This is a genomic window from Pseudomonas sp. B424 (assembly GCF_055408345.1).
Genome location: NZ_JBUZTL010000002.1, coordinates 169,313 through 399,998, shown reverse-complemented (window position 1 = coordinate 399,998; position 230,686 = coordinate 169,313). Strand labels below are relative to the sequence as shown.

Below are 230,686 nucleotides of genomic sequence, written 5' to 3'. Positions count from 1 at the left end.
TGCGGGCAAGCCGGTTCCTGCCACTGCAGGAGCGGGCTTGCCCGCAATGACGTTCTTCCCTGCGACACAAAACCGCGATAGACCGCCATGACATCTCCCGTTCCCTGCTATCACTGCGCCCTGCCCGTCCCGTCTGGCAGTCGCTTTACCGCCGTTGTTCTGGGCGAAGTTCGCGAGTTCTGCTGCCCCGGCTGCCAGGCAGTGGCCGAAGCCATCGTGGCCGGCGGCCTCGAAAGCTACTACCAGCACCGCAGCGAACCTTCTGCCAACCCCCAGGCGCTGCCCGTGCAACTGGTGGAAGAACTGGCGCTGTATGACCGCGCCGATGTGCAAAAACCCTTTGTCCGGCATGAAGGCGAACAGGCCGAAGCCACGCTGCTGGTCGAAGGCATCAGCTGCGCCGCCTGTGGCTGGCTGATTGAAAAACACCTGCGCAGCCTGCCCGCCGTGAGCGAGGCGCGGCTCAACCTGTCCAACCATCGCCTGCACGTGCGCTGGGCCGACAGCCAGTTGCCCCTCAGTAAAGTCCTGAGCGAACTGCGACATATCGGTTATGCCGCGCACCCTTACCAGGCCGACCGCGCCACAGAACAACTGGCCAGCGAAAACCGCCTGGCTCTGCGTCAGTTGGGTGTCGCCGGGCTGCTGTGGTTTCAGGCAATGATGGCAACCATGGCCACCTGGCCCGAATTCAACATCGACCTCAGCCCCGAGATGCACACCATCCTGCGCTGGGTCGCGCTGTTCTTGACCACGCCCATCGTGTTCTACAGCTGCGCACCCTTTTTCAAAGGCGCCATGCGCGATCTGCGTACCCGCCACCTGACCATGGATGTGTCAGTGTCACTGGCCATCGGCGGCGCCTATATTGCCGGGATCTGGACCGCCATCACCGGCATCGGCGAATTGTATTTCGATGCTGTCGGCATGTTCGCCCTGTTCTTGCTCACGGGGCGTTACCTCGAACGCCGCGCCCGCGAGCGCACCGCTGCCGCCACCGCGCAGCTGGTCAATCTGCTGCCCGCCTCCTGCCTGCGCTTGAGCGGCGACGGCCAGAGCGAACGCATCCTGCTGACCGAACTGAAAGTCGGCGACCACGTGCTGGTACACCCCGGCGCGATTCTTCCGGCAGACGGCAAGATCCTTGATGGCCAGTCAAGCGTCGACGAGTCCCTGCTGACCGGCGAATACCTGCCGCAGCCACGCCGCATCGGCGATGCAGTCACGGCAGGCACCCTGAACGTCGAAGGCGCACTGACCATCGAAGTCACGGCACTGGGCCAGGACACGCGCCTGTCCGCCATCGTGCGCTTGCTGGATCGCGCCCAAAGCGAAAAGCCGCGCCTGGCCGAAATTGCCGACACTGCCGCGCAATGGTTCCTGCTGTTTTCATTGATCGCCGCGGCCGGTATCGGCCTGTTGTGGTGGCAGCTTGATCCGTCACGGGCCTTCTGGATTGTGCTGGCGATGCTGGTGGCCACGTGTCCTTGTGCGTTGTCCCTGGCCACCCCCACAGCACTCACCGCGGCCACCGGCACCTTGCACAAGCTGGGCTTGCTGCTGACTCGCGGCCACGTGATCGAGGGCCTGAACCAGATCGACACGGTGATTTTCGACAAAACCGGCACCTTGACCGAGGGGCGCCTGACATTACGTGCCATTCGCCCCTTGCGCGATCTTGACGCCGACCAGTGCCTGGGCCTCGCGGCCGCCCTGGAAAACCGTTCCGAACACCCCATTGCCCGCGCCTTTGGCCGTGCCCCGCAAGCCGCCGAGGAAGTCCACAGCACGCCGGGCCTGGGCCTTGAAGGACTGGTCGGCGAACAGCGTTTGCGTATTGGCCAGCCCGGGTTTGTTTGCGAACTGAGCCACTGCCAGGTCCCGGACATGCCGGATGAACCCGGCCAATGGCTGTTGCTGGGCGATACCCTCGGCGTACTGGCCTGGTTCGTCCTCGATGACCGCCTGCGTGACGACGCCCCCGCGCTGCTGGCTGCGTGCAAGGCGCGCGGCTGGCATACGCTGCTGCTCTCCGGGGACAGCTCGCCGATGGTCGCCAGCGTGGCTGCCGAGCTGGGTATCGATGAAGCACAGGGCGGGTTGCGCCCGGATGACAAGCTGCAAGTCCTGCAGCAACTGCACGCCCGGGGCCGCAAGGTGCTGATGCTGGGTGACGGGGTCAATGATGTCCCGGTGCTCGCCGCCGCCGATATCAGCGTGGCGATGGGCTCGGCCACGGACCTGGCCAAAACCAGCGCCGACGCGGTACTGCTGTCCAATCGCCTGGACGCCCTGGTTCAGGCTTTTACCCTGGCGCGCCGCACACGCCGGGTGATCATCGAGAACCTGCTGTGGGCCGGCCTGTACAATGGCCTTATGCTTCCCTTTGCTGCCCTGGGCTGGATCACCCCCATCTGGGCCGCCATCGGCATGTCGATCAGCTCGCTGACCGTGGTGCTCAATGCCTTGCGCCTGACTCGCATGCCCGGCCAGGCGCATACTCCAGCCACGTCACACTCGCGCACGCCTGCGGCCTGAAGCGGTCGCCCGGAGCCCCTATGCCAGCCCTCTACGTCATGATCCCTGCGGCCCTGCTGATTGTCGCCATCGCCATCTACATCTTCTTCTGGGCGGTAGACAGCGGCCAGTACGACGACCTCGACAGCCCGGCCCACAGCATCCTGTTCGACGACCAGGACCCGCAGCACACCGCCGCCGTCGAAGAAGCGAAAAACCTGCACCCGGAGTCACCCGCAGACACCGACAAAAAAGCGCCTCCCCATGCTTGAGCTGGCACCGCTGCTGGTATCGGCCGTCATTTTGGGCCTGCTCGGAGGCGGGCATTGCCTGGGCATGTGCGGTGGCCTGATGGGTGCGCTGACCCTGGCCATCCCCAAAGAGCAACGCAGCCGACGCTTCAGGCTGCTATTGGCCTACAACCTGGGAAGAATTCTTAGCTATGCCACGGCGGGATTACTGCTGGGCCTGGCCGGATGGGCGGTGGCCAACAGCCCGGCAGCGATGTACATGCGCATTCTGGCCGGGCTGTTGCTGATTTGCATGGGCCTGTACCTGGCCGGCTGGTGGAGCGGCCTGACCCGCATCGAAGGCCTGGGCCGCGGCCTGTGGCGGCACATACAGCCCGTGGCCACCCGCCTGCTGCCGGTGTCGAGCCTGCCCCGCGCCCTGCTGCTGGGCGCGCTCTGGGGCTGGCTGCCCTGCGGCCTCGTCTACAGCACACTGATCTGGTCCGCCAGCCAGGGCAGCGCCATCGACAGTGCACTTTTGATGCTCGCGTTTGGCCTTGGCACCTGGCCCGTGCTGCTCGCTACCGGCCTGGCGGCCGAACGCGTGACGGCGCTGCTGCGCAAACGCAGCGTGCGCATGGCAGGCGGGTTGCTGGTGATTGTCTTCGGCATCTGGACCCTGCCCGGCCCGCATCAGCATTGGTTGATGGGGCACTGATTTAAATACTTTGTAGCCGCTGCCGCAGGCTGCAATGGACTGCGAACAGGCCTGGTTTTTGAAGGCCCTGCGGCCCTTGTCGCAGCCTGTGGCAGGGAATAACCGCAATCACAGCCGTTGACGCACATCAAGGTGTCAAAAATCCGCAGCCCCTAGACTCCAACGCATTGTCAGTCATCCCAGGGGAATGCCCGCATGCTCGACGCCATTCGTTGGGACCCAGATTTGATTCACCGCTACGACCTGGCCGGCCCGCGTTACACCTCATACCCGACGGCGCTGCAGTTCAACGATCAGGTCAGCCCGTTCGACCTCCTGCACGCACTGCGCGAAAGCCGCAAGGCGCAGCGCCCGTTGTCGCTGTATGTGCACGTGCCGTTCTGCGCGAACATTTGCTACTACTGCGCCTGTAACAAGGTCATCACCAAAGACCGTGGCCGGGCCCAGCCCTACCTGCAAAAACTGGAACACGAAATCCGGATGATTGCCTGCCACCTCGACCCCAGACAAAAGGTCGAGCAGTTGCACTTCGGGGGCGGCACGCCGACTTTTCTCAGCCACGACGAATTGCGCCAGCTGATGGCCAAATTGCGCCAGCACTTCAATCTGCTGGACGACGACTCGGGTGACTACGGCATCGAAATCGACCCGCGGGAGGCCGACTGGTCAACCATGGGCCTGTTACGCGAACTGGGTTTCAACCGCGTCAGTATCGGTCTGCAAGACCTCGATCCGGACGTACAGCGAGCGGTCAACCGCCTGCAAAGCCTGGAGGAAACCCGGGCGGTGATCGACGCGGCGCGCACCCTGCAGTTCCGTTCGATCAATATCGACCTGATCTACGGCCTGCCCAAGCAAACCCCCGAAGCCTTTGCGCGAACCGTTGATGAAGTGATCAGCTTGCAGCCCGATCGCCTGTCAGTGTTCAACTACGCCCACTTGCCCGAACGCTTCATGCCCCAGCGCCGGATCAACAGCAGCGACCTGCCCTCGCCCGCCATGAAGCTGCAGATGCTGGAACGTACCATCGAGCAACTGACTGGCGCCGGGTACCGCTACATCGGCATGGATCACTTTGCATTGCCGGACGACGAACTGGCGATTGCCCAGGAAGAGTCCACCCTGCAGCGCAACTTCCAGGGCTACACCACCCACGGTCATTGCGACCTGATCGGGCTTGGCGTATCGGCCATCAGCCAGATTGGCGACCTGTACTGCCAGAACGACAGTGATATCGCGCATTACCAGCACACCCTCGCCAGCGGCCAGCTCGCCACCAAGCGTGGCCTGCTGTGCAATCAGGACGACCGGATACGGCGCGAAGTCATTCAGCAGATCATTTGCAATTTGCACCTGCCCTTCGCCCGCATCGAACATGCCTTCAATATCGACTTCCGGGGCTATTTCGCGGCGCAGTGGCCGATGCTCAAAACCATGGCTGCAGACGGGCTGATAGCCCTGGACGACCAGCAATTGACCGTACTGCCCGCCGGGCGACTACTGGTGCGTTCGGTGTGCATGGTGTTCGATGCCTATCTGGAGCAGCAAGGCCGCCAACGCTTTTCGCGGGTGATCTAAGACGTTTGACCGGGCTCGGGCCCGGTCGGCCACACATGACATGAGTGCTCCAGCATGGTGCGACTGGCCTCCCCCCCCTGCGCTGAGTTACCCTTGCATCTTATGTGTGTTTTCCTACAAGGATTTAAGAAATGCCCGAGCCAGTAAAAGTGCGCGCTCATAACCAGGCACATTGCAAGGATTGCAGCCTGGCCCCTCTTTGCTTGCCACTTTCGTTGAACCTGGAAGACATGGACGCGCTTGAGGAAATCGTCAAGCGTGGCCGCCCCCTGAAAAAAGGCGAGTTCCTGTTCCGCCAGGGCGATACTTTCGGCTCGGTGTATGCCGTGCGCTCCGGCGCACTGAAAACGTTCAGCCTGAGTGACAGCGGTGAAGAGCAAATTACCGGTTTCCACCTGCCAAGCGAGCTGGTCGGCCTTTCCGGCATGGACACTGAAACCTATCCGGTGTCGGCTCAAGCACTGGAGACCACGCCAGTGTGCGAAATCCCTTTCGAGCGTCTTGACGAACTCTCCGTGCAATTGCCGCAGCTGCGTCGCCAGCTCATGCGTGTGATGAGCCGGGAAATTCGTGACGACCAGCAAATGATGTTGTTGCTGTCGAAAAAGACTGCGGACGAGCGCATTGCGACCTTCCTGGTCAACCTGTCAGCGCGCTTTCGTGCCCGCGGCTTCTCGGCCAATCAGTACCGCCTGAGCATGTCGCGCAACGAAATCGGCAATTACCTGGGCCTGGCCGTAGAGACCGTCTCCCGCGTGTTCACCCGCCTGCAGGAAAACCAGCTGATCACGGCCGAAGGCAAGGAAGTGCATATCCTTGACCCGATCAAGCTGTGTGCCCTGGCGGGCGGTTCCCTGGAAGTCTAAGACAGCTTGACGGGTTATACTGGCGCGCTTAACGCACGCCAGGACACCCGATATGGTCTTCGACGACTTTTGCCTCAAATCCCTGATCCGCCCGGTAGTTGATTTCCCCAAGCCGGGAGTCATCTTTCGCGATATCACACCACTGTACCAATCGCCCCGCGCCATGCGGGTGATCGCCGACCGCTTTATCGAGCGCTACGTCGAGGCTGACTTCAGCCACATCGGCGCCATGGATGCCCGTGGATTTCTGATCGGTTCGGTACTTGCCCATCAACTCAACAAGCCGCTGATCCTGTTTCGCAAACAAGGCAAATTGCCCGCTGACGTATTGGCCGAAGGCTATCAGACGGAATATGGCGAAGCGTTTCTGGAGGTTCACGCCGACAGCCTGTGCGAAGGCGACTCGTTGCTGATCGTGGATGACCTGATCGCTACAGGCGGCACGCTGATCGCGGCAGCCAACCTGGTGCGGCGCATGGGGGCGCAGGTGTTTGAAGCGGCTGCGATTATCGACCTCCCTGAGCTGGGCGGCTCGCAGCGCCTGCAGGACTTGGGTGTACCTACATTCTGCCTGACCGAATTTTCGTTAACCGAGTAATACCTGAACATCACTTGTGGGAGCGGGCTTGCTCGCGATTCAGACGCTACGGTTTTCAGTTGAACCGCGTTGATGCCATCGCGAGCAAGCCCGCTCCTACATGGGTCAGACCAGCACCCGCAGTCGTTGTCAGAGCGTAATCGGCCGACGCCCCGAGAACGAATGGGCCAATGTACCGCCATCCACCAGTTCCAGCTCGCCACCCAGCGGCACGCCGTGGGCGATGCGCGAGGCGATCAGGCCCTTGTTGCTCAGCAGCTGGGCAATGTAATGCGCAGTGGCTTCGCCTTCGACTGTGGGGTTGGTGGCCAGGATCACTTCGGCGAAGGTGCCCTGCTCCGCAATGCGTGTCATCAACTGCGGAATCCCAATCGCCTCGGGCCCCAGGCCATCGAGCGGCGACAAGTGCCCCTTGAGCACAAAGTAACGACCGCGATAGCCGGTCTGCTCAACGGCATACACATCCATCGGCCCCTCGACCACGCACAACAAGGTGTCGTCACGGCGCATATCGGCACACTGCGGGCACAAATCGTCCTCCGTCAGGGTTCTGCACAGCCGGCAATGCCCCACGCCCTCCATCGCCTGAGTCAACGCCAGCGCCAGGCGCGAGCCGCCACTGCGGTCACGTTCAAGCAATTGCAGGGCCATGCGCTGCGCGGTCTTTTGACCCACACCCGGCAAAGTGCGCAAGGCATCGATCAGTTGGCGAATCAGGGGGCTAAAGCTCATAGGGAAAGGTCCGACAAAACAACGAGACGCGGTTTATACCCGCGGTGTGGGCCAGCGTCAAATGCCCGTAAAACAGGCAAAAAAATGCCAGGCGCGAGGCCTGGCATTCTTCAAGCGCCTTAGAACGGCAGCTTCATGCCCGGCGGCAGTTGCATGCCGGCAGTCACACCAGACATTTTGTCCTGGCTGTTGGCTTCGACCTTGCGCACGGCGTCGTTGACGGCAGCGGCAAACAGATCTTCCAGCACTTCACGGTCGTCTTCGCTGACACCTTCAAGCAGGGCCGGATCAATGCTTACACGCTTGATGTCGTGACGACCGGTCATGACTACAGTCACCATGTCGCCACCGGCCTTGCCGGTCACTTCTGCATTGGCCAGTTCTTCCTGCATCTTGGCCATTTTTTCCTGCATCTGCTGCGCCTGCTTCATCAGGCCGGCCATGCCACCTTTCATCATGGGAATCACCTCAAACGTTATTTGGACAATGCACCCGGGATCAAAACGGCCCCGGGTTGTAAGTTTCTATCCTGGCGTTACTGAGCCTGAGTCTCGGCAACGTCTACAGGTTGAATCGTATCCTCACGGACTGCCGCGCCAAACTGCTCGACCATTTGCCGGATCAGCGGATCGGCATAGATCGACTCTTCAGCCAGGCGCTGACGCTCTGCACGAAAGCGTGAAGCCGCCTGGGCCGGGGTTTCCTGCTCCGGCTTGACCAGCTCGATAGTTACTTTGAGTGTGCGCTGAGTGTACTGGTTCAGTGCATCGTTGAGCCGGCGCTGCTGGGTCAGGTTAAACAGTGCGCTGTGGGCCGGATCCAGGTGCAACAGCCAGTCATCACCGTCAACGGCAATCAGGGTGCAGTTGGCGCCAATGCTGGCGGTCATGCCCGATACCGGTAATTTGGGGAACATGTTCAGCCATTCAAGTGCCAGCCCGGTCGCCGGCATTGCAGCAGGCAGCGGCTCGGGTTCCGGCGCAGGCTCGGCCGCATGCTCACTGGCCAGCTCGTCGAGGTAGCTGTACGCCGCCGAGTCCATATCCGGCTCAATGTAATCTTCATCCAGCGGCGGCTCGTCGTCGCGGTCGATACCTGAAAGCGCTGCATCCACTTGTTCAGGGGTCGGCTCGGGTATGGGTGCGGCGGTCCACTCGGGTGCATCCGGCACGACGCTGTCAGGCGTCGGCAGAGGCATTGGTGGCAACTCGGACGGCTCGCCCACGGTGTCCAGCATCGGCTCAGGCGCAGCCTCGGCTTCGATCACCGGCACTGACGGCTCGTTCCAGGGCAAGTCCTTTTCCGGCACGGCAGGTGCCTTGGGCGCGACTACAGGAGCAGGTGCGGCCACAGGTTCTGGCTTGGGCGCCTCTACCACTGGCGCCGGCGCCACAACAGGCGCAGCAGCTATTGGCGCAACAGGGGTTACAGCCGCCACGGTCCGGGCGGAATCAACTGTGGCCTGGCTGATCCCCACTGGCTTTAGCGGCTGACTCGGGGCATTACCGGAGTCCGCCGGGCGGAAGGCAAGCATCCGCAACAAGACCATCTCAAAGCCGCCTCGCGGGTCCGGGGCCAGCGGCAGGTCGCGCCGGCCAATCAGGCCCATCTGGTAATAAAACTGCACATCTTCGGCGGGCAGTGCCTTGGCCAGCGCCAACACCCGGTCACGGTCGCCATGACCGTTGTCGACACCTTCAGGCAGTGCCTGGGCAATCGCAACGCGATGAAATACGTTAAGAATTTCGGAAAGTACGCCGCTCCAGTCCGGCCCTTGCTCGGCCAGATGGCGCACAGCTTCAAGCAGAGCCCGCGCATCACCCTCGATCAGCGCGTGCAACAGGTCAAAGACCTGACCGTGGTCGAGCGTGCCGAGCATTGCCCGGACATCGGCCGCCAGCACCTTGCCTTCACCAAACGCAATGGCCTGGTCGGTCAGGCTCATCGCATCACGCATCGAGCCGTCCGCTGCGCGGCCCAGCAGCCACAACGCATCATCTTCAAACGGGACGTTTTCAGCGCCAAGCACGTGGGTCAAATGCTCGACCACACGCTCGGGCGTCATGTTTTTCAGCGAGAACTGCAGGCAACGGGAAAGAATCGTCGCCGGCAGTTTTTGCGGATCGGTGGTCGCCAGGATGAATTTGACGTAGGGCGGCGGCTCTTCAAGGGTTTTGAGCAGCGCATTGAACGAATGGCTGGAGAGCATGTGCACTTCGTCGATCAGGTAGACCTTGAAGCGTCCACGGCTCGGCGCGTACTGCACGTTATCGAGCAGCTCACGGGTGTCTTCGACCTTGGTGCGGCTGGCGGCGTCGATTTCGATCAGGTCGACAAAGCGCCCCTCATCGATTTCGCGGCAAACCGAACACTCACCGCACGGGGTCGAGGTGATACCTGTTTCACAGTTCAGGCATTTGGCGATGATCCGCGCGATGGTGGTCTTGCCGACGCCACGGGTACCGGTAAAGAGGTAGGCGTGGTGCAGGCGCTGACTGTCCAGGGCGTTGATCAGAGCCTTGAGCACATGGGTCTGGCCGACCATTTCGCGGAACGAGCGCGGACGCCATTTACGTGCAAGAACCTGATAACTCATTGATAACCGTCGCGTCTGAAAAGCGGAAGGGGCTAATGCTAGCGGAGCAAGGCCAAAATTGCATCCGATGCGCACTTTAAACTGCTCGGCACTGCTGCAATGAGGGTTTAACCCACGCACGACGATACGCCGACAGTTCGCTTGAACGTCGAAAGTAACCGGATTTGAATTTTGACTAAAACCCTGCAGAATTGAGGATTTTTAAAATGGAGGCAACCCCACCAGCCACACCCCGGCACACAATGTTCCCGCTGTGGCTGCTTCCTTCCGGATCTGACCAGGTTCACGGGTAATCGTTGCGGGGGGACCGATAGGGTCACCATAACAACATCCGCCTAGCAGCGAACGGCGCCATTGTACCTGTCTGAGAAAAACTTACAACCGCTGCTGCAAGAATAAAAAAATGAATGGGCTCAAGCACTTGGAATCAGGTGCGACTTTTAGTGGAAGCGGGCTTGCTCGCGATGGTATCGCCTCGGTTTGCCTGACAGACCGCAGCGCCTGCAGCGCGAGCAAGCCCGCTCCCACAAGAGGCTATTAGATTGAAATACCCTGCTCTTTCAAAAACGCCACAAAAGCTTCTTCATCCAGAACCTTGAGCCCCAGCTCATTGGCCTTGACCAGCTTGGAGCCGGCACCCGGGCCCGCCACGACGCAATGGGTCTTACCCGAGACCGAACCCGAAACCTTGGCCCCCAGGCTCTCCAGCTTGTCTTTGGCAACGTCGCGGCTCATCAACTCCAGCGAACCGGTCAGCACCCAGGTCTGGCCAGCCAGCGGCAAGCCTGCTACGGCCTTTTTCTCGCTCTGCCAGTGCATGCCGAACTCCCGCAGCTGCGCTTCGATTTCCAGCGCCATGCGGGCGTTTTCAGAGTTATCGAAAAATTCACGCACCGCCTTGGCCTGCTTCTCGGGCAACGCCTGACGCATATCGAGCCAGTCTGCGTTGATCACACCTTCCAGCGAGCCAAATTTTTCCGCCAGCTTCTGCGCACCGCCCGGCCCGACCGAGGGAATCTGCAGTTTGTCGATCAGCCCGCCCAAGGTGGTACTGGCCGCGAACTCGGCCCCCAGTTCACCCTGGTCCTGCAACTCGAGCCCGCGCTCGAGCAGTTGTGCGATCACCTGCTGGTTGTGCGCATCGCTGAAGAAGCTGTGAATCTCGTGAGCCACTTCCAGGCCAACATCCGGCAAGTACGTGAGTACTTGCGGCAAGGCACGCTGAACGCGCTCAAGGGAGGCCAATGAACGCGCCAGCACCTTGGCGGTTTCTTCGCCCACATCGGGAATGCCCAGTGCATAGATGAAACGCGCCAGGGTCGGGCGCTTGCTATCGGCAATGGCCTGCAGCAGGTTGTTGCTCGACAGCTCGGCAAAACCTTCCAGATCGACAATCTGCTCAAAGGCCAGGGTGTAGAGGTCGGCCGGGGAGCTCACCAGACCTTCATCGACCAACTGCTCGACGCTTTTCTCGCCCAGACCTTCAATATCCATCGCCCGGCGCGAGACAAAATGAATAATTGCCTGTTTAAGCTGTGCACCACAGGCCAGCCGCCCAACGCAGCGATACACCGCACCTTCGCTGATGGTTTCGCGGCCCTTGCTGCGCTTGATCAGTTGCGTGCGCTCGACATGGGAACCGCACACCGGGCAGCTTTCAGGGATCTGCACCGCACGGGCATCTTCAGGGCGGCGCTCCAGCACCACCTGTACGACCTGGGGAATCACATCGCCGGCACGGCGAATAATCACCGTATCGCCAATCATCAGTCCCAGTCGCGCCACTTCGTCCATGTTATGCAGCGTCGCATTGGACACTGTCACACCGGCTACCTTGACCGGCTTGAGGCGTGCCACAGGCGTCACCGCACCGGTGCGTCCGACCTGGAACTCCACATCCAGCAGTTCGGTCAGCTCTTCCATCGCCGGGAATTTATGGGCAATGGCCCAACGCGGCTCACGGGCCCGAAAGCCCAGCTCGCGTTGCGAAGCCAGGCTGTTGACCTTGAACACTACGCCGTCGATTTCATATGGCAACGATGCTCGGCGCTCACCAATGTCACGGTAGTAGTCCAGACACTCGGCAATACCCCTGGCCAGTTTCAGCTCGTGACTGATAGGCATGCCCCATTGCTGCAACTGCTTGAGGTTGCCGATATGGGTATCGGAGAACTCCTCGGATACCTGCCCCAGACCGTAGCAGCAAAATTCCAGCGGGCGGCTGGCGGTAATTTTCGAGTCCAGCTGGCGCAAGCTGCCGGCCGCCGCGTTACGCGGATTGGCGAAGGTCTTGGCGCCAGCGGCGAGCTGAGTCTCATTGAGGCGCTCAAAGCCGGCCTTGGACATAAAGACCTCCCCGCGCACTTCCAGCACGGTGGGCCAGCCGCTGCCATGCAGTTTGAGCGGGATATTGCGCACGGTGCGCACGTTGATACTGATGTCTTCACCAGTGGTGCCATCACCCCGGGTCGCACCGCGCACCAGATTCCCGTCCTGATACAGCAAGCTGACCGCCAGCCCGTCAAGCTTGGGCTCACAGCTGTATTCCACTTCGGCGCCGCCGCCAAACAGATCACCTGCGGGCACATCCAGACCTTCGCTGACACGACGGTCAAACTCGCGCATATCAGTCTCATCGAACGCGTTACCCAGACTCAGCATGGGCACTTCGTGACGCACCTGGGTGAAGGCTGATAACGCCTTGCTGCCCACGCGCTGGGTCGGCGAGTCGGCAGTCACCAGCTCCGGGTGCGCCGCTTCCAGCGCCTTCAACTCGTGAAACAGGCGATCGTACTCGGCGTCCGGAATGCTCGGTTCGTCGAGTACGTGATAGCGGTAGTTATGCTGATCCAGTTCAGCGCGCAGCTCTAGAATTCGGGTATTTGCGGCGGTCATGGGGTGTTCTCTCACAAAGCAAAAGAGCAGCCGAGGCTGCTCCTTGTGTTAATCATTTTGCATGTGCGCGGGAGCAGGCAAGCCGCCCCCCACATGTTCAGCGTTTTTGAGTCAGGGCGCGGCGTTCGAATTCAACGATGCGCTGACGGTAATGTTCAATGGTCTGGGCTGTCAGCACACTGCGCTGGTCATCCTTGAGCTCACCGTTGAGCTCCTGGGACAGCTTGCGTGCAGCGGCAACCATGACGTCGAAAGCCTGCTTGGGATGACGCGGCCCCGGCAAACCCAGGAAGAAGCTGACGGCCGGGGTGCTGAACAGGTCAATATCATCCAGATCGAACACGCCCGGCTTTACCGCGTTGGCCATGGAGAACAGAACTTCACCGTTGCCGGCCATGCTTTCGTGACGGTGGAAAATATCCATCTCGCCAAAACGCAGACCGCTTTCCAGGATGTTCTGCAACAGCGCCGGGCCCTTGAACCCTGCAGGGTCACGGCTGATTACGCTGATCACCAGCACTTCTTCAGCGGCCTGCTGCGGTTGCGGCTCCTTGACCTCGACTGCCGCCACGCTTGGGGCTGAACGCCCGCGCGGCTTGGCTTCAGGCGCGAAATCATCATCGCGGGCGCTGATGCTCGGGCCGTCATCCAGATCAAGGTTGAGGTTCAGGTCACCCTGGCTAGGCTCGCCGCTACGCTTGCTGCGCTTGGCGCCTTTATCCCGGGCCGGCATGCTGACGGATGGCAGGTCGTGCTCATCCAGCTGCGGCTCTTTATGGTGTGGCGTATCCAGAACCCGCGAAGGCCCCAGAAGCTCCGGACTGCTCTCGTCGTCAGGGGCGCCGGAAAAGCTTCGATCAAGGCGAAACTTGAGCTTGCCCTTGCCACCGCGCATGCGGCGCCAGCCATCAAAAAGAATACCGGCTATGACCACTATGCCGATGACTATCAGCCACTCGCGCAGACCGATTTCCATGTAATCCCGTGCCCCTAAAAAATGATTCTATGAAGAAGAGCCTAAAGCCCTTTAAAACGTGGCGCCAACTCTATGTTCTGAATGGCGTTTTACCCACGTACAAAAAAATTAGACGTTAAATTAACACGACCAAAGATAACTTTACACCGTCTGTCGCATTGAGCTAGGCCCATATAGCCTTCGACTTGCAAGTCATGCCCGTCAAATACTCAGGATTCCCCCTACAAGTAGAAAAAATTCCTCCTACATGCTTATAGCTCAAGCATCGACCATTGCCATTGCCTCCTCAACATCAACCGCAACCAGACGCGAGCAACCGGGCTCATGCATCGTCACGCCCATTAACTGATCAGCCATTTCCATGGCGATCTTGTTGTGGGTGATGTAGATGAACTGCACCGTCTGTGACATCTCTTTTACCAAGCGTGCATAGCGGCCTACGTTTGCGTCATCAAGCGGTGCATCGACTTCGTCGAGCATGCAGAACGGCGCCGGGTTGAGTTTGAAAATGGCAAAAACCAGTGCCAGGGCAGTCAGCGCTTTCTCACCACCAGACAGCAAATGAATGGTGCTGTTCTTCTTGCCTGGCGGGCGCGCCATGATAGTTACCCCTGTATCGAGTAAATCTTCGCCCGTCAGTTCCAAGTAAGCGCTGCCTCCACCGAAAACTTTTGGGAAAAGTGCCTGTAATCCGGCATTTATCTGATCAAAGGTGTCTTTAAAGCGACTCCGGGTCTCTTTATCGATTTTGCGAATAACGTTTTCCAGCGTATCGAGCGCCTCGACCAGATCGGCGTCCTGAGCATCCAGATAGCGCTTGCGTTCGGATTGCTGCTGATACTCATCGATGGCTGCGAGGTTGATCGCACCCAGGCGTTGTATACGCGCAGCTATACGCTCCAGCTCTTCTTCCGCTTGCTGCTCATTGACCTCGGAGTTCAAGGTGGCAAGCACCCCGTGCAAGTCATAGCCATCGGCCAGCAACTGGTCCTGCAACGTGGTGCGGCGCACGGTCAGCGCTTGCCACTCCATGCGCTGCTGCTCCAGCTGGCCACGAATCAGCTGCGATTGCTGCTCGGCCTGATTGCGGCGCTTTTCGGCGTCCCGCAATTCACGGTCGGCATCTTCAAGTGCGGTCTGGGCAATCTTGAGTTCCTCATCAACGCTCAAGCGCTTGTCGAGCAACTCTTCCAGCTTCAGGCGCAGCTCTTCGAGAGGGGCTTCGCCCTCTTCCAGATTGAGATTGAGCTGCTCCCGCTTTTCAGCCAGCCGCTCGGACTGCAACTCAAGTCGCTCCAGCGCCTGTCGCGTCGAATCGTGCTGCGCTTTAAGCGAACCCAGGCGCACGGCCAGCTGGTGTGCGTGATCCTTGTGCTGACGCGCGTCCTGGCGCACCCGGTCCAGACGCTCGCGCAGGCTGTCGCGCTGAGCCAGTAACAGCTCGCGCTGTTCGGTATCGGTGGCCATGGCATCCAGCGCATCCTGCAACAGCAGGCGTGCTTCGCCCACCTGTTCATGCTCCAGCGCCCGCTGCTCGCCCAACTCGGCCAGCTCTTCGTCCAGACGGCGACGACGCAAGGTCAACTGCTCGAGCTTGGCTTTGCTGGCAGACAACCTGGCCTTGATCTCGCCCTGCTGCCGCGCCTCGTCTTGCAAGCGACGGCGAACCTGCTCCCGCGAGTCTTCCTGTACGAGCTGTTGCTCACGCAAGCGCTGCAGTTGTTCTTCGAGGGTCGCGAGTGTGGCTTCGCGCTCTTCGCGCTCAAGCCCCAGACGCTGGATTTCCTGCCCCCGCGCCAGCACGCCGCTTTCGGCCTCGCTGGCACGGCGCACACGCAAGAAATTGCGACCGACCCAATAACCATCACGGCTGATCAGGCTTTGGCCGTCGACCAGCTGCCCGCGCAGGGCCAGCGCCTGTTCAAGGGTTTCCACCGGTTTGACCTGCCCCAACCACGGCGCCAGATCGAAATCGGCCTCGACCTTGTCAAGCAGGCTGCCCGACAGGCGACCGGCCTGGGACCCGGCACTGAACAGGCGCAAATCACCCTGGGCAAAACCGGCCAGATCCAGGCGGGAAAAATCATCAACCAGCACCGCCTGCAGGTCCGCACCCAGCACGGTCTCGACCGCCAGCTCCCAGCCCGCCTCAACCCGCAGCCCTTCGGCCAGACGTGGCTGTTCGGCCAACTGCTGCTCACGCAGCCACTCGCCCGCACCGGTGCCGGGGTCGAGCGCAGCTTGCTGCAGGGCCTCAAGCGAGGCCAGGCGACCGTTAAGCCGCTGCAACTCACCTTGGGCCTGCTGCTGGTTCTGGGTCGCCTGCTGCAAGTCATGCCGCACCTGCTCCAGTCGCTCGACCAATTGTTCTTCGCTGGCTTGCAGCTCTTCTTGTGTCAATTCGCTGGTCGCCAACTGCTCGCTCAGCTCCAGAATCGCCGCATCTTCCGGGTCTGCCGCCAACAACGCGCGCTCTTCAGCCAGACGGCGCTGACGCTCGGCAACGCGTTCCATGCTGGTTTCCAGCTGCTGGATACGGGCTTGCAAGACCTCGGACTGACGCTGCGGCTCGGCCGAGCGCTGGTTGAAACTGTCCCACTGTTCCTGCCAGCCGTGCATGGTGTGCTCGGACACTTCCAGCGCAGCCGCGGCTTCTTCGGCGGCAGCGCTCGTCAGCTCCTGCTCGGGCTCAAGCATGAGCAGCTCTTCGCCTAGCGTGGCGAGCATCGTGCGGTCGTGCCCCAGGTGCGACTCGGTTTCAAGGCGTGAACGCTCGGCCTCACGCAGGTCATCCTGCAATTGACGCAAACGTTGCTGACCGTGCTGGATGCTTTGCTCGACGCGGGCAATGTCCCCCCCCACCGAATAGAAGCGCCCTTGCACCAGATTGAAGCGCTCTGACAGATCATGGTGCCCGTCACGCAGGCGCTCGATGCTGGCATCGGCATTGCGCTGCTCGGCCACCAGGGCTTCGAAGCTGACCTCCTGGTTGCCAATGATTGCTTCGCGCTGACCCACCTGTTCGTTCAGGGCCTGCCAGCGCAACGCCGACAGTTGGGCCTTGAGCTGACGCTCTTCAGCCTTGTACTCCTGATACTTCTCGGCGGCCTGGGCCTGACGGTGCAAGCGCTCAAGCTGACGCCCCAGTTCGTCCCGCAAGTCGGTCAGGCGGGCGAGGTTTTCGTGGGTGCGGCGAATCCGGTTTTCCGTCTCGCGCCGGCGTTCCTTGTACTTGGAGATGCCGGCCGCTTCTTCGATAAAGTTGCGCAAGTCTTCGGGCTTGGACTCGATCAACTTGGAGATCATGCCCTGCTCGATAATCGAGTAGCTGCGCGGCCCTAGGCCCGTACCGAGGAAGATGTCGGTGATGTCACGACGACGGCATTTGGTGCCATTGAGGTAATAGGTGGTCTGGCTGTCACGGGTGACTTTGCGCCGGATGGAGATCTCGGCGTAAGCCGCGTACTCGCCCAGCAGCGTGCCATCGGAGTTGTCAAAAACCAGTTCGATGCTGGCCTGGCTCACCGGTTTACGGGTGGTCGAGCCATTGAAGATAACGTCCGTCATCGACTCGCCACGCAGGTTTTTGGCCGAACTTTCGCCCATTACCCAACGTACGGCATCGATGATATTCGACTTCCCACAGCCGTTCGGGCCCACAACCGCAGCCATGTTGCTCGGAAAGCTAACCGTTGTCGGATCGACGAAAGACTTGAAGCCGGCCAGCTTGATACACGTAAGGCGCACGCTCAGGCAACCGTCAGGGCAGATAGCACCAGGGCACAACTGCGCTGGGCGTAGTTGCTCAGCACCACGCGAATTTGTACCAGGTCACGGGCCACGACGGCTTCGAGCAACTGCGCAAACAGCGCCAGAAACTCGCTCATCTCCGCCTTGCGCTGATCCAGTGCCAGGTAATAGGCACGGCTCATGGCCGGGTGCAGGTTCTCGACGGTTTCCTGCAGGTACGGGTTGTCGGCAAACGGGTACGCCGCACGCATCACATTGAAGCTGTCTTCAACAAAGGTGCTGATGTCCTGGCGCTCGTAGCTGGCCATCAAGCGCTGCTGAATTTGCAGAAACGGGCCCAGGTCAGCCTGGACAACCCAGCGCTGCGCAACCGCATTGCCGAGCAGGATGTACATCTCGCTCATCAGGGTGCACAGGCTCTGTACCTTGTGCGCCGTGAGCTCGGTCACATGGGCGCCACGCCGCGGGAGGATGGCGATGAGGTGCCGGCGCTCAAGGATCAATAACGCTTCGCGCACAGAGCCACGGCTGACATTAAGCGCCAGCGTCACCTTCTGTTCTTGAATACGTTCCCCAGGCTTTAGCTCGCCACGAATGATCCGTTCGGCGAGGTGGTGAGCGATTTGCTCGGCGAGGCTGTCCGGCGCCTTGAACGTCATGTTTTACCTTCAAAATCTTTGATCATTAGCAGCGGCGCAGTGTAACGCACTTGGTATGTGCTCGCGCAGAGCCCCAGAGGCTGAATATGGCACGAATTAAGCAAATAAATCCCCTGAACAGACATCACCGGGATTGGCGAACTCTATTTCTTGACCCCAAGGTCAGCTTTAGCTAGATTCAGCTCATCCCGCGTTACAACAATAATGATTATGCGAGGCCTTCCGTGATCCAGTTCCTACTCAACCAGACGCTGCGCACCGAGCACACGCTGGACCCGAATTTGACCGTGCTTAACTACTTGCGTGAACACCTGCACAAACCCGGCACCAAAGAAGGATGTGCCAGCGGTGACTGCGGCGCCTGCACGGTGGTGGTAGGCGAACTGCACACGGACGATCAAGGGCTCGAACGGCTGCGCTATCGCAGCCTCAATTCGTGCCTGACCTTTGTTTCGGCGTTGCACGGCAAGCAACTGATCAGCATCGAAGACCTGAAACATCAGGGCCAACTGCACAGCGTGCAACGGGCCATGGTCGATTGCCACGGCTCGCAGTGCGGCTTCTGCACACCGGGTTTTGTGATGTCGCTGTTCGCTCTGCAAAAAAACAGCACGGGCCAGCCTGACGGTCATCAGGCCCATGAAGCACTGGCCGGCAACCTGTGCCGCTGCACCGGCTACCGGCCGATCCTGGCGGCTGCAGAGCAAGTGTGCAGCCCGCATCAGGACGATCAGTTTGATGTGCATCAAGCCCAAACCATCACCCTGCTCAAGGCCATAGCCCCCACACAGACCGGCGAACTGAACAGCGGCGACAAACGCTGCCTGCTGCCCCTGACCATCAGCGACCTGGCCGAGTTGTATGAGTCCCAGCCCCAGGCCCGCCTGCTGGCTGGCGGCACCGACCTGGCGCTGGAAGTCACCCAGTTCCACCGCCCATTGCCGGTCATGATCTACGTCGGCAATGTGGCCGAGATGAAACGTATCGAGGGTTTTGACGATCGCCTTGAAATAGGTGCCGCGGTTTCGCTGACTGACGCCTACAGCACACTCAAGGCCGAGTACCCGGATTTCGGCGAGCTGCTGCAACGTTTCGCATCGCTGCAAATCCGCAATCAAGGCACCCTGGGCGGCAATATTGGCAACGCTTCGCCGATTGGCGATTCACCGCCGTTGCTGATTGCCCTCGGCGCACAGCTGGTTCTGCGTAAAGGCCAGGCCAGCCGCACCCTGGCGATTGAAGACTACTTCATCGATTACCGGGTGACGGCCCGCCAGGAAGGCGAATTTATCGAGAAGATCATCGTTCCCCGCTCTGACCCGGCCCATTCATTTCGCGCCTATAAAATCTCCAAACGCCTGGATGACGACATCAGCGCCGTGTGCGCAGCCTTCAACCTGCGTATCGACAACGGCGTAGTCACCCGGGCACGCGTGGCGTTCGGCGGCATGGCGGCCATCTCCAAACGCGCCGGCGCCTGCGAAGCCGCCCTGCTCGGAGCAGACTGGAATTCAGCCAGTATCGAGCGTGCCTGCGCGGCATTGGCGACAGATTTCACCCCGTTGTCGGACTTTCGCGCCAGCAAGGAGTACCGCCTCCTGAGTGCACAAAACCTGCTGCGCAAGTACTTCATCGAACTGCAAACGCCACATCTTGAGACGCGGGTAACTGCTTATGTCTAACCATCACAAGATTGAGCCGACCCAGGCCGAGCTGGCCGCCCTCTTCCAGCAGGACCTGAAGACCGGCGTTGGCCGTAGCGTCCCCCATGACAGCGCCGAGAAGCACGTATCGGGTGAAGCACAGTACATCGATGACCGGCTCGAATTTCCCAACCAGCTGCATCTTTACGCGCGCTTGTCCGATCGGGCCCACGCCCGGATCATCAGCGTCGATACATCGCCCTGCCTTGCCTTTGAAGGCGTGCGTCTGGTGATTACCCACGAGGATATACCCGGCCTCAAAGACATCGGCCCACTGCTGCCCGGCGACCCGTTGCTGGCCATCGACAAGGTGGAGTATGTGGGCCAGGCCATACTGGCCGTGGCAGCCTGCGACCTGGACACCGCACGCAAGGCGGCAATGGCCGCCATTATCGAATACGAAGACCTGGAGCCGGTGCTCGACGTGGTTCAGGCCCTGCGCAACAAGCACTTTGTGCTCGACACCCACACCCATCAACGCGGCGACTCGACCGGCGCGCTGGCCGGGGCACCCCATCGGCTGCAAGGCAGCCTGCACATTGGCGGGCAAGAGCACTTTTATCTCGAAACCCAGATCTCATCGGTGATGCCCACCGAAGATGGCGGGATGATTGTGTACTGCTCCACGCAAAACCCCACCGAAGTGCAAAAACTGGTGGCTGAAGTGCTCGATGTCTCAATGAACAAAATCGTTGTGGACATGCGCCGCATGGGTGGCGGCTTTGGCGGCAAGGAAACCCAGGCTGCCGGCCCCGCGTGCATGTGCGCAGTGGTGGCACGCCTGACCGGGCAACCCGCCAAGATGCGCCTGCCACGGGTCGAAGACATGCTGATGACCGGCAAACGGCACCCGTTCTATATCGAGTACGACGTCGGCTTCGATGCCAATGGCCAGTTGCACGGCATCCAGCTGGATCTGGCGGGCAACTGCGGCTGCTCGCCGGACTTGTCCAACTCCATCGTCGACCGCGCCATGTTCCATGCCGACAACGCGTACTACCTGGGCGACGCGACGATCAATGGCTACCGTTGCAAGACCAATACCGCGTCAAACACGGCCTACCGGGGGTTCGGCGGCCCGCAAGGCATGGTCGCCATCGAAGAGGTCATGGACCGCATCGCCCGCCATCTGGGCCTGGACCCGCTGGCGGTGCGCAAGGCCAACTACTACGGCAAGACCGAGCGCAACGTGACCCACTACTACCAGACGGTGGAGCACAACCTGCTGCAGGAAATGACCGCCGACCTGGAGGCCAGCAGCCAATACGCCGAGCGCCGGGAAGCGATCAAGGCCTTCAACGCCGCCAGCCCGATCCTGAAAAAAGGCCTGGCGCTGACCCCGGTCAAATTCGGTATTTCCTTTACCGCCAGTTTCCTCAACCAGGCCGGCGCGCTGATCCACATCTACACCGATGGCAGCATCCATCTCAACCACGGCGGCACCGAAATGGGCCAGGGCTTGAACATCAAGGTCGCGCAAGTGGTGGCCGAGGTTTTCCAGGTGGAAATCGGTCGTGTGCAGATCACCGCCACCAACACCGACAAAGTGCCAAATACCTCGCCCACCGCCGCCTCCAGCGGTGCCGATCTCAATGGCAAGGCCGCGCAGAACGCCGCCGAAACCATCAAGCAGCGGCTGATCGAATTCGCCGCCGGCAAGTATCAGGTCAAGCCGCAGGCGGTGATATTCCACAATGGCCAGGTGCGCGTGGGCGAACAGATCATCAGTTTTGAAAGCCTGATCCAGCAGGCGTACTTCGGCCAGGTTTCGCTGTCGAGCACCGGTTACTACAAGACCCCGAAAATCTTCTATGACCGCACCCGGTCCCGTGGTCGGCCGTTTTACTACTTTGCCTTTGGGGCCGCCTGCGCTGAAGTCATCGTTGACACCCTGACCGGCGAATACAAAATGTTGCGCACCGACATCCTCCACGACGTCGGTGCCTCGCTGAACCCGGCCATCGATATCGGTCAGGTCGAAGGCGGCTATATTCAGGGCGCCGGGTGGCTGACCATGGAAGAGCTGGTGTGGAATGCCAAAGGCAAGCTGATGACCAGCGGCCCCGCCAGCTACAAGATCCCGGCCGTGGCGGACATGCCACTGGACCTGCGCGTCACGCTGGTGGAAAACCGTAAAAACCCGGAAGACACGGTGTTCCATTCCAAAGCGGTCGGCGAGCCGCCGTTCATGCTCGGTATCGCCGCCTGGTGCGCGATCAAGGACGCCGTGGCAAGTCTGGCCGACTATCGCGTGCAACCCGGCATCGACGCACCAGCCACCCCGGAGCGGGTGCTCTGGGGTTGTGAACAGATGCGTAAAAGCCTGGTGGAGGATCAGCATGAATAACTGGATCAGCGCTCTGGCCGAGTTGCAGCAGCAGGGTGAACCCTGCGTGCTGGTCACCATCATCGAAGAGCAAGGCTCAACCCCGCGCAATTCGGGTTCAAAGATGGTCATCAGCGCCGCGCATGCCTTCGACACCATCGGCGGCGGCCATCTGGAATACAAGGCGATGCAGATTGCCCGGGAGATGCTCGGTAGCGGCAAGCAAGACACTCACCTGCAGCGCTTCAGTCTCGGCGCCAGCCTGGGCCAATGTTGCGGCGGTGTGACCGTGTTGCTGTTCGAACCCATGGGCCAGGTGCAGGCGCATATAGCCGTTTTTGGTGCAGGCCACGTGGCACGGGCACTGGTACCCTTGCTGGCCAGCCTGCCGTGCCGCGTGCGCTGGATCGACTCGCGGGCACAGGAGTTCCCGGCACTCATACCCCCGGGGGTGCAGAAGATCATCACCGAAGAGCCCGTCGACGAGGTAGAAACACTGCCCGCAGGTTGCTACTGCATCGTCATGACGCATAATCACGCCCTGGATCTGGAACTTAGCGCGGCCCTGCTCAAACGCAACGACTTCACATACTTCGGCTTGATTGGTTCCAAAACCAAACGCGTGAAGTTTGAACATCGCCTGCGTGAGCGGGGTATCAGTGCGTCACATTTGCAGCGCATGCGCTGCCCGATGGGCTTGAGCGAAGTCAAAGGCAAGCTGCCTGTCGAAATCGCGATTTCCATCGCCGGCGAAATTATCGCCACCTACAACACACACTTCGGTAAGCACACATCCTGTGCCGACCCTGCGTCATCTGAATCCATTAAACAATTGCTGCCGTCTTCACGACGCAGCCATGCCACACACTGAGAATTTTCATGACATCCAAAGCCTATCGCGCCGCCATTTTGCACAGCATCGCCGACCCTGCCGAAGTCGGGATCGAGGCCTCCTATGAGTATTTCGAAGACGGCTTGCTGGTGGTCGACAACGGCCAGATCAAAGCGGTTGGCCCGGCCACGCAATTGCTCGCAACACTGGCCGCCGACATTGAAGTCACCGAGTACAAGGACGCGCTGATCACCCCCGGTTTCATCGACACGCACATCCACTTTCCGCAGACCGGAATGATTGGTGCCTACGGCGAACAACTACTCGACTGGCTCAACACTTACACGTTCCCGTGCGAAAACCAGTTCGCCGACAAGGCCCACGCCGATGAAGTCGCCGATATTTTCCTCAAGGAACTGCTGCGCAACGGCACCACCACCGCACTGGTGTTTGGCAGCGTGCACCCGCAGTCGGTCGATGCCCTGTTTGAAGCCGCACAACGGCTGGACCTGCGCCTGATTGCCGGCAAAGTGATGATGGACCGCAACGCGCCCGACTACCTGACCGACACGGCCGAAACCGGCTACAGCGAGAGCAAGGCGCTGATCGAGCGCTGGCACGGTAAAGGCCGCCTGCATTACGCCGTCACCCCACGGTTCGCCCCCACCAGCACTCCGGAGCAATTGACCCTGGCCGGCAAGTTGCTGGGCGAATACCCGGATGTGTATCTGCACACCCACATCAGCGAGAACCTTCAGGAGATCGAGTGGGTTAAGTCACTGTTCCCTGAGCGCAAAGGCTATCTGGATGTGTACGACCACTACCAGTTGCTGGGCGAGCGTTCAGTATTTGCCCACGGTGTGCATCTGTGTGATGAGGAATGTGCGCGATTGGCGGAAACGGGCTCGGCAGTTGCTTTCTGCCCGACGTCAAACCTGTTCCTGGGCAGCGGCCTGTTCAACTTGCCGATGGCCGAGAAGCACAAACTCAATGTCGGGCTGGGCACAGACGTCGGTGCGGGCACCAGTTTCTCGCTGCTCAACACCCTGAACGAAGCGTACAAGGTCATGCAGCTGCAAGGCGCACGCCTCGATCCGTTCAAGTCGCTGTATCTGGCAACGCTGGGCGGCGCACGGGCACTGCGCCTGGAAGACAGGATCGGTAACTTGCAGCCGGGTAGCGATGCGGACTTCCTGGTGCTCGATTACAACGCCACACCGCTGATGAGCTATCGCCTCAAGCAGTCGAAAAACATCGCCGAAACGCTGTTCGTGCTGATGACCCTGGGCGACGACCGCACCGTTCAACAGACTTACGCGGCAGGCAATCTGGTGCATCAGCGCTAACAGGGATTTTGTAGCCGCTGCCTTCGACAGCGGCTACAGGGTTAGCGAGTGCTTTTGCCCTTGGTTTGCAGCAAATGCGAGAACACGGCATGCAAGTCATCCGAGGCGCTTTCTTCGTCGAGGTTGAGCTTGCTGTCGATATGATCCATGTGATGCATCATCAAGTGCACGGCCTGGACGGCATCGCGGGCCTCAATGGCATCGATCAGTTGCATATGTTCGTCGTAGGAACAATGCGAGCGGTTACCGCTTTCGTACTGGGCGATAATCAGCGACGTTTGCGACACCAGGCTGCGCTGAAAGCTGATGAGGGGCGCATTCTTTGCCGCCTCGGCCAACTTGAGGTGGAACTCGCCGGACAACCGGATACCCGCACCGCGATCGCCTCGCGAGAAGCTGTCGCGCTCGTCCTGCACCATCTTGCGCAACTGCGCCAAATCTTCGGCCGTGGCATGAACCACCGCCAATTCAGTAATGGCCTTTTCAACCAGACGCCGGGCCAGAAATACCTGGCGGGCTTCTTCTACGCTCGGGCTCGCCACCACCGCGCCACGATTGGGGCGCAACAGCACAACCCCCTCATGGGCCAGGCGTGACAAGGCCCGACGAATAATGGTGCGGCTCACCCCAAAGATTTCGCCCAGAGCCTCTTCACTCAACTTCGTGCCAGGCGCCAGGCGCTGCTCGAGGATCGCCTCAAAAATATGCGCATAGACGATATCGTCCTGGGTTCCACTGCGGCCGGCCTTGCCTGCGCGGGATTGTTTCTTGAGAGGCTGCAACTGTTCGTTCATGGGCACTCGTGTGGGGGAAGCGGCGGCGAATAAGGTTCCGTTAATACGTAAACGGGCGTCGCTGACCGGAAATTAATGCAAAAAACAAGGCGCATTGTACACAAGCCAGAGTGCCAGTACGACTGTACGGTCATTTACGCCCCCGGCTGTATCGCAATGAAATATGACATTTGCGTTTAGGCTTGCACCTTGCTCCACCTCTAATCAAGAACAAGGAATACCGTTCCATGACCGACGCCACGCAGCCGCGCTTGCACCCACTGGCAGACACCTCCCCCTCGGCTGTGGTCGCAGGCTTTATTGCCATGATGACCGGCTACACCAGCTCATTGGTCCTGATGTTTCAGGCCGGTCAGGCAGCAGGGCTCACCAGCGGGCAAATCTCTTCGTGGATCTGGGCATTGTCGATCGGGATGGCCGTTTGCAGCATAGGCTTGTCCTTGCGTTATCGCACACCCATCACCATCGCCTGGTCGACACCGGGGGCCGCCTTGCTGATTACCAGCCTGGGCGGGGTCAGTTACGGCGAGGCCATCGGCGCCTATATCACCTGCGCAGTGCTGGTCATTATCTGCGGCATGACCGGCAGCTTCGAGCGCCTGGTCAAACGTATCCCGTCATCCCTGGCCGCTGCATTGCTGGCAGGTATCCTGTTCAAGATCGGCAGCGAAATATTCGTCGCCGCGCAGCACCGCACCGGCCTGGTCATCGGCATGTTTTTCACCTATCTGATCGTCAAACGCCTGTCGCCCCGCTATGCGGTACTGGCGGCACTGGTGATTGGCACCTTGATCTCGGGGTTGCTCGGGCTACTGGACTTCAGCGGTTTCGCCCTGGAAGTGGCCGTCCCGGTCTGGACCACGCCTTCATTCTCGCTGGCTGCCACCATCAGCATCGGCATTCCACTGTTCGTGGTCGCCATGACCTCGCAAAACATGCCGGGCATTGCCGTGCTGCGGGCTGATGGCTATAACGTCCCGGCTTCGCCGCTGATTACCACCACTGGCGTGGCGTCGTTGCTGCTCGCGCCTTTCGGCTCCCACGGGATTAACCTGGCCGCGATCAGTGCCGCCATTTGCACCGGCCCGCATGCCCACGAAGATCCAAAAAAGCGTTACACCGCGGCCATGTGGTGCGGGATTTTCTATGGTATCGCCGGGGTCTTTGGCGCCACCCTCGCAGCGCTGTTTGCGGCCTTGCCCAAGGAACTGGTGCTGTCGATTGCTGCGCTGGCCCTTTTTGGCTCGATCATCAATGGCCTGAGCATCGCCATGAGTGAAACCAGGGAACGTGAGGCGGCCCTGGTTACCTTTATGGTCACAGCATCAGGCATGACCCTGTTCTCGGTCGGCTCGGCCTTTTGGGGGATTGTGGCCGGCGTTCTGACTTTGATGATCCTGAACTGGAAAACGCGCTAGGAAAATAGTGCACAACTTGCGGGAGCCGGCTTTGCGGCTCCCGCAGATCAGATAGCCATTGCCCCGCCATCTACCGCCAAGGCATGCCCCGTCGTAAAGGCTGCGCCGTCCGAGCACAGAAACAGCACCGCACTGGCCACTTCCTCGACCTTGCCTATGCGACCCACCGGGTGCATTGCCGCGGCGAACCCGGCCTTTTTCGGATCGGCCTCATGGGCCCGGCGAAACATATCGGTATCGATCACACCCGGGCAGACCGCATTCACCCGGATGTGCTTCTTGGCGTACTCAATGGCAGCCGATTTGGTCAAGCCAATCACCGCATGCTTGGACGCCGAGTAAATGCTCATCTTCGGCGCGGCTCCCAGGCCCGCAACCGACGCGGTATTGACGATCACCCCGCCACCCTGAGCCAACATCAGCGGCAACTGATACTTCATGCATAACCAGACGCCCTTGACGTTTACGCCCATGATTGCGTCAAACTCGGACTGTGTGCCGTCGGCCAGGCGACCGTGCTCAATCTCGATTCCGGCATTGTTGAAGGCATAGTCGAGACGGCCATAGGTGCTGATCGTCTGCACCATCAACTGCTCCACATCAGCCTCAAGTGTCACATCACAAGACACGGATATAGCCGTCCCGCCCGCCGCCCTGATCAGCTCAGCCGTTGCCTCACCACTGGCCACATCCAGATCGGCCGCGACCACTTTCAAGCCTTCGGCGGCAAAGGCCAAAGCCGTCGCCCGACCAATACCGGCCCCTGCCCCCGTGACGACAGCAACCTGCCCGGAAAACCTCATGCTCATTATTTTTATCCTCGAAGGGGGAACGCTCAGTGCAGGCACACACCTGTCACGCCCTTATTTATCGAAGTGATAAAACTGCGCCTAGTAAAATCACCAAAACTAATGAAAAACCATTCCTGAGCCCATATTCACTTGCCGCAATGAACAAGAAGGTCTATCAACAAGCATTGTCCTTTAGCTGAGTGCCAGAGATGACCGCCGAGACCAACCGCCAATTCCTTCTCGCCAAACGCCCCGTGGGTGCAGCCACCCGCGATACGTTTACCTACCAGCAAGTGCCGGTTGCCCAACCGAAAGAAGGTCAGATCCTGGTCAAGAACCAATACCTTTCCCTCGACCCGGCCATGCGAGGCTGGATGAACGAAGGCAAGTCCTACATCCCGCCAGTGGGTCTGGGCGAAGTCATGCGTGCTCTGGGTGTAGGCAAAGTCATTGCCTCCGCGCACCCGGACTTTGCAGTGGGTGACTACGTGAACGGCGCACTCGGCGTGCAGGATTACTACGTGGGCGAACCCCGGAGCTTCTACAAGGTCGACCCGAAGCTCGTCCCCTTGCCCGTGTATTTGTCCGCTCTGGGCATGACCGGCATGACCGCCTATTTCGCCTTGCTCGAAGTAGGCGCCCCTAAAGCCGGTGACACCGTGGTCATTTCCGGCGCCGCAGGGGCCGTCGGCAGTATTGCCGGGCAAATTGCCAAGCTCAAAGGCTGCCGTGTGGTAGGTATTGCGGGCGGGCAGGAGAAGTGCAAATCGCTGATCGAAGAGTTCGGTTTTGACGGGGCCATCGACTACAAAAATGAAGACGTAATCGCTGGCCTGAAGCGGGAATGCCCTAAAGGCGTCGATGTGTTTTTCGACAACGTAGGTGGCGATATTCTCGACGCCGTACTCAGCCGCCTGAACCTTAAGGCCCGCGTCGTAATCTGCGGAGCAATCAGCCAGTACAACAACAAGGAAGCCGTAAAAGGCCCGGCCAACTACTTGTCACTGTTGGTCAATCGCGCACGTATGGAAGGCTTTATCGTATTTGACTATGCCGATCGCTATGGCGCGGCCGGGCAAGAAATGGCGGGATGGCTGGCCAAAGGCCAACTCAAAAGCAAGGAACATATTGTTGAAGGGCTCGAAACTTTCCCGGAAACGTTGATGAAACTGTTTAGCGGCGAAAACAACGGCAAGCTGATTTTGAAAGTTTAAAACCTAAAGCTCCTGTGGGCGCCGGCAGCGCCAGTTCCCACAGGGTGTACTCAGCCTGAACGCTTAAGCCAGTTCCGCGACCACAGCAGCCAACGCCTTGGCCGGGTCAGCCGCCTGGCTGATCGGACGGCCAATCACCAGATAGTCGGATCCTGCATCCAGCGCCTGACGCGGGGTCAGAATACGGCGCTGGTCATCCTGCGCACTGCCCGCCGGGCGAATACCCGGAGTTACCAACTTGAGGCCCGGGTGTGCAGCTTTTAACGCTTGAGCTTCAAGGGCCGAACACACCAGGCCATCCAGCCCGGCTTTCTGCGCCAAGGCAGCCAGACGCAGCACCTGCTCTTGAGGCTCGATATCCAGGCCGATACCGGCGAGGTCTTCACGCTCCATGCTGGTCAGCACGGTCACGCCAATCAGCAGCGGCTGAGGGCCGGTACGCTTATCAAGCACTTCACGGCACGCGGCCATCATGCGCAACCCGCCCGAGCAGTGAACGTTAACCATCCACACGCCCATTTCGGCAGCCGCTTTAACCGCCATTGCCGTGGTATTGGGGATATCGTGGAACTTGAGATCCAGGAATACTTCGAAACCCTTGTCACGCAGAGTGCCGACAATTTCCGAAGCGCAGCTGGTGAACAGCTCTTTGCCCACTTTGACGCGGCATAGCTTGGGGTCCAACTGATCAGCCAGTTTCAGTGCTGCATCACGCGTAGGGAAATCCAGGGCGACGATAATAGGAGTCTGGCAGTCGGACATTAGCGGGTTCTCAGGCTGGTCGAAATCGGCGCGCATTGTAGCGGAACCAGCCGCTCACCGGCACCCGATGATCGTAATTTCACGATTTTAGTCATTACCGGGGTAATAACGCGCGCAGAAGGATAAGCGACCTACAATGGAACCAGTACATACAAACTTACTCAATATTATAGACAGCACCCACTGCGCAGATCTTGCTCAGTGATGCTCCCATCAAGGAGAACACTATGCCCTGGTATGCCTGGTTAATACTTATTGTCGCCATCGGGGTTATCGTCGGCGGACTGATGACCCTGCGCGACACAGCCAACAAAGTTGAACTGACCGATGAGCAGCGTAAACGCGTAGCCGAACGCAATGCTGAAATGGATGCCAAAGAATCGAAGGACAGATAACCTGCCTGACGTTCAGGACCTGTTTTGCAACAGAATGCGTTTACAAGGAAATAACCTACACACAATGCACTAAACGCCGCTGCACCTCCTTGGAACTCAACGCTATGATGCTCCATTGCATAAAGAGACACCTGTCATGCGCTACTCACAAGATCACAAGGCCCAGACCCATCAGCGCATCATCAAGGAGGCATCCGGGCTCTTCCGAAGAGACGGGATTGGCGCAACGGGCCTGCAACCCTTGATGAAATCACTGGGCCTTACTCATGGCGGTTTCTATGCCCACTTTTCATCCAAAACCGAATTGGTAGAAAAAGCCCTGCAACACGCAGCCGATCAAGTTGACGGGCTTTGTGCCGAACTGTTCAGCCAGCCGCAGCCGCTGCATGCCTTCATCGACACCTATTTATCTGAATGGCACCTCACCTCCCCCCATGAAGGCTGCCCGTTACCGACCATGTCCTCAGAAATGGCGCAACAAGGGCAAGCCAGTGCGACCACCGACTACGTTATCGACGCCAGGCTCAAACAGATCCAGGACACACTCCATGGACCAGACGTCGAAGACCAGAGCATCGTGATCTTCGCAACCCTCGTCGGGGCATTGGTGCTTGCGCGAGGGGCAGAGAATGCCGAGCTAAAAGAAAAGATCCTGAATGCAACACGCAGTGCGTTGAAACAGCCCACCGTGCAACCTTGAACTTCCTTTTCGCCAGGATACAAAAAAGCCAGTCAATGACTGGCTTTTTACTTTTACAAGCGTGGCTTAGTTTATGGCCACCTTATGGCGGTTTTTCTCAAAGATCGCTTTACCTATTCCTTTAACCTCTAGCAGTTCATCCGTTGAAGTGAAGTTACCGTTAGCTTCGCGGTAAGCCACAATCGCCTTGGCCTTAGCCGCACCTACACCAGTGAGCTCTCGCTGAAGTGTCGCCTCATCCGCTGTATTGAGGTTGATCGTCACCACATGTGCATCCGGTGCGACTTGAGCGACAGCAACCGGTTCAGCCACTTTTGCCGAAGGCGCAGCATGAGCCGCACTGGAAACACCCACCATCAGAGCCAAAAACACTGTAGAAAGAAACGCAGTACGCATAAGTGACACTCCATAACATCGTTAAGTGGAAACAGCTTTCCTGAGCTGTAATCCAAACTTAGGCGATGGTTCTCGAGTGTCAAAAATCACTGCGTTGCAGAGTGTGTAGTCAAGATAAGTCGCTACGTCGCTGCTGATGGATCCAGTCCACAATTTCGCCCTCGGGGGCATAACCGCTGACAGTATCGCGTAACAGTTGGCGAACCCGAACGTAGTCATCCTGATCAACGGCCTCAAGCAATTGCGACAGGCGTTGCTTGAGCTCATCCCAGGACAAAAGGTCCTCATTGGCACACATGATCATCGGATGCTGAGTAGCAACTACGTTGTCACCAATCAGCAACTCTTCGTAAAGCTTTTCACCGGGGCGCAGGCCCGTGAATTCAATCTCGATATCGCCATGCAGATTTTTTTCCGAACGCACGCTCAAACCGGAAAGGTGAATCATCTTCTCCGCCAGTTCGACAATGCGAACAGGTTCACCCATATCAAGAACAAACACATCACCGCCCTGCCCCATGGAGCCGGCTTGAATCACCAGTTGCGCGGCCTCGGGAATGGTCATGAAGTAACGGGTGATCTTGGGGTGCGTCACAGTCAACGGCCCACCGGCCTTGATCTGCTTGTGGAACAGCGGAATCACGGACCCCGAAGACCCCAGCACATTGCCAAAACGAACCATGGTGAAGCGGGTTTTGTTAACCCGTGAAACATTGGCTGCATCACCAAACAACACCGGAGCCACTTCGCGACTAAGCGCTTGGAGCGTCATCTCGGCAAGGCGCTTGGTACTGCCCATCACATTGGTCGGCCGTACAGCCTTGTCAGTCGAGATCAGCACAAAGTTGGCCACACCCGACTGCAAGGCAGCCTGGGCGGTATTGAGCGTGCCAATAACGTTATTCAGCACACCTTCGGCAATATTGTGCTCAACCATTGGCACGTGCTTGTAGGCCGCTGCGTGATAGACCGTATCGACACGCCAGGTCTTCATCACATCCAGCAACTTGTGCGGGTTACGCACCGAGCCCAAAATCGGCAACACCTTTACCGAAAGCGACTCACGATTCACCCGCTGCTCCAGCTCGGAAAGAATGCTGTAGAGATTGAACTCGCTGTGATCGAACAGCAGGAGAGTGGTCGGCCTCAGAGCCAGAATCTGACGGCAAAGCTCAGAACCAATTGAACCGCCAGCGCCCGTCACCAATACACACTGGCCTTTAATGCAGTGTTCCAACAACTCGCTTTGCGCGGGTACCGCATCCCGACCCAGCAAATCGGCAATATCCACTTCCTGAATATCGTCCACCTTGACCCGTCCACTGGCCAAGTCCATAAAGCCGGGGACACTGCGAACGTGGAGCGGAAACCCTTCAAGCAAACCCAAAATTTCACGACGACGCCCCCTCGAAGAAGAAGGAATCGCCAGCAGTAACTCCTGCGCCCCCGTGCGTTCGATCATCTGCTGTATATGCTCAGGCTTGTAAACCTGCAAACCGGAAATGATCCGATCCGCAATACCTTCATCATCATCAATAAACGCCACAGGCCGCATAGCCCGGCCCATACGCAAGGCTGCAACCAATTGGTTGCCTGCGGCACCGGCGCCGTAAATGGCTACTCGAGGGAGGCCATCATCACGGTTGGTAAATGGCACATGCTGAGCGGCCGCAAACCAGTCACCCAAAAAGTATTGGCGCATGGCAAGCCGTAAGCCGCCGAGCATGATCAGGCTCAGCCACCAGTAGTTGAAAATGATCGAGCGCGGTACGGCGTTCTCAGGGGTGCTGTACCAGTACATGACGACGGCCAGGACCAACGAAGACAGACTGACGGCCTTGATGATTGCGATCAGAGCATCGTTGCCGAAATAGCGCATGACGGCGCGGTACATACCAAAGCGGATGAAAAAGGGGATGGCGACAATTGGGGCGGCGACAAACAGCCAAAAATGAATTTGGAAAGGATTGACCATTTCGTCAACCCCCAAGCGCACAACGAATGCCAGCCACAAGGCAAGCCAAACGAGCACTATATCCGTGGTGACCTGTATAACGCGCTTTTGACGCCGCGAAAGATTGAGTAAATACGCTCGAATTTTATCCATAAACCCCTGAACACCTTTACTGCTCTAAAAAATCATCAACGCACCGCAATAACTCGACGCCCTATCCCTTTGTCGAAAGATTACACCTCACGCCAACGACGCTAGCTGAACAACCTCACTGATAACTTTACAAGTCAACTCGATCTCCTGATCGGTCAATGTTGGATGAACCATAAACATCATACTCGTCTCGCCCAGCTCCCTGGCATTCACCAAGCGTTGCGCTGGCCGCCAGCCGGTGTTGTCGAAAGCCTTTTCCAGATATACCTCAGAGCATGAGCCGGAAAATGCAGGAACACCACGAGCGACAATCTCATTGAGAATACGATCACGGGACCAATCCGGCTTAAGGCATTCAGGACGAACAAACACATAGCACTTGTATGCGGCGTGGACTTGGTCGTCAGGCAACGCCGGAATACGCAACGCCGGAAGTTGCCCGGCCGCTTCCCAGATAGCGCTGGCATTGTTCAGGCGGGAACGGTGCCAGTCCTGCATGCGGCGCAACTGAATCCGGCCGATCACGGCCTGCACTTCAAGCATCCGCCAGTTCGTGCCGAAACTTTCATGCAGCCAGCGAAAGCCGGGGGCATGTTCACGCTCGTAAACCGCTTCCCAGCTCTTGCCATGATCCTTGTAGGCCCACATGGCGGCCCACAGCTCGCGATCATTGGTGGTGACCATACCGCCCTCACCACCCGTAGTCATGATCTTGTCCTGGCAGAACGACCAAGCGCCAATATGCCCAATGGAGCCCACCGGACGACCTTTGTAGAAAGCACCATGAGCCTGGGCGCAGTCCTCGATCACTTTCAGGCCATGTTCATTGGCTAGGGCCAAGATCGGGTCCATGTCACATGGCCAGCCCGCCAGGTGAACACAGATCAGTGCCTTGGTGCGGGGCGTCAATACGGCACGGATGGTTTCAGCCGTGATGTTTTGTGATTCCCGATCGACATCTGCAAAGACGGGAACTGCACCGGCATTGACAATGCTGGAAACGGACGCCAGAAAGGTACGGGATGTAACAACAACTTCATCACCACTGCCGATCCCTAAGGCTTTCATCGCGAGATCCAGAGCGACAGTACCGTTTGCCAAAGCGACTGCGTATTCGGTACCGGACCACGCGGCAAACTCCTTCTCGAAGGTGCGAGCCTCCTGCCCAGTCCAATAGTTAACCTTGTTGGACAAAATGACATTTCGGACAGCGTCAGCTTCTTCTTCTGTGAAAGAAGGCCAGCTAGAAAAATTAGTATTTAACAAAGAAATATCTCCATGACGCCGTGGATGATGAGCACTGACAAGTGAGCACTATCACCACTTGATAACGCAACCCGCCCAAGAATAGCCAACTCCAAAGCCGACACCAACAACCGTTTTTCCTTCCTTCAAAACGCCCTTGAGCATTGACTCTTTTAGCGCAATCGGAATGCTGGACGAAACAGTATTGCCGCAGTGCTCAAACTCGGCAATGAATTTCTCGGCAGGTAATTTGATACGTCGACGCAAGGAATCAAGCATAAACTTGTTGGCTTGGTGGAAGGCAAACAAATCAACGTCTTCTACTGTGAATGTTTCATCAAACAGAGAAGCAAACAGCTGTGGAATTCGCGTCATTGAAAACTCGAATATTTCAGCGCCGTTCATATACAGGTTGGCGTCCGTACGAGCATTGCCGCTGTCATCCGTGTACAGCTCAGGATTTACATTCAGTGCGGCAGGATTGCGAGAACCCCCAATGGGAACTATCAGATTTTTAGCACCTGAACCGTCGGTGCCATAACGGAAACGGTCAATGCACGGACCTTCAGCAACAGCCTGGATCAGTGTCGCTGCAGCGGCATCACCAAAAAGTGTGCGGACACTTTTATCCGCTGGATGAATGTATTTACTGTAGGCCTCAGCCGTGACCAGCAATACATTCTTAGCCTGACCCGTTTCAACCAGCCCTTTGGCCAGCCCCAAACCATAGATGAAGCCAGAACAGCCCTGATTATAATCAAACGCCCCGCACTTAGTAGAAAGGCCTAAACGATCCTGAAGAATGCAAGCCGTTGCCGGCAAAAAATAATCCGGGCTTTGGGTACAGAGAATAATGAAATCAATAGCCGAACGCTCAAGCTCGATTGTGTTCAGCAGTTTTTCACAGGCTTTGAAAGCAAGATCTGACGCACACTCATCAACGCCGACTACCTGACGCTTATTGATACCGGTCTTACTAAAAATCTTGTCTACATTCCACTCTGGAAAGTCGTGTGCCAAGTCTTCATTGGACAAAGTTTGCACTGGCAGAACATATTCGATAGCCGTAATTTTAGCGAACTGGTTCATTTTTTTATCCCGAAATACGTTTAGCTGGAACACCAAAGACTGTGACACCCGGAGCAACCTTTCGGATGACAACACTACCGGCTCCGACGACAGCAAACTCGCCTACTGTGACGTTAGGAACAATCACAGCATGAGAGCCCAGGAAGGCACCTTCCAGCAGCTTGACTCCGCCGGTCACATCACAATGAGGACTCAGGGTGCAGTAGTCAGCAATCGCGCTGTCATGTCCAACTGCGCAACCCACGTTTATAGTCACAAAATCGCCAACAAAAAGATCGGTGGTCAGCACCGTCATGGGACAAATCACAGTCCCCTTGCCAATGACTACGTTGGTCCCGACTACTACAGTTGAGTGAATCAGAGTAAAAAACTCTGCCCCTTTGGCGAGCAGCTTTGCAGTTAATTGTTTTTTGGCCGCCGGATTGGCAATCGCACATACAACGAATGTGTTGGGCGAGGGTACATACTCGTCAATTTTCGATAAAATTGGCGGTAGACTAGGAAAAATGTCCGGGGCGTTGCTGGTGTCGTCAATAAAGCCGGCAATTTCCCAAACGGTATCGCTGGTAGGCCTGCAAGAACCATTTTTAATAGCGTCCAGCAACCAAGCGTGAACTTCTCGCCCGAAACCACCGGCCCCCATGATGACCAGCTTCTTTGTCGTTATCACGCCAAGTACCCTCCATCAACAACCATTGCCGTGCCCGTAACCCAGCGCGCTGCTGGGGACAATAAGTAGTTAGCAGCGTAAGCAACATCTTCAGTTTTGCCAAAGCCTAATGGGTGACGCTGCTCAATTGCCTTCATTGAGTCGGTGCCTACCAAGCTTTGTAAGGTATCAACAAGCTCAGTCTGCACTATACCGGGTGCAATCGCATTGACACGGATACCTTCACGTGCGAGCTCCACGGCTGCAGCCCTGACCATGGACTCAACAGCACCTTTGCTGGCGCAATATCCGAGCAAGGCCGGCTCTCCGGCTTGTGCCATGACCGAAGAAATGAGCACGATGCTTGAGTCAGGATTGCATACACCTTTTTGACGAAAGGCCTTGATCAATGAAAATCCGGAGGTCACATTGGTCGACATGATTTTTTCCCAATGCGCCAGGCTCGTTGCACGAATCGGCATAGGCATCTGTACGCCTGCAGCATGAACAAGACCATCAAAGGGTGATGACAACCTTGCTACAGATTTAAGCCATTGAGAAATATCAGTACCGTCCAGGAAATCGACAACTTCAACTGTATGGCCCGTACCTTCCATGAGGTCCAAAGACGCTTGAAGGCGATCAACGTCGCGCGCAACCAACGTAATGATTGCTCCCTGCTTACTTAACCAAATAGCAACATCACGACCGATCCCGGAGGAGGCTCCGGTGACAAGAATATGTTTTCCGGACAATGAAAAAGGATTGAGTAGCGTCACAAAGTGGCCCCTCCTTTGAGGCTGAATATTACTGCCAAAGGGCTGCCCCCGATACAACAGGACGCGGCTCGCCCATCACATAAAACAAGCGATATTTAGCAAAAAAAAGCGCCTGAATATAGCACAAATAACGGTGGCTGGCCGCGTAAGCAAACAATACGCGGCGTCGTGAAAACCCAGCATATAGATCAAAGAGCACAGCCACCGAGTTCGACTTCTAGATAACGGCGAACACAAAGGCAGGTACAATGTGCCTAACGAAACCCCAATTCATAGATATAATTAATAGACTCACGAACTAACGGTGTCGTACCTCACAAGCCCAGCGCTAATTGCACCCAACACAACAAAGAAAATAAAAATGGCTTACATATAAAACCGTTTAAGCAAAATCAAACTATAAAGGCAAACTGGATATCGCTCTGGCAAAATGCGACATAGCAAGATCAAGATAGAAGACATTCTTATCCTAACCTCTTCACAACCCGGCGCCTCCTAGTCTTAAAGCACTGATGCTCCCTTCACACCCTGAACTCTGACGGTGCATTACTTAACTGCGCCCTGTGATAGCTTGAAGCAGTTCATCCTGAATAATATACTAAAAATAAAAAGCTACGAATTCAAAGCGACACCATCAAGGTTCTGAACTCTATATCCGAGTAAACTCAGACAAGCATAGTAAAACAACAGGACCAAGTATACACATACCGAACTGGTATCTGACTCGTCGTCAAACCGACCCGCACTCAAGATAAATCCAACATATAATCCCCACACCGAGTATGTTCAACATGCCCAGCTGGCAGACCAGCTGAGCACACACTCCACTGCTTAGTGACACCTTAACATTTAAGCCGCAAAGAGTCCCAGAACGTCATCCACAGTTTCACATTTGTTCAAGCGATCAGCAGAAACAGTTTTATTCAGGCGCTCGTCGACCAGTGACATGAACGTAATGACCGCAACAGAATCCCAATCCAAAGGCTGACCAAGTGAGATAGTGTTTTCATCTGCTTCCATGGCTTCTTCAATCAAACGTAAAATTATATCGTTCATAACAGTTCCTTATCGTTCATATTTTTTTGCAGCGGCACCACACTGCCCGTAAAGGGCTCCATGGTGACATTATTCACTTGCGAGATTCCATCCCTCGCAATCACTTTCTTAACGGTCAAGAAAAGTATCTTGACATCCAACAACAGCGACCTGTTATCAATATACCAGGTGTCAAGTTTGAATTTATCATCCCAACTAAGTGAATTCCGGCCATTTACTTGAGCCCACCCAGTGACGCCGGGTTTCACCTCATGCCTGCGATTCTGCTCCCGAGAATACAAGGGCAAATACTGCATCAATAGGGGGCGTGGCCCCACCAGACTCATATCCCCTTTTAATACATTCCATAACTCAGGAAGTTCGTCCAGGCTTGTAGATCGCAATAACTGACCGAAATCCGTCATTCTCTCAGTATCAGGTAGAAGGTTTCCGTTTTTGTCGACACCGTTTTTCATCGTGCGAAACTTGATCATTTTGAAGGGTTGGCCATTCAGCCCCGGACGCGTCTGAGTGAAGAAAACAGGTCCTCCCAGCTTCAGACGAACCAAAAGAGACACAATGAGCAAAACGGGGGAAAGAACAATCAGGCCTATAAAGGCCAGCACCACATCAAATAGTCGTTTCAACTCGTAATTCCTCATTATAAAAAAACACCATTCGTTGCCAATGCTCTTTTTGATCGAAACAACTTGCGACCCGAGTAAATGCCTCGCCCCCCATTTCTACAAGTTTGGAGGCAGGGATGTTGAGCGCTTCGCACATTGCATTTAAAAGAGGATCAATTTTCCGGGCTGGAACCAGCCAACCATTAACCCCTGACTCGATGATTTCATTGCATCCGTTAATGTCCGTAGCAATTGCACTTTTACCCATCGCACCGGCTTGTAAAAGCACATTGGGAAACCCCTCTCTGTAACTTGGCAACACCAGGACAGTGCAAGCACTAAGTGCTGGCCGGACATCTTCCTGATGACCTAATAAATGAATATACTCATTGCTCTCGAGAAACGAGAGGGTCTCTGCGTCTACAGGAGCGCTGGTATCAATACCCCCAACCACAATCAGATGAGCACGCGCATGAAGTTGCTGGAAGGCTGCTGCAAGCTCTGACAAGCCCTTGTCATTATTCAATCGCCCAATGAAACAAAATACGAAGTCATCCTTGGAGATACCCAATGTTTCTCTCAAACAATGCGCTTGCTCAAGGACGATAGGAGACGCCTTGTCAAAGTAGGTGAAATCCACACCGGCGACGTTGCCATGCCCAATGACCTTCATTGGTTTGTACGTTATATTGAACGCGATCAAGTCTTTTTTTACGCCATTACCCTCTGGTACAACCTTGGTGGCGCACAGACAAATCAACCTATCGACCCAAATCAGCAGTTTCTGCTTGAATCCTCTCTGAGTAGGGAAAATCAGCCCTGTAAAAGTATGAATCCTGACAGGGACTCTGCAAACGAAGCCGGCGACCATGGCCACCAGCCCTGCTTTCGGGGTGTACGAATGAACAACATCTGGCTTTAGCCGGTGCAACAGAAAAATCATATTGACTACAGAAATCAAATCCTTGAACAAACTTATGCCTCTGAACATTGGCACGGGGTAAACCGGAACTCCCTCTGATGCTTCAAGTTTCCCCGCATCAACTTCGGGCGAACTCACTAAAGACACATCAAATTTACCATTCAAAAATCTGGGCTGTCCCTTTAAAATTGAAACCAACGTCTCGGGAACGGTTGTTACGATTACCAGTCTTTTCTTCATTTTGTTATGCATAATTATTTATTCACAGATGGACAACACTGTAGCAACACAATCATTGCCAAAGAAATGATAAGGTAAAAAAGGACTATCACCTACCCCCTCAAACTGTATAAAGCCCTTGGCGGTGAAAAGAGCAGACGTAAGCCCAGCTAAAAAAAGACTGACTTTGAAAAAGGTATTAAATTCCTCTTCCGCTTGCGCATGCAGTACAACGGCCGCCAAAGCCAAACTGACACTTAATAGATCAAGCAGTCTTAACCCGGCATAGCTATAAAAAGCCATGAGGTAAAACACAAGCATCATCCCACCACCCAGGCATACCAATTTACCCTTTGCAGTACGTGGCAAGTTAGAAAATATTACACCCACGAGAATGATGCACATGACGACAACGATACTCAAACCGGAAAAACCACCCACATTCACATATTCACTGTCTGAATAGGTATCGAGTTTGAATATTACATAGTCAATTTTCAGAAACAGGAAGCCAATCGCTAGGCAGCAGGCTGCTAGAACCCAGTATAACCGCTTACCCTGCCAAAACTTGATCGAGGTCACGCCAATAAAAAACAGTGAAAAAACAATCGAATACTGGAACAACACCGCGGCAACACCAAGCAGCGTAGCCTTGACTCTTTTATCCCCCTCGATAACAGTCACCACCATGTAAAACATCATCAGTGTGGCCAACCCAAGCCGCAGTACGTTCATACTGTAGGAGAAGAAGTAACCCGGCACAAAGAAAATCATAATAAAGTATCGCCAGTCTCTCCCACCTTTAAAGACAAGACGAATCAAGGCCAGCGTAAAACATAAAGAGACTAATCTGATCACCACAGAGTCAGAGGAGAAAAATACTTGTAAAAATTTTACACCCCATATAAAACCAGGCTCCCACCCGTCAATACCGGCTCCCTCACGAAAACTACTTGTGATCACCTCATAATTATGAGTATCCGTGCCTACTTGGCCGCGCAAAACGGCTAGCGCACCGCAAAATATTAGAGATAAACAATAAAAGAAATTACCTTTGTATCGAGTAAATGTCTCCACAATCCATGAGAAATATAAAAGCCCTAACCCCGATAAATACACCATAAGAACCGCCAAAAATAATCATTATCACAATACGGAAACTATATAATATGGCCACCCCCTAGAATTAAACAGGCCGCCTATTGGCAAGGTACAGCCCTTTCAATTTCAAAATATCCCTGAACCTAGGCAGCGATCTGGCGCGTAGAAAGACCCTCAACGAGAGCACGAAACACTTGCGTAAAAAAACAGCATCCAACAAGGTTGTCATCAAAGAGCACGCAGCAACTTCTCTCGAATACTCAGGGTGCAAACGAAGTATTTTAAGTTGACTATCACAAAAAAAACGACGCATTTTTAATGTCGCTTTTGCACCGCTGGACAACCCTCCCGCATGCAGCCTGTACTTACCCAGATTAGCATTCAGCACAATTCCATAGCCATCATCGATAAGACGAATCAAAATGTACCAGTCAATTAACTCTTCAGTTGAAGGACCGTGCAGGAAAAACTTTTCAGCCCGATACATAGTAGAGCTGTGAGCCGCCACTGAACCACAGAGCATCAGATCTCTGGTATACAGCTCCACATTTAATACGCTTGAAGCCAGCGTGGGCATAACGCACGCATCACCGGCCTCATTAAAAAAAGTGACCTGATGCCACACAACATTACAACGCGGATGAGCATCTAAATAATCGACCTGGCACTGCAGCTTTCCTGGCAACATCAAATCATCACCGTCTACATGAGCTATATACTTGCCTTTAGCCGCAGCGTGAACAGCAGTGTAGTTTGCTGTGGAGCCGATATTACGATCATGAAATACAGCCTTCACCACGCCCGGGTATCGGGCCTTAAACTCATGAATAATTTCACGCGTATGATCTGTCGATGCGTCGTCACCGATAATAATTTCATAATCAAAATCGACTGCTTGCCGAACAATACTTTCCAAACAGTCACGCAAATAAGCCTCGTGATTATACGTTACGACGCAAACAGATAATTTTGGGGGTTTCGACACCCCGCCTTTCACAACCACACTGTTCATCTCGCCATCCTGGTAAGTATTAGATGTCGCACAAAAGGAGATGCAAAGATTGATATGATTAATGCCGCCCCGCCAACAGCCAACACATGAACCACGCTAAGTGCTGTACCTCCAGACACCGGAAACAGAAAACTTATTAAAAAGCCACCTGATAAGGCGGGGATAAAAATCTTTAATACATCAAGTAATAACCATTCAACATGTACGCCTGGCATGATCTTTCGGTGGACATATCCTACCCAACAAAACAGATATAACACATTCATGCCACACCAGACGTAACCCGCGCCAACACCACCATAATTTTTTGCAGCGATCACAATCAACGGAATAATAATTACAACCATCAGTGCATTACCGAGTAAATGATAGAACAGATTTCCTCGTGCATACTGCATGTAATAGGGGAATGCACCAATTGCGAGCAACGCATTACCGACAGCATAGAGTTGCAAAATCGGTGCTGCTTGCTCAGCAACCTGCAAGCTTCCCGTCCATACATAAAGCAACGATTTGGCACAAAAGATCAATGTGATAGCAGCTGCACCTGCGATCACTGTAACTATCTGGGTGCTTGATTTATAAATCGCCACGACCTCATCATGCTTCCCTGAGGCATGCAGGCTGGCCATTCGTGGCATCAAAACTTGACTGATGGGTGCCCCGATTATCATGATTCCGCTGGCAACCAGTACGGCTAATGTATAAACCCCATAATCGGCTAGTGGTAGGATACTTGAAAGTACCAGCTTGTCCGTTTGAGTCACCAACACCCAAACGGCTGAAGTAAAAGCAATGCTCAATGAAAATTTCAAGACGGGTTTAACAGGCTTGAATGACCAGCCCAACACCGCTCTTTCAACCTTGGTCAAAGCAGGCAGCAGCCGTACACTTTTGACCCACAAGCCTATACATTCAGCTAAAGCAAGACACAACTGATAGCTGAAAAATACGAAGAGTGTATATCCGAAATACGCCATCACCGGAATAACCAAGACAAACCTTAGCGTGCCCACAATCAGGTTAAAGCCGCTCAGCCACACTAACTGCTCAAACCCCGTAATGATCCCTCTATACAGCCCCCCCAACCAACGTAACGACACACAGACCGCAATGATCTCAAGAGCTGTTTTAATGTCATAGACCGAAACCACTTCCACCTTCAACCAGTGGTTTGCAATATTTGCAGCCTGAGAATACAAGAGCACAGCGCCCAGCACAGCCACACCCACAAAAATGCAACTGAGTGACCGGTATAGCCTTCTGAATGCAGTAACGTCCAATGCTCCAGCATTAAATCTAGCCGTTTCACGGCCAATCGTTGGTGTTAAACCGAGGTCCAACAAAGCAAACCAAGCCTGAAGCATCGTAAAGAAACCTATCATGCCATACGCTTCGCTTCCCATAAGTTTTATATAGAAGGGAAGCATGACGATACCAATGACCGCCGTGTAAATCTGACTGATATAACTGGCTATTACATTACGCTTAAAGCTCAAGTTAAAACCTCTAGTGAAATAAACTCCAAACCAACTGATTAAACGTTAGTGACTCACGCTGGGGATTGCTGTCTGACAAAAGCAATAATCTGCTCCACTTGATCAAGCTGCAACGCTGGATAAATAGGAAGACAGAGAACGCGCTGTGAGACACTGTCCGCTACCGGAAGATTAACTTTATTTGAGGAGGGCAGTCCACGATACATTGGAAAATCACTAATGAGTGGGTAAAAATAGCGTCGCACAAAAATGTTTATTGACTTGAACTTCTCATACAACTCATCTCGACTCAGCGGGTAATCTTCTTCAATCAATATAGGGAAATATGAGAAATTAGCTTTGTCTTGCCCACTCTCTTCTACAACCTTGATTCCTTTCACTCCCGCGAGACCTACTCGATACAGAGCATCTATCTTGCCACGCAAGCATAACGCAGTATCGATATGCTTTAACTGGAGTAAACCGAAGGCTGCGTTGATCTCGCTCATCTTTCCATTGATACCTGGCGCAACAACTGTCACTTCGTCAACAAAACCAAAGTTCTTCAAGTGCTCAATGCGCTGCTTCGTTTTGGCATCCGGGCAGACGATCGCCCCACCTTCAAAGGTATTGAAGACTTTGGTCGCGTGAAAACTAAGCACACTCAAATCGCCATGCCTCAGTACACTACCACCACTATCTTTCACCGCAAACGCATGAGCAGCATCATAAATAACTTTCAGATTATAGTTATCAGCAATGGCCTGGATGGCGCCTACATCACACGGATGGCCGTAACAGTGCACAGGCAATATCGCCGTTGTGAGGGGGGTTATTGCCGATTCAACTTTAGTCGGATCCATGTTCAATGTAATGGGATCGATGTCAACGAAGACAGGCTTTATACCGTTCCAGAGTAACGAGTGAGCAGTGGCTACAAACGAGTAAGGGGTCGTAATTACCTCCCCTGTGATACGCAAGGCTTGTAAAGCCGTCAACAATGCAATTGTTCCGTTATTGAACAGTGCTATATGCTCAACCCCCAAATATTCACACAGCTCAGCTTCCAATTGCTGATGCATTGGCCCACCGTTCGTAAGTATTTTGCTTTCCCAGATACTTTCCAGGTAAGGTAAAAACTCTGAAAGGTCAGGCAAATAAGGTTGCGTTACAAATACAGGCTTGTCGTTCAAAGCAATTCCCCTACACGAAGCAAACTTTACGCATACTCGCCATCGAATACTGGTTCGAATTTATCGCACATCACGGTGCGAACAAATGATCCGCCATCAGCGCATTCTTAATCGCAACATATTTCTAGGACACAGACATATTCAACTGCGACATACCTTTTACAGCAAAGCTGCATTAGACAGGGATGGAGCTCGCCTATCCTTGTCACTGATTAGATACGAACTTAAAGACGGCCAGTCAATATTCAGGGCAACGTCAGACCATAGCAAGCTTCGTTCTGAAATCTTGTCATAGAAGCTTGTGGTTTTATAACTAAAATATGTGTCATCTTCCAATGCCAGAAAGCCGTGGGCAAAACCGGCGGGAATCCATAGCATTTTTTTATTGACAGCTGATAACTCGATTCCGAACCATTGACCGAAAGTGGAAGAACCTTTTCTGATGTCTACGGCAACATCAAAGGCAGCGCCTTGGGTAACACTAACCAACTTCCCCTGGGCATGCGGTTCAAGCTGGTAATGCAGCCCGCGCAAAACGCCTTTTTTCGAACACGACTGATTGTCCTGTACGAAACATTGAGGCTCTGGCAGTCCCAACCTAGAAAGCCCCTCATTAAAATCGCGCTGATTAAAACTTTCCATGAACCACCCACGCTCATCCGTAAAAACCTTCGGCTCGATAATAACAATACCGAAGATGTCTGTCAGGGTGAACTTCACGCGCCTTTCCTCTCATTCAGCAATTTAGTTAAGTACTGCCCATAGCCTGTTTTCTTCAGCCTTTGCGCTTGAACATCCAAGGTTTCAGCCGTTATCCAACCACTATTAAATGCAATCTCTTCCAGGCAAGCCACTTTCAGCCCCTGTCGCTGCTCGATTGTATGCACAAAGTGGCTTGCTTCTAGCAAAGACTCATGCGTCCCTGTGTCCAGCCAGGCAAACCCCCGCCCCAGCATTTCAACAACAAGGTTGTTTTGTTCAAGATACGCACGATTGACATCCGTAATTTCCAGCTCACCTCGTGCTGAAGGCTTGATTTTTTTGGCTATTTCAACGACCTGATTATCATAGAAATAAAGACCTGTCACAGCATAGTTGGACTTTGGTTTTAATGGCTTTTCTTCAATGCTCAGTGCCCGGCCGCTTCTGTCGAACTCAACAATGCCAAAACGCTCCGGGTCTGAAACATGGTAACCAAACACTGTGGCGCCAGTTGCTTGAGACATGGCAGCGCGAAGATGGCCTGAAAAGTTCTGGCCGTAAAAAATATTGTCACCCAGAATCAGACAAACGGAATCGTTACCAATAAACTCTTCGCCTATGAGAAAGGCTTGTGCCAACCCATCGGGGCTAGGTTGTTCCGCATAACTGAGTTCGATACCGTATTGACTGCCATCGCCCAATAGTTTTTTGAAACATGGTAAGTCTTCAGGTGTCGAAATTATCAAGATCTCTCGCATGCCTGCCAACATCAACACTGACAGTGGATAAAAGATCATGGGCTTGTCATAGATTGGCAACATCTGCTTGGAGACACCCAGCGTTAGCGGGTGCAAGCGAGTGCCTGAACCACCAGCGAGAATTATTCCTTTACGTTTGATCGTGGTCATGTTTTAAACATTTCCTTAACTACTCCGATGCACGACTCGTAGAGCGAGTAAGTGATGGGATGAATTCCGTTTTTCTTAAATGCACGCTACCGCCCCAGGATTCATCGTCGATTTCCTGAGAACGGCTTGTGTTTACATTGCCCAGCCGCTGGCCAGAATTCAATTAACGACTGGCAATACTGGCTAGTGGCAAGCTGATCTGTTGCTGACGATTCATCAAATTGATAAGCAGGATTACTCGTTCTTCGCCGTCCATCGTCATAAAAATGGATTCAATGCCTGCAAAACTCTGGTCCAAAATGGTGACTTTTTCGCCCGGACTGAATGCAGAAATCAGGCAGGATTCTGCACGACTTTTCAAATTGAGGATCAGCTCGTAACTGACGGCCAATGGACGACCACCGAAGGCTACAACGCGCGCTACACCACGAGTTGAGCGTAAAGGGGCCCAGTTGGCGCCAGACGGCATGTGTATAAACAGATAGCCCGGAAACAGGGATTCTTCGAGGTGTTGCAATTGTCCGTTTTGCAGACGTTCACGCCGACAGGTGGGCCGCGCGCACTCATAACCCTGACGCGCAAGATTCTCTTCTGCCCGCTCGTCTTGTCTTGGCTTGCATTGCACCAGATACCAGTCGTCAGCTCTGGGTCGGGTGGTTTCGTGGGCAGTTACTGTGCTTGTTATAGGCATGAGTAATTCATATGTAAATCCTTCCATGTTTTACCATCGTGCAATGTGTTTGCCAATGATAAGTCGCCCTGTTATGGGCGTCGTTGCGCTGCTGCATTACAGAGCGGCCCTCAATCAGCGGATCTCAGTTGATTGATACAGTCAATTCGAATTTAAGAAAAGCCCAGGTTTATAGCACAGAGACTTGGCGCGCCATTATTTAGCCATACTGCAAATACACGTGCTCTGTTCATTGCTTCATCCCTGAAGCACAGGTGCGCATAGCATCCTATTCGTCCGCAGCAAGAACCTAGCCGCACCCTAAAAAACCTGCACCAATAATACAGCGCTCACCGTCCATTTCAACAAAGCCGCCCTTGAGCCCTCACTCTTGTAATGCAGCCCCAGCAGATGCCATGCAAATGCTGAAAAACACATTATGCCTCTTGTGAGACAGCAGGACCGTGATGTTATTGATCAGACGACCACTGGTACAGCTCAATCTCGATACAATCGCATGACCTCGATGACTGCCATTCGACAGGCCTTTGGCTGATTGTTTATGCGGGATAGGACTGTGGATCGCAAGAATATGTTCGCCGCGCAGGGTTCGGCGTGAAACCTCTGCGCTTCGGCTCTGCACCCATTGCTTAGCCCCTCATATGGCCAGGAAAATTGAGCATGAGCTGTAATTGGGGCCGGCCTGTATACACGCGCTGAAATGATGCTTGCAGCCAAACGAGGGTTCTTGCTCAAAACAATGAAAGTTTTTAAACTCTCAACCCGCCCATAAAAATCGCCTGCAAATTGACAGCAAGAAGCCTGCCCCGTACAGATCGACATAGAGTGATATATCCTTGGGAAAGGCATACTTTTCTATCGGTACAGCTCCATAAAGAGGCAATTCATCCATAGATCCGGGCTGAAAAGTATCAGCCCGATATCTTGTCAGCGTCGGTCGCTTTGCAATATCTCGCTGCGCCTCATCGAACTGCTCGAAGGAACTTGAGACACGTAGTCCGAAGGCTTATAAAGCTCTTCGCGACGCTGAGTCAGAAAGTGCCTTGCAATAACAATCAGGATGCCGAGCAGAGCGCCCAACATGAACCCCAACAATACGATTAAAGTCTTCTTAGGTTTGATTGGGCTCGTTGGATTCATCGCCTTGCGATCAACTGAGACCAGTTTCAGGTTGTTAAAGTCAATAGAGCTCACCCCGCCCAACCGGATAATCTCAGCACGAAGTGGCTCAACGCCCTTCAGAAACAAGTCTTCATTCTCACGCTGATTAAGCACTTCAACTTCACGGTTGGTTTGCAACAATTGCAATTCGCGAGCTATTTGCGCGATTCTATTTTCGGTGAAATCGTCGTTTTTCCGTTGCTGCAAGGAAGTACGCTCGGCCTCAAGCGCATCAACCCCCAGAAAATACAACGGTATCTGTTGATTATTGATCTCAGTGCGCATAAGACTCACATCGCCTGCACGCGCAGAGTCCCCCATAGCGGAAGGTGTCGTAGGTTTTTGAATACCCAGTGACTTAGCAATGCCAATGGCTTCACTCAATTGCGCCATGCGATCCGCACGTTCAACCTTTAGTTGTTGGCGTAGCGCCTTGAGTTCGTCCTGTAGCTGAGCGCGTTTCAGGTTGTCGTTCTCAAGAAGGGTTGACATGCGCACCTGTTTTTCAGTCTCATAATTTGAGCGGGCAGCGTCAATTTTCCCTTTCAGCTCAGTCAGACGATTATTGACAATGACCTTAAGGTCCGCAGCAATTTGCTCGCGCGCGAACGTGATTGCGCTATCAACAAAACCATTAAGAATTTGCACACCGTCGACACCCTCAGGGTAGTTCAACACCATCCCAATGGCTGCGCTGAGCGAATCCGTTTTTTTAGGATCCGGAAGAAGTAATTTTAAAGAGTCACGATTGAACTCTTCAAAGCTCTGCTCCAAAGTGCGACCCGGACGCTTGAATTGACTGAATAACGGCTCGCTCGTCTCGAAAAAACGCAATCGTACTTCATAGGACTCAAGCAATGAACCAATTTTTAGCAATGCTTCGCTGGGTGGCAAGGTATAAACACCTGATCGGTTGAGCGCATCCAGCTCGTTGATCGCTGTAGGGCGAAGAACACTACTCACCTGGTACTCGGGTGTCACGAAGCAGGCGTACGCTAATGCCACCAGACCACACACCACACTCGTCGCAACGATAATCTTCTTTTGTTGCCAGAATGTCTGAAACAAGGAGAGCAGATCCACCTCATTTGACGATGTTTCAACGGGAATACGAAAATTGCCACTCACAACCAAGGCCTGCCTTCATTAAGAAACTGTGGGCTCGTTATGCAGAAATTTTTAAAAACGCTTGAAATCGAGACTTTGATCATCAGGCTTAACTATCACTGTTTGCCTAAGGAAGCTTAAAAATTTCTGTCCATCGAGAACTGTCCGCATTTTGCCAGCATTACAAAACATTACAACCCACCGCCCTATAGGAAAATTCTCAATCTACAGAGTTATTCTGGCTGTGCTTTTTATGAAGACAAGCAGCTCACAAAACCTTCCCAGCGTCTTCGCGCAAGCGGACTGAGCCACGTACGCTGACTGCATGAAAGCCCAAGGAAGAAGACTTATGATTGCGCCAGCAACCGGCGCTTTAGCCTGCTTGCCTTTCGTCTGTAAGCAATGAAACCTATAACCGGCCCAGCCGCCAGGCCAGCCAGTAAAGCGCCCATGAAAAACAACGATTCCGGCAGTTCGGGGGAGCGCCAGCCCAAAAACATCAATGCCGTGGGCTGCTGATTTTCGAGCATGAAAATTACAACCCCAAACATGACGATCAGGGACAGCACCACTAAAACTGCGCGCTTGACGTTCCGCATAGGTAACTCCTGCTCCCTGAAAGATTAAATGTCGCCTTCCTCATCTTCATTCACTCGGTCCCGTAGCTCTTTACCCGGCTTGAAATGAGGGACAAATTTTCCGTCCAGGCTGACAGACTGGCCGGTCTTGGGGTTGCGTCCGACGCGAGGGGCGCGGTAGTGCAGCGAGAAGCTGCCAAAACCACGGATTTCGATTCGATCACCGGTCGCCAGGCATTGGGACATTTGTTCAAGCATGGTCTTGATGGCCAACTCTACATCCTTGGATGAAAGTAGCCCTTGATGGGTGACAATTCGTTCGATCAACTCCGACTTCGTCATATTTTTCCCTTCTTTTTCAAGCAGCTAGATCAGCACTTCCAAGGTTTTAGCATGATCGAAAGAATTTGAACAGCCCATGATTTGACTTATCTTTGCAAGCTGCAAACCCGACCCCAATCGTCCTTCGACCCCATGAATACACCTGACACTCAGACAGCTACCACCCAACGCCTTATTCAGACAGCCTGGCGGCAGCGCCCGCCCTCACCCACAGCCTCGCCTGCCCGAGCACCAAAAAGCCCATACAAACGCTCCCCCACTCACTCACTCAAATCGCAGGCACAAAAAAGGGCGACCTAAGTCGCCCTTTTTCTATGGTCAATCAGAACTTAGTTCTGTTTTTCCATTTGTGCACGCAACAGGTCGCCCAAAGTGGTCGGACCAGCAGCGATCTCAGAGGTAGCTGGCTTGTCGCGCAGGCTCTGGATTGCTTCTTTCTCTTCAGCATCATCTTTCGACTTGATGGAGAGTTGGATTACGCGGCTCTTGCGATCAACGCTGATGATCTTGGCTTCTACTTCTTCGCCTTCTTTCAGAACGTTGCGCGCGTCTTCAACGCGGTCACGGCTGATTTCGGAGGCTTTCAGAGTCGCTTCGATATCGTTGGCCAGAGTGATGATGGCGCCTTTAGCGTCAACTTCTTTCACGATGCCCTTAACGATTGCGCCTTTATCGTTCTCTTGTACGTACTCGGAGAACGGATCGCTTTCCAGCTGCTTGATACCCAGGGAGATGCGCTCACGCTCTGGATCAACAGACAGGATAACGGTGTCCAGCTCGTCGCCCTTCTTGAAACGACGTACGGCTTCTTCGCCAACTTCGTTCCAGGAGATGTCGGACAGGTGAACCAGGCCGTCGATACCGCCGTCCAGACCAATGAAGATACCGAAATCGGTGATCGACTTGATGGTGCCGGAGATTTTATCGCCCTTGTTGAACTGGCCAGAGAAATCTTCCCATGGGTTAGATTTGCACTGCTTGATGCCCAGGGAGATACGACGACGCTCTTCGTCGATGTCCAGAACCATAACTTCCACTTCGTCGCCGACTTGTACGACTTTCGAAGGGTGGATGTTCTTGTTGGTCCAGTCCATTTCAGAAACGTGCACCAGACCTTCAACGCCTTCTTCCAGCTCAGCGAAGCAGCCGTAGTCGGTCAGGTTGGTTACACGAGCGGTAACGCGAGTGCTTTCTGGGTAACGGGCTTTGATAGCAACCCATGGATCTTCGCCCAGCTGCTTCAGGCCCAGGGAAACACGATTGCGTTCGCGATCGTACTTCAGAACCTTGACATCAATCTCGTCGCCAACGTTGACGATTTCGGAAGGATGCTTGATACGCTTCCAAGCCATGTCGGTAATGTGCAGCAGGCCATCGACACCACCCAGATCGACGAATGCGCCGTAATCCGTGAGGTTTTTAACGATACCTTTAACTTGCTGACCTTCTTGCAAGGATTCCAGCAGAGCTTCACGCTCAGCCGAGTTCTCTGCTTCAAGTACGCTACGACGCGAAACAACAACGTTGTTGCGCTTCTGGTCAAGTTTGATGACCTTGAATTCCAGCTCTTTGCCTTCCAGGTGCGTGGTGTCGCGCACTGGACGAACATCAACCAGAGAACCTGGCAGGAACGCACGGATGCCGTTAACGTCGACAGTGAAGCCGCCTTTAACCTTACCGTTGATAACGCCCTTGACCACTTCTTCTGCTGCGAAGGCTGCTTCCAGAACGATCCAGCATTCAGCGCGCTTGGCTTTTTCACGGGACAGCTTGGTTTCGCCAAAGCCGTCTTCGACCGCGTCCAGCGCAACGTGAACTTCATCACCGATGTTGATGTTCAGTTCGCCAGCGTCGTTGTGGAACTGCTCCAGCGGGATGAGGCCTTCAGACTTCAAACCAGCGTGAACGGTAACCCAACCAGCTTGGTAATCGATATCAACGATGATAGCGGTGATGATCGAGCCAGCCTGAAGATTCAGGGTTTTTAGGCTTTCTTCAAAGAGTTCTGCAAAGCTTTCGCTCATTTTAATTCCTGTTAATCAAGGGCGAAGGAATACGCCCATCTGCCACATTCCAGACAATGTGGGTTACGTTTATATAAAAGAAGGCATGCAGGACTATTTCTGGTCTCCTGCACGCTTTCTTGGTCATCAGGCAATATCGCGAAGCGCGATTTCACTCATGATGTGTTCCAGCACCTGCTCGATGGACAACTCCGTAGAGTCCAGCTGTATAGCATCAGCCGCCGGCTTAAGCGGGGCTATTGCACGCTGCGTATCACGCTCATCGCGGGCACGAATCTCATCTAGCAGACCCGAGAGACTAACATCATCCCCCTTAGCCTTCAACTGCAAGTAACGGCGACGGGCCCTCTCTTCAGCGCTAGCCGTCAGAAATACCTTCAACGGAGCATCAGGAAATACCACCGTACCCATGTCACGACCATCTGCAACCAGGCCCGGCAGCTCCTGAAATGCACGCTGACGCTGAAGCAATGCATCACGAACGGCCGGCAAAGCCGCGACTTTCGAGGCTCCAGCTGCAACAGCCTCACTGCGAATAGCGTGAGTCACATCGTCGCCTTCCAGAATGATGCGTGCGGGCTTACCGTCGGTCGCCCCGATGAATTGCACATCAAGATGCGCAGCCAGCTTTTCAAGTAACGCCTCGTTATCCAGCGCAACACCGTGGTTGCCCGCAGCAAAAGCGAGCAAACGATACAAGGCACCGGAGTCGAGCAGGTTCCACCCCAGACGCTTGGCCAGAATGCCCGCAACGGTACCTTTACCTGAACCGCTAGGGCCATCGATGGTGATAACCGGTGCCAAAACCATCACGAGTTGGCCTCTTGGGCAACACGCATGCCCACTTGCTTGCACAGGGCAAGGAAGTTCGGAAACGAAGTCGCTACGTTGGCGCAGTCATGAATACGAATTGGAGCAGTAGCGCGCAACGAAGCCACGCTAAAGGCCATAGCGATGCGGTGATCACCATGCCCATGAACTTCACCGCCACCGATTGTTCCGCCATCAATGATGATGCCGTCCGGTGTCGGCTCGCACTTCACACCCAGCGTCAGCAAGCCATCTGCCATCACCTGAATCCGGTCAGACTCCTTGACCCGAAGCTCTTCTGCGCCACGCAGGATCGTACGACCCTCAGCCACCGCCGCAGCCACGAACAGCACCGGAAATTCATCAATCGCCAGCGGCACCAGCTCTTCAGGAATCTCGATACCTTTGAGTTTGGCAGCACGCACACGCAGGTCTGCTACCGGCTCACCGCCCACTTCGCGCTGGTTTTCGAGGGTGATATCCGCCCCCATCAGACGCAAAATATCGATAACGCCAGTACGTGTCGGGTTGATGCCTACATGCTCAAGCAGCAGATCCGAGCCTTCAGCGATCGAAGCAGCAACCAGAAAGAACGCCGACGAAGAAATATCGCCTGGCACTTCAATATGAGTCGCCGTCAGCTTATGACCCGACTCAACCGAAGCTGTAGGCCCATCAACCGTAACCGGGTAGCCGAAGCCTTGCAGCATGCGCTCGGTGTGGTCACGAGTCGGTGCAGGCTCGGTGACCGAAGTCTTGCCTTCTGCATACAAGCCTGCGAGCAGCAGACAGGACTTAACCTGAGCGCTGGCCATCGGCAAGGTGTAGTTCATACCTTTCAGCGCATGACCGCCGCGAATGGTCATCGGCGGACGACCTTCGGCAGCGGTTTCAATCACTGCACCCATTTCGCGCAATGGATTGGCCACCCGATTCATCGGGCGCTTGGTAAGGGAAGCGTCGCCAGTCAGCGTGGTATCGAAGCTTTGCGCGGCCAGCAGACCCGACAACAGACGCATCGAAGTACCCGAGTTGCCCAGATAGATCGGGCCAGGCGGGGCTTTCAAGCCATGCAAGCCAACACCATGAATGGTCACGCGACCATGGTGCGGCCCTTCAATCACCACCCCCATGTCACGGAATGCCTGCAACGTTGCCAGGGCATCCTCGCCTTCAAGGAAACCTTCCACCTCGGTCGTGCCTTCAGCCAAAGAGCCGAGCATGATCGAGCGGTGAGAAATGGATTTGTCGCCTGGTACGCGGATCCGGCCAGTTACTTGACCACCAGGATTTGCCAAAAAGATCAGATCGTTGGAATTCATAGCGTCCACATAGGCCCGGCGGGCCAGGATTTTACTGAAATGCTCGCGGGCAACCCGGGCGCGCGTAAAGACGCCCAGCAATTGATGCCCATCCCCTGCATCGACCGCGTCGCGCAAGGCGTCGAGGTCACTGCGAAATGTATCCAATGTGCGCAGCACCGCCTCGCGATTCGCAAGGAAAATGTCATGCCACATTACCGGGTCGCTGCCAGCGATTCTTGTGAAATCACGGAAGCCACCCGCAGCGTAACGGAAGATATCCAGATTCTCGTTGCGCTTGGCAAGAGAGTCCACCAGCCCGAAAGCCAGCAGATGAGGCAAATGGCTGGTTGCAGCCAACACCTCATCATGGCGCTCAACCTGCATGTGCTCTACGTCAGCCCCAAGGGCACGCCACATCGCATCGACCAGGGCCAGCGCATCAGGATCGGTTTGCACCACAGGCGTCAAAATAACCTTGTGCCGCTCGAACAGGCTGGCATTGGAGGCCTCAACACCACTTTGCTCGGACCCTGCAATCGGATGGCCGGGCACAAACCGTGCTGGCATACCACCAAAGGCCTGGGTAGCAGCGCGCACCACATTGCCTTTGGCGCTACCCACGTCCGTCAGGACTGCCCGACCCAGATCCATACCCGCCAAAAGGCCGAGCATTTTCTCCATGGCCAGAATCGGCACGGCCAACTGGATCACATCAGCGCCCACACAGGCGACTGCCAGATCCGCCTCGCAGCGATCGACCACCCCCAACTCCACCGCAAGCACACAAGACTGAGGGTCAAGATCAACACCGACCACCTCCGCGCACAGACCGCTCTCGCGCATCCCTTTGGCGAAGGAGCCTCCAATCAGGCCCAATCCAACAACGACCAAACGACCGATAACAGGTTTTGCAGACTGCACTGACTTTACATCAACCACGAGCTAGAACCTTGGCCAGCGCCTCAAGCAGGCGGGTATTTTCCGCCGGCAAACCGATAGTGATACGCAGATGGTTCGGCATCCCGTAATTGGCCACCGGACGCACAATGACGCCCTCACGCAATAGTCCCTGATAGACGGGAGCGGCTACCTGACCGAGATCCAGCGCAATGAAGTTGCCCTTTGACGGAATCCAGCCCAGGCCCAACGTGCGGAAGCCATCCTGCAATTGCTGCATCCCGGCTTCGTTCAGATGCCGGCTCTGAGCCAGGTAGTCCGTGTCTTTCAGTGCTGCGCAAGCCGCAGCCAGCGCCAGGCTGTTGACGTTGAATGGCTGACGAACACGATTCAATACATCAGCAACCACAGCCGTCGACAACCCATAGCCCACGCGCAAGGCTGCCAGGCCGTAGGCCTTGGAGAACGTGCGGGAGACCAGCAGGTTAGGATATGCGGCCAGGAACTCCAGACCATCGGGCAACTCACCGCCTTCTGCATACTCGATATAGGCTTCGTCCAGCACCACCAGCACGTGCTCGGGCACATCCTGCAAGAACTCGTTCAGCGCATCGACGCCGAACCAGGTACCCGTAGGGTTGTTCGGGTTGGCGATGAAAACCACACGGGTGTTGCTGTCGATGGCCTCAAGCATGGCAGGCAAATCATGCCCCCAGTCCCGGGCCGGCACGACCCGCGCCTGCGCGCCAACCGCCTGGGTGACGATCGGATAGACCGCAAACGCATGCTCGCTGAACACGGCATTCAAGCCCGGCGCGAGATAGGCACGCGCCACCAGCTCCAGAATATCGTTCGAACCGTTGCCCAGCGTGACCTGATCAAGCTGCACACCGCACTGTTCAGCCAGCAGGCTTTTAAGCGCGAAACCATTACCGTCCGGGTAACGCGTCAGCTCAGCCAACTCGGCACGAATGGCTTCCAGCGCCTTGGGGCTCGCACCCAAAGGATTTTCGTTGCTGGCCAGTTTCACGATTGTCGCCGGGTCCAGATCCAGCTCACGCGCCAGCTCGTCCACAGGCTTGCCCGGAACGTAAGGCGAAAGTTGTTGCACGCCCGGCTGTGCCAGGGCGAGAAAATCACCGCTCATGTTTGACCGCCTCAGAGAACCGCTTTTGGGTAGGAACCCAGTACTTTAAGTGCTACGGCTTCTTGACTGATCTGCTCCAGGACACTTTTGACCAACGGGTCGCGATGATGGCCAGCAAAGTCGATGAAAAACACATAGGTCCATTTGCCGCTGCGCGAAGGACGCGTCTCGATGCGCGTCAGATCGATCCCGTTCTCATGGAACGGCACCAGCAATTCATGCAACGCACCAGGACGGTTGCTCATGGAAACAATGATCGAAGTTTTATCGTCACCGGTAGGCGGCACTTCCTGGCTGCCGATCATCAAGAACCGCGTGGAGTTATCCGGGCGGTCTTCAATTTTCTCGGCCAGTCGGGTCAACCCGTACAAGCCTGCTGCCATATCCCCTGCAATGGCAGCAGAGTTCCACTCACCCTTCACTCGCTTGGCGGCCTCGGCATTGCTCGAAACGGCGATACGCTCGACATTCGGGTAATGCGCATCCAGCCACTTGCGGCACTGAGCCAGCGACTGCGCGTGAGAGTAGATACGGCTGATGCTGTCAGTCTTGGTGTTTTCACCCACCAGCAGGTGATGGTGGATACGCAGCTCGACTTCGCCACAGATCACCATGTCATGCTCAAGGAAGCTGTCGAGCGTGTGGTTGACCGCACCTTCGGTGGAGTTCTCCACCGGCACCACGCCAAAATTCACGGCACCCGCTGCAACTTCACGGAACACTTCATCAATGGCAGCCATTGGCTTGCTGATTACAGCATGCCCGAAGTGTTTCATGGCTGCGGCCTGGGTAAAGGTGCCTTCAGGGCCGAGATAAGCCACTTTCAGCGGCTGCTCCAGCGCCAGGCAAGAAGACATGATCTCGCGGAACAGCCGCGCCATCTCCTCATTACCCAACGGACCCTTGTTGCGCTCCATTACACGCTTGAGCACCTGAGCCTCACGCTCAGGCCGGTAAAATACCGGCACTTCGCCCTCAGCCAGCGAAGCCATTTTGACTCGCGCCACTTCTTGGGCGCAGCGAGCCCGCTCACTGATCAGCTCCAGAACTTTTTCGTCCAGGCTGTCGATACGCAGGCGTAGTGCCTTGAGTTCCTGTTCGGACATTAGCCGTGTTCCTTTTCGAACTCTGCCATGTAAGCCACCAGGGCGTTTACCGCATTGATGTCCACAGCGTTATAGATCGAAGCACGCATGCCGCCCACCGAGCGATGGCCCTTGAGGTTCAGCAGCCCACGTGCTTCAGCACCAGCCAGGAATGGCTTGTCGAGACGATCGTCAGCCAGACGGAACGGTACGTTCATCCACGAGCGGTCAGAGATGTTGATCGGGTTGCTGTACAGGCCACTGGCGTCAATGAAATCGTACAGGGTACGTTTTTTCACTTCATTGAGCTTGCCGATGACCTCAACGCCACCCTGCTCCTTGAGCCACTCGAACACCAGGCCGGACAGATACCAGGCCAGCGTTGGCGGCGTGTTGTACATCGAACCGTTGTCGGCCGCGACCTTGTAGTCAAGCATCGTAGGGCAGATGGAGCGCGCACGCCCCAGCAGGTCTTCACGAATGATGTTGACCACAATACCGCTCGGGCCGATATTTTTCTGGGCGCCCGCATAGATCATGCCGAAACGCGAAACATCAATCGGACGCGACAGAATGTCCGAAGACATGTCCGCCACTAGCGGCACATCGCCGGTTTCTGGAACCCAGTCGAACTCCAGACCACCGATGGTTTCGTTTGGCGCGTAATGAACGTAGGCCGCGTCTTTCGAAAGGCTCCATTCATTCTGGCCGGGAATCGCGAAGTAATCGTAAGGCTTGGCGGTTGCTGCCACGTTGATATGGCCGAAACGCGAACCTTCTTCAATGGCTTTCTGCGACCAGATACCCGTGTCGATGTAATCGGCCTTGCCATTTTCAGGCAACAGATTAAGCGGGATCTGAGCAAATTGCTGGCTTGCGCCGCCTTGCAGAAACAGGACTTTATAGTTCGAGGGAATAGACAGCAGGTCACGCAGATCCTGCTCAGCCTTGGTCGCAATGGACACGAACTCATCGCTGCGATGGCTCATCTCCATGACCGAGAGGCCCTTGCCATGCCAGTCGAGCAACTCGGACTGGGCACGCAACAGGACAGCTTCAGGTAGCGCAGCAGGACCTGCGCAGAAGTTATAGGCTCGTTTGCTCACTTCCACTCTCACTCTGATTTGGTGGTCACGCAATAAATCAACACTCGACACTGTGTTCCTTGTGGGAGCAGGTTCGCTCCAGATACGGCCAGCAAGGTCTATTGATATACCGCGCTGATGCTATCGCGAGCAAGCCCGCCCCTACAGAACCACGAAGTGTCGCAAACTTTCATGCCGGACATACAACAAGGGGGCGAATTCTCATCCGCCCCCCTGTGTGTCCGCTTATTCTTGCGGCTCTTCTTCGTCAGCGCCAGCCTCTAGCGGCTGCTCGTCGTCAACACCATCGAGGATGGCCTCACCGTCGAACTCTGCACCGCCTTCGCCCTCACCTTCGAGCTCCTCACCTTCGACTTCCGAAGGCTCCTGAACCCGCTCAAGCCCGACCAGCGTTTCATCGCTGGCCAGCTTGATCAAGGTGACGCCCTGGGTGTTACGACCCAGGCTCGACACTTCGTCGACACGGGTACGTACCAGAGTGCCCTGATCGGAGATGAGCATGATCTCTTCGCCGTCCTGAACCTGAACCGCACCGACCAGTCGGCCGTTACGATCGTTGCTGACCATGGCGATAACGCCCTGACCGCCACGCTTGTATTCAGGGAACTCACTGATCGCCGTACGCTTGCCATAACCACGCGCCGAAGCGGTGAGGATCTGGCTACCTTCTTCAGGGATCAGCATCGAAATCAGCTTCTGCCCTTCTGGCAGACGCATGCCGCGCACGCCGCGGGCTGTACGGCCCATGGCACGTACATCGGACTCCTTGAAGCGTGTCACCTTGCCACCGTCGGAGAACAGCATGACTTCGCGCTCGCCATCGGTGATGGCAGCACTGATCAGTACGTCGCCTTCGTCCAGTTCCAGCGCGATCAAGCCTACGCTGCGCTGACGGCTGAAGGATTCCAGCGGGGTCTTCTTCACGGTGCCGTTAGCGGTTGCCATGAAGATAAAGTGACCTTCGGTGTATTCCTCGACCGGCAGCATGGTGGTGATGTACTCACCCTCACCCAGCGGCAACAGGTTCACCAATGGACGACCACGGGCAGCTCGGGACGCTTCAGGGATCTCGTAGGTCTTGAGCCAGTACACCTTGCCTTTGCTGGAGAACAGCAGCAGCGTGGTGTGACTGTTGGCAACCAGCAGGTGAGCGATGTAGTCCTCATCCTTGACGCCAGTAGCCGACTTGCCTTTACCGCCACGACGCTGAGCCTGGTACGCAGCCAATGGCTGAGTCTTGGCGTAGCCACCGTGAGAAATGGTCACAACGCGCTCTTCTTCCGGGATCATGTCGCCCAGCGTCAGGTCAAGACGGTGATCCAGGATTTCAGTACGGCGCACATCGCCGTATTCAGCACGGATGACTTCCAGTTCCTCGCGAATCACTTCCATCAACCGCTCGGCGCTGTTGAGGATGCGGATCAGCTCGCCGATCTGATTGAGGATTTCCTGGTACTCGGCCAACAGCTTCTCGTGCTCAAGACCGGTCAGACGGTGCAGGCGCAATTCAAGAATGGCCTGGGCCTGTTCTGGCGACAGGAAGTACTTGCCGTCGCGCAGGCCGTATTGCGGGTCAAGATTGTCCGGGCGGCACGAATCGGCACCGGCACGCTCAACCATTGCCACCACCGCAGTCGACTCCCAAGGCGTGCTGATCAGCGCTTCCTTGGCTTCGGACGGGGTTGGAGACGCTTTGATCAGCGCGATGACCGGATCGATGTTGGACAGGGCAACGGCCTGACCTTCAAGGATATGGCCGCGCTCACGGGCTTTGCGCAGTTCGAAAACAGTGCGGCGGGTAACCACTTCACGGCGGTGACGTACGAAGGCCTCCAGCAGATCCTTAAGGTTAAGGATGCGTGGGCGGCCATCGATCAGCGCAACGATGTTGATACCGAAAACGCTTTGCAACTGGGTCTGGGCGTAAAGGTTATTAAGGATAACCTCCGGCACTTCACCGCGACGCAGCTCGATCACCACGCGCATGCCGTCTTTGTCAGACTCGTCACGCAGCTCGGTAATGCCTTCGAGCTTCTTCTCTTTAACCAGCTCGGCGATCTTTTCGATCAAACGCGCCTTGTTCAGCTGGTACGGGAGCTCGGTGATCACGATTTGCTGACGGCCACCGACCTTGTCGATGTCTTCGATCATCGAGCGGGCACGCATGTAAATCCGGCCACGACCGGTGCGATAGGCTTCGATGATGCCGGCACGACCGTTGATGATCGCAGCCGTCGGGAAGTCAGGCCCCGGGATGAACTGCATCAGTTCGTCGATGCTCAGCTCGGGATTGTCGATCAGCGCCAGGCAACCGTCGATGACTTCACCGAGGTTGTGCGGCGGGATGTTGGTGGCCATGCCCACAGCGATACCGCTGGAACCGTTGACCAGCAAGTTGGGGATTCGTGTCGGCATGACGGCCGGGATCATTTCCGTGCCGTCGTAGTTCGGCACCCAGTCCACGGTCTCTTTATGCAAGTCGGCCAGCAGCTCGTGGGCCAACTTGGTCATGCGCACTTCGGTGTATCGCATCGCAGCGGCATTATCGCCGTCGACCGAACCGAAGTTGCCCTGACCGTCTACCAGCAGGTAGCGCAGGGAGAATGGCTGAGCCATTCGAACGATAGTGTCGTAAACAGCCGTATCACCGTGCGGGTGATACTTACCGATTACGTCACCGACCACACGGGCAGATTTCTTGTACGGCTTGTTCCAGTCGTTGTTCAGTTCGCTCATCGCAAACAGCACACGCCGGTGCACGGGCTTCAAGCCATCGCGTGCATCAGGCAGTGCCCGCCCGACAATTACGCTCATCGCGTAGTCGAGGTAGGACTGTTTCAGCTCGTCTTCGATATTGACCGGGAGGATTTCTTTGGCCAGTTCGCCCATGAGAAGCCTGATTCCTTTTTCGGGTGAAACTTCGCCACATCCATTCGGGACGAACGAAGCTCGTCGCTGCTGACCAAGTGCCATGCAACGACTTACGACAAATCAACGAGTTATGCTACGGATTTGCGCAGTAAGGGCAACCCTTGCGAGCCACCCTGGAAACCGCCGAATGTTATCACAATCGCCGCCACGCACCTATCCCCCAGATGCGCATGGAACATAGTAAGCGGGCGAGTGATCGGCTTGAGCGGGCCCAGGAGGACTCTGGAAACGATTTGAAGGATGTAAAGCCCTATTCTGTAGCCGCTGCCGAAGGCTGCGACCACAGGTTTGGGGCCTGCCTCAATGCAATCGCTTGCGACACATCAATTGAGCCATTTTTGCCGCGTCCGGACGCTCGATAACGCCTTTCTCGGTAACGATCACGTCAATCAGGTCCGCCGGGGTCACATCAAAAACAGGATTGAACGCCTGCACGTCTGCACCGACCCGCTTGCCACCCACTTCCAGCAGCTCGCTGCCATCGCGCTCTTCAATAGGGATGTCATCCCCCGTGGCCAGGTCCATGTCGATGGTCGAGCTCGGTGCGACCACCATAAAGCGCACGCCGTGGTGCATGGCATTTACCGCCAGCTGGTAAGTCCCGATCTTGTTCGCCACATCGCCATTGGCCGTGATCCGGTCCGCCCCCACGATCACCCAGGTCACGCCCTTGGTTTTCATGATATGCGCCGCAGCCGAGTCCACATTGAGCACCACCGGGATGCCTTCATTGGCCAGCTCCCAAGCAGTCAGGCGCGAGCCCTGCAACCAGGGCCGGGTTTCATCTGCGTATACCTGCTCGATCATGCCTTCCAGCCAGGCCGCCCGAATCACCCCCAGCGCCGTACCAAAGCCTCCGGTCGCGAGAGCGCCGGTGTTGCAGTGGGTCAGTACGGCCTGCGCATTGCCCTGGTGGCGGCGAATCACATCTACACCCAGCTGCGCCATCGTCAGATTGGCTTCGCGATCACTCTCATGAATGGCCACAGCCTCGTCTTCAAGCACCTGCAGCACATTGATACGACTTTTGGCACGGGCCAACCTGTCGCGCATGCGATTCAATGCCCAAAACAGATTCACTGCCGTGGGGCGCGAGTCCGCCAACAGCGTGAAGTCCGCCTCCAGTGCCGCTACCCAGTCGCCACCCTCGGCCTTGCGCGTGCGCGCAGCCAGCACCACGCCATAGGCCGCCGCGATACCGATAGCCGGAGCGCCACGCACGACCATGTCACGAATCGCCTGTGCAACACCTTCAACACCGGTGTACGCCAGCCAGTTCTCTTCAAAGGGCAAGCTGCGCTGATCCAGCAGATACAGGGCATCATCCCGCCAATCGATGGCCTTAACCTTTTCCGCAGCCAACAGTCGATCGCGCATGCCTTCCCCTATCACCCAGAAACAAAGCTGCCGATTATAGCGAGCCCACCCTCAAGACGCTCGGGTATACTTCGCCTCCTTTTATAACGCACTGGAAGCCGTTCTCGATGCCGACCCCTACCGCGCCCCTCGACCTATTACTGTTGCCAACCTGGTTGGTGCCTGTCGAACCTGCCGGAGTGGTACTCAAGGAACACAGCGTCGGCATCCGGGACGGACGCATCGTTTTCATTGGCCCACGCCATGAAGCCCTGGCCCTCACCGCCCTTGAAACCCGCGAACTGCCTGACATGCTGCTCAGCCCCGGGCTGATCAATGCCCATGGCCACGCCGCGATGACCCTCTTTCGCGGCATGGCCGATGACCTGCCATTGATGACCTGGCTGGAGCAACACATCTGGCCGGCCGAGGCCAAATGGGTGGATGAGGCCTTCGTACGGGACGGCACCAACCTGGCCATTGCCGAGCAACTCAAGGGCGGCATCACGTGCTTCAGTGACATGTATTTTTTCCCGAAAGTCGCCAGCGAATGCGTGCATAACAGCGGCATTCGTGCACAGATCGCCATTCCGATCCTCGACTTCCCGATTCCAGGCGCCGCCAGCGCGGATGAATCAATGCGCCAGGCCGTCGAACTGTTTGCCGATTTGAAGTATCACCCTCGAATCAAAATCGCCTTCGGGCCCCACGCGCCCTACACCGTAGGCGACGAGAACCTTGAAAAGATTCGTGTGGTCGCCGATGAACTGGATGCCTCCATTCATATGCACGTGCACGAGACGGCCTTCGAAGTTCAGCAAGCCTTCGAGCAGAACGGCGAGCGCCCCGTAGCCCGCCTCGCCCGCCTGGGCCTGCTGGGCCCGCGCTTCCAGGCCGTGCACATGACCCAGATCAGCGATGACGACCTGGCAATGCTGGTAGAAAGCAACTCCAGCGTGATTCATTGCCCCGAGTCCAACCTCAAACTGGCCAGCGGCTTCTGCCCGGTGGAGCGACTGTGGCAAGCTGGCGTCAATGTGGCTGTCGGTACCGACGGTGCCGCCAGCAACAATGACCTCGACCTGCTCGGCGAAACCCGTACCGCCGCCTTGCTGGCCAAAGCCGTTGCAGGCTCGGCCACTGCGCTGGACGCCCACCGGGCACTGCGCATGGCCACACTCAATGGCGCGCGCGCCCTGGGCCTTGAAAGTGACACCGGCTCCATCGAGGTTGGCAAGGCTGCCGACCTGGTTGCCTTTGACCTCAGCGGGCTGGCCCAGCAGCCGGTCTACGATCCCGTTTCACAACTGATCTACGCCACAGGCCGCGATTGCGTAAAACACCTGTGGGTAGCGGGCAAGCAACTGCTCGACGACCGACGCCTGACCCGACAGGACGAGCAACAGCTCAGCGCAACGGCCAGAGCCTGGGGCGAGCGCATAAGCGGCCATACTCATTGATTGGACACCTTCGGGCCCGCGCCCGGAGCATTACCAGATTTTTCAGCTTTAGAGGATTTACCCATGAGCAACGTTGACCACGCCGAGATCGCCAAATTCGAAGCGCTTGCCCATCGCTGGTGGGACCGTGAAAGCGAGTTCAAACCGCTGCACGATATCAACCCGCTGCGCGTCAACTGGATTGACGAGCGCGTGCAACTGGCCGGCAAAAAGGTCCTCGACGTCGGTTGCGGCGGCGGCATTCTCAGCGAGTCCATGGCTCAGCGCGGCGCAACCGTGATGGGCATCGACATGGGCGAAGCCCCGCTGGCCGTTGCGCAACTGCATCAGCTTGAGTCCGGCGTAAGTGTTGAATACCGCCAGATCACTGCCGAAGACCTGGCCACCGAAATGCCTGAGCAGTTCGATGTGGTCACCTGCCTTGAAATGCTGGAGCACGTACCTGATCCGGCCTCAGTGATCCGCGCCTGCTACCGCATGGTCAAGCCCGGCGGCCAGGTGTTCTTCTCGACCATCAACCGCAACCCGAAATCCTATCTGTTCGCGATCATCGGCGCTGAATACATCATGAAGCTGATCCCACGCGGGACCCATGACTTCAAGAAATTCATCCGCCCTTCGGAACTGGGCGCCTGGAGCCGTCAAGCCGGCCTGAGCGTCAAAGACATCATCGGCCTGACCTACAACCCGCTGACCAAGCATTACAAGCTGGCCGCCGATGTTGACGTCAACTACATGATCCAGACCCTTCGCGAGGAGTAACACATGCGTTTGAGAGCAGTTCTTTTTGACATGGACGGCACCCTGCTCGACACCGCGCCGGACTTTATCGCGATCTGTCAGGCCATGCGTGCCGAGCGCGGCCTGCCCGCGATTGCAGATAAATTGATCCGCGATGAAATTTCCGGCGGTGCACGCGCCATGGTGGCGGTGACCTTCAGCATGGACCCGGACTCACCTGGCTTCGAAGAACTGCGCCAGGAGTTTCTTGAGCGCTACCAGCGCGATTGCGCCGTACACACCAGGCTGTTCGATGGCATGGAAGAGCTGCTGGCCGATATCGAGAAAGCACACCTGGTGTGGGGCGTCGTCACCAACAAGCCCGTACGTTTTGCGCAACCGATCATGGAGCGCCTGGGCCTGGCCGAACGCTCGGCACTGCTGATCTGCCCGGACCACGTGACAAACAGCAAGCCCGACCCGGAACCCCTGATCCTGGCCTGCAAAATGCTGGACCTAGACCCGGCCAGTGTCCTGTTCGTAGGCGATGACCTGCGCGATATCGAATCCGGGCGAGACGCCGGGACCAAAACCGCAGCCGTGCGTTTTGGCTATATCCACCCTGACGACAACCCTGACCACTGGGGCGCCGATGTGGTAGTCGATCACCCGGGCGAGTTGCGCAAAGTGCTCGATAACGCGATGTGCAGCTGCTGACAAGCGCCAGCTAACGATCTTCGATTTTTGTTGAGGTTTTTTATGTTTGATTATTCCGCCCGTCCCGACCTGTTGCAGGGCCGGGTGATTCTGGTTACAGGTGCTGGCCGCGGCATTGGCGCCGCAGCCGCCAGGACCTACGCCGCACACGGTGCAACCGTGTTGCTGCTGGGCAAGACCGAGGCCAACCTGAGCCAGGTTTACGATGAAATCGAGGCCGCCGGCCACCCGCAGCCTGTCGTCATCCCGTTCAACCTCGAAACCGCCCAGCCCCATCAATACGATGAGCTGGCCGCCATGATCGAAACTGAATTCGGCCACCTTGACGGGGTGCTGCACAACGCCTCGATCATTGGCCCACGCACGCCTCTGGAGCAGCTGTCAGGCGAGAACTTCATGCGCGTGATGCACATCAACGTCAATGCCACGTTCATGCTCACCAGCACCTTGCTGCCCCTGCTCAAGCTGTCGCAGGACGCATCGGTGATCTTCACCTCCAGCAGTGTTGGGCGCAAAGGCCGCGCTTACTGGGGCGCCTATGGCGTATCGAAGTTCGCCACCGAAGGCCTGATGCAAACCCTGGCAGACGAAGTCGACAGCGTCGCCCCGGTACGCTCCAACAGCATCAACCCCGGCGCGACCCGCACCAGCATGCGCGCCCTGGCGTATCCAGGCGAAAACCCTGAGAACAATCCAGAGCCGCAGGCGATCATGCCGGTTTACCTGTACCTCATGGGCCCCGACAGCACCGGGATCAACGGCCAGGCTTTCGACGCGCAATAACAGGACGACAAATAAAAACCGCAACCTGCGCGAGAACGCAGGTTGCGGTTTTTTTATACCCTTGCCGGGCGATCAGCTCACAACCAGTTCCAGACGCTCATGCTCAACCGGTGCCTTGTCGAGTTGAAGGCAGCTTTGCAAAAACAGGTACATGTAATCGTAACTCTTGCAAATTGCCTTGCGCAGTTGCCCGATCAGCTCCTGACTCGGGTTCATCCCCGCCAGGGTACATACGATCTCCAGCGCTTCCCAAGGATGCTCATCATCATACTGGGCATGCATCTTCAGCCACTTCATCGCACGTTTGCGCCCCTCCGGCGGGAACGACTCTTCGTAGATATCCTTTGAACACACCGCCATCGCCCACTCACCCACTGCGCCTTCAATGGCGTAGTTAGTGGCAGCCATGGACACGGCCAGCGAGTCCGTGGCACAGGTGTGCCAGCACCAGTCATTCAGCGCCTGGAACTCTGCCGGGAGGTCTTGTGCGTTCAGCTCTTCAAGGCTCACACCATGGGCCCGAGCCCAGTTCACCCAGTAATCTGCATGGTTGAGCTCGACCCGGATATTGCGAATCAACCAGCGGCGCGCCATGTCCTCGCCCGGGTGATGCCCATAACGGGTTTTCCCCAGGTTACGTCCCATGTACAGCGAAAACTGCTCGACTACTGGCCAACCGCCGATCAGGTAAGTACGCATGGCTCTGGAACTCAGGGTGTTATCGCGCATGCGCTTGTAGATCTCGTGCCCGACAACCCGACGCTTGCTCTTGCTACAGTCCCGAATCAACTGTTGAGCCCACTGAGGGTAACTTTCCTCTTCCATCAGAGGCCCGGTTCGATCAAATGTGTCAATCACAATTCAATTCCTTTTTGAGAGGTGAATTAGAAAATGTACATCAGATCAACGCAAAGTGCCCGGCGACTTCAAAGCCAAAGGCCTCGAACGCTGGGGGCGTTGTAACAAACTGTCAAAAGTGAATAACTGCGGGCGTTGAATAATATATCCCTGCGCATAATCCACTCCGATTTCGATCAGTGCCTGTTCTATTTGTACACTTTCAACAAATTCCGCAATCGTGCGCTTGCCCATCACATGACCAATATGATTGATAACTTCAACCATGGCCCGGTTGATAGGGTCGTCCAGCATGTCTTTGACGAAGCTGCCGTCGATTTTTAAAAAGTCGACGGGAAGATGTTTCAAGTATGCAAACGACGACATCCCGGCGCAGAAGTCATCCAGTGAAAAGTGACAACCCAATGCCTTCAGATCATTGATAAAACGAATGGCACTGCCCAAATTGGCAATCGCGCTTGTTTCTGTAATTTCAAAGCAGATCAGCTTGGGTGAAACGTCAAAACACTCGAATTGCTCATGCAGGAACTCCAGGAAATCTTCATCGCCAATGGTAGAGCCCGACAAGTTGATGGCACACATGGCCATCGGCTGCTTCCCGGCCTGGGCCGTACATTCAGAAATAATCCTGAACACGTTTTCGACCACCCAGCGGTCTATAGAGCTCATCAGGCCATAACGTTCGGCCGCCGGAATAAAACTGTCAGGCATGACCATGCCCCCGGACTCATCGTGCAGCCGCAACAGGATCTCGATGTGCCCGCCGTTCTCCTGCACGTTCCCCAGCGGGGTAATTTCTTGCGAGTACAGGCAAAAGCGATTCTCTTCCAGTGCGACATGTAAACGCTGTACCCAGGCCATTTCACCGAAGCGCAATGACAATTCAGTGTCATCCACATGGTAGACCTGCACCCGATTGCGCCCCTTTTCCTTGGCCATGTAGCAGGCCATGTCCGCTGCGCGCATTAACGCTTCCAGAGTGACCGGGGCTTGATGGATATGCACAAGGCCAATACTGATGGTGCTCATGAACGGTCGCCCCTTCCAGGCGAAGTGCAGGCTTTGCACAGACTGGCGCAGGCCTCCCGCGATTTTCTCTGCCATATCGATCGGGCAGTTTTCCAGGAGGATGCCGAACTCGTCTCCCCCCAGACGAGCGAGCGTATCGCCTTCGCGCAACCCGGTTCGCAACAGCGCACAAATATGGCGCAGCAGTTCATCACCGGCCGCGTGGCCACACGTGTCATTAACCAGCTTGAACTGATCGAGATCGAGAAACATCAATGCATGACGGCCCTGCTGCCGATGCAGATTCTTCAGCACCAGCTCCAGGCGGTATTCAAATTCACGTCGATTGGTCAGCCCGGTGAGCGCATCGTGGGTCGCTTGCCATGACAGGTTGGCGATGTACTGGCGCTCCTGGGTCATGTCATGCAGCACCAGCACCGCCCCGCTCACCTCGCCCGCATGAATGATCGGCGCCCCGACCAGCGTTACCGCGACGGTGCTGCCATCCATGCGCTGAATCTGCCTTGAGTGCGCGTGACTGTTACCCAACTGGCCACTGAGAATATGGTCAATCAGTTTGAAACCGGCATCCTGGTCATTCTCGTCGAGCAACTTGAAGAGCACCTCAAGGCCAACACCTTGTGCCTGTTCGTACTTCCACTGGGTCAGTTGTTCGGCGGCGGGGTTCATGTAGGCAATCGCACCGCGGTCGTCGGTAGTGATTACCCCGTCACCAATGGATTCAAGCGTGATTTGCGCCCGTTCTTTTTCCAGCTGCAAGGCCTCGGCAAATGCACGACTCTGCGCCAGAACTTTATGCGTACGCTTGAGCACCAGAAGAATCAGCCCCAGCGCCGTGGTCAGGTTGATGACGACCAGCAACTGCCAGATAAAGCGCGAGCCCTCACCCAGGGCATCACTGAAGGCTTTGGCCGCCGGCGCAATGCCTTCATTGATGGCATAGATAGTGTCCTCCCAGCGCCTGGCGTCAGCAGCACTGCCTTGACCGGCAAGTACGGCCTTGTGCAACTCTTGCGCCAGAGCATCGAGTTGCACCAGGTAGGTATCACCGATCGACCACTTCTCAATGGCCGTGGCCATATAGCTGAAATGACTGAAGTAACGATAGAACCAAATGATGTTGGACACATCTTCCGGGCTGTTGCCGCCCTGGAGAATGCCTTCGCGAGCGGCTACCAGGTCTGGAGGGGACTGGTTCATCGCAAGCCGTAGCGTGTGACCGCCCTGGGGAACTCTGATGGCCTTCTGATACTTTTCGAAGAACACCGGATCATGGGTATCGGAATACAAGTAGAGGAAGTAGATGGCGTCTTTCTGACCTTTGGACCACAAACTTTCGCCCCCGACATAACTTCTCACCGCAGTGAGCATATAGAGGCTGACGCACCCTAATAACGCCTGGAGCAGGACGCCCGCAATAAAGGGCCAGACAATACCCAACAGGCGCGGTGTTCCAAGTAGGCGTTTATCTTTCATGAGGTCCCTTTGCTTCATGGCGCCATGATGAAAACCAGAGAGAAAATCTCACTACAGCTCAGCCTAGGCTAATTTTCAACAACTTGAGCAACCAGTAATACCCGGAACCATCAAAAGGCCAAACATCAACAACTTGCCCCCCCCCGGAAGGGAACTCCCGACATCAAGTTTGCTGTAGATGCCCGTAAAGTTTGGCGTACAGCCCGCCATCTGCGATCAACTGCTGGTGATCACCCTCTTCTGCAATACAACCGCCATCAAACACCAACACTCTGTCTGCCTGTTTTACCGCAGATAAACGGTGGGCAATGATTAAAGTGGTACGCCCGCTCAGGAATTTTCCCAAAGCGTGATGCAAGTTGTATTCGGTGGCGGCATCCAGGGCACTGGTGGCTTCGTCGAGAATCACCACTTTAGGGTCGGCCAGCACCATCCGGGCAATCGCCAGGCGCTGGCGCTGACCGCCGGACAAACGCACCCCTGAACGCCCGACAATACTGTCCAGCCCGTTGGGAAGCGCAAGAATAGTGCCGTCCAGCTGTGCGATTTCCAGTGCGCTCCAGCAGGCCTCGTCCGTCCGTTCACGGCCCATGGTCAAGTTTGCCCGTACGGTATCGTTGAACAACGCGGGATGTTGAAGCACCACCGCGACATGCTCGCGTATGGTTTGCAGGCCGATCTGCGGCTGGCTCGCATCGGCAAAGTAGATGCTTCCGGACTGCGGCGTATACAGCCCCAGCAGCAGTTGCACCAACGTGCTTTTGCCACCGCCACTGGTACCCACAATGGCGACCTTTTCGCCCGGGGCTATGGTCAGGTTCAGGTGATCCAGAACCTTTTCTTCCCCATAACTGAAGCTCAGGTCGCGCACTTCTATACCGACCGTCTGGCGACCCAGAAACGGATTAACACCGCCCTGGTATTGCGGCTCGTCGCTGCGGGCCAGCAACTGGTTGATCCGTGTAACAGCGCCATCCGCAGCATAGAAGGCATATTGCAGGTTCAGCAATTGCTCAACCGGGCCAATCATGAACCACAGGTAGCTGAACACCGCGAGCATCTGGCCAATCGACAGGTCCGAAAACAGCACCGTCAGCATCGCCGCCGCACGAAAAATATCGATCCCGAACTGGAACAACAAACCGCTGGCACGATTCGAGGCGTCGCTCTTCCATTGCGACGCCACGGCAAAGTCGCGAACTTCCCGGGCCCGCAGCCCCAAGCGGCCCAGGAAAAAGCCCTGCCGATTGCCGGCACGCACTTCCTGTATGGCGTCCAGGGTTTCCGTCAGGGCCTGGGTGAAACGCGCCGTGCTGTCGTTTTCGAGTTTCTTCAGGTGCTTGACCCGCTTGCCCAACTGCACCGTGGCGTAGATCACCAGCGGGTTGAACAGCAATATCAGCAGTGCCAGTTGCCAGTGCATCCACAGCAAGATGGCCGAAGTACCCACCAGCGTGAGTATCGCGACCAAAAACCGGCTCAGGGTCTCGCCGACAAACTTGTCGAGCGTGTCCAGATCGGTGACCAGGTGCGTAGTGACGGTACCGCTGCCCAGGCTTTCATACTCGGCCAGCGATATTCGCTTCAAGCGCTCAATCAGGCGCAGCCGGATGCGGAACACGATGTCCTTGGCCAGCCGCGAAAACAGTCGTGCCTGCAGGACGTTAAACAACAGCGCCCCACAACGCAGTACCAGAGTGATCACCAGCATCAGGCCGATGTAGCCCGTGGAACTTTGCCAGACCGCCGGCAACCAGTGATTCATCACCTTCAGCGCTGCATCACCGTTGCCCAGCAGCACCTCGTCCACCAGCAAGGGCAGCAGCAAGGGGATGGGGACACTGCATAGCGTGGCCAGCACCGCCACGCCATTGGCAATCCAGAGGGCTTTTTTATGACGTAAGGCCAGGCGGCGAATTTCGGCCCAGGTCAGACGATCGACCGTCTTGGGGCTGGACGGCTCTGCAGAAGGATCAAACACGCGTGGCGCGTTCAAGCCAGCGGGCGAGCAAGTCAGACAACGGCTCAAGCGGCTGATAACCGTTGGTCAGCAACGCCAGCTGGCCATCGCGCTCGGCGAGCAGGGTCGGGAAACCGGCAATCCCCAGGTCTTGTACCCAGGTAAAGTCAGCGGCAGTCGCCGCATGCTGCTCGGCCGTGTCAAAAATGGCAGAAAACTCGATACGCGGTACCCCGGCCGTTTCAGCCAGCTCAACCAGCACACTGGCCTGGGTGACATCGCGACCTTCTATATAAAAAGCCTGTTGAATCAGTTTCACCAGCTTCCAGGCGCAATCGGGCGCCAGGCTACGGGCCGCCACCAAGGCCCGACAAGCGGGCTCGGTGTCATACACAAAACCGTCAGGCAAGGCGCAATCGAATGAAAACGGCTGCCCGGTGGCCTCGGTGACCGCCCGCCAGTGTTCAAGGATGTAGCGTCGCGTCGCGGGCTCAAGCGCCGAGCCACTGCCAGTGCGCAAACCGCCCACCACCAGATGCAACTCAACACCTGCGGCCTGCGCCTGCTCAACCAATGCCTCGGCGATAGGCGAAAAACCCCAGCACCATGAGCACATCGGGTCCATCACATAGAGCAGGCGTGAACTCATTTCAGACCTCGGCAGGTTTACGGTAGTTGTGACCGATCGGGTGCGGCTGGTTGCGTTCCTTGGCCAGATCGATCTGCTTTTGGCGATCAATGGCGCTGCGACGGGTTTTTTCGCTCAAAGTGTTCCAGCAATGCGGGCAGCTGATACCGGGCTGATAGTGCTCCGACTCACGGTCCGCGATGCTGATCGGTGTGCGGCACGCGTGGCACTGGTCGTACTCGCCGGCGCTCAGGTCGTGGCGCACGGTGACACGGTTATCAAAAACGAAGCAGTCGCCCTGCCACTTGGTTTCTTCCTGCGGCACCTCTTCGAGGTACTTCAGGATCCCGCCCTTGAGGTGATACACCTCGTCAAACCCTTGGCTGAGCATGTAGCTCGAAGCCTTTTCACAACGAATGCCGCCGGTGCAGAACATCGCGACTTTCTTGTGCCTGGCCGGGTCGAAGTTGGCCTTGATGTAGTCAGGGAACTCGCGAAAGCTGGTGGTTTTCGGGTCAATAGCGCCTTCAAACGTACCGATCGATACTTCGTAGTCGTTACGGGTGTCGATCAGCAACACTTCTGGATCGCTGATCAGCGCATTCCAGTTCTCGGGGTCGACATAGGTTCCGACTTTCTTGTTCGGGTCTACGCCTTCTACGCCAAGGGTAACGATTTCTTTCTTCAGCTTGACCTTGGTCCGATAGAACGGCTGGTCATCGCAGTAGGATTCCTTGTGATCGATATCGACCATGCGTGGATCGATCTTGAGCCAGGCCATCAGCCCGTCAATCCCTTCACGAGTACCGGAAACCGTACCGTTGATGCCCTCTTCGGCAATCAGCAAGGTGCCCTTGATACCGTTGTCGACCATGGCCTTGAGCAGCGGCTCGCGCAGTTCGACGTAATCTTCAAGGGTGACAAATTTGTACAGTGCAGCGACAACAATTGGCGCGGTCATCGTGTTTCTCCAGGTGGCTACCCTCGTAAAGGGTGAACCGGATGCAAAAAAAAACGCGCTGACTGCTCAGCGCGTTGCGGATTCTAGCAAAAAGCCGGTGTATTACACCAACTCAGTGCCCACCGCCGGCACAGGTCGGCGAGGCCGGGGCTGTGCCGATTTTCGCCCATTCTTCAGGCGTATACGTGTGCAGAGCCAACGCATGAAACTCGCCCATCAAGTCACCCAGGGTGGCGTAGACCTTCTGGTGACGCTTGACGCTATTGAGCCCGGCGAACTGCTCGCTGACCACCACAGCCTTGAAGTGGGTCTGCAACCCGCGACTGTGCATGTGGCTTTCATCCAGCACGCTCAAGTGCTCGGGTTGCAATGCGCCAAGCGCTGATTCGATACGTTGTTGCATGCTCATTCAGGCTCCGCTTACTTCTTCTTGGCCGGGGCCGCTTTTGGCTCCAGCTCGGCAGTCATGTCTTCCAGCAGCTTGTTGACCACCGGTACCGCACTTTCCAGTTTGGCCTGGGTCATTTGTGCCGACTGTTGAGTCAACTGAGGCATTTTTTCCAGTACTTTTTTGCCCAGTGGCGACTGGTAGAACGCTACCAGATCCTTGAGTTCGGATTCGCTGAAGTTGGTGGTGTAGAGCTTGACCATGTCCGGCTTGAGCTTGTCCCAGCCAATGGCCTGGTCCAGAGCGGTGTTGGCTTTGGCCTGGTAGGTTTCCAGCAGGGCTTTCTTGGAGGCTGGCGCTTTGGTTTGCTCGAAACGCTGAGCGAACATTTGCTGCACTTGCATATACACCGGGGTACCCAGCTTATCGGCATGTGCCAGTTTCAGGAACGTTTCAGCACTGGCCGCGTGGCTAGCGGTATCGGCGAAAACCTGGCCGCTGGCGCAAACCAGAGCAACCGCTGTACAGATGGCGCGAAGACGGGTCATCGAGTTTCCTTTTCTAGCAAGCGAGGTTTAACCCCAAGGGCGGCCATTCTGCGCCTAATAAAGTCCGTCACTCAACCCCGAGTCTGATAGACGTTCTCATCGGCCGACCAAAAACCTTAAAAAGAACAGATTGAACCCCTTGCGCGAATCAGCGCCTAAGCTCTGATCAGACCTTAAGGAGAAAGAGCCGATGAGCCGTATTGAAACCGACAGCCTGGGTGAAGTCAGCGTGGCCGACGAAGCTTACTGGGGGGCCCAGACTCAACGATCCCTGATCAACTTCGCCATCGGCAAGGAGAAAATGCCGTTGGCCGTGCTGCATGCTCTGGTGCTGATCAAAAAAGCCGCTGCCCGGGTCAATAACCGCAACGGCGACCTGCCTGCCGACATCGCCCGCCTGATCGAACAGGCCGCCGATGAAGTGCTCGACGGCGAACACGACGACCAATTCCCGCTGGTGGTCTGGCAGACCGGTAGCGGCACGCAAAGCAATATGAACGCCAACGAAGTCATCGCCGGGCGCGCCAACGAACTGGCCGGCAAAGGCCGCGGCGGCAAATCCCCCGTGCACCCCAATGACCACGTCAATCGCTCACAAAGCTCCAATGACTGTTTCCCCACCGCCATGCATATTGCCGCCGCCAAAGCAGTCCACGGGCACTTGCTGCCGGCGATCAATGAGTTGTCCGGGGGGCTCGCCGAGTTGTCGGCGCAGCACATGAAACTGGTTAAAACCGGCCGCACCCACATGATGGACGCAACACCCATCACGTTCGGGCAGGAGCTTTCGGCCTATATCGCCCAACTGGACTACGCCGAGCAGGCGATACGCTCCGCCATCCCCGCCGTGTGCGAGCTGGCCCAGGGCGGCACCGCCGTAGGTACCGGGCTCAACGCCCCCCATGGCTTTGCCGAAGCGATTGCCGCTGAAATTGCAGCGTTGTCGGGCCTGCCATTTGTCACCGCGCCGAACAAGTTTGCCGCGCTGGCCGGTCACGAGCCGCTGACCACCCTCTCGGGCGCGCTCAAAACCCTGGCCGTGACCTTGATGAAACTGGCCAACGACTTCCGCTTGCTGGGCTCAGGCCCGCGGGCCGGGCTGGCCGAGATCAAACTGCCAGCCAATGAACCGGGCAGCTCGATCATGCCGGGCAAGGTCAACCCGACCCAGTGCGAAGCCCTGTCGATGCTGGCCTGCCAGGTCATGGGCAATGACGTGGCGATCGGCTTTGCCGCCAGCCAGGGTCATTTGCAGCTCAACGTGTACAAACCGGTGATCATTCACAACCTGCTGCAATCCATCCAGTTACTGGGCGACGGTTGCAGCAACTTCCAGAAGCATTGCGTAACCGGTCTTGAAGTCGACGCCGAAAAGATGGCCGAACACCTGGAGCGCGGCCTGATGCTGGTGACGGCGCTCAACCCGCATATCGGTTATGACAAGTCTGCCGAAATCGCAAAAAAAGCCTATGCCGAAGGTTTGACCTTGCGCGAGGCCGCATTGGCGCTGGGCTATGTCACGGACGCTGAATTCGATCAGTGGGTGCGCCCGGAAAACATGCTGGGCCCTGGAAAGCACTGAGCCCTCGCGCTGTAGATATTCTGTAGCCGGTCAAGGTATCCCCGGTGGGAACGAGCCTGCTCGCGAACGCCCTTCACGAGCAGGCTCGCCCCCGCAGTTGAAGTTTTTCTGCAGCCGCAGCCTCGCACCCCGGCAGCGGCTGCAGGTTCAAGGATGGCTCACTTTTTGCGCTTCTTGTCGCTCTTCTCGAAAGCCGCTTCCAGGGCCTGGTTGATAGTGCGCAGCACCTTGACCCGTGCCCAGCGCTTGTCGTTGGCTTCAACCAGTGTCCAAGGTGAAATCTCGGTACTGGTACGGTCGACCATGTCACAAACCGCACTGCGATACAGGTCCCACTTTTCGCGATTGCGCCAATCTTCCTCGGTAATTTTGAAGCGTTTGAACGGGATCTCTTCACGTGACTGGAAACGCTCGAGCTGGGTGTCCTTGTCAATTGCCAGCCAGAACTTGACCACAATCGCCCCCGCCGCCGTGAGCTGCTCTTCGAAGTCATTGATCTCGCCGTAGGCGCGCATCCAGTCCGCCTGGGTGCAAAACCCCTCGATCCGCTCCACCATCACCCGGCCATACCAGGAACGGTCAAAAATGGTGAACTTGCCCCGCGCCGGCACTTGCCGCCAGAAACGCCAAAGATAAGGCTGGGCACGCTCGTCTTCGGAAGGCGCGGCAATCGGCACGATGCTGTACTGACGCGGGTCGAGGGCGGCCGCCACGCGACGGATCGCACCGCCCTTGCCGGCCGCATCGTTGCCTTCGAACACCGCGATCAGCGAGTGGCGGCGCATACGCTTGTCGCGCATCAAGCCCGACAAGCGTGCCTGTTCAGTAATCAACTGCTCCTCGTAGTCGTCTTTATCCAGATGCAGGGTCATGTCCAGGCAATCGAGCAGACTCAATTCGCCCTGCTTGTCCGGCAGAGGTGGAACCCCGGCAGGACGGGCTGCGACCTTTGGGGTCTGCAACGCCGCCTGCAGTCCTTCCAGCAGGATTTTGCCGACGGTCAGGCTGCGGTAATAGGGGTCAACCCCCTCCACGATATTCCACGGCGCGTAGTCACGACTGGTGCGGCGGATGGCCCGCTCCCCGTAACGCACAAACTTGTCGTAGGTTTTTGACTGCTGCCAGTCCAGCGGGCTGATGCGCCAGCTGTGGAGCGGGTCGTCCTTGAGGGTGTTGAGCCGATTCTTCATTTGTTTTTTGGACAAGTGAAACCAGAACTTGAAAATCACTGCGCCTTCATTGCAGAGCATTTTTTCCAGCCGCTCGGCGCCGCTGATGGCCTGATCGAGCACGGCGTTCTTGAACAGCCCGTGTACACGGCCCTGAAGCATCTGGCTGTACCAGTTGCCGAAAAACACACCCATGCGGCCCTTGGCCGGCAATTGGCGCCAGTAACGCCAGGCAGGCGGATGCGCCAGCTCCTCATCGGTCTGACGGTCAAAGGTGCGCACTTCGATCAGTCGCGGGTCCATCCACTCGTTAAGCAGCTTGACCGTCTCGCCCTTGCCGGCGCCTTCAATGCCATTGATCAACACGATGACAGCAGAACGCTTCTGCTGTTGGAGGTCGTATTGCGCTTCAAGCAAAGCTTCGCGTAAGGCGGGAACTTCCCTGTCGTAGGTTTCTTTATCTATGGCATGACCGATTTCAGCGGATTCGAACATGGAAAGCTCCCTGGCAAGATTTCACAAGCCTAGCGGATTGCGTCTAAACGTGTAGGGACAACACTCACAAAACTGTCATGGATCAATCTGGCCGCTACTGATCAGCTAGAATGGCCGCCTTGCCGTTGCCGAGCCGCACATGACTACTGAAATGCCCAATGCCCAGATTGACTGGGATGACCAAGGTCGCCCCCATTCGCGGGTGTTTGATGACGTGTACTTTTCGGACAAATCCGGTCTTGAAGAGACGCGCTATGTCTTTATCGAACAGAACGCACTCAAGGAGCGCTTTGCCGCCCTGCCCGCCAATGGCCAACTGGTGATTGGCGAAACCGGTTTCGGCACCGGGCTGAATTTTTTGTGCGCCTGGCAGTTGTTTGAACAGACCGCGCGCCCCGACGCCCGCCTGCACTTCATCAGCGCAGAAAAGTACCCGCTGACCCGCGAAGACCTCCTGCGCGCCCTCACCTTGTGGCCCGAACTGGCTACTTTCAGCGAACAGCTGCTGGCGGCCTGGTTTGCGATTCACCCGGGGTTTCAGACCTTGAGCCTGGCCAATGGCCGGGTAACCCTCACTTTATTGATCGGTGACGCGCTGGAGCAACTGCCACAACTGGACGCGCAAATCGACGCCTGGTTTCTCGACGGTTTTGCTCCCGCAAAAAACCCCGACATGTGGACCCCGCAACTGTTTGCACAACTGGCCCGCCTGGCGGCACCCGGTTCCACCATCAGCACCTTCACCAGTACCGGCTGGGTGCGCCGGTCACTGAATGAAGCCGGTTTCAAGATGAAACGTACGCCGGGCATCGGCCATAAATGGGAGATTCTGCGCGGCAGCTTTTTGGGCCTGCCGGAACAGGCCCCGGGCACCGCGCCAGACAAACCCTGGTATGCCCGCCCGCCTCAGCCCCCCGGTGAACGCAAGGCCCTGGTGATCGGCGGCGGCCTGGCGGGCTGCGCCAGCGCCAACAGCCTGGCCAGACGGGGCTGGCAGGTTGTGTTGCTGGAGCGCCATGAAAAACTGGCCAAGGAAGCGTCGGGCAACCCCCAGGGCGTGCTGTATTTGAAGCTGTCCGCCCACGGCACAACCCTGTCGCAGATGATCGTCAGCGGTTTCGGTTACACCCGTCGCCTGCTTGAACAGTTGCAGCGGGGGCGCGACTGGGATGATTGCGGCGTCTTGCAGTTGGGTTTCAACGCCAAGGAAGCCGGGCGCCAGGCCCAATTGGCCGCGGCGTTCCCGCCCGCGCTGGTGCATCTGCTCGACCAGCCCCGGGCACAGGCGCTGGCCGGCATCGAACTGGCCCACGGCGGCCTGTTCTACCCCGAAGGCGGCTGGGTTCATCCCCCTGCGTTATGCCGCTACCAGGCCTTGCACCCGAACGTGCAGGTATTGACTCACCATGATGTGTTGCAACTGCACAATGTCGATGACCAATGGCAGGCCTGTCAGGGTGAGCAGGTGCTGGCCAGCGCCCCGGTGGTGATTCTTGCGGGTGCCGCCGAGGTCAAGCGCTTCCCGGCCAGCAGCGGCTTGCCGCTCAAACGTATTCGCGGGCAAATCACCCAGCTGGTTGAAACGCCAGCCAGCGCCGTGCTGAAGACCGTGGTCTGTGCCGAGGGCTACGTCGCTCCCGGCCGTCTGGGCGAACATACGCTGGGAGCCAGCTTCGATTTCCATAACGAAGACCTGAGCACCACCCCCGAGGGGCATCAAGGCAACCTGGACTTGCTGCAGGAAATATCCCCGGACCTGGCCCAGCGCCTGGGTGACAAGCAGCTCGACCCGCATACCCTCAAGGGCTGGGCCGCGTTCCGTTGCACCAGCCCGGACTACCTGCCGATTGTCGGGCCGCTGTCCGACCCCGGGCAGTTCGCCAGTGCCTACGCCGTCTTGCGCAAGGATGCCCGCCAGGTACCTGACACACCCTGCCCGTGGCTGGGCGGTTTGTACGTCAACAGTGGTCACGGTTCACGCGGGCTGATCACGGCACCGCTGTCCGGCGAGTTGCTGGCGGCCTGGATCAACGATGAACCCCTGCCGCTTCCCAGAGTTGTCGCCGAAGCCTGCCACCCCAATCGCTTCGCCCTGAGAACGCTTGTCAAAGGGCTGTGATCCATACCACGCCAGACGCCTGCGCAGCCATCAGGGCATTGATCTTGTCCAGACACCAGGCATCGACAACCGCTTCCATTTGCAGGCGAACGCTACTGACTTCACGCAAGTACCGTTCGCTGCTCATGTCTGGAGAACGCCTTAACAACTGATTCAAATTCTCGAAATAGGGCGCGACCAAGGCGTTGTAGTCCGTCTGATTGTGTGTGATCAGGTAGTTCTTCCAATACTGCTGGGTGCTGATAAACCTGCGCAATTCAATGGTATTTTCAGCCTGCTCGACCTCGGCCCTGGCCAGTTCCAGATCTTGCTCTGTGACCCCGGCCAGCACTCTGAAGGTCATGCTCCTGGGCTGCCCCGGCAAGTCAAGGGATTGGGCCAGACCTATGCGATAGGCCAGGTGTATCTCGAGTTCATCGGCATTCATTTCTCCCGCCTGCAGGCGCTGCAGATAACGCTCATTGGCAATCCTGGAGAGTTTATCGAGCCTGAACAGCCCCCTGGACAGGCTCAATAACTCTGCTTGTTCAGGCGAGGTCTTATATGAAATTCGCGCCAACTCCACTTGCACTTCCATATCACTGAAGGTGAGGGCCACGCTGTCCGTACAACTGCGCGGCGATGCCGCGATATCCAGCACGGCACTGCGTACAACACCATCGTCATGGGCCGCTTCGATCATTTCCCATACCCGCCGGCTTAAATCCTGACGCACACTCGTGGCGTCCGCCGTTGCAGTCAAACGGCTGATCACGACAAAAAAATCATCGGAGGCAGGGTCCGCTCGCAGGGTGTTCCAGAGGAATTCCCTGAGCTGGAGTTCATGGGTAGTAATACCTGCCGTCCAAAAATCGAAAGCCGCCGCTTCAGTCATCAACTCTTCGCTGTTGATCCCCATGCTGCTGCCACCTTGCATTGCATAGCGAGCCAAACGCAGGCGGCTGCCGGCCGACAAGGGGTTGCCGGTCAGCGACAGGTTTCGGGCCACGCTCGGGGTGGCCAGATACACATGCTCGGGGATTTCCGTAAGGCGGTTTTCCCGCAGATCGGCAGTTTCCAGCAACGGCCTTGATATCAACCCTTGAGGCCACTCGGTAATCCAGGTTCGACGCACATAAATCCGGCGCAAAAATGCCAGGCCACGCAGATCCAGTTGCGGCCCTAACAGGTTGTCATTGAGATTAAGCACCTCAAGCTTGCTCAAGGAGTTCAAGATCGCTTGATTACCCGGGTTCAAAAACAACAAATTGTGCGCCACCGACAATCGCTTCAGGTTCGGCATGCGCTCCAGTTGAGAGGGCAAATGGACCATGCGGTTATTGTCCATTTCCAGTGAAACCAGCCCGGGGAAATGCTCGAGAAAAGCATTGGCTGAATCCCGGCAGCTCATATTGCTTAACTTCAGCTCCCTGATATGGCTGAAATCCGCCACTGCCGGCAGCGCAGGAAAACTTTCGATCCTGAAACCGTCCAGATTGAGCGAGTAGGTCTCATCCGGGCTGCCCCAGGGAATATGCTGCGGGTTCTTGCGCCAGCTGCGCTCGATCAAACCCGCAACCCAGAACCTGTTTTCCGGGTAGTCGTACATTGCATCGGTCAGGCCCGGCCCGGTCGGCGAGGTATTGATCCAGTCTTGCAGACTGTTCAATAGAGCCTTTCGCTGGCGTTTGCTCTCGCGCAATATGCTCAACGGTTCGGCACCCTGCGCGATCAGCCCGTCGAGGTACTCCAACACCTGCTCATCGTCAAAGTCGGGGTAGATCCGGCGCACCCGGCGCTGTAAAGCCCAGGAGTGCTCACCGGCTCCCAGCCCGCACAAGGGGTAACCCGTTCGCCCGTCGGCCAATACAACCGGCGCTTTGAAGGTTGGCTTGATCGGTTGCATACCCAGTACGCGCGCAGACTCCTTGCGCCCGGTTGCGGCCAGCTGCGCCAGTGCCGCATTGAACAGTGGTGCATCGGCCTGCGCGGTCAAACCCGTTGTCTGTCGCTCAAATGGGGTCAAGGATTGAAACAGGGCCGTCAACAAAGGTAACGGCCCGCCCGGTTCCAGCACATAAATCGAACCACGGGGCCGGTATCGCTGATAGCCCAGGGCAGTCCTGACCAGAACCCGTTTCCCGAAGGCCTCCTCGTTGCCCCATTTATGGATGACCGCGCCCAGCAACGAGTCTTCGCGAATCTCCAGGGCCGCCTGTGCAGACATACCGGCTAATCGCTCGAAATAATGCAACGCCAGCTTTTCGGTGTCCTGATTGGCCTGAGCGCTCAGGTAAAAGCCTTCGAGGGCACGATTGAGCCGCGCTTCTCGAACATACACCCGCGCCATCTCGGCCAATGCCATGGGCACCTTTGCCGTGCGCAGCAGATCGCGCTGGTTATGGGTTGCCGACTCGGCCATGGTTTGCGCCACAGAGCGCGGCAAGCCCGGGAAAGCCCGTTCAATGGGGATGGCCTGCGGCGAAGTGGAGATATCGAAATGACCGCAAAGGCCATCGAAGACCGAGGTTCTGTGATCGCGGGCATAGATACCCAGTATCTGCGCCAACCGCTGCGCCGGCTCCCCCGAAGGGTTCATCCTGTTACCCAATAACGCTCTGATCTCGCTCTGCGATAACGCCTCCAGCACCGCCTCCAGCAACTTGCCTTGCTCAAGGATCGCAGGCGTCAGGTTGATGCGGGTAAAGGTGCTGCCATAGTGCGCCAGGCTATGCCCCGTAGCGTCGACGATGGCCAGCCCTTTGCCCGCAGGCCAGTGCGCCAATGAGGGCAACAATTGCAATTGCAATTGGGCCCAGCGCTGAGCGCCGTAGTGCTGGCCATTCATTTGCTCGATAAACGCCGTCAATTGCCTGTCGATCTCAAAGCGCTTGAGGCTGAGCCTCAGCAACGGCGGCGTCGGCAGGTTTTCGAGGTGAACCCGCCGCATCAACCCTGGCGCGGTATCGGTCAATGCGCTGACATGCTCCAGCGTTTGCTCGTCGAGGGTCGCTGCCGGCCCGCCCAGGCGCCCCAGCAATGTCGCGCTGCCCTCCCATTCCAGCGGCAGCTCATGGGCATGCTGCCAGGCCCCTTGGCGGTTATGCAGCAGTGCCGGCCTGAAGGCTGTTGCCCGCGCGGGGTGGGCAATACGCCATTGGTTGAGGCGGTGATCGAATTCAACCCGATAGTGTTTGCCATCCACTTCGACGTAGTCGGCGCCGTGGTAGCGGAACACACCCTGGGCATCTGCTGTGTGGCGCATCTGGCCAGCGGTTTTATGCTCGTAGTGTTCCAGCTGTTTGTTCCACAGCCTTGCAGAGCCGTCATCGCGAGTGATGGGGACAAACGCTTCAAAATGGTTTCGGGTGGTTTGACTGAGACGCCTGGCTGCCGAGCTCACGGCGACACTTCCCACGACAAAAGCTGCGTTGACCGCAATATCCCTGGCGACATTCAACAGATGCTCACGGGCGTGATCGACATCGCCTTGCGCCCAATCCTCCACCCCCTCATACACTTCCTTCAACATTTCACCGATGGCCACCGCCAGCATCAGGTCACCCAGCACCGGTACAAACAACGCGGCCACATTGATCAATAACAACCCGGCATTTTTGTAGGTTTGCCAGCGTGCTTCACGTTCTTGCTCGTCCAGCACGCTCGTTGGTACCGCCAGCACTTGCGCATCGGCAAACATGTTCTTGAGTTGAACGGTGGTCAAGTACTGCGCAGCACTCATCCCCAGTGGCGCCGCCGTCAGGAACAGCGTTTCGGGATGGGCATCGAGTTTTTGCGTAAAGCCGGATCGGGCCTTCAAGGCGACAAAACGTGAAAAAAACCTGACATAGGCCGGGTCACGCAGGCGATGTTTCAACTCATCGGTAAACACCTGCAACGAACTGAACTCGAAAAAAGGCGCGCCAGGGTCATTGGGGATATACGCAATAAGCCGCTGGGCGGGATGCAGTAACAGCGAGTCCGCAGAAAAAACCACCACCCCGTCGATCACGGTGTCGAGAATCGACAATGAGCTGTGATAAATCGGCTTGCCGTCCAGCTTCACCGACGCAGAAGAGGTGGCGTCAGCGGGCAATGCCAACACCGCCAGCAATGCCCGGTAGGCTGTCTCGTCGATTTTCTTTTTGAGAAAGGCGATATGGGCATCCACTTCCATATCGAAGGTTTTCAGCTGCCGTAGATTCGCTTGCGTGGCCAGGTGTGTAGCGCTGGGGCTCGCCGTACCGGGCGCCGCTACCCCGAGAAAATGCTGCAAGTACGCTTGATATTTGCGCCCCAGGTCCAGCCTGCGGCATAACGCGGCGAACGCATGGGGCAAGACGGAGCTGGGGCGCGAAGCTTGCCCGCCATGGAGAATCCTGCTTTGCGGGTGAAATCCGTCAGGCAGCGCTTCAGCTTCCGAAAAATTCTGCAAGGCGGCCCATAACAGGGTTTTTGGCTCGTCGTGTACAGCATTGCGACGCACCGTCATTAGCAACGGGTTGTCGGTAATCACTTGTGTATGCACGGCGGCTAGAAAGTCGCGGTGAATATCCAGCGACGGTCCGAGTTCGTACAGGACTTCGGCTGCCAGCAACGTCCCGCAATACGCCTCGACGCTTTGCAATTCACCAAACTTCTTGCCGACCCGGCCATGCCATCCACGGCTTTGGGCCATGGCCGCATTCAACGCATCGATGATGCCGGGCGGTGCGTCCAGCAGCCATCTGGGCATGTGGCCATGTACCAGTTCGAGCGGTTCCAGATCGCTGAACGTGCTCTGACGGGCATCCAGCGCGGGGTAAAGGTGGGGGCGTGTCATATTCGGGCTTCCAGGTAAGTGACCAAAACAGGTGCACCAACCTAGCGCCGCGCAAACGTGCAAAACCCATACATAACTACCTGAAGCCAAAAACTGCGCGCCCGTTGCACGGGCTCGGCTAACAGACCTCTTGTAAGTTTTATTGAACGATCCGGGCCTGTGCCACTCGATAAAACACGGTCATTTATCGCGCCGCGGGTGTCATTAGCTCCGCGTCGCACGGGCTGGCGATGCCGCCAGGCGCTGCATCGCCCTTTAAAACCGGGCCCAAGCGCTACCGGGCGCCCCGCAAAGGCGCCGCATCAACCTGTAGCACCACATGCCGAAATACCAAGGATTTACACACCATGTGCGGATTAGCTGGCGAGTTACGTTTTGATCAACAACCTGCCGACCTGGCAGCCATCGAACGCATCACCCACCACCTCGCTCCACGTGGCCCCGATGCCTGGGGTTTCCACAGTCAGGGGCCGATAGCCCTGGGCCATCGCCGACTGAAAATCATGGATCTGTCAGACGGCTCGGCCCAGCCGATGATCGACAATCAGCTTGGCCTGTCGCTGGCATTCAATGGCGCGATCTATAACTTCCCCGAACTCAGGGCCGAACTTGAAAACCTCGGTTACGCCTTCTACTCGGACGGCGACACTGAAGTGCTACTAAAGGGCTTTCATGCCTGGGGCGAGGCGCTGCTGCCCAAGCTCAATGGCATGTTCGCCTTTGCCATCTGGGAGCGTGATGCCCAACGCCTGTTTATCGCCCGCGACCGTCTGGGGGTGAAACCGCTGTACCTGTCGCGTACCGGCGAACGCTTGCGCTTTGCCTCGACACTGCCGGCGTTGCTCAAGGGCGGCGATATCAACCCGATGCTCGACCCGGTCGCGCTCAACCACTACCTGAACTTCCACGCCGTAGTGCCCGCACCGCGCACCCTGATTGCCGGGATTGAAAAACTGCCGCCGGCCACCTGGTTGCGCATTGATGCCAGCGGCCGGACCGAACAGAAAACCTGGTGGACTTTGCCCTACGGCCCCCATGCCGACGAGGTCAACCTGACCCTGGAAGACTGGCGCGACCGCGTACTCGACAGCACCCGCCAAGCCGTGGCCATTCGCCAACGTGCGGCGGTGGATGTCGGCGTGCTGCTCTCGGGCGGCGTCGATTCCAGCTTGCTGGTGGGTTTGCTGCGGGATGTTGGCGTACAGGATCTGTCGACATTCTCCATCGGCTTTGAGGACGCGGGCGGCGAACGCGGTAACGAATTCGAGTATTCGGACCTGATCGCCAAACATTACGGCACCCGCCACCACCAACTGCGCATTGGCGAACACGAGATCATCGAGCAATTGCCCGCGGCCTTCCGCGCCATGAGCGAGCCGATGGTCAGCCATGACTGCATCGCGTTTTACCTGCTGTCACGGGAAGTGGCCAAGCATTGCAAGGTGGTGCAAAGCGGCCAGGGCGCCGACGAACTGTTTGCCGGCTATCACTGGTATCCACCCGTCGACGCCGCCAGCGATCCGTATGCCGCGTACCGCGAAGCGTTTTTCGATCGCAGCTATGACGAATACAAGGCCACGGTGCAGCCGCAGTGGCTGACGGCCAATGACGCGGCCGGGGACTTTGTACGCGAGCATTTCGCCCAACCGGGGGCTGACGCCGGGGTCGACAAAGCCTTGCGTCTGGACAGCACCGTGATGCTGGTGGACGACCCGGTCAAACGGGTCGACAACATGACCATGGCCTGGGGCCTTGAGGCCCGCACACCGTTTCTTGATTACCGCCTCGCCGAGCTGTCAGCGCGGATTCCTGCGCGCTTCAAGTTGCCGGACGGCGGCAAGCAAGTGCTCAAGGAAGCGGCACGCCTGGTGATCCCAAGCGAAGTGATCGACCGTAAAAAAGGCTACTTCCCGGTACCCGGGCTCAAGCACCTGGAAGGCAACACCCTCAACTGGGTGCGCGATTTGCTGCTGGACCCGAGCCAGGATCGCGGTCTGTTCCAGCCCGCGATGCTCGATCAGCTGCTGACCAACCCGCAAAGCCAGCTGACACCTTTGAATGGTTCGAAGCTGTGGCAACTGGCAGCACTGAATTTGTGGCTGAGCGAACAAGGAATCTAATCGATGAAACCCCTCGCTACGGCTTATAGCCAGCGCTTGCTGCGTGGCCAGACTCCGTCTTATGAACGCCTGCAGGCCCGCTTTGCCGAAGACGGCAGCCCGCTGGATGCACTGCCCGTGGCCGTGCATTGCGGCTGGGGGCGGTTGCTGATCGGGCATACCTTCCCCGACCCCGCCAGCCTGGCCAACGAGTTGCTCAATGAACAACCCGGCGAGCGCGACATTGCGCTGTATGTCGCCGCGCCCCAGCAGGTGCTGGCCCAAGCGCCGCAACAGCTGTTTCTCGACCCATCGGACACCTTGCGCCTGTGGTTTACCGACTACCGCCCCGCCACCCGCGTGTTTCGCGGCTTCCGTATCCGCCGTGCACAAAGCGAGGCGGACTGGAGCGCGATCAACACCTTGTATCAGGCACGCTCCATGCTGCCCGTCGACCCGGCGCTGCTCACGGCGCGGCACCAGGGCGGCCCGGTGTACTGGATGGCCGAGGATGATGACAGTGGCGCGGTGATTGGCAGCGTCATGGGTTTGAATCACCACACGGCGTTCCATGACCCGGAAAATGGCAGCAGCCTCTGGTGTCTGGCGGTAGATCCGCAGTGTTCACGGCCCGGTGTCGGTGAAGTGCTGGTACGGCACCTGATCGAGCACTTTATGAGCCGTGGCTTGAGCTACCTCGACCTGTCCGTGCTGCATGACAACGCCCAGGCGAAAAACCTCTACGCCAAGCTGGGCTTTCGCACCCTCTCGACCTTTGCCATCAAGCGTAAAAACGGCATCAACCAACCGCTGTTTCTGGGCCCCGGCCCTGAAGCGGGGCTCAACCCCTACGCCCGCATTCTGGTGGAGGAAGCTTACAAGCGCGGGATCGATGTGCAAATTGACGACGCGGCCGCCGGGCTGTTCACCCTCAGTCACGGCGGGCGGCGGATTCGTTGCCGCGAATCGTTGAGCGACCTGACCAGCGCCATCAGCATGAGCCTGTGTCAGGACAAGCGCCTGACCCACAGCGTCCTGAGCAATGCCGGGCTGAACATGCCGACCCAGCAGCTGGCGGGTACTGCCGATGACAATCTGGCGTTTCTTGAACAGCACATGCGGGTGGTGGTCAAGCCGGTGGATGGCGAGCAAGGCAATGGCGTGGCAGTGGACCTGGACAGCATCGAACAGGTGCAACAGGCCATCGAGGCGGCGCGGGCATTCGACAGCCGGGTGCTGCTCGAGAGTTTCCATGAGGGGCTTGATCTGCGGATCGTGGTGATTGGCTTCGAAGTGGTTGCCGCCGCCCTACGCCGCCCCGCGCAAGTCATGGGGGACGGCCTGCACAGCGTCCACCAACTGATTGAAGCCCAAAGCCGTCGCCGTCAGGCGGCGACCGAGGGTGAAAGCCGGATCCCGCTGGACGCCGAAACCCTGCGCAGCGTGCGGGCTGCAGGCTATGAATACGACAGTATTGTGCCAGCCGGTCAGTTATTGGCCGTGCGCCGCACCGCCAATCTGCACACCGGTGGTTGTCTTGAAGACGTGACCGACATGCTGCACCCGGCCCTGGCCGACGCCGCCGTCCGCGCAGCGCGAGCGCTGGATATCCCGGTGGTCGGGCTGGACCTGATGGTGCCTGCTGCCGACCAGCCCGAGTATGTGTTTATCGAAGCCAACGAACGGGCCGGCCTGGCCAACCACGAACCCCAGCCAACCGCCGAACGCTTTATCGATTTGCTCTTCCCCCACAGTCAGCCCGCACCTTAAACCGCGGCGCTGAACGTCATCACTGTGCAGGCCGCGTTTATACGACGCGGCCGGCCTTGCCTCAGGAGTTTTCATGAATCGCACCCTCCCTGAACCCGACCTTGAGTACCTGCAACGGGTCCTGCTGGAAATGCTCGCCATTCCCAGCCCTACAGGCTTTACCGACACCATCGTGCGCTATGTCGCCGAACGTCTCGATGAACTGGGAATCCCCTTCGAGCTGACCCGCCGCGGCACCTTGCGCGCCACCCTCAAGGGCCAGCAAAGCAGCCCGGACCGTGCCGTGGCGGCGCACCTGGACACCATTGGTGCCAGCGTGCGGGCGATCAAAGACAACGGCCGGCTGGTATTGGCCCCCGTGGGCTGCTGGTCCAGCCGTTTCGCCGAAGGCAGCCGGGTCAGCCTGTTTACCGACAATGGCGTGATTCGCGGCAGTGTGCTGCCGCTAATGGCCTCCGGGCATGCGTTCAACACCGGCGTGGATGAGCTGCCGATCAGTTGGGACCACATCGAATTGCGGCTGGATGCCTACGCCACCACCCGCGCCGACTGCGATTCGCTGGGGGTCAATATTGGCGATTTCGTGGCGTTTGACCCACTGCCGGAGTTCACCGAAAGCGGTCATATCAGTGCCCGCCACTTGGACGACAAAGCCGGGGTTGCCGCGTTGCTGGCCGCGCTCAAGGCAATAGTCGACAGTGGCGTGCAGCCGCTGATTGACTGTCATCCGCTGTTTACCATCACCGAAGAAACCGGCAGCGGCGCGGCAGCAGCACTGCCGTGGGATGTGAGTGAGTTTGTGGGGATCGATATCGCCCCGGTGGCGCCAGGCCAGCATTCCAGCGAACACGCGGTCAGTGTGGCGATGCAGGACTCGGGTGGCCCTTATGACTATCACTTGTCGCGGCACTTGCTGCATTTGGCCAGCGAGCATGAACTGCCGGTGCGCCGAGACATGTTCCGTTACTACTTCAGCGATGCCCATTCAGCCGTTGCAGCCGGACATGATATTCGTTGCGCCTTGCTGGCGTTTGGTTGCGATGCGACCCATGGCTATGAGCGCACCCATATCGACAGCCTGGCGGCGCTGAGTCGCTTGCTCGGGGCCTACATCCTCAGCCCGCCGGTCTTTGCCAGCGATGCACAGCCAGCACAAGGTTCGCTGGACCGCTTCAGTCATCAGATCGAGCACGATGCGCAGATGGAGAGCGACACCCGGGTGCCGTCGGTGGAGAGTTTGATGGGGGATAATCGTAACTGAGGTACTGCAATAACAACTGTGGGAGCGGGCTTGCCTGCGATACAAACAACGCGGTGAAACTGAATGACCGCGCTGATGCAATCGCGGGAAAGCCCGCTCCCACAAGGATGACTCCAGGCCCTAGACCTGCGACTGCGCCCCTTCAAACCACTTCAGCTTTTCACGCAGCAATACCACTTCGCCCACAATCACCAGGGTCGGCGCATGGACTTCATGTTCCGCCACCAGCGTCGGCAAGTCTTTCAAGGTGCCGGTGAAGACACGTTGATTGGACGTCGTACCTTGCTGGATCAAAGCCGCCGGGGTATCTGCCGAACGACCGTGCTTGATCAGTTGTTCGCAGATGATCGGCAAACCGATCAGGCCCATGTAGAACACCAGCGTCTGTGCCGGGGCGACCAGGTCGCTCCAGGGCAGATTGCTGGTACCGTCCTTCAGATGCCCGGTCACAAAACGCACGGACTGCGCGTAATCGCGATGGGTCAGCGGAATGCCGGCATAGGCTGCGCAACCGCTGGCGGCGGTAATCCCCGGGACCACCTGGAACGGAATCCCGTGAGCGGCCAGCTCTTCGATTTCTTCACCGCCACGACCAAAGATAAACGGATCGCCACCCTTGAGCCGAACCACACGCTTGCCTTGCCTGGCCAGGTCCACCAGTTGCTGGTTGATCTGGTCTTGCGGTACCGCATGGTCTGCACGACGCTTGCCGACATAAATGCGTTCGGCATCGCGACGGCACAGCTCAAGGATCGCCGGGGCCACCAGACGGTCGTAAAGCACCACATCGGCTTGCTGCATCAGGCGCAGGGCACGGAACGTCAGCAAGTCCGGATCACCCGGCCCGGCACCTACCAGGTAAACCTCACCGGTGGTTTGGTCCGCTTCGCCATTGATCTTGGCCAGCAGCAAACGTTCGGCTTCGGCACCCTGCCCGGCCAGTTGGCGGTCGGCAATCGGTCCCTGGAAAACATCTTCCCAAAAACCGCGACGCTGCTGTACGTCTGGGAACAAGCCTTTGACCCGGGTACGAAAGCGCGCCGCAAGGCCCGCCAGCTGACCGTAGGTCGAAGGAATCCAGGTTTCGATCTTGGCCCGGATCAACCGCGCCAGCACCGGCGCATCGCCGCCACTGGACACGGCGATCACCAACGGCGAACGGTCGACAATCGCGGGGAAAATCACGCTGCACAAGGCAGGTGCATCCACCACGTTGACCGGTACGCAACGACGATGGGCGTCGGCGGAGACTTGGGCGTTGAGCGGCTCATCGTCGGTGGCAGCAATGATCAGGACACAGCCTTCAAGGTCAGCCTCGACATAGCCGCGCAATACCTGCTCACCGCCACTGCTGTTTATCAATTCGCACAACTGAGGCTCTATGGCGGGTGCGACAACCCGCAGCACCGCACCGGCATCGGCCAGCAGCCGGGATTTGCGCAAGGCAATTTCCCCACCGCCGACCACCAGTACACGGCTGCCACGCAGGTTATGAAACAGCGGCAGAAACTCCATTTAGCCGATGACCTCAACGCCGCCCATGTAAGGCTTGAGCACTTCAGGCACACGAATCGAGCCGTCAGCCTGCTGATAGTTCTCCAGTACGGCGACCAGCGTACGACCTACCGCCAGGCCGGAACCGTTGAGGGTATGAACCAGTTCAGGCTTGCCGGTTTCCGGGTTGCGGAAACGCGCTTGCATGCGACGGGCCTGGAAATCGCCGCAGTTGGAGCACGACGAAATTTCGCGGTATTTGTCCTGGCTCGGGATCCACACTTCCAGATCGTAGGTTTTGACCGCGCTGAAACCCATGTCGCCGGTGCACAGCGCCAGGGTGCGGTATGGCAGCTCCAGCAGTTGCAGGACCTTTTCAGCGTTGCCGACCAGACCTTCCAGCGCGTCCATCGAAGTCGACGGCTCAACGATCTGCACCATTTCAACCTTGTCAAACTGGTGCTGACGAATCATGCCGCGTGTATCGCGACCCGATGCACCGGCCTCACTGCGGAAGCACGGCGTGTGCGCCACCAGCTTGATCGGCAGGGCTTTGTGCTCAACGATTTCGCCCGCAACGATGTTGGTCAGCGTCACTTCGGCGGTAGGGATCAGGTAAAAATCGGCTTCGCCTTCGCGGCTGATCTTGAACAGTTCTTCCTCGAACTTCGGCAGCTGGCCAGTACCTTGCAGCGCAGGGGCCTGAACCAGATAAGGCGTGTAAGCCTCTTCGTAGCCGTGTTCGCCGGTGTGCAGGTTGATCATGAACTGCGCCAGTGCACGGTGCAGGCGGGCAATAGGCCCACGCAGCAAGGCAAAACGGGCGCCGGACAGCTTGGCGGCGGTTTCAAAATCCAGCCAGCCGTATTGCTCGCCCAGGGCTACGTGGTCCTTGATGTCGAAATCAAAGGCCTTGGGTGTGCCCCAGCGACGGATCTCAACGTTGTCGTCTTCATCGGCACCGACAGGCACCGAAGCGTCCGGCAGGTTCGGCAGGCCCAACAGAATGGAATCAAGCTCAGTCTGGATCGCGTCCAGCTCAACCTTGCCATTGGCCAGATCGCTGCCCATGGTTTCGACGCTGGCCATCAGCGGCGCGATGTCTTCACCGCGAGCCTTGGCCTGACCAATGCTTTTGGAGATGGAATTGCGCTCGGCCTGCAGCTTCTCGGTCAGGGTCTGGACTTCTTTGCGCTTGGCTTCCAGCGCGTCGATGCGCGCCACGTCCAGCTTGAAGCCACGGGATGCCAGGCGATCCGCTACGTCCTGCAGGTTAGTACGTAACAGTTTGGAATCGAGCATGTCGGTTTCTCGTTTATCAAAGTTTGGTCAGGGACAGGCCAGCCCAGGTTGCGAGCAGCCCGCCGAATACGCTGAGGGCGGCGTAGCCCAGTGCCAGTGGCACTTGCCCGGTTTCAAGCAGGCGCACCGTATCCAGTGAAAAGGATGAAAAAGTGGTCAAACCACCCAGGAAACCGACCATCAGCCCGGCTCGGACTTCAATCGGTACTTCCGGGCGCGTCAGAAAAAGTCCGTACAAAAGGCCAATCAGCAGGCAGCCCACGATATTAACGGCCAATGTCGCGGTATAAAAGTGCCGTGGCCAATTGGCGTTGATCCAGTTCCCCGTGGCAAAGCGCAACAAGGTGCCTGCAATACCGCCTGCCGAGACGGCCACGACCAATGGAATCAAGGTTTTCTCCGCTGCAGGGGGCTGGCGCGATCAAGTGCCGCCAGGTGCTTGAGCTTCTCGCCGATCTTCAGTTCCAGCCCACGCGGGACCGGTTGATACAACGGCAACGGCTCAAGCTCATCCGGGAAGTAGTCTTCGCCGGCGGCATAGGCATCGGGCTCGTCATGGGCGTAGCGGTATTCATCACCGTACCCCAGTTGCTTCATCAGTTTGGTTGGCGCATTGCGCAGATGCAGCGGGACTTCCAACGAGCCGTACTCGGCGGCGCTGCGCAACGCAGCCTTGAAGCCCATGTACACCGCGTTGCTTTTTGGCGCGCAAGCCAGGTACGTGATGGCCTGGGCCACGGCCAGCTCGCCTTCCGGGCTGCCGAGGCGTTCTTGCACGTCCCAGGCTGCCAGACACAGGCTCAAGGCCCGCGGGTCGGCGTTGCCAATGTCTTCGCTGGCCATGCGCACCACGCGTCGGGCGATGTACAGCGGGTCGCAACCGCCGTCGATCATGCGCGCAAACCAGTACAAGGCGCCGTCCGGGTTGGAGCCGCGCACCGATTTGTGCAACGCCGATATCTGATCGTAAAAAGCTTCGCCGCCCTTGTCGAAACGCCGCTGGGTATCGCCCAGCAGGTTATGCAGCAGGTCGGTGCCGATTTCACTGTGGTCTTCGGCCAGGTCAGAGGCGTTTTCCAGAAGGTTGAGCAAACGCCGGCCATCACCGTCGGCCGCCCGCAGTAAAATCTGGAAACCTTCGTCGCTCAGGCTCAGGTCACGCTTGCCCAGCCCCTTGTCTTCCGTCAGCGCGCGCTGCACCAGCTTGCGCAGGGCCGCTTCATCGAGGCTTTTGAGCACGTAAACCCGCGCCCGCGACAGCAGCGCATTGTTCAGCTCAAAGGAAGGGTTTTCGGTGGTGGCCCCGATAAAGATCAGGGTGCCATCTTCGACATAAGGCAAGAATGCATCTTGCTGAGACTTGTTGAAGCGATGCACTTCGTCGACAAACAGGATGGTGCGGCGCCCGTACTGGCCCGCCTGCTGCTTGGCAATTTCGACCGCCTGGCGGATCTCTTTGACCCCGGCCAGCACTGCGGACACCGTTTCGAAATGCGCATCCGACACTTCTGCCAGCAGCCGCGCCAGGGTGGTTTTACCCACGCCCGGCGGCCCCCAGAAGATCATCGAGTGCAGCGCCCCCTGCTCCAGCGCTTCGCGTAAGGGCTTGCCGCGGGCAAGCAGGTGTTCCTGGCCGACGTACTCGTCCAGATTGGCCGCTCGCAGACGGGCAGCCAAGGGTTGGGCTATCGGGGCACTTCGAAACAGATCCATGGGCAGCTTTTGAAACCTCTTCCAGGGCTTATTCCTGGATTACATCAGCCCCTTTCGGGATATCGAACTTGAACTTGGATGCGGGGATCGGCTCGTTGACCTTGACCCCGGTGAACAGGATGTTGGTGCGCTGACCCACGCTGTCGATCAACTGCATGTCGTTGATCTTGCCACCGCGAAACGACAGGCGCAGGGAGTCGAACAAGGTGTCCTTGGTCTTGGGCTTGAGGGTGAAGTCCATGACATCACCGGCTTGCTTGGAGGTGATGTCGAAGCTCTCGCTGATCTTGGACACATCACCCGACAGCAACAAGGCAGGGGTCTGGGTCAGGCGCTGGTCCAGCTTCTTGATCGTGACCTGTTCCAGATCCGGGTCCCAGAGCGAGACTTTCTGACCGTCGGAAACCATCAACTGCTCGTTTGGGGCATCAGTGTGCCAGTAGAACAACCCCGGGCGCTTGACCGACATTTCACCGGCGGTTTCCTGCAACTGCGTGCCGCTGCCATCCAGCGTCAACTGGGAGAAGCGCGCAGTGATCGTATCGGACCCGAGCAATTGGCCAAGACGTTTCACACTGTCAGCGTCGGCATGAGCCGAAAGCGAAGAAAAAGCCAATACCGGTAGCAAAAGCATGCTGGCAAAACGCATGGAAATCCTCATTGATAAGTTGAAACCTGCCCGCTGGAAACTGGACAGGTCAATCGCGTATCGGGGCTGGCGCCAGTACTTCACGCGAGCCGTTAGTGTTCATCGAGGTGACAACCCCGGCCATTTCCATGGATTCGATCATGCGGGCCGCGCGGTTGTAACCGATCTTCAATTTGCGCTGTACCGCAGAGATCGAGGCACGACGGCTTTCAAGTACAAACTGTACCGCTTCGTCGTAGAGGGCATCGGTTTCAGCGTCATCGCCGCCATCACTGCCGCCGTCAAAACCGCTGCCAGGCTCTTCAACACCGGCAAGGATGTCTTCGTTGTAGTCCGGAGTACCGCGCAATTTCCAGGCTTCCACCACACGGTGTACTTCTTCGTCCGATACGAACGCGCCATGCACACGAATCGGCAGGCTGGTGCCGGGCGGCATGTAGAGCATGTCACCATGGCCCAGCAGTTGCTCGGCACCACCCTGGTCGATGATGGTGCGCGAATCGATCTTGCTCGATACCTGGAACGCCATACGGGTCGGGATGTTGGCCTTGATAAGGCCGGTAATCACGTCCACCGACGGGCGCTGGGTGGCGAGGATCAAATGAATGCCCGCGGCCCGTGCTTTCTGGGCAATACGGGCGATCAGCTCTTCGACCTTTTTACCGACGATCATCATCATGTCGGCAAATTCGTCGACCACCACCACGATGGTCGGCAACTTCACGAGCAACGGTGCTTCGTCGTGCATGCTTTCGCGCTTGTACAACGGATCGACCAGCGGCTCGCCAGCGTCCTGGGCATCCTTGACCTTCTGGTTGAAGCCCGCCAGGTTGCGCACGCCCATCTTGGCCATCAGTTTGTAACGGCGCTCCATCTCGGCAACGCTCCAGCGCAGTGCGTTGGCAGCGTCCTTCATGTCCGTCACCACCGGGCACAACAGATGCGGAATGCCTTCATAGATCGACAGTTCAAGCATCTTCGGGTCGATCATGATCAATTTGGCGTCTTCGGGGCCAGACTTGAACAGGATCGACAGGATCATCGCGTTCACGCCCACCGACTTGCCGGAACCGGTCGTACCGGCTACCAGCAAGTGAGGCATTTTAGCCAGGTCGGTGATCACCGGACGGCCACCGATATCATGGCCCAAAGCCAGCGTTACCGGGGATTTGGCGTTGTCGTACTCAGGGGTCGACAGCACTTCGGAGAAACGTACGATCTGCCGGTCTTCGTTAGGAATCTCGATACCGACCGTGGTCTTGCCCGGAATGACTTCAACCACCCGCACACTGGTTACGGCCAGCGAACGCGCCAGGTCTTTGGCCAGGTTTGAAATTCGGCTGACCTTGACCCCGGCTGCCGGCTGAATTTCGTAACGGGTAATCACCGGGCCCGGATGAATCGAGTCCACCGTGACCTCTACACCGAATTCCTTGAGCTTGATTTCAAGCAAATGGCCAACGGCTGCCAGGGACTCAGGGGAGTAATTGAGCTGTTTTTTCTCGGCCGGATCTAGAATCGAGATCGGCGGCAGCGTGCCTTCAACGGCGCTGTCCACGAACAGCGGCGCCTGTTTCTCTTTCTGTACGCGCTTGCTCGGTTCCGGCGCCTTGGCCGGTGCCGGAGCAATAACGGCCGGAACGTGTTTTTCACGCTCGGACATGTGCTTGGTCAACGCCTGTTCGCGCTCGATCAGCCGTTCCTTGGCCTTGGCTTGCTCGCGCTTGTCGGAAACGCTTGGCGCAACCACTTCGTTGACCCGGCTGTCGACTTCCCGCAGTTGAGCCACAAGCTGCTTGCGCTCGTTGCGCTCGGACCACCAACGGTTGGCCGCGCCCTGAATCAGCTCAAACAGGTCAAGGGTGATTTTGCCGGTCACGTCCATGACCTTGAACCATGACAGGTCAGTGAACACCGTCAGGCCAAACAGGAACAATGCAATCAGCAACAAGGTACTGCCCTGGATATTCAGCGCATTCCTGGCCAGATCACCCAGGCTTTCGCCCAGCGCACCACCGGCGCCTGCCGGCAAGCCAGCGGCGGAGTGGAAGTGAATATGGGCCAGGGCTGCGCCCGAAAGCACCAGAAACACCAGCCCCACCAGACGCCACGAAAATAGCCAGCCGCTCCACTGCCAGGGCTGATGCCGCTCGCGGAAGATCTGATAGGCCTTGATCGCCAGCAGCAACGGAAAGATATAGGCAAAGTAACCGAGCACCATGAACAGGATGTCGGCACTGTAGGAGCCAGCAGGGCCGCCGAAGTTCTGCACATCCACGACACGGCTGTTATGGCTCCAGCCGGGGTCGTCCTTGCCGTAGGTCAACAGGGCCATGATCAGGAACAGGCATAGGGCGCCGATAGCGATCAATGCACCTTCCTTGAGCCGGTAGTGCAACTGCTGACGCCAGAGGGGAACTGCTTTGGGTGCTGCTGTGGATTTCTTCAAAACGGGTCTTTTCCTGCGCCTGTGGCGCGCCCAACTATTAATTGACTAATTTGACTGCAAAATACTGCTCACATTGAGCAGGCGACAAGTTCAGACTTGAAATGAAACCAGCCTTGTATTATTGCCTGCAGTGACCTGCGGCAACGTTGGTGCAGTTTAGATCAGCTCAAACAGGCAGGCCATTGTACGGGTTTAAGCCGTTGATGCCACGCTGGCTCAAGGTACGATCCGATTCGTCTTGCGACTGGCCGAGACGCGCCAATTTGAGCATGTATTACCTTTTGTGACAAAGACTTATACCACCGGAAAAACGCAGTTTGCATTTCACTGGCAGATCGACTGAGACCGCACTTGCGCGACAGAGTTGCAGCCCCCCTTCCCTTCTTCTGTAAGACTCATCGCCATGCTGACCTGGTTAAAACGCGACACCCTGACATTCCCGCCGCTGGCAAAAGCCATGCGCGAGCCCAACGGACTCCTGGCCGCCGGGGGAGACCTGTCGGCTGACCGGCTGATCCAGGCCTATCGCCACGGCTGCTTTCCGTGGTTTTCCGAAGGCCAGCCGATCCTGTGGTGGTCGCCTGACCCGCGCACCGTACTGTTCCCCGAAGAACTGCACATATCCCGCAGCCTGGGCAAACTCCTGCGCCAGCAGCGTTACCAGGTCAGCTTTGACCGTGACTTCGCAGGCGTCATTGAGGCCTGTGCAGCACCACGTAAAGATACGGACGGCACATGGATTACAGATGACATGCAAAACGCCTACATCGAGCTGCATGCTCGCGGCCATGCCCATTCGGTGGAGGTGTGGGATGACGGTGAGCTGGTAGGCGGGTTATATGGCCTGGCAATGGGCCAGCTGTTTTTTGGCGAATCCATGTTCAGCCGTGCCGACAACGCCTCAAAGTTCGGCTTTGCAACACTGGTCAGGCAACTACAGGCCTGGGGTTTTGTGCTGATTGACTGCCAAATGCCGACGGATCACCTGCAAAGCCTGGGGGCACGTTCGATCCCGCGCCTGCAATTCGCCGAATATTTGCGCAACCATCTGGATCAACCTACAGCCGCACAGTGGGTTTAGTAGGCGACTTTTGTACGCTGGCTTACACTTAATTCAAAGATTTCCCGAGGGCCCATCATGACCGAGCTGGCGCGTTTGAAGTTTTATGCCACTCAACCTCACGCTTGCAGCTACTTGCCTGACGAACAGGCCACGACGCTGTTCCTCGACCCCAGTCAGCCGATGGATGTGCAGGTATATGCCGATTTGTCCGAAATGGGTTTTCGGCGCAGTGGCGATCATCTCTATCGCCCGCATTGCCTGAAGTGCGATGCGTGCACCCCCGCGCGCATCCCTGTTGCCCGGTTCAAGCCAAACCGCCAGCAGAAACGCATTTTCAAGCGCAACGCCGACTTGCAGGTTCACGCCGTGAAACCCGGCTTCAGCGAAGAGCACTTTGACCTGTACCGGCGCTATATCGAACAGCGCCATGCCGACGGCGACATGTATCCGCCCAGCCGCGATCAGTTTTCGACCTTCCTGGTGCGCGATCTGGCGTTTTCGAGATTCTACGAGTTCCGCCTCGACGGCCGGCTGCTTGCCGTGGCCGTCACCGACGTGCTGCCCAACGGGTTGTCCGCCGTGTACACCTTTTACGATCCTGACGAAGAGCGCCGCAGCCTGGGCCGCTACGGAATCCTCTGGCAAATAGCCGAAGCCCGGCGCCTGGAGCTCGATGCGCTGTACCTGGGGTACTGGATCAAGAACTGCAAAAAGATGAATTACAAGACTGAATACAGGCCCATTGAGCTGCTGATTAATCAGAGATGGAGCTCTCTTGATTGAACCCTTGGCTTAAACCCCATTTTTCGGGCACAATGCACGCCGCTTTTGCCTGGCGCAGTTGCACCGGGCCATTCATTGGACACCGAGGGCTTTACTGCATGTCGAAAGAAGACAGCTTCGAAATGGAAGGCACTGTCGTCGACACCCTGCCCAACACCATGTTTCGTGTGGAGTTGGAAAATGGGCACGTCGTAACCGCGCATATTTCCGGCAAGATGCGCAAGAACTACATTCGTATTCTTACCGGTGACAAAGTGCGCGTCGAGCTGACGCCCTATGACTTGAGCAAAGGGCGCATCACTTACCGCGCTCGCTAATCAAGTCAATACAAAACGCCCGGTTCTGCCGGGCGTTTTTGTGTGCGCGATTTGTGCACCGTACACAGAACCTGTGGGAGCGGGCTTGCTCGCGATGCAAGCGCCACAATTTTTCAGGCAAACCGCAGCGATGCCATCGCGAGCAAGCCCGCCCCCACAGTTTTTACGCCAATCTCACAACTTCGTGCCACTGCAACTTTTCTGTCTTATTTAATTAACATTCAATACATCACTTACAACTTCCAAACTTCCTGAACCGTTGCTGTACCGGACACACTTGCCGGGTTTAAACATTGACTTGCCCCCGCCGCCTGAGTAGATTGCACAGGCCGGTCATTCAGGCCGCCTATAAACTTCATAAAAGAAGCCAATGGACACAGTATCTAGTCGCTGTCCGGTCACCGTTAATACGGAGCACCGGGCACCAAACCCAGACATTGACGGGACTCGCCTGCACGGCGGGGTTAACTGCGCTAGAGCCTGACGCTCCAACGTAACGACCTCTCCGGCATCAGTCCGGTCACGAGGTGTGTTATGAACTTTAAAACCCTTGTTCTACCCGGCGTTCGCGCCTTTACCTCCAGCATGCGCGTGAAACCGTCCCGCGAGCCCACCTGCGCTCGCCCGGCCAAATCACCCTTCAGCACCTCCGCTCCCGGCGTGACACCTGCGCACCGCCGGGTGCATTGGCGCGTCAGCCCTGCCACAGGCCAACTGGAGCAGCGCTGGAGCATGGCCGACGCTCAGGACCCGCAGAGTCGCAGCGGGCGCTGATACGCAATTAATCAAATACTGTTAATTCACTGGAGTTCCTTATGGAAGAAGCCAGTCGTTACCCGCTGCGCGCTTATTAAAAACATCGCGACAGCGGGACTTTAAAGTGCACTAACACTTCAATTAAACCGATTGCGAAGTTTGCGACTCGGCATACATTGGCTCGCCTTTTAAAAGGTAAGCCAACGTATGTTTGGTCAAGAGTTGGCGACAGGAGTACTCATTATGAGCGCCGTAAAAAACACTAAAACTCGAGACAAAAACAGCGTCAGCGACACCAGCAAACTGTCCATGCGTGCCGCTCGGGAAGCACAAAACGGTCTCTCGGCCACCCTGGCCAATGTCCGCGCCACAACCGCCGGGCTGACCGAACAGGACGCCGCCGAACGCCTGCAGAGCGAAGGCTACAACGAAGTGGCCCACGACAAGCCGCCTCACGCCTTCGTGCAGTTTCTGCTGGCCCTGCACAACCCGTTCATCTACGTGCTGCTGACCCTTGCGGTTATCAGCTTTGTCACCGATTACTGGCTGCCTGAGCGCGATGGCGAAGAAGGCGACCTGACCAAAGTCATCATCATCGGCCTGATGGTCGGGCTCAGCAGCTTGCTGCGGTTCTGGCAGGAACATCGCTCGGCCAAGTCCGCTGAAGCCCTCAAGGCCATGGTCCGCACCACCGCCACCGTTGTGCGGCGGGACAAGAGCGGCGGCAAGGCCTCAGTGCGTGAAGTGCCAATGCGAGAACTGGTGGCCGGCGATATCGTGCAGTTATCGGCTGGCGACATGATTCCGGCGGATATCCGTCTGATCGAATCCCGGGATTTGTTTATCAGCCAGGCCGTACTCACCGGCGAAGCCTTGCCCGTGGAGAAATACGACACTCTGGGCGACGTGACACAAAAGTCGGCCTCCAGCACCGCAGCGGATCAAAGCAACCTGCTGGACCTGCCCAACATCTGCTTCATGGGCACCAACGTGGTCAGCGGCACTGCCCGTGCCGTGGTGGTTGCGACCGGCCCGCGCACTTACTTTGGCTCACTGGCCAAGGCAATTGTCGGTTCTCGCTCGCAAACTGCGTTCGACCGGGGGGTCAACAGCGTCAGCTGGCTGCTGATCCGCTTCATGCTGGTCATGGTACCCATCGTATTTTTCCTCAACGGCTTCTCCAAAGGCGACTGGGGCGATGCCTTCCTGTTTGCCCTGGCAGTGGCAGTCGGCCTGACCCCGGAAATGCTGCCAATGATTGTCAGCGCCAACCTGGCCAAGGGCGCCACCGCCATGGCCAAGCGCAAAGTGGTGGTCAAACGCCTCAATGCGATCCAGAACCTGGGCTCGATGGACGTGCTGTGCACCGACAAGACCGGGACCCTGACCCAGGACCACATCATCCTTGAGCATCATGTCGACGCCAGCGGCAAGCGCGATGAATCGGTACTGGCCCTGGCCTGGCTCAACAGCCACTACCAGAGCGGCATTCGCAACTTGATGGATCAGGCGGTGGTGCAGTTTGCCCAACAGGATCGCCAGTTCAACTCCCCGCTCAATTACAGCAAGGTGGATGAGCTGCCCTTTGATTTCGTACGCCGTCGCCTGTCGATTATCGTCAAGGACAACCTCGGTGATCACCTGATGGTGTGCAAGGGCGCAGTGGAAGAAATGCTCAGCATCGCCACTCATATGATGGAGGGCGATAACTGCATCACACTGGACCCCGCGCGCCGCGAGCAATTGCTGGCTCTGGCCACCGAGTACAACGAGGATGGCTTCCGGGTGTTGCTGATCGCAACACGCGAAATCCCCAAGGACCAATCCCGCAAGCAATACAACACCGCCGACGAACGAGACCTGGTCATCCGCGGCTTTCTGACCTTCCTTGACCCGCCAAAAGAAACCGCAGGCCCGGCAATTGCCGCCCTGCGGGACATCGGCGTAGCGGTCAAGGTGCTGACCGGCGACAACGCCGTGGTCACCGGCAAGATCTGCCGTCAGGTAGGCCTGGAGCCAGGTACGCCGCTGCTGGGCCCGCAGATCGAGGCAATGGACGACGCCGCGCTCCAACTGGAGGTCGAACAGCGCACGGTATTCGCCAAGCTCACCCCGCTGCAGAAATCCCGGGTACTTAAAGCGCTGCAAGCCAATGGCCACACGGTGGGCTTCCTCGGCGACGGCATCAATGATGCGCCCGCCCTGCGCGACGCGGACGTGGGTATATCGGTGGACAGCGGCACGGATATCGCCAAGGAATCGGCCGACATCATCCTCCTGGAAAAGAGCCTGATGGTGCTGGAAGAAGGTGTGCTCAAAGGGCGCGAGACCTTCGGCAATATCATGAAGTACCTGAACATGACCGCCAGCTCCAATTTCGGCAACGTGTTCTCGGTACTGGTGGCCAGCGCCTTTATCCCCTTTTTGCCGATGCTGTCGATTCACCTGCTGCTGCAAAACCTGATGTACGACATCTCCCAACTGGCGCTGCCGTGGGACAAGATGGACAAGGAGTACCTGCAAAAACCACGCAAATGGGACGCCAAGAATATCGGGCGCTTCATGATCTGGATCGGACCGACTTCATCGATCTTCGATATCACCACCTTCGCCCTGATGTGGTACGTATTTTCGGCCAACAGCGTGGAAATGCAGACCCTGTTCCAGTCCGGCTGGTTTATCGAGGGGCTGCTCTCGCAAACCCTGGTGGTCCACATGCTGCGTACCCGCAAGATCCCGTTCTTCCAGAGCACCGCCGCCTGGCCGGTGACCATGATGACCATCATTGTCATCGTCCTGGGGATCTACGTGCCGTTCTCACCGCTGGGCAACCTGGTCGGGCTGGAGCCGCTGCCGCTGTCGTATTTCCCATGGCTGGTAGCCACCCTCTTCAGCTACTGCTGCGTCGCACAACTGATGAAAACGATCTACATCCGCCGTTTCAAGCAGTGGTACTGATCTAAAACTGTGGGGGCCGGCCTGCCGGCCCCCACAGAACAATGAATGTTTGTTTTGTGGAGATTCCTTATGTCGGGAACCACTCTGTTGCTCAACCTCTCGGGCGCCATCGCACTTTTGCTGTGGGGCACCCATATGATTTCAACGGCCCTGCTGCGCGGGTTCGGTACTCAACTGCGTAACTGGATGGGGCGCAACCTGAACAACCGCTGGATGGCGCTGATTTCCGGAATCGGTATCACCGGTGTACTGCAAAGCAGTACGGCGGTCAGCCTGATGGCCACCTCTTTTACCGCTGCCGGCACCCTGAGCCTGGCGCCGGCTCTGGCGGTGATGCTGGGGGCCAACATCGGCTCCACCCTCGTAGTGCAACTGCTGAGCTTCGACACCTCACTGGCGATGCCGATCGTGCTGCTGGTGGGTTTTATCGTCTTCCGCCTGCGCGACGATTCGCGTTACGAAAGCGTCGGCTGTGCCCTGATCGGTCTGGGCCTGATGCTACTGGCCCTGGGCCTGCTCAGCGCCAGCCTGAGCCACATGGAAGCAACCTCGGTGTTTCGCGCCGTGATGCAAAGCCTGGAAGGGGACCTGATCATTGCGGTGATCGCAGCAGTACTGCTGACCTGGATCTGCCACTCAAGCGTCGCGGTGGTGCTGCTAATTGCCTCGCTGGCAGGGGCCGGCATGATGACGCCGGTGACCGCCATGGCCTTGATGCTCGGCGCCAACATCGGCGGCGCCTTGCCGTCGGTCATGAGTGCCGGCTCGCCAGTGGCGCGCCGCCTTCCAGTGGGCAACCTGCTGATCCGCCTGCTGGGCACACTGGCCCTGCTGCCATGCCTGCCGCTCATGGCCAAGGCTCTGGCTGGGACCGATATCGGCCCCGCGCATCTGGTGGTGTACCTGCATACTGCGTTCAACCTGGCGTTGGCCGTGATATTTATCGGCCTTACCGAGCCCTGCGCGCGCCTGCTGACCCGTCTGTTCCCGCAGCAAGAACCGCCTGCAGACCCGGGCATGCCGCAATACCTGGATGAAGCCGGGCTGGAAGTGGCCAACATCGGACTGTCCAATGCCGTGCGTGAAGCACTGCGCCTGGCGGACATGACCTCGCTGATGCTCAATCAGGTGCTGCAACTGTTCGAAAAGCCCGACAGGCCGACTGTCGACAAGGTTCGCCAGCTGGATCACTCCGTAGACCTGCTAAGTGCAGCGATCCGCGCCTATCTCGCCGACATTGGCCAGGATGGCTTGAGCGATGCCGATGCCGACCGTGCTCAGGAAATCCTGATGTTCGTGATCAACCTGGAGCATGCTGGCGACATTCTCAATAATCTGGCGCAGCTGGCTATGCGCCGAACCCGCCGCGGCGAACGCTTCTCCTCGTTCGAGCTGATTCATATCCAGGCCATGCATCTGGCCCTGCTGGACAGCCTGAACCTGGCCATTACCGCGTTTTTGAGCGAAGACGTCGCTGCCGCCAATGCCCTGGTCCGCCACAAGGCCAGCGTACGCAAACTGGAGGCCAGCGCCAGCCGCGAGCACTTTCGCAAGTTGCAAAACGACAAGACCGCCTGGGCCGAATCCGGGGACATTTTCCAGCGGGTGCTGCGCGACTACCGTCGCGTTCATCATCATATTGCCGCCCTGGGCTACCCGGTACTGGAGCGCAACGCCGAGCATGCCCCGGCCCCGATCTAGCTCCAGACAGCAAAAAGGCGCCCGAAGGCGCCTTTTTTACTGCCGTGTTACATCAAGCCATTTCGACTGCGGTTTCATACTCGAAGGTCAACTCGCCGTTCTCCAGATCGATGTGGACCACACCGCCATGGTCGGCCAGTTCGCCAAAGAGGATTTCTTCGGCCAGCGGACGCTTGATCTTGTCCTGGATCAAACGCGCCATCGGGCGTGCACCCATCAGTGCGTCATAGCCACCCGCGGCCAACCAGCCACGCGCCGCGTCCGACACCTCAAGCTGCACATGCTTGTCTTCCAGCTGCGCCTGCAGTTCGGTAAGGAACTTGTCCACCACATGCTTGATAACCTCGTGACTGAGGCGACCAAACTGAATGATGGTGTCCAGGCGGTTACGGAACTCAGGCGTGAAGCTCTTCTTGATCGCTTCCATCGCATCGGAAGCATGATCCTGATGAGTAAACCCGATCGAAGCCCGAGAAGCCGTTTCAGCACCCGCGTTGGTGGTCATGATAACGATCACGTTGCGGAAATCTGCCTTGCGCCCGTTGTTATCGGTCAGCGTGCCGTGGTCCATGACCTGCAACAGCAGGTTAAAGACTTCGGGGTGCGCCTTTTCGATTTCGTCGAGCAACAACACGCAGTGAGGCTGCTTGGTGATGGCCTCGGTCAGCAAACCGCCCTGATCAAAGCCTACGTAGCCAGGAGGTGCACCGATCAGACGCGATACGGTGTGGCGCTCCATGTACTCGGACATGTCGAAGCGGATCAGCTCGATACCCAACGCCTTGGCCAATTGCCGCGCGGCCTCGGTTTTACCCACACCGGTGGGACCTGCAAACAGGAATGAACCTACCGGCTTGTCAGGCGACTTGAGCCCGGCACGGGACAGTTTGATCGCCGTCGACAACGAATCGATTGCCGCATCCTGACCGAACACGGTCAAGCGCAGGTCACGTTCAAGGTTGCGCAACAGCTCCTTGTCCGACACGGAAACATGTTTAGGCGGAATACGCGCGATTTTCGCCACGATGTCTTCAACCTGAGCCACTTCAATGCGTTTGACCCGGTTCTCGATCGGCTGCAGACGCTGATAGGCACCCGCCTCGTCGATCACGTCGATGGCCTTGTCCGGCATGTGCCGGTCATTGATGTAGCGCGAAGCCAGCTCAGCCGCTGCGCGCAGGGCTTCATCGCTGTACTCGATGCCGTGATGCTGCTCGAAACGACCCTTGAGCCCGCGCAGGATGCCGATGGTGTCTTCAACCGAAGGCTCGGACACGTCGACTTTCTGGAAGCGGCGCGCCAGAGCACGGTCTTTCTCGAAGATCCCGCGAAATTCCTGGAACGTGGTAGAGCCGATGCAACGAATGTCGCCCGAAGACAACAAGGGCTTGAGCAGGTTGGAAGCGTCCATCACGCCGCCGGAGGCCGCGCCTGCACCGATAATGGTATGGATTTCGTCGATGAACAGAATCGCCTGAGGGCGTTTTTTCAATTCACCGAGCAACGCCTTGAAGCGCTTCTCAAAATCGCCACGGTACTTGGTACCCGCCAGCAGGGCGCCGAGATCAAGGGAGTAGACGATGCTGTTAGCCAGCAGATCAGGCACCTGGTTGTCGACGATGCGCTTGGCCAGACCTTCGGCAATCGCGGTTTTACCCACGCCAGCCTCACCCACCAGCAACGGGTTGTTTTTACGACGCCGCGCCAGGATCTGGGCAACGCGCTCAACTTCCATTTCACGGCCGACCAGCGGATCGATACGACCCTGGCGGGCCAGTTCGTTCAGGTTGCTGGCATAGGCGTCCAGAGGATTGCTCGAAGACGACGATTCGCCCCCTTCTTCATCCTGCATTTCATGGTCGCCGTCGGTGTGATCACCATGCCCCGGCACCTTGGAGATGCCGTGGGCAATGAAGTTGACGACATCAATGCGCGCCACGCTCTGCTGCTTGAGCAGGAATACAGCCTGGCTTTCCTGTTCGCTGAAGATGGCGACCAGCACATTGGCGCCCGTCACTTCACGCTTGCCGGAACTTTGCACGTGGAATACGGCACGTTGCAAAACGCGCTGGAAGCCCAGGGTAGGCTGGGTTTCACGGTCTTCGTCGTGGACGGGAATCAGGGGAGTCGTGGAGTCAATAAACTCTTGCAGGTCATGCTTGAGTTTGTCGAGGTTTGCGCCACAGGCGCGTAGAACGGTTGCGGCCGCCTCATTATCCAAAAGCGCTAAAAGGAGGTGCTCAACCGTCATGAATTCATGACGCTTGGAGCGGGCTTCCTTGAAGGCAAGATTGAGGGTGACTTCGAGCTCGCGATTTAACATGGCTTCACCTCATACCCAAGTGGTCGGCGTTAACCGTCCTTCTCGATTTCACAGAGTAGCGGATGCTGGCTTTCACGCGCGTACTGGTTTACCTGCATGGCCTTGGTCTCGGCGATATCGCGGGTAAAAATGCCGCACACGGCCCGTCCTTCTGTATGGACGGCCAGCATGACCTTGGTCGCCAATTCGCGATTCAAGTTAAAAAACACCTCAAGTATTTCGACAACGAAATCCATGGGTGTGTAGTCATCATTAAACAAAACCACCTTGTACATCGGCGGCGCCTGAAGCGCAGGCTTAGCCTCTTGCACAGCCAAGCCAGCGGAATCTTCGTCATCAAAATCGGGATGATCCTGATTGAATGTTAGTCGAGTCTGGCTGATTGCATGCATGGAAAGAAAGGTTCGTCTTAGGTTGAGCGAATACAGTGATGGGGGCCAACGTCTCAAATTTCAACGGTGCCGCCATGTGACCTTGACTATCGGTAAAACGGTGTTACAACCAATAGATCCCACAGTGGGAAAAATGGTCCGCACAGTCAACCATAATTACTGGTTTTTGTGCGAGTGATCTGGATGATACTCCAGTGATGGAGTTGTTTGCAGCAGAGGGATATGAGTATGCAAGGCAAGGTCAAGTGGTTCAACAACGCCAAAGGCTTCGGCTTCATTAATACGCTAGCCAAGGAAGGCACCGATGAACACGGAAACCCGATCGACTTTTTTGCGCATTTTTCGGCAATCCAGATGGACGGTTACAAGACGCTCAAGGCCGGCCAGCCCGTGAGCTTCGAAATCATCCAGGGCCCCAAGGGCCTGCATGCTGTTGCTATCACTAACGCCCAGCCCGCCGCCGCCCCGACAACCGCGCAAGAGGGGGCCACCGTCCCGGTCTGACCCGCCGAAGAATACGACGCATAAAAAAACCGGCCGATTCCATTACGTGAACCGGCCGGTTTTTTATGCCTGATCAGCTCACATATGCGCGATCAGCGCATCACCGAAACCTGACGACGAAACCAGCGTAGCGCCATCCATCAGCCGCTCGAAGTCATAGGTCACGGTTTTGGCCGAGATCGCACCATTGGTGCCCTTGATGATCAGGTCTGCCGCCTCGACCCAGCCCATATGACGCAACATCATTTCTGCAGACAGAATCAGGGAACCCGGGTTGACCTGATCCTTGCCCGCGTACTTGGGCGCCGTGCCGTGGGTGGCCTCGAACATGGCAATGGTGTCGGACAGGTTGGCCCCCGGCGCAATGCCGATCCCCCCCACTTCAGCGGCCAGCGCGTCGGACAGGTAGTCACCGTTGAGGTTGAGCGTGGCAATCACGTCATATTCAGCCGGGCGCAGCAGGATTTGCTGGAGCATGGCATCGGCAATCGCGTCCTTGACGATCACGTTGCGGCCGGTTTTCGGGTTCTTGAACTGCATCCAGGGGCCACCGTCCAGCAAGGTCGCACCGAACTCCTCGGCCGCCACCTCATAGGCCCACTCCTTGAAGGCACCTTCGGTGAACTTCATGATGTTGCCCTTGTGGACAATGGTCAGCGACTCACGGTCGTTATCCACCACGTATTGCAGCGCCTTGCGCGCCAGACGCCTGGTGCCCTCCCGGGATACAGGCTTGACGCCGATCCCGCAATCCTGGTCGAAACGGATCTTGGTCACGCCCATTTCTTCTTTCAGGAACTTGATGACCTTGATCGCCTCGGGCGAACCGGCCTTCCATTCGATCCCGGCATAGATGTCTTCGGAGTTCTCGCGAAAGATCGTCATGTCGACGTCGCCCGGCTTTTTGACCGGGCTGGGCACGCCCTCAAACCAGCGCACCGGGCGCAGGCATACATACAGATCGAGTTGTTGGCGCAGGGCCACGTTCAGCGAGCGAATGCCGCCGCCCACCGGGGTTGTCAGCGGGCCCTTGATGGACACCACGTAATCCTTCACCGCATCCAGGGTTTCCTGAGGCAGCCAGGTATCCTGGTCGTAGACCTGGGTGGCTTTCTCCCCCGCATAGACTTCCATCCAGGAGATCTTGCGCTTGCCGGCGTAGGCCTTGCTGACTGCGGCATCGACCACCTTGATCATCACCGGGCTGATATCGACGCCGATGCCATCGCCTTCAATATAGGGAATGATGGGGTTGTCAGGAACATTGAGAGAGTGGTCGGCGTTGACGGTGATTTTCTCACCTGCGGCTGGAACCTTGATCTTGTTGTATCCCATGCTGAACTCCATTTGTGGGTGGAACATCATGCCGATCCCGAGCGTACCCCAGTTAAATCGACACGCAAACTTAATGTTCCGCACACACTGCTCCAGCCTCTGCCAACCGCCCTGACACCCCCGAAAACAGGGGGTAAATCGCCAAAAATCAGGGCATTTTGACGCAGGGCCTTAGACCAATGGATGATTCGTGATAAGCGCCACCCCTCGCAGCAACCTTAGTGACCTATGTATACTGCGCCGGTGACCACGGAGTCACTGTGAAACACCTACTGGAATGAGTCTTTCAGGCCTAGAAAGGCTGAGCCGTTACCCCGGCTCGACCGCTTGACGCTCTACTGATGCATTCACATCACCGCGAAGAACCTCGACTTTCGGCTCATTGTTCACTGTGAACGAAAGCGCCTACCCTGCGCATCTCGAGAATCTGAGCACGCTCAGCAAAGAAGAGAGTTAATCCGAAATGCCCAACCGTTCGAAGATCATCTATACCTTCACCGACGAAGCTCCGGCGCTCGCCACCTATTCACTGCTGCCTATCATCGAAGCCTTCACTGCGCCCGCTGATATTGCTGTTGAGACGCGTGACATCTCCCTTGCAGGCCGCATTCTCGCAAGCTTCCCCGAGCAATTGGGTGCCAAGGCCGTAGCGGACCACCTCGCCGAACTGGGCGCCCTGGCCGTTACACCTGAAGCCAACATCATCAAGCTGCCCAACATCAGCGCCTCGGTCCCGCAACTGCAAGCCGCGATCAAAGAACTGCAAGCGCAGGGCTTCGACATTCCGGACTACCCGGAAACCGTGACCACTGACGCTGACAAGGAAGTCAAAGCGCGTTACAGCAAAGTCATGGGCAGCGCCGTAAACCCGGTACTGCGCGAAGGCAACTCCGACCGCCGCGCACCGCTGTCGGTCAAGAACTACGCTCGCAAGCACCCGCACAAAATGGGCGCCTGGGCTGCAGACTCCAAGTCCCACGTTGCTCACATGAGCGAAGGCGACTTCTACGCCAGCGAAAAAGCCGCCCTGATCGAAGCGCCGGGCAGCGTTAAAATCGAATTGATTGCTCAAGACGGCACCACCACCGTCCTGAAAGAAAAAACCGCCGTTCAGGCCGGTGAAATCATCGACTGCTCCGTCATGAGCAAAAAAGCCCTGCGCCAGTTCATCGCGGCCGAAATCGAAGACGCCAAGAAGAAAGGCGTACTGTTCTCGGTTCACTTGAAAGCCACCATGATGAAGGTCTCCGATCCGATCATGTTTGGTCAGATCGTGGCCGAGTTCTACAAGGACGCGCTGGAAAAACACGCTGACATCCTGAAAGAAATCGGTTTCAACCTGAATAACGGTATCGGCGACCTGTACGCCCGCATCAAGGCGCTGCCAGCCGAGAAGCAAGCTGAAATCGAAGCCGACATCCAGGCCGTGTACGCCAACCGCCCTGCGCTGGCCATGGTCAACTCCGATAAAGGCATCACCAACCTGCACGTGCCGAGCGACGTAATCGTCGACGCCTCGATGCCGGCCATGATCCGTGATTCCGGCAAGATGTGGAACACAGAAGGCAAGCTGCAAGACACCAAGGCCGTGATCCCGGATCGCTGCTACGCCACGATCTACCAGGCGACCATCGAAGACTGCCAGAAGCACGGCGCCTTCGATCCGACCACCATGGGCAGCGTGCCAAACGTTGGCCTGATGGCGCAAAAAGCCGAAGAGTACGGCTCCCACGACAAGACTTTCCAGATCAAGGCCGACGGCGTTGTTCGCGTGACTGACAGCAACGGCAACGTGCTGATGGAACAGAACGTCGAAGAAGGCGACATCTGGCGCATGTGCCAGGCCAAGGACGCGCCGATCCGCGACTGGGTCAAACTGGCCGTCAACCGCGCTCGCGCCAGCAACACCCCGGCCGTGTTCTGGCTCGATCCAAAGCGTAGCCACGACGCTGAAATGATCAAAAAGGTAGAAACCTACCTGAAGGATCACGACACCAGCGGCCTGGACATTCGCATCATGGCGCCAGTAGACGCCATGAACTTCACCCTGGAACGCACCCGCAAGGGCCTGGACACCATCTCGGTGACCGGCAACGTACTGCGCGACTACCTGACTGACCTGTTCCCGATCATGGAACTGGGCACCAGCGCCAAGATGCTGTCGATCGTTCCGCTGATGAATGGCGGTGGCCTGTTCGAAACCGGCGCTGGCGGTTCGGCTCCGAAGCACGTTCAACAGCTGCTGGAAGAGAACTTCCTGCGCTGGGACTCGCTGGGTGAGTTCCTGGCACTGGCCGCCTCCCTGGAGCACCTGGGCACGACCTACAACAACCCGAAAGCGCTGGTGTTGGCCAAGACCCTGGACCAGGCCACCGGCCAGTTCCTCGACAACAACAAATCGCCATCGCGCAAAGTCGGCAACATCGACAACCGCGGTAGCCACTTCTACCTGGCGCTGTACTGGGCTCAGGCCCTGGCTGCCCAGACTGAAGACAAAGAGCTGCAAGCCCAGTTTGCTCCAGTAGCAAAAGCCCTGGCCGAGAACGAGGCAAAAATCGTTGCCGAACTCAACGCCGTGCAGGGCAAGCCAGTCGACATCGGTGGCTACTACCACGCCGACGCCGACAAGCTGAGCAAAGTAATGCGCCCTAGCGCCACGCTGAACGCGATCATCGCTTCTCTGGTGTAAGAGCAACAAGCAACACCACAGACCCCGGCCCACGACGCCGGGGTTTGTGTTTTTACGGCCCACACAAACCCTGTGGGAGCGGGCTTGCTCGCGATGCTATCGCCGCGATACATCTGGGTAATCGTGGTGATAGCATCGCGAGCAAGCCCGCTGCCACAGGGGATATGCATCCACCAATAAACCGAGACCCACCCCATGGAATGGAAACCCCATATCACCGTCGCCACAGTCGTTGAAGACAACGGCCGTTTTCTGATGGTCGAAGAACTCAAGCGCGACCGCGCCGTGCTCAATCAACCCGCCGGGCATCTGGACCCGAACGAAAGCCTGATCGACGCCGCCATCCGCGAAACCCTCGAAGAAACCGGCTACGACGTCGAACTGACCGGCGTAATCGGCATCTACCTCTACACCGCCCCCAGCAACGGCGTGACCTACCAGCGCATCTGCTTTGCCGGCAAAGCCCTCAAGCATCACCCCGACTACCAGCTGGATACCGGCATCATCGGCCCGCTCTGGCTGACCCGCGACGAGCTGATCGAGCAACGCGATCGCTGGCGCAGCGAGCTGACCCTGCAGTGCATCGACGATTATCTGGACGGTAAACTGTTCGACCTGACGTTAATCCGCCCTTCGGTTTAGCCTTGAGCGCTCGGGCCTGCTAGAATCGCGTCCTTTTTCAAGACACACATTGAAACCTTATGCGTGATCCAGCCTTAGTCGCCCCCGAAAAGCAGCGCGTCATTGTCGGCATGTCCGGCGGTGTTGATTCTTCCGTTTCCGCCGTTCTGCTCATGGAGCAGGGCTATCAGGTGGAAGGCCTGTTCATGAAGAACTGGGAGGAAGACGACGGAACGGATTACTGCACCGCCATGGAGGATCTGGCAGACGCCCAGGCCGTGTGCGACAAAATTGGCATCAAGCTGCACACTGCCAACTTTGCCGCCGAGTACTGGGACAACGTGTTCGAACACTTCCTGGCCGAATACAAGGCCGGTCGTACGCCGAACCCGGACATCCTGTGCAACCGCGAAATCAAGTTCAAGGCGTTCCTCGACTACGCCCTGATGCTCGGCGCCGACCTGATCGCCACCGGCCATTATGTTCGCCGTCGCGACATTGATGGCCGTACAGAGCTGCTCAAGGGCCTTGATCCGAACAAGGACCAGAGCTACTTCCTGCACGCCGTCGGCGGCGAACAGATTGCCAAAACCCTGTTCCCGGTAGGCGAGCTGGAAAAGCCCGAAGTGCGCAAGATCGCTGAAAAGCACGATCTGGCCACGGCGAAGAAAAAGGACTCCACCGGGATCTGCTTTATCGGCGAGCGCCGCTTCAGCGACTTCCTCAAGCAATATCTGCCGGCACAGCCCGGCGAGATCAAGAACACCGAAGGTGAAGTCATCGGCCGCCACCACGGCCTGATGTACCACACCATCGGCCAGCGTCAGGGCCTGGGCATCGGCGGCCTCAAGGACGCCAGCGACGAGCCCTGGTACGTGCTGGTCAAGGATCTGGAGCACAACGAGCTGATCGTAGGCCAGGGCAACGATCACCCGTGGCTGTTCTCTGGCGCCCTGCTCGCCTCCGAAATCTACTGGGTCAACCCGATCGATCTGAGTGCCCCGCTGCGCCTGACCGCCAAGGTTCGTTATCGCCAGAGCGACCAGCCCTGCACCCTGGAAAAAACCGCTACCGGCTACCGCGCCACCTTCGATGAGCCGCAACGCGCGGTCACCCCGGGCCAGTCCGTGGTGTTCTACGATGGCGAAGTGTGCCTGGGCGGCGGTGTGATCGAAGTGGCCGAGCCCTGGTCCAGCAAGGGCAAGCGCCCATGAACACCACTCAGGAGCAATTGGTAGCCCTGGGCGGCGTGTTCCTCGCCGCAGTATTGGTGGACAAGATCGCCAAGACCGGGCAGGTGAGCGAAGCCGACCTGAGCTGCATGCTCGGCAGCCTGTTGATCCGTGACCCCAAGGACACTCTTGAAGTGTACGGCGGTGACGACATCAACCTGCGTGAAGGCTATCGCGCCCTGATCGGCGCCCTTGAGCGTGACCCCAATACCCTGCAGCGTGAGCCCTTGCGCTACGCGCTGTCGATGCTCGGTCTTGAACGCCAGCTGGCCAAGCGCAATGACATGATGGAACTGATCGGCAAGCGCTTGCCGCAGATCCAGTCCCAGGTCGAGCATTTCGGCCCGGCACACGAGAACGTCGTTGCCGCCTGTGGCGCGCTGTACCAGGACACCCTGAGCACCTTGCGCCAGCGAATCCAGGTGCACGGCGACATGCGCAACCTGCAACAACCGAACAATGCCTCAAAGATTCGCGCCCTGCTGCTGGCCGGTATCCGCTCAGCACGGCTTTGGCGTCAATTGGGTGGTCATCGCTGGCAGCTGGTCATCAGCCGCCGCAAGCTGCTCAAAGAGCTTTACCCCATGCTGCGCGGCAACTGAAACACGCAAGCCTGCACGCTTTGTAACGTCGATACGCGTATGACGCCGGTCAGTTGGCAACGGACCGGCCGTTTTTTTCATGTATGATACGCGCCCCATTTCGTTGCCCGACTGTCCGAGAACACCCCATGCAGCTTTCTTCGCTCACTGCGGTTTCCCCTGTTGACGGCCGCTACGCCGGCAAAACCCAGGCCCTGCGCCCAATTTTCAGCGAATACGGCCTGATCCGTGCTCGCGTTCTGGTTGAAGTCCGCTGGCTCCAGCGCCTGGCTGCTCACGCTGCCATCCCTGAAGTCCCGGCCTTCTCCGCCGAAGCCAACGCCGTTCTGAACGAACTGGCCGAAAACTTCTCTCTGGAACACGCCGAGCGCGTCAAAGAGATCGAGCGCACCACCAACCACGACGTAAAAGCCATTGAGTACCTGCTCAAGGAACAGGCCGCCAAGCTGCCTGAACTGGCCAACGTCAGTGAATTCATCCACTTCGCCTGCACCAGCGAGGACATCAACAACCTGTCCCACGCCCTGATGCTGCGCGAAGGCCGTGATGACGTGATGCTGCCGCTGATGCGCGAGACTGCCAACGCCATCCGCGAGCTGGCGATCAAGTTCGCTGACGTGCCGATGCTGTCGCGCACCCACGGCCAACCGGCTTCGCCGACCACCCTGGGCAAAGAACTGGCCAACGTGGTTTACCGTCTGGAGCGTCAAATCGCCCAGGTCGCAGCCGTACCGCTGCTGGGTAAAATCAACGGCGCCGTGGGCAACTACAACGCCCACCTGTCGGCCTACCCGGACATCGACTGGGAAGAAAACGCCCGCGCCTTCATCGAAGACGAGCTGGGCCTGGGTTTCAACCCCTACACCACCCAGATCGAGCCGCACGACTACATCGCCGAGCTGTTTGACGCCATCGCGCGCTTCAACACCATCCTGATCGACTTCGATCGCGATATCTGGGGCTACATCTCCCTGGGCTATTTCAAGCAGCGCACCATCGCTGGCGAAATCGGTTCCTCGACCATGCCGCACAAGGTCAACCCGATCGACTTCGAGAACTCCGAAGGCAACCTGGGTATCGCCAACGCCCTGTTCCAGCATTTGGCCAGCAAGTTGCCAATCTCCCGCTGGCAGCGCGACCTGACCGACTCCACCGTACTGCGCAACCTCGGTGTCGGCTTCGCCCACAGCGTGATCGCGTACGAAGCCAGCCTCAAAGGCATCAGCAAACTTGAGCTGAACGCTCAAAAAATCGCTGCTGACCTGGACGCTTGCTGGGAAGTTCTGGCCGAGCCGATCCAGACCGTGATGCGCCGCTACAACATTGAAAACCCGTACGAGAAGCTCAAAGAGTTGACCCGCGGCAAGGGCATCAGCCCGCAAGCACTACAAACTTTCATCGACGGCCTTGAAATGCCGGAAGCGGCCAAAGCCGAGCTGAAGCTGCTGACCCCTGCCAACTACATTGGCAACGCGGTCGAGCAAGCCAAGCGTATCTGATCGCTGCAACGACCTATTAACGCCCGGCCGTGCCGGGCGTTTTTATTCCCGATTACAAAGTGCAATTTTTCAATAGGTTACACATGAATCCTGATATTCCTCTTCAACTTCTGGGTGGCATCACTGCGCGCGAGTTCATGCGTGACTACTGGCAGAAAAAACCGCTGCTGATCCGCCAGGCCATTCCTGACTTCGAAAGCCCGATCGACCCTGACGAACTGGCCGGTCTGGCACTCGAAGAAGAAGTCGAATCGCGCCTGATCATCGAACACGGCGAGCGCCCATGGGAATTGCGCCGCGGCCCGTTCGGCGAAGACGAATTCAGCAAACTGCCAGAGCGCGAGTGGACCCTGCTCGTTCAAGCAGTCGATCAGTTCGTGCCTGAAGTCGGCGAATTGCTGGAGAACTTCCGTTTCCTGCCGAGCTGGCGCATTGACGACGTGATGATGAGCTACGCCGCCCCGGGTGGCAGCGTCGGCCCGCACTTCGACAACTACGACGTGTTCCTGCTGCAAGGCCACGGCAAGCGCCACTGGCAGATCGGCCAGATGTGCGACTCCGACAGCAAGCTGCTGGAGCACGCCGACCTGCGCATCCTCGCCGACTTCCAGGCCACCGACGAGTGGACCCTGGAACCCGGCGACATGCTTTACCTGCCGCCACGCCTGGCTCACTGCGGCGTAGCCGTGGACGAGTGCCTGACTTACTCGGTAGGCTTCCGCGCCCCGAGCGCCGCTGAAGTGCTGACCCACTTCACCGACTTCCTGAGCCAGTACCTGCCGGACGAAGACCGCTACACCGACGCCGATGCGCAGCCAGTGAGCGACCCGCACCAGATCCAGCACGATGCCCTTGACCGCCTCAAGGGCCTGCTGGCCGAGCACATGAGCGACGAACGCATGCTGCTGACCTGGTTCGGCCAGTTCATGACCGAACCGCGTTACCCGGAACTCGTGACCGGCCCCGAGCTCGAAGAAGAAGACCTGCTGGGCAGCCTGGAACAGGGCGCCATCCTGATCCGCAACCCGAGCGCCCGCCTGGCATGGTCCGAAGTCGATGAAGACCTGCTGTTGTTCGCCAGCGGCCAAAGCCGTCTGTTGCCGGGCAAGATGCGCGAGCTGCTGAAAATGATTTGTGCCGCCGATGCGCTGCACACTGACAACCTCGGCCCATGGCTGGCCGACGAAGATGGTCGCAACCTGCTCTGTGAGCTGGTTAAACAAGGAAGCCTGGGGTTCGCTGATGAATAGCATTCACGTACGTGTCGCCGACTGGCAAAAGGACAACGCCGAACTTCGACGCATTCGTGAGGCGGTGTTTATTGCCGAGCAATCTGTACCTCCTGAACTGGAGTGGGATGCAGACGATGCCGATGCCGTGCATTTTCTGGCCTATGAAGGCGATTTTCCGATCGGTACCGCCCGGCTGTTGCCGGACGGCCATATCGGGCGCGTGTCCGTCCTCAAGGACTGGCGCGGCCTGAAAGTCGGCGACGCACTGATGCAAGCCACGATTCTTGAAGCCGAGAAACGTGGACTGAAGCAGCAAATGCTCAGCGCCCAAGTGCATGCCACTCCGTTTTATGAGCGACTGGGCTTCAAGATTGTCAGCGCAGAATTCCTGGAAGCAGGGATTCCCCACGTTGATATGGTGCGCGTGAGCTAACCGCAACGCCCATCTTTGTGGGCGCGAGCCTGCTCGCGAAGGCTGCTAGCGCGGCACTCTTGAGAACCTCGCGAGCAGGCTCGCTCCCACAGCAGTTTTGAAAAATGCCCCGCCATCTTCGGATCGCGGGGCGTTTTGCTATCTGGCACACTCACTTCAGGCTTTTTCAGCATTGCGGAGATAACGGACATGTCCCTACGCGCCATCATCGTCAGCCTACTGCTGGCATCCAGCTTCAGCGCTCTGGCCGACACACAGGTCATTACCCTGCAGAACCGCACCAGCACGGAGCTGCTCCCCATCGCACAAAACTTTGTCGGCAAAAACGGCAAGGTCAGCGCCTACGGCAACCAACTGATCGTGGAAGCGTCCGCCTCAAAAATTCAAAACCTCGAGGACCTGCTCTCGAAACTCGACAAGCCTGCCAAACGCCTGCTGATCACTGTCGACACCCGCGACAGCAACCTGGCGAACACAGCACCGAACACCCGCGTTATCAGCACGGCCAGCCGTAACGGCGGGGTTCAGCAAATCCAGACCACCGAAGGCACCCCTGCATTCATTCAAACAGGGCAAAGCGTGCCACTGACCAGCGTCCAGACAGACGCTTATGGTCGGGTGATGGCGCAAACCGACTATCACGACGTCACCCGGGGCTTTTACGTTACCGCCAGCATTACGGGTGAAACGGTACACCTGGCGATCAACACGACCCGCGACCGCATGAGCCAGGAACAACCGGATGTAGTGAACACGCAAAGTACCGACACACAGGTCAGCGGCCCCCTGGGCCAATGGATCACCCTCGCGGGCATCAGCAACCGAAATCAGGCCGACAGGCAAGCTGAAACCCTTGCCTACTCTACTCAAGGCCGGGATGACATGACGCTCCGGGTAAAAGTCGAGGCTCTCGACCAAAAGGGCCAAAACTGACTGGCGAGTCGTTTTTTCGCAATTATGTAGTGTTATAAAAAAAGCACTACAAAACATTTGACGCCTCAAAAATGCAAGGGCATGATGGCCCCGCTCCCGCTGATCAGAGATCCCGCAAAGGCTCTGGGGCCTGTACTGCCCGCAGCGAGCAGCCATTCATGCACAGACTCAAACAACATTGTTGTGTGCCTGGTGGAGCAACCATTTTTCAACCCAGACCTATGCGACGAGGTTTATCACCATGGCACTGACACGCGAACAGCAAATTGCAGCCCTTGAGAAAGACTGGGCCGAAAACCCACGCTGGAAAGGCGTGACTCGCGATTACTCCGCTGCTGACGTGGTCCGCCTGCGCGGCTCGGTTCAACCCGAGCACACCTTTGCAAAAATGGGCGCCGACAAGCTGTGGAAACTGGTGACACAGGGCGCACACCCGTCCTTCCGTCCTGAGAAAGATTTCGTCAACTGCATGGGCGCCCTGACCGGGGGCCAGGCAGTACAACAGGTTAAAGCCGGTATCCAGGCTATCTACCTGTCGGGTTGGCAAGTGGCGGCAGACAACAACTCTGCCGAATCCATGTACCCGGACCAGTCGCTGTACCCGGTGGACTCCGTTCCAACCGTGGTCAAGCGCATCAACAACTCGTTCCGTCGCGCTGACCAGATCCAGTGGAAAGCCGGTAAAAATCCGGGCGACGAGGGTTATATCGACTACTTCGCACCGATCGTGGCTGACGCTGAAGCCGGTTTCGGCGGCGTACTGAACGCTTACGAACTGATGAAAAGCATGATCGAAGCGGGCGCCGCCGGCGTTCACTTCGAAGACCAGCTGGCCTCGGTTAAAAAATGCGGCCACATGGGTGGCAAGGTTCTGGTGCCAACCCAGGAAGCCGTACAAAAGCTGACCGCTGCCCGTCTGGCTGCTGACGTTGCCGGCACGCCAACCATCATCCTGGCACGCACCGATGCCAACGCAGCTGACCTGCTGACCTCCGATTGCGACCCTTACGATCAGCCGTTCGTCACTGGCGAGCGCACCAAGGAAGGCTTCTACAAAGTACGCGCCGGCCTGGACCAGGCCATCGCTCGCGGCCTGGCCTACGCTCCTTATGCCGACCTGATCTGGTGCGAAACCGCCAAACCGGACCTCGACGAAGCCCGTCGCTTTGCTGAAGCGATCAAAAAGGAATACCCGGATCAACTGCTGTCGTACAACTGCTCGCCTTCCTTCAACTGGAAGAAAAACCTGGACGACGCGACCATCGCCAAGTTCCAGCGCGAATTGTCGGCAATGGGCTACAAGCACCAGTTCATCACCCTGGCGGGCATCCACAACATGTGGCACAGCATGTTCAACCTGGCGCACGATTACGCCCGCAACGACATGACGGCCTACGTGAAACTGCAAGAGCAGGAATTCGCTGACGCTTCCAAAGGCTACACCTTTGTGGCGCACCAGCAGGAAGTGGGCACTGGCTACTTCGACGACATGACCACCGTGATCCAGGGTGGCTCGTCTTCGGTCACCGCCCTGACCGGCTCGACTGAAGAAGAACAGTTCCACTGATAAAAGCTGACGGCCGATAGTGGCCCGACAAAATAAACCCGCCGCTTCTGACGAAGCGGCGGGTTTATTCTTTCTGAGCGATTCCCATAATACGGGCCATCGTCATCGTCAGATTGCGGCTGGATATAAAAGCCGCAACAACCTAGGCCACTAGCCCACCATCCACGGGCATGGCGATGCCGGTTACATAAGAGGCGTCACCTGAAGCCAACCAGTAAATGGCATTGGCAACTTCTTCTTTTTCACAGATGCGATTCAGGGGATAGGTGCTTGCAGCCTGTTCCAGCTCTTGCCCGAAAATATCTTCCAGCATGGGTGTTTTGACAAACCCCGGGCACACTGCATTTATCCGAATGCCAAAGGGCGCGTACTCTCTGGCAGCCGCCCTGGTCATTCCCACCAAGGCATGCTTGCTCGCGGTGTAAGCAGTACCGCCAGTGACACTGGCACGAAGCCCGGCCAATGAAGCCACATTGACGATACTGCCCCGGCCCAGCTCCCGCATGCGAGGCAGCACGGCCTTCATGCACAACCACGGCGCTTTGACATTGGTCGCCATGACATCATCGAAAATGTCGTCAGCATAATCTTCGGTCAACGTGAAGGACGATCCTTCTATACCCATACTGTTAATAAGGCAGTCGACAGGCGGGTGGTTCACGCTGATCTGCTGGAAAACTGCATTCAGCGCAACAGGGTCACGCATATCGACTGCATAGCCGTGCGCCCGAGCCCCCGTTTCATGCAGGCTTTCGCACAACTCCTGGTTTTTGGCCTCACGCCGCGAGCAGACAATCACTTCATACCCTTCCCTTGCAAAGCGCCGGGCGCACGCTTCGCCAATACCTGAATTGCCGCCGGTAATCACCACAACTTTATTCATGACACACGCTCGTTATTATTGTTCGCCGACCGGGAGTGTTGCGATATGACCGCAGCCAATGACAGGTCACAAAGCCAGAGGCTAATTATCCCGCTCGCGATGATCAAGCTTGCGGGGCTGCCAGATGGCGAAGAATATTTCGACACAATATGTCCCCCCTCTAATGACCAGCCCGACCCTACAGAGCATGGACGAGCCCAAAACCTGCGGCAGTGGCTACACATTTTTCCCGCACCTTGTTTTTAACAAACCCCTGATCCAGATCCATACCCCAAAACAAAAACCGGGTTAAAAAAGCCAAGTTCAAAACTTGCTAAGTGCGCCTATATAAGCCAACTTCAACCGGCACGACGTAACACACCACACTCAAACAATATTGATTATCATTTAGAGTCGATATTATTGATTATCTGGCCTGTAAAACATAATCACCGAAATACGCTGTAATGCCCGCACCACAAGGCCTACAGCACATTCCAGGAAGGCCATACCACTAAAGGACTGAATTAATTCATCTTAGAAAATTTACTTGCCGGGTGTTTAGCCATAAAATCCCGGCCATCAATAGCACTGCGACATAACGTCACTGCTTTATTTCTTTTTCAAGCTCAGAGATTCTTGCTCTCTGTTAAGGATTACCAGCATGCCCGAAGCGACAGGACTCATAGCCCATAACTGGGGCTTTGCCATTTTCCTTCTCGGCGTTGTCGGCCTTTGTGCCTTCATGCTTGGCGTCTCCAGCCTCCTTGGGTCAAAAGCCTGGGGTCGCAGCAAAAACGAACCGTTCGAGTCAGGCATGCTACCTACCGGTGGCGCCCGCTTGCGGCTCTCAGCCAAATTCTATCTGGTCGCGATGCTGTTCGTGATCTTCGATATCGAAGCCCTCTATCTCTTTGCATGGTCTGTGTCCGTTCGCGAAAGCGGCTGGACCGGATTCGTCGAAGCTCTCGTTTTCATAGCAATTCTGTTGGCAGGCCTTGTCTACCTATTTCGGGTGGGTGCTCTTGATTGGGCACCGGAAGCTCGTCGCAAGCGGCAGGCCAAGCTGAAACAATGAGGCTTTGGCGATGCAATACGAACTTACCAGGATCGACCCGGACGCTCCTAACGAGCAATATCCGATCGGCACACGGGAAACCGTTGCCGATCCGTTAGAAGATCAAGTCCACAAAAACATCTTCATGGGCAAGCTTGAAGACGTGCTGAACAATACCGTCAACTGGGGGCGTAAAAACTCCCTGTGGCCGTATAACTTCGGCCTGTCTTGCTGCTACGTGGAGATGACCACCGCCTTCACGGCCCCCCACGACATCGCGCGCTTTGGCGCCGAAGTTATCCGGGCATCGCCGCGTCAGGCGGATTTCATGGTTATTGCCGGTACCTGCTTCATCAAGATGGCGCCGATCATTCAGCGTCTCTATGAGCAAATGCTTGAGCCTAAATGGGTTATTTCCATGGGTTCTTGCGCCAACTCCGGCGGCATGTACGACATCTACTCCGTGGTCCAAGGGGTCGACAAGTTCCTGCCCGTGGACGTTTACGTACCTGGCTGCCCACCCCGCCCAGAGGCTTTTCTGCAAGGCTTGATGCTCTTGCAAGAGTCGATTGGCCAGGAGCGTCGCCCACTTTCCTGGGTCGTCGGCGAACAAGGCGTTTATCGCGCCGAGATGCCGTCGCAAAAGGAACAGCGCCGCGAACAGCGTATTCAGGTCACCAACCTGCGCAGCCCCGACGAAGTCTGATCCAGCGCCGTTTCTATCAATAGAACGAAACACTGGCTTCATTCTTTACGTTGAACGAAAGCGATAAAAAAACCATGACTACAGGCTCCGCTCTGTACATCCCGCCTTATAAGGCTGACAACCAAGATGTGGTTGTCGAACTCAATACCCGTTTTGGCCCGGAGGCGTTCACCGCCCAGGCCACGCGCACCGGCATGCCGGTGCTTTGGGTTACCCGCGCCAAACTGGTTGAAGTCCTGACCTTCCTGCGCAACCTGCCAAAACCCTACGTCATGCTCTATGACCTGCACGGTGTGGACGAACGTCTGCGTACCAAGCGTCAGGGCCTGCCGTCGGGTGCAGATTTCACCGTTTTCTATCACCTGATGTCACTCGAGCGTAACAGCGACGTGATGATCAAGGTGGCGCTGTCCGAAAGCGACCTGAGCGTCCCGACCGTGACCGGTATCTGGCCAAACGCCAACTGGTACGAGCGTGAAGTCTGGGACATGTTCGGTATCGACTTCAAAGGCCACCCGCACCTGACCCGCATCATGATGCCGCCGACGTGGGAAGGTCACCCGCTGCGCAAGGACTTCCCTGCCCGCGCCACTGAATTTGATCCGTACAGCCTGACCCTGGCCAAGGTACAGCTGGAAGAAGAAGCCGCACGTTTCCGCCCTGAAGACTGGGGCATGAAGCGTTCCGGCGAAAACGAGGACTACATGTTCCTCAACCTGGGCCCGAACCACCCTTCGGCTCACGGTGCCTTCCGCATCATCCTGCAGCTGGACGGTGAAGAAATCGTCGACTGCGTGCCGGACGTCGGTTACCACCACCGTGGTGCCGAAAAAATGGCCGAGCGCCAGTCCTGGCACAGCTTCATCCCGTACACCGACCGTATCGACTACCTCGGCGGCGTGATGAACAACCTGCCGTACGTGCTGTCGGTCGAGAAGCTGGCCGGGATCAAGGTTCCGGACCGCGTCGACACCATCCGCATCATGATGGCCGAGTTCTTCCGTATCACCAGCCACCTGCTGTTCCTGGGCACCTATATCCAGGACGTGGGCGCCATGACCCCGGTGTTCTTCACCTTCACCGACCGTCAAAAAGCCTACACCGTGATCGAAGCCATCACCGGTTTCCGTCTGCACCCGGCCTGGTATCGCATCGGCGGCGTTGCCCACGACCTGCCTCGCGGCTGGGAAAAACTGGTCAAGGACTTCCTCGACTGGATGCCCAAGCGCCTGAATGAATACCAAAAAGCCGCTCTGGACAACAGCATCCTGCGCGGCCGTACCATCGGCGTCGCGGCCTACAACACCAAAGAGGCCCTGGAATGGGGCGTCACCGGTGCCGGCCTGCGCTCCACCGGTTGCGACTTCGACATCCGCAAAGCGCGCCCTTACTCCGGCTACGAGAACTTCGAATTTGAAGTCCCGCTGGCGGCCAATGGCGATGCCTACGATCGTTGCATCGTGCGCGTCGAAGAAATGCGTCAGAGCCTGAAAATCATCGAGCAGTGCATGCGTAATATGCCGGCCGGCCCGTACAAAGCGGATCACCCGCTGACCACGCCGCCGCCTAAAGAGCGCACGCTGCAGCACATCGAGACCTTGATCACGCACTTCCTGCAAGTTTCGTGGGGCCCGGTCATGCCGGCCAACGAATCCTTCCAGATGATCGAAGCGACCAAGGGCATCAACAGTTATTACCTGACGAGCGATGGCGGCACCATGAGCTACCGCACCCGGATTCGTACCCCAAGCTTCCCGCACCTTCAGCAGATCCCTTCGGTGATCAAAGGTGAAATGGTCGCGGACTTGATTGCGTACCTGGGTAGTATCGATTTCGTTATGGCCGACGTGGACCGCTAAGCATGAACAGCACGCTTATCCAGACAGACCGTTTCGCCCTGAGCGAAACCGAGCGCTCGGCCATCGAGCACGAGATGCATCACTACGAAGATCCGCGCGCAGCGTCGATCGAAGCCCTGAAGATCGTTCAGAAGGAACGCGGCTGGGTGCCGGACGGCGCGATTTACGCCATCGGCGAATTGCTGGGCATCCCTGCCAGCGACGTTGAAGGTGTGGCCACGTTCTACAGCCAGATCTTCCGCCAGCCGGTTGGCCGTCACATCATTCGCGTGTGCGACAGCATGGTCTGCTACATCGGCGGCCACGAATCCGTGGTTGGCGAAATCCAGAACAAGCTGGGCATCGGCCTGGGCCAAACCACCCCGGACGGCCGCTTCACGCTGCTGCCGGTGTGCTGCCTGGGCAACTGCGACAAGGCGCCGGCGTTGATGATCGACGACGACACATTCGGTGACGTGCAGCCTGCTGGCGTCGCCACGTTGCTGGAGGCCTACCCATGAGCCTGACTTCTTTCGGCCCTGCCAACCTGATCAAGCGTTCGGCAGAGACCCACCCTTTGACCTGGCGTCTGCGTGACGACGGCGAGCCGGTATGGCTCGACGAATACCAGGCCAAGGACGGTTACGCGGCCGCCCGCAAGGCCTTCGCTGACATGGCGACGGACGATATCGTCCAGACCGTGAAAGACGCCGGCCTCAAGGGTCGCGGCGGTGCGGGCTTCCCCACGGGCGTGAAGTGGGGGCTGATGCCTAAAGACGAGTCCATGAACATCCGTTACCTGCTGTGTAACGCCGATGAAATGGAACCCAACACCTGGAAAGACCGCATGCTGATGGAGCAACTGCCCCATCTGCTGATCGAAGGCATGCTGATCAGTGCACGCGCACTGAAAACCTACCGCGGTTATATCTTCCTGCGTGGCGAATACACCACTGCCGCCGTGCACCTGCGCCGTGCCGTGGAAGAAGCCAAGGCCGCAGGCCTGCTGGGCAAGAACATCCTGGGCTCGGGGTTTGACTTCGAACTGTTTGTTCACACGGGCGCCGGGCGTTACATCTGCGGCGAAGAAACCGCACTGATCAACTCCCTCGAAGGCCGTCGCGCCAACCCGCGTTCCAAGCCGCCATTCCCGGCTGCTGTGGGCGTATGGGGCAAGCCGACCTGCGTGAACAACGTTGAAACCCTGTGCAACGTACCGGCCATCATCGGCAACGGCGTTGACTGGTACAAATCCATCGCGCGCGAAGGCAGTGAAGACATGGGCACCAAGCTCATGGGCTTCTCCGGCAAAGTGAAGAACCCTGGCCTGTGGGAGCTGCCGTTCGGCGTGACCGCCCGCGAGCTGTTCGAAGACTACGCCGGTGGCATGCGCGACGGCTTCAAGCTCAAGTGCTGGCAGCCAGGCGGCGCCGGTACGGGCTTCCTGTTGCCAGAGCACCTGGACGCACAAATGTACGCCGGCGGTATCGCCAAGGTTGGCACCCGTATGGGTACAGGCCTGGCCATGGCCGTGGACGACAGCGTCAACATGGTGTCCCTGCTGCGCAACATGGAACAGTTCTTTTCCCGCGAATCGTGCGGTTTCTGCACCCCTTGCCGTGATGGCCTGCCATGGAGCGTCAAGCTGCTGATGGCCATCGAGCACGGTGAGGGTCAGCCCGGCGATATCGAGACCCTGCTGGGTCTGGTCGGCTTCCTCGGCCCTGGCAAGACGTTCTGTGCTCACGCACCGGGTGCCGTGGAGCCATTGGGCAGCGCGATCAAGTACTTCCGTCCAGAGTTTGAAGCCGGTATTGCCCAGGCAAAACCCGGTGTACCGCCTCTGGCACGCCCGATTGTAATCGGCGCGTAACGCTCTGAAGGAGAGCGGTCCGTGCCGCTCTCTGATCGTTCGATAACGCCGTAAGGCTGAGTTGTTTCGAACGCATAACAAGATTCCATTAGCCACGCCCGCTGACACCGGGCCAACGAAGACCTTTGAACCATGGCCACTATCCACGTAGACGGCAAAGATCTCGAAGTCGATGGGGCAGACAACCTGTTACAGGCGTGTCTGTCGCTAGGCCTCGATATCCCGTATTTCTGCTGGCACCCCGCCCTGGGCAGTGTTGGCGCTTGCCGCCAATGCGCCGTCAAGCAGTACACCGACGAGAACGACAAGCGTGGTCGTATCGTCATGTCTTGCATGACCCCGGCCACCGACGGTAGCTGGATCTCCATCGACGACGAAGAAGCGAAAGTATTTCGCGCCAGCGTTGTTGAATGGCTGATGACCAACCACCCGCACGACTGCCCTGTGTGCGAAGAAGGCGGTCACTGCCACCTGCAAGACATGACCGTGATGACCGGCCACAACGAGCGCCGTTATCGCTTCACCAAGCGTACCCACCAGAACCAGCAACTGGGCCCGTTCATTTCCCACGAAATGAACCGCTGCATCGCCTGCTATCGCTGCGTACGCTTCTATAAAGACTACGCGGGCGGTACTGACCTGGGCGTGTTCGGTGCCCACGACAACGTGTACTTCGGTCGCGTTGAAGACGGCGTGCTCGAAAGCGAGTTCTCGGGCAACCTCACCGAAGTCTGCCCGACCGGCGTGTTCACCGACAAAACCCACTCCGAGCGGTACAACCGCAAGTGGGACATGCAGTTCTCGCCAAGCATCTGCCACGGTTGCTCCAGCGGCTGCAACATCAGCCCGGGCGAACGTTATGGCGAATTGCGTCGTATCGAAAACCGCTTCAACGGTTCGGTCAACCAGTACTTCCTGTGCGACCGTGGCCGTTTCGGCTATGGCTACGTCAACCGCACAGATCGCCCGCGCCAGCCATTGCTGGCCGACGGCACCAAGCTGAGCCTCGACGCAGCACTGGACAAAGCCGCTGACCTGCTGCGCGGTCGCAACATCGTCGGTATCGGTTCGCCCCGCGCCAGCCTCGAAAGCAACTATGCGTTGCGCGAACTGGTCGGCGCCGAGCACTTCTACTCAGGCATCGAAGCCGGTGAGCTGGAGCGCATCCGTCTGGTGCTGCAAGTATTGAAAGACAGCCCGCTGCCAGTGCCGAACATGCGCGAGATCGAAGATCACGACGCCATTTTCGTCCTCGGCGAAGACCTGACCCAGACCGCCGCCCGTATGGCGCTGTCGCTGCGTCAATCAGTCAAGGGCAAGGCCGAAGAAATGGCCGATGGCATGCGCGTACAACCCTGGCTCGACGCCGCCGTGAAGAACATCGGTCAACACGCCTTGCACCCGCTGTTCATCGCCAGCCTGGCTGAAACCAAGCTCGACGACGTTGCCGAAGAATGCGTTCACGCAGCTCCCGACGACCTGGCCCGTATCGGTTTCGCCGTAGCTCACGCCCTCGACGCCAGCGCACCTGCCGTTGCCGGCCTGGACGCTGAAGCGCTGGAACTGGCACAACGCATCGCCAACGCCCTGCTCGCCGCCAAGCGTCCGCTGATCATTGCCGGCACTTCCCTGGGTTCCAAAGCCCTGATCGAAGCCGCAGGCAACATCGCCAAAGCCCTGCACCTGCGCGAGAAGGCCGGTTCCATCAGCCTGATCGTGCCGGAAGCCAACAGCCTCGGCCTGGCCATGCTCGGCGGCGACTCGGTAGACGCCGCCCTGCAAGCGGTGATCGACGGTAAAGCCGACGCCATCGTGGTACTGGAAAACGACCTGTTCACCCGGGTTGACGCGGTCAAGGTCAACGCTGCACTGGACGCGGCCAAAGTGGTCATCGTTGCTGATCACCAGAAGACTGCGACCACCGACCGTGCCGACCTGGTACTGCCGGCCGCCAGCTTCGCTGAAGGCGACGGTACCCTGGTCAGCCAGGAAGGCCGCGCCCAGCGCTTCTTCCAGGTGTTCGACCCGACTTACCTGGACGCCAACATTCTGGTTCACGAAGGCTGGCGCTGGTTGCACGCCCTGCGCAGCACCCTGCTGAACAAGCCGGTTGACTGGACCCTGCTCGACCACGTGACTCAAGCCACTGCTGCGAGCACTCCTGCACTTGCCCGCATCGTCGATGCCGCGCCGTCTGCAGCCTTCCGCATCAAGGGCATGAAGCTGGCCCGCGAACCGCTGCGTTACAGCGGCCGCACCGCCATGCGCGCCAACATCAGCGTGCACGAGCCTCGCACCCCGCAAGACCCGGACACCGCGTTCGCCTTCTCCATGGAAGGTTACTCGGGCTCCGTCGAACCGCGCCAACAAGTGCCGTTCGCCTGGTCGCCGGGCTGGAACTCGCCACAAGCGTGGAACAAGTTCCAGGACGAAGTCGGTGGTCATATCCGCGCTGGCGACCCGGGCACCCGCCTGATCGAAAGCAAGGGTGATTCGCTGGGCTGGTTCGCCAACATACCGGGCGCTTTCAACCCGGCACGTGGCACCTGGCAAGTGGTGCCGTTCTTCCACCTGCTGGGCAGCGAAGAGAACTCTTCCAAAGCCGCGCCGGTACAAGAACGCATTCCGGCTGCTTACATCGCACTGGCCAAATCCGAAGCCGACCGTCTGGGTGTCAATGACGGAGCCCTGCTCAGCCTCAACGTTGCCGGCGTGACCCTGCGTCTGCCGCTGCGTATCAATGAAGAGCTGGGGTCGGGTCTGGTGGCATTGCCTGCCGGGCTTGCCGGTATCCCGCCCGCGATCTTTGGCCTTACCGTTGACGGTTTGCAGGAGGCAGCCCAATGACCTGGTTTACGCCTGAAGTGATCGACGTGATTATCTCGGTGCTCAAAGCCGTGGTGATCCTGCTCGCCGTCGTGGTGTGCGGCGCGCTGCTCAGCTGGGTAGAGCGTCGCCTGCTGGCCCTGTGGCAGGACCGTTACGGTCCGAACCGTGTGGGTCCGTTTGGCGCGTTCCAGATTGCTGCCGACATGATCAAGATGTTCTTCAAGGAAGACTGGACGCCACCGTTTGCCGACAAGGTGATCTTCACCCTGGCACCGGTTGTGGCCATGAGTGCCTTGTTGATTGCTTTCGCGATTATCCCGATCACCCCGACCTGGGGCGTGGCGGATCTGAACGTCGGCATCCTGTTCTTCTTCGCCATGGCCGGTCTGTCGGTCTATGCGGTGCTGTTTGCCGGCTGGTCGAGCAACAACAAGTTCGCCCTGCTGGGCGCCTTGCGGGCCTCGGCCCAGACCGTGTCCTACGAAGTGTTCATGGGCCTGGCCCTGATGGGCATCGTGGTGCAGGTCGGCTCGTTCAACATGCGCGACATCGTTGAGTACCAGGCCCAGAACCTGTGGTTCATCATCCCGCAGATCTTCGGTTTCCTGACCTTCTTCATCGCCGGCGTGGCCGTGACTCACCGTCACCCCTTCGACCAGCCGGAAGCAGAACAGGAACTGGCCGATGGTTACCACATCGAATACGCCGGCATGAAATGGGGCATGTTCTTCGTCGGTGAATACATCGGGATCGTGCTGATCTCGGCGTTGCTGGTGACTTTGTTCTTCGGTGGCTGGCACGGGCCTTTCGGCATCCTGCCGCAGATTCCGTTTATCTGGTTCGCCCTGAAGACCGCGTTTTTCATCATGATCTTCATCCTGCTGCGCGCTTCTATTCCGCGCCCACGGTATGACCAAGTGATGGACTTCAGCTGGAAGTTCTGCCTGCCGCTGACCCTGATCAATTTGCTGGTGACCGCTGCAGTCGTGTTGTTGAACACGCCCGCCGGCGCGGTTCAGTGAGGATAGAGACCCATGTTCAAGTACCTGTTTGACATCGTGCATGGCACCTACACCCAGCTTCGCAGCTTGGTGATGGTGTTTGGCCATGCCTTCCGCAAGCGTGACACGCTGCAATACCCGGAAGAACCGGTCTACCTGCCACCACGCTACCGTGGCCGGATTGTCCTGACCCGCGACCCGGACGGCGAAGAGCGTTGTGTAGCCTGTAACCTGTGCGCCGTAGCGTGCCCGGTAGGCTGCATCTCGCTGCAAAAAGCCGAAACCGAAGATGGCCGCTGGTACCCGGAGTTTTTCCGCATCAACTTCTCACGCTGCATTTTTTGCGGCCTGTGTGAGGAAGCCTGTCCGACCACCGCGATCCAGCTGACACCGGATTTCGAGATGGCCGAGTTCAAACGTCAGGATCTGGTGTACGAGAAAGAAGATCTGCTGATCTCCGGCCCCGGTAAGAACCCTGATTACAACTTCTATCGTGTTGCAGGTATGGCCGTAGCAGGCAAGCCGAAAGGCGCCGCCCAGAACGAAGCCGAGCCGATCAACGTGAAGAGCTTGCTGCCTTAAGGAAGAACGATGGAATTCGCTTTCTACTTCGCATCGGGTGTCGCTGTCGTGGCCACGTTACGCGTGATCACCAACACCAACCCTGTGCACGCCCTGCTCTACCTGATTATTTCGCTGATTGCCGTGGCGATGACGTTCTTTAGCCTGGGCGCACCCTTTGCCGGTGTGCTCGAAGTGATCGCCTACGCCGGTGCCATCATGGTGCTGTTTGTGTTCGTGGTGATGATGCTCAACCAGGGCCCTGCCTCGGTGACGCAAGAACGCCATTGGCTTAAACCGGGTATCTGGATCGGGCCAACCATTTTGTCCGCCCTGCTGCTGGCCGAGCTGCTGTACGTGTTGTTCGCTCACCAGAGCGGTGCTGCAATCGGTCAAACCACCATTGATGCAAAAGCCGTGGGCATCAGCCTGTTCGGCCCGTATCTGCTGGTGGTCGAACTCGCCTCGATGCTGCTGCTTGCTGCAGCTGTGACGGCGTTCCACTTGGGCCGTACTGAGGCGAAGGAGCAATAACATGCCAGGAATACCTCTCGAACATGGTCTCGCGGTAGCGGGCATCCTGTTCTGCCTCGGTCTGGTCGGCCTGATGGTCCGTCGCAACATTCTCTTCGTATTGATGAGTCTGGAAATCATGATGAACGCCGCTGCACTGGCCTTCATCGTTGCCGGTGCACGCTGGGCGCAGCCGGATGGACAGGTCATGTTCATCCTGGTGATCACCCTTGCAGCCGCTGAGGCCAGTATTGGCCTGGCGATCCTGCTGCAGCTGTATCGCCGCTTCCACACGCTTGATATCGATGCTGCCAGTGAGATGCGCGGATGAACCTTCTCTTTCTGACTTTCGTATTCCCCCTGATCGGCTTTTTGCTGCTGTCGTTCTCCCGTGGACGCTTCAGCGAAAACCTCTCGGCCGTAATCGGCGTCGGCTCCATTGGCCTGTCGGCCATCGTGGCCGCCTACGTGATCTGGCAATTCAACGTCGCACCGCCCCAGGGCGGTGAGTACACACAAGTGCTGTGGCAGTGGATGTCGGTGGAGGGCTTCAAGCCCAACTTCGCCCTGCATCTGGACGGCCTGTCGGTCACCATGCTCGGTGTGGTGGTCGGTGTCGGCTTCCTGATCCACGTGTTTGCCTCGTGGTACATGCGCGGTGAAGACGGCTACTCGCGTTTCTTCGCCTATACCAACCTGTTTATCGCCAGCATGCTGTTCCTGATCCTGGCCGATAACCTGCTGTTCGTGTACTTCGGCTGGGAAGGCGTGGGCCTGTGCTCATACCTGTTGATCGGTTTCTACTACAGCAACCGCAACAACGGTAACGCCGCACTCAAGGCCTTTATCGTGACCCGCGTCGGCGACGTGTTCCTGGCCATCGGCCTGTTCATCCTGTTCCAGCAACTGGGCACGTTGAACATTCAGGAACTGCTGGTTCTGGCACCTCAGAAGTTCCAGGCAGGTGATTTCTGGATCGTGCTGGCGACCCTGATGCTGCTGGGCGGCGCTGTCGGTAAATCCGCGCAACTGCCACTGCAAACATGGTTGGCGGACGCGATGGCCGGCCCTACTCCGGTGTCGGCACTGATCCACGCCGCGACCATGGTAACGGCCGGTGTCTACCTGATTGCCCGTACCCACGGCCTGTTCACTCTGGCGCCTGACGTACTGCACCTGGTCGGCATCGTCGGCGGTGTGACCCTGGTACTGGCCGGTTTTGCCGCACTGGTACAAACCGACATCAAACGTATCCTTGCCTATTCGACCATGAGCCAGATCGGCTACATGTTCCTGGCATTGGGCGTGGGTGCCTGGGACGGCGCGATCTTCCACCTGATGACCCACGCTTTCTTCAAGGCGCTGTTGTTCCTTGCATCCGGTGCGGTAATCGTTGCCTGCCATCACGAGCAGAACATCTTCAAGATGGGCGGCCTGTGGAAAAAACTGCCATTGGCCTACGCCAGCTTCATCGTCGGTGGCGCGGCGCTGTCTGCCTTGCCATTGCTGACTGCCGGTTTCTACTCCAAGGACGAAATTCTTTGGGAAGCCTTCGCCAGCGGTAACAACGAACTGTTGTATGCCGGCCTGGTCGGTGCATTCATGACCTCGCTGTACACCTTCCGCCTGATCTTCGTCACGTTCCACGGTGAAGCCAAGACTGAAGCCCACGCGGGCCATGGCGTTACCTACTGGCTGCCATTGAGCGTGCTGATCGTACTGTCGACCTTTATCGGCGCAATGATCACGCCACCACTGGCTGGTGTTCTGCCACAAAGCGTTGGCCATGCGGGCGGCGACGCCAAGCACAGCCTGGAAATCGCCTCGGGAGCCATCGCCCTCGCCGGTATCCTGCTCGCTGCCCTGCTGTACCTGGGCAAGCGTCGCTTTGTAACCGCAGTCGCCAACAGCGGCATCGGTCGCTTCCTGTCGGCCTGGTGGTTCGCTGCCTGGGGCTTCGACTGGCTGTACGACAAACTGTTCGTCAAACCGTACCTGTTGATCTGCCGCTTGCTGGCCAAAGATCCTCTGGACCAGACCATTGGTTTGATCCCGAAGATGGCCAAGGCCGGGCATAACGCCCTCAGCCGCAGCGAAACCGGTCAACTGCGTTGGTACGCTGCATCCATGGCCGCCGGTGCTGTACTGGTCATGGGCGCCATCGTGTTGGTAGCGGTCTGATATGAACCTTCGACTTTGCGAAAGGAATTGAGCCCGTCATGATTCTGCCTTGGCTAATCCTGATCCCCTTTATCGGCGGCCTCCTGTGCTGGCTGGGTGAGCGTTTCGGCTCCACCCTGCCCCGCTGGATTGCATTGCTGACCATGTCCCTTGAGCTTGCCCTCGGCCTTTGGCTGTGGTCCCAGGGGAACTACTCATTTGCACCGGCGCCTGGCGCCGATCCGACCTGGGCCCTTGAGTTCCAGCACACCTGGATCGCACGCTTCGGTATCAGCGTGCATCTGGCGCTGGACGGCCTGTCGCTGCTGATGATCCTGCTGACCGGCTTGCTCGGTGTGCTTTCGGTTCTGTGTTCCTGGAAAGAAATTCAGCGTCACGTGGGCTTCTTCCACCTGAACCTGATGTGGATCCTGGGCGGTGTGGTTGGCGTGTTCCTGGCCATCGACCTGTTCATGTTCTTCTTCTTCTGGGAAATGATGCTGGTGCCGATGTACTTCCTCATCGCGCTCTGGGGTCACAGCTCATCGGACGGCAAGAAAACCCGTATCTACGCCGCCACCAAGTTCTTCATCTTCACTCAGGCTTCCGGCCTGATCATGCTGGTGGCGATCCTGGGTCTGGTGCTGGTCAACTTCAACAGCACCGGCGTGATTACCTTCAGCTACGCCGAGTTGCTGAAAACCAAGATGTCGCTCACCACTGAGTACATCCTGATGCTGGGCTTCTTCATTGCCTTTGCCGTGAAGCTGCCGGTGGTACCGTTCCACTCCTGGTTGCCGGATGCTCACGCACAGGCACCCACAGCAGGTTCGGTCGATCTGGCCGGTATCCTGTTGAAGACCGCTGCTTATGGTCTGCTGCGTTTCGCCTTGCCGCTGTTCCCGAATGCTTCGGCCGAGTTCGCGCCGATTGCCATGGCCCTGGGCCTGATCGGGATTTTCTACGGTGCTTTCCTGGCCTTCGCACAAACCGACATCAAGCGTCTGATCGCGTTCTCCAGCGTTTCGCACATGGGCTTCGTACTGATCGGTATCTACTCCGGCAGCCAGCTGGCCTTGCAAGGCGCCGTGATCCAGATGCTGGCCCACGGTGTTTCGGCAGCGGCGCTGTTTATCCTCAGCGGCCAACTGTACGAGCGCCTGCATACCCGTGACATGCGTGAGATGGGTGGCTTGTGGTCCAAGATCGCTTACCTGCCGGCCATCAGCCTGTTCTTCGCGGCTGCATCGCTGGGCTTGCCGGGCACCGGTAACTTTGTCGGTGAGTTCCTGATCCTGATGGGCTCGTTCGCCAGCTTCCCATGGATCACGGCCATTGCAACGACCGGCCTGGTGTTTGGTTCGGTCTACTCGCTGATCATGATTCACCGTGCCTATTTCGGCCCTTCCAAGTCGGACGCCGTATTGGCCGGCATGGACGCACGTGAACTGATCATGGTGCTCGGTCTGGCGGTACTGCTGGTGTTCATCGGCGTGTACCCACAACCGTTCCTCGATACCTCCGCTGCCACCATGCATGGCGTGCAGCAATGGCTCGGCACCGCCTTCACTCAACTCGCTTCGGCCCGGTAAGAGCGCTATGGAATTCACGATCCAACACTTTATCGCGCTTGCTCCACTGCTGATTACCAGCCTCACCGTTATTGTGGTGATGCTGGCAATCGCGTGGCGCCGCAACCACTCACAGACCTTCCTGCTTTCGGTGGCGGGTCTTAACCTGGCCCTGCTGTCGATCTTCCCGGCGTTGAAAGTTGCTCCACTGGCTGTCACCCCGCTGTTGATGATGGACAACTTCGCCTTTCTGTACATCGGGCTGATCCTGGCCGCGACCCTGGCCTGCGTTACTCTGGCCCACGCATATCTGGGCGAAGGCGGCACCGGCTACCCGGGCAACCGTGAAGAGCTTTACCTGCTGATGCTGCTGGCTGCGACCGGCGGTATCGTGCTGGTCAGCGCACAGCACCTGGCCGGTTTGTTTATCGGTCTGGAACTGCTCTCGGTACCGGTTTACGGCCTGGTGGCATATGCCTTCTTCAACAAGCGTTCACTTGAAGCCGGCATCAAGTACATGGTGCTGTCGGCAGCCGGTTCAGCGTTCCTGTTGTTCGGCATGGCCTTGCTGTACGCCGAAGCCGGCAGCCTGAGCTTCAGCGGTATCGGTCACGCCCTGGCTGCCACCGGCGTACCTGCGCCGCTGGCCCAGCTGGGCCTGGGCATGATGCTGGTGGGCCTGGCGTTCAAACTGTCGCTGGTGCCTTTCCACCTCTGGACTCCGGACGTGTACGAAGGCGCTCCGGCCCCGGTCGCTGCGTTCCTGGCTACCGCGTCCAAAGTGGCTGTGTTTGCGGTGATGGTGCGTCTGTTCCAGATCACGCCGTCGGCCACTACCGGCGTGATGAGCGATGTACTGACCGTGATCGCGATTGCCTCGATCCTGTTCGGTAACTTGCTGGCCCTGACCCAGAACAACCTCAAGCGTCTGCTGGGTTACTCGTCCATCGCTCACTTCGGCTACCTGCTGATCGCCCTGGTGGCGAGCAAAGGCATGGCCATGGAAGCGATCGGCGTGTACCTGATCACCTACGTGCTCACCAGCCTGGGTGCGTTCGGCGTGATTACCCTGATGTCCTCGCCATACAAAGGCCGTGACGCCGATGCACTGTACGAGTACCGCGGCCTGTTCTGGCGCCGTCCGTACCTGACCGCCGTGATGACCGTGATGATGCTGTCGCTGGCGGGTATCCCGCTGACCGCCGGCTTTATCGGCAAGTTCTACATCATCGCCACTGGCGTTGAAGCTCACCAATGGTGGCTGGTGGGCTCCCTGATCCTGGGTAGCGCCATCGGCGTGTTCTACTACCTGCGTGTGATGGTGACCCTGTACCTGGTTGAGCCAAAGCTGCATCGCCACGATGCTCCGCTGAACTGGGAACAAAAAGCGGGCGGCGTCATGCTGCTGGCGGTTTCGGTCCTGGTGTTCTTCCTGGGTGTTTACCCGCAACCCATGCTGGAACTGGTGCAACACGCTTCGCTGGGCCTGATTGGCTAAGGCGTAAGCGTTGCACCCCAAACCCCGTGAAGGCCTGGCCTTTGCGGGGTTTTTTGTTGATCTTTCGCCCGGTCATCCCGTGGCTACAGCAAAAGCAAAGGTTAAGGCTTGAAACTGCACAACCCCTTGTGGGAGCGGGCTTGCTCGCGATGGCATCGGCGCGATTCAACTCAAATACCGCGCCGCTTGCATCGCGAGCAAGCCCGCTCCCACAGAGAAGATGTGCGAGTCTCGCAGACCTCGCCGCCAACCAGGCCGGCCGGTCGGCCGCCTCGGCGGGCATTGCTTTTGATCTGCCCGCCCCATCGGCAGGCCGAGAGGAGGTTCTGCGCAGTGGGCCTCCCGGCATGGATGCCGGGAGAGCCGCGATGGGCCATGGATGGCCCGTGGCGGCGTGCCCACGGAGCGGGACCGGAGCGAGGGCCGTACGCCAGGGGCAAGCCTTTTTGGTTACTTTTTCGGTGTCTGGAAAAAGTGACCCGCCGTAAGGGCGGAACCCATCTTCCAGTTAAGCGCGAATGCCGGATATGTACTCAACGCATCAGTAAGAGCGGGCTTGTTCGCGATGGCATCGGCGCGATTCAACTCAAATACCGCGGCGCTTGCATCGCGAGCAAGCCCGCTCCCACAGAGGAGATGTGCGAGTCTCGCAGACCTCGCCACCAACCAGGCCAACCAGGCCGGCCGGTCGGCCGCCTCGGCGGGCATTGCTTTTGATCTGCCCGCCCCATCGGCAGGCCGAGAGGAGGTTCTGCGCAGTGGGCCTCCCGGCATGGATGCCGGGAGAGCCGCGATGGGCCATGGATGGCCCGTGGCGGCGTGCCCACGGAGCGGGACCGGAGCGAGGGAACCTGAGCGAAGCGAGGGCCGTACGCCAGGGGCAAGCCTTTTTGGTTACTTTTTCGGCGTCTGGAAAAAGTGACCCGCCGTAAGGGCGGAACCCATCTTCCAGTTAAGCGCGAATGCCGGATATGTACTCAACGCATCAGTAAGAGCGGGCTTGCTCGCGATGGCATCGGCGCGATTCAACTCAAATACCGCGCCGCTTGCATCGCGAGCAAGCCCGCTCCCACAGAGGAGATGTGCGAGTCTCGCAGACCTCGCCGCCAAACAGGCCGGCCGGTCGGCCGCTTCGGCGGGCATTGCTTTTGATCTGCCCGCCCCATCGGCAGGCCGAGAGGAGGTTCTGCGCAGTGGGCCTCCCGGCATGGATGCCGGGAGAGCCGCGATGGGCCATGGATGGCCCGTGGCGGCGTGCCCACGGAGCGGGACCGGAGCGAGGGAACCTGAGCGCAGCGAGGGCCGTACGCCAGGGGCAAGCCTTTTTGGTTACTTTTTTGGCGTCTGAAAAAAGTGACCCGCCGTAAGGGCGGAACCCATCTTCCAGTTAAACGCGAATGCCGGATATGTACTCAACGCATCAGTAAAACAGACGATATCAGGAGGGCCGCAAGCGCCAGCCCAGCACATCGAGCAGGTCACAACCATCGCGCAGCAATTGCGCCGAAACAAAAGCCAGATGTTTGAGATCAACCGAATCGGCCTGTTGCATTTAGCGGCTGGAGAACATTTCCATCAGTTGGGTTACAGCCAGAAAGCGGGCGGCGGCGTTGGCATGGAGTACATCGAGAGGGGCGTTGCGGTCGATCAGCAAGGCGGGGATGGTGCAGTCGATAGCTGTTAACGGAATGTGCGGCGAATTCGTCATAAATAAATCTCTTAAAGTTCGATTTTAGCCATCCATTCTTGTCGCCAAACAAAAACAGGTGGCCGCTGTACGCGGGTTGGCGAACCGGTAACTTTAAGAAAACCCGGCAGACCCGAAGATCTCCCACGTACAGCTGCCATAAAACATTACGAGCAAAATACACGCTCAACCGTATATAGCAATTATGTACTTATTTAAAGTTAGTCCAGATCGCCAAACCCGGTCGCCTTAGCGGCGAGCACCGACTATAGGCCCCTCACAGCGACCCCGGCAATTGTCAAACCTGTGCGAAAAATCCCGAAAAAATGTGAGCTTGCAGCATCGCGAGCAAGCCCGCTCCCACAGGATTTTTGATACCCGCACGTTGCGAGTCATTCTTGCCTTGTATAGGCTGGCGCGCCGCCCGCCCATCGTCCTGGAATCCCCGTTAATGCGATCCGTGTTCTCCTCGCTTTTACCCTTGGCACTGCTCAGTGCCACCCCCGCCTACGGCAGTGCCCTGGAACTGGGTGAGGTGCAGGTACGCAGCGAAGAAAGCAGCGAACTGGAAGCAGCTCAGAGCGCGCTCAATGAAATACCCGGCGCCAGCAACCTGATCGATATGAACCGCGTCGAAAACGGCCGCACTGCCAGCAATGCCGATATTCTGGCCTACCAGCCGGGAATCTACGCGCAATCGGCGGGCAATGACGGAGCCAAGGTCTCGGTGCGCGGCTCGGGCATTAATCGCGCCCCCAGCGCCCACGGTTCAGGCCTGTATGTGATGTTCGACGGCTTGCCCTTAACGGGCCCCGGCGGCACCCCATACGAGCTGTTCGAACCCTTGTGGCTGAGCCGCGCCGAAGTACTGCGCGGTGCCAACGGTTTCGAAACCGGCTCACTGGCCCTGGGCGGGTCAATCAACTACGTCACCCACACCGGCTACGATGCGGCGCCGCTGCAAGTGCGCTATGAAGCAGGCAGTTACGGCTATCAAAAACGCCAGATCAGCTCCGGCCAGGTGCTTGGGGATCTTGATTACTACGTGGCGTTGACCGACTCCGACACCGATGGCTATCAGGATCACTCCCGCGGCAGTAGCCAGGGCATCGCCGCCAACGTCGGCTATCGCTTCAGCCCGCAACTGGAAACCCGCTTCTACCTGCGCTATCGCGAAACCGATAACCAACTGGCCGGGCGCGTGACCAAAGAACAGATCAAGCATCACCCTCGCGCAGCCAACCCGGCCTATGTCAGCGGCGACTACAGCCGCCCGCAGCCCGGCAGTACCTGGCTGGGCAACAAAACCACCATGTACCTGGATGACGATTCGCAGCTGGAAGTGGGCCTGGTCTACCACGACTACCCGATGGACCTGCGCGAAGGCCCCAACCGCCTGAAGGTGGCTTACACCGATGTCAGCGGTACGCTGAACTACAAACGCCGCGACACCCTGTTCGGCCTTGAAAGCAAAACCACCGTGGGGCTGCGCACTACCAAGCATCTGCCCAATAGTGGCGCCTCGGAATTTATCCGCATTTCGACTAAATACCCGGCCGGCACCAAGACCCGTGATTTCAGTTACCAAGGTTCGGACAGCGTGCTGCACGCCAGCAACGATCTGGAGCTGATCCCCGACCTGTGGCTGACCACCGGCATGGCCCTGATCTATACCCGCCGCGAAAGCGATGTGAGCTACCCCGAGAGCGGCGGCAAGGTCAGTCAGCATGATTGGGACTACGCGCCCCGTGTCGGCCTGCGCTATGAGTTCAACCCGAACCTGCAGGTGTACGGCAACCTGAGCCGTTCGGTTGAGCCGCCGCACCCTTGGTCGATGATCTGGAGTTCGCCGTACCGTTTCCCGGACACAAGCGGTCCTTCTGCTGGGCGTCAAAGCACGCCGATAGCCATGCAAAACCAGACGGCCACCACGCTTGAACTGGGCACACGTGGCGAGTCTTGGGTAGGGAAATGGGATCTGGCCTGGTATTACTCGGCCGTGCGCCATGAATTGCTGACGGTTGAAATTGAAGCGCCCATTGTCGGCGAATACAACGCCAGCCCGACCGTACACCAGGGTTTCGAAGCTGGCCTGAACAGCCTGCTGTGGCAGCGCGATGCAATCGGTAAAGTATCCTTGCGTCAGGCCTACACCTTCAGCGACTTCCATTACCGCAACGACCCACGTTTTGGCGACAACAAGCTGCCGGGCATCCCGCAACATTACTACCAGGCAGAGGTCCGTTACGAACATCCCCAGGGCTTCTACGCCGGGGTCAACACTCAGGTGGCCTCACGCATGGCGGTAGATTACGCCAACTCGTATTACGCCTCGTCCTACATGCTGTTCGCTGCAACCCTGGGCTACAACTCCCCCAAGCAGGACTGGCAAACCTGGCTCGACCTGCGCAACCTCACGGGCGAACGCTACGCTGCCACCATTACCCCCGGTTACGACGACAAAGGGCTGGATGCCGCACGCTCCACACCCGGCGAAGGCATGGGCGCCTACGTCGGGGTGTCATACAGCTTTCGTTAATCGTTTGGTGTGATGTCGGCGGGCAGGCGCATTTTTTTGCGCCGGGTGCCGCTGAACAGCCCCCAGCTGGACAGGAACATGGCGGCGATCAGCGGGCCGATCACAAAGCCGTTAAGACCGAAAATCGCCATGCCGCCCAGGGTCGAGATCAGAATCAGGAAGTCCGGCATTTTCGTGTCCTTGCCCACCATGAGCGGGCGCAGCACGTTGTCCACCATGCCGATCACAAACACCCCGTACAACGCCAGCACCACCCCTTCCCAAACCATGCCCGTGATCAGGAAGTAAACCGCCACCGGCGCCCAGACGATACCGGCACCCACCGCTGGTAACAGCGACAGGAACATCATCAACACCGCCCAGAACAGCGCGCTATGGATGCCCAGCAACCAGAAGATCAGCCCGCCCAGAGCGCCCTGGGTGACCGCCACTGCCAGGTTGCCCTTGACGGAAGCCCTGACCACACGACGCAGGGTGATTTGCAGCAGACGCTTGTGCTCCTCGGCCATCGGCACCGCATTGCGGATCATGCGCACCATCGCCTGACCGTCCCGGATAAAGAAGTACAGCAGGTAGAGCATGATGCAAAAGCTCACCACCAGCTCAAAGGTGCTCTGCCCAAAGCTGAACACCTGGGTAGCGAAGAACTGGCTGCCCTCCAGTGCACCTTTGGCAATTTTATCGCTCAGCCCGTCGATACTGCTCAACCCGAAGCGATCCATCCAGTCCTGCAAATGCGCCGGCAGGATGTTTTCAAACTGCATGACGTAACTGGCGACGTTGATCTTGCCGCTCTGCACGTCGCTGTAAAGCATCGCCACCTCTTGCACCAGCAAGGCGGTGGTCAGGATCACCGGCAAAATCGCAATCAGCGTGCACACCCCCAGGGTGGTAAACGTAGCCAGATTGCGCCGCCCCTTGAACTTGAACACCAGCTTGCGCTGCAAAGGTGCAAACAGTATTCCCAGCGCTACGGCCCAAAAAATCGCGCCGTAAAACGGCAGCAAAATCCAGACAAAGGCAATCGTGACCGCGGCCAGCAACAAGAGCAGGGTTTTACGTTGGAGACTGGTTTCGTTCATGTGCCATCCATGTCAGTAAGGCGCTAGTGCCTGCGGTGGTCGCAGTGTAGCCGCTGGCATTGACAACTCTCCATACACTCTGTAAATAATCCGCCCCTGTTGTACGACAACAGATAACAAAAATAATAATATTCAAGGAGCTCTACGGATGATCACACCTACCTGCGCCCCCTCCCTTCTTGCACGTTCCAAAAACGCTCAAAGCACTCGATCCATGGTTCTGCTCGGGCTCGGCAGCATGGGGCTGGCCTTGCCTTTAACGGGCATGGCCGAAGGCTTTGTGGATGACACCAAAGCGACGCTGACCTTGCGCAACGCCTATATCAACCGCAACTACACCAACCCCGACTACCCGCAAAGCAAAGCCGAAGAATGGACACAAAACTTCATTCTCGACGTCAAGTCCGGCTTCACTCAAGGTACCGTCGGTTTCGGGGTGGACGTGCTGGGCCTCTACTCTCAGAAGCTCGACGGCGGCAAAGGTACGGCCGGCACACAGCTGCTGCCAACCCATAGCGATGGCGAACCGGCCGATAACTTTGGCCGCCTGGGGGTTGCCGCCAAGGCCAAGCTTTCCAACACCGAACTGAAGATCGGCGAATGGATGCCGGTACTGCCGATCTTGCGCTCGGACGATGGTCGCTCCCTGCCGCAGACCTTTCGTGGCGGCCAGATCACCTCCAGGGAAATTGCCGGCCTGAACCTCTACGGCGGTCAGTTCCGCGCCAACAGCCCGCGTAACGATGCGAGCATGGAAGACATGTCGCTCAACGGCAAAGGCGCCTTCACCTCCGACCGTTTCAACTTTGCCGGCGGTGACTACAGCTTCAACGAAAAACGCACGCAAGTCGGTGTGTGGTACGCCCAGCTGGAAGACATCTACCAGCAACAATTCCTTAACGTTCTGCACAGCCAGCCGATTGGCGATGTGACCCTGGGCGCGAACCTGGGTTATTTCTGGGGCAAGGAAGACGGCAATAAACTGGCCGGCGATCTGGACAACAAAACCGCCTACGCCCTGCTTTCGGCCAAATACAAAGGCAACACCCTGTATGTCGGCCTGCAGAAAATCAGCGGCGACGATGGCTGGCTCCGCGTCAACGGCACCAGCGGCGGGACACTGGCCAACGACAGCTACAACTCCAGCTACGACAACGCCAAGGAACGCTCCTGGCAAGTGCGCCACGACCTCGATTTCGCAGTGCTTGGCGTACCCGGCCTGACCATGATGAACCGTTATATCAGCGGCGATAACATCCACACCGCCAGCACCACTGACGGCAAGGAGTGGGGTCGCGAATCGGAACTGGCCTACACCGTACAGGCCGGTACGTTCAAGGACCTGAACCTGCGGTGGCGCAACGCAAGCATCCGTCGCGACTACAGCGCCCACGAGTTCGACGAAAACCGCATCTTCATCAGCTACCCGTTGTCATTGTTGTAAGCGTCACCCCTCAAACGGTGGGAGCGAGCCTGCTCGCGATGGCATCACTGCGACTTGCCTGACAAACCGCGGCGCCAGCATCGCGAGCAGGCTCGCTCCCACAACAGTCAGACTGTTATTCACCCCAACAGATTTGCGGCGGTTGCCAGTACGGATTTGGCATTGACAAGCGCTGCAATGGCTGTGAATAATTCGACCCAAGTCATACGACAACAGATGACAATAACAAGAAAGACAGGGATCTTTGATGACAACCACTCACACTGTCCAAACCCCCTTCAATCGCCTTCTTCTCACCGGCGCGGCTGGCGGTCTGGGGAAGGTACTGCGCGAAAGACTCAAGCCCTGCGCCAGGGTTTTGCGCCTCTCCGATATTGCCCAAATGGCACCGGCTGCCGGCAGCCATGAAGAAGTATTCCTGTGCGATCTGTCCGATAAACAGGCTGTTCACCAGCTGGTGGAAGGCGTAGACGCCATTTTGCACTTTGGCGGGGTCTCGGTAGAGCGCCCCTTCGAAGAAATCCTGGGCCCTAATATCAACGGCACTTTCCATATTTACGAAGCTGCACGCCGCCATGGCGTCAAGCGCGTGATCTTCGCCAGCTCCAACCACGTGATCGGGTTCTACAAGCAGGACCAGACCCTGGATGCCCGTTCCCCGCGGCGCCCGGACGGCTACTACGGGCTGTCCAAGTCCTATGGCGAAGACATGGCCTCGTTCTACTTCGATCGCTACGGTATCGAAACCGTCAGCATCCGCATCGGCTCTTCGTTCCCCGAGCCGCAAAACCGCCGGATGATGAGCACCTGGCTGAGCTTTGACGACCTTGCGCAACTGATCGAACGCTCGCTGTACACCCCCGATGTCGGCCACACCGTGGTCTATGGCGCCTCAAACAATCTGAATGTGTGGTGGGACAACCGTTATGCCGCGCACCTGGGCTTTGAGCCCAAGGACAGCTCAGAAGTATTCCGAAGCAAAATCGAGGCCCAGCCAATGCCAGCGGCCAATGACCCGAGCATGATTTACCAGGGCGGCGCTTTCGTTGCTGCCGGCCCGTTTGGCGACGAGTAAATACGCGCGCCCCACAAGAACAAGATCAACAGAGGTCAAGGCGTCATGACTGCTGAACTGATTCTCGATGCACGTAACGCCACGGGCGAAAGCCCGGTCTGGAGCACCTCCGAGCAGGCACTTTACTGGGTGGATATCCCGGCAAAACGCTTGCATCGCTGGAGCCCCGCCGATGGCAAAAACCAGAGCTGGCAAGCCTCGCAAATGCTCGCGTGCATTGCTCAGACAGGCAATGGCAGCTGGATCGCCGCGATGGAGAACGGCCTGTTCGCTATCACGCCCCACGCCGATGGCAGCCTCGACAGTCGCCTGCTGGCCAGCGTGACGCACGCCCTGCCAGGGATGCGTTTTAACGATGGCCGCTGCGACCGTCAGGGGCGCTTCTGGGCGGGCACCATGGTGATGAACATGGCCGCAGGGGCACCGGCGGGCGCGATGTATCGCTACAACGCGGGCCAGGAAGAGCCGCTCAAGGCGCAACTTGAAGGGCTGATTGTGCCCAACGGCCTGGCGTTCAGCCCGGACGGCAAAACCATGTACCTCTCGGATTCACACCCCGATGTGCAAAAGATCTGGGCTTTTGACTACGACACCGACACAGGCACCCCCCATGACCGCCGCCTGTTCGTGGACATGACCGGGCATGCGGGTCGCCCCGATGGCGCCGCCGTCGATGCCGATGGCTGCTACTGGATTTGCGGCAATGATGCCGGCCGGATCCATCGTTTCACGCCCGAGGGCAAGCTGGACCGATCACTGAGCGTACCGGTGAAAAAACCCGCGATGTGCGCCTTCGGTGGCGCAAATCTGGACACCCTGTTCGTGACCTCGATTCGCCCGGCGGGTGATCTCGACGACCAACCGCTGGCCGGGGGCGTATTCGCCCTCAGGCCCGGGGTCAAGGGGCTGCCGGAGCCCATGTTGAACAACTGACTGCCTTGCCGACACTGCTGATCCCACACCTTGATATAAAAAAAACAATATTTGGAGTGACCCATGGATTTCAAACGCACCCTGCTTGTCGCTGCACTCCCGCTGGTTTTCTGCCTCTCGGGCATGGCCCAGGCCGAAATCAAAATCAAATTTGCCGAAGTTCACCCCACCGGATATCCCCCGGTAGTCGCTGAGCAGGAAATGGGCAAGAAGCTCCAGGCCCAGAGCAACGGCGATATCTCCTTCAAAATGTTTGCCGGTGGTGTGCTGGGTTCCGAGAAAGAAGTGGTCGAACAGCTCCAGTCCGGCGCCGTGCAGATGACCCGCGTCAGCCTCGGCATCCTCGGGCCGGTCGTACCGGAAACCAATGCCTTCAACCTGCCGTTTGTGTTCCGCGACCAGGCCCACATGCGCAAGATCATCGACGGTGAAATCGGCCAGGAGATGCTGGATAAAATCACCAACTCCGACTTCAACATGGTCGCGCTGGCGTGGATGGATGGCGGCACCCGCAACCTGTACACCAAAAAACCCGTGCGCGAAATCGCCGACCTCAAGGGCATGAAGATCCGCGTGCAAGGCAACCCGGTGTTTATCGACACCATCAACGATATGGGCGGTAACGGCATTGCCATGGCCACCGGCGAGATCTTCAGTGCCCTGCAGACCGGCGTGATCGACGGCGCCGAAAACAACCCGCCGACCTTCCTTGAGCACAACCACTACCAGAACGCCAAGTACTTCACCTGGACCGATCACTTGATCCTGCCGGAGCCCATCGTGATCGCCAAAACCACATGGACCAAACTCAGCCCGGATCAGCAGGCCCTGGTGCAAAAGCTGGCCCGTGAAGCACAGATGGAAGAGCGGGTGATCTGGGATAAAAAATCCGCAGAGAGCGAAACCAAACTTAAAGCTTCCGGTGTGGAGTTCATCACCCTTACCCCGGACCAGAAAAAAGCTTTCTACGATGCCACCCAGCCGGTTCGCGACAAGTACGGTGCCAACTACAAAGACCTGATCTCGCGCATTGAAGCAGTCCAATAAGCCAGTCCGATAACGCCGCGGTGGCGGGCACCAGCCCGACTGCCGCGCAGTGGTGAGCACCATGAAAAATACCGTACTGCGCTTCAACGACTTGCTGTACAGGGCCTGTATCGGGATCGCCGGTTTATCGGTGCTGACCATGACCCTGATCATTCCCTGGGGCATTTTTGCCCGGTACGTGCTGGGCAGCGGCTCCAGCTGGCCCGAGCCCACGGCCATCTTGCTGATGGTGGTGTTTACCTTCTTTGGCGCCGCTGCCAGTTACCGCGCCGGTGCCCACATGGCCGTGGCGATGGCCGTGGAGCGCATGCCAATGCACATACGCCCCAAGGTCGCGGTGGTGGTGCAAATCCTGATGGCAATCGTGTGTCTGTTCATGGTCGTCAAGGGCTTCAAACTCTGTGCGACCACCTGGAATCAATACCTCGGCGAAATGCCCAGCTTGCGCGTGGGCATTTCCTATCTGCCGATCCCCCTCGGCGGCATCGTTACGCTGATCTTCGTCCTGGAGAAACTCTTCCTGGGTGACCAAAGCCACCGCCGCGCCGTGCGGTTCGACATCGTTGAAGCCAGCGAAGAGGCCGTATAAATGGACGCAATCGTACTGTTGGGCAGCTTTATCGCCTTGATCCTTATCGGCATGCCGGTCGCCTATGCGCTGGGCCTGTCGGCATTGATCGGTGCCTGGTGGATCGAGATCCCGTTCGACGCCCTGATGATTCAGGTCGCCGGCGGCGTCAACAAATTCTCCCTGCTGGCGATCCCGTTCTTCGTGCTGGCAGGTGCGATCATGGCCGAGGGCGGCATGTCGCGCAGGCTGGTGGCCTTCGCCGGGGTGCTGGTGGGCTTTGTCCGCGGCGGCCTGTCGCTGGTTAACATTGTGGCCTCGACCTTCTTCGGCGCGATCTCCGGCTCTTCCGTGGCCGACACGGCGTCGGTGGGCTCAGTGCTGATTCCGGAAATGGAACGCGCCGGCTACCCCCGTGACTTCTCTACGGCGGTCACGGTCAGCGGTTCGGTACAGGCCTTGCTCACACCACCGAGCCACAACTCGGTGCTGTACTCGCTGGCGGCTGGCGGCACGGTGTCGATCGCGTCGCTGTTTATTGCCGGGATCATGCCGGGGCTGTTGCTCAGCGCGGTGATGATGGGCCTGTGCATGATCTTTGCGCGCAAGCGCAACTACCCCAAGGGTGAAGTGATCCCGCTGCGCCAGGCGCTGAAAATCGCCGGTGACGCCATGTGGGGCCTGATGGCCATGGTCATCATCCTCGGCGGCATCCTGTCGGGCATTTTCACCGCCACCGAGTCGGCCGCCATCGCCGTGCTCTGGTCGTTCTTCGTCACCATGTTTATCTACCGCGACTACAAATGGCGCGACCTGCCCAAGCTGATGCACCGGGCGGTACGTACCATTTCCATCGTGATGATCCTGATCGGTTTCGCCGCCAGCTTCGGTTACATCCTGACGCTGATGGAAATCCCGATGAAGATCACCACGGCGTTCCTGACGCTGTCGGACAACCGCTACGTGATCCTGATGTGCATCAACGTCATGTTGCTGCTGCTGGGCACCGTGATGGACATGGCTCCGCTGATTCTGATCCTGACACCGATCCTGCTGCCCGTGATCATCGGTATCGGTGTCGACCCGGTGCACTTCGGCATGATCATGCTGGTCAACCTGGGGATCGGCCTGATTACACCGCCGGTGGGTGCAGTGCTGTTCGTGGGCGCGGCCGTGGGCAAGGTGTCCATCGAAAGCACCGTCAAGGCACTGCTGCCGTTCTACGTGGCGCTGTTCATGGTGCTGATGCTGGTGACCTACGTTCCGGCCATCTCGCTGTGGCTGCCAAGCCTGGTGCTGTAAACCAAACCCTCCTGTGGGAGCGGGCTTGCTCGCGATGCAGACGCCGCGGTGTAGCTGATACACCGCAGCGATCCCAACGCGAGCAAGCCCGCTCCCACAATGCTTATCCAAGAGGCTTTATTTCCAGCCAAGGAGGCTGGTTACTTATGTCTGCTCCTGCTTTGTTTCCCCGCCATATCGCCGTGTTGATTCTGGTGCTGCTGGCCTGCGCATTCGCGGGCAACCATATCGCCGCCCGCATTGCCTTCGACCACGACACAGGCCTGTTACTGGCCATTCTGTGTCGCGCCGGCGTGACCTTGCTGGTGTTGACCAGCCTGGTGCTGTGGCAGCGCGAACGCCCCCGCTTGACCCCTGCCAACTGGCGCTGGCAATTACTGCTGGGGCTACTGATCGCGGCACAAAGCTTCTTTATTTATTCGGCCGTGGCGAGGATTCCCGTGGCACTGGCGCTGTTGATTGCCAACGTGGCGCCGATCCTGCTGGTGCTGCTGACCTGGGCCCTGGGCGGTGCGGCGCCAACACGGCGCGCGGCGCTGCTCATGGGGCTGATCATGTGCGGCCTGATATTTGCCCTGGACGTGCCCGAGCGCCTGTCCAACCAAGACAGTACCGAAGCGCAGTGGCTCGAAGGCATTCTCTTCGGCTTTGCCGCCGCCTCGGTGTTCGCCTGTGCGCTGTGGATCACCGATCACAAGCTGTCGAGCGTACGCGGCACGGTGCGCAGTATGCTGACCATGCTGATAGTGTTTTGCGCAGCCGCCCTGGCCGGAGTAAGCGGTGTGTTGCCGGGCGGCGTGTCACTTCCAGGGTCATCCACCGGCTGGACAGCTCTGGCCTGCCTGGTGGCGCTGTATGGCCTGGGGTTCTGCCTGCTGTTTATCTGCATGACGCGGCTGAACATGGCCCGCAACGCACCGGTGATGAACGTCGAGCCCGTGGCAAGCCTGCTGTTTGGCTGGCTGATCCTGGACCAGTTGCTCAGCAGCGGACAAATTATCGGCGGCCTGATCGTGGTCGCAGGTATTGTGATGCTCACCTGGCGCCGTGCCGCCGATTGACCTGTCATTCCTTAACGGTAGAGCCCCATGCCCCCTGAGATATTGACCCTCGAAGACGGCGTGACCCGTCTGACCCTGGCACCGCAAGTGGGTGGCAGCATCCTGGACTGGAGCATCATCGCCAGTGGCCAGCCCCTGCTGCGCCCAAGTGCCGACGGCGCCTTAAGCACCCACTCGGCCAATGCACTGGCCTGTTATCCGCTGGTGCCCTGGTCGAACCGCATAGGCAACGGCGGCTTCGACGGCCCCGGCCACTGGTTCGCCCTGCAACCCAACAACCCTCCCGGCCCCCTGCCCATTCACGGCAGCGCCTGGCAACAAGCCTGGAGCGTGACCGAGCACAGCCCGCGCCATGCCTGCCTGCAACTCGACAGCACCAGCCCTTTTGCGTACCGCGCCCGGTTGCGCTACACCCTGAGCGACGGTCAACTGCGCATAGACCTGAGCGTCACCCATCAGGACGAACGCGCCGCCTGGCACGGGCTGGGGCTGCATCCGTATCTGCCGCGCACCGCCAACACCCGGCTGCAGGCAAAGGCCGATCAGGTCTGGCTGTGCGATGCCCGGGGCCTGCCCACGGAGCTTGCCCCGCTGCCCGCCGAGTGGGACTTCAACACCGGCAACGCCTTGCCACCTGCCCGGCTCGACAACTGCTTTACCGAATGGGATGGCAGCGCGCTGATCAGCCAGCCGGACCTGGGCTATACCCTCGAATGCCAGGCGACGGGAAGCCCGTACTGCCTGGTGTATTGCCCGCCCGGGGAGGATTATTTCTGCTTCGAGCCCGTCAGCCACCCGGTCAATGCCCATCACCTGCCCGGCCATCCGGGCCTGCAACTGTTACATCAGGGGCAGTCGACGAGCATGAGTGTCAGCTTCAAGCTCAACCCATAGACCCAGGTCAATAGTCCCGCATCAAGGCTCGACTACCATCGCGCCTTTTTGCGAATGGCCAGACTATGCTCCTTGCACCACCTGAACTCCTCGCCCCTGCCGGCACCCTGAAAAACATGCGTTACGCCTTTGCCTATGGCGCCGACGCGGTTTATGCAGGGCAGCCGCGCTACAGCTTGCGAGTGCGCAATAACGAATTCGACCATGCCAACCTGGCCATTGGCATCGCCGAGGCCCAGGCCCAGGGCAAGCGCTTCTACGTGGTAGTCAACATTGCCCCGCACAACGCCAAGCTGCGGACCTTCCTAAAGGACCTGGAGCCGGTCATTTCCATGGGCCCGGATGCGCTGATCATGTCTGACCCGGGGCTGATCATGCTGGTGCGCAAAAACTTCCCCCACGTACCGATTCACTTGTCGGTACAGGCCAATACGGTGAACTGGGCCAGTGTCGAGTTCTGGCGTCAGCAGGGGTTGAGCCGGATCATCCTGTCCCGCGAGCTGTCGCTGGAAGAGATCGAAGAGATTCGCCAGCAAGTCCCGGACATGGAGCTGGAGATTTTCGTCCATGGCGCGTTGTGCATGGCCTACTCCGGGCGGTGCCTGTTGTCCGGCTACATGAACAAGCGCGACGCCAATCAGGGCAGCTGCACCAATGCCTGCCGCTGGAAGTACGACACCAAACCGGCTACCGAAAACGAACTGGGCAATATCGTCAATGTGGTCGAGCCGACCCTGGGCGTGGGCGCTCCCACCGACGAAGTGTTCGTGCTGCACGAATCCCGGCGCCCGGACCAGCCAATGACCGCGTTCGAAGACGAGCACGGCACTTACATCATGAACTCCAAAGACCTGCGCGCTGTGCAACACGTGGCACGGCTGACCGAGATGGGCGTGCATTCGCTGAAAATCGAAGGTCGGACCAAGTCGCACTTCTACTGCGCGCGGGCCACACAGGTGTATCGCAAGGCGATTGATGATGCGGTGGCCGGCCGTGAATTTGACCGCAGCCTGATGACCGATCTGGAGTCATTGGCCCAGCGCGGCTATACCGAGGGCTTTTTGCGCCGTCACGTGCACGATGAATATCAAAACTACCTGCAGGGCAGTTCGTTATCGCACCGCCAGCAGTTTGTCGGAGAGTTGACCGGTGAGCGGCGCAATGGCCTGGCCGAGGTCAAGGTCAAAAACCGCTTTGCCCTGGGCGACCATCTGGAGCTGATGACCCCCCACGGCAACTACCACTTCGACCTGGACCAGCTGCACAACAGTGCAGGCTTGCCGACCCAGGTCGCACCGGGTGACGGCCATACGGTGTACCTGCCGATTCCGGAACAGGTGAATTTGAAGTATGCGTTGCTGATGCGGGATTTGACGGTGAGCGAAGTGATGGAGCGCTCGGCGTGAGCGCTGTGGGAGAGGGCTTGCTCGCGATAGCATCGCCCGGTTTTGTCTGACGACCGAGCCGTCAGCATCGCGAGCAAGCCCGCTCCCACAGACTGGGTGATTGCGATTAATCGCGGAACACTTCATCCAGCAGGTTGTGCATGGCGGTAAAGGCACGGTGCGCAGTTTTGGCGTTGTACATCATCTTGCCCGGCACGTTGGCGTGGGGGTCGGTGAAGGAATGCACTGCACCGCCGTAACTGGTCAACTGCCAGTCCACGCCCGCCGCATTCATCTCCTCTTCAAACGCCGGCAACTGCTCCTTGCCCACCAAAGGGTCCGAAGCGCCGTGCAGCACCAGCACTGAACCGGTGATGCTTTTTGCGTCTACCGGGTTAGGGGTGTCAAGCGTGCCATGGAAGGACACTGCGGCCTTGAGCGGCGCACCGCCACGGGCCAGCTCCAGCGAGCAGCAGCCGCCAAAGCAGAAACCAAAGGTCGCCAGCTTGCTGCTGTCGACCACCGCCAGGCCCTGGTTTTTCAGCACGTCATACGCGGCCCACATCCGCTTGCGCAGCAAGGCACGATCATTCTTGAGCGGCATCATCGCAGCGCCCGCCTCGTCCCCATTGGCCGGGCGTACGGCCTGGCCGTAGAGGTCAGCAATCAACACCACATAGCCTTGCTCGGCCACAGACTTGGCAATCTCCTCGGCGCCTGCGCTGATGCCCATCCAGTTAGGTGCCATCAACAGACCCGGCAATGGATCTTCACGGCTCGGGTCAAATGCGAGGCGGCCTTCATAGGGTTGGCCGTCGATTTGATAGGCCACAGAACTGACCGTAATTGATTTCATTAAAAACTCCTGAACTCAAAACAAAAAAAACCCGCCGAAGCGGGTTTTTATAGCGCGGTTAGACCGACAACTCTACTAACAATTTGTTTAGTCGACGGACATAAGCCGCCGGGTCTTTCAAGCTGTCACCGGCTGCCAGGGCCGCCTGATCGAAGAGGATGTGCGACAGATCGCCAAAACGCTCTTCGCTCTGTTCCGCATCCAGTTTCTCGATCAGCGGGTGAGCCGGGTTGAATTCGAAGATTGGCTTCGACTCAGGCACTTTCTGACCGCTGGCTTCCAGGATCTGACGCATTTGCATGCCCAGGTCCTGCTCACCAATGGCCAAAATAGCCGGGGAATCGGTCAGTCGATGCGATACACGCACTTCGCTGACGCTTTCGCCCAAGGCAGCCTTGATGCGTTCAACCAGACCTTCTTTGGACTTGGCCACTTCTTCTGCGGCTTTTTTGTCCTCTTCAGAGTCCAGGTTGCCCAGATCGAGGTCACCACGCGCCACGTCGACAAAGCTCTTGCCGTCGAAATCGCTGAGGTAGCTCATCAGCCACTCATCGATGCGATCGGTCAGCAGCAGCACTTCGATGCCTTTTTTGCGGAAGACTTCAAGGTGCGGGCTGTTCTTGACCTGTGCGTATGTCTCGCCGGTCAGGTAGTAGATCTTGTCCTGACCTTCCTTGGCGCGGGCCAGGTATTCGGTCAGGGCAACGTTTTGTTCGCCGTCGTCACCGTGGGTCGAAGCAAAGCGCAGCAGGCCGGCGATTTTTTCCTTGTTGGCGAAATCTTCAGCCGGGCCTTCTTTCATGACCTGACCGAAGTTTTTCCAGAAGCCCTGGTATTTTTCAGGGTCGTTCTTCGCCAGTTTTTCCAGCATGTCGAGCACGCGCTTGGTCAGCGCCGTCTTCATCGAATCGATGATCGGGTCTTTTTGCAGGATTTCCCGCGACACGTTCAACGACAGGTCATTGGAGTCGATTACGCCCTTGATGAAGCGCAGGTACAGCGGCAGGAACGACTCGGCCTGATCCATGACGAATACACGCTGCACGTACAGTTTCAGGCCCTTGGGCGCTTCACGCTGGTACAGGTCGAACGGAGCACGGGCCGGCACGTAGAGCAGCGAGCTGTATTCGAGCTTGCCTTCAACCTTGTTGTGGCTCCAGGCCAGCGGGTTCTCGAAATCATGGGCAATGTGCTTGTAGAACTCCTGGTATTCCTCGTCCTTCACTTCAGTGCGAGGGCGGGTCCACAGGGCACTGGCGCGGTTAACGGTTTCCCATTCCAGCGCTGGAGCCTCTTCGCCTTCGGCAGCGGTCTGCTCTTTAGGCAGTTCGATCGGCAAGGCGATATGGTCGGAGTACTTTTTGATGATGTTGCGCAGGCGCCAGCCGTCAGCGAACTCGGATTCGCCGGACTTCAGGTGCAGAACAATTTTGGTACCGCGATCAGCCTTCTCGACGGTGGCCACTTCAAACTCGCCCTCGCCCTTGGAGGACCAGTGCACGCCTTCGCTTGCAGGGGTACCGGCACGGCGGCTGTACACGTCAACCTTGTCGGCGACAATAAAGGCCGAGTAGAAGCCCACACCGAATTGACCGATCAGGTGCGAGTCTTTCTTCTGGTCGCCCGTCAGGTTTTTCATGAAGTCAGCAGTACCGGACTTCGCAATCGTACCCAGGTGGGTGATCACGTCATCGCGGTTCATGCCGATACCGTTGTCTTCGAGCGTGACGGTGTTGGCGTCCTTGTCGAAGCTCACACGGATTTTAAGGTCAGCGCCGCCTTCCAGAAGCTCAGGCTTGGACAGCGCTTCAAAACGTAATTTATCGACAGCATCAGAGGCGTTCGAGATCAATTCGCGAAGGAAGATTTCCTTGTTGGAGTACAGCGAATGGATCATGAGGTGCAGCAGTTGCTTGACCTCGGTCTGGAAGCCCAGGGTTTCCTTTTGAGTTTCCACGCTCATTGTTATCAAACTCCGATTAGATGGCATGAGCCACGCCCAAGAGGGTTGGCGGCGGGATGTCATCAAAGTTGGGGGCTAAGGTTCAGATTTCAAGGCCTGTTGGAGCCACATCAGTTTTTTACCAATAGTTTCAACGGACGATGCTTTACTTATATATGTGTACGAGCATGGAACTTAAGCATTCGGACAATGCTCAAACGCCCCGTAGATCTACTCATAAGGAGAAACACCCCATGCGTAATACTTTTGCTGTTGCCTTGATGCTGGCTGCAACCCTTGGTCTGGCTGCGTGCGACAAGAAGTCCGAAGATAAAGCCCAGGACGCCACTCAGCACGCTGAGCAAGCTCAAGAAAAAATGTCTGAAGCTCAGGACAAAGTGAACGACGCGGCGAAAGAAAACGCCGAAGCTGCCAAAGCTCAGGCCGAGTCCAACAAAGCCGCCGCTGAAGAAGCCGCTCCAGCTGTTCCTGCTGCTCCAGTGGCAACTCCAGAAAGCAAGTAAAACGGCTTTTTGCGATGTAAAACAAAGCCCGCCCCGTGCGGGCTTTGTTGTGTTTGAGCCCGGGGTTGAACCCACGGCCATAAAAAAAGCCCTGCATCCGTTAGATGCAGGGCTTTTTTATTTATCCGGCAAGGCTTTTGGCGATCCGGATATTACGCGAGGGCTTCTTGACGCTTGCCCAGCACGCGGTCGCAGACAACTGCGCCCAGCAGGGTCACAAGGCACGGCACCAGCCACGCCAGGCCCTGGTTGCTGAATGGCATGTTCGCCAACTGGGTCGGAATCCAGTCACCCAGGCCCGCGCCTTTAAGCGCGTCGATCGAACCGAAGAGGAACGAGACCAGCATTACCGGACCAACGATCCGTGTCTGCGCATGCCACAGGCCTTTGCAGAAGCTCAAGGCCACCAGCACGATGCACGGCGGGTAAATCGCCGTCAGCAGCGGAATGGAGAACGCGATCAACTGCGTCAGACCAAGGTTGGACACGCCCAGCGAGAACACGGCAAGGATAATCACCAGTGTCTTGTAAGACAGTGGCAAGACTTTGCTGAAGTACTCGGCGCAGGCACACGTCAGGCCTACAGCCGTGACCAGGCAGGCCAAAGCGATAAGCACCGCCAGGAAACCGCTGCCCAGCGAACCGAAGGTGTGCTGTACGTAAGCGTGCAGTACTGCCGCGCCATTGGTTGCGCCCGCAGCCACTTCATGGCTGCCCGCACCCAGGCGGAACAGGCTGATATACACCAACGCCAGACCGACACCGGCGATCAGGCCGGCAATAATTGCGTAGCGGGTGATCAGCTTGGGCGATTCAACGCCACGGGAGCGAATGGCATTCACGATTACGATGCCGAACACCAGTGCGCCCAGAGTATCCATGGTCAGGTAACCATTGATGAAGCCCTGGGAGAACGGAGCAGCAACGTATTCCGGGGTAGCGACACCCACATCACCTGCAGGCAGGGCAATAGCAGCAATGCCGAGAATAGCCAGCGCGATGATTTTCAACGGAGCGAGGAAACGCCCTACCGTGTCCAGCAGACGGCCCGGATACAGCGAAACGAAGAACACGATCAGGAAGTACACCGAGCTGTACAAAAACAGCGCCAGCGGGCTTTCGCCGGTCAACGGCGCCAGGCCGACTTCAAAGGATACGGTCGCGGTACGCGGGGTCGCGAACAACGGCCCAACCGCCAGATAGGCCACAGCCGCCAGCAAGCCGCCAGCCACTTTACCGATCGGGCTGCTCAGTGCATCCATACCGCCGCCAACCTTGGCCAGCGCAATTACAGTGACTACCGGCAGACCTACTGCGGTGATCAGGAAGCCCAGTGCGGCCATCCAGACATTCGGTCCAGCCTGCAGGCCAACGATTGGCGGGAAAATGATGTTGCCAGCCCCAACGAACAGGGCAAAAGTCATAAACCCAAGTGCCAGGATGTCCTGGCCTTTCAATACTTTCATTACGGAAATACCACACTACTGAATCGGAATTTAGAGGGGAATTTCCCGTGCGGATGTGGGAAATGCTGTCGGTCTGTATAAGTCCGACCCGTCTAGCGCGCGGCTTCCTTTTGGGACGCACACGCAGAAATGCAGAATGGCGGCAAGATTACCGAGTTTTTTCCTACAGCGCACTGTTAGAGGGCGGACTGTCCGATGAACGAACGCAGTTGTCGCCTGGATGACATCGAAAATTGATTTGGTGTGGTTTTGCCTGCAATCCGAGGCGAGGTTCTTGCGGGAGCTGGCTTGCCCGCGAAGGTATCACCTGGCTGCAGCTGAAACATCTCAGTGCCCGCATCTCGGGCAAGTCCGCCCCTGCAGTGGTCTGATTCAGTAACAGCCAGGTCCTGGTGCATCAGCTTTTCACGTCTCTCAACTCGGGATTTCTGAATTGCGAATTAAACTCGACGAGTGACGACAACTTCTCGAATAAACGAACGGGCTCGATATTACCATTCGCCCTTCCCTGCTTAATGGCAGCCACGATATCATCCGGCGATATATTTGTAGTTGCGTGATAATAAATCTCCCCCCCTCGCCCCAATACCAAAACTTCATCCAGGCCAGGCACCAGCATTTTGTATTTTCCGGGATCTGTAAGACACCCATAAGCATCTTCGTGATACTCCATTGGCGTTCTTCTTGCGCCATTGAGTGCATCTGCTCCTTCGCGTATATCTTTCAACCCGGACTCATACCTTGAAAGTATACCCATCGTACTAACGGGTTTATCAACAGCAAGAATGTTAAGCACCACTCGGTAATTATTATCTCTGGAAGCGCCGACCAACCTTAACATTCCATCATCGTTACTACCGATCGATTGCTGGACGACCATATTCATCCGATTATCGAAACCATGGCTTTTAACACCCGCCTCCAGATAGCGCGCCATTTCCTTGCAACCGGGGACAGTGCCCGGGTAGCCCTTGCGCGCCTCCTCCGTGTACCCGGGGACAAAGCGCTTAAGGTCATCGTAATCAACGATCACGCAATTATTGTTCAAGTTGCCAGATATATTGTTGATGACGGTTGATTTTCCGGCCCCCATTTGGCCCGTCACAATGTGTACCTGAGGCTCTGCTTGCGATGTCGCGTTTGCGGCCAACTCTTTTATCACTGCCGCCAATACGTTGCTTTGTTCCAGGGCACTGACGGTGTCTATTTGCCTGGGGTCTGATACCACCTTCACTTGCCGAAGTTCATGAAAACTGTTTGACCTGCTTACACCCATCGAACCTGAAGAAATAACCTGCATTGTTTTATACCGTTAAATTAAAAACGGCCAGATTTTCAATTACAACAAATCCTCGGTCAATGAGTTTACAAATCGAATATAAGTACGGAGATTTCACCCTCCGACCAAATAATATAATCAGGCACCAATACCGGATCGCAAGGCATCGCAACACGCCAGAACTGATTGGGTACTGCGACATATATCGCATCGGGTATTTTTATAATAAAAGTTCAAGACTCTAAATGCACAAAGGCCACCCGAAGGTGGCCTTTGCCTGGTGTAGCAGTCAGTTAAGCGCGTGGCTTACTTGATTGCCCAGCCAGTCAGCTCGGACAGAGCCTTGCCGATGTCTGCCAGCGAACGCACGGTTTTAACGCCTGCGTCTTCCAGGGCAGCAAACTTCTCGTCTGCAGTACCCTTGCCGCCAGAGATGATTGCGCCAGCATGGCCCATGCGCTTGCCTGCAGGGGCAGTCACACCAGCGATGTAGGAAACAACTGGCTTGGTCACGTGTGCCTTGATGTAGGCAGCCGCTTCTTCTTCAGCCGAACCGCCGATCTCACCGATCATTACGATCGCTTCGGTCTTCGGGTCTTCCTGGAACAACTTCAGAATGTCGATGAAGTTGGAGCCAGGGATCGGGTCACCACCGATGCCTACGCAAGTCGACTGACCGAAACCGGCGTCAGTAGTCTGCTTGACAGCTTCGTAAGTCAGGGTGCCGGAACGCGACACGATGCCTACTTTGCCTGGCAAGTGAATGTGACCTGGCATGATGCCGATCTTGCATTCGCCTGGAGTGATAACGCCTGGGCAGTTAGGGCCGATCAGGATTACACCCAGCTCGTCGCACTTAACTTTAGCGTCCAGCATGTCCAGGGTAGGAATGCCTTCAGTGATGCAAACGATCAGCTTGATGCCGCCGAAAGCTGCTTCAAGGATGGAGTCCTTGCAGAAAGGAGCCGGTACGTAGATAACGCTGGCGGTTGCGCCAGTGGCAGCTACAGCTTCTTTCACGGTGTTGAAAACAGGCAGGTCCAGGTGAGTGGTGCCGCCTTTGCCCGGAGTAACGCCACCAACCATCTTGGTGCCGTATTCAATGGCTTGCTGGGTGTGGAAGCTGCCCTGCGAACCAGTGATGCCCTGGCAGATAACTTTGGTGTCTTTATTGATCAGGACGCTCATTACTTGCCCTCCGCAGCTTTAACAACTTGTTGAGCAGCGTCGGTCAAGCTGGTAGCAGCGATGATGTTCAAGCCGCTTTCTGCCAGTACTTTAGCGCCCAGTTCAGCGTTGTTGCCTTCAAGGCGAACAACCACCGGGATTTTCACGCCGACTTCTTTCACTGCACCGATGATGCCTTCGGCAATCATGTCGCAACGAACGATGCCGCCGAAGATGTTGACCAATACTGCAGCGACATTGCTGTCGGACAGGATGATCTTGAACGCTTCGGTTACGCGTTCTTTGGTAGCACCGCCGCCAACGTCGAGGAAGTTGGCTGGCTTGCCGCCATGCAGGTTAACGATGTCCATGGTGCCCATCGCCAGACCAGCGCCGTTTACCATGCAGCCGATGTTGCCTTCCAGCGCTACGTAGTTCAGTTCGAACTTGGCAGCGTGCGCTTCGCGCGGATCGTCTTGCGACGGATCGTGGAAAGTTTTCAGCTTGGCCTGACGGTACATGGCGTTTGCGTCGATGTTGATTTTTGCATCGAGGCAGTGCAGATCGCCGTCAGTCTTGATAACCAGCGGGTTCACTTCCAGCAGAGCCAGATCGTGATCCTTGAACAGTTTGGCCAAACCTACAAAGATTTTGGCGAACTGAGTAACTTGCTTGCCTTCCAGACCCAACTGGAAAGCCAACTCGCGACCCTGGAATGGCTGAGCGCCAACCAGTGGATCGATAGTAGCCTTCAGAATTTTTTCTGGAGTGTCGTGAGCGATTTTCTCGATGTCCACGCCACCTTCGGTGGAAGCCATGAACACGATACGGCGGCTCGAACGGTCAACGACAGCGCCCAGGTACAGCTCTTTAGCGATATCAGTGCACGATTCAACCAGGATCTTGGTGACCGGCTGACCATTGGCATCAGTCTGGTAAGTCACCAGACGCTTGCCCAACCACTGTTGTGCGAATGCTTTAGCGTCTTCTTTGCTGCGAACCAGCTTAACGCCGCCCGCTTTACCGCGACCACCTGCGTGAACCTGGGCTTTTACAACCCATTCAGTTCCGCCGATTTTGTCGCAAGCTTCTGCGGCTGCTTCCGGGGTATCTACTGCATAACCCTTGGATACTGGCAGGCCGTATTCAGCGAACAGCTGCTTACCCTGATACTCGTGAAGATTCATGCTTTTTACCGTCTTCGTTAGGTACTGCGCATTCGGCGCTGCACTTGAATAAGTGCCGCACCACCTGTGACTGCTGCTTGTGCTGCCTAGACAAACCTGACGCCCGCGTGTGCGAGGTCAGGCCTGGCTGAAACCACTCAAGACTGCGTCCGGCGGAAGTTCCGCGGTGAGGCTTGCTAGCAAGGCTCACGACGGGCAAACCGCCGTGGTTTCTTATTGTCTGGTCTTAACGTTTTTTCTTGTTGGCTATGTGGATGGCGCCGCCATTCACTGCCAATGCTGCTTCGTGCAACGCTTCGGACAGGGTCGGATGGGAGAAAACCATCATGCCCAGGTCTTCGGCACTGGTGCCGAATTCCATACCGATTGCGCCTTGCTGAACCAGTTCTGCTGCGCTCGGGCCAATCACGTGGACACCCAGTACGCGGTCAGTTTTGGCATCAGCGATAACTTTAACAAAGCCGCCGGTGTCGTTTGCTGCCATGGCACGGCCACTGGCTGCGAACGGGAAGGTGCCGACGTTAACTTCAACGCCTTCAGCTTTCAAGGCCTGTTCGGTTTTACCGACCCACGCGATCTCCGGGTGAGTGTAAATAACCGATGGAATCAGGTCGTAGTTCATCTCGGTCTTGTGACCTTTGATGCGCTCAACAACCATGATGCCTTCTTCGGAAGCCTTGTGTGCCAGCATCATGCCACGTACCACGTCACCGATGGCGAATACGCCCGGTACGCTGGTTGCGCAATGATCGTCAACAAACACAAAACCGCGCTCGTCGATGGTCACGCCGCTGTCAGCTGCCAGCAGTTCGGTAGTCACCGGACGGCGACCAACGGCTACGATCAGCTTGTCGAAAGTGATGGTCTGTTCGCCGTTGGCGTCGGTGTAGGTCACAACGACTTCTTCGCCGTTAACCTTGGAACCGGTAACGCGAGCGCCCAGCTTGATGTCCAGACCTTGTTTGGTCAGGGTTTTGTAGGCTTCTTTGGATATGGCAGCGTCAGCAGCCATCAGGAACGTGTCCAGAGCTTCCAGAACAGTTACCTGAGCGCCCAGACGGGACCATACCGAACCCAGCTCCAGGCCGATAACGCCAGCGCCGATAACGCCCAGACGCTTGGGTACGGATTGGAATTCCAGTGCACCGGTCGAATCAACGATAACGTTGTTATCAACTGGAGCAGGTGGGATGTCGATTGGGCGCGAGCCCGAAGCCAGAATCACGTTCTCGGCTTCGATGATCTCAACGGTGCCGTCTGGCTTGGTCAGCTCAACTCGCTTGCCGGCCAGCAGTTTGCCGTGACCTTGCAGGGAAGTAACGCCGTTAGCCTTGAACAGGGTCGCAACGCCGGAAGTCAGACCTTTAACGATGTTGGCTTTACGGCCAACCATCGCTGCAACGTCCATCTTCACTTCACCGGTGGTGATGCCGTGGATGGCAAATGCATCCTTGGCTTCGTGGTACTTCCAGGAACTGTCCAGCAGCGCCTTGGATGGAATGCAACCAACGTTCAGGCAAGTACCGCCCAGCGCCAGCTTGCCTTCCTTGTCGGTGTATTTTTCGATACAAGCAGTCGAAAGGCCCAGTTGAGCAGCCTTGATGGCAGCAACGTAGCCGCCAGGGCCCGCACCAATCACTACAACGTCAAATTTCTGAGACATGTAAAAAAGTCCTCTTTAGCTACAAGCTTCAAGCTGCAAGCTACAAGGCCAAACCACAATTGCTTGCAGCTTCACACTTGCAGCTCATAGCTGTTTCCTATGATACGAGCCCCATGCCGGGCGCTTTAACGTGCGGCATGAAACTCGCAGCTGCTTCTATCAGATATCCAGCAGCAGACGAGCCGGATCTTCCAGCAGGTTTTTGATTGCTACCAGGAAACTTACAGCTTCTTTGCCGTCGATCAAGCGGTGATCGTAAGACAGAGCCAAATACATCATCGGGCGGATTACTACCTGACCGTTGATTGCCATTGGACGCTGAAGGATGTTGTGCATGCCCAGGATCGCGGCTTGCGGCGGGTTAACAATCGGGGTCGACATCATCGAACCGAAAGTACCACCGTTGGTGATCGTGAAGGTACCGCCGGTCATTTCGTCGATCGACAGTTTGCCGTCACGGGCTTTTTTACCGTAAGCAGCAATGCCGCCTTCGATTTCAGCCAGGCTCATCAGTTCGGCGTTACGCAGAACCGGAACCACCAGACCACGGTCGCTGGACACAGCAACACCGATGTCGGCGAAGCCGTGGTAAACGATGTCGGAACCGTCGATCGAAGCGTTCACAGCCGGGAAGCGTTTCAGCGACTCGGTAGCTGCCTTGACGAAGAACGACATGAAGCCCAGGCGTACACCGTTATGGGCCTTCTCGAACTGGTCCTTGTACTTCGAACGCAGTGCCATGATTTCAGTCATGTCCACTTCGTTGAAAGTGGTCAGCATCGCCATGTTCGACTGAGCTTCAACCAGACGCTTGGCCACGGTGGCACGAACGCGGGTCATCGGAACGCGTTTTTCTACGCGGTCGCCAGCAGCGAATACCGGAGCAGCAGCGGCAGGAGCAGCGGCCTTGGCAGGCGCAGCAGCAGGAGCGGCCTTTTTGGCAGCTACAGCAGCAACTACGTCTTCCTTGGTCACACGACCGCCTTTGCCAGTACCGGCAACGGAAGCAATGTTGATACCGTTCTCTTCAGCGATCTTGCGAGCAGCTGGTGCCGCAACCGGATCGTCTTCGCCAGCAGCAGGAGCAGCAGCAGCCTGAGCGGCCGGTGCCGCCGCGGCCGGGGCAGCAGCAACGCCGCCTTCAACGATGGAGCCCAGAACTTCGTCGGACAGAACGGTGTCGCCTTCGTTCTTGACGATAGCGCCCAGAACGCCGTCAGCTGTAGCCAGTACTTCCAGCACAACTTTGTCGGTTTCGATGTCAACAATCAGGTCGTCGCGCTTTACAGCGTCGCCCGGTTGCTTGTGCCAGGTGGCAACGGTGCCATCGGCAACCGATTCCGGAAATGTTGGGGCTTTGATCTCGATAGCCATGTTCTTTGGTTCCTTAAATTCGGTTTCAGTGCGCGAAGGCGTTAAACAGTGAACGCGTCTTGCAACAGTTTTGCCTGTTGCTCAGCGTGCATCGATGCGTAACCACAAGCAGGTGCAGCAGAAGCGTCACGGCCCGCGTACTCAAGTACGAGAGACTTGTCGTGACCGCTGATGATGCGGCGCATGTGGTGCTGGCTGCAGTACCAGGCACCCTGGTTCATCGGCTCTTCCTGACACCAAACAATGTGCTTGGCGTTTTTGTACGGAGCCAGGACTTCAATCAAGTCGTCCTCAGGGAACGGGTACAGCTGCTCAAGACGCACGATGGCGATGTCATCACGACCTTCGGCACGGCGTTTTTCCAGCAGGTCGTAGTAGACCTTGCCGCTACACAGCACGATGCGGCCGACTTTCGCCGGATCTTGTGCATCGATCTCTGGGATAACGGTCTGGAACGAACCTTCAGCCAGATCTTCCAGGGTCGAGATTGCCAATTTGTGACGCAGCAACGACTTCGGTGTCAGAACGATCAGCGGCTTGCGCAGCGGACGGATAACCTGACGGCGCAGCAGATGGTAGATCTGGGCCGGAGTTGTTGGTACGCACACCTGGATGTTGTGCTCGGCGCACAGCTGCAGGTAACGCTCAAGACGTGCAGAGGAGTGCTCCGGGCCCTGACCTTCATAACCGTGTGGCAAAAGCATGGTCAGACCGCACAGACGGCCCCACTTGTGCTCACCGCTGGTGATGAACTGGTCGATAACAACCTGAGCGCCGTTGGCGAAGTCGCCGAACTGGGCTTCCCAGACAACCAGCGCATTAGGCGTGGTGGTCGAGTAACCGTATTCGAACGCCAATACTGCTTCTTCCGACAACAACGAGTCGTACAGGTCGAAACGTGGCTGACCTTCGTACAGGTGCTTCAGAGGAATGTAAGTGCCAGCATCTTTCTGGTTGTGCAACACGGCGTGACGGTGCGAGAACGTACCGCGACCAATGTCCTGACCGGTCATGCGAATCGGGTGACCTTCGAACTGCAGGGTTGCGTATGCCATTGTTTCGGCATAACCCCAGTTGATCGGCAGGCCGCCGGCTTGCATTTTTTGACGGTCTTCGTAGATCTTCGCAACCTGACGCTGAACCACGAAGCCTTCTGGAATTTCCAGCAGCTTGGCCGACAGCTCTTGCAGTGTTTTCAGATCAAAACGCGTGTCGTGACGTGCAGTCCAGGCGTGACCCAGGTATGGGCGCCAGTCTACGAACAGCTCTTTGTTCGGCTCTTTGACCAGACTTTTCACAACATGCAGACCGTTGTCCAGCGCGTTGCGGTATTCGTCGATCTTGGCCTGAACGCGTTCTGCGTCCACCACTTTCTCTTGCGTCAGACGTTCGGCATACAGTTCACGGGTGGTGCGCTGTTTGGCGATCTGCTGATACATCAGCGGCTGAGTACCGTTTGGCTCATCGGCTTCGTTGTGACCGCGACGGCGGTAGCAGAACAGGTCGATAACGACGTCACGCTTGAACTGCATGCGGTAGTCGATAGCCAGCTGGGTCACGAACAACACGGCTTCCGGATCATCACCATTTACATGGAGGATCGGCGCCTGAATCATTTTCGCAACGTCCGTGCAGTACTCGGTGGAACGCGAGTCTTCAGGATTGCTGATGGTGAAGCCCACCTGGTTGTTGATGACCAGATGAATGGTACCGCCAGTCTTGAAGCCGCGAGTCTGCGACATCTGGAAGGTTTCCATGACCACGCCCTGACCTGCGAAAGCAGCATCACCGTGGATGGAAATTGGCAGCACCTTTTCGCCGGTGCTGTCATTGCGACGGTCCTGGCGAGCACGTACAGACCCTTCAACCACAGGAGAAACGATCTCCAGGTGGGACGGGTTAAACGCCATTGCCAGGTGGACTTCGCCGCCCGAGGTCATGACGTTGGAGGAGAAGCCCTGGTGGTATTTAACGTCACCGGAACCCAACTCGATTTTTTTCTTGCCTTCGAACTCGTCGAACAACTCGCGCGGGTTTTTGCCGAAGGTGTTCACCAATACGTTCAGACGGCCGCGGTGGGCCATGCCGATAACGATTTCCTTGGTGCCGTAGTTGCCCGAACGCTGGATCAGCTCGTCCAGCAAAGGAATCAGGCTTTCGCCGCCTTCCAGGCCGAAACGCTTGGTGCCCGGGTATTTGGTACCCAGGTACTTTTCCAGACCTTCAGCAGCAGTGACGCGCTCAAGCAGATGGCCTTTGACTTCAGCCGAATACGTCGGCCGGCCGCGCACGCTTTCGAGGCGCTGTTCAAACCAGTGGCGCTGCTCGGAATCGACGATGTGCGTGAACTCTGCGCCGATGGTGCGGCAATATGTCTGCTGCAACGACTCGAGAATTTCGCGTAGGCTCGCTTCCTCTTTGCCGATATACAGGTCGCCGGCACGGAAGGTCGTATCAAGATCGGCATTGGTCAAGCCGTAATGATTGATCGACAGGTCTGCAGGTGCAGGACGCTGCCACAGCCCCAGCGGATCAAGCTGGGCTGCCTGGTGGCCGCGCATCCGATAGGCCTGGATCAATCGCAGCACTTCAACCTGCTTCTTCTCGTGCTCACTGCTCACGCTCCCGGCAGAAACCGGTTGGGCGCGGCGCTGGTTCTTTGCCAGCAGCACGAAATGGTCGCGGATTGTGGAGTGCGAAACATCGTTGGCAGAGTTGCCATCATTCGGCAACGTCTGAAATTTGGTGCGCCATTCTTCTGGCACAGCGTTAGGGTCGTGCAGGTAGAGCTCATAGAGCTCTTCCACATAGGCAGCGTTACCACCTGAAAGATAGCCGCTGTTCCACATGCGCTGCATCACGCTTTCTTGCATGCTTGGTCACCCTCGGTTAGGGGACACCATCGACGAGAACACCAGAGCACGCTTGAGAAAGTCCGAATACAGCGACTAAAACAAGCCACTTAGGATCACGCTGATAGTCCGGGTACCAGCCCGGATGCCCCTGCTGGTCTCATTTCTTCAAAATAAGAGCCGCAACTTCATGAGCTGCTGCTCAGGTTAAAACTACGGCGCCGGTTGAAGCCTGCGCCGTAGCATCTACGGTTACAACGGTGCTGCGGTACAGCCTTTGATCACACGCCGCTTTGCAGCAGCATGCTACGCACGTGACCGATGGCCTTAGTCGGGTTCAAGCCCTTCGGACACACGTTTACGCAGTTCATGATCCCGCGGCAGCGGAATACGCTGAACGGGTCATCCAGCGAAGCCAGACGCTCGGTGGTCTTGGTGTCACGGCTGTCAGCCAGGAAGCGATAGGCTTGCAACAGTGCAGCAGGGCCCAGGAACTTGTCAGGGTTCCACCAGAAGGACGGGCACGAGGTCGAGCAGCAAGCGCACAGGATGCACTCGTACAGACCGTCGAGCTTTTCACGCTCTTCTGGCGATTGCAGACGCTCAATGGCCGGAGCCGGAGTATCGTTCTGCAGGAACGGCTTAACTTTCTCGTATTGCTTGTAGAAGATGCTCATATCGACGACCAGGTCACGGATAACCGGCAAACCTGGCAATGGACGAACAATCAGCTTGTTGCCTTTAACGACAGCAGACAGCGGCGTTACACACGCCAAGGCGTTTTTGCCGTTGATGTTCATGCCGTCGGAGCCGCAAACACCTTCACGGCAAGAGCGACGATAGGAGAAACCCTCGTCCTGCTCTTTGACCAGCGCCAGCACGTCCAGCACCATCAGGTCTTTACCATTGGTATTGACCTGGAATTCCTGCATGAACGGCGCGGCGTCCTGATCCGGGTTGTAGCGATAAACACTGACTTTCAACATGTCGGCCACCCTTAGTAAGTCCGAATCATAGGTTCAAAGGTCGGAACGGTTTTCGGCGAGAAATTCACCGCACGCTTGGCTACGCGCTTGTCACCCGGGAAGTACAGGGTGTGGCACAGCCAGTTAACGTCGTCACGATCTTCAAAGTCTTCACGGGCGTGGGCACCGCGCGATTCTTTACGAACTTCAGCAGCGATTGCAGTAGCTTCAGCCACTTCGAGCAGGTTTTGCAGCTCAAGGGCTTCGATACGGGCCGTGTTGAACGCCTGGCTCTTATCGTTGATTTTCACGTTGGCGATGCGCTTGCGCAGATCAGCCAGCTGGGCAATACCCTTCTGCATGTATTCGCCGGTACGGAACACACCGAAGTAGTTCTGCATGCAGCTTTGCAGCTCTTTACGCAGGGTTGCTACGTCTTCGCCATCAGTACGCGAGTTCAGGCCGTCCAGACGTGCCAGGGCAGCGTCGATATCGGACTGACGTGGACGGGCGTAATCAACGCCTTCTTTCAGGGTCTGCTCAAGGAACAGGCCTGCGGCACGACCGAATACCACCAGGTCGAGCAGCGAGTTGCCGCCCAGACGGTTGGCACCGTGAACCGATACGCATGCCACTTCACCCACCGCGAACAGGCCGGGGATGATCTGGTCAACGCCGTCGGCATCCTGAGTGATCGCCTGGCCATGAATGTTGGTGGCAACGCCGCCCATCATATAGTGGCAAGTAGGAACAACCGGAATTGGCGCTACAGCCGGATCAACGTGTGCGAAGGTTTTGGACAGCTCCATGATGCCTGGCAGACGGCTGTGCAGAACTTCTTCACCCAGGTGATCGAGTTTCAGCATTACGTGGTCGCCATCCGGGCCGCAACCGTTACCCGCGATGATTTCCTTAACCATCGAGCGAGCCACTACGTCACGACCGGCAAGGTCTTTGGCGTTCGGAGCATAACGCTCCATGAAACGCTCGCCGTGCTTGTTGATCAGGTATCCACCTTCACCACGGCAACCTTCTGTAACCAGTACACCGGCACCGGCAATACCGGTCGGGTGGAACTGCCACATCTCGATGTCTTGTACCGGTACGCCAGCACGCAGTGCCATGCCAATACCGTCACCGGTGTTGATCAGGGCGTTGGTAGTGGAGGAGTAGATACGACCTGCACCGCCAGTTGCCAGAACGGTGGCGTTAGCGCGCACGTAAGAGGTTTCGCCTGTTTCGATGCAGATAACGATCATGCCGACAAAGTCGCCAGCCTCGTTCTTCACCAGGTCGACACCGTAGTATTCGTTCAGGAATACAGTGCCGGCCTTCAGGTTGGCCTGGTACAGGGTGTGCAGCAGCGCGTGACCGGTACGGTCAGCTGCAGCGCAGGTACGGGCAGCCTGGCCGCCTTTACCGAAGTCCTTGGACTGGCCGCCGAACGGACGCTGGTAGATGCGACCCTGCTCGGTACGGGAGAACGGCATGCCCATGTGCTCGAGCTCGTACACGGCTTCCGGACCTACGGAACACATGTACTCGATAGCGTCCTGGTCACCGATGTAGTCGGAACCCTTGACGGTATCGTACATGTGCCAGCGCCAGTCATCGTTCGGATCTGCAGAAGCGATCGCGCAGGTGATGCCACCCTGTGCCGATACGGTATGCGAACGGGTCGGGAAAACCTTGGTGATTACGGCAGTCTTGTGACCGCCTTGTGCCAGCTGCAGAGCAGCGCGCATGCCAGCACCGCCGCCGCCAATAATAATGGCGTCGAACGAAAGTGTATTAACTGTGTTAGCCATGAATCAGATACCCCAAAGAATCTGCACACCCCAGACGAAGTAAGCGAACATTGCAACGCCGCAGACTGCCTGGAAGAGGAAACGTACTGCTGTCGCGGACTTGCCCAGCGCCATCGGCGTCAGGTAGTCGGTCGCGATGGTCCACATGCCTACCCAGGCGTGTGCGCCCAGAGCAACAAGGGCCAGCAGGCTGAAGATACGCATCCAGTTGCTTGCGAACAGCTCATGCCATTGTGCGTAGCCAATGCCTGGGTTCGCAACGAGGTATCCGATCAGGAAAATGAAATAAGCCGCTAGAACAACCGCAGACACACGTTGTGCCATCCAGTCATAGAGGCCCGAACGCGACAGGTTCGTAACGCTGGTTACCATATCCAAACTCCCGCCAGAACAATCATCACCACAGAAATGACGATTACTATTTTCGAGCCCAGTCGGCCGCCTTCAAGCGTCTCACCGATGCCCATGTCCATGATCAAGTGGCGCACACCGGCAACCAGGTGATACAGCAAGGCAGAGAGCAGGCCCCACGCAACGAATTTGGCCAGCGGACTGGTCAAGCATGCCTTCACCTCGGCAAAACCTTCTTCGGAACCCAGGGATTTGCTCAATGCATAAAGCATGATGCCCAGGCCGAGAAAAAGAATAATGCCCGATACACGGTGCAGAAATGACGTAACGCCGGTGATGGGGAGTTTGATGGTCCTTAGGTCTAGGTTTACAGGTCGTTGGCTATTCACGGCTTTTTTCACACTGAAGAGCCCCTAACAATCAGGGCAAGTTTGTTGGGATGCGCACTGGTCAGGTACCCACCACCCGGGAGTGACGACCCCCATCTAAACAGGCCCAAAAGCCCCTGGCGGTCGGCTGCCGAGTATAGACAGTTAGGTCACTAATGACAACGCAAACACCTCCCCCTAATAGCGCATTGCGCTCAGGCTATAAAAGGCGTAAACGGCAGGGATAATCGCTAAAAAACCCAGCTCAAAGCCTTGTACAGCAAGACTTTAGGCAAATTGACATTCAAATTTATCTCACTATAGTGGTGCGGGCCCTGCGTGGGGGGTCTGTCTGATGATTTCAAGCATAAATAGGAGGCCACATGGCTGACAAAAAAGCGCAGTTGATCATCGAGGGCGCAGCCCCCGTCGAGCTGCCCATTTTAACTGGCACCGTGGGTCCCGATGTAATCGATGTGCGCGGCCTAACGGCAACGGGCCGATTCACATTTGACCCTGGCTTCATGTCGACTGCATCTTGCGAGTCGAAGATCACCTATATTGATGGTGACAACGGTATCCTGCTGCACCGCGGCTACCCGATCGAACAGCTGGCTGAACACTCTGACTACCTTGAGACCGCTTATCTGCTGCTGAACGGCGAACTGCCGACCGCAGAGCAGAAGGCTCAATTCGTCAGCACCGTGAAGAACCACACCATGGTTCACGAGCAGTTGAAGACTTTCTTCAACGGCTTCCGTCGTGACGCCCACCCGATGGCGGTCATGTGCGGTGTAGTCGGCGCCCTTTCGGCCTTCTACCACGACTCCCTGGACATCAATAACCCGCAGCATCGCGAAATTTCCGCGATCCGTCTGGTTGCCAAGATGCCAACCCTGGCAGCGATGGTTTACAAGTACTCCATGGGTCAACCCATGATGTACCCGCGTAACGACCTGACCTACGCCGAAAACTTCCTGCACATGATGTTCAACACACCGTGCGAGATCAAACCGATCAGCCCGGTACTGGCCAAGGCAATGGATAAGATCTTTATCCTGCACGCTGACCACGAACAGAATGCCTCGACGTCCACCGTACGCCTGGCAGGCTCTTCGGGCGCTAACCCGTTCGCCTGTATTGCTGCCGGTATCGCTGCACTGTGGGGCCCCGCCCACGGCGGTGCAAACGAAGCCGTTCTGACCATGCTCGACGAAATTGGCGATGTTTCAAACATCGACAAGTTCATCGCCAAGGCCAAGGACAAAAACGATCCGTTCAAACTGATGGGCTTTGGTCACCGGGTTTACAAAAACCGCGACCCTCGCGCCACCGTGATGAAAAAGACCTGCGACGAAGTGCTTAAAGAGCTGGGCATTCAGAACGATCCACAACTCGAACTGGCCATGCGCCTGGAAGAGATCGCCCTGACCGACCCGTACTTCATCGAACGCTCCCTGTACCCGAACGTCGACTTCTACTCGGGGATCATCCTCAAGGCGATCGGCATTCCAACCAGCATGTTCACCGTGATTTTCGCCCTGTCGCGCACAGTTGGCTGGATCTCGCACTGGAAAGAAATGCTCTCCAGCCCGTACAAGATTGGCCGTCCGCGCCAGTTGTACACCGGTTACGAGCAGCGTGACCTGACCAAGCTGGAAGACCGCAAGTAAGGCATATCCCACGATATAGTCTTAGCTGCAAACAAAACGGCCTCTATATATAGAGGCCGTTTTTGTTTTGCGCCGTTTTAACCCTGTGCAGAACTGACAGCTGTGGGAGCGGGCTTGCTCGCGATGGTATCGCAGTGGCTCGCCTGACAGGCCGCAGTGATGCCATCGCGAGCAAGCCCGCTCCCATACAAACCTCAACACAAAAAAATCCCCCTGCCTCACGACAGGGGGATTGCTTTACACATAACGCCTACCGCTGATTAATGATCCACCGCCCCGCTCGCCCCCAAACCAGTCTGTGAACGCACAAACTGAGGGAAGAACAAGGCGCGTTCTTTCTCTGCCGCCTTGGACTTGTCCGTGATGGAGAAGAACCAGATACCCGCGAATGCAATGATCATGGAAAACAGTGCCGGGTACTCGTAAGGGAAAATGGCTTTTTCATGATGCAGGATCTGCACCCAAATGGTCGGCCCCAGAATCATCAAGCCCACCGCACTGATCAGCCCCATCCAGCCGCCAATCATGGCGCCGCGAGTGGTCAGGTTTTTCCAGTACATGGAAAGCAGCAGTACAGGGAAGTTGCAGCTCGCAGCAATGGAGAACGCCAGGCCCACCATAAATGCGATGTTCTGGCTTTCGAACAGGATGCCCAAGCCAATCGCCAGTACCGCCAAGGCAATAGTCGTGATCTTCGAAACGCGGATCTCATCCTTGTCGTTGGCCTTGCCCTTCTTGATCACACTTGCATACAGGTCGTGAGACACCGCCGAGGCACCGGCCAGGGTCAGCCCCGCTACTACCGCAAGAATAGTGGCGAAGGCTACGGCCGAGATAAAGCCCAGGAACATGCTGCCGCCAACCGCATCGGCCAGATGCACGGCCGCCATGTTGTTGCCACCCAGCAAGGCGCCAGCAGCGTCTTTGAATGCAGGGTTGGTGCTTACCAGGATGATCGCGCCAAAACCGATGATAAAGGTCAGGATGTAGAAGTAACCGATGAAGCCCGTTGCGTAGAACACGCTCTTGCGTGCTTCCTTGGCATCGCTCACGGTGAAGAAGCGCATCAGGATATGTGGCAGGCCGGCAGTACCGAACATCAGTGCCAGACCGAGGGAAAAGGCCGAAATCGGATCTTTCACCAGGCCGCCCGGGCTCATGATCGCTTCACCTTTAGGGTGAATTTTCACTGCCTCGGCAAACAACGCATTGAAATCAAAGTTGACGTGTTTCATCACCATCACAGCCATGAACGTCGCACCCGACAACAGCATCACCGCTTTGATGATCTGTACCCAGGTGGTTGCCAGCATGCCGCCGAACAACACGTACATGCACATCAGAATACCTACCAGAACCACCGCAACATGGTAGTCCAGACCGAACAGCAACTGAATCAGCTTGCCTGCACCTACCATCTGCGCGATCAGGTAGAACGCCACCACCACCAGCGAACCGCACGCCGACAGCGAGCGGATCTGGGTTTGACCCAAACGGTACGAGGCAACGTCAGCAAAGGTGTATTTGCCCAGGTTACGCAGACGCTCTGCGATCAGGAACAGGATGATTGGCCAGCCCACCAGGAAGCCGATGGAGTAGATCAGGCCGTCGTAGCCAGAGGTGTAAACCAGCGCGGAAATACCCAGAAAGGACGCCGCAGACATATAGTCGCCCGCAATTGCCAGACCGTTCTGGAAACCCGTGATCTTGCCGCCAGCAGCATAATAGTCGGCAGCCGACTTGTTACGCTTGGACGCCCAGTAAGTAATGCACAGAGTCGCGCCAACAAATACGACGAACATGATGATCGCCGAGATATTAAGCGGTTGTTTCTGCACTTCGCCGGTCAGGGCCTCTCCTGCCCAGACCGCTGGTGCAAGGGCGGCAACGCCCAGTGTTGCCAATAGGCGCCCGATCATTGCCCTGCCTCCTTGAGAATTGCATTGTTCAGCTCATCAAACTCGCCATTGGCCCGGCGCACATAGATGCCGGTCAGAATAAAGGCCGAAACAATCAGCCCCACACCAATCGGGATACCCCAGGTAATAGACGAATCGGGACTCAACTTGGTCCCCATGATGTGTGACCCATAAGCAATTAACAGGATAAAGGCGGCATATAGCCCGAGCATGATTGCCGAGAGAATCCAGGCGAACCGCTCTCTTTTTTTGACCAGCTCCTTGAAGCGCGGGCTGTTTTGAATCGAGAGGTAAATGCTGTCGTTCATTATTTTTGTCCTCGCAGCACAGATGAGATGGAACGTTTTCACTATTAGGGCGCCGCAAATTCAATTCCAGACGACTTTAGTAGTAGAGCCCAAAATCTGCTGCAGCCCGCGTTTTCTCTAGTCTGCAAGGACGATGCACATAAGCGGGCAACTGTAAAAAAGCAAAAACCGCTTGATGTAAACACCAAGCGGTCTTGTGTACTGCGAGCTAGACGCTTCGCGATTATTTAGCGGTCCACTCGGCAACACGCTCCGGGTGCCTGGCAACCCACTCTTTGGCCGCAGCCTCGGGTTTGGCCCCCTCTTGAATAGCCAGCATTACCTCACCAATTTCATCTTTTGAGTTCCAGGAAAATTTCTCCAGAAACGCGACAACTTCAGGCGCTTTCTTGCCCAGCTCTTTGCTGCCGATACTGTTTACCGTTTCTGCAGCGCCATATACGCCTTTTGGATCATCCAGAAAGCGCAATTTCCACTTGGCAAACATCCAGTGCGGGACCCAACCCGTCACCGCGATGGGTTCATTCTTGGCATAGGCGCGACCCAGCTCCGAAGTCATGGCCGCCCCCGAACTGGCTTGCAACTTATAACCCTTGAGGTCGTAGTCCTTGATTGCCTCATCGGTTTTGAGCATGACGCCCGATCCGGCATCAATACCGACAATCTTGTTTTTAAACTCGTCACTGCCCTTCAAATCCTCGATGGACCTGGCTTTTACATACTCAGGAACGATCAGGCCGATTTTTGCATCTTTGAAGTTAGGTCCGTAATCAACGACCTTGTCTTTATTCTTCGCCCAGTACTCGCCATGAGTCACCGGCAACCAGGCGGACAGCATGGCGTCCAGTTTGCCCGTGGCCACGCCCTGCCACATGATGCCCGTTGCCACCGGCATCAACTTCACGTCATAACCCAGCTTTTGCTTGATCACTTCGGCCGCAACATGGGTGGTCGCCACGCTGTCGGACCAGCCGTCCACATAACCTATATTCAGGGGCGGCTTGCTCTGGGCACCTGCCAGGCCCGCACTCATCGCCAGCACCAAGGCAGCTCCCGCGCTCAAAATTCGTCGCTTCTTCATCTTTGATTCCCCACAGTGCCGGGCCCGACGAGTGCCGGACCGCATCTGGATTCGCTCAGTGCTCTCACACCTTGTTTAGCCTGCACCCTGATCATCAACCGCGACTGCCGTCAGCCCTGCTCTGACCACGACGCCCAGGCAACTACAAGCGACATGGCGCCAACACAGGTTTTTGCCGGACGGGCCGCCGAACTTTACGTGTCAAAATCATACGCAGCCGCTTAGGCCACTCAATTGCAGGTAAGATGCGCGGCTTTGTTCCCATACGGCCTGACCATGTCCGCGACTGCCCGATTCCCCGTGCTGCCTTACCTCTTTGCCTGTTTACTGGGCGTTTTTGCCATTGCCGGCTTCTGGTACGGCCTTGGCAAGCCGGTGATATTGCCCGATGCGGCCACACCGACCCATAAATTGCAATGTGCGTCCTACACACCGTTCGACAAGGACCAGTCACCGTTCGACCAGCCTTTCGTACCACGGGTTGAGCGCATCGATGCGGACCTGGCATTGCTGGCAACGCGCTTTCAATGCATTCGCACCTACTCCCAGGCCGGCCTTGAAGCCCTGCCGGACCTCGCACGCAAGCACGGCCTGAAACTGATGATCGGTGCCTGGGTCAGCAGCGATCCTGTCGCCACTGAACAGGAAGTCAACGCCCTGATCGCCTCGGCCAATGCCAACCCGGACGTGGTCAGCGCAGTGATCGTCGGCAACGAAGCCTTGCTGCGCAAAGAAGTGACCGCTCCGCAATTGGTCAAGCTGATCGGCAAGGTTAAAAGCCAGATCAAGCAACCCGTGACCTATGCCGACGTCTGGGAGTTCTGGCTGCAACATCCGGAAATCGCCCCGGCGGTAGACTTTTTGACCATTCACTTGCTGCCTTACTGGGAAGATGACCCTGCAGGCATTGACCAGGCAGTCAACCACGTCGCACAAATCCGTCAGGTGTTCGGCAACAAATTCGCACCCAAAGACATCCTCATCGGCGAGACCGGCTGGCCCAGCGAAGGTCGCCAGCGTGAAACCGCCCTGCCGAGCCGGGTCAACGAAGCCAGGTTCATTCGTGGCTTTGTCACTCTGGCCGAGCAAAACGGCTGGAAATACAACCTGATCGAAGCGTTCGACCAACCCTGGAAGCGTGGCAGTGAAGGCGCTGTTGGCGGTTACTGGGGTTTGTTTGACGCCGATCGCCAGGAGAAAGGCATCCTGGCAGGCCCCGTATCCAACCTGCCGCACTGGCCAGCCTGGCTGGGCCTGAGCGCAGCGCTGTTTCTGACCACGCTGATCATCGGCGGGCGCGTTCGCTCGACCCGTGCCGCCCTGCTGCTGCCGGCACTGGGTGCTGTGGCGGGATGCTCTGTCGTGGCATGGGCTGAACTGGCGTCAGTCACCAGTCGTTTCGCTGGCGAGTGGGTATGGGCGGGCTTGCTCGTTGGCCTGAACCTGATCGTATTGAGTCATGCCGCGCTGGCACTTGGCCAAAAAGAGGGCTGGCGCGAGCGCCTGTTCAATGTGCTGGAACGCCATGCAGGCTGGTGGCTGGCGGCAGCCGGGTTTGCCGGTGCCGTGATGATGCTGGGGCTGGTGTTTGAACCACGCTATCGCAGCTTCCCGAGTGCAGCACTGGTACTGCCTGCACTGGTTTATATGCTGCGCCCGGTACGTGGCCCACGCCGCGAGTTCGGCCTGCTGGCATTGATCATTGGCGCGAGCGTACCGGTGCAGCTGTACCGCGAAGGCCTGATCAATGAACAGGCCTGGGGCTGGGCGCTGGTGAGCGTAATGATGGTGATCGCACTGTGGCGCAGCCTGCGCCAGAAAGCGTAACACCCCACCTTAGTGGGAGCCGGGCTTGCCCGCGATTCAGGCGATGCGATCTGTCAGGAAGACCGCGCTGATACCTTCGCGAGCAGGCTCGCTCCCTCGGGCTTAAAACACGAAATACGGATATGCGGGAGCCGGGTTAGCCCCCACATTGCGGCTTCTTACTTCGCTGCCCGCACCAATCGCAGCCCTGCAATCACCACCGCAAACACGGCCAGGCTGGCGTTATACAGCGCCAGCGCAGGCAAGCCGAACAGCAAGGCCAGCACTGCCAACGTACGGCCGACGCGCCCACGTATAAAGAAGGCGATAATCGACAGCACCAGCGCAACCCATCCCAACACCCTGAAATGAATCAACAACCCCAGATTCGAACGCAGCTGGCATTCCCAGCGCGCAGCCTCTGCAACACACGTCCCCACCCACTGCGGGTCTTCCATCAAGCCGTAACGCAGCCCATAACTGGCAATCAGCCACACAGGCAGGGCGATAAGCAGCAAGATCAACGGCAAACGAGGTCGCATAAAAACTCCGATAGACAAAAGCGGCGCCCAGCTTAATCTCCATCCCTGCCTATGCAAGCCTTGCAATCAGATATCTGTTAACTAAAGTCATTCAACGTGTATCTTTGGGTAGCTTTTTTCCTGCCCGATACTCTCTGGGGATTTATTTAGTGTCGCCTTATGGCACTTCAGTACTAGCCCTGTGGTCATAGCCTGCGAATCTTTTGCGCACCTTTTTAGGGATAGTCTTCATGCTTCGTTCTCTGCCCTTCGCTGCCTTATTAGGCGGCCTTATCTTGAGTGCGTCCGCACAGGCGGTCGATGTCGATCCCGCAACCTATGGCTACCCGATAACCAATCCGTTCGAAGCCACGATTGCCACCACTCCGCCGGAGATGCGCCCGCTTCTGCCCGACGAAGAAGACATCAACCAATCGGACCACACACTCAACCTGCGCCCCGAGCGCGAGTTCACACTGCCCGCCAACTTTTGGGCCGTGAAAAAGCTGACCTACCGCATGGCAACACAGGACCATCCTGCACCGCTGATGTTCCTGATTGCCGGCACCGGCGCGGCCTATGACAGCAGCCTCAACGAGTACCTGAAAAAGCTCTTCTACAAAGAGGGTTATCACGTTGTCCAGCTGTCATCACCGACCAGCTATGACTTCATGAGTGCAGCCTCGCGCCTGGCCACACCGGGCATCAGCCAGTACGATGCCGAGGACCTGTATCACGTGATGCAGGCCGTACGCGCCCAGCAAGCAAGCGTTCCGGTGACCGACTACTACCTGGCGGGTTACAGCCTTGGCGCGCTGGATGCAGCGTTCGTCAGCCACCTGGATGAAACCCGCAAAAGCTTCAACTTCAAAAAAGTATTGATGCTCAACCCCCCGGTCAACCTCTATACCTCCATCAGCAACCTCGACAAGATGGTGCAGACAGAGGTCAAAGGCATCAACAACACCACCACGTTCTATGAGCTGGTACTGGGCAAGCTGACCCGCTACTTCCAGGACAAAGGCCGGGTGGACCTGAACGCGGCCCTGGTCTATGACCTGCAGAACTCCAAGGAGCGCCTGACCAACGAGCAGATGGCAATGCTGATCGGCACCGTCTTCCGTTTCTCGTCGGCCGATATTGTGTTCACCTCGGACCTGATCAACCGCCGCGGCCTTATCACGCCGCCTAACTACCCGATCACCGAAGGCACCAGCCTGACGCCCTTTCTCAAGCGCTCACTGCTGTGTGATTTTGACTGCTACCTCACGGAGCAAGTGATCCCGATGTGGCGCGCCAAAACCGATGGCGGCAGCCTGTTGCAACTGATTGACCAGGTCAGCCTTTACGCGCTGCAGGACTACCTGAAAGACAGCCCCAAGATTGCCGTCATGCATAACGCCGATGACATCATCCTCGGCCCTGGCGACCTGGGATTCCTGCGCAAGACTTTCGGCAACCGCCTGACGGTCTACCCGTACGGCGGCCACTGCGGCAACCTCAATTACCGAGTCAACGCTGACGATATGCTGGAGTTTTTCCGTGGCTAAACAACTATTGCTTATTGCCACCCTGCTCAGCGCAGGCTTTGCCCACGCGGACAACAGCAAGGCTCACACGGAGCTCACGCCAGATGTCGACGGCTTTACCCAGCCATTGAAACTGCTGAAGTTCAATCCGGGCCTGGATCAGCGTGAATTTGAACGCGCCACCATGAACGCGCTCAACGTGTATGACCCGCTGGAGTCAATCAACCGCCGCATCTACCATTTCAACTACCGCTTCGACCAGTGGGTATTCCTGCCGGTGGTGGATGGGTATCGCTATGTCACGCCGAGCTTTCTGCGTACTGGCGTGAGCAATTTCTTCAACAACCTGGGCGATGTTCCGAACCTGTTCAACAGCCTGCTGCAGCTCAAGGGCCACCGCTCGCTGGAGACCACCGGGCGCTTGCTGTTGAACACGACTCTGGGCGTTGGCGGCCTGTGGGACCCGGCCACCTCGATGGGCCTGCCCCGTCAAAGCGAAGATTTCGGGCAAACACTGGGCTTTTATGGCGTACCGGGCGGTGCTTACCTGATGCTGCCGATCCTCGGCCCGTCCAACCTGCGCGATACTACCGGCCTGGTGGTTGACTATGGCGCCAGCCAGGAAATCAACTTCCTCAACGTGCCGCACGAAAGCACACGCCATCCGGAAATCTGGGTACTGGGCGCTATCGACAAGCGCTACAACACCAAATTCCGCTATGGCCAGTTCGACTCGCCGTTTGAGTACGACAAGCTGCGCTACATCTACACCGAAGCGCGCAAACTGCAGATCGCCGAGTAAACACCTGTAGTCGCCGCCAAAAGCTGCGACTACAGGTTCAAAAACTCGCACAGCGCATCGTGCTTGGCCATCGCATCGCGGCGGCCAAGCTCGATCAGCTCCCGGCAATAACCCGACTCGAACAGCAAGTAACTCAGCACCCCTGCGCCACTGGTTTTGGTAGCTCCGGGGCCACGCAAAAATGTGCGTAATGCGAGAGGCAACTCATGCCGGTGGCGTGCGGCAATTTCGTCGATGGGCTGACTGGGGGCAATCACCAGTACCTCCACGGGCGACAGGCCCAGGTTGTCCGTTTGCCGGGGCAGCAAACGGCTGAAGTGATTCAAGCGCTCCAACAGTTCGATATCACCCTCCAGGCTGTCAATAAACGTGCTGTTGAGCATATGCCCGCCAATTTGTGCCAGGGTCGGTTGAGCTGCGTTGTAGAAACGCGGCTGGCCATCCTGCACGTCCGGCCCTCGCGGGTTACCGCTCACCCCCACCACCAGCACCCGGTTGGCCCCCAGATGCAGCGCAGGACTGATGGGCGCCGATTGACGCACGGCGCCATCGCCAAAGAACTCTTCGCCAATCTTGACCGGGGCAAACAACAGCGGGATGGCCGAACTGGCCAGTAAATGCTCCACCGTCAATGCCGTCGGCAAACCGATGCGCCGATGACGCAACCAGCCGTGGATCGTGTCCTTGCCTTGATAAAAGGTCACCGCCTGGCTGGACGAGTAGCCAAACGCCGTGACCGCAATCGCACGCAGGTGTCGCTCGGCAATCGCCTGTTCGATACCCGCAAAATTGATTTTGTCGTGGAGCAAATCGCGCAAGGGCGAACTGTCGAGCAGGGCCACCGGCACCTGGGAGCCCAGCCCGAGCAGGCTGTGGCCTACAAAGCGACTGGCCTGACGGAGCACGCCCGGCCAGTCACTGCGCAATACGCGACGGCTTTCAAAACCCTGCCAGAATGCGGTCAGGTGCTCGACCGCACGGGTGAAGTCCATCGCCCCGCTGGCCAGGCTTACCGCGTTGATCGCCCCCGCCGACGTACCTACGATGACCGGGAACGGGTTCGGCGCGCCAGCTGTCAGCAACTCGGCAATCGCTGCCAGCACGCCGACCTGGTAGGCCGCTCGCGCGCCACCGCCAGACAGGATCAGGCCTGTGACAGGTACGGCTGGGTTCACTGCCAGCCGCCCTTGCAGCGCCCCGTATCAGCGGCGCTTGTCGTAGAGCTTGGGCTCGCCCGGCGGGCGGGTCTTGAACCGGCGGTGGGCCCACAGGTATTGCTCGGGGCATTCGCGCACCGCCCGCTCGACCCATTGATTGATTCGCAGACAATCGGCCTCATCGCTTTCTCCGGGGAAATCCCTCAGGGGAGGATGAATGACCAACTTGTAACCACTGCCGTCGGCCAGTCGTTGTTGAGTAAAGGGCACAACCTGCGCTTTGCCCAGTCTGGCAAATTTGCTGGTGGCGGTGACGGTCGCTGCCTCAATACCGAACAAGGGTACGAAGATACTTTGCTTGGCGCCGTAATCCTGGTCGGGCGCATACCAGATCGCCCGCCCGGAGCGCAGCAACTTGAGCATGCCGCGCACGTCATCGCGCTCAACCGCCAGCGAGTCCACGTTGTGCCGCTCACGGCCCCGACGCTGGATGAAATCGAACAGCAGGTTTTTGTGCTCGCGGTACATCCCGTCAATCGTGTGCTGCTGACCGAGCAGGGCCGCACCGATTTCCAGGGTGGTGAAGTGAAACGCCATCAAAATAACGCCCTTGCCTTCCAGCTGGGCCTGCTTGAGGTGCTCCAGCCCTTCGATATGTGCCAATTTGGCCAGGCGGGGCCTGGACCACCACCAGCTCATGGCCATTTCAAAAAAGGCGATACCGGTCGAGGCGAAGTTTTCCTTGAGCAAGTGCTTGCGCTCGGAGGCGGACTTTTCAGGGAAGCACAGCTCAAGGTTGCGCGAGGCAATGCGCCGGCGATCACCGGCCACCCGGTACATCAGCGCGCCCAACCCCCGGCCGATACACAGCTGTACTTTATAAGGCAGTTGTACCACCAGCCACAGCACGCCCAACCCCAGCCATAGCAGCCAGTAGCGCGGATGAAAAAAAGCAGCACGAAAATGCGGGCGATCCATTAATGATTCCGGACAGACACAAGGATCGGGCATTCTACATCGTTCGACCCGGCTTGCGGCTTGCGGGCGTTCTCGTTATAAGTCTCAGCACTTTAAGTGACAAGTCGCGTTAAGCAACCATGAGCCAAACCGAATCGCTAGACCAAGCCCCTGTGTTCCAGCTAAAGGGCAGTATGCTCGCCATTACGGTGCTGGAACTGGCACACAACAACCTTGAAGCCCTTGACCGTCAACTGGCGGCCAAAGTGGCCCAGGCTCCGAATTTTTTCAGCAACACCCCGCTGGTACTGGCGCTGGACAAGCTGCCCGCCAGCGAAGGGGCTATCGATTTGCCCGGGCTGATGCGCGTGTGCCGCCAGCATGGCCTGCGCACCCTGGCCCTGCGTGCCAATCGTATCGAAGACATCGCCGCCGCCATTGCCATCGACCTGCCCGTGCTGCCGCCTTCAGGCGCTCGTGAGCGACCGATCGACCCTGTCGAAGTCGTCGCACCGAAAAAGCCCGAAAAACCGCCCGAGCCCGCCATCAAACCGACCAAAATCATTACCAGCCCGGTACGTGGCGGCCAGACGGTGTATGCCGAGGGCTGTGACCTGGTGGTTATCGCTTCCGTCAGCCCCGGTGCGGAACTTATGGCCGATGGCAACATCCATGTGTACGGGCCTATGCGTGGCCGGGCACTCGCCGGGCACAAGGGCAACACCAAGGCACGGATTTTCTGCCAGCAACTGAGCGCCGAACTGGTGTCGATTGCAGGCAAGTACAAGGTATCTGAAGACTTGCGCCGAGATCCGTTGTGGGGCACAGGCGTTCAAATCAGTCTGTCAAGTGACATGTTGAACATCACCCGTCTTTAACGGATACTCTCGCCATTTTCCAAGCATCTCAAATTCGTAGAGAAAACAGATTTAACCTTGTAGGCAACCAACGACCAACCAGCGTTTACGCTCTGTAAACGTGACCCGGAAGATGACCCGCCAAGGCTGTTTGCCTGCCGTCGTTTATAGAGATGTTATTCAGGGGCTAAAAAGTCCTTTTTCCTTAGGGGTGAAACACCTTGGCCAAGATTCTAGTGGTTACATCCGGCAAGGGTGGTGTGGGTAAGACCACCACCAGCGCCGCTATCGGTACCGGCCTCGCTCTGCGCGGCCACAAGACAGTGATCGTCGACTTCGACGTTGGCCTGCGTAATCTCGACCTGATCATGGGTTGCGAACGACGTGTGGTGTATGACTTCGTTAACGTGGTTAATGGCGAAGCCAACCTGCAACAGGCCCTGATCAAAGACAAGCGTCTGGAAAACCTGTACGTGCTGGCCGCCAGCCAGACCCGTGACAAGGATGCACTGACCAAGGAAGGCGTCGAAAAAGTTCTGATGGAACTTAAAGAGACGTTTGAATTCGTGGTTTGCGACTCTCCAGCAGGTATCGAAACCGGTGCCCACCTGGCCATGTACTTCGCCGATGAAGCGATCGTCGTGACCAACCCGGAAGTGTCTTCGGTACGTGACTCGGACCGCATGCTGGGCCTGCTGGCCAGCAAATCGCGTCGCGCCGAGAAGGGTGAAGACCCGATCAAGGAGCACCTGCTGCTGACCCGCTACAACCCGGACCGCGTTTCCAAGGGCGAAATGCTCGGCGTTGAAGACGTCAAGGAAATCCTGGCTGTAGCCTTGCTGGGCGTGATTCCCGAGTCCCAGGCCGTATTGAAAGCTTCCAACCAGGGCGTGCCCGTGATCCTTGATGATCAGAGCGACGCCGGCCAGGCCTACAGCGATGCTGTTGATCGCCTCCTGGGCAAAACCGTGGAGCATCGGTTCCTTGATGTACAGAAGAAGGGATTCTTCGAGCGCCTGTTTGGAGGCAACTAAACAATGAACATTTTTGACTTCTTTCGTACCCGCAAAACGCCATCCACCGCGTCGGTCGCGAAAGAGCGTCTACAAATTATCGTGGCGCACGAACGCGGCCAACGCAGCACCCCGGACTACCTGCCTGCCCTGCAAAAAGAGCTGGTCGAAGTAATCCGCAAATACGTCAATATCGGGGATGATTCTGTACAGATCGCCCTCGAAAACGAGGGTAGCTGCTCGATTCTGGAACTCAACATCACGCTGCCTGATCGTTAATCGATCGGGCTGACACCGCGGCGACTTGGGCGCCTTCCCTGCAGGGAAGGTTCCCTCGTCGCCGTTGGTGTTTGTTAAGAGGCTGTTTTAATGCCGTTGTCCAACATCCACATCATCCATCAGGACGCTGGCGTTCTGGTGGTCAACAAGCCGACGCTGCTGCTTTCGGTGCCTGGCCGGGCCGAAGACAACAAGGACTGCCTGATTACCCGCCTGCAAGAAAACGGCTACCCCGAGGCGCGCATTGTCCATCGGCTGGATTGGGAAACCTCCGGGATCATTCTGTTGGCACGGGATGCCGATACCCATCGCGAACTGTCGCGCCAGTTCCATGATCGCGAAACCGAAAAGGCCTATACCGCACTGGCCTGGGGTCAACCCGAGCTGGACAGTGGCAGCATCGACTTGCCCCTGCGTTACGACCCGCCGACCAAGCCCCGGCATGTGGTCGACCACGAATTCGGCAAAAACGCCCTGACCTTCTGGAAGGTGCTGGAACGCTGCGGCGATTACTGCCGTGTCGAGTTGACACCCATTACCGGGCGCTCGCACCAGTTGCGCGTACACATGCTGTCTATCGGTCATCCGCTGCTGGGCGACGGCCTTTATGCGCACCCCCAGGCCCTGGCCGCCTGGCCGCGCCTGTGCCTGCACGCGAGCATGCTGAGCTTCACCCATCCGCAAACCGGTGAACGCCTGCGCTTCGAGTGCCCGGCACCGTTTTAAGTCCTCATATCCCCCGTGGGAGCGGGCTTGATCGCGATACATGCAACGCGGTTTTTCAGGAACTGCGCGCGGATGCCATCGCGAGTAAGCCCGCTCCCACGAGAAACCGCCATTTACCGATGGATATTTGGCGGCCAAATCTTGCGATCAATGCGCTAAACTCGCGGCCTTGCTGTCTGGAGTAACTTATGCGCGAAGAGTTGAACCAAGGCCTGATCGACTTTCTCAAGGCCTCCCCTACCCCCTTTCATGCCACTGCCAGTCTTGTTCAGCGCCTGGAGGCTGCCGGTTATCAGCGCCTCGACGAGCGCGAAACCTGGTTCACCGAAGCCAATGGTCGCTATTACGTCACCCGTAATGACTCCTCCATTGTGGCCTTCAAGCTGGGTCGCCACTCCGCGCTGCAAGGCGGCATCCGTATGGTCGGCGCTCACACAGACAGCCCGTGCCTGCGCGTCAAGCCACAGCCGGAACTGCAACGTCAGGGCTTTTGGCAGCTGGGCGTTGAAGTCTACGGCGGCGCCTTGCTGGCGCCCTGGTTCGACCGCGACCTGTCCCTGGCCGGGCGCGTCACCTTCCGCCGCGACGGCCAGGTCGAAAGCCAGCTGATCGACTTCAAGGCACCGATCGCGACCATCCCCAACCTGGCGATCCACCTCAATCGCACTGCCAACGAAGGCTGGGCAATCAACCCGCAAACCGAGCTGCCGCCGATCCTGGCCCAGGTGGCCGGTGACGAGCGCGTGGACTTCCGCGCCCTGCTCGCCGACCAGCTGGCACGCGAACACGGCCTCAACGCCGACGTGGTGCTCGATTACGAGCTGAGTTTCTACGACACCCAAAGTGCCGCCGTCATCGGCCTTAACGGTGACTTCATCGCCGGTGCGCGCCTGGACAACCTGCTGTCGTGCTACGCCGGCCTGCAAGCTCTGCTCAATACCGAGACCGAAGAAACCTGCCTGTTTGTGGCCAACGACCATGAAGAAGTGGGTTCCTGTTCGGCTTGCGGCGCCGACGGCCCGATGCTGGAGCAGATCCTGCAACGTCTGCTGCCGGAAGGTGACGAGTACGTACGCACAATCCAGAAATCGCTGCTGGTGTCAGCAGACAACGCCCACGGCGTTCACCCCAACTACGCCGAGAAGCACGATGCCAACCACGGCCCCAAGCTCAACGCGGGGCCGGTGATCAAGGTCAACAGCAACCAGCGCTACGCCACCAACAGCGAAACGGCCGGGTTTTTCCGCCACCTGTGCATGGCCGTAGAAGTGCCGGTGCAAAGCTTTGTGGTGCGCAGCGACATGGGCTGTGGTTCGACGATTGGCCCGATCACCGCCAGCCACCTGGGTGTGCGTACCGTGGATATCGGCCTGCCGACATTCGCCATGCACTCGATCCGCGAACTGGCCGGCAGCCATGACCTGGCGCACCTGGTCAAAGTCCTGAGTGCGTTTTACGCCAGCAACCAGTTGCCGTAAAAAACAGGGGCATCATGTGTGGGAGCGGGCTTGCTCGCGATGCTTTTGGCGCGGCGTGTCAGGTAAGACGCGCCGATGCCATCGCGAGCAAGTCCGCTCCCACAGTCGATCATCACCTGCAGGCAATGGCTGATTCATTTTTGATACACATCAGCACACATCTTCGCAAACCGACCTAGACTCGAAGTATTCATTTGCTCAGGTCCATAACCATGTTTGAAACGGCTGCGTTCCACTCCATGATGATCCCCATTGTTTGCGGCATGTTGCTGCTGACCATTGGCTTCAACTTTCGCGAACGCAGTAGCGGCGTCGGCGTGCTGATGATCTGGTGCGGCATGCTACTGATTTTCGGCACCATCATTTTCAAGATCCTCGCCAAACTGAACGAATAGGTGCTCTGGTTTTTTGCCCCTGAATCCGCGACCAGTCATTTATGTGTGACAAGAAATGAATGATCGCGGGCCCTAGCGTACACTCGGCCAATTCGCACCCCTCGAGGTTGATCGCCCAGTGTTTCTTCGTCTTTTCGCCCTGCCCTATTGCCTGCTGGTTTGCCTGCTGACGCTGTTGCCCATAACTTCGGCCCAGGCCGCTGGCTTGCCCGGTCTGCTCGGCAGTTCGGATAAAACCCAGGCGCAACCGACCGAGCCGCTCGGCCAATCCCTGGACGAGGTGATCAAGAACCTCGAAAGCGATCAGCAGCGCAGCAAGTTGCTGACCGACCTGAAAAAGCTGCGCGACGCCACAAAGAAAGCCCAGCCCGAAGCTGAAATCGGCGTCCTGGGCCTGATCGGCAGCACCCTGTCCGACCTCGAAAAGCAGTTCTCCGGAGCTGACAGCCCGACCTCTCGCTGGTCCAAGGAAATAACCCAGGCCAAGGACGAGTTCACTGCCCTGATGCTGCCGGCCAATGAGTGGCTGCCAATCATTTTCGGTTTTGCCCTGGTCATCATGATCTGGAGCCTGCTGGCCGCCCTGCTGATCTGGGTCAGCCACCGCGTACGCCTGCGCTTTGGCCTGAGTGAAGAGCTGCCGCAACACCCCAAGGCCGTCGACATGCTGCGCTTTGCCTTGCGCAAGCTGGGGCCGTGGATGGTCGCACTGATGATTACGGTGTACATGAGCTACGCCTTGCCGTCTTCCCTGGGTAAAGACCTGGCGATGGTGCTGGCCTATGCGCTGGTGATCGGCACCTGTTTTTCGGCCATTTGCGTGATTCTTTTCTCCTTGCTCGATGGCCCCCATCGCCACCGCGCCCTGCATATCCTGCGGCACCAGGCGTTTCGCCCGCTGTGGTGGATCGGCAGCTTCGCGGCCTTTGGCGAAGCGCTGGGTGACCCGCGACTGGTCGCCACCCTCGGCGTGCACCTGGCCCATACGGCTGCCACCTTTGCCAATGTGATGGCTGCGCTGTCCACCGGGCTGTTTATCATCCGGTTCCGCCGCCCCATCGCCCACCTTATCCGCAACCAACCATTGTCCCGGCGCCTGACTCGCCGCGCCTTGAGCGACAGCATCGAGATCCTCGGTACCTACTGGTACGTGGCGGCCCTGATTCTGGTGGGCGTGTCACTGGTGGCGACCTTTATCTCGGCTGGCGATACCAGTACCGCGTTACGCCAGTCACTGATTTGCACCGTGCTGGTGGTGTTGTGCATGGTGATCAACGGGCTGGTACGCCGTCATGCGCAAAAACCGCAACGCGGGCACAAACGCCACGCACTGTATTCCGAGCGTTTGAAAAGCTTCGTCTACACCCTGGCGCATCTGGTGGTGTGGCTGGTGTTCATCGAACTGGGGCTGCGGGTCTGGGGCATGTCGCTGATCAGCTTCACCGAAGGCGATGGCCATGAGATCAGCGTCAAGCTGTTCGGCCTTGGCGGCACGTTGCTGTTTGCATGGCTGATCTGGATCCTCTCAGACACCGCCATTCACCATGCCCTGACCCGCTCACGCAAAGGTTTGGCCAACGCTCGCGCGCAAACCATGATGCCGCTGATTCGCAACGTGCTGTTTGCGGCGATTTTCATCATTGCGCTGATCGTTGCCCTGGCCAACATGGGCATGAACGTGACCCCCCTGCTGGCCGGTGCCGGTGTGATCGGTCTGGCCATCGGCTTTGGTGCGCAGTCCCTGGTAGCCGACCTGATTACGGGGCTGTTCATCATCATTGAAGACTCCCTGGCCATCGACGACTACGTCGATGTCGGCGGCCACCTGGGGACGGTTGAAGGCTTGACGATTCGTACTGTGCGCCTGCGGGACATCGACGGCATCGTGCACACCATCCCGTTCAGCGAAATCAAGAGCATCAAGAACTACTCCCGCGAGTTCGGCTACGCCATCTTCCGCGTCGCGATCCCCTACAACATGGAAATCGACGACGCGATCAAACTGATGCGCGAAGTCGGGCAAAAAATGCGCACCGACCCGTTGCAGCGCCGCAATATCTGGTCGCCGCTGGAGATTCAGGGGGTGGAAAGTTTCGAGTCCGGCAGCGCAATCCTGCGAGCCCGCTTCAAGACTGCGCCGATCAAGCAATGGGAAGTCTCGCGGGCATTCAACCTGTCACTCAAGCGTCATCTGGATGAAGCCGGGCTGGACCTGGCCACCCCGCGCCTGAGTGTGCAGGTGGTCACAGCGGGCAGCGGGATGCTGCAGAAGGATTGACCCGCAATCAGCCTCACCCTGTGGGAGCGGGCTTGCCTGCGATGGCATCAACTCGGCATGACTGATATGCCAAGTTGTCTGCATCGCGAGCAAGCCCGCTCCCACAGGTTTGGCGTTGCCCACAAAAGCAGGTTGGTTCAACGCTCCAGCACGTCCACCCCGACATGAATCGCATCATGTCGCCAATATTCCAGATCGCAGTCGATCAGCCGTTCGTGCTGGTCGTAATTGACCCGGGCAATGCGCAAGCCCGGGCTGCCCGTGGACAGCTTGAGCGTGGCCGCGGCTTCGATCGGCAGCGCTGTGGGCACGATCTCGAAACGCACCCGACCGTAATGCAAATCGTAGTGCCGGGCATACAGCTCGGTAATCGATTGCGTGAGATCGAGTTCCAGAATCCGCGGAAAGTATTGCGGGTTCAGATAGTGCTCGACGTAGAGCACCAGCCGCCCGTCAATGCGCCGGCCACGGCAGATCTGGATCACGCTGGACAGCGCCGGCAACTGCAACCGCTCACACACCGCCGCCGTGGCTGGCAGCAGGCGCGCCGAAATCACTTCAGTGGTGGGTACGCGCCCCTGGGCCGTGACCATGGCATGGAAGTGACTGCGCTGCATCAGGTTGTAAGCCAGACGCGGCGGCGAAATAAACCAGCCCCTGCGCTCCTCGCGATACACCAGCCCCTGGGCTTCCAGCTGCAACAACGCCTCGCGCACCGTGACGCGGGTCGTGGCAAACAACTCGCTGAGTTTGCGCTCAGCCGGCAACTGACTGCCGCACGCCAACAGGCCGTGCTCAATCTGCTCTTGTAGCGTGCGACTGATTGCCGTCACCGCCTTGGGTGCACCTTCTCGCATCAACGTTACCTGGCTGGACTAGTCCAGCACCAAATGTGGGCAGGCATGACCGCTGAAACCGTCATTCCTTGAGCCTGCCAGCCTAGGCAGAACATATGACTGTTCGATGACAGGGACCGCGCCCCATGCCGCTCAAAAACAGCCATAGGCCTTGCCGGGCGGGGCCTGCGCGATGGTCTACGCTTATCTGAAATCCTCACGCCGGCCCGCGATATCCCTTGCACAAGTAATGCCGACATTAAAGTGTCATCTGCCGGGCTTAAATTGGCTCAGGTATTGCTGACCTAGACCAACCCACCGCAAAAAAGCAATAAAACCCAGCGTTGAAAACGCCCAAGGAGCTTCGGATGAAACAGTTTTTCCTCGCATCACTGTTAGGTTCAAGCATTGCCCTGTGCACGTCGGCCATGGCCGCCGATGTCGATTTAAAAGCCCTGGAAGCCGCCGCCAGGGCTGAAGGTGCGGTCAACAGTGTCGGCATGCCCGATGACTGGGCCAACTGGAAAGGCACCTGGGCTGACCTGAACAAGCTCTATGGCCTCAAGCACATCGATACCGACATGAGCTCGGCCCAGGAAGTGGCCAAGTTTGCCGCTGAAAAAGACAATGCCAGTGCCGACATCGGTGACGTGGGCGCAGCCTTCGGCCCGATTGCCGTGGCCAAGGGCGTGACCCAGCCGTACAAGCCAACCACCTGGGACCAGATCCCTGACTGGGCCAAGGACAAGGACGGTAACTGGGCGCTGGCCTACACCGGCACCATCGCGTTTATCGTCAACAAGAAGCTGCTGCATGGCTCTGAAGTTCCGACCAAGTGGGCTGATCTGAAGTCCGGCAAATACAAGGTTTCCATCGGTGACGTGAGCACCGCTGCACAGGCCACCAATGGTGTGCTGGCGGCTGCCCTGGCCAATGGCGGCAACGAAAAGAACGTCCAGCCTGCCCTGCTGATGTTTGCTGACATTGCCAAGCAAGGTCGTTTGTCACTGGCCAACCCGACCATCTCCACCATGGAGAAAGGTGAAGTGGAGGTCGGCGTTGTCTGGGACTTCAACGGCCTGAGCTACAAAGCCAAAATGGTCAACCCGGATGACTACGTGGTGCTGATCCCGTCCGACGGTTCGGTGATCTCGGGTTACACCACCATCATCAACAAATACGCCAAGCACCCGAACGCCGCCAAACTGACCCGCGAATTCATCTTCAGCGATGCCGGGCAAACCAACCTGGCGCGCGGCAATGCGCGGCCGATTCGTGCTGAGCACTTGAAGCTGCCGGATGACGTTCAAGCCAAGCTGCTCTCCAACGACCAGTACAAAAATGTAACCCCTATCAAAGACGCAGACGCCTGGGAAAAAACCTCCAAGGCCTTGCCACAGCTGTGGCAGGAAGAAGTCATCATCAATATGCAGTAACCCTTACCGCTCCTGGTCCCTGTGGGACCGGGCCTGCTCGCGATACATACATCCGGTGTTTCAGGTCCATCACGCCGATAGCATCGCGAGCAAGCCCGCTCCCACCATCCATGCGCTGTACCAGCGGAGTCGCCGTACATGAAACACAACGTCATTCTGGTCGTACTTGACGGGCTCAACTACGAGGTGGCCCGTCATGCCATGGGGCATTTACAGGCCTATGTCGGTGCTGAACGCGCCGCACTGTACAAACTCACGTGTGAGTTGCCGGCGCTGTCGCGCCCGCTCTACGAATGCATCCTCACCGGCGTGCCGCCGATTGAAAGCGGCATCGTGCACAACAATGTTTCGCGACTGTCCAACCAGCGCAGCGTGTTCCATTACGCCCGTGATGGCGGGCTGAGTACCGCAGCAGCGGCCTATCACTGGGTCAGCGAACTGTATAACCGCTCACCTTTTATAATCCCCCGTGACCGCCACACCCTGGCGCCAGACCTGCCGATTCAATACGGGCATTTCTACTGGAACGATCACTACCCCGATTCCCACCTGTTCGCCGACGCCGAAAGCCTGCGCCTGGCGCACGCACCCGATTTCTTACTGGTCCACCCCATGAACATCGACGATGCCGGGCACAAGCACGGCCTCGACACACCGCAATACCGCAACAGCGCACGCTCGGCCGACATCATCCTGGCCGATTACCTGCAAGGCTGGCTGAACGCCGGCTATCAAGTGCTGGTGACGGCCGATCACGGCATGAACAACGATCGCTCGCACAACGGCCTGCTACCCGAAGAACGTGAAGTCCCGCTGTTCGTCATGGGCGACGCCTTCAGCCTCAACCCGGATGTCACGCCAAAACAGACAGAGCTGTGTGGCACCATCTGCGAGCTGCTCGGTGTGGCCCACGACAAACCGCTGTGCCGTGACCTGTTGAGACCTGCACCATGAGCCGTGGTAAATGGCTGGCGCTGCTGTGCCTGGTGCCCTTCGCGGTATTTTTTATCGTGTTTCAGATCGCACCGCTGGTGTGGGTACTGATTCACAGCGTGCAATCCGAAGAAAGCGGCTGGGGCCTGGCCAACTTCATCAAAATCTTCAACTCCAAATTCTATTTGCAGGCGATCCAGCACAGCCTGGAGATCAGCTTCTGGTCCAGCCTGTTCGGCATCGTGATCGCCATATTGGGCAGTTACTCTCTGCGCAAGGTGGACTCGCGGTTGCGCAATTTTGTGAACGCGTTCGCCAACATGACCAGTAACTTCTCCGGCGTGCCGCTGGCCTTTGCGTTCATCATTTTGCTGGGCTTCAACGGCAGCATCACGATCATGCTCAAACAGGCGGGGATCATTCAGGACTTCAACCTGTATTCCAAAACCGGCCTGATCATCCTGTACACCTACTTCCAGATTCCCCTCGGGGTTCTGCTGCTTTACCCGGCCTTTGATGCCTTGCGCGAAGACTGGCGTGACTCTGCCTCATTGCTGGGTGCCAACAGTTGGCAGTTCTGGCGCCATATCGGCCTGCCGGTACTCACCCCGGCCCTGCTCGGCACGTTCGTGATCCTGCTGGCCAACGCCCTGGGCGCCTACGCCACGGTGTATGCATTAACCACCGGCAATTTCAACGTACTGCCGATCCGTATTGCCGCGATGGTGTCGGGCGATATCAGCCTGGACCCGAACATGGCCAGTGCCCTGGCGGTGATTCTGGTGGGGTTGATGACCCTGGTCACCCTGGTGCATCAGTGGCTGTTAAAGAGGAGCTACCATGTCGCGCGCTGAAACCACATCCCCCAGCGTTTACCACCGCAGCGTGGTCTGGCTGCTGTTTCTGATTTTGCTGCTGCCCCTGCTGGGCACGCTGATTTACTCCATCTCCAGCAGCTGGTCCGCCACCATCCTGCCCAGCGGCTTCACCTTCAAGTGGTATGGCCAACTGTGGAACGACCCGCGCTTTCTGGCCGCTTTCGGCCAGTCGTTGCTGGTCTGCGTCGCCGCACTGGTGTTGTCGGTGATCCTGATTTTGCCGTTGCTGTTTGTGGTGCATTACCACTTCCCCAAGCTCGATGCGCTGATGAACATCCTGATCCTGCTGCCGTTCGCCGTGCCGCCGGTGGTGTCATCGGTAGGCCTGCTGCAGCTCTATGGTTCCGGCCCGCTGCAAATGGTCGGTACGCCATGGATTCTGATCGGCTGCTACTTCACCGTCGCGCTGCCCTTCATGTACCGGGCGATCACCAACAACCTGCAAGCGATCAACCTGCGTGACCTGATGGACGCCGCCCAACTGCTGGGTGCCAGCACCTGGCAGGCGGCGTTTCTGGTAGTGCTGCCCAATCTGCGCAAAGGCTTGATGGTTGCACTGCTGCTGTCTTTCTCGTTCCTGTTCGGCGAGTTTGTCTTTGCCAACATTCTGGTGGGTACACGCTACGAAACCCTGCAGGTGTTTTTGAACAACATGCGCAACAGCAGCGGGCACTTCACCAGCGCGCTGGTCATTTCCTATTTCCTCTTTGTACTGGTGCTGACCTGGGTTGCCACCTTCCTGAACAAGGACAAAAGCCAATGAGCTTCGTCAGCGTCGAACACCTGCAAAAATCCTATTCCGGCACCCCGGTTTTCAGCGATATCAACTGCAGCATCGCCAAAGGTGAATTCGTCACCCTGCTCGGCCCGTCCGGCTGCGGCAAGTCCACGCTATTGCGCTGCATCGCGGGGCTGACCCCGGTGGACGGCGGCAAGATCCTGATCGATGGCCAGGACATCGTGCCCCTGAGCCCGCAAAAACGCGGCATCGGCATGGTGTTTCAAAGCTATGCCCTGTTCCCCAACATGACCGTCGAGCAAAACGTGGCATTCGGCCTGCGCATGCAGAAGGTCAAAGCCGATGAAAGCCACAAGCGTGTGACCGAGGTGTTGCAGCTGGTGGAGTTGAATGACTTCGCCCAGCGCTACCCTCACCAGCTGTCGGGCGGTCAATGCCAGCGCGTGGCCCTGGCGCGCTCGCTGGTGACACGCCCGCGCCTGTTGCTGCTGGATGAGCCGCTGTCAGCCCTGGACGCGCGCATTCGCAAACACTTGCGCGAGCAAATCCGCACCATCCAGCGCGAGCTGGGCCTGACCACCATTTTCGTTACCCACGACCAGGAAGAAGCACTGGTCATGAGCGACCGTATTTTCCTGATGAACAAGGGCCAAATTGTACAAAGCGGCAATGCGCAAACCCTCTACGCCGCGCCGGTGGATGCATTTGCCGCAGGCTTTATCGGCAACTACAACCTGCTGGATGCCGAGACTGCCAGCCGCCTGCTGCAACAACCGGTCAGCAGCCGTATCGCCATCCGCCCCGAAACCCTGGGCTTGAGCCTGCAGGGCGAGCCCGACGGGGTGATCCTGAGCCACAGCCTGCTGGGCAACGTGATCCGCTATCGGGTCGAGGTGCGAGGTGTGCAACTGATCGTCGACGTGCTCAACCGCGCGCCCGGCGATCTGTACCCCGACGGCCAACGCGTGGCACTGTCCATCGATTCGAGCACCCTTTGTGAGGTAGCCTGATGTTCTTGAATTTTATGAAGAGAGAGTTGCGCTGATGGCCCTGGCAATTTTTGATCTGGACGAAACCCTGATTCACGGCGACTGTGCCACCCTCTGGAGCGAGCAGATGGGCCGCCTGGGCTGGGTCGACCCGCAGTCGTTCATGCAACGCAACAACGAACTGATGACAGCTTACAGCCAGGGCAAACTGGCCATGGAAGACTACATGGCCTTCAGCCTGGAGCCGCTGATCGGGCGCACCCCCGAAGAAGTCGAGCATCTGGTCGGGCCGTGGGTTGAAGATTTTATCGAGCCGATCATCTTCAGTGACGCCACCCGAACCATCGCCGCCCACCGCAAGGCAGGGGATCGCATTCTGGTGATTTCGGCCTCGGGCACGCATCTGGTCAAACCCATTGCCGACCGCCTGGGCATTGATGAAGTACTGGGCATTGAGCTGGAAGTTGCCCACGGTTTTTACACCGGCAACACCGTGGGTACGCTGACTTACCGCGAAGGCAAGATCACGCGTCTGCTGCAATGGCTGGATGAGCAGGAAGAGAATCTTGAAGGCGCGAGTTTCTACTCAGACTCACGCAACGACCTGCCGCTGTTGCTCAAGGTCGATCACCCGCACGTAGTCAACCCGGACCCGGTGCTGCGTGAACATGCCGAAACGGCCGGGTGGCCGATTCATCACTGGAAATGACACCTCAATACCTGTAGCCGCTGCCGCGGGTTGCGATCGGGCCCGAAGGGGTCCGCAGCCCGCGGCAGCGGCTACAGGTTATGCGGGGTCAGGCCAGGCTGCTGTCTATCACCAACACCAGCTTGCCCGACACCTGATTGCTGGCCAGTTCGGCAAACGCCGCCTGCGCCTCTTCAATCGGGAAGGTTTTAGCCAGTTGCGGGCTCAAGCGGCCCTCAGTGAACAGCGGCCAAACCTGCTGGCCCAGATCACTGAGCAAGTCAGCCTTGAACTGATCGCTGCGGCTGCGCAGGGTCGAACCCAGCAACTGGATGCGCTTGCCCAGAACCAGGGCCAGGTCCAGCTCGGCCTTGCGCCCGCCCATCAGGCCGATCAACACCCAGCGCCCGTCCAGCGCCAGCAGCTTGAGGTTGGACTCGGCGTAGTTCGCACCCACCGGGTCCAGCACCACATCAAACGGCCCCAGCGTCTTGAGGCTGTCCAGCCCTTCTGTACGCAACGCCCCGCCTTGAGCGCCCAACGCCTGGCAATACGCCAAACGCTCGGCCGAACCTACTGTCACCCAGCACGGGCTGCCAAACGCCTTGCACAACTGAATGGCCGCTGAACCAACGCCACTTGCACCAGCATGCAACAACACCTTCTCGCCCGGCTTCAGAGCAGCCAGCTGAAACAGGTTCAGCCACGCCGTGCTGTACACCTCGGGCAAGGCCGCCGCTTCAATCAGCGACAGACCTTCAGGCACGGGCAGCGCGTGACGGGCATCGACCACTACCTCTTGCGCCATACCGCCGCCAGCCAGCAGGGCACACACCCGGTCGCCGATTTTCCACGAAGAACCGGGGCCAACTTCACTGACCACGCCCGAGCACTCCAGGCCCAATACCTGACTGGCTCCGGGCGGTGGCGGATACAACCCGGCGCTTTGCAGCAGATCGGCCCGATTGAGCCCCGCAGCCGCCACACGAATCCGGATTTGCCCTACATCACAGGTGGGGCTTGGCTCTTCAACCCACTTCACTTGACCTTCAACGCCTTGCAATGCTTTCACAGTGCCTCCATAGTGAGTCTGGACTGAGCCCGGCGCTGTTGCACCGGGCTTCTTGCATTATGCGGTCGGTCCTTTACGGAACCGGCGACTTCAAAGACGGCCTAATATGCGTTATCAATTGCCCCCGCGTCGAATCAGCATGAAGCATTTATTCCCTAGCACCGCACTTGCCCTATTCATTGGCCTAGGCGTTTTGCCGTTTTCGGCCAATACGTTCGCCGCTAACAGTTGGGATAACCTTCAGCCCGATCGTGATGAGGTGATTGCCAGTCTTAACGTCGTTGAGCTGCTCAAGCGCCATCATTACAGCAAGCCGCCACTGGATGACGCACGCTCTGCGATCATCTATGACAGCTACCTGAAGCTGCTCGACCCTTCGCGCAGTTACTTCCTGGCCAGCGATATTGCCGAATTCGACAAATGGAAATTCCAGTTTGACGACTTCCTCAAAAGCGGCGACCTCAACCCCGGCTTCACCATCTACAAGCGCTACCTGGACCGCGTGAAATCGCGCCTGGACTTCGCCCTTGCAGAGCTGAAAAAAGGCCCGGACTCTTTCGACTTCACCGCCAAGGAGACCTTGCAGATCGATCGCAAGGACGCCCCGTGGCTCACGAGTGAAGCCGAGCTCAATGATCTGTGGCGCAAACGCATCAAGGACGAAGTCCTGCGCCTGAAAATCGCCGGCAAAGAGCCTGCGAAAATTCAGGAACTGCTGACCAAGCGCTACAAGAACCAATTGTCGCGCCTTGACCAGACCCGCAGCGAAGACATCTTCCAGGCCTACATCAACACCTTCGCCATGTCTTACGATCCGCACACCAACTATCTGTCACCAGATAACGCGGAAAACTTCGACATCAACATGAGCCTGTCGCTGGAAGGCATTGGCGCCGTGTTGCAGAGCGATAACGACCAGGTAAAAATCGTGCGTCTGGTGCCGGCAGGCCCTGCCGACAAGACCAAACAGGTCGCTCCGGCTGACAAGATCGTCGGTGTCGCCCAAGGCGATAAAGAGATGGTCGACGTGATCGGCTGGCGTCTGGACGAAGTGGTCAAACTGATTCGTGGCCCTAAAGGCTCTGTGGTGCGCCTGGAAGTTATTCCAGCGAGCAACGCACCGAACGATCAGACCAGCAAGATCGTGTCCATTACCCGCGAAGCCGTGAAGCTTGAAGAGCAGGCCGCGAAAAAGTCGATCCTGAACCTGAAACAGAACGGCAAGGACTACAAGCTCGGCGTCATTGAAATCCCGGCTTTCTACCTGGACTTCAAGGCGTTCCGTGCCGGCGATCCTAACTACAAGAGCACCACCCGCGACGTCAAAAAACTGCTGACCGAGTTGCAGAAAGAAAAAGTCGATGGCGTGATCATCGACCTGCGCAACAACGGCGGCGGCTCGCTGCAGGAAGCCACCGAACTGACCAGCCTGTTTATCGACAAGGGTCCGACGGTACTGGTGCGTAACGCCGACGGCAAAGTCGACGTGCTTGAAGACGAAAACCCGGGTGCGTTCTACAAGGGCCCGATGGCGCTGCTGGTCAACCGCCTGTCGGCTTCGGCCTCGGAGATTTTTGCCGGTGCCATGCAGGACTACCATCGTGCGCTGATCATCGGCGGCCAGACGTTCGGCAAAGGGACGGTGCAAACCATCCAGCCGCTGAACCATGGCGAGCTGAAACTGACACTGGCCAAGTTCTACCGGGTTTCCGGCCAGAGCACCCAGCATCAGGGCGTACTGCCTGACGTTGCTTTCCCGTCGATTATCGACACCAAGGAAATCGGCGAAAGCGCACTGCCCGAAGCCATGCCATGGGACACCATCCGCCCTGCCATCAAGCCGGCAGTCGATCCGTTCAAGCCTTACCTTGACCAGCTCAAGGCCGAACATGCAGCCCGCGTCGCCAAAGATGCAGAGTTCATGTTTATCCGCGACAAGCTGGCCCTGGCCGAGAAACTGATGGCCGAGAAGACCGTCAGCCTGAACGAAGCCGAACGTCGCGCACAGCACGCCGACATCGATTCCAAGCAGTTGGTGATGGAAAACGCCCGCCGTCAGGCCAAAGGCGAAGCACCGCTCAAGGAAATGAAGAAAGAAGACGAAGATGCACTGCCGGTCGAGCCTGAAAAGACCAAACCGGAAGATGATGCCTACCTGAGTGAAACCGGGCGGATTCTGTTGGACTACCTGAAGCTGAGCAGTCAGGTCGCCAAGAAGTAAGGACTGTGCAGCTGTAAAAAAGGGCGGGTCGCGTAATGCGGCCCGCCCTTTTTATTGGCGTGAAATCTAAGACTGGTAATGCCGGGCCAGTGCCGGATCTGCCTGCAACCCCGGGCCACCCTGCAAATACAGCGCCGACAGCTTGTTGGCGGCCAGCGGGTGCCCGGCCTTTACCGCCATCGTCCACCAGCGGGCAGCCTCTGCCGCATCCGGGTTTTTACTGAGCGTACCTGCCAGGCTGAAAACGCCCACTTGGTAAGCCGCCTTGCCATCGCCGCTCAGTGCCGCCAGGCGCAACAAACGCACGCCCTCCTCCCTGGCACCCAACCCTTGACCGCGAAAGGCCAGAATGTGCCCGTAGAAGCTCTGGGCGCGGGTATCCCCCAGGTTGGCCATACGTGCGAACTGCCCCTCCATCCAGCTCCAGATGCGCGGCTGACGCACACACCAGGGCCGATGAAACAACTTGCGCGCCAGCCAGTAGCTCAGACGCGCCTTGAATCGCCAGAGCACTCAGGCTTCCTCGTGCTCATAAGCGAACTCAAACACCCGCACGACCTCAGAGGCATGCCATGAGGCAGCGGCAACACCGTCCGGCGGGCCGGGGAAGCGGCCGAGCCGTTCCACACATTCAAAAAAGCCGGTACGTGGCAGGCGGCTTGCGCCCTGGCTGATCACCAGCGAACTGCGCAATGGCTGCTCGGCCTTGGCGTCCATTGCGGCCAGATGCTCAAGCGCTGCCGTCAGGGTGAGCATGGCTGGGCTCGGCAATTGCAAGCGCTCCAGCAACGCACGGTACGTCAGCAAGTGGCGCTGTCGACGCGCCTGATCGAGCTCAGCCAACAACCCATCCCAGTGTTGGCGACTGATGCGAACGCTCATGATGCTTCCCTCCAGCCCGCGACACCCAGCTCCCAGGCCAGGCTACGACGAATGGCAAGGTCAGGTAGACGCTCGCCGGTTTCGATCATGGTCAGGTACGACGGGCTAATACCGACCGTACGTGCCAATACCTCAAGGGCCAGGCCCTTGTTCTCGCGCAAGCCCCGCAACTGATCAAGCCCAGGGCGTTCCTGCTCGGGCGCCGGGGGCTGCTGGTCTGCCAAAGGCGTAGCCACCTTTTCCTTGAGACCTGCAGCCTTGAGCAGTGCCTGGTAGCTTTCCCATGAAAGAACCGCGTATTCAGGTTCACCATTGCGCTTGATGATTTGAAGATCCATTGCTAAACCCCGTCAGACTTTTAGATAAATCGAGTCGGAACTTTCCTTAGAAGCTTAATCCTAACAGCCTTCAAGGTCTCTGGAGTTTTCGCTCAAAAGTGAAATTTTTGTGAAAGCAGTCAAAAGCGCTGCGCAGAACACAAAATGTTATCCACACAAATTGTGGATAACCTTGTGAACAGAGCTGTTTTTTCAGGCTGAAAGGCCCGTTCTATAAGGGCTGTACTCAGATCGGGCGTTTTTTACACACATAAAAAAACCCATAAATTCATTGACTTGGCAGTCAGCAACCACTAGCCAAGGGAACTTATGGGGTTTTTAAAAACTTGCAGGACAGAACTGATAGGCACAGAGGCCGGACTACAGATACAACAACGCCCCGTCGAAACGGGGCGCTACCTGAAGAGAAAGCTGCTTATTGCGCAGCATCTGCCTCTGGTTTTGCAGGGTCTTTGATGCCCAGCAGCTCAAGGTCAAACACCAGTACCGAATTGGCCGGGATCGACGGGCTCGGGCTTTGTGCACCGTAAGCCAGCTCGCTAGGGATATAGAGCTTGTATTTCTCACCAACGTGCATCAGTTGCAGACCTTCAACCCAACCCGGGATCACGCCGCTAACCGGCAGATCAATCGGGCTGCCGCGCTCTACCGAGCTGTCGAAAACCTTGCCATCAATCAGCTTGCCTTCGTAGTGAACAGTCACCACGTCTGTGGCTTTAGGCTGAGGACCATCGGCTTTCTTGATGACTTCGTACTGCAAGCCAGAAGCGGTAGTGACAACACCGGCTTTCTTGCCATTTTCTTCGAGGAATTTTTTACCTGCTGTCGAGGCTTCTTCGCTCATTTTGGTAAGACGTTCTTCAGCACGCTTTTGCAGGGCGGCGAACGCTTCGATCAGTTCATCGTCTTTCAGTTTCTGCTCTTTCTTGCCAACGGCATCTTCGATGCCCTGGGCTACGGCCTTGGAATCCAGATCATCCATGCCTTCTTGAGCCAGACTTTTGCCCATGTTCAGGCCAATGCCGTACGAGGCTTTTTGCGCCGGGGTTTTCAGCTCTACGCTGGTCTGCGAATCACAACCCGCCAGTACCAGGCTTACCAGGGCCACAGCTGCCGCCAACCGATGCTGTTTCATGCTATTTCCTTGTTCATGCGCCAAATGGGCAATCGAGTAAAGCCGCGAGCTTATCAGGCGGCCGCGACCAATGGCTACCGGCATAGGAGAGGCAATTTGCGGATAAGTTCATGCATTAATAACAATTCATTCATACCGCAACTTCTGCTCACACATCTATAAACCTGGCAAAGCAAAGCCCAGGTCGCTTGATGCCAGACCATACCTGAGGCATAAGGCTGTAAATATTTTTACAAGGAGCGTTACTGTGCGTCTGTTTTACCGTGTTCTGCTGGGGTTGCTAGTGGCTTTGGCCCTGGGACTTGGCCTGGTGATCTACTTCATCGCCAACCCGAAACTGCCTGCCTACCAACCCCCGCAGCAGCTGCATTATCTTGATCAGTGGAGCCCTGCCGAGCGTCAAACCTATTACTACACGCCCCAGGGCACGCAGGTTAAAGGCTTGCATTACGACTGGTTCAGCGCCCTTGAGCTGCCCTTTTCAAAGCAACCCTTCGCCGCGCCGGAGTATCTGGCCCGGTTCGGTTTTTTGGTTGACCCACAGCAGCAGGCCAGCGCCGCCAACCCGGCCAACTTGCCCGTAGGTTTTACCCGCCATCAAAACCCGGGCAGCAACACGCAGTACCTGGACATTACCTGCGCCGCCTGCCACACCGGCGAGTTGCGCTTCAAAGGCCAGGCGGTGCGTATTGATGGCGCCCCGGCACAGCACGTCTTGCCATCCAGCGTACCGACCTTGCGCGGCGGCAGCTTTGGCCAGGCGCTGGTAGCCAGCCTCGCCGCAACATATTACAACCCATGGAAATTCGAGCGCTTTGCCCGCACCGTCCTGGGCGATCAGTACGAGGCGCAGCACCAGCAACTGCGCAAAGATTTCAAGGCATCCCTGAACACGTTTCTGACCGTGGCCTGGAACGACACCCATCGCGGCCTCTATCCGACCCTCGAAGGCCCGGGGCGCACCGATGCCTTCGGCCGGATCGCCAACGCCAGCTTCGGTGATGCGATTTCCTCCGACAATTACCGCGTGGCCAACGCACCGGTGGATTACCCGCACCTATGGGATATGTGGACGTTCGACTGGGTGCAGTGGAACGGCTCGGCCAAGCAGCCAATGGCGCGCAATATCGGCGAAGCCCTGGGCGTAGGCGCCACCCTCAACTTTTTCGACAGCCACGGCCAGCCCCTGCAAGGCGATGCCCGCTACCCTTCGAGTGTCCGGGTAAACGACTTGCACCTGATTGAAGAAACCCTGCAAAAGCTCAAGCCTCCGATCTGGCCCGAAGAGCTGTTCGGCAAGGTTGATCGCCCGCTCGCGACCAAAGGCCGGGCGCTGTTCGCGCAAAACTGCGCCGGCTGCCACGTCCCGCCAGTGGTCGAAGAAAACGGGCGTTGGGTCAAGCAACTCAAAATGCTGCCTGTCGACGTGATCGGCACCGACCCCAATACCGCCAACAACATCGCCGATAATCGCTACGACCTCAGCGCGCTGCAATGGGACCCGGCCGAGCTGGCAACCATGAACGTGGACCTGTACCCGAAAAGCGAAGCGCCTCTGGACATGAGCAAACTGTCGGTCGCAAAAGGCCTGGCGTATGTCACCGCCTTTGTTGAAAAGCATGCTTACCAGCAAGCCGGTATCGACCCGCAAGAGCAGGCACGCCTCAATGGATTTGGCCTGCCGATCGGTGTCATGGAGTTGCGGGCCTACAAGGCACGGCCGCTCGACGGGATCTGGGCCACGGCGCCCTTCCTGCACAACGGTTCGGTACCTACGATCTACCAGTTGCTGTCGCCACAGGCTGAGCGTGACCAAACCTTCTATCGCGGCAGCTTTGAATACGACCCTCGCCACTTGGGCTACAGCACGCAGGCCTTTGACGGCGGTTTTGTGCTCGACACCCGCATCAGCGGCAACCATAACAGCGGCCACGAGTTCCGCGCCGGCCCCCGTGGCAATGGCGTGATCGGCCGCCAGCTGCAACCCGAAGAACGCTGGGCGTTGCTGGAGTACCTCAAAGTGCTCGGTGGCCCCCTGGAACAACAGTTGCCCAACGAATGAAGTGCCTTCAACGCACCGATGATTTCGCTAAAAGGATGTTTGCATGCTGACCACTTTCTGGCTTCGACTCGGCAAATGGCTGGGCAAGTTGCTTTTGATATTGATTGCCTTGGGATTGCTCGGCTGGGCGCTGGCCACCGGCTGGTACGCCTGGCAGCACCGAGGCCCCGTTTCGGCCCAGGAGCAGATCCCGCCGGGTGAAGCCGCCATGACCCGGGACACCATCCAGACCGCGATCCGGATCGTCGACCAGCACCGCGAAAACACCCGCTATCTGCGCGATGCCCACGCCAAGGCCCACGGTTGCGTCAAGGCGCAAGTGCAGGTGCTGGACGATCTGGACCCGGCATTGCGCCAGGGGGTATTCGCCACCCCTGGCAAAACCTGGCAAGCGGTGATGCGCCTGTCCAACGGCAACGCATACCCGCAATTCGACAGCATCCGCGATGCACGCGGCATGGCGATCAAGTTGCAGGACGTGCCGGGGGCGCAGTTGCTACCTGGCCAGCAAGGTCGTGGCGAGCAGGACTTTGTGATGTTTAACCATCCCAATTTCTTCGTCAGTGACGTGGCCGAATACCGCCAGAACATTGCTGCCCAGGCCGATGGCAAAAAGATAACGGCGTTTTTCCCGTCATGGGACCCGCGCAGCTGGCAAGTCCGCCATTTGTTTATTGCCCTGGCCACCTTGTCGCCGGCACCGGCCAGCCCGACGCAAACTACCTACTTCTCGGTCTCGCCCTACAAGTTCGGCACCGACAATGCCAAGTACCGCGTGGCACCGGACCTCGAAAGCTGCCCGGCCTACACCTTGCCGGAGCAAAACGAGGCGCTGCCCAACTTCTTGCGCAATGCCTTGAACCAGCAACTGTCCACGGACCGGGTGCCGGCCTGTTTTGTGCTGCAGATTCAACGACAGAACGCCAATCGCTTCATGCCGATCGAAGACACCAGCATCGAATGGAAAGAGTCTGACGCCCCGTTCGAGACTGTGGCGCGAATCAAGGTTGCGCCACAGGACTTCGACACCCCAAGCCAGAACCTGACCTGTGACAACCTGTCGTTCAGCCCGTGGCATGGCGTCGAAGAACATCGACCGATTGGCGGGATCAATCGTCTGCGCAAGGCGGTGTATGACGCGGTGAGCGAGTACCGGCATACACGTAATTCGCAGCAGTAAAACGCCCAAAAAAATGTGAGAGCGGGCTTGCTCGCGATGGAAGCGGCGCGGTCTTTGAATCAGATCGCGTCGATGCCATCGCGGGCAAGCCCGCTCCCACAGGATTTGTGCGGTGCCCGTGATCAATGCACCGGCAGTTCTACACCGTCAAACAGGTCTTCAAGTTCCTGTTTGTTGTGGCAGGCAATCGCCTTGGCCATCACTTCACGGGTCAGGTGCGGGGCAAACTTTTCGATAAAGTCGCACATGAAGCCGCGCAGGAAAGTGCCACGACGGAAACCGATCTTGGTGATGCTGGACTCAAACAGTTCGCTGGCATCCAGTACCACCAGATCGTTGTCGAGCTTGGTATCCACGGCCATCTTGGCCACGATACCCACACCCAGGCCCAGGCGCACATAGGTTTTGATCACGTCGGCATCGGCAGCGGTAAATACCACTTTCGGGGTCAGACCGCGATGGCTGAAGGCTTCGTCGAGCTTGGAACGGCCAGTGAAGCCGAACACATAGGTCACGATCGGGTATTCGGCCAGCGCTTCAAGGGTCAGTTTCGGCAGCTTGGTCAGCGGGTGGCCCTGTGGCACGACCACACAGCGGTTCCAGCGGTAGCACGGCATCATCACCAGGTCGCCGAAAAGCTCCAGGGCTTCAGTCGCAATGGCAAAGTCGACGGTGCCGTCAGCAGCCATCTCGGCGATTTGCATCGGCGAACCCTGGTGCATATGCAGCGCAACATCAGGGTATTGCTTGATGAAATTGCTGATCACCGGCGGCAACGCGTAGCGTGCCTGGGTGTGGGTGGTGGCAATCGACAGCGTGCCCTTCTTCTCGTTGGAAAACTCTTGGGCGATCTGCTTGATGCTCTCGACCTTGCGCAAGATCTCGCCAGCGGTGGTGATAATGCGCTCGCCTGCGGGCGTGACACGGGTCAAATGCTTGCCGCTGCGGGCGAAGACTTCGACGCCCAGCTCGTCTTCAAGCAGGCGGATCTGTTTGCTGATACCCGGCTGTGAGGTGTAAAGGCTCTGCGCGGTGGCCGAAACGTTGAGGTCGTGGTGCGCCACTTCCCAGATGTAGCGCAATTGTTGAAGCTTCATATGCATCCCTCAAAGCAGATAGACGCCAAGGGTATCGGCGGCGGTATATAACTATATGGAAGGTTAGAAGAATAAATCTAGAACTTTTTTATCGTTTTTATCGGTTCATCAGCCTTACACATCAGTGCTGCGCCGACGCTGCACCAGCGGCACCAGATACACCGGCATCTGCGCCAGCTCGATAACCCGCGCTGCCGTTCGCCCCAAATGCGATTTTCCGCCCGCGGGCTGGGCGTGACTGCCCAGAATCAACAGGTCAACTGCAAGCTTTTGCGACTGCTCCAGAATGACCTGGGAGGGTTCGCCCTGAATAACCTTGACCGAGCGAATCAATGCCAGTTCCTGCTCCCACCCTGCCAACTCCTCCCGAAGGCTCTCAAGCACACGTAACTCTATATTCGAAAGCATGGTGCTCATGCCCTGTCGGTGCAGCTCGCTCAACGCCTGTTCATCGAGGTAGCTCTGCAACACCGACTCGGCAAACAGCCCCATGGGTTCAACTACATGCACCACATACAAATCTGCGCGAAAGCTGCGAGCCAATCCCAACGCATGCTGCATCACAACCGGCGCGTAAATACCGAGATCCGTGGCGTACAGAATTGAGCGAATCATTCGACCCCCTCGACAGCTTTAATGGGCGAGATGGATTCAGCTTAGCAGCGCACAGGCAAGTACGATGGTCCGCACAGCAACTTGTGCACAGCCTTACTCTGTCGCCACCCCCCCGGATTCATTGCTGATGCCGTGAGGCACGTGGCCGGTCGCGACAACCTGACGCGCCCTTTCGCAATGGCCCGCCTGATCATCAAAAAAGACATCGGCGGCAAAGGCTTCCAGAAACGCCGATTTATCCAGCCCGCCGAGAAACAGAGACTCATCCAGACGAATATCCCAATCGCGAAGCGTGCGGATCACCCGCTCATGGGCAGGTGCCGAACGCGCGGTGACCAGCGCAGTGCGGATCGGGCACGCGTCATCAGGAAATTCGCGCTGCAACAGGTTCAACGCCTCCAAAAAACCCTTGAACGGCCCGCCTCGCAAAGGGCTGCGCGCAGACTCGCGCTCAAGGGACTGAAACGCTTCCAGCCCGCCGGACTGGAAAACCCGCTCTGCCTCATCGGAAAACAGCACCGCATCACCGTCAAAGGCAATGCGCAGCTCATTGCTCTCGGCACGCAGCGCGCCGCCCGAAAGGATCGTTGCCGCTGCAAAGCCTTCATTCAGAGCGCTGCGTACATCCTCGGCATGGGTCGACAAAAACAGGTCACAGCCAAAAGCGCTGAGATACGGGTGGGGGTTTCGCCCGCCCGAAAAGGCCGCCCGGGAAATGTTCAGGTCGTAATGCTGGATCGAATTGAACACCCGCAACCCGGTGTCGGCGCTGTTACGTGACACCAGCACCACCTCAACCCGCTCACGCCCAAGGTGTGCGTTGAAACTGAGGAGCTTTTGGACCAGCGCGAAGGCATCCCCCGGCGCAAGGACTTCATCTTCATGTTCGATCTGGTATTGGCGGTATGCCTCAATCCCCTGGGTCAGATACACCCGATGGCTATCATTCAGGTCAAACAACGCCCGAGAAGAGATTGCCAGTACCAGCTTGCCCTTTAAGCCTTTGCTCATTTCGCCCCCACAGGTCCAAGCGGATTCAAACATTGGTTCAAGGTAGCTCGTCAGGCTCAAGCATCAAGGCGAGACGAATATGGTGCGCCAGCTCGCCCTCACTCAGACGCGACTTCAACTCGCCATAAAACGCACCGTCGCGGACCACAAACAGGGTGGGCAGATGGAAAATCTCGTACCGTTCGACAAGGCCGCCGTTGTCACCCGCATCGATCCAGCACAGCCGTTCAATGGGCAACTGCATGTCAGGCAGCCTGCTGCGGGCCGTGCGGCACGCCGAACACCCGGCACCGGTAAAGATCACCAGCGAGGTTCCGGGCAACGCCAGCAGACGCTGATCGGCATCAAAGTCTGTCAGTTCCATTTCAATCACTATACTCAGAAGACAATATTAAATTAATGGCACTTGGAGTCAGCGTTCATGGGTCGCTTTTTACCTCACCCTGACGATATTCCCGTTGAGATAACGCTACGTAAACAACCTGCCCTTTCTCGCCAGAAGCTGCACTCTATCAGCCTCGGAGGCGTGTCATGCAACAGCGATAGAGGCTGGCGACGCGGCACCGCGGTCGACATGTCCATGCCCACCCTGGGTGAGAACGCCCGCTACCCGGGCTATATAGCCTGGTGCGAAAAACACCTTGAGGGTTACCGGATCGGGGTGGCCCTTACCGACGAACAAACCTTGTTTGGCGCACGCATGGGTGAGCAGGTGTGCCAGATAGAGCATTACTCGCGCCTTCAGCTGCAACAGGGCCCCTACCCGCAAACGATGGAAGACCTGGCTCTGGAGTGGGTTACCCATCATGCCGCAGAGTTCTCCCAGGCCACACTGGATCACGCACTGGCGCAGCCAGCACTGGATTAAAGCTGTGCCTGCCCATTGTCGACCAACCGGATAACGCGTTAAGGTTCGGCTCCCCGATGCGCTCAATCAAGCTGTGCTCCGCCGCACGGGGATCGCTGGCGGCCGGCACCCGTGACCTGACGAGTAACACGATGGCTGATTTACCGATCGACGACCTAAACGTTGCCTCCAACGAAACCCTGATCACACCTGAACAGCTCAAGCGCGAGATTCCTCTCAGCGCTGCAGCGCTGCAGACCGTGACCAAAGGGCGCGAGGTGATTCGCAACATCCTGGATGGCACCGACCATCGACTGTTCGTTGTCATCGGGCCTTGCTCGATTCACGACCTCAAGGCTGCCCATGAGTACGCAGAGCGCCTCAAGGTGCTCGCGGCTGAAGTCAGCGACACGCTGTATCTGGTCATGCGGGTCTATTTCGAAAAGCCACGCACCACTGTGGGCTGGAAAGGTCTGATCAACGACCCGTACCTGGACGACTCGTTCAAGATCCAGGACGGTCTGCACATTGGCCGCAAACTGCTGCTGGACCTGGCCGAAATGGGCCTGCCGACCGCAACGGAAGCCCTTGATCCGATTTCCCCGCAGTACCTGCAGGACCTTATCAGCTGGTCGGCCATCGGCGCGCGCACCACCGAATCCCAGACGCACCGTGAAATGGCGTCCGGCCTGTCTTCGGCCGTGGGCTTCAAGAACGGCACCGACGGCGGCCTGACGGTAGCCATCAATGCCCTGCAGTCAGTTTCGAGCCCGCATCGCTTTCTGGGTATCAACCAGGAAGGCGGCGTGTCGATCGTCACGACCAAGGGCAACGCCTACGGCCACGTGGTACTGCGCGGCGGCAACGGCAAGCCGAACTATGATTCCGTCAGCGTTGCACTCTGCGAGCAGGCACTGACCAAGGCCAAGATCAGCCCGAACATCATGGTCGACTGCAGCCACGCCAACTCCAACAAAGACCCGGCCCTGCAGCCACTGGTCATGGAGAACGTGGCCAACCAGATCGTTGAAGGCAACCAGTCGATTATCGGCCTGATGGTTGAAAGCCATTTGAACTGGGGCTGCCAGGCAATCCCTAAAAACCTCGAAGACTTGCAGTACGGCGTGTCGATTACCGATGCCTGCATCGATTGGACGGCCACCGAAAACACCTTGCGCAGCATGCATGCCAAGCTCAAGGACGTACTGCCAAAGCGTGCACGCGGCTAATTAGCCTGTAGCCACACACAAAAACGCCGGGGCATGCCCGGCGTTTTTGTGTGTGGCTGCTTTCAGGTGTTGGCCTGAGGGCGCTTGTGACGCTCCATATAACGTTCGACATAAGAACATGACGGGATCACCTCGTACCCCATCTTGTCGGCGTAATCGAGCGCCTGCTCCGTCAAGGCGGCCGCTATACCCCGACCACGCAGGGCATTGGGCACGAACGTGCGATAGATATCCAGAGTCTGCTTGCCCAAATCCATGTAGGTCAGGTAAGCACGATGACCGTCGACAGTGGTCTCAAACTGGTGACCTGCCTGGTCATGGTGGATAGACAACGCCTCGCTCATCATTGCTCCTTCGCGGGTCTTGTATCGTGACCCCTACCTTACTGATGTTTTTCCGCCGAGGGAACTACTACGCCATCACGCACACAGTGCGCCGACAGGCTGATAAAGAGTAGCCACTCTCAATGCAAATGTTCAATTCACTCGGTCAGCTGTTGTGAGCAGAATAAGCCTGCCCAAACGTTTCGTCAGCCCGACGGCCTGAAAGTAGCCCTGAACATTTTCCGGAAGGTTGAGCCTATGACGTACAACCGTACTTAAAGTCACGTTATGGTAAAACGGATATGCCTGTTTTCAACGATCCAAACTGACTGTTTTTCAAGCACAATCTGTTAAAGCTAGCCCATCAACAATGATTGCCAATTATTTTTTTTGGTTCTTGCGTTAGGTCATTTTACTTACTACAAGTAATGGGTACTATGTACGCCGGCTGTTTCCTCACTTTGAAGGAACAGCTTTAATTAGAAAGTCCTTGAAGGGGAACACGATGAACAACGTTCTGAAATTCTCTGCTCTGGCATTGGCCGCAGTTCTGGCTACCGGTTGCAGCAGCGTATCTAAAGAAACTGAAGCCCGCCTGACTGCAACTGAAGATGCAGCAGCTCGCTCCCAGGCTCGTGCTGACGAAGCCTACCGTAAAGCTGACGAAGCTCTGGCTGCTGCTCAAAAAGCACAACAGACTGCTGATGAAGCAAACGAGCGCGCTCTGCGCATGCTTGAGAAAGCAAGCCGCAAGTAATAGTCCTTCGGGATTGTTACCAAGCCGACCTATTTATAGGTCGGCTTTTTTATTGCCTGCCAGTCACCGAACGGGCAATAAAAAGCCGCCGGGGTATTAACCGCGGCGGCTTTTTAAGTATGGGCTTACTGCACGTAATCCAGTGACGGGCCAGCAGACATTGGCGCATTGGAAATGCCGATCTCTGCAGGTATACCGGTCTCGGCACCCACTACAGGGAACGCCTTGTCCTTGTCTATCGAGATCCTGTTTTCCAGGTCTTTGTGCTTTAGCAGAAAGTTCATAAACCCGGCGTACTTGTTCTGCAAGTCTTCAGGGGTCAAGTGGGACTTGTCGCTGACGGCCACCAGGGAACCATCTTTGACATTGAGGGGCTCATGCACCTCGAGCAATACCTTGCCGCCACTGACGCCAATCTTGTAGGGCTCGTTAATGATTCGCACCGGCGTACCGACAGGCACCATCTGCGACATTTGCAGCACGTTCTTGTTGAGCATGCGGAAGCAGCCATGGCTGGTCCCTGTACCGATGCCGAATTTTGCGTTCGAGCCATGAATCAGGTAACCCGGCATGCCGAGGGTGAACTTGAACGGGCCCAAAGGGTTATCCGGCCCGGCAGGCACTACGTTCGGCAGCGGATCACCGTTTTTGGCGTGCTCGGCCTTGATCGAGGCCGGCGGTGTCCAGGTCGGGTTAGGGGTTTTGGCGGTGACCTTGGTCTGCCCCAAAGGCGAGCCCCAGCCTTCGCGGCCAATGCCCAGCGGGAAGGTATAGACCTTGTTCTGGTCTTTGGGGAAGTAGTACAACCGGTACTCGGCCAGGTTGATCACGATCCCTTCACGCTTGCCCGGCGGCAGGATGAACTGGGTCGGCAACACGATATCGGTGTCCACTATCGTGCCATCCGGGTTTTTCTTGACCGGTAACCAGGCATCGATCCCCGGGTTGGCGGCAATCATTTCCGAATAGCCCAGCTCGTACGTGTTGCCCAAATCAGCAAAGGAATCTTCGTACTTGCCCTTGATGACCTGCACCTGACCAACGACATCTTCACCGGGTGGCGGCAGCGGGAACTCGAGCGCAACAGCGGGACCCGCAACACAAAGTGCGGCAACTGACAGGTAACGGGTGACTGCAGGTAGGCGCGACAACATCCGGAACATCCTTCGCATAATCAACGGGGACAAAAAAGGGAGTGTACACCGCGCCCACGGGATCGTGAGCCGGCTAGGCGTCAAACACGTAACATCATAGTTCAAAGGGTAACGCTACAACTCAAAGCGCAACTCTGGCCAGATAGGCTCGGTGCCACGGCGCTGCGACTCGATAATCGCCCGGCACAGCGGGCATAGCCGATGGTCCTGGAAGACCTTGCGCGTGACATCCGACCAGCGCGGCTGTGCCGGCAGCAATGAGCCACATAACGTACGGTCAATGGTGCCTCCCAGCTCCAGTTGACGCGTCACCAGATGCACCCGTACCTCCTGGCAGGCGAACAAATCGAGCTGCTCATCGGGCTCGATCAGTTGATAGGCATATAAAGACCAGGCAGGACGCGACATCGGGGGCTCCAAATCGGGGGGGCGCCACCTTAGCCGAAACACTGCCGCTAGAGAAGCATCAAAGCAGGGGTTTTAGCGCCGGCCACACATTATCCAGCAAAAGCCCCTGCGCCCCGACCGCCGGGTGGATGCCATCGGCTTGCATCAACTCGGGCTTGCCCCCCGCTCCCTCAAGGAAAAACGGCACCAGCGCGACCTTTTTCTCCTGGCCCAGCTCGGCATAAACCGCAGCAAAAGCCCGGGTGTATCGAGCACCATAATTGGGTGGCAACTGCATCCCCAGCAGCAGTACCTTGGCACCCGCCTGTTGCGAGGCGTCAATCATGCCCGCAAGATTTTGTTTCAATTGAGCTGGCAACTGGCCACGCAGGCCATCATTGCCTCCCAGCTCCACAATCACCACATCAGGTTTATGCTCTGCAAGCAGCGCAGGCAACCGCGCAAGCCCCCCGGCACTGGTGTCTCCGCTGATCGACGCGTTGACCACCTTGTCGTCGTATCCTTGCTCCCTGAGCCTTTGTTCGAGCAACGACACCCATCCCAGACGGGTATCCAGGCCGAAAGCCGCGCTGATACTATCGCCAACGATCAAGATTGTTCCCGCCGTTGCCGTCTGCGCCATGCACATCAGGGCCAGAGCAGCACTTAAAAACCACACACGCATTGGATTCTCCATGGGCGAAAGTATTCTCACCGCGCAGAACCTTAGCAAAGTGGTTCCCAGCGCGGAAGGCGAGTTGACCATCCTCCACCCCCTGAGCCTTGAACTGGACAAGGGCGACAGCCTGGCGATCGTGGGCGCATCCGGCTCCGGCAAGTCAACGCTGCTGGGCTTGCTCGCAGGCCTGGACCTGCCCAGCCAGGGTGAAGTGATTCTGGCAGGCCGGGCCCTGAGCACCCTGGACGAAGACCAGCGCGCACGGGTGCGGGCCGAACACGTGGGTTTTGTGTTTCAGTCGTTCCAGCTGCTCGACAGCCTCAACGCCCTGGAAAACGTCATGTTGCCGCTGGAGCTGGAGGGCCGCAAAGATGCCCGCGAGCATGCCCGTCATCTGCTGGAGCGCGTCGGCTTGGGCCAGCGCCTGAGCCATTCACCGCGTCAACTGTCCGGCGGTGAGCAACAGCGGGTGGCCATTGCCCGGGCGTTTGCCGCCAATCCGGACGTGCTGTTTGCCGATGAACCCACCGGCAACCTGGACAGCCACACCGGTGAACGCATCACCGACCTGCTCTTCGAGTTGAACAAGGAACGCGGCACCACCCTGGTGCTGGTGACCCATGACGAACGCCTGGCCCATCGTTGCCGGCGCCTGATCCGTCTTGAAGCTGGCCATCTGGTCGGCCCTCTGGAGCCCTGATGGCACGCCTGCCGCTGTTGCGCCTGCTAAGTCTAGCCGTACGCCAATTGCTGCGCGATGCCCGCGCCGGTGAGTTGCGCGTACTGTTCTTTGCCCTGCTGGTCGCCGTCGCGGCCAGCACGGCCATCGGTTACTTCGGTGCCCGCCTCAATGGCGCGATGCTGTTGCGCGCCACCGAGTTCCTGGGCGCCGATCTGGTGCTCGATGGCAGCTCCCCGGCCCGCGAAGAGCAAATCAGGACGGGCACTGATCTGGGCCTCAAACATGCCCGCGTGGTCGAATTTGCCAGCGTGATTGCGACCGACAACGGCATCCAGCTTTCCAGCATCAAGGCGGCAGACGACGCTTACCCGTTGCGCGGCGAACTGAAGAGTGCGCCCCAGCCCTATGCCGAAGAACAGGCCGGCGGTGGCCCTAAGCCCGGAGAAGCCTGGGCCGAAGCCCGATTGCTGACCGCGCTGGACCTCAAGATCGGCGATGAAATCGATGTCGGCTCCAAAACCGTGCGCATCACACGCGTTCTGACGTATGAACCGGACCGCGCCGGCAACTTGTACAGCCTCACTCCCCGGGTACTGATCAATCTGGACGACCTGGCCGCTACAGGCATCGTGCAGCCGGGTAGCCGCGTCGCGTACCGCGAGCTGTGGCGCGGGGAAGCGCCGGCACTTGAGTCCTATCGACAGGAGATCAAACCCGGCCTGGACGCCAACCAGCGCCTGCTGGACGGCCGAGATGGCAACCGGCAAATCGGCGGCGCGCTGGGCAAGGCCGAGCGCTACTTGAATATGGCCAGCCTGGTGGCGGTGCTGCTGGCGGGCGTGGCCGTGGCCCTGTCTGCCACACGCTTTGCCAATCGACGCTTCGATGCCAGTGCCCTGCTCCGCTGCCTGGGCCTGTCACGGCGCGAAGCCCTGTTACTGTTCACCCTGCAACTGGCCGTACTCGGTCTGCTGGCCAGCCTTGCCGGCGCCCTGCTCGGCTGGCTGGCGCAGCTTGGTCTGTTCGCCCTGCTGCACGACCTGCTGCCGGCCAATGTACCCGCGGGAGGCTTGATCCCGGCGATCGCCGGAATGGGCACCGGGCTGGTGGCCCTGGCCGGTTTTGCCTTGCCGCCGCTGGCAGCGCTGGGCCGCGTACCGCCGCTGCGGGTTTTACGCCGCGACATGCTGCCGATTCCGGCCAGCACCTGGACCGTCTACGGTGCAGCCCTGCTGGCACTTGGGCTGATCATGTGGCGCATGAGCCTGGACCTGGTACTGACCTTCGCCCTGCTCGGCGGTGGCGTGATTGCCGCCGTGGTGCTTGGCGGCATCCTGCTGCTGGGCCTGCAAAGCCTGCGCCGTCTGCTGGCACGGGCCTCTCTGCCCTGGCGCCTGGGCTTGGGCCAGCTGTTGCGTCACCCGCTGGCCGCTGCAGGCCAGGCCCTGGCGTTCGGCCTGATCCTGTTGTCGATGGCCCTGATCGCCCTGCTGCGCGGCGAGCTGCTCGACACCTGGCAAAACCAGCTGCCGAAAAACGCGCCCAACTACTTTGCCCTCAACATCCTGCCAGCCGACAAGGACGCCTTCGGTGCCCGCCTGATGACCCTTCAGGCCCAGGCTGCGCCGCTGTACCCGGTGATCCCGGGGCGACTGATCAGCATCAATGGCGAGCCGGTGCAAGACATCGTCAGCAAGGACTCCAGCGGCGACAAGGCCATCCAGCGCGACCTGAGCCTGACCTGGGCCGCCAACCTGCCCGAGGGCAACGAACTGACCGCAGGCACCTGGTGGACCCAGCAGCCTGCCGGGGATGTGCCTGGCGTTTCGGTCGAAGCCAAAGTCGCCGAAAGCCTCAAACTGAAACTGGGCGATCACCTGACCTTCACCATTGCCGGGGTCAGTCGCGAAGCCCGGGTCACCAGTTTGCGCAGCATCAACTGGGACAACTTCCAGCCCAACTTTTTCATGATTTTCCAACCGGGCACCTTGCAGGACTTGCCCGCCACCTACCTCACCAGCTTTTACCTGGCCCCGGGGCACGACAAGGAAATCATCGAGCTGTCGCGCAGCTTTCCGGCGGTGACCATCTTGCCCATCGAAGCGTTGCTTGAGCAGCTGCGCAGCATCCTTGCGCAAGTGACCATTGCCGTGGAGTACGTGCTGCTGTTTGTGTTGGCGGCGGGCATGGCGGTGCTGTTTTCCGGCCTGCAATCGACCCTGGACGAACGTATTCGCCAGGGCGCCCTGCTGCGGGCACTGGGGGCCGAGCGTCAACTGCTGGTCAAGGCCCGGCGCATCGAGTTCGGCCTGCTCGGCGCCACCAGCGGCCTGCTCGCCGCCCTGGGCGCCGAACTGGTCAGTCTGGTGCTGTACCGCTTCGCCTTTGACCTGCCGTGGAGTCCGCATCCGTGGCTGCTGCTATTGCCCGTGCTGGGCGCCCTGATGGTCGGCGGTGCAGGTGTGTTCGGCACGCGCCGGGCACTCAATGCCAGCCCGCTAACCGTGTTGCGCGAGGGCTGATAGACTCGCGCCCTTCACTGACAATGGATTGCCCATGAGCCGCTATCGCCCTCCCCGCCCTGCCGGCACCGCGCTGATCACCCCTGAAGGTGAGGCGCGCATGCGTGCCGAATTGCACGAGTTGTGGCACGTTCGCAGACCCCAGGTGACGCAGTCGGTCAGCGAAGCCGCAGCCCAGGGTGACCGCTCGGAGAACGCCGAATACACCTATGGCAAAAAAATGCTCCGCGAGATCGACAGCCGTGTGCGTTTTCTGACCAAACGTCTTGAAAGCCTCAAGGTCGTCAGCGAAAAACCCAGCGATCCGAACAAGGTCTATTTCGGCGCCTGGGTCACCATCGAGGATGAGGAAGGCAAGCAGTCGCGCTACCGCATCGTCGGGCCCGATGAGCTGGACCTCAAGCTGGGCCTGATCAGTATCGACTCGCCCCTGGCCCGGGCGCTGATCGGCAAGTCACTGGATGCCGAAGTCCAGGTGCAAACACCCACCGGGGAGCAGTGGGTGTATATCGTCGCGATCGACTACCCGTAACCCTGACGCTCAGGGCGCCGTGGCCTGCCGGTACTGACGCGGCGTAAAGCCGGTCAATGCCTTGAACTGGCGGGTGAACGCACTGTGGTCGGTATAGCCGCACTGCAGTGCAACTTCGGTGATGGGGATGTCCGTCAGCAGCAGGCGGTGGGCGTGCTCCAGACGAACCTTCTGGATCATCTGCCGAGGCGTCAGGTGGAACACCCGTTTGCAATACCTCTCCAGCTGCGCCACAGAAATCCCGGCAATACGCGTCAGCTCGCCCAGGGTGACGCGCCGATTGAAATGCGTACGAATATGCTCATCCACCGCCGCCAGCCGCTGGTAGGCCGGGTGCGTGTCACTGGCCGACTGCAGGTCCACCGAGATCCCGGCCAGGCCGATGATTTCGCCGTCACGGTTGTACAGGGGCCGCTTGTGCGTCAGGCACCAACCCGGCTCACGACTGCCGTACAGATGCAGCTCCAGCTGGTCCTCCAGCACAAAGCCCTGCTCCAGCACCCGGCGATCCTGCTCGGTATAGCCAGGTCCCAGTTGCTCCGGGAATACCTCGGCGCTGGTTTTGCCCAGCAAGGGTTGCAGTTGCTTGAGCCCGCAACGCTGCACCAGCGTGCGATTGGCCAATACATAGCGCGCCTGGTTGTCCTTGATAAAAATCGCCGCATTGGGAATCACGTCCAGCATCGGCAGCAACAGCGCCACGCCTGACAGCAACTCTTCAAGGGTCTGCGGCCGGCTCAGGCCGCTCCCCTGGCCCAGGATTGCAAAAGCATTCTGCGTCATGAATCTCACCCCCCCACTACTCGAACAAGCTGAAGCCGCCTGTACATATTGTGCTGATTTCGTCATCGGCTTCAATGGAAAACATCAATCGCAAACCTGCCCGGACGTTCAATCTAGCGCCATTGCACACCCGCCAGCGGTTTTGGCGCAATGGCAAATGACATCACACCTGCCTAACCAAAAACTCACAATAAGGCGACTCTATGTCAGGTAAAGGCAAATTCAAGAAACAGCTCTCACTGATGGACCTGACCTTTATCGGTCTGGGTGCCATCTTCGGCTCCGGCTGGTTGTTTGCAGCCAGCCACGTTTCTGCAATTGCGGGGCCCGCGGGGATATTTTCCTGGCTGCTGGGCGGTTTTTCTGTGCTGCTGTTGGGCATTGTTTACTGTGAACTGGGCGCTGCGTTACCCCGCGCCGGTGGCGTAATTCGTTACCCCGTGTATTCCCATGGGCCGCTGCTCGGGTACTTGATGGGCTTTATCACCCTGATCGCATTTTCCAGTCTGGTGGCGATTGAAGTGGTCGCCGCTCGCCAATACGCCGCGGCCTGGTTCCCCGAGCTGACCAAGGCAGGCTCCAGTGATCCTTCGATCCTGGGCTGGCTCCTGCAATTCGGCCTGCTGTGCCTGTTCTTCATGCTCAACTATCGCAGCGTGAAGACCTTCGCCATGGCCAACAACCTGGTCAGCGTGTTCAAGTTCATCGTGCCGCTGCTGGTCATCGGCGTGCTGTTCACCTTCTTCAAGCCGGAAAACCTCTACTCCCAGGGCTTCGCTCCCTTCGGTCTTTCGGGCGTGCAGATGGCTGTTTCCGCGGGCGGCATCATCTTCGCCTACCTGGGCCTGACCCCGATCATTTCGGTGGCCAGTGAAGTCAAGAACCCGCAACGCACCATCCCGATTGCCCTGATCCTGTCGGTCCTGCTGTCTACCGTGATTTATGTGCTGTTGCAGGTCGCCTTCCTCGGCGGCGTGCCGACCGAGATGCTGGCCAACGGCTGGGCCGGTGTGACCAAGGAACTGGCCCTGCCCTATCGCGACATCGCCCTGGCACTGGGCGTGGGCTGGCTGGCTTATCTGGTGGTGGCCGATGCGGTGATCTCCCCAAGCGGCTGCGGCAACATCTACATGAACGCCACACCGCGCGTGATCTATGGCTGGGCGCAAACCGGCACATTCTTCAAAGTGTTTACCCGCATCGATGAAAAGTCCGGTATTCCGCGCCCCGCGCTGTGGCTGACCTTTGGCCTGTCGGTGTTCTGGACCCTGCCGTTCCCCTCCTGGGAAGCCCTGATCAACGTGGTTTCCGCCGCGCTGGTATTGAGCTACGCCGTGGCTCCGGTGTCCGTGGCCGCGCTGCGCCGCAACGCACCCGACATGCCGCGCCCGTTCCGGGTCAAGTGGATGGCCGTGCTGGGCCCGCTGTCGTTCATCGTCGCTGCGCTGATCGTCTACTGGTCAGGCTGGAAGACCGTGTCCTGGTTGCTTGGGCTGCAAATCGTGATGTTTGTGGTGTACCTGCTGTGCGCCCGCTTTGTACCGACCAACCACCTGAGCCTGGCCCAGCAAGTGCGCTCTTCCTTGTGGCTGATCGGCTTCTATGCCGTGACCATCGTGCTGTCCAAGCTCGGCACCTTCGGTGGCCTGGGCGTGCTCGCTCACCCTTTTGACACCCTGGTTGTCGCAGCCTGCGCCACGGGTATCTATTACTGGGGGGCAGCCACCGGCGTACCGGCACACATGGTCCGTCTGGAAGACGACGAGGAAAGCGAAGAAGCCACGGAGCCTGCCAGCCAGACGCCACCCCGCCACGCCACGGGAGCGTTTATCCAGACTTCGTCCTGAGACACCGTTAGCCACCGTCTTCCCAGCCGTTGTTCTCTTCCAAGGGATAAGTTTATGAAGCAAGTACATATCATTGATTCACACACCGGCGGCGAACCTACCCGCCTAGTGATCAAAGGCTTTCCGCAACTGGCCGGCCGCACCATGGTCGAGCAGCGCGATGAGCTGCGCGACCAGCATGACCAATGGCGCCGGGCCTGCCTGCTGGAGCCCCGTGGCAACGATGTGCTGGTGGGCGCGCTGTATTGCGAGCCGGTGTCGCCGGATGCCACCTGTGGCGTGATCTTCTTCAACAATGCCGGCTACCTGGGCATGTGCGGCCACGGCACCATTGGTCTGGTCGCTTCACTGCACCACCTTGGGCTGATCGAGACCGGCGAACACAAGATCGACACCCCGGTCGGCCCGGTCAGCGCCACCTTGCATCAAGACGGCACCGTGACCGTCGGCAACGTGCCCGCCTACCGCTTCCGCCAGCAGGTTGCCGTCGAGGTGCCAGGCCATGGCCGCGTTTACGGCGATATCGCCTGGGGCGGCAACTGGTTTTTCCTGGTCTCGGATCATGGCCAGGCGCTGCAACTGGACAACGTTGAAGCCCTGACCGAGTACACCTGGGCGATGCTCAAGGCCCTTGAGGCACAAGGCATCCATGGCGAAGGCGGCGCACTCATCGACCATATCGAATTGTTTGCCGACGACGACAAGGCCGACAGCCGCAATTTTGTCATGTGCCCGGGCAAGGCCTACGACCGCTCGCCATGCGGCACCGGCACCAGCGCCAAACTGGCGTGCCTGGCGGCCGACGGCAAACTGGCCCCCGGTGAGCCCTGGGTGCAGGCCAGCATCACGGGCAGCCAGTTCATCGGCAGCTATCAGTGGGAAGGCGAGCGCATTCGCCCTTTCATCACTGGCCAGGCCTTTATGACCGCCGACAGCACGCTGCTGATCGACGAACAGGATTCCTTTGCGTGGGGCATTTAAGCCCCCCGCCTTTGCACTCACATCTGACTAAACGACTCCAGGAGTTATAACAATGAGCGATAACATCTTCACCGGTTGCATGCCTGCCCTGATGACCCCTTGCACCGCCGAGCGCAAACCGGACTTCGACGCGCTGGTCGCCAAGGGCCGCGAGCTGATCGATATCGGCATGAGCGCCGTCGTGTACTGCGGCTCCATGGGTGACTGGCCCCTGCTGACCGAAGCCGAGCGTCAGGAAGGCGTGGCCCGCCTGGTGGCTGCCGGCATCCCGACCATCGTTGGCACCGGTGCTGTAAACAGCCGCGAAGCGGTATCCCACGCAGCACACGCCGCCAAAGTCGGCGCCCAGGGCCTGATGGTGATTCCTCGCCTGCTGTCCCGTGCGGCCTCGCCTGCTGCGCAAAAAGCTCACTTCGCCGCCATTCTTGAAGCAGCTCCGCAGCTGCCGGCCGTGATCTACAACAGCCCTTACTACGGCTTCGCCACCCGCGCCGACCTGTTCTTCGAACTGCGTCGCGAATACCCGAACCTGATCGGCTTCAAAGAGTTCGGTGGTGCTGCCGACATGCGTTACGCCGCAGAGCACATCACATCCAAGGACGATGACGTAACCCTGATGGTCGGTGTCGACACCCAGGTGGTCCACGGTTTCGTCAACTGCAATGCCACCGGTGCCATTACCGGTATCGGCAACGCCCTGCCACGCGAAGTGCTGCAACTGGTAGCCCTGAGCAAGCAAGCGGCCAAGGGCGACCCCAAGGCCCGCCTTCTGGCCCGTGAACTGGAAGCAGCCCTTGGCGTGCTGTCGTCGTTCGATGAAGGCACCGACCTGGTGCTCTACTACAAGCACCTGATGGTGCTCAATGGCGACACCGAATACACCCTGCACTTCAACGAGACCGATGCGCTCAGCGATGCCCAGCGTCATTACGCCGAGAACCAGTACGCCCTGTTCCGTCAGTGGTACAAAAACTGGTCCGCCGAACAGAACGTTGCCTGATCGCTCAACTCCGTTCAGTTAAACGAGCGGTGCTTCTGTGGGAGCGAGCCTGCTCGCGAAGGCCTTACCGGACAATCACGACGTCCTTGAAACCTTCGCGAGCGGGCTCGCCCACACACCCATTCCATTTTTCCAGGAACACGCCATGACTCTGACAGGCAACATGCTGATCGGTCAGCAAGCCATCACCGGTAGCCGCGAAGCGATCCGGGCGATCAACCCCGCCACCGGCACAGCGCTGGAACCGGCCTACCTCGGCGGCACCGGCGAACATGTCGAGCAGGCGTGCGCTTTGGCGTGGGAGGCTTTTGACAGCTTTCGCGAGATGCCACTGGCGGCTCGTGCCACTTTCCTTGAAACCATCGCCGATGAAATCGAAGCCATCGGCGATGAGCTGATCGACCGCGCCGTCAGCGAGTCCGGCCTGCCACGCCCGCGCATCCTGGGTGAACGCGGCCGCACCTGCCATCAACTGCGCACCTTTGCCCGCACCGTGCGTGCCGGTGAATGGCTGGATGTACGGATCGACACCGCACTGCCTGAGCGCCAGCCCCTGCCGCGTTCCGACCTGCGCCAACGCCAGGTACCGCTGGGGCCGGTGGCCGTATTCGGCGCCAGCAACTTCCCGCTGGCCTTCTCGGTGGCCGGTGGCGACACCGCATCGGCACTGGCGGCCGGTTGCCCGGTGATCGTCAAAGCCCACAGCGCCCACCCCGGCACCAGCGAACTGGTAGGCCACGCGATCGCCCGCGCGGTGAAAAAAACCGGCCTGCACGCCGGTGTCTTTTCACTGCTGTTCGGCTCAGGCCGCGAAGTGGGGATTGCCCTGGTCACCGACCCGCGCATCAAGGCCGTGGGTTTCACCGGTTCGCGCAGTGGCGGTATCGCCCTGTGCAAAGCCGCAGCAGCGCGCCCGGAACCCATCCCGGTGTATGCGGAAATGAGTTCGATCAACCCGGTATTACTCTTCCCCGCCGCCCTGCAGGCGCGCGGCGAATCACTGGCACAAGGCTTCGTTGCCTCCCTGACACAGGGCGCCGGCCAGTTCTGCACCAACCCGGGGCTGGTCATTGCCCGCCAGGGCCCGGCGCTGGATCAATTCATCAGCGCCGCTGCCGACCTCGTCCAGCGCAGCCAGGCGCAGACCATGCTTACCCCCGGGATTTACCAGGCGTACGAAGCGGGTGTCGGCTCATTGCTGGAACTGACCAGCGCCCAGGAAGTTGCCGCCGGTGTGCGGGGCAACACGCCGAATCAGTGCCAGCCCCATCTGTTCGTGGCCCAGGCCAGGGACTTCCTCGCCGACGCGGCGTTGCAAGCCGAGATCTTCGGTGCTGCGTCGCTGGTGGTGCAATGCGCGGATGACCACGAGATCCGTCAGGTGCTTGAGCATCTGGAAGGCCAGCTGACCATCACCCTGCAACTGGATGATGCAGACCTTGAGAGTGCCAGGGCCTTGCTCCCGGTGCTGGAACGCAAGGCCGGTCGCCTGCTGGTCAATGGCTGGCCGACGGGGGTTGAAGTGTGTGATGCCATGGTTCACGGCGGCCCGTTCCCGGCGACTTCGGACACGCGCACCACCTCGGTCGGCACCGCGGCGATCCTGCGTTTCCTGCGCCCGGTCTGCTACCAGGACTTCCCGGACAGCTTGTTGCCGACCGCGCTCAAGCACACCAACCCTCTGCAACTGCGCCGCCTGCTCGATGGTCAGAGAGAAGTACTGGAAAATGCCTGATCACGTCGCGTCAAACAGTCCGCACGAGGGTGCGGACATTGCGGTCGTGGGCGCCGGCATCATCGGCGTCGCCTGCGCCCTGCAACTGGCACGCCAGGGCCTGCGGGTAGTCGTCCTCGACCGGGAGGAGCCCGGCCAGGGCGCCTCGTTCGGCAATGCCGGGCATCTGGCGACCGAACAAGTGTTCCCCATAGCCGACGTGTCCATTCTCAAGCGCTTGCCCGCCATGCTGATGGACCCGATGGGCCCCTTGCGCCTGGACTGGAAATACATGCCACGGGCCCTGCCCTGGTTCACGCGCCTGTTACTGAACCTGCGCCCCGAACCTTACCAGCGCACCGTGGCCGGCATTCGTGCGCTCAACGAAAGCAGCCTGGCAGCCTGGTACCGGCTGCTGGAAGGCATTGACTGCCCTGGATTGATGAAAGAAGACGGCTCATTGCTGGTGTACGAGCGCCCCGAATCGCGCCAGGCACTCGAAGCGCTGCAGACCCGCATGCGTCAGCAACAAGTACCGGTTGATTTCTGGCAGGCCGGGGCCGTTCGCGAAACTGCGCCGCAACTGAGCGAGCAGATTCAGGGCGGATTATTTTTCCCGAGTACGGGGCACTTTATCGACCCCTATCGCGTTGTTTGCGAACTGGTAGAGGCGGCCAAAACCTGCGGAGTACAGTTCCTCAAGCGGCAGGTGACGGGCGGGCAACTGAACGATGCCGGAGTGTCCTTGATCACCGACCAGGGCCGGGTGACAGCTCGCCGGGTACTGATCGCCTGCGGCGCCCACTCGGCGAAACTGACCACTGCCCTGACCGGCAAAAAAGTCCCGCTGGATACCGAGCGCGGCTATCACCTGATGCTGCCCCACGAGCATGGCCGGCTGCCGTTTGCCGTCACCTCACTGGAGCGCAAATTCATCATGACCCCGATGGCCGATGGTTTGAGGCTGGCGGGTACGGTTGAATTTGCGGGCCTGGAGGCGCCGCCGAGCATGGAGCGCGCCTGGCAGCTGCATCGCCTGAGCAAAGGCCTGTTCAGCCGCGACCTGAGCGCTGAAGGTGCAACGCCCTGGATGGGCTTCAGGCCTTCGCTGCCCGACTCACTGCCGATCATTGACCGGGTGTGCCACGGCAAAGTACTGCTCGCCTTCGGCCACCAGCATCTGGGCCTGACTCAAGCGGCAGTAACCGCCGAACTCATCGCCCGGCTGGCAGAACCGATAACAACTGGCAGCGGCCATGAGCTGCCAGCGCTGCAACCTTATCGGCTGGACCGTTTCTAAGGCAGCACAAACCGGCTCCCGCGCCTACGGCGGGAGCTGGCTGCCTCAAGTCTTGTATTCGCTGCTAATCAGTTGCTAATCAGTTGCAAAAACAACAGAGCCACCGAGTACATATCCGGCATGCGTGTCTAACTGAAAAGTCGGTTTTGCCCTTACGGCGAGTCCCTTTTGTAAGGACCCAAAAGGAACCAAAAAGTCCTTGCCCTACCATACGGCCGAGGTCGCCCAGGCTCCCCCGGTGCCTTCACTCCGGCATTGTTATGGGGGCACGCCGCGCCACCCCCATAACAGCACCTGCGTTCAGCCACCTGTGATGGGCGTTCGCGTCGCTTGATTAATCCCGTGGCTACAGCAAAAGCAAAGGTTAAGGCTTGAAACTGCACACCCCCTTGTGGGAGCGGGCTTGCTCGCGATGCAAGCCGCGCGGTATTTGAGTTGAATCGCGCCGATGCCATCGCGAGCAAGCCCGCTCCCACAGAGGAGATGTGCGAGTCTCGCAGACCTCGCCGCCAAACAGGCCGGCCGGTCGGCCGCCTCGGCGGGCATTGCTTTTGATCTGCCCGCCCCTTCGGGAGGCCGAGTGGAGGTTCTGCGCAGTGGCTCTCCCGGCATGGATGCCGGGAGAGCCGTGTTGGGCCAAGGATGGCCCGTCACGGCGTGCCCACGGAGCGGGACCGGAGCGAGGGACACCTGAGCGAAGCGAGGGCCGTACGTCAGGGGCAAGCCTTTTTGGTTACTTTTTCGGCGTCTGGAAAAAGTGACCCGCCGTAAGGGCGGAACCCATCTTCCAGTTAAGCGCGAATGCCGGATATGTACTCAACGCATCAGTAAAACAGACGATATCAGGAGGGCCGCAAGCGCCAGCCCAACACATCGAGCAGGTCACAACCATCGCGCAGCAATTGCGTCGCGACAGTGGCCACGTGTTTGAGGTCAACAGAATCGGCCTCTTGCACTTCGCGGCTGGAGAACATTTCCATCAGTTGGGTTACAGCCAGAATGCGCGCAATGGCGTTGGCGTGGAGTACATCGAGGGGAGCGTTACGGTCGATCAGCAAGGCGGGGATAGTGCAGTCGATGGCGGTGAGCGGAATGAACGGTGAGAAAGTCATAGTTGATGCTCCTTGTTGCGGGTTGGAGCCATCAGTTATCGTCGCCAAACGAAACAGGTGGCCGCTGTACGCGGGTTGGCGAACCGGTAGAACAAGGAATACCGGCAGATCCGAAAATCTCCCACGCACAGCAGCCATAAAGCATCGCGATGAAAAATACACGCTCTGCCATATATCACAACAACTGCACGCAACCATTGTTCAAGTTCCAAGTCGCCAAACCCGGTCGCCCCAGGGCGAGCGCCGACTATAGGCGTCGAACCACCGCCCCAGCAATTGGCAAACCTGTGCGAAAAATCCCGAAAACACGTGGCAGATCAGTTGCTGCTAACAGATACACGGGCTTGCCGTGACTGTCACACCAGACTAAGATCTCCCAAAACGGGAGATCTTCAGTTGAGGATAATTTCAAGAGTTACCTTGCGTGAGTTCTGGGAAAGCTGTCCCACTTACGCCGACTCCGAGACACCGCTCGTTGAGTGGTACCGCCATATGGAAAAAGCGGTCTATCGCACGCCGCAAGAGGTGAAGGCGGAACTAAGAACAGCAAGCATCCTGAAAGGCAGCAGGGTTGTTTTCAACATCGCTGGCAACAAATACCGGGTGATTCTCGCAATAGATTATCCGCGCCAGCTCGGCTTTGTACGTTTCGTCGGCACCCATGCCCAATACGATCAGATCGACGCGGAGACTGTGTAATGAACATCAAACCCATTCGTACCGAAGAAGACCTGACCACAGCATTTGCTCGGGTGGAGCAACTGTGGGGCGCAGAAATCGGCTCTCCTGAAGGGGATGAACTGGAAATCCTGGCGCTCTTGATTGAAAAATACGAAGACGAGCATCATCCAATGCCGCCTTCAGATCCCATTGAGGCGATTAAATTTCGTATGGAGCAACAGGGCTTGACCCCTCGTGACCTGGAACCATTCCTGGGCTCAAGTGGCCGAGTTTCCGAAGTACTGAACCGTAAACGCAAGCTGAGCCTGACAATGATCAAACGCCTGCATGACGGCCTGAAAATCCCTTATGAAAGTTTGCTGGCCGGTGCTGCCTGACCTCCAGAATCACCTGACATAAAAAAGATCATCCGCCGCACGCCTACAGGCAAGGCATTCAGCGCAGTGTGATCAACCCCTGACGGCACACACGGGTCAGGTTGCGGATCACGCGCTCGGCATTCTCGGCGCTGGGGGACTGAATCACCGCCAGATCAAAACGGTCATTGGCAAATTGCGCCAACTCATCGCCGTCTTTCACAAACTGGATCAGAAACGCGGTGGCCCGACCCTTGCGGCGTGGCCAGCCGTCCAGGTAGCGCAGCAGCGTTGGCTGATGCTTGCCGCCCAGAAGGATTTTTGGATTGCTCAGGGTCAGATTGGCCGTGATCGGCGCAAGACGTACAAGGGGACGTGGGTGACTCATGTGTCGGTTCTCCGCCTCAAGATTCTGCGTGGCAGGTGAGAGGCAACACCGAACCAGCGCTTTAGCGGTATTTCGAGGCCTGTTTCAAGCCTCTTAGAAGGTCTGTGACCCTCTGGCGCCCCGCAAGTAGCTGTTTAAATCGGCGCAAGAAAACATCCTAGAGAAACCTGCTTACAACTGTCAACAATCATGTACATCGAAAACCCCCGTTCCAGACGCGGGCCCGCCAGACGGCCCGCGACCGGGTGAACAGTGTCAGAACTGCAGTGCGTTGGTCAGGTCCCCCATGGGGGTTTGCCCGCGGGCTTTCATTGCATCGTCACGCTGCTTGAGCCCGTCAAGCACCTCAAGCTGATGCACACGGGTGATCAGGCGCAGGATCGAGGCCGTGTCATACACCGTGTGATCCACCGTGCCCTTGCGGGCAAAGGGCGACACCACCAGCGCAGGGATTCGCGTGCCAGGGCCCCAGCGATCGCCCTTGGGCGGCGCTACGTGGTCCCACCAGCCACCGTTCTCGTCCACCGTAAGCACCACCACCATGTTCTGCCACTGCGGGCTGTTGCGCAGCACCTTGAGGGCGCGGTCCAGGTGACGGTCACCGGCGGCCACATCCGCATAGCCCGCGTGCATGTTCAGGTTGCCCTGTGGCTTGTAGAAACTCACTGCAGGCAGCTTGCCTGCCTCGGCGTCGGCGAGGAACCGATTGGTACTGGCCTCGTCGCCCAGGCCACCGTCACGCAGACGCTTGCTGCGCTCGGCCGGGTTTTGCGGGCCCTGTTGCGCAAAGTAGTTGAACGGCTGGTGGTGGTACTGGAAGTTCGGGATCTTGGGCATGCCCTGCGCACCCTTGAACTCATCCAGCGTGCTCTGCCAGGCACCGGCGTACCAGGCCCAGTCGATGTTCTTTTTGCTCAACTTGTCGCCGATATGCTCGTGGGTTTGCGGTACCAGTACGCTCGGCAGGTCGGGCTTGGCATAGTCCGGGCGCTCGGGATCGCGGATCCAGGTCGGCCAGTACGGCGGCGCCATGGTGTTCACCGCAAAGCCGTCTGGCGTGAGGGCGCTGGGACCAAACTGCGGGGCGCCGGTCATGGCACTGGCCGGGGATTTGTCCAGAGGCTTGAGGCGCGTACCGGTTGGGTCGTCACCTTGCAGCACGGCGATCTGCGCCTCGGCCACCGAGGTGGCCGCATTCGGATAGAACGGCACAGCGGCGCTGATCAGGTACTGGTGATTGAGGTACGAGCCGCCAAAGGCGCCCTGGAAAAAGTTGTCACACAGCACAAACTCCCGCGCCACATCCCACAAGCGCAGCGAGTACCGGGTCTGGGGGTAGTAACCCATGGTGAGGCCACCGGAGTCTGCCCAGGCAACGAACTGGTCGTTTTTGCCATCGTTGATCTGCATCTGGTTCTGATAGAACACGTGCCACAGGTCCCGGGTCACCAGATTCAGCGGCAGGTCTTCCTGGTTTGGCCCTTTCAGGGCGAACGGTGCATTGGGCAGGTTCTCCTGGAACTGCACACCTTGGGCATAGGTCACGCCATCGACCGTCTGCGGCCCCACCTGCAACATCCCGCCCCAGACCGGGGGCAAGGTCTGCAACAGGCTGCCATCACGGTCGCGCTGCTGGTAGTCGGCGGGCTGGAGCGCCGACAAGGGTTTCTCCACGCCGGGGAAGTTGGCGAACAGGTTGTTGAAGCTGCGGTTCTCGGCATAGATCACCACGACAGTCTTGACCTGCTCCCGGAGTTTTTTGTCCAGTTCGACCGGCGTCAGCGGGTGAGCTTGCGCGGGGCTGTCAGGCTCACTGGTGCCGCAGGCGCTCAAGGCGACTGCACCTACGCCCAGTGCGGCAGCCCCGGCGAGGAAATGACGGCGGCTGGTATCGGCCGGGCGTTGGGTATCCTGGTCTTTCTCGTCGCTCATTACAGATCCCTGATTGCATGTAACAAATTATTTCTGGCGGGTACGCCAGCAGGGGATTGTGACGAAGCAATGGCAGCAGGTCGAACCCTCTGAGGGTCGACGTTCACTCAGAGGGCTGCGCGGGATGGGTAATGGGGAGCAAAAAAAAGCCCCGGGCCGTTGCGGGCCGGGGCGGTGTAGCTTGCAACAAAACGGTGGGTTATTCGGCAATGCCACGGTCGAGAGACAGCTTGCCAGCGCCTTCGATCAGTACCGCGACGGTGCCGCCCAGCAGGGCCAGGGCAAATTCATAACCGTTGTTGGCCATGAACAGGCCGTTATGGATATGCACCGAGAAAATCGCCACCAGCAGGGTAAACGACAGACCCAGGGCCGCAGGACGGGCCAGCAGGCCAATGATCAGGGCCAGGCCACCAAAGAACTCGGTCCCGCCCGCCAGTGCCGCCATCAGGGTGCCAGGCCCCAGGCCGATGCTTTCCATCCACTGCGCCGTGCCCGCCAGACCACCACCGCCAAACCAGCCAAACAGCTTTTGCGAGCCATGGGCCGCAAAGATGACGCCGACAAAGATGCGCAGAACCGTCAAGCCATAGCCTGCGCGGGTGCCCAGTACGGTTGGGATCAATTTGCTCATGGTGAAATCCTTTAAGTCATCAGTTGGGGAATGTTCGCCATACTAATCAGTTTTAATAATGTTAAAAGCCGAATAAACCCAAGATACCAATCAGTTTATTCGATTATTTGCGTGAGGCAAAATCGGCTTTTACAGGCTCCAGCGAATCGCGTTCCCGATCGAAGGCCAAATAGTACTTGTTCACGCTATTAACATAGCTGACCGCACCCATTCCCACCTGCTCCATGGCAATACGTTCCACCTGAAAGAACCATTGATCGGGGTTCAGGCCGCGCCGCCGGGCCTCGGCACGCATGCCTTGCACCCGCTCGGGGCCCATGTTGTACGCCGCCAGCACAAAGGCCATGCGCTCCCGCTCGTTGAGTTTGGGGCTGGAAAAGAACTTGCGGCGGATCAACGCCAGGTACCTGGCCCCGGCCTGCACATTGTTATCCACGTTTTGAATATTATTGACCCCTACCCGCTGCGCCGCCGAGGGGGTGATTTGCAGCAGCCCGGTGGCCCCGCCCATCCCCTTGGCGTTGGGGTCGAGGGTCGACTCCTTGAACGCCAGCGCCGCCAGGTTCAGCCAGTCCATGCCCTGTTGCCGGGCATGTTTTTGCAGCACCGGGCGCAGTTTTTCGAGCTTCTGGCGGTCGGCACGGGCCAAGGGGTAATGCACCCGGTACAAGCGCCGATACACGCGTTCAAAAGCAACGTCCTGATCCGCCGGCACCTTGTAGCCGGCCAGAAAGCGGTCGATGCTGGCATGCAGCATCGAAGCATCGCGACGCACATACCAGCGTATCGCTTCAGGCTCGTTGACCAGCACCTTGCGGTCAAATCGCAGCTTGGGCATCAGCGTTGCCCAGCGCTCGGCAATCGGTTGCTCAACGATGGTGAGGTGAAAAATACCGGCCTGAACCATCTCCAGCACGTCTTCCACCGCCAGGGTCGGGTCCACCCATTCGATCTTGACCGGGGGTAGTTTGCGCAAGGCCAGTTTCTGATTGATCAGATTCACCGAGGCACCGGCCGCACTGCCGGTGGTCAGCGCCACGGTACGGCCGGAGAGTTGTTCAAAACGGGTGAAACGGCGCTCGCCTTTCATCCCCACCAGCATCAATGGCACATCGTCGATGATCGGATCACTGGGGCTGATGGCACGGCCGGGTTTGAAGTCGATCAATTCCCCCGGGGCGACAATATCGCCCTCACCGCGGGACAAGGCCCCGAGCAGCTGATCCTTGGATTTGGGGATGATCTTGAGGGTGATTTCCTGACCGTCACGGGCATGGCCGTTGAGGTAACGTTCGAATGCGCGCAAGCGATGATATTCAACGCCAATGTCCTGGCCTTGCACTTCACCCGAGCTGTTGCGGCTTTGGTTGACCAGCACCCGCAGCACCTGACTGCTGCGAATTTGCGCCAGATCGCGGACCTGACTCGGCTGCCCGGCCTGCAAGGGTCCGGCCAGGCGTGCCAGTGCCGGTATCGGCAGCAGCATCAGGCACAGCGCAATCAATAGCGTCGGTCTTGTCATCCGTTCTCCGGAAAGAATACAGCCCAGCACCCTGTCGGATTAACCGACAACCGGTTGCCCCTTTGAGGGCTTTTAAGCGCTGGAAACAGCGCGCAAAACAGTCAATGCGCCTTGTGGAAAGCCTGGCATTGCATTGTCGCGGCATTCAAAGACAACCATAACTGTCTGTAGTTCTTGGTTTTTCTTATAAATCCACAGCTCTGATATGCTCCGTGTCTGTGGCCTGAGGTAGCACCATGCAACTCATCGATATCGGCGTCAACCTGACCAACCCAAGCTTCGACGGCAAACACCAGGCGGTTTTAGACCGTGCTTACGCCGCCGGAGTGGCGCAATTAATCCTTACGGGCACCAGCGTTGAAGGCAGTGAGCTGGCCTTGCATTTGTGCCGTGAGCTGGACGAAAGCGCTCAACGTCTGTTCACCACGGCGGGTATTCACCCGCATTCGGCCAGCGACTGGAATGGTGAAAGTGCCCAGCGTTTGCTGGCCTTGCTCAAAGAGCCCAACGTGCGGGCGGTGGGTGAATGCGGGCTGGATTTCAACCGCGACTTCTCGCCCCGCCCGCAGCAGGAGAAAGTGCTGGAAGAACATCTGGCACTGGCCGTGGAACTGCAACTACCGGTTTTTCTGCATGAGCGCGACGCCAGTCAGCGTCTGCTGGAGATACTGCGTGACTTCCGTGACCGCTTGCCGGCCGCTGTTGTGCACTGTTTTACCGGCGAGAAAAAGGCGCTGTTCAGCTATCTGGATCAGGACCTGCATATCGGCATTACCGGCTGGATCTGCGACGAGCGCCGTGGCACCCATTTGCACCCGCTGGTAAGCGACATCCCCCGTGGTCGCCTGATGCTCGAAAGCGACGCCCCGTATTTGCTGCCCCGCACCCTGCGGCCCAAGCCGAAAAGCGGCCGTAACGAGCCGGCTTACCTGACCGAAGTGCTGCGCGAAGTGGCCGTGCACCGTGGCGAAAGCGAACAGGACCTGGCCGCCCACACCACCGCCTGTGCACGGGCGTTTTTTGGGTTGCCGGTACTGGCTCAGGTCCCATAGCAACCAAGGAACACGTAGCAGCTGGCGCAGGAACGAGGCAGCTGCTGCGAAGATCTCCTCTTTTTTTTTGCACACTTGACCCACATCAACAGGATCGCCCCTGAATAGCGGCACAATGATGGCACCTTGCCAATATTGTTTGCGCCAACTCAGAGAAGACCTCCCATGGGCACCTGGCTTAGCAACATCTCTCTCAAATACAAATTCTGGGCTGTCAATGCGGTGGCGTTTGTCACCACGTTGTTGCTGGTGCTGTACGCCGTACAGCTTGAGCAACAATCGCGCAGCGCAGATGCACAGGCCAGTGCCCGGTCTCAGGCGCAATT

Annotated in this window: 194 protein-coding genes, 1 other RNA gene and 1 pseudogene (1 of these 196 only partly in view); 98 read left to right on the top strand and 98 right to left on the bottom strand. The window is 58.0% G+C overall.

The genetic code is table 11. The features are described from left to right. Nucleotides 1-87 precede the first annotated feature (87 nt). From ACZRMS_RS04105 to ACZRMS_RS04080, 6 genes are all read left to right on the top strand, one after another. Nucleotides 88-2,538: a heavy metal translocating P-type ATPase gene (locus ACZRMS_RS04105; RefSeq protein ID WP_463994239.1), complete on the top strand. Its 2,451-nt coding sequence runs from the start codon at nucleotides 88-90 to the stop codon at nucleotides 2,536-2,538. A gap of 20 nt (nucleotides 2,539-2,558) precedes the next feature. Continuing rightward, nucleotides 2,559-2,789, top strand: a complete 231-nt coding sequence (gene ccoS, locus ACZRMS_RS04100) for a cbb3-type cytochrome oxidase assembly protein CcoS (protein ID WP_463994238.1) — start codon at nucleotides 2,559-2,561, stop codon at nucleotides 2,787-2,789. Then, a complete protein-coding gene (locus ACZRMS_RS04095; RefSeq protein WP_463994237.1) occupies nucleotides 2,782-3,465 on the top strand; it encodes a sulfite exporter TauE/SafE family protein in 684 nt (227 codons plus the stop codon). Before ccoS ends, ACZRMS_RS04095 begins: the two co-directional genes overlap by 8 nt. A 195-nt stretch (nucleotides 3,466-3,660) precedes the next feature. After that, entirely contained in the window at nucleotides 3,661-5,043 is a 1,383-nt protein-coding gene (gene hemN, locus ACZRMS_RS04090) for an oxygen-independent coproporphyrinogen III oxidase (protein WP_463994236.1), read from the top strand. Between the two features lie 131 nt (nucleotides 5,044-5,174). Further along, nucleotides 5,175-5,909 (top strand): fumarate/nitrate reduction transcriptional regulator Fnr, encoded by a 735-nt coding sequence (gene fnr, locus ACZRMS_RS04085; RefSeq protein WP_463994235.1) that lies wholly within the window; start codon nucleotides 5,175-5,177, stop codon nucleotides 5,907-5,909. A 52-nt stretch (nucleotides 5,910-5,961) separates the two neighbouring features. Then, complete coding sequence (locus ACZRMS_RS04080) at nucleotides 5,962-6,507, top strand: adenine phosphoribosyltransferase (protein WP_463994234.1); 546 nt, start codon at nucleotides 5,962-5,964, stop codon at nucleotides 6,505-6,507. A gap of 129 nt (nucleotides 6,508-6,636) precedes the next feature. On the opposite strand, the gene recR is transcribed toward ACZRMS_RS04080, so the two are convergent. The 8 genes from recR to ACZRMS_RS04040 all read right to left on the bottom strand — a co-directional run bounded on the left by recR (nucleotide 6,637) and on the right by ACZRMS_RS04040 (nucleotide 18,115). Then, nucleotides 6,637-7,239: a recombination mediator RecR gene (gene recR / locus ACZRMS_RS04075; RefSeq protein ID WP_048358491.1), complete on the bottom strand. Its 603-nt coding sequence runs from the start codon at nucleotides 7,237-7,239 to the stop codon at nucleotides 6,637-6,639. Nucleotides 7,240-7,358: 119 nt separating this feature from the next. Next, nucleotides 7,359-7,697: a YbaB/EbfC family nucleoid-associated protein gene (locus tag ACZRMS_RS04070; protein ID WP_321836769.1), complete on the bottom strand. Its 339-nt coding sequence runs from the start codon at nucleotides 7,695-7,697 to the stop codon at nucleotides 7,359-7,361. A 77-nt stretch (nucleotides 7,698-7,774) separates the two neighbouring features. Then, complete coding sequence (gene dnaX / locus ACZRMS_RS04065) at nucleotides 7,775-9,835, bottom strand: DNA polymerase III subunit gamma/tau (protein WP_463994233.1); 2,061 nt, start codon at nucleotides 9,833-9,835, stop codon at nucleotides 7,775-7,777. A 216-nt stretch (nucleotides 9,836-10,051) separates the two neighbouring features. Continuing rightward, nucleotides 10,052-10,148, bottom strand: an RNA gene (gene ffs / locus ACZRMS_RS04060) — signal recognition particle sRNA small type. Nucleotides 10,149-10,372: 224 nt separating this feature from the next. Continuing rightward, nucleotides 10,373-12,730 carry an NAD-dependent DNA ligase LigA gene (gene ligA, locus ACZRMS_RS04055; RefSeq protein WP_463994232.1) on the bottom strand — a complete coding sequence of 786 codons (2,358 nt, stop codon included), beginning with the start codon at nucleotides 12,728-12,730 and terminating at the stop codon, nucleotides 10,373-10,375. Nucleotides 12,731-12,827: 97 nt separating this feature from the next. After that, nucleotides 12,828-13,706 carry a cell division protein ZipA gene (gene zipA, locus ACZRMS_RS04050; protein WP_463994231.1) on the bottom strand — a complete coding sequence of 293 codons (879 nt, stop codon included), beginning with the start codon at nucleotides 13,704-13,706 and terminating at the stop codon, nucleotides 12,828-12,830. A 258-nt stretch (nucleotides 13,707-13,964) separates the two neighbouring features. Beyond that, nucleotides 13,965-17,453 (bottom strand): chromosome segregation protein SMC, encoded by a 3,489-nt coding sequence (gene smc, locus ACZRMS_RS04045; RefSeq protein ID WP_463994230.1) that lies wholly within the window; start codon nucleotides 17,451-17,453, stop codon nucleotides 13,965-13,967. A 2-nt stretch (nucleotides 17,454-17,455) separates the two neighbouring features. Further along, nucleotides 17,456-18,115, bottom strand: a complete 660-nt coding sequence (locus ACZRMS_RS04040; RefSeq protein WP_048358496.1) for a GntR family transcriptional regulator — start codon at nucleotides 18,113-18,115, stop codon at nucleotides 17,456-17,458. A 224-nt stretch (nucleotides 18,116-18,339) separates the two neighbouring features. Between ACZRMS_RS04040 and xdhA the strand changes: the two genes are divergently transcribed. From xdhA to guaD, 4 genes are read left to right on the top strand one after another with little or no spacing between them, the layout of a single operon-like run. Further along, entirely contained in the window at nucleotides 18,340-19,797 is a 1,458-nt protein-coding gene (xdhA, locus tag ACZRMS_RS04035) for a xanthine dehydrogenase small subunit (RefSeq protein WP_463994229.1), read from the top strand. Then, complete coding sequence (xdhB, locus tag ACZRMS_RS04030) at nucleotides 19,790-22,165, top strand: xanthine dehydrogenase molybdopterin binding subunit (RefSeq protein ID WP_463994228.1); 2,376 nt, start codon at nucleotides 19,790-19,792, stop codon at nucleotides 22,163-22,165. The genes xdhA and xdhB overlap by 8 nt, the downstream gene beginning before the upstream one ends. Next, nucleotides 22,158-23,015: a xanthine dehydrogenase accessory protein XdhC gene (gene xdhC, locus ACZRMS_RS04025; protein WP_463994227.1), complete on the top strand. Its 858-nt coding sequence runs from the start codon at nucleotides 22,158-22,160 to the stop codon at nucleotides 23,013-23,015. Before xdhB ends, xdhC begins: the two co-directional genes overlap by 8 nt. An 8-nt stretch (nucleotides 23,016-23,023) precedes the next feature. Then, a complete protein-coding gene (guaD, locus tag ACZRMS_RS04020; RefSeq protein WP_463994226.1) occupies nucleotides 23,024-24,322 on the top strand; it encodes a guanine deaminase in 1,299 nt (432 codons plus the stop codon). A gap of 41 nt (nucleotides 24,323-24,363) precedes the next feature. Here guaD and ACZRMS_RS04015 read toward each other — a convergent pair whose 3' ends face one another. Further along, complete coding sequence (locus ACZRMS_RS04015) at nucleotides 24,364-25,116, bottom strand: GntR family transcriptional regulator (RefSeq protein WP_463994225.1); 753 nt, start codon at nucleotides 25,114-25,116, stop codon at nucleotides 24,364-24,366. A 227-nt stretch (nucleotides 25,117-25,343) separates the two neighbouring features. Here ACZRMS_RS04015 and ACZRMS_RS04010 point away from each other — a divergent pair, with 227 nt between their 5' ends. Continuing rightward, entirely contained in the window at nucleotides 25,344-26,534 is a 1,191-nt protein-coding gene (locus tag ACZRMS_RS04010) for a benzoate/H(+) symporter BenE family transporter (RefSeq protein ID WP_463994224.1), read from the top strand. Between the two features lie 47 nt (nucleotides 26,535-26,581). Here ACZRMS_RS04010 and ACZRMS_RS04005 read toward each other — a convergent pair whose 3' ends face one another. Beyond that, the gene (locus tag ACZRMS_RS04005; RefSeq protein ID WP_463994223.1) at nucleotides 26,582-27,343 is read right to left on the bottom strand and encodes an SDR family oxidoreductase; all 762 of its coding nucleotides are present in this window, start codon (nucleotides 27,341-27,343) and stop codon (nucleotides 26,582-26,584) included. Between the two features lie 191 nt (nucleotides 27,344-27,534). On the opposite strand from ACZRMS_RS04005, the gene ACZRMS_RS04000 reads away from it, so the two are divergent. Then, nucleotides 27,535-28,539, top strand: coding sequence for an NADP-dependent oxidoreductase (locus ACZRMS_RS04000; RefSeq protein ID WP_463994222.1), 1,005 nt, complete (start codon nucleotides 27,535-27,537; stop codon nucleotides 28,537-28,539). Nucleotides 28,540-28,602: 63 nt separating this feature from the next. Here the strand turns inward: ACZRMS_RS04000 and pyrF are convergent, their stop codons facing one another. Then, a complete protein-coding gene (pyrF, locus tag ACZRMS_RS03995) occupies nucleotides 28,603-29,301 on the bottom strand; it encodes an orotidine-5'-phosphate decarboxylase (RefSeq protein WP_162200686.1) in 699 nt (232 codons plus the stop codon). 227 nt (nucleotides 29,302-29,528) lie between these two features. On the opposite strand from pyrF, the gene ACZRMS_RS03990 reads away from it, so the two are divergent. Then, on the top strand, nucleotides 29,529-29,696 hold the full coding sequence (locus ACZRMS_RS03990) for a DUF2897 family protein (RefSeq protein WP_074836771.1): 168 nt from the start codon (nucleotides 29,529-29,531) through the stop codon (nucleotides 29,694-29,696). A gap of 136 nt (nucleotides 29,697-29,832) precedes the next feature. After that, nucleotides 29,833-30,396, top strand: coding sequence for a TetR/AcrR family transcriptional regulator (locus ACZRMS_RS03985; RefSeq protein ID WP_463994221.1), 564 nt, complete (start codon nucleotides 29,833-29,835; stop codon nucleotides 30,394-30,396). A 66-nt stretch (nucleotides 30,397-30,462) separates the two neighbouring features. On the opposite strand, the gene ACZRMS_RS03980 is transcribed toward ACZRMS_RS03985, so the two are convergent. The 27 genes from ACZRMS_RS03980 to mtnA form a co-directional block, all read right to left on the bottom strand. Beyond that, nucleotides 30,463-30,792, bottom strand: a complete 330-nt coding sequence (locus ACZRMS_RS03980) for a ComEA family DNA-binding protein (RefSeq protein WP_463994220.1) — start codon at nucleotides 30,790-30,792, stop codon at nucleotides 30,463-30,465. Between the two features lie 109 nt (nucleotides 30,793-30,901). After that, nucleotides 30,902-32,899, bottom strand: coding sequence for a polysaccharide biosynthesis protein (locus tag ACZRMS_RS03975; RefSeq protein ID WP_463994219.1), 1,998 nt, complete (start codon nucleotides 32,897-32,899; stop codon nucleotides 30,902-30,904). An 87-nt stretch (nucleotides 32,900-32,986) separates the two neighbouring features. Further along, nucleotides 32,987-34,165 (bottom strand): DegT/DnrJ/EryC1/StrS family aminotransferase, encoded by a 1,179-nt coding sequence (locus ACZRMS_RS03970; RefSeq protein ID WP_463994218.1) that lies wholly within the window; start codon nucleotides 34,163-34,165, stop codon nucleotides 32,987-32,989. A gap of 51 nt (nucleotides 34,166-34,216) precedes the next feature. Next, the gene (locus ACZRMS_RS03965; RefSeq protein ID WP_463994217.1) at nucleotides 34,217-35,233 is read right to left on the bottom strand and encodes a ketoacyl-ACP synthase III; all 1,017 of its coding nucleotides are present in this window, start codon (nucleotides 35,231-35,233) and stop codon (nucleotides 34,217-34,219) included. A 4-nt stretch (nucleotides 35,234-35,237) separates the two neighbouring features. Further along, on the bottom strand, nucleotides 35,238-35,900 hold the full coding sequence (locus ACZRMS_RS03960; RefSeq protein ID WP_463994339.1) for an acetyltransferase: 663 nt from the start codon (nucleotides 35,898-35,900) through the stop codon (nucleotides 35,238-35,240). After that, nucleotides 35,900-36,661: an SDR family NAD(P)-dependent oxidoreductase gene (locus ACZRMS_RS03955; RefSeq protein WP_463994216.1), complete on the bottom strand. Its 762-nt coding sequence runs from the start codon at nucleotides 36,659-36,661 to the stop codon at nucleotides 35,900-35,902. Before ACZRMS_RS03955 ends, ACZRMS_RS03960 begins: the two co-directional genes overlap by 1 nt. Before the next feature lie 849 nt (nucleotides 36,662-37,510). Continuing rightward, nucleotides 37,511-37,717 (bottom strand): phosphopantetheine-binding protein, encoded by a 207-nt coding sequence (locus ACZRMS_RS03950; RefSeq protein ID WP_463994215.1) that lies wholly within the window; start codon nucleotides 37,715-37,717, stop codon nucleotides 37,511-37,513. After that, complete coding sequence (locus ACZRMS_RS03945; RefSeq protein ID WP_463994214.1) at nucleotides 37,714-38,343, bottom strand: sugar transferase; 630 nt, start codon at nucleotides 38,341-38,343, stop codon at nucleotides 37,714-37,716. The genes ACZRMS_RS03950 and ACZRMS_RS03945 overlap by 4 nt, the downstream gene beginning before the upstream one ends. Then, the gene (locus ACZRMS_RS03940; protein ID WP_463994213.1) at nucleotides 38,327-39,484 is read right to left on the bottom strand and encodes a glycosyltransferase family 4 protein; all 1,158 of its coding nucleotides are present in this window, start codon (nucleotides 39,482-39,484) and stop codon (nucleotides 38,327-38,329) included. The genes ACZRMS_RS03945 and ACZRMS_RS03940 overlap by 17 nt, the downstream gene beginning before the upstream one ends. Nucleotides 39,485-39,502: 18 nt before the next feature. Further along, nucleotides 39,503-40,597, bottom strand: a complete 1,095-nt coding sequence (locus tag ACZRMS_RS03935; RefSeq protein WP_463994212.1) for an EpsG family protein — start codon at nucleotides 40,595-40,597, stop codon at nucleotides 39,503-39,505. Nucleotides 40,598-40,649: 52 nt separating this feature from the next. Beyond that, nucleotides 40,650-41,576 carry a glycosyltransferase family 2 protein gene (locus ACZRMS_RS03930; protein WP_463994211.1) on the bottom strand — a complete coding sequence of 309 codons (927 nt, stop codon included), beginning with the start codon at nucleotides 41,574-41,576 and terminating at the stop codon, nucleotides 40,650-40,652. Continuing rightward, a complete protein-coding gene (locus ACZRMS_RS03925) occupies nucleotides 41,573-43,075 on the bottom strand; it encodes an oligosaccharide flippase family protein (RefSeq protein WP_463994210.1) in 1,503 nt (500 codons plus the stop codon). Before ACZRMS_RS03925 ends, ACZRMS_RS03930 begins: the two co-directional genes overlap by 4 nt. A 53-nt stretch (nucleotides 43,076-43,128) precedes the next feature. After that, nucleotides 43,129-44,247: a DegT/DnrJ/EryC1/StrS family aminotransferase gene (locus tag ACZRMS_RS03920; protein WP_463994209.1), complete on the bottom strand. Its 1,119-nt coding sequence runs from the start codon at nucleotides 44,245-44,247 to the stop codon at nucleotides 43,129-43,131. Nucleotides 44,248-44,406: 159 nt separating this feature from the next. Next, nucleotides 44,407-44,967, bottom strand: coding sequence for a dTDP-4-dehydrorhamnose 3,5-epimerase (gene rfbC, locus ACZRMS_RS03915; protein WP_463994208.1), 561 nt, complete (start codon nucleotides 44,965-44,967; stop codon nucleotides 44,407-44,409). Beyond that, nucleotides 44,964-45,857: a glucose-1-phosphate thymidylyltransferase RfbA gene (gene rfbA / locus ACZRMS_RS03910; RefSeq protein WP_463994207.1), complete on the bottom strand. Its 894-nt coding sequence runs from the start codon at nucleotides 45,855-45,857 to the stop codon at nucleotides 44,964-44,966. Before rfbA ends, rfbC begins: the two co-directional genes overlap by 4 nt. Nucleotides 45,858-46,020: 163 nt before the next feature. Next, nucleotides 46,021-46,548 carry a transcription/translation regulatory transformer protein RfaH gene (gene rfaH, locus ACZRMS_RS03905; RefSeq protein ID WP_463994338.1) on the bottom strand — a complete coding sequence of 176 codons (528 nt, stop codon included), beginning with the start codon at nucleotides 46,546-46,548 and terminating at the stop codon, nucleotides 46,021-46,023. Between the two features lie 927 nt (nucleotides 46,549-47,475). Further along, nucleotides 47,476-48,837, bottom strand: a complete 1,362-nt coding sequence (locus tag ACZRMS_RS03900) for a Wzz/FepE/Etk N-terminal domain-containing protein (protein ID WP_463994206.1) — start codon at nucleotides 48,835-48,837, stop codon at nucleotides 47,476-47,478. 326 nt (nucleotides 48,838-49,163) lie between these two features. Next, a complete protein-coding gene (locus ACZRMS_RS03895; protein ID WP_463994205.1) occupies nucleotides 49,164-49,415 on the bottom strand; it encodes a DUF1049 domain-containing protein in 252 nt (83 codons plus the stop codon). A 24-nt stretch (nucleotides 49,416-49,439) separates the two neighbouring features. After that, nucleotides 49,440-49,736 carry an integration host factor subunit beta gene (ihfB, locus tag ACZRMS_RS03890; RefSeq protein ID WP_201189606.1) on the bottom strand — a complete coding sequence of 99 codons (297 nt, stop codon included), beginning with the start codon at nucleotides 49,734-49,736 and terminating at the stop codon, nucleotides 49,440-49,442. Between the two features lie 329 nt (nucleotides 49,737-50,065). Next, the gene (gene rpsA, locus ACZRMS_RS03885; protein WP_059764129.1) at nucleotides 50,066-51,760 is read right to left on the bottom strand and encodes a 30S ribosomal protein S1; all 1,695 of its coding nucleotides are present in this window, start codon (nucleotides 51,758-51,760) and stop codon (nucleotides 50,066-50,068) included. Between the two features lie 126 nt (nucleotides 51,761-51,886). Then, nucleotides 51,887-52,570 carry a (d)CMP kinase gene (gene cmk / locus ACZRMS_RS03880; RefSeq protein ID WP_463994337.1) on the bottom strand — a complete coding sequence of 228 codons (684 nt, stop codon included), beginning with the start codon at nucleotides 52,568-52,570 and terminating at the stop codon, nucleotides 51,887-51,889. Next, a complete protein-coding gene (locus tag ACZRMS_RS03875; RefSeq protein ID WP_463994204.1) occupies nucleotides 52,570-54,813 on the bottom strand; it encodes a bifunctional prephenate dehydrogenase/3-phosphoshikimate 1-carboxyvinyltransferase in 2,244 nt (747 codons plus the stop codon). The genes cmk and ACZRMS_RS03875 overlap by 1 nt, the downstream gene beginning before the upstream one ends. Further along, nucleotides 54,806-55,918, bottom strand: coding sequence for a histidinol-phosphate transaminase (gene hisC, locus ACZRMS_RS03870; protein WP_463994203.1), 1,113 nt, complete (start codon nucleotides 55,916-55,918; stop codon nucleotides 54,806-54,808). Before hisC ends, ACZRMS_RS03875 begins: the two co-directional genes overlap by 8 nt. Before the next feature lie 11 nt (nucleotides 55,919-55,929). Further along, the gene (gene pheA, locus ACZRMS_RS03865; protein WP_016780245.1) at nucleotides 55,930-57,024 is read right to left on the bottom strand and encodes a prephenate dehydratase; all 1,095 of its coding nucleotides are present in this window, start codon (nucleotides 57,022-57,024) and stop codon (nucleotides 55,930-55,932) included. After that, nucleotides 57,024-58,109: a 3-phosphoserine/phosphohydroxythreonine transaminase gene (gene serC / locus ACZRMS_RS03860; RefSeq protein WP_463994202.1), complete on the bottom strand. Its 1,086-nt coding sequence runs from the start codon at nucleotides 58,107-58,109 to the stop codon at nucleotides 57,024-57,026. Before serC ends, pheA begins: the two co-directional genes overlap by 1 nt. Before the next feature lie 225 nt (nucleotides 58,110-58,334). Then, complete coding sequence (gyrA, locus tag ACZRMS_RS03855) at nucleotides 58,335-60,998, bottom strand: DNA gyrase subunit A (protein ID WP_463994201.1); 2,664 nt, start codon at nucleotides 60,996-60,998, stop codon at nucleotides 58,335-58,337. A gap of 342 nt (nucleotides 60,999-61,340) precedes the next feature. Then, nucleotides 61,341-62,417, bottom strand: coding sequence for an S-methyl-5-thioribose-1-phosphate isomerase (gene mtnA / locus ACZRMS_RS03850; RefSeq protein WP_463994200.1), 1,077 nt, complete (start codon nucleotides 62,415-62,417; stop codon nucleotides 61,341-61,343). Nucleotides 62,418-62,524: 107 nt separating this feature from the next. On the opposite strand from mtnA, the gene ACZRMS_RS03845 reads away from it, so the two are divergent. The 4 genes from ACZRMS_RS03845 to ACZRMS_RS03830 all read left to right on the top strand — a co-directional run bounded on the left by ACZRMS_RS03845 (nucleotide 62,525) and on the right by ACZRMS_RS03830 (nucleotide 66,076). Next, nucleotides 62,525-63,856, top strand: a complete 1,332-nt coding sequence (locus tag ACZRMS_RS03845; protein WP_463994199.1) for a TRZ/ATZ family hydrolase — start codon at nucleotides 62,525-62,527, stop codon at nucleotides 63,854-63,856. Between the two features lie 63 nt (nucleotides 63,857-63,919). Beyond that, a complete protein-coding gene (gene ubiG / locus ACZRMS_RS03840; protein WP_463994198.1) occupies nucleotides 63,920-64,618 on the top strand; it encodes a bifunctional 2-polyprenyl-6-hydroxyphenol methylase/3-demethylubiquinol 3-O-methyltransferase UbiG in 699 nt (232 codons plus the stop codon). 3 nt (nucleotides 64,619-64,621) lie between these two features. After that, nucleotides 64,622-65,293: an N-acetylmuramic acid 6-phosphate phosphatase MupP gene (gene mupP / locus ACZRMS_RS03835; protein WP_463994197.1), complete on the top strand. Its 672-nt coding sequence runs from the start codon at nucleotides 64,622-64,624 to the stop codon at nucleotides 65,291-65,293. 42 nt (nucleotides 65,294-65,335) lie between these two features. Continuing rightward, nucleotides 65,336-66,076 (top strand): YciK family oxidoreductase, encoded by a 741-nt coding sequence (locus ACZRMS_RS03830; RefSeq protein ID WP_463994196.1) that lies wholly within the window; start codon nucleotides 65,336-65,338, stop codon nucleotides 66,074-66,076. A 72-nt stretch (nucleotides 66,077-66,148) separates the two neighbouring features. On the opposite strand, the gene ACZRMS_RS03825 is transcribed toward ACZRMS_RS03830, so the two are convergent. The 7 genes from ACZRMS_RS03825 to ACZRMS_RS03795 form a co-directional block, all read right to left on the bottom strand. Further along, the gene (locus ACZRMS_RS03825) at nucleotides 66,149-66,934 is read right to left on the bottom strand and encodes a TenA family transcriptional regulator (RefSeq protein ID WP_463994195.1); all 786 of its coding nucleotides are present in this window, start codon (nucleotides 66,932-66,934) and stop codon (nucleotides 66,149-66,151) included. A 45-nt stretch (nucleotides 66,935-66,979) separates the two neighbouring features. Further along, nucleotides 66,980-69,439, bottom strand: coding sequence for an EAL domain-containing protein (locus tag ACZRMS_RS03820; protein ID WP_463994194.1), 2,460 nt, complete (start codon nucleotides 69,437-69,439; stop codon nucleotides 66,980-66,982). Nucleotides 69,440-69,602: 163 nt separating this feature from the next. Further along, nucleotides 69,603-71,420: an ABC transporter ATP-binding protein gene (locus ACZRMS_RS03815; protein ID WP_463994193.1), complete on the bottom strand. Its 1,818-nt coding sequence runs from the start codon at nucleotides 71,418-71,420 to the stop codon at nucleotides 69,603-69,605. After that, nucleotides 71,413-72,048: a DsbA family protein gene (locus tag ACZRMS_RS03810; protein WP_463994192.1), complete on the bottom strand. Its 636-nt coding sequence runs from the start codon at nucleotides 72,046-72,048 to the stop codon at nucleotides 71,413-71,415. The genes ACZRMS_RS03815 and ACZRMS_RS03810 overlap by 8 nt, the downstream gene beginning before the upstream one ends. A gap of 1 nt (nucleotide 72,049) precedes the next feature. Continuing rightward, nucleotides 72,050-72,988: an oxygen-dependent tRNA uridine(34) hydroxylase TrhO gene (trhO, locus tag ACZRMS_RS03805; RefSeq protein ID WP_463994191.1), complete on the bottom strand. Its 939-nt coding sequence runs from the start codon at nucleotides 72,986-72,988 to the stop codon at nucleotides 72,050-72,052. 112 nt (nucleotides 72,989-73,100) lie between these two features. Then, a complete protein-coding gene (locus tag ACZRMS_RS03800) occupies nucleotides 73,101-73,397 on the bottom strand; it encodes a BolA family protein (protein ID WP_048358544.1) in 297 nt (98 codons plus the stop codon). Nucleotides 73,398-73,408: 11 nt separating this feature from the next. Continuing rightward, a complete protein-coding gene (locus ACZRMS_RS03795; RefSeq protein WP_048358545.1) occupies nucleotides 73,409-73,924 on the bottom strand; it encodes a DUF2059 domain-containing protein in 516 nt (171 codons plus the stop codon). A 190-nt stretch (nucleotides 73,925-74,114) separates the two neighbouring features. On the opposite strand from ACZRMS_RS03795, the gene ACZRMS_RS03790 reads away from it, so the two are divergent. After that, nucleotides 74,115-75,506: a class II fumarate hydratase gene (locus ACZRMS_RS03790; protein ID WP_463994190.1), complete on the top strand. Its 1,392-nt coding sequence runs from the start codon at nucleotides 74,115-74,117 to the stop codon at nucleotides 75,504-75,506. A 158-nt stretch (nucleotides 75,507-75,664) separates the two neighbouring features. Here ACZRMS_RS03790 and pap read toward each other — a convergent pair whose 3' ends face one another. Next, nucleotides 75,665-77,170, bottom strand: a complete 1,506-nt coding sequence (gene pap / locus ACZRMS_RS03785) for a polyphosphate:AMP phosphotransferase (RefSeq protein ID WP_463994189.1) — start codon at nucleotides 77,168-77,170, stop codon at nucleotides 75,665-75,667. Nucleotides 77,171-77,309: 139 nt separating this feature from the next. Between pap and mnmC the strand changes: the two genes are divergently transcribed. After that, nucleotides 77,310-79,289 carry a bifunctional tRNA (5-methylaminomethyl-2-thiouridine)(34)-methyltransferase MnmC2/FAD-dependent 5-carboxymethylaminomethyl-2-thiouridine(34) oxidoreductase MnmC1 gene (mnmC, locus tag ACZRMS_RS03780; RefSeq protein ID WP_463994188.1) on the top strand — a complete coding sequence of 660 codons (1,980 nt, stop codon included), beginning with the start codon at nucleotides 77,310-77,312 and terminating at the stop codon, nucleotides 79,287-79,289. Here mnmC and ACZRMS_RS03775 read toward each other — a convergent pair. Then, on the bottom strand, nucleotides 79,276-84,090 hold the full coding sequence (locus ACZRMS_RS03775) for an NEL-type E3 ubiquitin ligase domain-containing protein (RefSeq protein WP_463994187.1): 4,815 nt from the start codon (nucleotides 84,088-84,090) through the stop codon (nucleotides 79,276-79,278). The genes mnmC and ACZRMS_RS03775 overlap by 14 nt on opposite strands. A 347-nt stretch (nucleotides 84,091-84,437) precedes the next feature. On the opposite strand from ACZRMS_RS03775, the gene ACZRMS_RS03770 reads away from it, so the two are divergent. The 3 genes from ACZRMS_RS03770 to ACZRMS_RS03760 all read left to right on the top strand — a co-directional run bounded on the left by ACZRMS_RS03770 (nucleotide 84,438) and on the right by ACZRMS_RS03760 (nucleotide 89,220). Further along, nucleotides 84,438-86,210: an N-acetylglutaminylglutamine amidotransferase gene (locus tag ACZRMS_RS03770; protein ID WP_463994186.1), complete on the top strand. Its 1,773-nt coding sequence runs from the start codon at nucleotides 84,438-84,440 to the stop codon at nucleotides 86,208-86,210. A 3-nt stretch (nucleotides 86,211-86,213) separates the two neighbouring features. Next, nucleotides 86,214-87,959, top strand: coding sequence for an N-acetylglutaminylglutamine synthetase (gene ngg / locus ACZRMS_RS03765; RefSeq protein WP_463994185.1), 1,746 nt, complete (start codon nucleotides 86,214-86,216; stop codon nucleotides 87,957-87,959). 73 nt (nucleotides 87,960-88,032) lie between these two features. Further along, the gene (locus ACZRMS_RS03760; protein WP_463994184.1) at nucleotides 88,033-89,220 is read left to right on the top strand and encodes an osmoprotectant NAGGN system M42 family peptidase; all 1,188 of its coding nucleotides are present in this window, start codon (nucleotides 88,033-88,035) and stop codon (nucleotides 89,218-89,220) included. 120 nt (nucleotides 89,221-89,340) lie between these two features. Here ACZRMS_RS03760 and cysG read toward each other — a convergent pair whose 3' ends face one another. From cysG to ftsK, 6 genes are read right to left on the bottom strand one after another with little or no spacing between them, the layout of a single operon-like run. Further along, entirely contained in the window at nucleotides 89,341-90,735 is a 1,395-nt protein-coding gene (cysG, locus tag ACZRMS_RS03755; RefSeq protein ID WP_463994183.1) for a siroheme synthase CysG, read from the bottom strand. Further along, nucleotides 90,736-92,016, bottom strand: a complete 1,281-nt coding sequence (serS, locus tag ACZRMS_RS03750; protein WP_463994182.1) for a serine--tRNA ligase — start codon at nucleotides 92,014-92,016, stop codon at nucleotides 90,736-90,738. 16 nt (nucleotides 92,017-92,032) lie between these two features. Further along, complete coding sequence (gene crcB / locus ACZRMS_RS03745) at nucleotides 92,033-92,407, bottom strand: fluoride efflux transporter CrcB (protein ID WP_463994181.1); 375 nt, start codon at nucleotides 92,405-92,407, stop codon at nucleotides 92,033-92,035. Further along, on the bottom strand, nucleotides 92,404-93,729 hold the full coding sequence (locus tag ACZRMS_RS03740) for a replication-associated recombination protein A (RefSeq protein WP_048358555.1): 1,326 nt from the start codon (nucleotides 93,727-93,729) through the stop codon (nucleotides 92,404-92,406). The genes crcB and ACZRMS_RS03740 overlap by 4 nt, the downstream gene beginning before the upstream one ends. A gap of 28 nt (nucleotides 93,730-93,757) precedes the next feature. Continuing rightward, nucleotides 93,758-94,378: an outer membrane lipoprotein periplasmic chaperone LolA gene (gene lolA, locus ACZRMS_RS03735; protein ID WP_463994180.1), complete on the bottom strand. Its 621-nt coding sequence runs from the start codon at nucleotides 94,376-94,378 to the stop codon at nucleotides 93,758-93,760. 49 nt (nucleotides 94,379-94,427) lie between these two features. Further along, nucleotides 94,428-96,869, bottom strand: coding sequence for a DNA translocase FtsK (gene ftsK, locus ACZRMS_RS03730; RefSeq protein WP_463994336.1), 2,442 nt, complete (start codon nucleotides 96,867-96,869; stop codon nucleotides 94,428-94,430). Between the two features lie 361 nt (nucleotides 96,870-97,230). On the opposite strand from ftsK, the gene aat reads away from it, so the two are divergent. The 6 genes from aat (at nucleotide 97,231) to ACZRMS_RS03700 (ending at nucleotide 104,405) form a co-directional block, all read left to right on the top strand. Next, complete coding sequence (gene aat, locus ACZRMS_RS03725; RefSeq protein ID WP_463994179.1) at nucleotides 97,231-97,908, top strand: leucyl/phenylalanyl-tRNA--protein transferase; 678 nt, start codon at nucleotides 97,231-97,233, stop codon at nucleotides 97,906-97,908. Between the two features lie 57 nt (nucleotides 97,909-97,965). Beyond that, the gene (locus ACZRMS_RS03720; RefSeq protein ID WP_463994178.1) at nucleotides 97,966-98,673 is read left to right on the top strand and encodes an arginyltransferase; all 708 of its coding nucleotides are present in this window, start codon (nucleotides 97,966-97,968) and stop codon (nucleotides 98,671-98,673) included. 98 nt (nucleotides 98,674-98,771) lie between these two features. After that, nucleotides 98,772-98,990: a translation initiation factor IF-1 gene (gene infA / locus ACZRMS_RS03715; protein ID WP_002553999.1), complete on the top strand. Its 219-nt coding sequence runs from the start codon at nucleotides 98,772-98,774 to the stop codon at nucleotides 98,988-98,990. A 534-nt stretch (nucleotides 98,991-99,524) separates the two neighbouring features. Continuing rightward, nucleotides 99,525-99,764: a hypothetical protein gene (locus tag ACZRMS_RS03710; protein ID WP_463994177.1), complete on the top strand. Its 240-nt coding sequence runs from the start codon at nucleotides 99,525-99,527 to the stop codon at nucleotides 99,762-99,764. A gap of 225 nt (nucleotides 99,765-99,989) precedes the next feature. Continuing rightward, nucleotides 99,990-102,704, top strand: coding sequence for a magnesium-translocating P-type ATPase (gene mgtA / locus ACZRMS_RS03705; protein WP_463994176.1), 2,715 nt, complete (start codon nucleotides 99,990-99,992; stop codon nucleotides 102,702-102,704). A gap of 69 nt (nucleotides 102,705-102,773) precedes the next feature. Beyond that, nucleotides 102,774-104,405 (top strand): Na/Pi cotransporter family protein, encoded by a 1,632-nt coding sequence (locus ACZRMS_RS03700; RefSeq protein WP_463994175.1) that lies wholly within the window; start codon nucleotides 102,774-102,776, stop codon nucleotides 104,403-104,405. Between the two features lie 52 nt (nucleotides 104,406-104,457). Here ACZRMS_RS03700 and clpA read toward each other — a convergent pair whose 3' ends face one another. After that, nucleotides 104,458-106,728, bottom strand: coding sequence for an ATP-dependent Clp protease ATP-binding subunit ClpA (gene clpA / locus ACZRMS_RS03695; RefSeq protein ID WP_463994174.1), 2,271 nt, complete (start codon nucleotides 106,726-106,728; stop codon nucleotides 104,458-104,460). 29 nt (nucleotides 106,729-106,757) lie between these two features. Next, nucleotides 106,758-107,120, bottom strand: coding sequence for an ATP-dependent Clp protease adapter ClpS (gene clpS, locus ACZRMS_RS03690; RefSeq protein ID WP_463994173.1), 363 nt, complete (start codon nucleotides 107,118-107,120; stop codon nucleotides 106,758-106,760). 228 nt (nucleotides 107,121-107,348) lie between these two features. Here clpS and ACZRMS_RS03685 point away from each other — a divergent pair, with 228 nt between their 5' ends. Continuing rightward, nucleotides 107,349-107,624 carry a cold shock domain-containing protein gene (locus tag ACZRMS_RS03685; RefSeq protein WP_463994172.1) on the top strand — a complete coding sequence of 92 codons (276 nt, stop codon included), beginning with the start codon at nucleotides 107,349-107,351 and terminating at the stop codon, nucleotides 107,622-107,624. Nucleotides 107,625-107,702: 78 nt separating this feature from the next. On the opposite strand, the gene icd is transcribed toward ACZRMS_RS03685, so the two are convergent. Continuing rightward, complete coding sequence (gene icd, locus ACZRMS_RS03680) at nucleotides 107,703-108,959, bottom strand: NADP-dependent isocitrate dehydrogenase (RefSeq protein WP_463994171.1); 1,257 nt, start codon at nucleotides 108,957-108,959, stop codon at nucleotides 107,703-107,705. A gap of 463 nt (nucleotides 108,960-109,422) precedes the next feature. Here icd and ACZRMS_RS03675 point away from each other — a divergent pair, with 463 nt between their 5' ends. From ACZRMS_RS03675 to aceA, 9 genes are all read left to right on the top strand, one after another. Then, entirely contained in the window at nucleotides 109,423-111,648 is a 2,226-nt protein-coding gene (locus ACZRMS_RS03675) for an NADP-dependent isocitrate dehydrogenase (RefSeq protein WP_463994170.1), read from the top strand. A 195-nt stretch (nucleotides 111,649-111,843) separates the two neighbouring features. Further along, nucleotides 111,844-112,290: an NUDIX hydrolase gene (locus tag ACZRMS_RS03670; RefSeq protein ID WP_463994169.1), complete on the top strand. Its 447-nt coding sequence runs from the start codon at nucleotides 111,844-111,846 to the stop codon at nucleotides 112,288-112,290. Between the two features lie 59 nt (nucleotides 112,291-112,349). Continuing rightward, nucleotides 112,350-113,483, top strand: a complete 1,134-nt coding sequence (gene mnmA / locus ACZRMS_RS03665; RefSeq protein ID WP_463994168.1) for a tRNA 2-thiouridine(34) synthase MnmA — start codon at nucleotides 112,350-112,352, stop codon at nucleotides 113,481-113,483. Continuing rightward, nucleotides 113,480-114,103: a high frequency lysogenization protein HflD gene (gene hflD / locus ACZRMS_RS03660; protein ID WP_048358570.1), complete on the top strand. Its 624-nt coding sequence runs from the start codon at nucleotides 113,480-113,482 to the stop codon at nucleotides 114,101-114,103. Before mnmA ends, hflD begins: the two co-directional genes overlap by 4 nt. A gap of 128 nt (nucleotides 114,104-114,231) precedes the next feature. Next, complete coding sequence (gene purB, locus ACZRMS_RS03655) at nucleotides 114,232-115,602, top strand: adenylosuccinate lyase (protein ID WP_463994167.1); 1,371 nt, start codon at nucleotides 114,232-114,234, stop codon at nucleotides 115,600-115,602. Nucleotides 115,603-115,685: 83 nt separating this feature from the next. Then, nucleotides 115,686-116,852: a ribosomal protein uL16 3-hydroxylase gene (locus ACZRMS_RS03650; RefSeq protein ID WP_463994166.1), complete on the top strand. Its 1,167-nt coding sequence runs from the start codon at nucleotides 115,686-115,688 to the stop codon at nucleotides 116,850-116,852. After that, nucleotides 116,845-117,267 (top strand): GNAT family N-acetyltransferase, encoded by a 423-nt coding sequence (locus tag ACZRMS_RS03645; protein ID WP_463994165.1) that lies wholly within the window; start codon nucleotides 116,845-116,847, stop codon nucleotides 117,265-117,267. Before ACZRMS_RS03650 ends, ACZRMS_RS03645 begins: the two co-directional genes overlap by 8 nt. A 189-nt stretch (nucleotides 117,268-117,456) precedes the next feature. Beyond that, nucleotides 117,457-118,200: a secretin N-terminal domain-containing protein gene (locus ACZRMS_RS03640; RefSeq protein ID WP_463994164.1), complete on the top strand. Its 744-nt coding sequence runs from the start codon at nucleotides 117,457-117,459 to the stop codon at nucleotides 118,198-118,200. A 241-nt stretch (nucleotides 118,201-118,441) separates the two neighbouring features. Next, nucleotides 118,442-119,767, top strand: a complete 1,326-nt coding sequence (aceA, locus tag ACZRMS_RS03635) for an isocitrate lyase (protein ID WP_048358575.1) — start codon at nucleotides 118,442-118,444, stop codon at nucleotides 119,765-119,767. 142 nt (nucleotides 119,768-119,909) lie between these two features. Here aceA and ACZRMS_RS03630 read toward each other — a convergent pair whose 3' ends face one another. Beyond that, nucleotides 119,910-120,650 (bottom strand): SDR family NAD(P)-dependent oxidoreductase, encoded by a 741-nt coding sequence (locus tag ACZRMS_RS03630; RefSeq protein WP_463994163.1) that lies wholly within the window; start codon nucleotides 120,648-120,650, stop codon nucleotides 119,910-119,912. Nucleotides 120,651-121,293: 643 nt separating this feature from the next. Here ACZRMS_RS03630 and ACZRMS_RS03625 point away from each other — a divergent pair. The 13 genes from ACZRMS_RS03625 (at nucleotide 121,294) to nuoN (ending at nucleotide 136,236) form a co-directional block, all read left to right on the top strand. Then, a complete protein-coding gene (locus ACZRMS_RS03625; protein ID WP_048358577.1) occupies nucleotides 121,294-121,707 on the top strand; it encodes an NADH-quinone oxidoreductase subunit A in 414 nt (137 codons plus the stop codon). A gap of 10 nt (nucleotides 121,708-121,717) precedes the next feature. Beyond that, nucleotides 121,718-122,392 carry a NuoB/complex I 20 kDa subunit family protein gene (locus ACZRMS_RS03620; RefSeq protein ID WP_048358578.1) on the top strand — a complete coding sequence of 225 codons (675 nt, stop codon included), beginning with the start codon at nucleotides 121,718-121,720 and terminating at the stop codon, nucleotides 122,390-122,392. 74 nt (nucleotides 122,393-122,466) lie between these two features. Further along, nucleotides 122,467-124,251, top strand: a complete 1,785-nt coding sequence (gene nuoC / locus ACZRMS_RS03615) for an NADH-quinone oxidoreductase subunit C/D (RefSeq protein ID WP_463994162.1) — start codon at nucleotides 122,467-122,469, stop codon at nucleotides 124,249-124,251. A gap of 2 nt (nucleotides 124,252-124,253) precedes the next feature. Continuing rightward, nucleotides 124,254-124,751 (top strand): NADH-quinone oxidoreductase subunit NuoE, encoded by a 498-nt coding sequence (gene nuoE, locus ACZRMS_RS03610; RefSeq protein ID WP_088379405.1) that lies wholly within the window; start codon nucleotides 124,254-124,256, stop codon nucleotides 124,749-124,751. After that, on the top strand, nucleotides 124,748-126,103 hold the full coding sequence (gene nuoF / locus ACZRMS_RS03605; protein ID WP_463994161.1) for an NADH-quinone oxidoreductase subunit NuoF: 1,356 nt from the start codon (nucleotides 124,748-124,750) through the stop codon (nucleotides 126,101-126,103). Before nuoE ends, nuoF begins: the two co-directional genes overlap by 4 nt. Before the next feature lie 132 nt (nucleotides 126,104-126,235). Further along, nucleotides 126,236-128,950, top strand: a complete 2,715-nt coding sequence (gene nuoG / locus ACZRMS_RS03600; protein WP_463994160.1) for an NADH-quinone oxidoreductase subunit NuoG — start codon at nucleotides 126,236-126,238, stop codon at nucleotides 128,948-128,950. Then, complete coding sequence (gene nuoH / locus ACZRMS_RS03595) at nucleotides 128,947-129,954, top strand: NADH-quinone oxidoreductase subunit NuoH (RefSeq protein ID WP_019828518.1); 1,008 nt, start codon at nucleotides 128,947-128,949, stop codon at nucleotides 129,952-129,954. The genes nuoG and nuoH overlap by 4 nt, the downstream gene beginning before the upstream one ends. A 12-nt stretch (nucleotides 129,955-129,966) precedes the next feature. Continuing rightward, the gene (gene nuoI / locus ACZRMS_RS03590) at nucleotides 129,967-130,515 is read left to right on the top strand and encodes an NADH-quinone oxidoreductase subunit NuoI (RefSeq protein WP_463994159.1); all 549 of its coding nucleotides are present in this window, start codon (nucleotides 129,967-129,969) and stop codon (nucleotides 130,513-130,515) included. A 9-nt stretch (nucleotides 130,516-130,524) separates the two neighbouring features. Further along, entirely contained in the window at nucleotides 130,525-131,028 is a 504-nt protein-coding gene (gene nuoJ / locus ACZRMS_RS03585) for an NADH-quinone oxidoreductase subunit J (protein WP_463994158.1), read from the top strand. Nucleotide 131,029: 1 nt separating this feature from the next. Beyond that, nucleotides 131,030-131,338: an NADH-quinone oxidoreductase subunit NuoK gene (gene nuoK / locus ACZRMS_RS03580; protein ID WP_019412103.1), complete on the top strand. Its 309-nt coding sequence runs from the start codon at nucleotides 131,030-131,032 to the stop codon at nucleotides 131,336-131,338. Continuing rightward, complete coding sequence (gene nuoL / locus ACZRMS_RS03575; protein ID WP_463994157.1) at nucleotides 131,335-133,188, top strand: NADH-quinone oxidoreductase subunit L; 1,854 nt, start codon at nucleotides 131,335-131,337, stop codon at nucleotides 133,186-133,188. The genes nuoK and nuoL overlap by 4 nt, the downstream gene beginning before the upstream one ends. A 38-nt stretch (nucleotides 133,189-133,226) precedes the next feature. Continuing rightward, on the top strand, nucleotides 133,227-134,759 hold the full coding sequence (gene nuoM / locus ACZRMS_RS03570) for an NADH-quinone oxidoreductase subunit M (RefSeq protein ID WP_463994156.1): 1,533 nt from the start codon (nucleotides 133,227-133,229) through the stop codon (nucleotides 134,757-134,759). Nucleotides 134,760-134,766: 7 nt separating this feature from the next. After that, nucleotides 134,767-136,236 carry an NADH-quinone oxidoreductase subunit NuoN gene (gene nuoN, locus ACZRMS_RS03565; protein WP_463994155.1) on the top strand — a complete coding sequence of 490 codons (1,470 nt, stop codon included), beginning with the start codon at nucleotides 134,767-134,769 and terminating at the stop codon, nucleotides 136,234-136,236. Nucleotides 136,237-137,674: 1,438 nt separating this feature from the next. On the opposite strand, the pseudogene ACZRMS_RS03560 reads toward nuoN, so the two are convergent. After that, nucleotides 137,675-137,944, bottom strand: a pseudogene (locus ACZRMS_RS03560) (short-chain dehydrogenase). A 430-nt stretch (nucleotides 137,945-138,374) separates the two neighbouring features. Here ACZRMS_RS03560 and ACZRMS_RS03555 point away from each other — a divergent pair. Then, on the top strand, nucleotides 138,375-140,462 hold the full coding sequence (locus ACZRMS_RS03555; RefSeq protein WP_463994154.1) for a TonB-dependent receptor family protein: 2,088 nt from the start codon (nucleotides 138,375-138,377) through the stop codon (nucleotides 140,460-140,462). On the opposite strand, the gene ACZRMS_RS03550 is transcribed toward ACZRMS_RS03555, so the two are convergent. After that, entirely contained in the window at nucleotides 140,459-141,544 is a 1,086-nt protein-coding gene (locus ACZRMS_RS03550; protein WP_463994153.1) for an AI-2E family transporter, read from the bottom strand. The two genes, ACZRMS_RS03555 and ACZRMS_RS03550, sit on opposite strands and share 4 nt — an antisense overlap. A 214-nt stretch (nucleotides 141,545-141,758) precedes the next feature. On the opposite strand from ACZRMS_RS03550, the gene ACZRMS_RS03545 reads away from it, so the two are divergent. The 9 genes from ACZRMS_RS03545 (at nucleotide 141,759) to trhP (ending at nucleotide 151,274) form a co-directional block, all read left to right on the top strand. Further along, nucleotides 141,759-142,988, top strand: coding sequence for an OprD family porin (locus ACZRMS_RS03545; protein ID WP_463994335.1), 1,230 nt, complete (start codon nucleotides 141,759-141,761; stop codon nucleotides 142,986-142,988). A 247-nt stretch (nucleotides 142,989-143,235) separates the two neighbouring features. Continuing rightward, the gene (locus tag ACZRMS_RS03540; RefSeq protein ID WP_463994152.1) at nucleotides 143,236-144,063 is read left to right on the top strand and encodes an NAD-dependent epimerase/dehydratase family protein; all 828 of its coding nucleotides are present in this window, start codon (nucleotides 143,236-143,238) and stop codon (nucleotides 144,061-144,063) included. A gap of 45 nt (nucleotides 144,064-144,108) precedes the next feature. After that, nucleotides 144,109-144,996, top strand: a complete 888-nt coding sequence (locus tag ACZRMS_RS03535) for a glucurono-1,5-lactonase (protein WP_463994151.1) — start codon at nucleotides 144,109-144,111, stop codon at nucleotides 144,994-144,996. Between the two features lie 63 nt (nucleotides 144,997-145,059). Next, nucleotides 145,060-146,043, top strand: a complete 984-nt coding sequence (locus ACZRMS_RS03530; protein ID WP_463994150.1) for a TRAP transporter substrate-binding protein — start codon at nucleotides 145,060-145,062, stop codon at nucleotides 146,041-146,043. Nucleotides 146,044-146,104: 61 nt separating this feature from the next. Then, nucleotides 146,105-146,632 (top strand): TRAP transporter small permease, encoded by a 528-nt coding sequence (locus tag ACZRMS_RS03525; RefSeq protein WP_463994149.1) that lies wholly within the window; start codon nucleotides 146,105-146,107, stop codon nucleotides 146,630-146,632. After that, nucleotides 146,633-147,913: a TRAP transporter large permease gene (locus ACZRMS_RS03520; RefSeq protein ID WP_463994148.1), complete on the top strand. Its 1,281-nt coding sequence runs from the start codon at nucleotides 146,633-146,635 to the stop codon at nucleotides 147,911-147,913. Between the two features lie 146 nt (nucleotides 147,914-148,059). Then, entirely contained in the window at nucleotides 148,060-148,974 is a 915-nt protein-coding gene (locus ACZRMS_RS03515; protein WP_463994147.1) for an EamA family transporter, read from the top strand. Between the two features lie 27 nt (nucleotides 148,975-149,001). Beyond that, nucleotides 149,002-149,868 (top strand): aldose 1-epimerase, encoded by an 867-nt coding sequence (locus ACZRMS_RS03510; protein WP_463994146.1) that lies wholly within the window; start codon nucleotides 149,002-149,004, stop codon nucleotides 149,866-149,868. A gap of 65 nt (nucleotides 149,869-149,933) precedes the next feature. Then, a complete protein-coding gene (trhP, locus tag ACZRMS_RS03505) occupies nucleotides 149,934-151,274 on the top strand; it encodes a prephenate-dependent tRNA uridine(34) hydroxylase TrhP (RefSeq protein WP_463994145.1) in 1,341 nt (446 codons plus the stop codon). A 106-nt stretch (nucleotides 151,275-151,380) separates the two neighbouring features. On the opposite strand, the gene ACZRMS_RS03500 is transcribed toward trhP, so the two are convergent. Together ACZRMS_RS03500 and htpG are read right to left on the bottom strand one after the other, a co-directional pair. Then, complete coding sequence (locus ACZRMS_RS03500; RefSeq protein WP_463994144.1) at nucleotides 151,381-152,109, bottom strand: dienelactone hydrolase family protein; 729 nt, start codon at nucleotides 152,107-152,109, stop codon at nucleotides 151,381-151,383. A gap of 58 nt (nucleotides 152,110-152,167) precedes the next feature. Continuing rightward, nucleotides 152,168-154,072, bottom strand: a complete 1,905-nt coding sequence (htpG, locus tag ACZRMS_RS03495) for a molecular chaperone HtpG (RefSeq protein WP_463994143.1) — start codon at nucleotides 154,070-154,072, stop codon at nucleotides 152,168-152,170. A gap of 233 nt (nucleotides 154,073-154,305) precedes the next feature. Between htpG and ACZRMS_RS03490 the strand changes: the two genes are divergently transcribed. Next, entirely contained in the window at nucleotides 154,306-154,575 is a 270-nt protein-coding gene (locus ACZRMS_RS03490; protein ID WP_048358598.1) for a hypothetical protein, read from the top strand. Nucleotides 154,576-154,727: 152 nt separating this feature from the next. On the opposite strand, the gene brnQ is transcribed toward ACZRMS_RS03490, so the two are convergent. The 11 genes from brnQ to sdhC all read right to left on the bottom strand — a co-directional run bounded on the left by brnQ (nucleotide 154,728) and on the right by sdhC (nucleotide 169,088). After that, nucleotides 154,728-156,041: a branched-chain amino acid transport system II carrier protein gene (gene brnQ / locus ACZRMS_RS03485; protein ID WP_463994142.1), complete on the bottom strand. Its 1,314-nt coding sequence runs from the start codon at nucleotides 156,039-156,041 to the stop codon at nucleotides 154,728-154,730. Between the two features lie 397 nt (nucleotides 156,042-156,438). Further along, on the bottom strand, nucleotides 156,439-157,341 hold the full coding sequence (locus tag ACZRMS_RS03480) for a zeta toxin family protein (RefSeq protein ID WP_463994141.1): 903 nt from the start codon (nucleotides 157,339-157,341) through the stop codon (nucleotides 156,439-156,441). Nucleotides 157,342-157,626: 285 nt separating this feature from the next. Further along, the gene (sucD, locus tag ACZRMS_RS03475; RefSeq protein ID WP_463994140.1) at nucleotides 157,627-158,508 is read right to left on the bottom strand and encodes a succinate--CoA ligase subunit alpha; all 882 of its coding nucleotides are present in this window, start codon (nucleotides 158,506-158,508) and stop codon (nucleotides 157,627-157,629) included. Continuing rightward, a complete protein-coding gene (gene sucC, locus ACZRMS_RS03470) occupies nucleotides 158,508-159,674 on the bottom strand; it encodes an ADP-forming succinate--CoA ligase subunit beta (protein ID WP_019828555.1) in 1,167 nt (388 codons plus the stop codon). Before sucC ends, sucD begins: the two co-directional genes overlap by 1 nt. A 226-nt stretch (nucleotides 159,675-159,900) precedes the next feature. Beyond that, on the bottom strand, nucleotides 159,901-161,337 hold the full coding sequence (gene lpdA / locus ACZRMS_RS03465; protein WP_463994139.1) for a dihydrolipoyl dehydrogenase: 1,437 nt from the start codon (nucleotides 161,335-161,337) through the stop codon (nucleotides 159,901-159,903). A 159-nt stretch (nucleotides 161,338-161,496) separates the two neighbouring features. After that, nucleotides 161,497-162,711 (bottom strand): 2-oxoglutarate dehydrogenase complex dihydrolipoyllysine-residue succinyltransferase, encoded by a 1,215-nt coding sequence (gene odhB, locus ACZRMS_RS03460; protein ID WP_463994138.1) that lies wholly within the window; start codon nucleotides 162,709-162,711, stop codon nucleotides 161,497-161,499. A 41-nt stretch (nucleotides 162,712-162,752) separates the two neighbouring features. Further along, entirely contained in the window at nucleotides 162,753-165,584 is a 2,832-nt protein-coding gene (locus ACZRMS_RS03455) for a 2-oxoglutarate dehydrogenase E1 component (RefSeq protein WP_463994137.1), read from the bottom strand. 260 nt (nucleotides 165,585-165,844) lie between these two features. Continuing rightward, on the bottom strand, nucleotides 165,845-166,549 hold the full coding sequence (locus ACZRMS_RS03450) for a succinate dehydrogenase iron-sulfur subunit (RefSeq protein WP_048359504.1): 705 nt from the start codon (nucleotides 166,547-166,549) through the stop codon (nucleotides 165,845-165,847). 11 nt (nucleotides 166,550-166,560) lie between these two features. Continuing rightward, nucleotides 166,561-168,336, bottom strand: a complete 1,776-nt coding sequence (sdhA, locus tag ACZRMS_RS03445) for a succinate dehydrogenase flavoprotein subunit (protein ID WP_463945047.1) — start codon at nucleotides 168,334-168,336, stop codon at nucleotides 166,561-166,563. A 3-nt stretch (nucleotides 168,337-168,339) separates the two neighbouring features. Beyond that, on the bottom strand, nucleotides 168,340-168,708 hold the full coding sequence (sdhD, locus tag ACZRMS_RS03440; protein ID WP_003446906.1) for a succinate dehydrogenase, hydrophobic membrane anchor protein: 369 nt from the start codon (nucleotides 168,706-168,708) through the stop codon (nucleotides 168,340-168,342). Then, a complete protein-coding gene (sdhC, locus tag ACZRMS_RS03435; protein ID WP_088500128.1) occupies nucleotides 168,702-169,088 on the bottom strand; it encodes a succinate dehydrogenase, cytochrome b556 subunit in 387 nt (128 codons plus the stop codon). The genes sdhD and sdhC overlap by 7 nt, the downstream gene beginning before the upstream one ends. A 350-nt stretch (nucleotides 169,089-169,438) precedes the next feature. On the opposite strand from sdhC, the gene gltA reads away from it, so the two are divergent. Continuing rightward, on the top strand, nucleotides 169,439-170,728 hold the full coding sequence (gene gltA, locus ACZRMS_RS03430; protein ID WP_463994136.1) for a citrate synthase: 1,290 nt from the start codon (nucleotides 169,439-169,441) through the stop codon (nucleotides 170,726-170,728). Nucleotides 170,729-170,988: 260 nt separating this feature from the next. Here the strand turns inward: gltA and ACZRMS_RS03425 are convergent, their stop codons facing one another. The 3 genes from ACZRMS_RS03425 to ACZRMS_RS03415 form a co-directional block, all read right to left on the bottom strand. Beyond that, a complete protein-coding gene (locus ACZRMS_RS03425) occupies nucleotides 170,989-172,647 on the bottom strand; it encodes a cation acetate symporter (RefSeq protein WP_463994135.1) in 1,659 nt (552 codons plus the stop codon). Next, nucleotides 172,644-172,955: a DUF485 domain-containing protein gene (locus ACZRMS_RS03420; protein ID WP_463994134.1), complete on the bottom strand. Its 312-nt coding sequence runs from the start codon at nucleotides 172,953-172,955 to the stop codon at nucleotides 172,644-172,646. The genes ACZRMS_RS03425 and ACZRMS_RS03420 overlap by 4 nt, the downstream gene beginning before the upstream one ends. Nucleotides 172,956-173,178: 223 nt before the next feature. After that, entirely contained in the window at nucleotides 173,179-174,036 is an 858-nt protein-coding gene (locus ACZRMS_RS03415) for a glycine betaine ABC transporter substrate-binding protein (protein ID WP_463994133.1), read from the bottom strand. Between the two features lie 276 nt (nucleotides 174,037-174,312). On the opposite strand from ACZRMS_RS03415, the gene ACZRMS_RS03410 reads away from it, so the two are divergent. Beyond that, nucleotides 174,313-175,863 carry a glycoside hydrolase family 17 protein gene (locus ACZRMS_RS03410; protein ID WP_463994132.1) on the top strand — a complete coding sequence of 517 codons (1,551 nt, stop codon included), beginning with the start codon at nucleotides 174,313-174,315 and terminating at the stop codon, nucleotides 175,861-175,863. 158 nt (nucleotides 175,864-176,021) lie between these two features. Here the strand turns inward: ACZRMS_RS03410 and ACZRMS_RS03405 are convergent, their stop codons facing one another. Next, nucleotides 176,022-176,384, bottom strand: a complete 363-nt coding sequence (locus ACZRMS_RS03405) for a hypothetical protein (RefSeq protein WP_463994131.1) — start codon at nucleotides 176,382-176,384, stop codon at nucleotides 176,022-176,024. A 230-nt stretch (nucleotides 176,385-176,614) separates the two neighbouring features. Between ACZRMS_RS03405 and ACZRMS_RS03400 the strand changes: the two genes are divergently transcribed. Together ACZRMS_RS03400 and ACZRMS_RS03395 are read left to right on the top strand one after the other, a co-directional pair. Then, nucleotides 176,615-177,913 (top strand): serine/threonine protein kinase, encoded by a 1,299-nt coding sequence (locus ACZRMS_RS03400; RefSeq protein WP_463994130.1) that lies wholly within the window; start codon nucleotides 176,615-176,617, stop codon nucleotides 177,911-177,913. Next, nucleotides 177,906-178,694 carry an MlaA family lipoprotein gene (locus ACZRMS_RS03395; RefSeq protein WP_463994129.1) on the top strand — a complete coding sequence of 263 codons (789 nt, stop codon included), beginning with the start codon at nucleotides 177,906-177,908 and terminating at the stop codon, nucleotides 178,692-178,694. The genes ACZRMS_RS03400 and ACZRMS_RS03395 overlap by 8 nt, the downstream gene beginning before the upstream one ends. Nucleotides 178,695-178,723: 29 nt before the next feature. Here ACZRMS_RS03395 and ACZRMS_RS03390 read toward each other — a convergent pair whose 3' ends face one another. After that, on the bottom strand, nucleotides 178,724-179,869 hold the full coding sequence (locus ACZRMS_RS03390; RefSeq protein WP_463994128.1) for a patatin-like phospholipase family protein: 1,146 nt from the start codon (nucleotides 179,867-179,869) through the stop codon (nucleotides 178,724-178,726). A 27-nt stretch (nucleotides 179,870-179,896) separates the two neighbouring features. Continuing rightward, entirely contained in the window at nucleotides 179,897-180,829 is a 933-nt protein-coding gene (locus ACZRMS_RS03385) for a lipid A biosynthesis lauroyl acyltransferase (protein WP_463994127.1), read from the bottom strand. A 119-nt stretch (nucleotides 180,830-180,948) separates the two neighbouring features. Here ACZRMS_RS03385 and minC point away from each other — a divergent pair, with 119 nt between their 5' ends. The 7 genes from minC to ACZRMS_RS03350 all read left to right on the top strand — a co-directional run bounded on the left by minC (nucleotide 180,949) and on the right by ACZRMS_RS03350 (nucleotide 187,834). After that, entirely contained in the window at nucleotides 180,949-181,686 is a 738-nt protein-coding gene (minC, locus tag ACZRMS_RS03380; protein WP_463994126.1) for a septum site-determining protein MinC, read from the top strand. A 200-nt stretch (nucleotides 181,687-181,886) separates the two neighbouring features. After that, nucleotides 181,887-182,699: a septum site-determining protein MinD gene (gene minD, locus ACZRMS_RS03375; protein ID WP_048358615.1), complete on the top strand. Its 813-nt coding sequence runs from the start codon at nucleotides 181,887-181,889 to the stop codon at nucleotides 182,697-182,699. A gap of 3 nt (nucleotides 182,700-182,702) precedes the next feature. Next, nucleotides 182,703-182,957 (top strand): cell division topological specificity factor MinE, encoded by a 255-nt coding sequence (gene minE, locus ACZRMS_RS03370; RefSeq protein WP_463994125.1) that lies wholly within the window; start codon nucleotides 182,703-182,705, stop codon nucleotides 182,955-182,957. A gap of 90 nt (nucleotides 182,958-183,047) precedes the next feature. After that, complete coding sequence (locus ACZRMS_RS03365) at nucleotides 183,048-183,683, top strand: RluA family pseudouridine synthase (RefSeq protein ID WP_003446879.1); 636 nt, start codon at nucleotides 183,048-183,050, stop codon at nucleotides 183,681-183,683. Between the two features lie 188 nt (nucleotides 183,684-183,871). Beyond that, the gene (locus ACZRMS_RS03360) at nucleotides 183,872-185,161 is read left to right on the top strand and encodes a M18 family aminopeptidase (RefSeq protein ID WP_048358616.1); all 1,290 of its coding nucleotides are present in this window, start codon (nucleotides 183,872-183,874) and stop codon (nucleotides 185,159-185,161) included. Nucleotides 185,162-185,373: 212 nt separating this feature from the next. Continuing rightward, on the top strand, nucleotides 185,374-185,556 hold the full coding sequence (locus tag ACZRMS_RS03355; RefSeq protein ID WP_048358617.1) for a hypothetical protein: 183 nt from the start codon (nucleotides 185,374-185,376) through the stop codon (nucleotides 185,554-185,556). Nucleotides 185,557-185,674: 118 nt separating this feature from the next. After that, on the top strand, nucleotides 185,675-187,834 hold the full coding sequence (locus tag ACZRMS_RS03350) for a mechanosensitive ion channel domain-containing protein (protein WP_463994124.1): 2,160 nt from the start codon (nucleotides 185,675-185,677) through the stop codon (nucleotides 187,832-187,834). Nucleotides 187,835-187,971: 137 nt separating this feature from the next. On the opposite strand, the gene ACZRMS_RS03345 is transcribed toward ACZRMS_RS03350, so the two are convergent. Next, complete coding sequence (locus ACZRMS_RS03345) at nucleotides 187,972-188,691, bottom strand: UTRA domain-containing protein (protein ID WP_463994123.1); 720 nt, start codon at nucleotides 188,689-188,691, stop codon at nucleotides 187,972-187,974. Between the two features lie 347 nt (nucleotides 188,692-189,038). On the opposite strand from ACZRMS_RS03345, the gene ACZRMS_RS03340 reads away from it, so the two are divergent. The 6 genes from ACZRMS_RS03340 to ACZRMS_RS03315 all read left to right on the top strand — a co-directional run bounded on the left by ACZRMS_RS03340 (nucleotide 189,039) and on the right by ACZRMS_RS03315 (nucleotide 194,354). Further along, nucleotides 189,039-190,106, top strand: a complete 1,068-nt coding sequence (locus ACZRMS_RS03340; RefSeq protein ID WP_463994122.1) for an ABC transporter substrate-binding protein — start codon at nucleotides 189,039-189,041, stop codon at nucleotides 190,104-190,106. Between the two features lie 138 nt (nucleotides 190,107-190,244). After that, nucleotides 190,245-191,060: an alkaline phosphatase family protein gene (locus tag ACZRMS_RS03335; RefSeq protein WP_463994121.1), complete on the top strand. Its 816-nt coding sequence runs from the start codon at nucleotides 190,245-190,247 to the stop codon at nucleotides 191,058-191,060. Next, nucleotides 191,057-191,893, top strand: coding sequence for an ABC transporter permease (locus ACZRMS_RS03330; RefSeq protein ID WP_463994120.1), 837 nt, complete (start codon nucleotides 191,057-191,059; stop codon nucleotides 191,891-191,893). Before ACZRMS_RS03335 ends, ACZRMS_RS03330 begins: the two co-directional genes overlap by 4 nt. Continuing rightward, complete coding sequence (locus tag ACZRMS_RS03325) at nucleotides 191,880-192,680, top strand: ABC transporter permease (protein ID WP_463994119.1); 801 nt, start codon at nucleotides 191,880-191,882, stop codon at nucleotides 192,678-192,680. The genes ACZRMS_RS03330 and ACZRMS_RS03325 overlap by 14 nt, the downstream gene beginning before the upstream one ends. Then, nucleotides 192,677-193,666, top strand: coding sequence for an ABC transporter ATP-binding protein (locus ACZRMS_RS03320; RefSeq protein ID WP_463994118.1), 990 nt, complete (start codon nucleotides 192,677-192,679; stop codon nucleotides 193,664-193,666). The genes ACZRMS_RS03325 and ACZRMS_RS03320 overlap by 4 nt, the downstream gene beginning before the upstream one ends. A gap of 34 nt (nucleotides 193,667-193,700) precedes the next feature. Then, a complete protein-coding gene (locus ACZRMS_RS03315; RefSeq protein WP_463994117.1) occupies nucleotides 193,701-194,354 on the top strand; it encodes an HAD family hydrolase in 654 nt (217 codons plus the stop codon). 88 nt (nucleotides 194,355-194,442) lie between these two features. On the opposite strand, the gene ACZRMS_RS03310 is transcribed toward ACZRMS_RS03315, so the two are convergent. Then, nucleotides 194,443-195,405, bottom strand: coding sequence for an NAD(P)H-quinone oxidoreductase (locus ACZRMS_RS03310; protein WP_463994116.1), 963 nt, complete (start codon nucleotides 195,403-195,405; stop codon nucleotides 194,443-194,445). Nucleotides 195,406-195,544: 139 nt separating this feature from the next. Here ACZRMS_RS03310 and ACZRMS_RS03305 point away from each other — a divergent pair, with 139 nt between their 5' ends. Then, nucleotides 195,545-197,626 carry a carboxy terminal-processing peptidase gene (locus tag ACZRMS_RS03305; RefSeq protein WP_463994115.1) on the top strand — a complete coding sequence of 694 codons (2,082 nt, stop codon included), beginning with the start codon at nucleotides 195,545-195,547 and terminating at the stop codon, nucleotides 197,624-197,626. A 66-nt stretch (nucleotides 197,627-197,692) separates the two neighbouring features. Here the strand turns inward: ACZRMS_RS03305 and ACZRMS_RS03300 are convergent, their stop codons facing one another. The 4 genes from ACZRMS_RS03300 to ACZRMS_RS03285 all read right to left on the bottom strand — a co-directional run bounded on the left by ACZRMS_RS03300 (nucleotide 197,693) and on the right by ACZRMS_RS03285 (nucleotide 199,981). Then, nucleotides 197,693-198,139 (bottom strand): tetratricopeptide repeat protein, encoded by a 447-nt coding sequence (locus ACZRMS_RS03300; RefSeq protein ID WP_463994114.1) that lies wholly within the window; start codon nucleotides 198,137-198,139, stop codon nucleotides 197,693-197,695. Next, entirely contained in the window at nucleotides 198,140-198,508 is a 369-nt protein-coding gene (locus ACZRMS_RS03295) for a hypothetical protein (RefSeq protein ID WP_463994113.1), read from the bottom strand. Beyond that, nucleotides 198,505-198,846, bottom strand: a complete 342-nt coding sequence (locus tag ACZRMS_RS03290; RefSeq protein ID WP_463994112.1) for a helix-turn-helix domain-containing protein — start codon at nucleotides 198,844-198,846, stop codon at nucleotides 198,505-198,507. Before ACZRMS_RS03290 ends, ACZRMS_RS03295 begins: the two co-directional genes overlap by 4 nt. A gap of 415 nt (nucleotides 198,847-199,261) precedes the next feature. Beyond that, a complete protein-coding gene (locus ACZRMS_RS03285) occupies nucleotides 199,262-199,981 on the bottom strand; it encodes an FKBP-type peptidyl-prolyl cis-trans isomerase (protein ID WP_463994111.1) in 720 nt (239 codons plus the stop codon). Between the two features lie 247 nt (nucleotides 199,982-200,228). Here ACZRMS_RS03285 and ACZRMS_RS03280 point away from each other — a divergent pair, with 247 nt between their 5' ends. Together ACZRMS_RS03280 and ACZRMS_RS03275 are read left to right on the top strand one after the other, a co-directional pair. Continuing rightward, on the top strand, nucleotides 200,229-202,043 hold the full coding sequence (locus ACZRMS_RS03280) for a di-heme-cytochrome C peroxidase (RefSeq protein ID WP_463994110.1): 1,815 nt from the start codon (nucleotides 200,229-200,231) through the stop codon (nucleotides 202,041-202,043). Between the two features lie 43 nt (nucleotides 202,044-202,086). Then, the gene (locus ACZRMS_RS03275) at nucleotides 202,087-203,223 is read left to right on the top strand and encodes a catalase family protein (protein WP_463994109.1); all 1,137 of its coding nucleotides are present in this window, start codon (nucleotides 202,087-202,089) and stop codon (nucleotides 203,221-203,223) included. A gap of 122 nt (nucleotides 203,224-203,345) precedes the next feature. On the opposite strand, the gene cysB is transcribed toward ACZRMS_RS03275, so the two are convergent. From cysB to ACZRMS_RS03255, 4 genes are all read right to left on the bottom strand, one after another. Continuing rightward, nucleotides 203,346-204,320 carry an HTH-type transcriptional regulator CysB gene (cysB, locus tag ACZRMS_RS03270; RefSeq protein WP_463994108.1) on the bottom strand — a complete coding sequence of 325 codons (975 nt, stop codon included), beginning with the start codon at nucleotides 204,318-204,320 and terminating at the stop codon, nucleotides 203,346-203,348. A gap of 114 nt (nucleotides 204,321-204,434) precedes the next feature. After that, nucleotides 204,435-204,935, bottom strand: coding sequence for a universal stress protein (locus ACZRMS_RS03265; protein ID WP_463994107.1), 501 nt, complete (start codon nucleotides 204,933-204,935; stop codon nucleotides 204,435-204,437). A gap of 93 nt (nucleotides 204,936-205,028) precedes the next feature. After that, nucleotides 205,029-205,946 (bottom strand): 5'-nucleotidase, encoded by a 918-nt coding sequence (locus ACZRMS_RS03260; RefSeq protein WP_048358636.1) that lies wholly within the window; start codon nucleotides 205,944-205,946, stop codon nucleotides 205,029-205,031. Between the two features lie 37 nt (nucleotides 205,947-205,983). After that, a complete protein-coding gene (locus ACZRMS_RS03255) occupies nucleotides 205,984-206,310 on the bottom strand; it encodes a thioredoxin family protein (RefSeq protein WP_463994106.1) in 327 nt (108 codons plus the stop codon). Between the two features lie 57 nt (nucleotides 206,311-206,367). Between ACZRMS_RS03255 and ACZRMS_RS03250 the strand changes: the two genes are divergently transcribed. Next, the gene (locus ACZRMS_RS03250; RefSeq protein WP_463994105.1) at nucleotides 206,368-206,814 is read left to right on the top strand and encodes a PilZ domain-containing protein; all 447 of its coding nucleotides are present in this window, start codon (nucleotides 206,368-206,370) and stop codon (nucleotides 206,812-206,814) included. Between the two features lie 131 nt (nucleotides 206,815-206,945). Further along, nucleotides 206,946-208,022 (top strand): 3-deoxy-7-phosphoheptulonate synthase, encoded by a 1,077-nt coding sequence (locus tag ACZRMS_RS03245; protein ID WP_463994104.1) that lies wholly within the window; start codon nucleotides 206,946-206,948, stop codon nucleotides 208,020-208,022. Between the two features lie 62 nt (nucleotides 208,023-208,084). On the opposite strand, the gene ACZRMS_RS03240 is transcribed toward ACZRMS_RS03245, so the two are convergent. Further along, nucleotides 208,085-208,366, bottom strand: coding sequence for a GNAT family N-acetyltransferase (locus ACZRMS_RS03240; protein ID WP_019827604.1), 282 nt, complete (start codon nucleotides 208,364-208,366; stop codon nucleotides 208,085-208,087). Between the two features lie 484 nt (nucleotides 208,367-208,850). On the opposite strand from ACZRMS_RS03240, the gene oprI reads away from it, so the two are divergent. Beyond that, on the top strand, nucleotides 208,851-209,102 hold the full coding sequence (gene oprI, locus ACZRMS_RS03235) for an outer membrane lipoprotei OprI (protein ID WP_003172710.1): 252 nt from the start codon (nucleotides 208,851-208,853) through the stop codon (nucleotides 209,100-209,102). A gap of 125 nt (nucleotides 209,103-209,227) precedes the next feature. Here the strand turns inward: oprI and ACZRMS_RS03230 are convergent, their stop codons facing one another. The 3 genes from ACZRMS_RS03230 to ACZRMS_RS03220 all read right to left on the bottom strand — a co-directional run bounded on the left by ACZRMS_RS03230 (nucleotide 209,228) and on the right by ACZRMS_RS03220 (nucleotide 211,328). Continuing rightward, entirely contained in the window at nucleotides 209,228-210,256 is a 1,029-nt protein-coding gene (locus ACZRMS_RS03230) for a L,D-transpeptidase family protein (RefSeq protein ID WP_463994103.1), read from the bottom strand. A 114-nt stretch (nucleotides 210,257-210,370) separates the two neighbouring features. Beyond that, on the bottom strand, nucleotides 210,371-210,664 hold the full coding sequence (locus ACZRMS_RS03225) for a hypothetical protein (protein ID WP_003446817.1): 294 nt from the start codon (nucleotides 210,662-210,664) through the stop codon (nucleotides 210,371-210,373). 58 nt (nucleotides 210,665-210,722) lie between these two features. Beyond that, nucleotides 210,723-211,328 carry an arylesterase gene (locus tag ACZRMS_RS03220; RefSeq protein WP_463994102.1) on the bottom strand — a complete coding sequence of 202 codons (606 nt, stop codon included), beginning with the start codon at nucleotides 211,326-211,328 and terminating at the stop codon, nucleotides 210,723-210,725. A 10-nt stretch (nucleotides 211,329-211,338) separates the two neighbouring features. Between ACZRMS_RS03220 and ACZRMS_RS03215 the strand changes: the two genes are divergently transcribed. Genes ACZRMS_RS03215 through greB form a run of 3 tightly spaced genes read left to right on the top strand, consistent with a single transcriptional unit; the run spans nucleotide 211,339 to nucleotide 215,058 of the window. Then, nucleotides 211,339-212,022, top strand: coding sequence for an ABC transporter ATP-binding protein (locus ACZRMS_RS03215; RefSeq protein WP_463994101.1), 684 nt, complete (start codon nucleotides 211,339-211,341; stop codon nucleotides 212,020-212,022). Next, nucleotides 212,022-214,526, top strand: a complete 2,505-nt coding sequence (locus ACZRMS_RS03210) for an ABC transporter permease (RefSeq protein WP_463994100.1) — start codon at nucleotides 212,022-212,024, stop codon at nucleotides 214,524-214,526. Before ACZRMS_RS03215 ends, ACZRMS_RS03210 begins: the two co-directional genes overlap by 1 nt. Nucleotides 214,527-214,560: 34 nt before the next feature. Next, complete coding sequence (gene greB / locus ACZRMS_RS03205) at nucleotides 214,561-215,058, top strand: transcription elongation factor GreB (protein WP_463994099.1); 498 nt, start codon at nucleotides 214,561-214,563, stop codon at nucleotides 215,056-215,058. A 9-nt stretch (nucleotides 215,059-215,067) separates the two neighbouring features. On the opposite strand, the gene ACZRMS_RS03200 is transcribed toward greB, so the two are convergent. Then, nucleotides 215,068-215,841 (bottom strand): PAS domain-containing protein, encoded by a 774-nt coding sequence (locus tag ACZRMS_RS03200; protein WP_463994098.1) that lies wholly within the window; start codon nucleotides 215,839-215,841, stop codon nucleotides 215,068-215,070. A gap of 203 nt (nucleotides 215,842-216,044) precedes the next feature. Here ACZRMS_RS03200 and ACZRMS_RS03195 point away from each other — a divergent pair, with 203 nt between their 5' ends. The 5 genes from ACZRMS_RS03195 to ACZRMS_RS03175 all read left to right on the top strand — a co-directional run bounded on the left by ACZRMS_RS03195 (nucleotide 216,045) and on the right by ACZRMS_RS03175 (nucleotide 222,683). Beyond that, complete coding sequence (locus ACZRMS_RS03195; protein ID WP_463994097.1) at nucleotides 216,045-217,688, top strand: APC family permease; 1,644 nt, start codon at nucleotides 216,045-216,047, stop codon at nucleotides 217,686-217,688. 54 nt (nucleotides 217,689-217,742) lie between these two features. Continuing rightward, nucleotides 217,743-218,669 (top strand): 4-hydroxyproline epimerase, encoded by a 927-nt coding sequence (locus ACZRMS_RS03190; protein WP_463994096.1) that lies wholly within the window; start codon nucleotides 217,743-217,745, stop codon nucleotides 218,667-218,669. Between the two features lie 52 nt (nucleotides 218,670-218,721). Further along, on the top strand, nucleotides 218,722-219,669 hold the full coding sequence (locus ACZRMS_RS03185) for a dihydrodipicolinate synthase family protein (RefSeq protein ID WP_463994095.1): 948 nt from the start codon (nucleotides 218,722-218,724) through the stop codon (nucleotides 219,667-219,669). Nucleotides 219,670-219,814: 145 nt separating this feature from the next. Then, on the top strand, nucleotides 219,815-221,404 hold the full coding sequence (locus ACZRMS_RS03180; protein WP_463994094.1) for an aldehyde dehydrogenase (NADP(+)): 1,590 nt from the start codon (nucleotides 219,815-219,817) through the stop codon (nucleotides 221,402-221,404). Continuing rightward, nucleotides 221,397-222,683, top strand: a complete 1,287-nt coding sequence (locus ACZRMS_RS03175; protein WP_463994093.1) for an NAD(P)/FAD-dependent oxidoreductase — start codon at nucleotides 221,397-221,399, stop codon at nucleotides 222,681-222,683. Before ACZRMS_RS03180 ends, ACZRMS_RS03175 begins: the two co-directional genes overlap by 8 nt. An 842-nt stretch (nucleotides 222,684-223,525) precedes the next feature. Here the strand turns inward: ACZRMS_RS03175 and ACZRMS_RS03170 are convergent. After that, nucleotides 223,526-223,795 carry a short-chain dehydrogenase gene (locus ACZRMS_RS03170; protein WP_463994092.1) on the bottom strand — a complete coding sequence of 90 codons (270 nt, stop codon included), beginning with the start codon at nucleotides 223,793-223,795 and terminating at the stop codon, nucleotides 223,526-223,528. Nucleotides 223,796-224,191: 396 nt separating this feature from the next. On the opposite strand from ACZRMS_RS03170, the gene ACZRMS_RS03165 reads away from it, so the two are divergent. Then, nucleotides 224,192-224,494 carry a type II toxin-antitoxin system HigB family toxin gene (locus tag ACZRMS_RS03165; RefSeq protein ID WP_463994091.1) on the top strand — a complete coding sequence of 101 codons (303 nt, stop codon included), beginning with the start codon at nucleotides 224,192-224,194 and terminating at the stop codon, nucleotides 224,492-224,494. Then, entirely contained in the window at nucleotides 224,494-224,853 is a 360-nt protein-coding gene (locus tag ACZRMS_RS03160; RefSeq protein WP_463994090.1) for a helix-turn-helix domain-containing protein, read from the top strand. The genes ACZRMS_RS03165 and ACZRMS_RS03160 overlap by 1 nt, the downstream gene beginning before the upstream one ends. A 58-nt stretch (nucleotides 224,854-224,911) precedes the next feature. Here ACZRMS_RS03160 and ACZRMS_RS03155 read toward each other — a convergent pair whose 3' ends face one another. From ACZRMS_RS03155 to ACZRMS_RS03140, 4 genes are all read right to left on the bottom strand, one after another. Then, on the bottom strand, nucleotides 224,912-225,220 hold the full coding sequence (locus ACZRMS_RS03155; RefSeq protein ID WP_463994089.1) for a class I SAM-dependent methyltransferase: 309 nt from the start codon (nucleotides 225,218-225,220) through the stop codon (nucleotides 224,912-224,914). 255 nt (nucleotides 225,221-225,475) lie between these two features. Continuing rightward, a complete protein-coding gene (locus tag ACZRMS_RS03150; RefSeq protein WP_463994088.1) occupies nucleotides 225,476-227,152 on the bottom strand; it encodes an acid phosphatase in 1,677 nt (558 codons plus the stop codon). A gap of 199 nt (nucleotides 227,153-227,351) precedes the next feature. Next, the gene (locus ACZRMS_RS03145) at nucleotides 227,352-227,786 is read right to left on the bottom strand and encodes a DoxX family protein (RefSeq protein ID WP_463994087.1); all 435 of its coding nucleotides are present in this window, start codon (nucleotides 227,784-227,786) and stop codon (nucleotides 227,352-227,354) included. A gap of 103 nt (nucleotides 227,787-227,889) precedes the next feature. Then, a complete protein-coding gene (locus ACZRMS_RS03140) occupies nucleotides 227,890-229,308 on the bottom strand; it encodes an MltF family protein (RefSeq protein ID WP_463994086.1) in 1,419 nt (472 codons plus the stop codon). A 236-nt stretch (nucleotides 229,309-229,544) separates the two neighbouring features. Between ACZRMS_RS03140 and ACZRMS_RS03135 the strand changes: the two genes are divergently transcribed. Continuing rightward, nucleotides 229,545-230,360: a TatD family hydrolase gene (locus ACZRMS_RS03135; RefSeq protein ID WP_463994085.1), complete on the top strand. Its 816-nt coding sequence runs from the start codon at nucleotides 229,545-229,547 to the stop codon at nucleotides 230,358-230,360. A gap of 165 nt (nucleotides 230,361-230,525) precedes the next feature. After that, on the top strand, nucleotides 230,526-230,686 hold the 5' portion of the coding sequence (locus ACZRMS_RS03130) for a methyl-accepting chemotaxis protein (RefSeq protein ID WP_463994084.1). The gene runs 1,321 nt beyond the window's last position; 161 of the gene's 1,482 nt are visible here — the first part of the coding sequence; it begins with the start codon at nucleotides 230,526-230,528; its stop codon lies beyond the right edge, outside the window.

Coding starts and splice junctions, on each gene's coding strand:
- hemN (WP_463994236.1), top strand. CDS start 3,661: ATGCTCGACGCCATTCGTTGGGACCCAGATTTGATTCACCGCTACGAC.
- rfaH (WP_463994338.1), bottom strand. CDS start 46,548: ATGCCTATAACAAGCACAGTAACTGCCCACGAAACCACCCGACCCAGA.
- ACZRMS_RS03230 (WP_463994103.1), bottom strand. CDS start 210,256: ATGTTGTCGCGCCTACCTGCAGTCACCCGTTACCTGTCAGTTGCCGCA.
- cmk (WP_463994337.1), bottom strand. CDS start 52,570: ATGGTTTTGGCACCGGTTATCACCATCGATGGCCCTAGCGGTTCAGGT.
- nuoN (WP_463994155.1), top strand. CDS start 134,767: ATGGAATTCACGATCCAACACTTTATCGCGCTTGCTCCACTGCTGATT.
- ACZRMS_RS03740 (WP_048358555.1), bottom strand. CDS start 93,729: ATGGATCTGTTTCGAAGTGCCCCGATAGCCCAACCCTTGGCTGCCCGT.
- ACZRMS_RS03385 (WP_463994127.1), bottom strand. CDS start 180,829: ATGGATCGCCCGCATTTTCGTGCTGCTTTTTTTCATCCGCGCTACTGG.
- ACZRMS_RS03405 (WP_463994131.1), bottom strand. CDS start 176,384: ATGCGACCTCGTTTGCCGTTGATCTTGCTGCTTATCGCCCTGCCTGTG.
- ACZRMS_RS03265 (WP_463994107.1), bottom strand. CDS start 204,935: ATGATTCGCTCAATTCTGTACGCCACGGATCTCGGTATTTACGCGCCG.
- hisC (WP_463994203.1), bottom strand. CDS start 55,918: ATGAGCGGTGATTTTCTCGCCCTGGCACAGCCGGGCGTGCAACAACTT.
- ACZRMS_RS03515 (WP_463994147.1), top strand. CDS start 148,060: ATGTCTGCTCCTGCTTTGTTTCCCCGCCATATCGCCGTGTTGATTCTG.
- ACZRMS_RS03315 (WP_463994117.1), top strand. CDS start 193,701: ATGGCCCTGGCAATTTTTGATCTGGACGAAACCCTGATTCACGGCGAC.
- ACZRMS_RS03790 (WP_463994190.1), top strand. CDS start 74,115: ATGAGCCGTATTGAAACCGACAGCCTGGGTGAAGTCAGCGTGGCCGAC.
- ACZRMS_RS03985 (WP_463994221.1), top strand. CDS start 29,833: ATGCGCTACTCACAAGATCACAAGGCCCAGACCCATCAGCGCATCATC.
- htpG (WP_463994143.1), bottom strand. CDS start 154,072: ATGAGCGTGGAAACTCAAAAGGAAACCCTGGGCTTCCAGACCGAGGTC.
- clpS (WP_463994173.1), bottom strand. CDS start 107,120: ATGCATGCAATCAGCCAGACTCGACTAACATTCAATCAGGATCATCCC.
- ACZRMS_RS03260 (WP_048358636.1), bottom strand. CDS start 205,946: ATGAGCAAAGGCTTAAAGGGCAAGCTGGTACTGGCAATCTCTTCTCGG.
- ACZRMS_RS03190 (WP_463994096.1), top strand. CDS start 217,743: ATGAAGCAAGTACATATCATTGATTCACACACCGGCGGCGAACCTACC.
- guaD (WP_463994226.1), top strand. CDS start 23,024: ATGACATCCAAAGCCTATCGCGCCGCCATTTTGCACAGCATCGCCGAC.
- greB (WP_463994099.1), top strand. CDS start 214,561: ATGAGCCGCTATCGCCCTCCCCGCCCTGCCGGCACCGCGCTGATCACC.
- ACZRMS_RS03975 (WP_463994219.1), bottom strand. CDS start 32,899: ATGGATAAAATTCGAGCGTATTTACTCAATCTTTCGCGGCGTCAAAAG.
- nuoM (WP_463994156.1), top strand. CDS start 133,227: ATGATTCTGCCTTGGCTAATCCTGATCCCCTTTATCGGCGGCCTCCTG.
- rfbA (WP_463994207.1), bottom strand. CDS start 45,857: ATGACCACGATCAAACGTAAAGGAATAATTCTCGCTGGTGGTTCAGGC.
- ACZRMS_RS03490 (WP_048358598.1), top strand. CDS start 154,306: ATGCGTAATACTTTTGCTGTTGCCTTGATGCTGGCTGCAACCCTTGGT.
- ACZRMS_RS04005 (WP_463994223.1), bottom strand. CDS start 27,343: ATGAGCATGAGGTTTTCCGGGCAGGTTGCTGTCGTCACGGGGGCAGGG.
- ACZRMS_RS03685 (WP_463994172.1), top strand. CDS start 107,349: ATGCAAGGCAAGGTCAAGTGGTTCAACAACGCCAAAGGCTTCGGCTTC.
- sdhD (WP_003446906.1), bottom strand. CDS start 168,708: ATGGTAACCAGCGTTACGAACCTGTCGCGTTCGGGCCTCTATGACTGG.
- ACZRMS_RS03545 (WP_463994335.1), top strand. CDS start 141,759: ATGGTTCTGCTCGGGCTCGGCAGCATGGGGCTGGCCTTGCCTTTAACG.
- ligA (WP_463994232.1), bottom strand. CDS start 12,730: ATGACCGCCGCAAATACCCGAATTCTAGAGCTGCGCGCTGAACTGGAT.
- ACZRMS_RS03950 (WP_463994215.1), bottom strand. CDS start 37,717: ATGAACGATATAATTTTACGTTTGATTGAAGAAGCCATGGAAGCAGAT.
- ACZRMS_RS03135 (WP_463994085.1), top strand. CDS start 229,545: ATGCAACTCATCGATATCGGCGTCAACCTGACCAACCCAAGCTTCGAC.
- gyrA (WP_463994201.1), bottom strand. CDS start 60,998: ATGGGCGAACTGGCCAAAGAAATCCTCCCGGTCAATATCGAAGACGAG.
- ACZRMS_RS03175 (WP_463994093.1), top strand. CDS start 221,397: ATGCCTGATCACGTCGCGTCAAACAGTCCGCACGAGGGTGCGGACATT.
- recR (WP_048358491.1), bottom strand. CDS start 7,239: ATGAGCTTTAGCCCCCTGATTCGCCAACTGATCGATGCCTTGCGCACT.
- ACZRMS_RS03675 (WP_463994170.1), top strand. CDS start 109,423: ATGCCCAACCGTTCGAAGATCATCTATACCTTCACCGACGAAGCTCCG.
- ACZRMS_RS04010 (WP_463994224.1), top strand. CDS start 25,344: ATGACCGACGCCACGCAGCCGCGCTTGCACCCACTGGCAGACACCTCC.
- minE (WP_463994125.1), top strand. CDS start 182,703: ATGAACATTTTTGACTTCTTTCGTACCCGCAAAACGCCATCCACCGCG.
- ACZRMS_RS03285 (WP_463994111.1), bottom strand. CDS start 199,981: ATGAAACAGCATCGGTTGGCGGCAGCTGTGGCCCTGGTAAGCCTGGTA.
- ubiG (WP_463994198.1), top strand. CDS start 63,920: ATGAGCAACGTTGACCACGCCGAGATCGCCAAATTCGAAGCGCTTGCC.
- ACZRMS_RS03255 (WP_463994106.1), bottom strand. CDS start 206,310: ATGGAACTGACAGACTTTGATGCCGATCAGCGTCTGCTGGCGTTGCCC.
- ACZRMS_RS03305 (WP_463994115.1), top strand. CDS start 195,545: ATGAAGCATTTATTCCCTAGCACCGCACTTGCCCTATTCATTGGCCTA.
- ACZRMS_RS03820 (WP_463994194.1), bottom strand. CDS start 69,439: ATGAAAGATAAACGCCTACTTGGAACACCGCGCCTGTTGGGTATTGTC.
- mtnA (WP_463994200.1), bottom strand. CDS start 62,417: ATGCGCGATCGACTGTTGGCTGCGGAAAAGGTTAAGGCCATCGATTGG.
- ACZRMS_RS03845 (WP_463994199.1), top strand. CDS start 62,525: ATGCCGACCCCTACCGCGCCCCTCGACCTATTACTGTTGCCAACCTGG.
- ACZRMS_RS03415 (WP_463994133.1), bottom strand. CDS start 174,036: ATGAAGAAGCGACGAATTTTGAGCGCGGGAGCTGCCTTGGTGCTGGCG.
- ACZRMS_RS03650 (WP_463994166.1), top strand. CDS start 115,686: ATGAATCCTGATATTCCTCTTCAACTTCTGGGTGGCATCACTGCGCGC.
- aat (WP_463994179.1), top strand. CDS start 97,231: ATGCTGACCTGGTTAAAACGCGACACCCTGACATTCCCGCCGCTGGCA.
- ACZRMS_RS03760 (WP_463994184.1), top strand. CDS start 88,033: ATGAATCGCACCCTCCCTGAACCCGACCTTGAGTACCTGCAACGGGTC.
- sucC (WP_019828555.1), bottom strand. CDS start 159,674: ATGAATCTTCACGAGTATCAGGGTAAGCAGCTGTTCGCTGAATACGGC.
- nuoJ (WP_463994158.1), top strand. CDS start 130,525: ATGGAATTCGCTTTCTACTTCGCATCGGGTGTCGCTGTCGTGGCCACG.
- pheA (WP_016780245.1), bottom strand. CDS start 57,024: ATGTCCGAACAGGAACTCAAGGCACTACGCCTGCGTATCGACAGCCTG.
- ACZRMS_RS03225 (WP_003446817.1), bottom strand. CDS start 210,664: ATGTCGCGTCCTGCCTGGTCTTTATATGCCTATCAACTGATCGAGCCC.
- ACZRMS_RS03295 (WP_463994113.1), bottom strand. CDS start 198,508: ATGAGCGTTCGCATCAGTCGCCAACACTGGGATGGGTTGTTGGCTGAG.
- odhB (WP_463994138.1), bottom strand. CDS start 162,711: ATGGCTATCGAGATCAAAGCCCCAACATTTCCGGAATCGGTTGCCGAT.
- ACZRMS_RS04080 (WP_463994234.1), top strand. CDS start 5,962: ATGGTCTTCGACGACTTTTGCCTCAAATCCCTGATCCGCCCGGTAGTT.
- ACZRMS_RS03200 (WP_463994098.1), bottom strand. CDS start 215,841: ATGACGCAGAATGCTTTTGCAATCCTGGGCCAGGGGAGCGGCCTGAGC.
- ACZRMS_RS03645 (WP_463994165.1), top strand. CDS start 116,845: ATGAATAGCATTCACGTACGTGTCGCCGACTGGCAAAAGGACAACGCC.
- ACZRMS_RS03625 (WP_048358577.1), top strand. CDS start 121,294: ATGCCCGAAGCGACAGGACTCATAGCCCATAACTGGGGCTTTGCCATT.
- pap (WP_463994189.1), bottom strand. CDS start 77,170: ATGTTCGAATCCGCTGAAATCGGTCATGCCATAGATAAAGAAACCTAC.
- ACZRMS_RS03830 (WP_463994196.1), top strand. CDS start 65,336: ATGTTTGATTATTCCGCCCGTCCCGACCTGTTGCAGGGCCGGGTGATT.
- nuoI (WP_463994159.1), top strand. CDS start 129,967: ATGTTCAAGTACCTGTTTGACATCGTGCATGGCACCTACACCCAGCTT.
- sdhA (WP_463945047.1), bottom strand. CDS start 168,336: ATGGCTAACACAGTTAATACACTTTCGTTCGACGCCATTATTATTGGC.
- ACZRMS_RS03320 (WP_463994118.1), top strand. CDS start 192,677: ATGAGCTTCGTCAGCGTCGAACACCTGCAAAAATCCTATTCCGGCACC.
- ACZRMS_RS03250 (WP_463994105.1), top strand. CDS start 206,368: ATGGGTCGCTTTTTACCTCACCCTGACGATATTCCCGTTGAGATAACG.
- nuoG (WP_463994160.1), top strand. CDS start 126,236: ATGGCCACTATCCACGTAGACGGCAAAGATCTCGAAGTCGATGGGGCA.
- ACZRMS_RS03410 (WP_463994132.1), top strand. CDS start 174,313: ATGTCCGCGACTGCCCGATTCCCCGTGCTGCCTTACCTCTTTGCCTGT.
- cysG (WP_463994183.1), bottom strand. CDS start 90,735: ATGGAGTTTCTGCCGCTGTTTCATAACCTGCGTGGCAGCCGTGTACTG.
- ACZRMS_RS03620 (WP_048358578.1), top strand. CDS start 121,718: ATGCAATACGAACTTACCAGGATCGACCCGGACGCTCCTAACGAGCAA.
- ACZRMS_RS03775 (WP_463994187.1), bottom strand. CDS start 84,090: ATGACACGCCCCCACCTTTACCCCGCGCTGGATGCCCGTCAGAGCACG.
- ACZRMS_RS03710 (WP_463994177.1), top strand. CDS start 99,525: ATGAACTTTAAAACCCTTGTTCTACCCGGCGTTCGCGCCTTTACCTCC.
- nuoF (WP_463994161.1), top strand. CDS start 124,748: ATGAGCCTGACTTCTTTCGGCCCTGCCAACCTGATCAAGCGTTCGGCA.
- ACZRMS_RS03170 (WP_463994092.1), bottom strand. CDS start 223,795: ATGACTTTCTCACCGTTCATTCCGCTCACCGCCATCGACTGCACTATC.
- trhP (WP_463994145.1), top strand. CDS start 149,934: ATGCTCCTTGCACCACCTGAACTCCTCGCCCCTGCCGGCACCCTGAAA.
- cysB (WP_463994108.1), bottom strand. CDS start 204,320: ATGAAGCTTCAACAATTGCGCTACATCTGGGAAGTGGCGCACCACGAC.
- nuoH (WP_019828518.1), top strand. CDS start 128,947: ATGACCTGGTTTACGCCTGAAGTGATCGACGTGATTATCTCGGTGCTC.
- ACZRMS_RS03630 (WP_463994163.1), bottom strand. CDS start 120,650: ATGAATAAAGTTGTGGTGATTACCGGCGGCAATTCAGGTATTGGCGAA.
- ACZRMS_RS03550 (WP_463994153.1), bottom strand. CDS start 141,544: ATGAACGAAACCAGTCTCCAACGTAAAACCCTGCTCTTGTTGCTGGCC.
- ACZRMS_RS03810 (WP_463994192.1), bottom strand. CDS start 72,048: ATGAGTTCACGCCTGCTCTATGTGATGGACCCGATGTGCTCATGGTGC.
- ACZRMS_RS03400 (WP_463994130.1), top strand. CDS start 176,615: ATGCTTCGTTCTCTGCCCTTCGCTGCCTTATTAGGCGGCCTTATCTTG.
- pyrF (WP_162200686.1), bottom strand. CDS start 29,301: ATGTCCGACTGCCAGACTCCTATTATCGTCGCCCTGGATTTCCCTACG.
- mnmA (WP_463994168.1), top strand. CDS start 112,350: ATGCGTGATCCAGCCTTAGTCGCCCCCGAAAAGCAGCGCGTCATTGTC.
- ACZRMS_RS03940 (WP_463994213.1), bottom strand. CDS start 39,484: ATGAAGAAAAGACTGGTAATCGTAACAACCGTTCCCGAGACGTTGGTT.
- rpsA (WP_059764129.1), bottom strand. CDS start 51,760: ATGAGCGAAAGCTTTGCAGAACTCTTTGAAGAAAGCCTAAAAACCCTG.
- sucD (WP_463994140.1), bottom strand. CDS start 158,508: ATGAGCGTCCTGATCAATAAAGACACCAAAGTTATCTGCCAGGGCATC.
- hflD (WP_048358570.1), top strand. CDS start 113,480: ATGAACACCACTCAGGAGCAATTGGTAGCCCTGGGCGGCGTGTTCCTC.
- zipA (WP_463994231.1), bottom strand. CDS start 13,706: ATGGAAATCGGTCTGCGCGAGTGGCTGATAGTCATCGGCATAGTGGTC.
- ACZRMS_RS03640 (WP_463994164.1), top strand. CDS start 117,457: ATGTCCCTACGCGCCATCATCGTCAGCCTACTGCTGGCATCCAGCTTC.
- xdhC (WP_463994227.1), top strand. CDS start 22,158: ATGAATAACTGGATCAGCGCTCTGGCCGAGTTGCAGCAGCAGGGTGAA.
- ACZRMS_RS03150 (WP_463994088.1), bottom strand. CDS start 227,152: ATGAGCGACGAGAAAGACCAGGATACCCAACGCCCGGCCGATACCAGC.
- nuoL (WP_463994157.1), top strand. CDS start 131,335: ATGAACCTTCTCTTTCTGACTTTCGTATTCCCCCTGATCGGCTTTTTG.
- oprI (WP_003172710.1), top strand. CDS start 208,851: ATGAACAACGTTCTGAAATTCTCTGCTCTGGCATTGGCCGCAGTTCTG.
- ACZRMS_RS03360 (WP_048358616.1), top strand. CDS start 183,872: ATGCGCGAAGAGTTGAACCAAGGCCTGATCGACTTTCTCAAGGCCTCC.
- ACZRMS_RS03345 (WP_463994123.1), bottom strand. CDS start 188,691: ATGCGAGAAGGTGCACCCAAGGCGGTGACGGCAATCAGTCGCACGCTA.
- ACZRMS_RS04070 (WP_321836769.1), bottom strand. CDS start 7,697: ATGATGAAAGGTGGCATGGCCGGCCTGATGAAGCAGGCGCAGCAGATG.
- ACZRMS_RS03420 (WP_463994134.1), bottom strand. CDS start 172,955: ATGAACGACAGCATTTACCTCTCGATTCAAAACAGCCCGCGCTTCAAG.
- ACZRMS_RS03795 (WP_048358545.1), bottom strand. CDS start 73,924: ATGACCCGTCTTCGCGCCATCTGTACAGCGGTTGCTCTGGTTTGCGCC.
- ACZRMS_RS03965 (WP_463994217.1), bottom strand. CDS start 35,233: ATGAACCAGTTCGCTAAAATTACGGCTATCGAATATGTTCTGCCAGTG.
- ACZRMS_RS03220 (WP_463994102.1), bottom strand. CDS start 211,328: ATGCGTGTGTGGTTTTTAAGTGCTGCTCTGGCCCTGATGTGCATGGCG.
- ACZRMS_RS03365 (WP_003446879.1), top strand. CDS start 183,048: ATGCCGTTGTCCAACATCCACATCATCCATCAGGACGCTGGCGTTCTG.
- gltA (WP_463994136.1), top strand. CDS start 169,439: ATGGCTGACAAAAAAGCGCAGTTGATCATCGAGGGCGCAGCCCCCGTC.
- ACZRMS_RS03895 (WP_463994205.1), bottom strand. CDS start 49,415: ATGCGGAACGTCAAGCGCGCAGTTTTAGTGGTGCTGTCCCTGATCGTC.
- ACZRMS_RS03145 (WP_463994087.1), bottom strand. CDS start 227,786: ATGAGCAAATTGATCCCAACCGTACTGGGCACCCGCGCAGGCTATGGC.
- lolA (WP_463994180.1), bottom strand. CDS start 94,378: ATGCGTTTTGCCAGCATGCTTTTGCTACCGGTATTGGCTTTTTCTTCG.
- minC (WP_463994126.1), top strand. CDS start 180,949: ATGAGCCAAACCGAATCGCTAGACCAAGCCCCTGTGTTCCAGCTAAAG.
- ACZRMS_RS03520 (WP_463994148.1), top strand. CDS start 146,633: ATGGACGCAATCGTACTGTTGGGCAGCTTTATCGCCTTGATCCTTATC.
- clpA (WP_463994174.1), bottom strand. CDS start 106,728: ATGTTAAATCGCGAGCTCGAAGTCACCCTCAATCTTGCCTTCAAGGAA.
- ACZRMS_RS03720 (WP_463994178.1), top strand. CDS start 97,966: ATGACCGAGCTGGCGCGTTTGAAGTTTTATGCCACTCAACCTCACGCT.
- infA (WP_002553999.1), top strand. CDS start 98,772: ATGTCGAAAGAAGACAGCTTCGAAATGGAAGGCACTGTCGTCGACACC.
- ACZRMS_RS03245 (WP_463994104.1), top strand. CDS start 206,946: ATGGCTGATTTACCGATCGACGACCTAAACGTTGCCTCCAACGAAACC.
- nuoE (WP_088379405.1), top strand. CDS start 124,254: ATGAACAGCACGCTTATCCAGACAGACCGTTTCGCCCTGAGCGAAACC.
- ACZRMS_RS03980 (WP_463994220.1), bottom strand. CDS start 30,792: ATGCGTACTGCGTTTCTTTCTACAGTGTTTTTGGCTCTGATGGTGGGT.
- ACZRMS_RS03290 (WP_463994112.1), bottom strand. CDS start 198,846: ATGGATCTTCAAATCATCAAGCGCAATGGTGAACCTGAATACGCGGTT.
- ACZRMS_RS03540 (WP_463994152.1), top strand. CDS start 143,236: ATGACAACCACTCACACTGTCCAAACCCCCTTCAATCGCCTTCTTCTC.
- ACZRMS_RS03510 (WP_463994146.1), top strand. CDS start 149,002: ATGCCCCCTGAGATATTGACCCTCGAAGACGGCGTGACCCGTCTGACC.
- icd (WP_463994171.1), bottom strand. CDS start 108,959: ATGGGATACAACAAGATCAAGGTTCCAGCCGCAGGTGAGAAAATCACC.
- ACZRMS_RS03330 (WP_463994120.1), top strand. CDS start 191,057: ATGAGCCGTGGTAAATGGCTGGCGCTGCTGTGCCTGGTGCCCTTCGCG.
- ACZRMS_RS03275 (WP_463994109.1), top strand. CDS start 202,087: ATGCTGACCACTTTCTGGCTTCGACTCGGCAAATGGCTGGGCAAGTTG.
- ACZRMS_RS03480 (WP_463994141.1), bottom strand. CDS start 157,341: ATGCAGGTTATTTCTTCAGGTTCGATGGGTGTAAGCAGGTCAAACAGT.
- ihfB (WP_201189606.1), bottom strand. CDS start 49,736: ATGACGAAGTCGGAGTTGATCGAACGAATTGTCACCCATCAAGGGCTA.
- ACZRMS_RS03210 (WP_463994100.1), top strand. CDS start 212,022: ATGGCACGCCTGCCGCTGTTGCGCCTGCTAAGTCTAGCCGTACGCCAA.
- ACZRMS_RS03700 (WP_463994175.1), top strand. CDS start 102,774: ATGTCGGGAACCACTCTGTTGCTCAACCTCTCGGGCGCCATCGCACTT.
- ACZRMS_RS03335 (WP_463994121.1), top strand. CDS start 190,245: ATGAAACACAACGTCATTCTGGTCGTACTTGACGGGCTCAACTACGAG.
- ngg (WP_463994185.1), top strand. CDS start 86,214: ATGAAACCCCTCGCTACGGCTTATAGCCAGCGCTTGCTGCGTGGCCAG.
- ACZRMS_RS04105 (WP_463994239.1), top strand. CDS start 88: ATGACATCTCCCGTTCCCTGCTATCACTGCGCCCTGCCCGTCCCGTCT.
- nuoK (WP_019412103.1), top strand. CDS start 131,030: ATGCCAGGAATACCTCTCGAACATGGTCTCGCGGTAGCGGGCATCCTG.
- ACZRMS_RS03525 (WP_463994149.1), top strand. CDS start 146,105: ATGAAAAATACCGTACTGCGCTTCAACGACTTGCTGTACAGGGCCTGT.
- ccoS (WP_463994238.1), top strand. CDS start 2,559: ATGCCAGCCCTCTACGTCATGATCCCTGCGGCCCTGCTGATTGTCGCC.
- ACZRMS_RS03195 (WP_463994097.1), top strand. CDS start 216,045: ATGTCAGGTAAAGGCAAATTCAAGAAACAGCTCTCACTGATGGACCTG.
- lpdA (WP_463994139.1), bottom strand. CDS start 161,337: ATGTCTCAGAAATTTGACGTTGTAGTGATTGGTGCGGGCCCTGGCGGC.
- mgtA (WP_463994176.1), top strand. CDS start 99,990: ATGAGCGCCGTAAAAAACACTAAAACTCGAGACAAAAACAGCGTCAGC.
- aceA (WP_048358575.1), top strand. CDS start 118,442: ATGGCACTGACACGCGAACAGCAAATTGCAGCCCTTGAGAAAGACTGG.
- ACZRMS_RS03530 (WP_463994150.1), top strand. CDS start 145,060: ATGGATTTCAAACGCACCCTGCTTGTCGCTGCACTCCCGCTGGTTTTC.
- ACZRMS_RS03185 (WP_463994095.1), top strand. CDS start 218,722: ATGAGCGATAACATCTTCACCGGTTGCATGCCTGCCCTGATGACCCCT.
- ACZRMS_RS03155 (WP_463994089.1), bottom strand. CDS start 225,220: ATGAGTCACCCACGTCCCCTTGTACGTCTTGCGCCGATCACGGCCAAT.
- trhO (WP_463994191.1), bottom strand. CDS start 72,988: ATGACCGCGCCAATTGTTGTCGCTGCACTGTACAAATTTGTCACCCTT.
- purB (WP_463994167.1), top strand. CDS start 114,232: ATGCAGCTTTCTTCGCTCACTGCGGTTTCCCCTGTTGACGGCCGCTAC.
- dnaX (WP_463994233.1), bottom strand. CDS start 9,835: ATGAGTTATCAGGTTCTTGCACGTAAATGGCGTCCGCGCTCGTTCCGC.
- ACZRMS_RS03770 (WP_463994186.1), top strand. CDS start 84,438: ATGTGCGGATTAGCTGGCGAGTTACGTTTTGATCAACAACCTGCCGAC.
- ACZRMS_RS03555 (WP_463994154.1), top strand. CDS start 138,375: ATGCGATCCGTGTTCTCCTCGCTTTTACCCTTGGCACTGCTCAGTGCC.
- ACZRMS_RS03140 (WP_463994086.1), bottom strand. CDS start 229,308: ATGACAAGACCGACGCTATTGATTGCGCTGTGCCTGATGCTGCTGCCG.
- mupP (WP_463994197.1), top strand. CDS start 64,622: ATGCGTTTGAGAGCAGTTCTTTTTGACATGGACGGCACCCTGCTCGAC.
- nuoC (WP_463994162.1), top strand. CDS start 122,467: ATGACTACAGGCTCCGCTCTGTACATCCCGCCTTATAAGGCTGACAAC.
- ACZRMS_RS03670 (WP_463994169.1), top strand. CDS start 111,844: ATGGAATGGAAACCCCATATCACCGTCGCCACAGTCGTTGAAGACAAC.
- ACZRMS_RS04015 (WP_463994225.1), bottom strand. CDS start 25,116: ATGAACGAACAGTTGCAGCCTCTCAAGAAACAATCCCGCGCAGGCAAG.
- xdhB (WP_463994228.1), top strand. CDS start 19,790: ATGTCTAACCATCACAAGATTGAGCCGACCCAGGCCGAGCTGGCCGCC.
- ACZRMS_RS03500 (WP_463994144.1), bottom strand. CDS start 152,109: ATGAAATCAATTACGGTCAGTTCTGTGGCCTATCAAATCGACGGCCAA.
- ACZRMS_RS03990 (WP_074836771.1), top strand. CDS start 29,529: ATGCCCTGGTATGCCTGGTTAATACTTATTGTCGCCATCGGGGTTATC.
- mnmC (WP_463994188.1), top strand. CDS start 77,310: ATGACTACTGAAATGCCCAATGCCCAGATTGACTGGGATGACCAAGGT.
- ACZRMS_RS03180 (WP_463994094.1), top strand. CDS start 219,815: ATGACTCTGACAGGCAACATGCTGATCGGTCAGCAAGCCATCACCGGT.
- serS (WP_463994182.1), bottom strand. CDS start 92,016: ATGCTCGATTCCAAACTGTTACGTACTAACCTGCAGGACGTAGCGGAT.
- ACZRMS_RS03215 (WP_463994101.1), top strand. CDS start 211,339: ATGGGCGAAAGTATTCTCACCGCGCAGAACCTTAGCAAAGTGGTTCCC.
- brnQ (WP_463994142.1), bottom strand. CDS start 156,041: ATGAAAGTATTGAAAGGCCAGGACATCCTGGCACTTGGGTTTATGACT.
- ACZRMS_RS03800 (WP_048358544.1), bottom strand. CDS start 73,397: ATGAGCATGCAACAACGTATCGAATCAGCGCTTGGCGCATTGCAACCC.
- ACZRMS_RS03455 (WP_463994137.1), bottom strand. CDS start 165,584: ATGCAAGAAAGCGTGATGCAGCGCATGTGGAACAGCGGCTATCTTTCA.
- ACZRMS_RS03240 (WP_019827604.1), bottom strand. CDS start 208,366: ATGAGCGAGGCGTTGTCTATCCACCATGACCAGGCAGGTCACCAGTTT.
- ACZRMS_RS03340 (WP_463994122.1), top strand. CDS start 189,039: ATGAAACAGTTTTTCCTCGCATCACTGTTAGGTTCAAGCATTGCCCTG.
- ACZRMS_RS03355 (WP_048358617.1), top strand. CDS start 185,374: ATGTTTGAAACGGCTGCGTTCCACTCCATGATGATCCCCATTGTTTGC.
- ACZRMS_RS04040 (WP_048358496.1), bottom strand. CDS start 18,115: ATGACGTTCAAGGCGCCGGACAGCCTCGCCGAGCAAATCGCTCACCAC.
- ACZRMS_RS03450 (WP_048359504.1), bottom strand. CDS start 166,549: ATGTTGAAAGTCAGTGTTTATCGCTACAACCCGGATCAGGACGCCGCG.
- ACZRMS_RS03160 (WP_463994090.1), top strand. CDS start 224,494: ATGAACATCAAACCCATTCGTACCGAAGAAGACCTGACCACAGCATTT.
- ACZRMS_RS04000 (WP_463994222.1), top strand. CDS start 27,535: ATGACCGCCGAGACCAACCGCCAATTCCTTCTCGCCAAACGCCCCGTG.
- ACZRMS_RS03425 (WP_463994135.1), bottom strand. CDS start 172,647: ATGATCGGGCGCCTATTGGCAACACTGGGCGTTGCCGCCCTTGCACCA.
- fnr (WP_463994235.1), top strand. CDS start 5,175: ATGCCCGAGCCAGTAAAAGTGCGCGCTCATAACCAGGCACATTGCAAG.
- ACZRMS_RS04095 (WP_463994237.1), top strand. CDS start 2,782: ATGCTTGAGCTGGCACCGCTGCTGGTATCGGCCGTCATTTTGGGCCTG.
- ACZRMS_RS03325 (WP_463994119.1), top strand. CDS start 191,880: ATGTCGCGCGCTGAAACCACATCCCCCAGCGTTTACCACCGCAGCGTG.
- ACZRMS_RS03930 (WP_463994211.1), bottom strand. CDS start 41,576: ATGAACAGTGTGGTTGTGAAAGGCGGGGTGTCGAAACCCCCAAAATTA.
- ACZRMS_RS03535 (WP_463994151.1), top strand. CDS start 144,109: ATGACTGCTGAACTGATTCTCGATGCACGTAACGCCACGGGCGAAAGC.